This window comes from Arthrobacter sp. LjRoot78 (assembly GCF_964254335.1).
Lineage (GTDB): Bacteria > Actinomycetota > Actinomycetes > Actinomycetales > Micrococcaceae > Arthrobacter.
Map to the genome: position 1 here is coordinate 4,246,459 of NZ_CAXUTG020000001.1, position 226,489 is coordinate 4,472,947.

General features: G+C 65.8%; 202 protein-coding genes, 1 tRNA gene, 6 rRNA genes, 1 pseudogene and 2 riboswitches (2 of these 212 running past the window's edge). Of the genes and pseudogenes, 96 read left to right on the forward strand and 114 right to left on the reverse strand.

Going from position 1 to position 226,489, the window contains the following annotated elements; genetic code table 11:
* Positions 1 to 386 carry the 5' portion of an MMPL family transporter gene (locus ACSQ1X_RS19720; RefSeq protein ID WP_436058963.1) on the reverse strand. The gene continues 1,831 nt to the left of window position 1, outside the view, so the window shows 386 of its 2,217 coding nt (coding positions 1-386); its start codon is at positions 384 to 386; the stop codon falls past the left edge of the window.
* Positions 387 to 563: 177 nt separating this feature from the next.
* On the opposite strand from ACSQ1X_RS19720, the gene ACSQ1X_RS19725 reads away from it, so the two are divergent.
* Positions 564 to 1,127 (forward strand): MarR family winged helix-turn-helix transcriptional regulator, encoded by a 564-nt coding sequence (locus ACSQ1X_RS19725; RefSeq protein ID WP_436058964.1) that lies wholly within the window; start codon positions 564 to 566, stop codon positions 1,125 to 1,127.
* On the opposite strand, the gene ACSQ1X_RS19730 is transcribed toward ACSQ1X_RS19725, so the two are convergent.
* The gene (locus ACSQ1X_RS19730; protein ID WP_436058965.1) at positions 1,021 to 2,307 is read right to left on the reverse strand and encodes an APC family permease; all 1,287 of its coding nucleotides are present in this window, start codon (positions 2,305 to 2,307) and stop codon (positions 1,021 to 1,023) included. The two genes, ACSQ1X_RS19725 and ACSQ1X_RS19730, sit on opposite strands and share 107 nt — an antisense overlap.
* A gap of 126 nt (positions 2,308 to 2,433) precedes the next feature.
* Between ACSQ1X_RS19730 and ACSQ1X_RS19735 the strand changes: the two genes are divergently transcribed.
* From ACSQ1X_RS19735 to ACSQ1X_RS19745, 3 genes are all read left to right on the forward strand, one after another.
* Positions 2,434 to 3,249: a methyltransferase domain-containing protein gene (locus tag ACSQ1X_RS19735; protein ID WP_055807158.1), complete on the forward strand. Its 816-nt coding sequence runs from the start codon at positions 2,434 to 2,436 to the stop codon at positions 3,247 to 3,249.
* A 76-nt stretch (positions 3,250 to 3,325) separates the two neighbouring features.
* A complete protein-coding gene (locus ACSQ1X_RS19740; protein WP_436058966.1) occupies positions 3,326 to 3,793 on the forward strand; it encodes a hypothetical protein in 468 nt (155 codons plus the stop codon).
* An 85-nt stretch (positions 3,794 to 3,878) separates the two neighbouring features.
* Positions 3,879 to 4,433: a dihydrofolate reductase family protein gene (locus ACSQ1X_RS19745; protein ID WP_436058967.1), complete on the forward strand. Its 555-nt coding sequence runs from the start codon at positions 3,879 to 3,881 to the stop codon at positions 4,431 to 4,433.
* Here ACSQ1X_RS19745 and ACSQ1X_RS19750 read toward each other — a convergent pair.
* Positions 4,430 to 4,726, reverse strand: coding sequence for a hypothetical protein (locus ACSQ1X_RS19750; RefSeq protein WP_436058968.1), 297 nt, complete (start codon positions 4,724 to 4,726; stop codon positions 4,430 to 4,432). The two genes, ACSQ1X_RS19745 and ACSQ1X_RS19750, sit on opposite strands and share 4 nt — an antisense overlap.
* Positions 4,727 to 4,784: 58 nt before the next feature.
* Between ACSQ1X_RS19750 and ACSQ1X_RS19755 the strand changes: the two genes are divergently transcribed.
* Positions 4,785 to 5,408, forward strand: coding sequence for a LysE family transporter (locus ACSQ1X_RS19755; protein WP_028270908.1), 624 nt, complete (start codon positions 4,785 to 4,787; stop codon positions 5,406 to 5,408).
* Between the two features lie 71 nt (positions 5,409 to 5,479).
* Here ACSQ1X_RS19755 and ACSQ1X_RS19760 read toward each other — a convergent pair whose 3' ends face one another.
* Positions 5,480 to 6,409: a PaaX family transcriptional regulator gene (locus ACSQ1X_RS19760; protein ID WP_436058969.1), complete on the reverse strand. Its 930-nt coding sequence runs from the start codon at positions 6,407 to 6,409 to the stop codon at positions 5,480 to 5,482.
* 179 nt (positions 6,410 to 6,588) lie between these two features.
* Here ACSQ1X_RS19760 and ACSQ1X_RS19765 point away from each other — a divergent pair, with 179 nt between their 5' ends.
* The 3 genes from ACSQ1X_RS19765 (at position 6,589) to ACSQ1X_RS19775 (ending at position 10,300) form a co-directional block, all read left to right on the forward strand.
* Positions 6,589 to 7,977: an MFS transporter gene (locus ACSQ1X_RS19765; protein WP_436058970.1), complete on the forward strand. Its 1,389-nt coding sequence runs from the start codon at positions 6,589 to 6,591 to the stop codon at positions 7,975 to 7,977.
* Between the two features lie 92 nt (positions 7,978 to 8,069).
* Positions 8,070 to 9,815, forward strand: a complete 1,746-nt coding sequence (locus tag ACSQ1X_RS19770) for a CocE/NonD family hydrolase (protein WP_436058971.1) — start codon at positions 8,070 to 8,072, stop codon at positions 9,813 to 9,815.
* Positions 9,812 to 10,300, forward strand: a complete 489-nt coding sequence (locus ACSQ1X_RS19775; protein WP_436058972.1) for a DUF3237 domain-containing protein — start codon at positions 9,812 to 9,814, stop codon at positions 10,298 to 10,300. The genes ACSQ1X_RS19770 and ACSQ1X_RS19775 overlap by 4 nt, the downstream gene beginning before the upstream one ends.
* Before the next feature lie 160 nt (positions 10,301 to 10,460).
* Here ACSQ1X_RS19775 and ACSQ1X_RS19780 read toward each other — a convergent pair whose 3' ends face one another.
* The 6 genes from ACSQ1X_RS19780 to ACSQ1X_RS19805 form a co-directional block, all read right to left on the reverse strand.
* On the reverse strand, positions 10,461 to 12,026 hold the full coding sequence (locus tag ACSQ1X_RS19780) for an acyl-CoA synthetase (RefSeq protein ID WP_436058973.1): 1,566 nt from the start codon (positions 12,024 to 12,026) through the stop codon (positions 10,461 to 10,463).
* 10 nt (positions 12,027 to 12,036) lie between these two features.
* Positions 12,037 to 13,362 carry an MFS transporter gene (locus ACSQ1X_RS19785; protein WP_436058974.1) on the reverse strand — a complete coding sequence of 442 codons (1,326 nt, stop codon included), beginning with the start codon at positions 13,360 to 13,362 and terminating at the stop codon, positions 12,037 to 12,039.
* A gap of 53 nt (positions 13,363 to 13,415) precedes the next feature.
* On the reverse strand, positions 13,416 to 13,871 hold the full coding sequence (locus ACSQ1X_RS19790) for a MaoC family dehydratase (protein ID WP_028270914.1): 456 nt from the start codon (positions 13,869 to 13,871) through the stop codon (positions 13,416 to 13,418).
* 115 nt (positions 13,872 to 13,986) lie between these two features.
* Positions 13,987 to 15,219 carry an acyl-CoA dehydrogenase family protein gene (locus tag ACSQ1X_RS19795; protein WP_436058975.1) on the reverse strand — a complete coding sequence of 411 codons (1,233 nt, stop codon included), beginning with the start codon at positions 15,217 to 15,219 and terminating at the stop codon, positions 13,987 to 13,989.
* Position 15,220: 1 nt separating this feature from the next.
* Positions 15,221 to 16,114: an amidohydrolase family protein gene (locus ACSQ1X_RS19800; RefSeq protein WP_436058976.1), complete on the reverse strand. Its 894-nt coding sequence runs from the start codon at positions 16,112 to 16,114 to the stop codon at positions 15,221 to 15,223.
* A gap of 2 nt (positions 16,115 to 16,116) precedes the next feature.
* Positions 16,117 to 17,070: an SDR family NAD(P)-dependent oxidoreductase gene (locus ACSQ1X_RS19805; RefSeq protein WP_436058977.1), complete on the reverse strand. Its 954-nt coding sequence runs from the start codon at positions 17,068 to 17,070 to the stop codon at positions 16,117 to 16,119.
* Between the two features lie 125 nt (positions 17,071 to 17,195).
* Here ACSQ1X_RS19805 and ACSQ1X_RS19810 point away from each other — a divergent pair, with 125 nt between their 5' ends.
* Positions 17,196 to 17,681 (forward strand): MarR family winged helix-turn-helix transcriptional regulator, encoded by a 486-nt coding sequence (locus ACSQ1X_RS19810; RefSeq protein ID WP_436058978.1) that lies wholly within the window; start codon positions 17,196 to 17,198, stop codon positions 17,679 to 17,681.
* A 92-nt stretch (positions 17,682 to 17,773) separates the two neighbouring features.
* Here ACSQ1X_RS19810 and ACSQ1X_RS19815 read toward each other — a convergent pair whose 3' ends face one another.
* The 7 genes from ACSQ1X_RS19815 to ACSQ1X_RS19845 form a co-directional block, all read right to left on the reverse strand.
* Positions 17,774 to 18,016 carry a hypothetical protein gene (locus ACSQ1X_RS19815; RefSeq protein WP_436058979.1) on the reverse strand — a complete coding sequence of 81 codons (243 nt, stop codon included), beginning with the start codon at positions 18,014 to 18,016 and terminating at the stop codon, positions 17,774 to 17,776.
* A gap of 188 nt (positions 18,017 to 18,204) precedes the next feature.
* Entirely contained in the window at positions 18,205 to 18,582 is a 378-nt protein-coding gene (locus ACSQ1X_RS19820; protein WP_436058980.1) for an ArsR/SmtB family transcription factor, read from the reverse strand.
* Entirely contained in the window at positions 18,542 to 19,828 is a 1,287-nt protein-coding gene (locus ACSQ1X_RS19825; RefSeq protein ID WP_436058981.1) for an MFS transporter, read from the reverse strand. The genes ACSQ1X_RS19820 and ACSQ1X_RS19825 overlap by 41 nt, the downstream gene beginning before the upstream one ends.
* Before the next feature lie 80 nt (positions 19,829 to 19,908).
* The gene (locus tag ACSQ1X_RS19830) at positions 19,909 to 21,198 is read right to left on the reverse strand and encodes an MFS transporter (RefSeq protein ID WP_436058982.1); all 1,290 of its coding nucleotides are present in this window, start codon (positions 21,196 to 21,198) and stop codon (positions 19,909 to 19,911) included.
* Between the two features lie 384 nt (positions 21,199 to 21,582).
* Positions 21,583 to 21,852, reverse strand: coding sequence for a hypothetical protein (locus ACSQ1X_RS19835; RefSeq protein WP_436058983.1), 270 nt, complete (start codon positions 21,850 to 21,852; stop codon positions 21,583 to 21,585).
* A 169-nt stretch (positions 21,853 to 22,021) separates the two neighbouring features.
* A complete protein-coding gene (locus tag ACSQ1X_RS19840; RefSeq protein ID WP_436058984.1) occupies positions 22,022 to 22,441 on the reverse strand; it encodes a DUF302 domain-containing protein in 420 nt (139 codons plus the stop codon).
* Between the two features lie 61 nt (positions 22,442 to 22,502).
* Positions 22,503 to 22,760 carry a metal-sensitive transcriptional regulator gene (locus ACSQ1X_RS19845; protein WP_436058985.1) on the reverse strand — a complete coding sequence of 86 codons (258 nt, stop codon included), beginning with the start codon at positions 22,758 to 22,760 and terminating at the stop codon, positions 22,503 to 22,505.
* A gap of 131 nt (positions 22,761 to 22,891) precedes the next feature.
* Between ACSQ1X_RS19845 and ACSQ1X_RS19850 the strand changes: the two genes are divergently transcribed.
* The 14 genes from ACSQ1X_RS19850 to ACSQ1X_RS19915 all read left to right on the forward strand — a co-directional run bounded on the left by ACSQ1X_RS19850 (position 22,892) and on the right by ACSQ1X_RS19915 (position 33,257).
* Positions 22,892 to 23,530, forward strand: coding sequence for a rhodanese-like domain-containing protein (locus ACSQ1X_RS19850; RefSeq protein ID WP_436058986.1), 639 nt, complete (start codon positions 22,892 to 22,894; stop codon positions 23,528 to 23,530).
* On the forward strand, positions 23,527 to 24,285 hold the full coding sequence (locus ACSQ1X_RS19855) for a sulfite exporter TauE/SafE family protein (protein ID WP_436058987.1): 759 nt from the start codon (positions 23,527 to 23,529) through the stop codon (positions 24,283 to 24,285). Before ACSQ1X_RS19850 ends, ACSQ1X_RS19855 begins: the two co-directional genes overlap by 4 nt.
* Before the next feature lie 54 nt (positions 24,286 to 24,339).
* Positions 24,340 to 24,681, forward strand: coding sequence for a rhodanese-like domain-containing protein (locus ACSQ1X_RS19860; protein WP_436058988.1), 342 nt, complete (start codon positions 24,340 to 24,342; stop codon positions 24,679 to 24,681).
* A gap of 33 nt (positions 24,682 to 24,714) precedes the next feature.
* Positions 24,715 to 25,011, forward strand: a complete 297-nt coding sequence (locus ACSQ1X_RS19865; protein WP_436058989.1) for a rhodanese-like domain-containing protein — start codon at positions 24,715 to 24,717, stop codon at positions 25,009 to 25,011.
* Positions 25,012 to 25,078: 67 nt separating this feature from the next.
* A complete protein-coding gene (locus ACSQ1X_RS19870; RefSeq protein ID WP_436058990.1) occupies positions 25,079 to 25,441 on the forward strand; it encodes a thioredoxin family protein in 363 nt (120 codons plus the stop codon).
* 183 nt (positions 25,442 to 25,624) lie between these two features.
* Positions 25,625 to 27,034 (forward strand): rhodanese-like domain-containing protein, encoded by a 1,410-nt coding sequence (locus ACSQ1X_RS19875; protein WP_436058991.1) that lies wholly within the window; start codon positions 25,625 to 25,627, stop codon positions 27,032 to 27,034.
* A 113-nt stretch (positions 27,035 to 27,147) separates the two neighbouring features.
* Positions 27,148 to 27,744 carry a dihydrofolate reductase family protein gene (locus tag ACSQ1X_RS19880; protein WP_436058992.1) on the forward strand — a complete coding sequence of 199 codons (597 nt, stop codon included), beginning with the start codon at positions 27,148 to 27,150 and terminating at the stop codon, positions 27,742 to 27,744.
* 68 nt (positions 27,745 to 27,812) lie between these two features.
* Complete coding sequence (locus tag ACSQ1X_RS19885) at positions 27,813 to 28,331, forward strand: GNAT family N-acetyltransferase (RefSeq protein ID WP_436058993.1); 519 nt, start codon at positions 27,813 to 27,815, stop codon at positions 28,329 to 28,331.
* A gap of 91 nt (positions 28,332 to 28,422) precedes the next feature.
* On the forward strand, positions 28,423 to 28,854 hold the full coding sequence (locus ACSQ1X_RS19890; protein WP_436058994.1) for a LexA family protein: 432 nt from the start codon (positions 28,423 to 28,425) through the stop codon (positions 28,852 to 28,854).
* Complete coding sequence (locus tag ACSQ1X_RS19895) at positions 28,847 to 30,163, forward strand: Y-family DNA polymerase (RefSeq protein ID WP_436058995.1); 1,317 nt, start codon at positions 28,847 to 28,849, stop codon at positions 30,161 to 30,163. The genes ACSQ1X_RS19890 and ACSQ1X_RS19895 overlap by 8 nt, the downstream gene beginning before the upstream one ends.
* Before the next feature lie 23 nt (positions 30,164 to 30,186).
* Positions 30,187 to 30,945 carry a prolipoprotein diacylglyceryl transferase gene (locus ACSQ1X_RS19900; RefSeq protein WP_436058996.1) on the forward strand — a complete coding sequence of 253 codons (759 nt, stop codon included), beginning with the start codon at positions 30,187 to 30,189 and terminating at the stop codon, positions 30,943 to 30,945.
* On the forward strand, positions 30,942 to 31,298 hold the full coding sequence (locus ACSQ1X_RS19905) for a hypothetical protein (protein ID WP_436058997.1): 357 nt from the start codon (positions 30,942 to 30,944) through the stop codon (positions 31,296 to 31,298). The genes ACSQ1X_RS19900 and ACSQ1X_RS19905 overlap by 4 nt, the downstream gene beginning before the upstream one ends.
* Position 31,299: 1 nt before the next feature.
* Positions 31,300 to 32,913, forward strand: coding sequence for a radical SAM protein (locus ACSQ1X_RS19910; protein ID WP_436058998.1), 1,614 nt, complete (start codon positions 31,300 to 31,302; stop codon positions 32,911 to 32,913).
* 2 nt (positions 32,914 to 32,915) lie between these two features.
* Entirely contained in the window at positions 32,916 to 33,257 is a 342-nt protein-coding gene (locus ACSQ1X_RS19915; protein WP_436058999.1) for a hypothetical protein, read from the forward strand.
* A gap of 13 nt (positions 33,258 to 33,270) precedes the next feature.
* Here the strand turns inward: ACSQ1X_RS19915 and ACSQ1X_RS19920 are convergent, their stop codons facing one another.
* Positions 33,271 to 33,621: a DUF3846 domain-containing protein gene (locus ACSQ1X_RS19920; protein WP_436059000.1), complete on the reverse strand. Its 351-nt coding sequence runs from the start codon at positions 33,619 to 33,621 to the stop codon at positions 33,271 to 33,273.
* 160 nt (positions 33,622 to 33,781) lie between these two features.
* Between ACSQ1X_RS19920 and ACSQ1X_RS19925 the strand changes: the two genes are divergently transcribed.
* Both ACSQ1X_RS19925 and ACSQ1X_RS19930 read left to right on the forward strand, forming a co-directional pair.
* A complete protein-coding gene (locus tag ACSQ1X_RS19925; RefSeq protein WP_436059001.1) occupies positions 33,782 to 34,330 on the forward strand; it encodes a low molecular weight protein-tyrosine-phosphatase in 549 nt (182 codons plus the stop codon).
* Complete coding sequence (locus tag ACSQ1X_RS19930) at positions 34,327 to 36,417, forward strand: chorismate-binding protein (protein WP_436059002.1); 2,091 nt, start codon at positions 34,327 to 34,329, stop codon at positions 36,415 to 36,417. The genes ACSQ1X_RS19925 and ACSQ1X_RS19930 overlap by 4 nt, the downstream gene beginning before the upstream one ends.
* 15 nt (positions 36,418 to 36,432) lie before the next feature.
* On the opposite strand, the gene cls is transcribed toward ACSQ1X_RS19930, so the two are convergent.
* Complete coding sequence (gene cls / locus ACSQ1X_RS19935; RefSeq protein WP_436059003.1) at positions 36,433 to 37,908, reverse strand: cardiolipin synthase; 1,476 nt, start codon at positions 37,906 to 37,908, stop codon at positions 36,433 to 36,435.
* A 103-nt stretch (positions 37,909 to 38,011) separates the two neighbouring features.
* On the opposite strand from cls, the gene ACSQ1X_RS19940 reads away from it, so the two are divergent.
* Entirely contained in the window at positions 38,012 to 38,956 is a 945-nt protein-coding gene (locus ACSQ1X_RS19940; RefSeq protein ID WP_436059004.1) for an aminodeoxychorismate lyase, read from the forward strand.
* 24 nt (positions 38,957 to 38,980) lie between these two features.
* Here ACSQ1X_RS19940 and ACSQ1X_RS19945 read toward each other — a convergent pair whose 3' ends face one another.
* From ACSQ1X_RS19945 to ACSQ1X_RS19965, 5 genes are all read right to left on the reverse strand, one after another.
* The gene (locus ACSQ1X_RS19945) at positions 38,981 to 39,595 is read right to left on the reverse strand and encodes a DinB family protein (RefSeq protein WP_436059005.1); all 615 of its coding nucleotides are present in this window, start codon (positions 39,593 to 39,595) and stop codon (positions 38,981 to 38,983) included.
* A gap of 103 nt (positions 39,596 to 39,698) precedes the next feature.
* Entirely contained in the window at positions 39,699 to 40,739 is a 1,041-nt protein-coding gene (locus tag ACSQ1X_RS19950) for an EAL domain-containing protein (RefSeq protein WP_235506128.1), read from the reverse strand.
* Between the two features lie 253 nt (positions 40,740 to 40,992).
* Positions 40,993 to 42,027: a PLP-dependent cysteine synthase family protein gene (locus ACSQ1X_RS19955; RefSeq protein WP_436059006.1), complete on the reverse strand. Its 1,035-nt coding sequence runs from the start codon at positions 42,025 to 42,027 to the stop codon at positions 40,993 to 40,995.
* Positions 42,024 to 43,619 (reverse strand): aromatic amino acid ammonia-lyase, encoded by a 1,596-nt coding sequence (locus tag ACSQ1X_RS19960; RefSeq protein ID WP_436059007.1) that lies wholly within the window; start codon positions 43,617 to 43,619, stop codon positions 42,024 to 42,026. The genes ACSQ1X_RS19955 and ACSQ1X_RS19960 overlap by 4 nt, the downstream gene beginning before the upstream one ends.
* 4 nt (positions 43,620 to 43,623) lie before the next feature.
* Positions 43,624 to 44,919, reverse strand: a complete 1,296-nt coding sequence (locus tag ACSQ1X_RS19965) for an NtaA/DmoA family FMN-dependent monooxygenase (protein WP_436059008.1) — start codon at positions 44,917 to 44,919, stop codon at positions 43,624 to 43,626.
* A 232-nt stretch (positions 44,920 to 45,151) separates the two neighbouring features.
* A riboswitch (SAM riboswitch) is annotated at positions 45,152 to 45,266 on the forward strand.
* A 34-nt stretch (positions 45,267 to 45,300) separates the two neighbouring features.
* Between ACSQ1X_RS19965 and ACSQ1X_RS19970 the strand changes: the two genes are divergently transcribed.
* Genes ACSQ1X_RS19970 through ACSQ1X_RS19985 form a run of 4 tightly spaced genes read left to right on the forward strand, consistent with a single transcriptional unit; the run spans position 45,301 to position 47,522 of the window.
* On the forward strand, positions 45,301 to 45,618 hold the full coding sequence (locus ACSQ1X_RS19970; protein WP_436059372.1) for a DUF1737 domain-containing protein: 318 nt from the start codon (positions 45,301 to 45,303) through the stop codon (positions 45,616 to 45,618).
* Positions 45,615 to 46,025, forward strand: a complete 411-nt coding sequence (locus tag ACSQ1X_RS19975; RefSeq protein WP_055806997.1) for a rhodanese-like domain-containing protein — start codon at positions 45,615 to 45,617, stop codon at positions 46,023 to 46,025. The genes ACSQ1X_RS19970 and ACSQ1X_RS19975 overlap by 4 nt, the downstream gene beginning before the upstream one ends.
* Positions 46,026 to 47,234, forward strand: a complete 1,209-nt coding sequence (locus ACSQ1X_RS19980; protein WP_436059009.1) for an O-succinylhomoserine sulfhydrylase — start codon at positions 46,026 to 46,028, stop codon at positions 47,232 to 47,234.
* 45 nt (positions 47,235 to 47,279) lie between these two features.
* Complete coding sequence (locus tag ACSQ1X_RS19985) at positions 47,280 to 47,522, forward strand: hypothetical protein (protein WP_436059010.1); 243 nt, start codon at positions 47,280 to 47,282, stop codon at positions 47,520 to 47,522.
* Between the two features lie 116 nt (positions 47,523 to 47,638).
* Here ACSQ1X_RS19985 and ACSQ1X_RS19990 read toward each other — a convergent pair whose 3' ends face one another.
* From ACSQ1X_RS19990 to ACSQ1X_RS20020, 7 genes are all read right to left on the reverse strand, one after another.
* Entirely contained in the window at positions 47,639 to 48,031 is a 393-nt protein-coding gene (locus ACSQ1X_RS19990) for a nuclear transport factor 2 family protein (protein WP_436059011.1), read from the reverse strand.
* Positions 48,032 to 48,112: 81 nt separating this feature from the next.
* Positions 48,113 to 48,436, reverse strand: coding sequence for a hypothetical protein (locus ACSQ1X_RS19995; protein WP_028270955.1), 324 nt, complete (start codon positions 48,434 to 48,436; stop codon positions 48,113 to 48,115).
* 28 nt (positions 48,437 to 48,464) lie between these two features.
* Positions 48,465 to 49,691, reverse strand: a complete 1,227-nt coding sequence (locus tag ACSQ1X_RS20000; RefSeq protein WP_436059012.1) for a glutamate--cysteine ligase 2 — start codon at positions 49,689 to 49,691, stop codon at positions 48,465 to 48,467.
* 57 nt (positions 49,692 to 49,748) lie between these two features.
* On the reverse strand, positions 49,749 to 51,272 hold the full coding sequence (locus ACSQ1X_RS20005; RefSeq protein WP_055807013.1) for a UDP-N-acetylglucosamine 1-carboxyvinyltransferase: 1,524 nt from the start codon (positions 51,270 to 51,272) through the stop codon (positions 49,749 to 49,751).
* A 105-nt stretch (positions 51,273 to 51,377) separates the two neighbouring features.
* On the reverse strand, positions 51,378 to 52,181 hold the full coding sequence (locus ACSQ1X_RS20010) for an energy-coupling factor transporter transmembrane component T family protein (protein WP_436059013.1): 804 nt from the start codon (positions 52,179 to 52,181) through the stop codon (positions 51,378 to 51,380).
* Positions 52,178 to 53,839 carry an ABC transporter ATP-binding protein gene (locus ACSQ1X_RS20015; RefSeq protein WP_436059014.1) on the reverse strand — a complete coding sequence of 554 codons (1,662 nt, stop codon included), beginning with the start codon at positions 53,837 to 53,839 and terminating at the stop codon, positions 52,178 to 52,180. The genes ACSQ1X_RS20010 and ACSQ1X_RS20015 overlap by 4 nt, the downstream gene beginning before the upstream one ends.
* Positions 53,840 to 53,855: 16 nt before the next feature.
* Positions 53,856 to 54,488 (reverse strand): ECF transporter S component, encoded by a 633-nt coding sequence (locus ACSQ1X_RS20020; RefSeq protein ID WP_055807022.1) that lies wholly within the window; start codon positions 54,486 to 54,488, stop codon positions 53,856 to 53,858.
* A 73-nt stretch (positions 54,489 to 54,561) separates the two neighbouring features.
* A riboswitch (TPP riboswitch) is annotated at positions 54,562 to 54,702 on the reverse strand.
* Between the two features lie 151 nt (positions 54,703 to 54,853).
* Between ACSQ1X_RS20020 and ACSQ1X_RS20025 the strand changes: the two genes are divergently transcribed.
* A complete protein-coding gene (locus ACSQ1X_RS20025) occupies positions 54,854 to 55,117 on the forward strand; it encodes a DUF4235 domain-containing protein (protein ID WP_055807026.1) in 264 nt (87 codons plus the stop codon).
* Between the two features lie 25 nt (positions 55,118 to 55,142).
* Here ACSQ1X_RS20025 and mnhG read toward each other — a convergent pair whose 3' ends face one another.
* From mnhG to ACSQ1X_RS20055, 6 genes are read right to left on the reverse strand one after another with little or no spacing between them, the layout of a single operon-like run.
* Complete coding sequence (gene mnhG, locus ACSQ1X_RS20030) at positions 55,143 to 55,619, reverse strand: monovalent cation/H(+) antiporter subunit G (protein ID WP_436059015.1); 477 nt, start codon at positions 55,617 to 55,619, stop codon at positions 55,143 to 55,145.
* A complete protein-coding gene (locus ACSQ1X_RS20035; protein ID WP_028270962.1) occupies positions 55,609 to 55,887 on the reverse strand; it encodes a monovalent cation/H+ antiporter complex subunit F in 279 nt (92 codons plus the stop codon). Before ACSQ1X_RS20035 ends, mnhG begins: the two co-directional genes overlap by 11 nt.
* On the reverse strand, positions 55,884 to 56,429 hold the full coding sequence (locus tag ACSQ1X_RS20040; protein WP_436059016.1) for a Na+/H+ antiporter subunit E: 546 nt from the start codon (positions 56,427 to 56,429) through the stop codon (positions 55,884 to 55,886). The genes ACSQ1X_RS20035 and ACSQ1X_RS20040 overlap by 4 nt, the downstream gene beginning before the upstream one ends.
* The gene (locus ACSQ1X_RS20045) at positions 56,426 to 58,066 is read right to left on the reverse strand and encodes a Na+/H+ antiporter subunit D (RefSeq protein ID WP_436059017.1); all 1,641 of its coding nucleotides are present in this window, start codon (positions 58,064 to 58,066) and stop codon (positions 56,426 to 56,428) included. Before ACSQ1X_RS20045 ends, ACSQ1X_RS20040 begins: the two co-directional genes overlap by 4 nt.
* Entirely contained in the window at positions 58,063 to 58,650 is a 588-nt protein-coding gene (locus tag ACSQ1X_RS20050; protein ID WP_436059018.1) for a Na(+)/H(+) antiporter subunit C, read from the reverse strand. The genes ACSQ1X_RS20045 and ACSQ1X_RS20050 overlap by 4 nt, the downstream gene beginning before the upstream one ends.
* Positions 58,647 to 61,682, reverse strand: a complete 3,036-nt coding sequence (locus ACSQ1X_RS20055; RefSeq protein ID WP_436059019.1) for a Na+/H+ antiporter subunit A — start codon at positions 61,680 to 61,682, stop codon at positions 58,647 to 58,649. The genes ACSQ1X_RS20050 and ACSQ1X_RS20055 overlap by 4 nt, the downstream gene beginning before the upstream one ends.
* Positions 61,683 to 61,886: 204 nt before the next feature.
* On the opposite strand from ACSQ1X_RS20055, the gene ACSQ1X_RS20060 reads away from it, so the two are divergent.
* From ACSQ1X_RS20060 to ACSQ1X_RS20070, 3 genes are all read left to right on the forward strand, one after another.
* The gene (locus tag ACSQ1X_RS20060; RefSeq protein WP_436059020.1) at positions 61,887 to 63,290 is read left to right on the forward strand and encodes an MFS transporter; all 1,404 of its coding nucleotides are present in this window, start codon (positions 61,887 to 61,889) and stop codon (positions 63,288 to 63,290) included.
* Between the two features lie 64 nt (positions 63,291 to 63,354).
* Positions 63,355 to 63,837: a cation:proton antiporter regulatory subunit gene (locus ACSQ1X_RS20065; protein ID WP_436059021.1), complete on the forward strand. Its 483-nt coding sequence runs from the start codon at positions 63,355 to 63,357 to the stop codon at positions 63,835 to 63,837.
* A gap of 5 nt (positions 63,838 to 63,842) precedes the next feature.
* Positions 63,843 to 65,033 carry a cation:proton antiporter gene (locus ACSQ1X_RS20070; protein WP_436059022.1) on the forward strand — a complete coding sequence of 397 codons (1,191 nt, stop codon included), beginning with the start codon at positions 63,843 to 63,845 and terminating at the stop codon, positions 65,031 to 65,033.
* 104 nt (positions 65,034 to 65,137) lie between these two features.
* Here the strand turns inward: ACSQ1X_RS20070 and dcd are convergent, their stop codons facing one another.
* Positions 65,138 to 65,713, reverse strand: coding sequence for a dCTP deaminase (gene dcd, locus ACSQ1X_RS20075; protein WP_436059373.1), 576 nt, complete (start codon positions 65,711 to 65,713; stop codon positions 65,138 to 65,140).
* Between the two features lie 155 nt (positions 65,714 to 65,868).
* On the opposite strand from dcd, the gene ACSQ1X_RS20080 reads away from it, so the two are divergent.
* Positions 65,869 to 67,653: a CAP domain-containing protein gene (locus ACSQ1X_RS20080; protein ID WP_436059023.1), complete on the forward strand. Its 1,785-nt coding sequence runs from the start codon at positions 65,869 to 65,871 to the stop codon at positions 67,651 to 67,653.
* A 20-nt stretch (positions 67,654 to 67,673) separates the two neighbouring features.
* Here the strand turns inward: ACSQ1X_RS20080 and ACSQ1X_RS20085 are convergent, their stop codons facing one another.
* A complete protein-coding gene (locus ACSQ1X_RS20085; RefSeq protein WP_436059024.1) occupies positions 67,674 to 68,120 on the reverse strand; it encodes an SRPBCC family protein in 447 nt (148 codons plus the stop codon).
* Positions 68,121 to 68,388: 268 nt separating this feature from the next.
* On the opposite strand from ACSQ1X_RS20085, the gene ACSQ1X_RS20090 reads away from it, so the two are divergent.
* From ACSQ1X_RS20090 to ACSQ1X_RS20100, 3 genes are all read left to right on the forward strand, one after another.
* Positions 68,389 to 68,462: transfer RNA gene (locus ACSQ1X_RS20090), tRNA-Gly, on the forward strand.
* Between the two features lie 121 nt (positions 68,463 to 68,583).
* Complete coding sequence (locus ACSQ1X_RS20095) at positions 68,584 to 68,733, forward strand: hypothetical protein (protein WP_436059025.1); 150 nt, start codon at positions 68,584 to 68,586, stop codon at positions 68,731 to 68,733.
* On the forward strand, positions 68,730 to 69,890 hold the full coding sequence (locus tag ACSQ1X_RS20100; protein WP_436059026.1) for a N(5)-(carboxyethyl)ornithine synthase: 1,161 nt from the start codon (positions 68,730 to 68,732) through the stop codon (positions 69,888 to 69,890). Before ACSQ1X_RS20095 ends, ACSQ1X_RS20100 begins: the two co-directional genes overlap by 4 nt.
* Positions 69,891 to 69,929: 39 nt before the next feature.
* On the opposite strand, the pseudogene ACSQ1X_RS20105 reads toward ACSQ1X_RS20100, so the two are convergent.
* Positions 69,930 to 71,312 (reverse strand): annotated as a pseudogene (locus tag ACSQ1X_RS20105) (MFS transporter); the annotation flags it as partial.
* Between the two features lie 136 nt (positions 71,313 to 71,448).
* On the opposite strand from ACSQ1X_RS20105, the gene ACSQ1X_RS20110 reads away from it, so the two are divergent.
* Complete coding sequence (locus ACSQ1X_RS20110; RefSeq protein ID WP_436059027.1) at positions 71,449 to 72,303, forward strand: LysR substrate-binding domain-containing protein; 855 nt, start codon at positions 71,449 to 71,451, stop codon at positions 72,301 to 72,303.
* Positions 72,304 to 72,621: 318 nt separating this feature from the next.
* On the forward strand, positions 72,622 to 72,930 hold the full coding sequence (locus ACSQ1X_RS20115; RefSeq protein WP_436059028.1) for a hypothetical protein: 309 nt from the start codon (positions 72,622 to 72,624) through the stop codon (positions 72,928 to 72,930).
* A gap of 156 nt (positions 72,931 to 73,086) precedes the next feature.
* Here the strand turns inward: ACSQ1X_RS20115 and ACSQ1X_RS20120 are convergent, their stop codons facing one another.
* Positions 73,087 to 76,638 carry a bifunctional proline dehydrogenase/L-glutamate gamma-semialdehyde dehydrogenase gene (locus tag ACSQ1X_RS20120; protein ID WP_436059029.1) on the reverse strand — a complete coding sequence of 1,184 codons (3,552 nt, stop codon included), beginning with the start codon at positions 76,636 to 76,638 and terminating at the stop codon, positions 73,087 to 73,089.
* A gap of 374 nt (positions 76,639 to 77,012) precedes the next feature.
* A complete protein-coding gene (locus ACSQ1X_RS20125; protein WP_436059030.1) occupies positions 77,013 to 78,476 on the reverse strand; it encodes an amino acid permease in 1,464 nt (487 codons plus the stop codon).
* Between the two features lie 141 nt (positions 78,477 to 78,617).
* Here ACSQ1X_RS20125 and ACSQ1X_RS20130 point away from each other — a divergent pair, with 141 nt between their 5' ends.
* The 3 genes from ACSQ1X_RS20130 (at position 78,618) to ACSQ1X_RS20140 (ending at position 81,147) form a co-directional block, all read left to right on the forward strand.
* Positions 78,618 to 79,553, forward strand: coding sequence for a LysR family transcriptional regulator (locus ACSQ1X_RS20130; RefSeq protein WP_436059031.1), 936 nt, complete (start codon positions 78,618 to 78,620; stop codon positions 79,551 to 79,553).
* Positions 79,554 to 79,651: 98 nt separating this feature from the next.
* Entirely contained in the window at positions 79,652 to 80,080 is a 429-nt protein-coding gene (gene panD, locus ACSQ1X_RS20135) for an aspartate 1-decarboxylase (protein WP_011693710.1), read from the forward strand.
* A gap of 143 nt (positions 80,081 to 80,223) precedes the next feature.
* Positions 80,224 to 81,147, forward strand: a complete 924-nt coding sequence (locus tag ACSQ1X_RS20140; protein ID WP_436059032.1) for an AEC family transporter — start codon at positions 80,224 to 80,226, stop codon at positions 81,145 to 81,147.
* Here the strand turns inward: ACSQ1X_RS20140 and ACSQ1X_RS20145 are convergent.
* From ACSQ1X_RS20145 to ACSQ1X_RS20190, 10 genes are all read right to left on the reverse strand, one after another.
* Positions 81,144 to 83,771: a trehalase-like domain-containing protein gene (locus ACSQ1X_RS20145; RefSeq protein WP_436059033.1), complete on the reverse strand. Its 2,628-nt coding sequence runs from the start codon at positions 83,769 to 83,771 to the stop codon at positions 81,144 to 81,146. The two genes, ACSQ1X_RS20140 and ACSQ1X_RS20145, sit on opposite strands and share 4 nt — an antisense overlap.
* Before the next feature lie 150 nt (positions 83,772 to 83,921).
* On the reverse strand, positions 83,922 to 85,025 hold the full coding sequence (locus ACSQ1X_RS20150; RefSeq protein ID WP_436059034.1) for a PP2C family protein-serine/threonine phosphatase: 1,104 nt from the start codon (positions 85,023 to 85,025) through the stop codon (positions 83,922 to 83,924).
* A gap of 244 nt (positions 85,026 to 85,269) precedes the next feature.
* A complete protein-coding gene (locus ACSQ1X_RS20155) occupies positions 85,270 to 86,361 on the reverse strand; it encodes a glycoside hydrolase family 130 protein (RefSeq protein WP_436059035.1) in 1,092 nt (363 codons plus the stop codon).
* A 3-nt stretch (positions 86,362 to 86,364) separates the two neighbouring features.
* Positions 86,365 to 87,321, reverse strand: coding sequence for a carbohydrate ABC transporter permease (locus ACSQ1X_RS20160; protein WP_436059036.1), 957 nt, complete (start codon positions 87,319 to 87,321; stop codon positions 86,365 to 86,367).
* Position 87,322: 1 nt separating this feature from the next.
* Positions 87,323 to 88,333: a carbohydrate ABC transporter permease gene (locus tag ACSQ1X_RS20165; RefSeq protein ID WP_055807074.1), complete on the reverse strand. Its 1,011-nt coding sequence runs from the start codon at positions 88,331 to 88,333 to the stop codon at positions 87,323 to 87,325.
* A gap of 13 nt (positions 88,334 to 88,346) precedes the next feature.
* On the reverse strand, positions 88,347 to 89,648 hold the full coding sequence (locus tag ACSQ1X_RS20170; RefSeq protein WP_436059037.1) for an ABC transporter substrate-binding protein: 1,302 nt from the start codon (positions 89,646 to 89,648) through the stop codon (positions 88,347 to 88,349).
* Between the two features lie 101 nt (positions 89,649 to 89,749).
* Positions 89,750 to 90,769, reverse strand: a complete 1,020-nt coding sequence (locus tag ACSQ1X_RS20175) for a LacI family DNA-binding transcriptional regulator (protein ID WP_436059038.1) — start codon at positions 90,767 to 90,769, stop codon at positions 89,750 to 89,752.
* A gap of 138 nt (positions 90,770 to 90,907) precedes the next feature.
* Complete coding sequence (locus ACSQ1X_RS20180; RefSeq protein ID WP_436059039.1) at positions 90,908 to 91,897, reverse strand: LLM class flavin-dependent oxidoreductase; 990 nt, start codon at positions 91,895 to 91,897, stop codon at positions 90,908 to 90,910.
* 193 nt (positions 91,898 to 92,090) lie between these two features.
* Entirely contained in the window at positions 92,091 to 94,415 is a 2,325-nt protein-coding gene (locus ACSQ1X_RS20185; protein WP_436059040.1) for a PxKF domain-containing protein, read from the reverse strand.
* A gap of 204 nt (positions 94,416 to 94,619) precedes the next feature.
* The gene (locus ACSQ1X_RS20190; RefSeq protein ID WP_436059041.1) at positions 94,620 to 95,426 is read right to left on the reverse strand and encodes a hypothetical protein; all 807 of its coding nucleotides are present in this window, start codon (positions 95,424 to 95,426) and stop codon (positions 94,620 to 94,622) included.
* Between the two features lie 108 nt (positions 95,427 to 95,534).
* On the opposite strand from ACSQ1X_RS20190, the gene ACSQ1X_RS20195 reads away from it, so the two are divergent.
* The 4 genes from ACSQ1X_RS20195 (at position 95,535) to ACSQ1X_RS20210 (ending at position 98,416) form a co-directional block, all read left to right on the forward strand.
* Positions 95,535 to 96,236, forward strand: coding sequence for a type 1 glutamine amidotransferase domain-containing protein (locus ACSQ1X_RS20195; protein WP_436059042.1), 702 nt, complete (start codon positions 95,535 to 95,537; stop codon positions 96,234 to 96,236).
* A gap of 207 nt (positions 96,237 to 96,443) precedes the next feature.
* Entirely contained in the window at positions 96,444 to 97,424 is a 981-nt protein-coding gene (locus ACSQ1X_RS20200) for an ABC transporter substrate-binding protein (protein WP_436059043.1), read from the forward strand.
* A 92-nt stretch (positions 97,425 to 97,516) separates the two neighbouring features.
* Entirely contained in the window at positions 97,517 to 97,996 is a 480-nt protein-coding gene (locus tag ACSQ1X_RS20205) for a helix-turn-helix transcriptional regulator (RefSeq protein ID WP_436059044.1), read from the forward strand.
* 9 nt (positions 97,997 to 98,005) lie between these two features.
* A complete protein-coding gene (locus ACSQ1X_RS20210; RefSeq protein WP_055807104.1) occupies positions 98,006 to 98,416 on the forward strand; it encodes a VOC family protein in 411 nt (136 codons plus the stop codon).
* A 199-nt stretch (positions 98,417 to 98,615) separates the two neighbouring features.
* Here the strand turns inward: ACSQ1X_RS20210 and ACSQ1X_RS20215 are convergent, their stop codons facing one another.
* From ACSQ1X_RS20215 to ACSQ1X_RS20245, 7 genes are read right to left on the reverse strand one after another with little or no spacing between them, the layout of a single operon-like run.
* Positions 98,616 to 99,989, reverse strand: coding sequence for an NtaA/DmoA family FMN-dependent monooxygenase (locus ACSQ1X_RS20215; RefSeq protein ID WP_436059045.1), 1,374 nt, complete (start codon positions 99,987 to 99,989; stop codon positions 98,616 to 98,618).
* 9 nt (positions 99,990 to 99,998) lie between these two features.
* Positions 99,999 to 101,084 (reverse strand): LLM class flavin-dependent oxidoreductase, encoded by a 1,086-nt coding sequence (locus tag ACSQ1X_RS20220; protein WP_436059374.1) that lies wholly within the window; start codon positions 101,082 to 101,084, stop codon positions 99,999 to 100,001.
* On the reverse strand, positions 101,084 to 101,965 hold the full coding sequence (locus tag ACSQ1X_RS20225) for a DUF1684 domain-containing protein (protein ID WP_436059046.1): 882 nt from the start codon (positions 101,963 to 101,965) through the stop codon (positions 101,084 to 101,086). The genes ACSQ1X_RS20220 and ACSQ1X_RS20225 overlap by 1 nt, the downstream gene beginning before the upstream one ends.
* Positions 101,943 to 103,109, reverse strand: a complete 1,167-nt coding sequence (locus tag ACSQ1X_RS20230) for an LLM class flavin-dependent oxidoreductase (RefSeq protein WP_436059047.1) — start codon at positions 103,107 to 103,109, stop codon at positions 101,943 to 101,945. Before ACSQ1X_RS20230 ends, ACSQ1X_RS20225 begins: the two co-directional genes overlap by 23 nt.
* On the reverse strand, positions 103,106 to 104,143 hold the full coding sequence (locus tag ACSQ1X_RS20235; protein ID WP_436059048.1) for a transporter substrate-binding domain-containing protein: 1,038 nt from the start codon (positions 104,141 to 104,143) through the stop codon (positions 103,106 to 103,108). The genes ACSQ1X_RS20230 and ACSQ1X_RS20235 overlap by 4 nt, the downstream gene beginning before the upstream one ends.
* Positions 104,144 to 104,154: 11 nt before the next feature.
* The gene (locus ACSQ1X_RS20240; protein ID WP_055807122.1) at positions 104,155 to 104,997 is read right to left on the reverse strand and encodes an amino acid ABC transporter ATP-binding protein; all 843 of its coding nucleotides are present in this window, start codon (positions 104,995 to 104,997) and stop codon (positions 104,155 to 104,157) included.
* Entirely contained in the window at positions 104,994 to 106,061 is a 1,068-nt protein-coding gene (locus ACSQ1X_RS20245; protein ID WP_436059049.1) for an amino acid ABC transporter permease, read from the reverse strand. Before ACSQ1X_RS20245 ends, ACSQ1X_RS20240 begins: the two co-directional genes overlap by 4 nt.
* 269 nt (positions 106,062 to 106,330) lie before the next feature.
* On the opposite strand from ACSQ1X_RS20245, the gene ACSQ1X_RS20250 reads away from it, so the two are divergent.
* From ACSQ1X_RS20250 to ACSQ1X_RS20265, 4 genes are all read left to right on the forward strand, one after another.
* A complete protein-coding gene (locus ACSQ1X_RS20250; protein WP_436059050.1) occupies positions 106,331 to 108,283 on the forward strand; it encodes an FAD/NAD(P)-binding protein in 1,953 nt (650 codons plus the stop codon).
* The gene (locus ACSQ1X_RS20255; protein WP_055807131.1) at positions 108,271 to 108,801 is read left to right on the forward strand and encodes a GNAT family N-acetyltransferase; all 531 of its coding nucleotides are present in this window, start codon (positions 108,271 to 108,273) and stop codon (positions 108,799 to 108,801) included. Before ACSQ1X_RS20250 ends, ACSQ1X_RS20255 begins: the two co-directional genes overlap by 13 nt.
* 9 nt (positions 108,802 to 108,810) lie before the next feature.
* Positions 108,811 to 110,532, forward strand: a complete 1,722-nt coding sequence (locus ACSQ1X_RS20260) for a helicase HerA-like domain-containing protein (RefSeq protein ID WP_436059051.1) — start codon at positions 108,811 to 108,813, stop codon at positions 110,530 to 110,532.
* A 144-nt stretch (positions 110,533 to 110,676) separates the two neighbouring features.
* Entirely contained in the window at positions 110,677 to 111,669 is a 993-nt protein-coding gene (locus ACSQ1X_RS20265; protein WP_200939440.1) for a hypothetical protein, read from the forward strand.
* Positions 111,670 to 111,819: 150 nt separating this feature from the next.
* On the opposite strand, the gene ACSQ1X_RS20270 is transcribed toward ACSQ1X_RS20265, so the two are convergent.
* The 15 genes from ACSQ1X_RS20270 to rpmB form a co-directional block, all read right to left on the reverse strand.
* Complete coding sequence (locus tag ACSQ1X_RS20270; protein ID WP_436059052.1) at positions 111,820 to 112,647, reverse strand: endonuclease domain-containing protein; 828 nt, start codon at positions 112,645 to 112,647, stop codon at positions 111,820 to 111,822.
* A gap of 233 nt (positions 112,648 to 112,880) precedes the next feature.
* A complete protein-coding gene (locus ACSQ1X_RS20275; protein ID WP_436059053.1) occupies positions 112,881 to 114,884 on the reverse strand; it encodes an NHL domain-containing thioredoxin family protein in 2,004 nt (667 codons plus the stop codon).
* Positions 114,884 to 117,049, reverse strand: a complete 2,166-nt coding sequence (locus ACSQ1X_RS20280) for a cytochrome c oxidase assembly protein (protein ID WP_436059054.1) — start codon at positions 117,047 to 117,049, stop codon at positions 114,884 to 114,886. Before ACSQ1X_RS20280 ends, ACSQ1X_RS20275 begins: the two co-directional genes overlap by 1 nt.
* A gap of 123 nt (positions 117,050 to 117,172) precedes the next feature.
* Positions 117,173 to 117,457: an HU family DNA-binding protein gene (locus tag ACSQ1X_RS20285; protein ID WP_028271010.1), complete on the reverse strand. Its 285-nt coding sequence runs from the start codon at positions 117,455 to 117,457 to the stop codon at positions 117,173 to 117,175.
* Between the two features lie 490 nt (positions 117,458 to 117,947).
* A 5S ribosomal RNA gene (rrf, locus tag ACSQ1X_RS20290) occupies positions 117,948 to 118,064 on the reverse strand.
* Between the two features lie 221 nt (positions 118,065 to 118,285).
* Positions 118,286 to 121,411: ribosomal RNA gene (locus tag ACSQ1X_RS20295) — 23S ribosomal RNA — on the reverse strand.
* Positions 121,412 to 121,948: 537 nt separating this feature from the next.
* A 16S ribosomal RNA gene (locus tag ACSQ1X_RS20300) occupies positions 121,949 to 123,474 on the reverse strand.
* The 16S, 23S and 5S rRNA genes sit together here, the layout of an rRNA operon.
* Before the next feature lie 541 nt (positions 123,475 to 124,015).
* Positions 124,016 to 127,138 (reverse strand): glycoside hydrolase family 2 TIM barrel-domain containing protein, encoded by a 3,123-nt coding sequence (locus ACSQ1X_RS20305; protein WP_436059055.1) that lies wholly within the window; start codon positions 127,136 to 127,138, stop codon positions 124,016 to 124,018.
* A 388-nt stretch (positions 127,139 to 127,526) separates the two neighbouring features.
* Positions 127,527 to 128,552 (reverse strand): LacI family DNA-binding transcriptional regulator, encoded by a 1,026-nt coding sequence (locus ACSQ1X_RS20310; RefSeq protein WP_436059056.1) that lies wholly within the window; start codon positions 128,550 to 128,552, stop codon positions 127,527 to 127,529.
* A 172-nt stretch (positions 128,553 to 128,724) separates the two neighbouring features.
* Positions 128,725 to 128,841: ribosomal RNA gene (gene rrf / locus ACSQ1X_RS20315) — 5S ribosomal RNA — on the reverse strand.
* A gap of 221 nt (positions 128,842 to 129,062) precedes the next feature.
* A 23S ribosomal RNA gene (locus ACSQ1X_RS20320) occupies positions 129,063 to 132,188 on the reverse strand.
* Positions 132,189 to 132,747: 559 nt separating this feature from the next.
* Positions 132,748 to 134,273 (reverse strand): 16S ribosomal RNA (locus tag ACSQ1X_RS20325).
* Positions 134,274 to 134,940: 667 nt separating this feature from the next.
* Positions 134,941 to 135,246 carry a 30S ribosomal protein S14 gene (gene rpsN, locus ACSQ1X_RS20330; protein WP_011693742.1) on the reverse strand — a complete coding sequence of 102 codons (306 nt, stop codon included), beginning with the start codon at positions 135,244 to 135,246 and terminating at the stop codon, positions 134,941 to 134,943.
* 5 nt (positions 135,247 to 135,251) lie between these two features.
* On the reverse strand, positions 135,252 to 135,419 hold the full coding sequence (rpmG, locus tag ACSQ1X_RS20335; RefSeq protein ID WP_011693743.1) for a 50S ribosomal protein L33: 168 nt from the start codon (positions 135,417 to 135,419) through the stop codon (positions 135,252 to 135,254).
* A complete protein-coding gene (gene rpmB / locus ACSQ1X_RS20340; protein WP_011693744.1) occupies positions 135,419 to 135,655 on the reverse strand; it encodes a 50S ribosomal protein L28 in 237 nt (78 codons plus the stop codon). The genes rpmG and rpmB overlap by 1 nt, the downstream gene beginning before the upstream one ends.
* A gap of 474 nt (positions 135,656 to 136,129) precedes the next feature.
* Between rpmB and ACSQ1X_RS20345 the strand changes: the two genes are divergently transcribed.
* The 3 genes from ACSQ1X_RS20345 (at position 136,130) to ACSQ1X_RS20355 (ending at position 138,994) form a co-directional block, all read left to right on the forward strand.
* A complete protein-coding gene (locus tag ACSQ1X_RS20345; protein WP_055800569.1) occupies positions 136,130 to 137,572 on the forward strand; it encodes a ferredoxin reductase family protein in 1,443 nt (480 codons plus the stop codon).
* On the forward strand, positions 137,569 to 138,150 hold the full coding sequence (locus ACSQ1X_RS20350; RefSeq protein WP_436059057.1) for an FMN-binding protein: 582 nt from the start codon (positions 137,569 to 137,571) through the stop codon (positions 138,148 to 138,150). The genes ACSQ1X_RS20345 and ACSQ1X_RS20350 overlap by 4 nt, the downstream gene beginning before the upstream one ends.
* Before the next feature lie 67 nt (positions 138,151 to 138,217).
* A complete protein-coding gene (locus ACSQ1X_RS20355) occupies positions 138,218 to 138,994 on the forward strand; it encodes an FAD:protein FMN transferase (RefSeq protein ID WP_436059375.1) in 777 nt (258 codons plus the stop codon).
* 41 nt (positions 138,995 to 139,035) lie between these two features.
* Here ACSQ1X_RS20355 and ACSQ1X_RS20360 read toward each other — a convergent pair whose 3' ends face one another.
* The 3 genes from ACSQ1X_RS20360 to ACSQ1X_RS20370 all read right to left on the reverse strand — a co-directional run bounded on the left by ACSQ1X_RS20360 (position 139,036) and on the right by ACSQ1X_RS20370 (position 142,234).
* Positions 139,036 to 139,797 (reverse strand): SGNH/GDSL hydrolase family protein, encoded by a 762-nt coding sequence (locus ACSQ1X_RS20360; protein WP_436059058.1) that lies wholly within the window; start codon positions 139,795 to 139,797, stop codon positions 139,036 to 139,038.
* Between the two features lie 43 nt (positions 139,798 to 139,840).
* The gene (glsA, locus tag ACSQ1X_RS20365; protein WP_436059059.1) at positions 139,841 to 141,667 is read right to left on the reverse strand and encodes a glutaminase A; all 1,827 of its coding nucleotides are present in this window, start codon (positions 141,665 to 141,667) and stop codon (positions 139,841 to 139,843) included.
* A gap of 87 nt (positions 141,668 to 141,754) precedes the next feature.
* Positions 141,755 to 142,234, reverse strand: coding sequence for a MarR family winged helix-turn-helix transcriptional regulator (locus ACSQ1X_RS20370; protein ID WP_028272376.1), 480 nt, complete (start codon positions 142,232 to 142,234; stop codon positions 141,755 to 141,757).
* Between the two features lie 78 nt (positions 142,235 to 142,312).
* Between ACSQ1X_RS20370 and ACSQ1X_RS20375 the strand changes: the two genes are divergently transcribed.
* Both ACSQ1X_RS20375 and ACSQ1X_RS20380 read left to right on the forward strand, forming a co-directional pair.
* A complete protein-coding gene (locus tag ACSQ1X_RS20375) occupies positions 142,313 to 142,945 on the forward strand; it encodes an NADPH-dependent F420 reductase (protein WP_436059060.1) in 633 nt (210 codons plus the stop codon).
* A gap of 63 nt (positions 142,946 to 143,008) precedes the next feature.
* Positions 143,009 to 143,296: a YciI family protein gene (locus tag ACSQ1X_RS20380; protein ID WP_436059061.1), complete on the forward strand. Its 288-nt coding sequence runs from the start codon at positions 143,009 to 143,011 to the stop codon at positions 143,294 to 143,296.
* Here ACSQ1X_RS20380 and ACSQ1X_RS20385 read toward each other — a convergent pair.
* The 6 genes from ACSQ1X_RS20385 to ACSQ1X_RS20410 form a co-directional block, all read right to left on the reverse strand.
* A complete protein-coding gene (locus ACSQ1X_RS20385; protein ID WP_436059062.1) occupies positions 143,293 to 144,144 on the reverse strand; it encodes an SGNH/GDSL hydrolase family protein in 852 nt (283 codons plus the stop codon). The two genes, ACSQ1X_RS20380 and ACSQ1X_RS20385, sit on opposite strands and share 4 nt — an antisense overlap.
* Positions 144,145 to 144,299: 155 nt before the next feature.
* A complete protein-coding gene (locus ACSQ1X_RS20390) occupies positions 144,300 to 145,340 on the reverse strand; it encodes a siderophore-interacting protein (protein WP_436059063.1) in 1,041 nt (346 codons plus the stop codon).
* The gene (locus ACSQ1X_RS20395; protein WP_436059064.1) at positions 145,337 to 146,164 is read right to left on the reverse strand and encodes an ABC transporter ATP-binding protein; all 828 of its coding nucleotides are present in this window, start codon (positions 146,162 to 146,164) and stop codon (positions 145,337 to 145,339) included. Before ACSQ1X_RS20395 ends, ACSQ1X_RS20390 begins: the two co-directional genes overlap by 4 nt.
* A 1-nt stretch (position 146,165) precedes the next feature.
* Positions 146,166 to 147,209 (reverse strand): FecCD family ABC transporter permease, encoded by a 1,044-nt coding sequence (locus ACSQ1X_RS20400; RefSeq protein WP_436059376.1) that lies wholly within the window; start codon positions 147,207 to 147,209, stop codon positions 146,166 to 146,168.
* Positions 147,210 to 147,340: 131 nt separating this feature from the next.
* Positions 147,341 to 148,477 (reverse strand): FecCD family ABC transporter permease, encoded by a 1,137-nt coding sequence (locus ACSQ1X_RS20405; RefSeq protein ID WP_436059065.1) that lies wholly within the window; start codon positions 148,475 to 148,477, stop codon positions 147,341 to 147,343.
* Between the two features lie 9 nt (positions 148,478 to 148,486).
* Positions 148,487 to 149,608, reverse strand: coding sequence for an iron-siderophore ABC transporter substrate-binding protein (locus tag ACSQ1X_RS20410; RefSeq protein WP_436059066.1), 1,122 nt, complete (start codon positions 149,606 to 149,608; stop codon positions 148,487 to 148,489).
* 255 nt (positions 149,609 to 149,863) lie between these two features.
* On the opposite strand from ACSQ1X_RS20410, the gene ACSQ1X_RS20415 reads away from it, so the two are divergent.
* Both ACSQ1X_RS20415 and ACSQ1X_RS20420 read left to right on the forward strand, forming a co-directional pair.
* On the forward strand, positions 149,864 to 151,816 hold the full coding sequence (locus ACSQ1X_RS20415) for an MFS transporter (RefSeq protein WP_436059067.1): 1,953 nt from the start codon (positions 149,864 to 149,866) through the stop codon (positions 151,814 to 151,816).
* Positions 151,813 to 152,358, forward strand: a complete 546-nt coding sequence (locus tag ACSQ1X_RS20420; RefSeq protein ID WP_055800540.1) for a TetR/AcrR family transcriptional regulator — start codon at positions 151,813 to 151,815, stop codon at positions 152,356 to 152,358. Before ACSQ1X_RS20415 ends, ACSQ1X_RS20420 begins: the two co-directional genes overlap by 4 nt.
* 71 nt (positions 152,359 to 152,429) lie before the next feature.
* On the opposite strand, the gene ACSQ1X_RS20425 is transcribed toward ACSQ1X_RS20420, so the two are convergent.
* From ACSQ1X_RS20425 to ACSQ1X_RS20435, 3 genes are read right to left on the reverse strand one after another with little or no spacing between them, the layout of a single operon-like run.
* Positions 152,430 to 155,897 (reverse strand): ATP-binding protein, encoded by a 3,468-nt coding sequence (locus ACSQ1X_RS20425; protein WP_436059068.1) that lies wholly within the window; start codon positions 155,895 to 155,897, stop codon positions 152,430 to 152,432.
* Entirely contained in the window at positions 155,894 to 156,718 is an 825-nt protein-coding gene (locus ACSQ1X_RS20430) for a DUF4194 domain-containing protein (RefSeq protein WP_436059069.1), read from the reverse strand. The genes ACSQ1X_RS20425 and ACSQ1X_RS20430 overlap by 4 nt, the downstream gene beginning before the upstream one ends.
* 2 nt (positions 156,719 to 156,720) lie before the next feature.
* Positions 156,721 to 158,169 (reverse strand): DUF3375 family protein, encoded by a 1,449-nt coding sequence (locus tag ACSQ1X_RS20435; protein WP_436059070.1) that lies wholly within the window; start codon positions 158,167 to 158,169, stop codon positions 156,721 to 156,723.
* A gap of 346 nt (positions 158,170 to 158,515) precedes the next feature.
* Here ACSQ1X_RS20435 and ACSQ1X_RS20440 point away from each other — a divergent pair, with 346 nt between their 5' ends.
* From ACSQ1X_RS20440 to ACSQ1X_RS20450, 3 genes are all read left to right on the forward strand, one after another.
* Entirely contained in the window at positions 158,516 to 158,818 is a 303-nt protein-coding gene (locus ACSQ1X_RS20440; RefSeq protein ID WP_055800530.1) for a hypothetical protein, read from the forward strand.
* Positions 158,819 to 158,882: 64 nt separating this feature from the next.
* Positions 158,883 to 160,868: an acyl-CoA dehydrogenase family protein gene (locus ACSQ1X_RS20445; RefSeq protein WP_436059071.1), complete on the forward strand. Its 1,986-nt coding sequence runs from the start codon at positions 158,883 to 158,885 to the stop codon at positions 160,866 to 160,868.
* 157 nt (positions 160,869 to 161,025) lie between these two features.
* Positions 161,026 to 161,877 carry a TIGR04086 family membrane protein gene (locus ACSQ1X_RS20450; RefSeq protein WP_436059072.1) on the forward strand — a complete coding sequence of 284 codons (852 nt, stop codon included), beginning with the start codon at positions 161,026 to 161,028 and terminating at the stop codon, positions 161,875 to 161,877.
* On the opposite strand, the gene ACSQ1X_RS20455 is transcribed toward ACSQ1X_RS20450, so the two are convergent.
* Positions 161,874 to 162,275 (reverse strand): YchJ family protein, encoded by a 402-nt coding sequence (locus ACSQ1X_RS20455; protein ID WP_436059073.1) that lies wholly within the window; start codon positions 162,273 to 162,275, stop codon positions 161,874 to 161,876. The two genes, ACSQ1X_RS20450 and ACSQ1X_RS20455, sit on opposite strands and share 4 nt — an antisense overlap.
* 228 nt (positions 162,276 to 162,503) lie before the next feature.
* On the opposite strand from ACSQ1X_RS20455, the gene ACSQ1X_RS20460 reads away from it, so the two are divergent.
* From ACSQ1X_RS20460 to ACSQ1X_RS20480, 5 genes are all read left to right on the forward strand, one after another.
* Positions 162,504 to 163,142: a hypothetical protein gene (locus ACSQ1X_RS20460; RefSeq protein ID WP_436059074.1), complete on the forward strand. Its 639-nt coding sequence runs from the start codon at positions 162,504 to 162,506 to the stop codon at positions 163,140 to 163,142.
* Between the two features lie 151 nt (positions 163,143 to 163,293).
* Complete coding sequence (locus ACSQ1X_RS20465; protein ID WP_436059075.1) at positions 163,294 to 164,367, forward strand: aldo/keto reductase; 1,074 nt, start codon at positions 163,294 to 163,296, stop codon at positions 164,365 to 164,367.
* 61 nt (positions 164,368 to 164,428) lie between these two features.
* On the forward strand, positions 164,429 to 165,433 hold the full coding sequence (locus ACSQ1X_RS20470) for an aldo/keto reductase family protein (RefSeq protein WP_055800507.1): 1,005 nt from the start codon (positions 164,429 to 164,431) through the stop codon (positions 165,431 to 165,433).
* A gap of 2 nt (positions 165,434 to 165,435) precedes the next feature.
* Positions 165,436 to 166,338 (forward strand): SDR family oxidoreductase, encoded by a 903-nt coding sequence (locus tag ACSQ1X_RS20475; RefSeq protein WP_436059076.1) that lies wholly within the window; start codon positions 165,436 to 165,438, stop codon positions 166,336 to 166,338.
* A 115-nt stretch (positions 166,339 to 166,453) separates the two neighbouring features.
* Positions 166,454 to 167,563 carry a sulfite oxidase gene (locus ACSQ1X_RS20480; protein ID WP_436059077.1) on the forward strand — a complete coding sequence of 370 codons (1,110 nt, stop codon included), beginning with the start codon at positions 166,454 to 166,456 and terminating at the stop codon, positions 167,561 to 167,563.
* A 30-nt stretch (positions 167,564 to 167,593) separates the two neighbouring features.
* Here the strand turns inward: ACSQ1X_RS20480 and ACSQ1X_RS20485 are convergent, their stop codons facing one another.
* From ACSQ1X_RS20485 to ACSQ1X_RS20500, 4 genes are read right to left on the reverse strand one after another with little or no spacing between them, the layout of a single operon-like run.
* The gene (locus ACSQ1X_RS20485) at positions 167,594 to 168,100 is read right to left on the reverse strand and encodes a ribose-5-phosphate isomerase (RefSeq protein ID WP_436059078.1); all 507 of its coding nucleotides are present in this window, start codon (positions 168,098 to 168,100) and stop codon (positions 167,594 to 167,596) included.
* A complete protein-coding gene (locus tag ACSQ1X_RS20490; protein ID WP_436059079.1) occupies positions 168,097 to 169,893 on the reverse strand; it encodes a dihydroxyacetone kinase family protein in 1,797 nt (598 codons plus the stop codon). Before ACSQ1X_RS20490 ends, ACSQ1X_RS20485 begins: the two co-directional genes overlap by 4 nt.
* A gap of 31 nt (positions 169,894 to 169,924) precedes the next feature.
* Entirely contained in the window at positions 169,925 to 170,701 is a 777-nt protein-coding gene (locus ACSQ1X_RS20495; RefSeq protein ID WP_436059080.1) for an SDR family NAD(P)-dependent oxidoreductase, read from the reverse strand.
* 46 nt (positions 170,702 to 170,747) lie between these two features.
* Positions 170,748 to 171,572 (reverse strand): sugar phosphate isomerase/epimerase family protein, encoded by an 825-nt coding sequence (locus tag ACSQ1X_RS20500; RefSeq protein WP_436059081.1) that lies wholly within the window; start codon positions 171,570 to 171,572, stop codon positions 170,748 to 170,750.
* A 186-nt stretch (positions 171,573 to 171,758) separates the two neighbouring features.
* On the opposite strand from ACSQ1X_RS20500, the gene ACSQ1X_RS20505 reads away from it, so the two are divergent.
* From ACSQ1X_RS20505 to ACSQ1X_RS20525, 5 genes are all read left to right on the forward strand, one after another.
* Positions 171,759 to 173,096, forward strand: coding sequence for an MFS transporter (locus ACSQ1X_RS20505; RefSeq protein WP_055800494.1), 1,338 nt, complete (start codon positions 171,759 to 171,761; stop codon positions 173,094 to 173,096).
* Between the two features lie 23 nt (positions 173,097 to 173,119).
* Positions 173,120 to 174,001, forward strand: coding sequence for a transketolase (locus ACSQ1X_RS20510; protein ID WP_436059082.1), 882 nt, complete (start codon positions 173,120 to 173,122; stop codon positions 173,999 to 174,001).
* Complete coding sequence (locus ACSQ1X_RS20515) at positions 173,998 to 175,005, forward strand: transketolase family protein (RefSeq protein ID WP_436059083.1); 1,008 nt, start codon at positions 173,998 to 174,000, stop codon at positions 175,003 to 175,005. The genes ACSQ1X_RS20510 and ACSQ1X_RS20515 overlap by 4 nt, the downstream gene beginning before the upstream one ends.
* Positions 175,006 to 175,168: 163 nt before the next feature.
* Positions 175,169 to 175,828, forward strand: coding sequence for a GntR family transcriptional regulator (locus tag ACSQ1X_RS20520; RefSeq protein ID WP_436059084.1), 660 nt, complete (start codon positions 175,169 to 175,171; stop codon positions 175,826 to 175,828).
* A gap of 40 nt (positions 175,829 to 175,868) precedes the next feature.
* Positions 175,869 to 176,303, forward strand: a complete 435-nt coding sequence (locus ACSQ1X_RS20525) for a DUF1003 domain-containing protein (protein ID WP_436059085.1) — start codon at positions 175,869 to 175,871, stop codon at positions 176,301 to 176,303.
* On the opposite strand, the gene ACSQ1X_RS20530 is transcribed toward ACSQ1X_RS20525, so the two are convergent.
* From ACSQ1X_RS20530 to ACSQ1X_RS20550, 5 genes are all read right to left on the reverse strand, one after another.
* The gene (locus tag ACSQ1X_RS20530) at positions 176,297 to 177,079 is read right to left on the reverse strand and encodes an SDR family NAD(P)-dependent oxidoreductase (protein ID WP_436059086.1); all 783 of its coding nucleotides are present in this window, start codon (positions 177,077 to 177,079) and stop codon (positions 176,297 to 176,299) included. The genes ACSQ1X_RS20525 and ACSQ1X_RS20530 overlap by 7 nt on opposite strands.
* A gap of 186 nt (positions 177,080 to 177,265) precedes the next feature.
* Positions 177,266 to 178,963, reverse strand: coding sequence for a DUF4389 domain-containing protein (locus ACSQ1X_RS20535; RefSeq protein ID WP_436059087.1), 1,698 nt, complete (start codon positions 178,961 to 178,963; stop codon positions 177,266 to 177,268).
* 44 nt (positions 178,964 to 179,007) lie between these two features.
* Positions 179,008 to 179,451: a flavodoxin family protein gene (locus tag ACSQ1X_RS20540; protein ID WP_436059088.1), complete on the reverse strand. Its 444-nt coding sequence runs from the start codon at positions 179,449 to 179,451 to the stop codon at positions 179,008 to 179,010.
* Positions 179,448 to 180,503: a zinc-dependent alcohol dehydrogenase family protein gene (locus ACSQ1X_RS20545; RefSeq protein ID WP_436059089.1), complete on the reverse strand. Its 1,056-nt coding sequence runs from the start codon at positions 180,501 to 180,503 to the stop codon at positions 179,448 to 179,450. The genes ACSQ1X_RS20540 and ACSQ1X_RS20545 overlap by 4 nt, the downstream gene beginning before the upstream one ends.
* Positions 180,500 to 180,901, reverse strand: coding sequence for a hypothetical protein (locus ACSQ1X_RS20550; protein ID WP_156037192.1), 402 nt, complete (start codon positions 180,899 to 180,901; stop codon positions 180,500 to 180,502). Before ACSQ1X_RS20550 ends, ACSQ1X_RS20545 begins: the two co-directional genes overlap by 4 nt.
* A 306-nt stretch (positions 180,902 to 181,207) precedes the next feature.
* Here ACSQ1X_RS20550 and ACSQ1X_RS20555 point away from each other — a divergent pair, with 306 nt between their 5' ends.
* Positions 181,208 to 181,846, forward strand: a complete 639-nt coding sequence (locus ACSQ1X_RS20555; protein WP_436059090.1) for an SRPBCC family protein — start codon at positions 181,208 to 181,210, stop codon at positions 181,844 to 181,846.
* A gap of 12 nt (positions 181,847 to 181,858) precedes the next feature.
* Positions 181,859 to 183,421: an amidohydrolase family protein gene (locus tag ACSQ1X_RS20560; RefSeq protein ID WP_436059091.1), complete on the forward strand. Its 1,563-nt coding sequence runs from the start codon at positions 181,859 to 181,861 to the stop codon at positions 183,419 to 183,421.
* Positions 183,422 to 183,608: 187 nt separating this feature from the next.
* On the opposite strand, the gene eat is transcribed toward ACSQ1X_RS20560, so the two are convergent.
* Both eat and ACSQ1X_RS20570 read right to left on the reverse strand, forming a co-directional pair.
* Entirely contained in the window at positions 183,609 to 185,042 is a 1,434-nt protein-coding gene (gene eat, locus ACSQ1X_RS20565) for an ethanolamine permease (protein ID WP_436059092.1), read from the reverse strand.
* 94 nt (positions 185,043 to 185,136) lie between these two features.
* Complete coding sequence (locus tag ACSQ1X_RS20570) at positions 185,137 to 186,177, reverse strand: phosphotransferase enzyme family protein (RefSeq protein WP_436059093.1); 1,041 nt, start codon at positions 186,175 to 186,177, stop codon at positions 185,137 to 185,139.
* Between the two features lie 285 nt (positions 186,178 to 186,462).
* Here ACSQ1X_RS20570 and ACSQ1X_RS20575 point away from each other — a divergent pair, with 285 nt between their 5' ends.
* Entirely contained in the window at positions 186,463 to 187,821 is a 1,359-nt protein-coding gene (locus ACSQ1X_RS20575; protein ID WP_436059094.1) for an aspartate aminotransferase family protein, read from the forward strand.
* An 18-nt stretch (positions 187,822 to 187,839) separates the two neighbouring features.
* Positions 187,840 to 188,616 carry a GntR family transcriptional regulator gene (locus tag ACSQ1X_RS20580; RefSeq protein ID WP_082506775.1) on the forward strand — a complete coding sequence of 259 codons (777 nt, stop codon included), beginning with the start codon at positions 187,840 to 187,842 and terminating at the stop codon, positions 188,614 to 188,616.
* 27 nt (positions 188,617 to 188,643) lie between these two features.
* Here ACSQ1X_RS20580 and ACSQ1X_RS20585 read toward each other — a convergent pair whose 3' ends face one another.
* A complete protein-coding gene (locus tag ACSQ1X_RS20585) occupies positions 188,644 to 189,150 on the reverse strand; it encodes a hypothetical protein (RefSeq protein ID WP_055800448.1) in 507 nt (168 codons plus the stop codon).
* Positions 189,151 to 189,312: 162 nt separating this feature from the next.
* On the opposite strand from ACSQ1X_RS20585, the gene ACSQ1X_RS20590 reads away from it, so the two are divergent.
* The 3 genes from ACSQ1X_RS20590 to ACSQ1X_RS20600 all read left to right on the forward strand — a co-directional run bounded on the left by ACSQ1X_RS20590 (position 189,313) and on the right by ACSQ1X_RS20600 (position 192,668).
* Entirely contained in the window at positions 189,313 to 190,218 is a 906-nt protein-coding gene (locus ACSQ1X_RS20590) for an SRPBCC family protein (RefSeq protein WP_055800446.1), read from the forward strand.
* 175 nt (positions 190,219 to 190,393) lie between these two features.
* A complete protein-coding gene (locus ACSQ1X_RS20595; protein ID WP_436059377.1) occupies positions 190,394 to 191,716 on the forward strand; it encodes an HNH endonuclease in 1,323 nt (440 codons plus the stop codon).
* A gap of 334 nt (positions 191,717 to 192,050) precedes the next feature.
* Positions 192,051 to 192,668, forward strand: coding sequence for a uracil-DNA glycosylase (locus tag ACSQ1X_RS20600; protein ID WP_028272415.1), 618 nt, complete (start codon positions 192,051 to 192,053; stop codon positions 192,666 to 192,668).
* An 8-nt stretch (positions 192,669 to 192,676) separates the two neighbouring features.
* Here the strand turns inward: ACSQ1X_RS20600 and ACSQ1X_RS20605 are convergent, their stop codons facing one another.
* Both ACSQ1X_RS20605 and ACSQ1X_RS20610 read right to left on the reverse strand, forming a co-directional pair.
* Positions 192,677 to 193,906, reverse strand: coding sequence for a type II toxin-antitoxin system HipA family toxin (locus tag ACSQ1X_RS20605; RefSeq protein ID WP_436059095.1), 1,230 nt, complete (start codon positions 193,904 to 193,906; stop codon positions 192,677 to 192,679).
* Positions 193,903 to 194,163, reverse strand: a complete 261-nt coding sequence (locus ACSQ1X_RS20610; RefSeq protein WP_055800437.1) for a type II toxin-antitoxin system Y4mF family antitoxin — start codon at positions 194,161 to 194,163, stop codon at positions 193,903 to 193,905. The genes ACSQ1X_RS20605 and ACSQ1X_RS20610 overlap by 4 nt, the downstream gene beginning before the upstream one ends.
* A gap of 167 nt (positions 194,164 to 194,330) precedes the next feature.
* Between ACSQ1X_RS20610 and ACSQ1X_RS20615 the strand changes: the two genes are divergently transcribed.
* The 11 genes from ACSQ1X_RS20615 (at position 194,331) to ACSQ1X_RS20665 (ending at position 206,716) form a co-directional block, all read left to right on the forward strand.
* Complete coding sequence (locus ACSQ1X_RS20615; protein WP_436059096.1) at positions 194,331 to 195,026, forward strand: FadR/GntR family transcriptional regulator; 696 nt, start codon at positions 194,331 to 194,333, stop codon at positions 195,024 to 195,026.
* Positions 195,027 to 195,080: 54 nt separating this feature from the next.
* The gene (locus ACSQ1X_RS20620) at positions 195,081 to 196,124 is read left to right on the forward strand and encodes an asparaginase (RefSeq protein ID WP_436059097.1); all 1,044 of its coding nucleotides are present in this window, start codon (positions 195,081 to 195,083) and stop codon (positions 196,122 to 196,124) included.
* A 46-nt stretch (positions 196,125 to 196,170) separates the two neighbouring features.
* A complete protein-coding gene (locus ACSQ1X_RS20625; RefSeq protein WP_436059098.1) occupies positions 196,171 to 197,586 on the forward strand; it encodes an aspartate ammonia-lyase in 1,416 nt (471 codons plus the stop codon).
* Positions 197,587 to 197,607: 21 nt separating this feature from the next.
* Positions 197,608 to 199,158: an amino acid permease gene (locus ACSQ1X_RS20630; RefSeq protein ID WP_436059099.1), complete on the forward strand. Its 1,551-nt coding sequence runs from the start codon at positions 197,608 to 197,610 to the stop codon at positions 199,156 to 199,158.
* Between the two features lie 243 nt (positions 199,159 to 199,401).
* Positions 199,402 to 200,349 (forward strand): L-lactate dehydrogenase, encoded by a 948-nt coding sequence (locus ACSQ1X_RS20635; RefSeq protein ID WP_055799793.1) that lies wholly within the window; start codon positions 199,402 to 199,404, stop codon positions 200,347 to 200,349.
* Positions 200,350 to 200,423: 74 nt separating this feature from the next.
* Positions 200,424 to 200,942, forward strand: a complete 519-nt coding sequence (locus ACSQ1X_RS20640) for a hypothetical protein (protein ID WP_436059100.1) — start codon at positions 200,424 to 200,426, stop codon at positions 200,940 to 200,942.
* Positions 200,943 to 201,082: 140 nt separating this feature from the next.
* Positions 201,083 to 201,709 (forward strand): DUF305 domain-containing protein, encoded by a 627-nt coding sequence (locus ACSQ1X_RS20645; protein ID WP_055799799.1) that lies wholly within the window; start codon positions 201,083 to 201,085, stop codon positions 201,707 to 201,709.
* A gap of 182 nt (positions 201,710 to 201,891) precedes the next feature.
* A complete protein-coding gene (locus ACSQ1X_RS20650; RefSeq protein WP_436059101.1) occupies positions 201,892 to 203,208 on the forward strand; it encodes an ATP-binding protein in 1,317 nt (438 codons plus the stop codon).
* Positions 203,209 to 203,216: 8 nt separating this feature from the next.
* Positions 203,217 to 203,861 carry a hypothetical protein gene (locus tag ACSQ1X_RS20655; protein ID WP_436059102.1) on the forward strand — a complete coding sequence of 215 codons (645 nt, stop codon included), beginning with the start codon at positions 203,217 to 203,219 and terminating at the stop codon, positions 203,859 to 203,861.
* Positions 203,862 to 203,864: 3 nt separating this feature from the next.
* Complete coding sequence (locus ACSQ1X_RS20660; protein WP_436059103.1) at positions 203,865 to 205,130, forward strand: low temperature requirement protein A; 1,266 nt, start codon at positions 203,865 to 203,867, stop codon at positions 205,128 to 205,130.
* Between the two features lie 80 nt (positions 205,131 to 205,210).
* Positions 205,211 to 206,716: a carboxylesterase/lipase family protein gene (locus ACSQ1X_RS20665; protein ID WP_436059104.1), complete on the forward strand. Its 1,506-nt coding sequence runs from the start codon at positions 205,211 to 205,213 to the stop codon at positions 206,714 to 206,716.
* Here ACSQ1X_RS20665 and ACSQ1X_RS20670 read toward each other — a convergent pair.
* Positions 206,713 to 207,318 carry an HD domain-containing protein gene (locus ACSQ1X_RS20670; protein ID WP_055799812.1) on the reverse strand — a complete coding sequence of 202 codons (606 nt, stop codon included), beginning with the start codon at positions 207,316 to 207,318 and terminating at the stop codon, positions 206,713 to 206,715. The two genes, ACSQ1X_RS20665 and ACSQ1X_RS20670, sit on opposite strands and share 4 nt — an antisense overlap.
* A 17-nt stretch (positions 207,319 to 207,335) precedes the next feature.
* Positions 207,336 to 208,256: a tRNA glutamyl-Q(34) synthetase GluQRS gene (gene gluQRS, locus ACSQ1X_RS20675; RefSeq protein WP_436059105.1), complete on the reverse strand. Its 921-nt coding sequence runs from the start codon at positions 208,254 to 208,256 to the stop codon at positions 207,336 to 207,338.
* A 369-nt stretch (positions 208,257 to 208,625) separates the two neighbouring features.
* On the opposite strand from gluQRS, the gene ACSQ1X_RS20680 reads away from it, so the two are divergent.
* The 3 genes from ACSQ1X_RS20680 to ACSQ1X_RS20690 all read left to right on the forward strand — a co-directional run bounded on the left by ACSQ1X_RS20680 (position 208,626) and on the right by ACSQ1X_RS20690 (position 211,350).
* Positions 208,626 to 209,084 carry an Lrp/AsnC family transcriptional regulator gene (locus ACSQ1X_RS20680; protein ID WP_436059378.1) on the forward strand — a complete coding sequence of 153 codons (459 nt, stop codon included), beginning with the start codon at positions 208,626 to 208,628 and terminating at the stop codon, positions 209,082 to 209,084.
* A 95-nt stretch (positions 209,085 to 209,179) separates the two neighbouring features.
* Entirely contained in the window at positions 209,180 to 210,667 is a 1,488-nt protein-coding gene (locus ACSQ1X_RS20685; RefSeq protein ID WP_436059106.1) for a WXG100 family type VII secretion target, read from the forward strand.
* Entirely contained in the window at positions 210,664 to 211,350 is a 687-nt protein-coding gene (locus tag ACSQ1X_RS20690; RefSeq protein ID WP_235505699.1) for a hypothetical protein, read from the forward strand. Before ACSQ1X_RS20685 ends, ACSQ1X_RS20690 begins: the two co-directional genes overlap by 4 nt.
* Before the next feature lie 34 nt (positions 211,351 to 211,384).
* Here ACSQ1X_RS20690 and ACSQ1X_RS20695 read toward each other — a convergent pair whose 3' ends face one another.
* The gene (locus tag ACSQ1X_RS20695) at positions 211,385 to 211,840 is read right to left on the reverse strand and encodes an Lrp/AsnC family transcriptional regulator (protein ID WP_082506758.1); all 456 of its coding nucleotides are present in this window, start codon (positions 211,838 to 211,840) and stop codon (positions 211,385 to 211,387) included.
* 105 nt (positions 211,841 to 211,945) lie between these two features.
* Here ACSQ1X_RS20695 and ACSQ1X_RS20700 point away from each other — a divergent pair, with 105 nt between their 5' ends.
* Entirely contained in the window at positions 211,946 to 212,611 is a 666-nt protein-coding gene (locus ACSQ1X_RS20700) for a LysE family translocator (RefSeq protein ID WP_436059107.1), read from the forward strand.
* Between the two features lie 21 nt (positions 212,612 to 212,632).
* Here the strand turns inward: ACSQ1X_RS20700 and ACSQ1X_RS20705 are convergent, their stop codons facing one another.
* The 6 genes from ACSQ1X_RS20705 to ACSQ1X_RS20730 form a co-directional block, all read right to left on the reverse strand.
* Positions 212,633 to 212,992: a nuclear transport factor 2 family protein gene (locus ACSQ1X_RS20705; RefSeq protein WP_055799824.1), complete on the reverse strand. Its 360-nt coding sequence runs from the start codon at positions 212,990 to 212,992 to the stop codon at positions 212,633 to 212,635.
* Between the two features lie 76 nt (positions 212,993 to 213,068).
* The gene (locus ACSQ1X_RS20710; RefSeq protein WP_436059108.1) at positions 213,069 to 214,034 is read right to left on the reverse strand and encodes a hypothetical protein; all 966 of its coding nucleotides are present in this window, start codon (positions 214,032 to 214,034) and stop codon (positions 213,069 to 213,071) included.
* 53 nt (positions 214,035 to 214,087) lie between these two features.
* Entirely contained in the window at positions 214,088 to 214,588 is a 501-nt protein-coding gene (locus ACSQ1X_RS20715; RefSeq protein ID WP_055799831.1) for a DUF456 domain-containing protein, read from the reverse strand.
* 151 nt (positions 214,589 to 214,739) lie between these two features.
* On the reverse strand, positions 214,740 to 215,963 hold the full coding sequence (locus tag ACSQ1X_RS20720) for an NAD(P)-dependent malic enzyme (protein ID WP_436059109.1): 1,224 nt from the start codon (positions 215,961 to 215,963) through the stop codon (positions 214,740 to 214,742).
* Between the two features lie 341 nt (positions 215,964 to 216,304).
* Positions 216,305 to 216,880 (reverse strand): TetR/AcrR family transcriptional regulator, encoded by a 576-nt coding sequence (locus ACSQ1X_RS20725; RefSeq protein ID WP_436059110.1) that lies wholly within the window; start codon positions 216,878 to 216,880, stop codon positions 216,305 to 216,307.
* 151 nt (positions 216,881 to 217,031) lie between these two features.
* Positions 217,032 to 218,333 carry an MFS transporter gene (locus ACSQ1X_RS20730; RefSeq protein ID WP_436059111.1) on the reverse strand — a complete coding sequence of 434 codons (1,302 nt, stop codon included), beginning with the start codon at positions 218,331 to 218,333 and terminating at the stop codon, positions 217,032 to 217,034.
* Between the two features lie 99 nt (positions 218,334 to 218,432).
* Here ACSQ1X_RS20730 and rraA point away from each other — a divergent pair, with 99 nt between their 5' ends.
* The 3 genes from rraA to ACSQ1X_RS20745 all read left to right on the forward strand — a co-directional run bounded on the left by rraA (position 218,433) and on the right by ACSQ1X_RS20745 (position 222,482).
* Positions 218,433 to 218,969, forward strand: coding sequence for a ribonuclease E activity regulator RraA (gene rraA, locus ACSQ1X_RS20735; protein WP_436059112.1), 537 nt, complete (start codon positions 218,433 to 218,435; stop codon positions 218,967 to 218,969).
* Positions 218,970 to 219,077: 108 nt separating this feature from the next.
* On the forward strand, positions 219,078 to 220,730 hold the full coding sequence (locus ACSQ1X_RS20740; protein ID WP_436059113.1) for an MDR family MFS transporter: 1,653 nt from the start codon (positions 219,078 to 219,080) through the stop codon (positions 220,728 to 220,730).
* Between the two features lie 312 nt (positions 220,731 to 221,042).
* Positions 221,043 to 222,482 carry a sugar porter family MFS transporter gene (locus tag ACSQ1X_RS20745; RefSeq protein WP_436059114.1) on the forward strand — a complete coding sequence of 480 codons (1,440 nt, stop codon included), beginning with the start codon at positions 221,043 to 221,045 and terminating at the stop codon, positions 222,480 to 222,482.
* 112 nt (positions 222,483 to 222,594) lie between these two features.
* Here ACSQ1X_RS20745 and ACSQ1X_RS20750 read toward each other — a convergent pair whose 3' ends face one another.
* The 4 genes from ACSQ1X_RS20750 to ACSQ1X_RS20765 all read right to left on the reverse strand — a co-directional run.
* Positions 222,595 to 223,116, reverse strand: a complete 522-nt coding sequence (locus ACSQ1X_RS20750) for an N-acetyltransferase family protein (RefSeq protein ID WP_436059115.1) — start codon at positions 223,114 to 223,116, stop codon at positions 222,595 to 222,597.
* Between the two features lie 178 nt (positions 223,117 to 223,294).
* The gene (locus ACSQ1X_RS20755; RefSeq protein WP_436059116.1) at positions 223,295 to 224,449 is read right to left on the reverse strand and encodes a mannitol-1-phosphate 5-dehydrogenase; all 1,155 of its coding nucleotides are present in this window, start codon (positions 224,447 to 224,449) and stop codon (positions 223,295 to 223,297) included.
* Positions 224,449 to 226,410 (reverse strand): PTS mannitol transporter subunit IICBA, encoded by a 1,962-nt coding sequence (locus ACSQ1X_RS20760; RefSeq protein ID WP_436059117.1) that lies wholly within the window; start codon positions 226,408 to 226,410, stop codon positions 224,449 to 224,451. Before ACSQ1X_RS20760 ends, ACSQ1X_RS20755 begins: the two co-directional genes overlap by 1 nt.
* Before the next feature lie 58 nt (positions 226,411 to 226,468).
* Positions 226,469 to 226,489, reverse strand: the end of a protein-coding gene (locus tag ACSQ1X_RS20765) for a TetR/AcrR family transcriptional regulator (RefSeq protein ID WP_055799851.1). The gene runs 705 nt beyond the window's last position; 21 of the gene's 726 nt are visible here — the last part of the coding sequence; its start codon lies beyond the right edge, outside the window; it ends in the stop codon at positions 226,469 to 226,471.

The following is a 226,489-nucleotide window of genomic DNA, read 5'->3' on the forward strand; positions in this document are numbered from 1 at the left end:
ATGGGCACTACGAACTGGACCGCCTTGCCGTCCGCCGACGGGATGGGACCGATAACCGCACTGCCTGCCTGCAGTTCCGCGAGCTTGTCCTTGAGGGCGGCGGCCTCGCCCAGTTGCGCAGGAGTGAAGGCGGAGTCGCTTTCGACGACGATGACGGCCGGTATCTCGTCAGAGTCCCTGAACTTTGCCTGCCAGTCCTGGGCTTCGGTGGCCTCAGCGCCGGCAGGCAGGAAGGACGCCTGGTCATTGGAGGACACTTCGTCGAGGCGGCCGAAAGTGGGTCCGCCGACGCCGGCGATGGCCAGCCAGGTGATGACGAGCAGTACGGGGACCAGCCAGCGGAGCCAGAACGGGACGTGCGCGGTGCCGAGATGCCTCTGTTTCATGTGTCCTTCTGGGGTGACTCGGAGGAGTAGAATTTACTCCATAGTAGACTATCTCCATCATGGAGATAAGCACTTCGGCACAAATAGTTGCTCAGAGCCGTCGGTGAGAGAATTTTGGCTAGGCTGGCGCATTTGCCCAGCCACTACCGAACACGCCATTGCAGAAGGAGGGTCGCCGTGTCCGAAGAGTCATCCGAGCGCCCCGAACCGGCCGCGCCCCAGGGCCTCGTCCGGCTGCTGCAGGAGTTCACGCTTGAGGCCAACCGGTATGTGGACTCCACCGGCGGACGCAATGACATGCACCGCACGGACCTCAATGCCCTGGCGGTGATCATGCGCCATGCCGCCAAGGACCAGATCGTCACCCCCGGTGTGCTCCGCAAGGAACTCAACCTCAGCTCCCCCGCCACCACGGCGCTCATCGACCGGCTGCACGGTTCGGGACACGTGGTGCGCGAACGACAGGGAGCGGACCGCCGCCAGGTCCAGCTTCGGATGACGCCCAAGGCCTACCGCGACGGTGGCGCCATGTTCCTTCCGCTGGCCCGCCACATGGGCGCCGCCATGGCGGAGTTCACCGCAGCGGAGCTGGAGGTCGCCGCCCGCTTCATGGAATCCATGATCGGGGCGACCATCAGCGCAGCACAGGAAGCGGCCGCGCAGGAACCGGCAGGAAACGAGCCCCCGACCACGCCGCAGCAGCGGACAGCAGCGCCGGAACCGCCAGCGCCCAGCCACTAAAAAGCAGGATCAGCAGCATCACCGCCGCCGCGACGATGACGCCGAACCACGCTGGCGTTCCGGGCCGCAGCAGCCGCGTGCCCGCAGCGAGCCCGAAGGCCGTCACCGCGGTGAAGCAGGCCGAGGCCGCGCCGATCTGGAACTGCATGCTGGCCAGCCCGGACACTGCCGCCCCGAACGACAGGAAAGTCATCCCGGCCAGGACGGCGAGGCTCACCGAAGGCACCTCGCCCGGCCCGCCGCCGCGAGCCATCGCCGGCGGCAGCACGCCGTCGGCCGCCAGCCTGGAACCGAGCCGGCTGGCGCCGGCAATGAACGTGTTGAGCGGGCCGAATGTCAGCACAGCCGCAGCAACCGCGGTCAGCGGGGCAGCCAGCGGCCCCAGCCCCTTTTCGAGCAGGTCGGCGACCGGCACCGCGCTTCCGGGCAGGGCCGGGCCCAGCACGGCCACCGAGGCTGCCACGACCCCGATGTACACCACACCGACGACGACGAGCGTCAGCCACGTGGCGCGCCTGAGGTCGCGGCCGGGATCGCGGAACTCGGCCGCCAGGTGCGTCACTGCCTCCCACCCGGCGAAGCAGAAAAACAGCAGGCTGGCCACTCCGCCCACGGCCCAGTAGCCGTGCGGCGCGAACGGTTGGAAATTCTCCGCTTTCGCTAACGGGGCGGCCACGGCAACGGCGAGCGCCAGCAGCGCCACGAGCAGGACCATCAGCACCAGTTGGAGGCGGCTGGACAACCTTATTCCGACGGCGTTGCTCGCGAACCCGGCCGCCAGCAGCAGCGCCGCGGCCACTAGCGCAGTCCCCTGGCCGCCGCCCAGTGCATTGGCGATGTAGTTGCCGCCGATCACCGCCGTGGCGGGAGCGCCAAACGGAATCGCGAAGTAGAACAGGTAGCCGGCAACCACCGAGGCGCGGCGCCCGAAAGCCCGGGTCACAAAGTGGGCAATCCCGCCGGCGTCGGGCTCCTGGCGGCTCATCTCAGCGAAGCTGAAGGCGACGGGTGTGCAGAACACCAGCAACGCCGCCCAGGCCAGCAGCGAGGCCGGACCCGCTTCCCGGGCGGCGATGGCCGGGAGCACCAGGATGCCCGATCCGAGGATTGCGCCCACATAGATGCCTGTTGCCCGGAACAGCCCGAGCCCCGCTGAACTGCCGGCTTTGTTGTTTCCCACTCCTCCAATCTTCCGCAGAACGGCGGGCCGCAGAAGCGGGGAAACTGACGGCGAAGCACAATTAACTGCCTGTTTTGGTCCGCCGGATTGCCGCGCATTTTCCCGTCGGGGCGGTAGCGTTTCCTTATGAGTGCGCAGCAGCCTGAAGATGTGTACACGCACGGACACCATGAGTCCGTGGTCCGTGCCCATGCCTCACGGACGGCCGAGAATTCCGCCGCGTTCGTGATCCCGTACCTTGCCCCGGGCAGCTCGGTCCTGGACGTGGGCTGCGGGCCGGGCAGCATCACCTGCGACTTCGCCGCCCTCGTGGCGCCCGGGCACGTCACCGGGCTGGACCGCTCCCCGGATGTGATCACCCACGCCGCCGAACTGGCCGCCGAACGCAGTGTGGATAACGTCGAGTTCGTGGCCGGGAACATCTACGATCTGGACTTCGACGACGAAACGTTCGACGTCGTCCACGCCCACCAGGTGCTCCAGCACCTCACAGACCCTGTTGAGGCTTTGCGCGAAATGCGCCGGGTAGCCAAGCCGGGCGGCATCGTGGCAGTGCGCGACGCCGATTTCCACGGGATGAGCTGGTACCCCGCCATCCCGGAATTGGACGAATGGATGGAGCTGTACCAGCGCATTGCCCGCCGCAACGGCGCCGAACCCGACGCCGGACGCCGCCTGGTCTCATGGGCGCAGGCGGCGGGATTCACGGATGTGGCCCCCACCAGCAGCAACTGGCTGTACGCCACGGGCCAGCAGCGCCGGTGGCAGGCCCGGGTCTGGGGCGAACGGGTACTGCACTCGGCTTTCGCGGACCAGGCTCTTGAGTACGGCTTCGCTAACGCCGCTGACCTTGCCCGGATCTCCGCAGGCTGGCACCGCTGGGGTTCCACCGACGACGGCTGGTTCCTGATCCCCAACGGCGAGGTCATCGCGCGGGCCTGAATGCGCGGTGGTGCCGATTTCCACATAGGGCACCAACCCTGTGGGCCGCGCCCACTGCCGGGAATAGCCTCAAGAAATGATCATTCAAGCAGGCTTTGACCTTCAGATCCTGGCCCGGCCGCTCATAGTTCAAGCAGGAAAGATCCTCCCCAGGCTTGTGGTGATCCGGCTTGACTCTGAGATGCAGCTGGACGGCGTAGAGGTTGTTAGTGAGGGATTTAGCGGATCGCTGGAACCCCATTTCGATGCAATTCTGGCTGCACTGGACCCTGAGTGGACCAAGTACTTTGCGATCGCCCATGCCGGAACATGGACGGAGAATTGCTTTCCATGGGACATCCCGATCCTTGAGGAGGCAGGGGAACTGGAAACGGTGGCGGCCCGTCGCGGATTCCAGATGATCGGACATTTTGGCCAGGACGAAACCGGATACATGTCTGCCCGAGCGCATTCCTACTTTGACCAATACCCGAGCTATGACGAGCTCCCCTGCACCATGACGCACTGGGTGAATTCGAAGGCCAGCACCTGTTGGTACTGCTGAGTCTGACGAATCTTTAGGCAGCCCGTTCCCTGGCCACCGGTCTGCCTTTAGGATGCGAAGGAAAACCATCGGCGAGGAGAACCCCATGCGCAAAGTGACGGCCGGCCTGTTTTACTCCGTGGACGGCGTGGTTGAGTCGCCCAACCTTTGGCAGTTCGACAGTTTCGACGAGGAACTCGGTGCTGGTATGCACCAGATGATGGTCCGGGTGGAAACGGGGCTCCTCGGCCGGGTCGGCTACGAGCAGTGGGCCAGTTACTGGCCAAGCGCGGCCGACGACGCCGACTTCGGCGAGTTCATCAACAAGCTGCCGAAGTTCGTAGCCTCCCGGACGCTTTCGGGCGAGCTCGAGTGGCAGAATTCCCGGCTGATGGACGCCCCGCTGGAGGAGTTCGTCGCTGGTCTCAGGGAAGGCGACGGCGGCGAGATTGCCGTGTTCGCCAGCATCTCGCTGACCCGGCAGCTCCTGTTCGCCGGACTCCTCGACACGTTGATGCTCATGGTGCACCCGGTCATCGCCGGAAGCGGACGGAAGCTGTTCGAGGGGGGCGATCCGGTGACACGGCTGGAATTGCAGGATTCCGAACGCACCAGCAAGGGCAACATGATCCTCAGTTACGGTGTCCGGCCGGGCGCCTAGCTCGGATCCCGAGGCCCGCTGTTCTGCCGTCGGGCCGAGATTCGAACCAGCTGGTATACGCAGATGGCGGCGATGGATCCACCACCAATGACCCACGGCACCGACTCCGGGGCGGCGATCAGCGGGTAGGACGTGCACTCACCCGGGCGATCAACGTAGTCAATGCAGACCCCCACAGTGGTTGTCAGCAACGGGAAGCTGAGGAACACCACCACAGCCAGGATGACAGCCCACGGCCAGCGCTTCGACCGCGGCCGTGAGTAGCCGGAGTGGCTCACCCTCTCCCCTGCCATGACCTGACCATACTCCGGGACAAAACTTCGTCACAGCCACAGCCACTAAACTGTATGGGTGCAACCCTCCCTTTGGCTGGCCCTGGCCGGCGCCGGCGTCCTGATCAGCTTTACGCCCGGAGCGGGTGCCATCAACACCATGAGCAACTCGCTGAACTCGGGTTTCCGGCGATCCATCTGGGGAATCCTGGGCCAGCAGGCCGCGCTGGTGGTGCACGTACTGATCGTGGCCCTGGGCGTGGGCGTCCTGGTTGCCAGTTCACCCGTGGCGTTCAACGTGATCCGTTACGCCGGCGCCGCGTATCTGGTCTACCTCGGCATCCGGCAGTTCCTGCACAAGCCGGACCTGGACCAGGAGAAAGCGGCCGAACTGCGCAACGAGCCGGCCGCTTCCATGTTCCGCCGCGGCCTGTGGGTCAACTTGCTGAACCCCAAGGCCGTGGTCTTCTTCCTGGCGTTTATGCCCCAGTTCATCAGGCCGGAGCAGCCGTTGCTGCCCCAGTACCTGGTGCTGACTGCCACGGTGGTGGTCATCGACATCCTGGTCATGTGGTTCTTCTTTGCCGCCGCGGCCAAGTCCTTCCAGCGGTTCACGCACAACGCTCACGGGCAGAAGATCCTGAACCGGACGTTCGGGGTGCTCTTCGTGGCCGTGGGCGTCATGCTGGCGCTGATCCACTAGCGGGCTGGCGAAAACCGGGGCCGCAACTGTCCGTTCGCGCTCAACTTAGGGCCGCAACTGTCCGTTCGCGCTCAGTAGCTGCCCGACCGCACCGAAAAGGCCTTGGCGGAGCCCGCAAGCTCCGGCGCTTCCCTGGCCACGGCCTCTTCCACGAAGGTAAGCGCAGCCGGCGCCAGCCCGTCATACAGGCGGACGAGGAGGTCACGCGCTTCGGTCCGCGGCCACGCTTCGGGCAGGAGTTCGGCGGGAAGGTCGGGGTCGCTCCACGGAAATGCCCGCCAGGCATCCATGAGCTCGGTCCTGACCCGCAGGGCGTCCGCCGGACCCACCGTCCCGGCGTCGAACCTTTCCAGCCATGGCCTGAACCTGTCGATAAATGGCTGGTACTGCTCCCTGAACTCCTGCGGCGACCAGGCGTCGATGAGCCGCTTGCCGCGGAGGCTGGAATCGGCTGTTCGAAAAATGACGTAGTCATCAACCCCGAAGGCGCTGCAGGTGCTTTCAAGCTCCGCGGCGTGGTCCCGGGGCGAGACCCAGACGGCCCCGAACAACGGCGCAAAACCCCGCCACCGCAGCCGCGACCGGAACAGCTCGCGCACGTCGCGGGATGTTTCCGGGATGGAAAAGGCGATGACTGTCCAGTGGCCGTCCCAGCGCCGGGACTGTTCCCCGAACGCCGACACTTGTTCGAGGCCGCCGCGCAGGCGCTTCCGCGCACCCTCCGTGATCCGGTAGCGGGAAGTCCGCCCCGCACTCGACTGCTCCAGCACTCCCCGGGTAGCCAGCCGGCTCAGTGCCGTGGCCGACGCAGACGCCGTAATGCCAAGGTCGGCGGCCAGGGCGGCAATAAGCCGGGAAGGCAGCCAGGCGTCGCTGTCGAACCAGTAGTCAACCAGCAGGGTCACCAGCTGGTGCTGACTGGAGGGGCCTTTCAGCGGCCGGGGAAAATCAATGGCCATGTCCGGATCCATGCCGGGTCCGGAGGCCAGGGGCTTGCTCATCACGCCTCCATCATGCCAGCAGGGCCCGTCGACTAATGCTTGCACATTTCTTGACGGACGCTGAATCAAGTGCATACTATTTATCCAGGGCGTGACGGAGGCCACAGCCGACCCCGCCGCCCAGCTCAGCATGCGAGCCCCACAGAACTTCCTCCCTTGCCCTTTTTAGGAGATCCGCAATGACCGCTGGTCCCATCGATCCGCCGACGCCGTTGACGTCGTCCGCGGAACAGGCCCGCCCTGATTCCCACCGGGGAACAAAGCACGCCCGCCGTGCCGCCACCGCCAGTTTCATCGGCAGCACCCTCGAGTACTACGACTTCTTCATCTACGGCTCAGCCTCGGCGCTGATCTTCAACAAGATCTTCTTCCCCGGCATCGACCCCGCCCTCGGCACCATCCTGTCCATGGCCACCATCGGCATCGGCTACGTCGTCCGGCCGTTGGCGGCGAGCGTGATCGGGCACTACGGCGACCGCATCGGACGCCGCCAGATGCTGGTGCTTACTCTCGTGGTGATGGGCGTTGCCACCTTCCTCATCGGCTGCCTGCCGCCGACGGCTGCCATTGGCGCGGCAGCCCCCGTCCTCCTGGTTCTCCTTCGGGCGCTCCAGGGAGCCTCAGCCGCCGGCGAATCGGTGGGTGCAGTCACCATGACCATGGAACACGCCCCCAGCAACAAGCGGGCCTTCTACAGCAGCTGGGTCAACACCGGCGCGGCTGCCGGAATCATGCTGGCGTCCCTGGCCTTCCTGGCGGTGTCGATGCTTCCCCAGGAGGATCTGCTCAGCTGGGGGTGGCGGCTGCCGTTCCTGGCCAGCATCCTGGTAGTCGGCGTCGGCCTCTACATCCGCGTCCGGTTGCCCGAATCCGAGGTCTTCGAAGCCGCGAAGGAAGCCGAAACCGAGCCGGAACTGCCCATCAAGGTGGTCCTCCGCGATCATTGGCGGACCATCATCAAGGTCATCTTCTTCGGGCTCTGGAGCGTGGTTTCTTCCGTCTTCGCCGCCTTCGGCCTCGCCTACGCGACCAGCAAGTTCGGCATCCCGGCGCCGGCGATGCTGGGGGTCACCATCCTCACGGCGGGGCTGGCCGTCATCGCACAGCCCTCCGCGGGCATCCTCGCCGACAGGATCGGCCGCAAGCCGGTCTTCATCGCGGGCAACCTCATCTGCGCCGCCGCCGCGTTCGCCTTCTTCTGGTCCATCAGCACCACGTCGGTCCCGCTGATCTACGCGAGCGGAATCCTGTTCATGACCGTGGGCTACGGGATGGTCAATCCGCTCGGCCCGGCCATGACCGCGGAAATGTTCCCGACAAAGATCCGTTACTCCGGCGCGGCCACCGCGTCGCAGCTGGGCCTCGTTGTTACCGGCTTCGCGCCGGCCATCGCCGCCGCCATCGTCCAGCCCGGCCCCACCGGCTGGATTCCCGTGGCCGCCTTCACCGCGGCCTGCTGCCTTGCTTCGGCAGCCGTCACCGCCATCTGGGTCAAGGAAACCTACTTGGTTCCCACTGAGGCACTGGGTGCCAGGACTTCCGGTGCCGAGGAATCCATCAACGCCTAAATCCTGGTCCCGGACCTGGAGGGGAGCGGCCGGGCACCTGCCCGGCCGCTCCTTTCCGCTTCCCCTGAACTTCCACCGAAAGGAAGACCCCTGTGACATCCCGCCCCGTGCTCATTGAACAAGACGTCGAAACCCCGCTGCTGGACGGCACCATCCTGCGCTCCACGGTGTACCGCCCGGCGGACGGGGAGCGGTGCCCGGTCCTGCTCACCCGGACACCGTACGGACGCGACCTCGCCGTCAATTCCCCCTATTTCAATCCGGTGACGGTCGCGGCCGCGGGTTACGTGGTGATCATGCAGGACTGCCGCGGCCGCTTCGGCTCCGACGGGGTCTTCGACCCGTCAGCCCATGAAGCGTCCGACGGCGCCGCAACAGTCGAGTGGGCAGCGCGGCTGCCGTACAGCAGCGGTGCGGTGGGAATGTGGGGCCGGTCCTACTTCGCGGAGACGCAGTGGCGGGCAGCGTCCCTGGCCCCTGACGGGCTCGCTGCCCTTTCGCCCGGCATCTCGGCGGGGGGCAATGCGAACAACGGCTCGCTCTACCGCGGCGGAGCCTACGAGCTCGGCAGCCGGTTCAGCTGGGGCCACGCCTCCATCTCAGCAAACGAGTTCGTCCGCGAATTTGCCGGCGACCCTGAACTTCGGGACAAGGAATTCCAGACGTGGCTGGACCTGGACCGATCGTTTTCCGATGGCAGCGCATTCGGCACCCTGCCACTCCGGGACCTCTCCGCACGGTTCGGCACGTTCATGAACCGCCATGTCCTTCCCTCGGCCGGCGAAACACCGGGGAGCAGTTTCACAAAGCTGTGGGACGAAGCCTCTGCAGAGCCGGTACCGCTGCCCACGCTGCACATCGGCGGCTGGTTCGACATCTTCTGCCCCAGCACCCTCTCCCAGTACGCGATGCAGCTGGAACACAGCCGCGCCGGAGCCGCTCCCGCACCCCGGCTGATCGTTGGCCCCTGGTCGCACACCAACTTCTCCGGCGCCTTCCCGGAAGTGAGCTTCGGACTCAATGCGGCCGGTGGCATGCTGAACGGTCTCGGCGACCTCTCCGGCCTGCATACGGCGTGGTTCGACGCAGTGCTCAAGGGTGAACCGGAACGGATCAGCAAGGTGCCGCCCGTGCTGCTGTACTTCATGGGTGAAAACCGGTGGCGCAGTTTCGATGAACTTCCCGCACCGTGCAGCCACCGCTCCTGGTTCCTGGCGGCCAGCGGGTCCCTGGCGGACGCGCCGGGGCCCGGCGGCTCCGCTGAATACGATTACGACCCCCTGGACCCGGTCCCCACCGCGGGCGGCGCAACCATGATCCACGGGGTGTTTCCCGCGGGGCCGGCCAACCAGCACGCCGTCGAGTCCCGCGCGGACGTCCTCACGTTCACCACCGGTGCGTTCGAGGAGCCGGTCACGCTCTTCGGCGAGGTCAGTGCAACGTTCTTCGCTGCTTCCACCGCTGTGGACACGGATTTCGTGGTGCGGCTGTGCCGGGTCGCTCCGGACGGAACATCGCTGGGCATCGCCGACGGAATTGTCCGTGCCTCCTGGCGGGACAGCCATGCCGGGACAGGGCTGTACCAGGGGGGCTACGAGCAGTCATTGATCGAGCCCGGCGAGCCGTACGAGTACACCGTTAACTTGTGGCAAACCGCCTATACCTTTGCCCCCGGCGACAGGCTCCGCGTCCAGGTGACCTCCAGCTGCCACCCTCGCTGGGACCGGAACCTCAACACCGGCAAGCTGGCATATGACTCCGCCGAATCCGTCGTCGCCCGGCAGACCATCCTGTTCGGGCCGGACTTTCCCAGCCGGCTGACTGCGGGGATTTTGTGACCGCGCCATTTCCGGGAGCGGAAACTCCGGAGGCACCGGGGCTAACCTTCCTTGCGGAACTTTCCGTCACGGTCGGCGAGCCGATCGACGTCGGACAAACCCCCGAGGGGCACCGCCGCGTCATCCCTATCACCGGCGGAACGGTGAGCGGCCCGGCCCTGAACGGACGGGTCATCCCGGGCGGCGCGGATTACCAGCTCCTCCGGAGCGCCACGCTGACGGAACTGGACGCCCGCTACGTGCTGGAGACCCTGGACGGCCGCCGCATCTACGTGCACAATTCGGCACTGCGCCACGGAAGCGTCGATGACATCGCCCGGCTCAACCGCGGCGAAGCGGTCGACGCCGGCAGCATCTATTTCCGTTGCTGGCCCCGGCTCGCTGCGGCCTGTCCGGAATGGGACTGGCTCAACACACGCCTGGCGGTGGGAACCGGCGAACGGCATCCGGACCATGTGGTGATCCGGATCTTCCTCCTGGACTGACCTTTTACCCTTGTGCAGGGCGACAGCGCCGCAACCGCCCGCCCGCCCAAAGACAAGACTGCCCGGACCGGGATCCACGAAGGATCCGGGGCCGGGCAGTCTTGGTCAGGGCAGTCTTGGTCGGGGCAGTTTTGGTCGGGGCCGCAACTGTCCGTTCGCGCTATTGCAGCTGTCCGTTCGCGGCGTACTGCTTCCGCAGGTCCATTTTGCGGATCTTGCCGCTGGCCGTCCGCGGCATCTCCTCCACGAACACCACCGATTTGGGGATCTTGTAGCGCGCGAGCCTCCCGTCCAAGTGTGAACGCACCTCGTCCTCGGACAGCGAGGCGCCTTCGCGGAGTGTCACGATGGCACGGGGAACCTCGCCCCACCTCGCATCTTGGACGCCGATCACGGCAACGCTGGCCACCGCGTCCAGCTCGGAGATGGCCGCCTCGACCTCCGCCGGATAGATGTTCTCGCCGCCGGAAATGATCATGTCCTTGATGCGGTCCGAGACGAACAGGAAGCCCTCCTGGTCCAGGAAACCCGTGTCGCCGGAGCGGAACCAGACGGAGTCCGCGTAGCTTTCCGCGGTGGCTTCCGGCCGGTTCCAGTACTCCGTGATGACGTTCGGGCCCGAAATCTGGATCTCCCCGACCTGGCCCGGTGCCGCAGGACCGCCCAGGGGATCAGCGATGCGGACATCCGTGAAGAAGTGCGGCAGGCCTGCGGAGCCTGCTTTCTCCCGGGACCTCGACACCGGCAGCATGGTGGCGCCGGGCGCGGTTTCGGTCATGCCGTAGCAGCTGGTGAAGCCGATGCCGCGCTCCTCGTAGGCGTCCAGGACCCGGCGCGGAATGGCCGACCCGCCGCAGGTCAGCTTGTCCAGGGAGCTCAAGTCCGCCGCTGGCCAGGCCGAGTGGTCGCAGAGCATCTGGAACGTGGTGGGGACCCCGTTCAGGGTGGTGACCCTGTGCTCTTTGATCAGGTCAAGGACCCGGCCGGCGTCGAACTTCGCCTCGAGCACCACGGTGGCGCCCTTGAGCAGCATCGGCAGCAGGCCCATGTCCAAGGATGCCACGTGGAACAGCGGCGAAATCATGAGGGCGACGTCGTTCCGGTTCAGGTCCATGTCCACCACCGTGTTGAAGCAGTTCCAGGTGATGTTGCCGTGGGTGAGCAGCGCACCCTTGGGGCGGCCGGTGGTGCCGGAGGTGTAGAGGATCATGGCGGCGTCGTCCAAAGCCACGGCCTCGTCCCGCGGGGTCGCGGCTGCCGCGTGAAGCACCCCTTCATAGCGTTCGACGCCGGATGGCAGCTCCACGACGGAACCTTCCGTGCCGCCGTCGGGCGCCACCACGAAGCGGTGGGTCACCGCGGTTCCTTCGACGGACGCTGCCGCGAGGGTTTCGAGCTCACCGGCGTTCACCAGCAGCCGGGTTCCGGAGTCCTGCAGCTGGAACTGCAGCTCGGGCGCTGCCAGCCGGGTGTTCAGCGGGACGAAGACGGCCCCGAGCAGGCCGCAGGCGAAGAACGTCTCCACGAAGGACGGATGGTTTTCACCGAGGTACGCCACCCGGTCGCCCTTGGCCACTCCCCTGCGCCCCATGGCGTTGGCGAGCCGGTCCGTACGCTCGGCGAGCTCTTCGTAGCTGACGGCACTGTCCCCCGAGAGGAGGGCCGATTTGGGTCCGGACTTCCGGCGGCGGCGGTGCAGCCAGGATCCAACTCCGTTGTTGTCCATGTTTGTGCTCCTAATCGACCGCAGTGAGGTCGTTGTTCTTAGACTCCCGCGTCAGCAGGATGAAGACAATGGAAACCGTTGCCATGACGGACAGGAAGACCACCACCGGGACGATGCTCTGCCCGGAATCCTTGTACAGTCCGGCCACGATGCCCGGTGTGAAGCCCGCGCCGATCAGGGTGGCCAGCTGGTAGCCCACAGCGGCGCCGGTGTAGCGGGAGGTGGTGCCGAACTGCTCCGACACAAACGCCGCCAGCGGTCCGTACAGGCTCGAGTGCAGCACCAGGGCCACGGTGAAGGCCAGGAAGACCAGGCCGACGTTCCCGGAGCCGAGCATTCCGAACATCGGGAACAAGTAGGCGATGAACAGTGCCAGTCCGGCCACCATCACGGGTCGGCGTCCGAAGCGGTCGGACAGCCGTCCACCGAGCAGGACGAACAGGATGGAGATGGCAGAGGCCCCGGCGAACGCGTACAGCACGCCCTGCTGCGGGGCGCCCTTGGACACCGCGTAGGTAATGGAGAACGTGGGCAGCACCACTTGCAGGCCGAAACCCGCCGCACCGGCGAACATGATCATGATCAGCGCCTTGGGCCGGCGCAGCACTTCAAGCAGCGGGATCTTGCGCTTCGTGCCCTGCATGCTTTCCTTGGCCACTGCCTCAGCGAAGATAGGGCTCTCGGAGACCCGCAGCCTGACGAACATTCCCACAATCAGTAGCACGAAGGACAGCAGGAAGGGCACGCGCCAGCCCCATGCCAGGAAGGCCTCCTGCGGCAAGGCGGAGAAGATGCCCATCACCACCGTGCCAAGCACGGCTCCGGTGGGGGCGCCGGCGTTGACGAAGGAAGCTGCAAAGCCGCGCCGTTTGGGATCAGAGTGTTCCAGGGCCATGAGCGCGGCCCCGCCCCACTCGCCGCCGACGGCGATTCCCTGGCAGACCCGCAGGAACACGAGGATGACGGCGCCCCAGGGTCCGATCAAGCTGGCGCCGGGGATCAGGCCGATGAGCGTGGACGCAATTCCCATCACCGCCATGGAGACGATGAGCATGCCCTTACGGCCGACGCGGTCCCCGAAGTGGCCGAAAATGATGCCACCGAGGGGGCGGGCGACGTAGCCGGCGGCGAACGTGGCGTAGGCGGCGACGACGCCCACCCAGTCGTCCATGCCGGAGAAAAAGACCTTGGGAAAGGCCACGGCAGCGGCCGTGGCATACAGCAGGAAGTCGTAGAACTCGATGGTGCTGCCCAGATAGCTGGACATGATGACCGTGCGCGCTTCCTTGCGCTTCGCGGCCGTGCCCGCTGGCGCGAGCGTGGTTTGTCCTGACATGGCTGTTCCTTGGGAAGGAGGGACGGTTGGTGGTTTTAGCTTGTGGAAGCGGCTTACTTGTAGAAGCGGGCCAGGAATTCGGCCACGACGGCGGGGCGTTCCTGGCCTTCGATCTCGATGGTGTTGGACACCTTGATCTGGGCGCCGCCCTTGACTTCGGTGACCTCGGCGATGGTGGCCTGCATGCGGATCCGCGAGCCCACCTTCACGGGTGAGGTGAAGCGGACCTTGTCCAGGCCATAGTTCACCTTGGTGGTGACGCCATCGACGTCGAACAGCTCGCCCCAGAACGGGATGATGAGCGAGAGTGTGAGGAAGCCGTGGGCGATCGGGGCGCCGAAGGGGCCGTCCTTGGCGCGCTCCGGATCCACGTGGATCCACTGGTCGTCACCGGTAGCATCGGCGAATTTATTGATCTGTTCCTGGGTGATTTCGCGGTATTCGGTCACGCCGAGGTCTGTCCCGGCGAGGGTGAGCAGTTTGTCGAAGTCGACGACAAGATTGGGCATGTTTGCCTCCTGGTGTGGTTTTTGGAGTTGCGGAAGTACGACGGCGGAGCGGTGCTTCCGCCGTCGGGTTTCAGTTGCTGTTCGGTTCGGTTAGTGCTGTTCAGTTGGCGCTGCGTCAGCGGGTGAAGGCGCTTTCGCCGGTGAGGGCGCGGCCCACGATGAGCGCGTTGATTTCGTGCGTTCCTTCGTAGGAGTAGACGGCTTCGGCGTCGGCGTGGAACCGGGCGACGTCCGTCTCGAGCGTGATGCCGTTGCCGCCCACCACTTCGCGGGCCAGGGCCACCGTTTCGCGCATCAGCAGGGACGTCTGCATCTTTGCCAGAGCGGAGTCCTGGTCCCGGTAGATGCCCCGGGACTGCTGTTCGGTCAGCCGGACCACCAGGGACAGGGACGAGGTGACGTTGCCGAGCATTCGGGCCAGCTTTTCCTGGACCAGCTGGAAGGATCCCAGCTGGCGGCCAAACTGCCGGCGTTCCGTCACATAGCGCAGGGCGGCTTCGAACGCTCCGGCCTGGATTCCGGTGGCAATCCAGGCAACGTCCGAACGCATGGCGCGGAGCATCGCGGCCACGTCCTTGAAGGAGTCCACGTTGTGCAGGCGCATGGATTCCGGCACCCGGACGCCCACGAGGGTGATGTGGGCATTCTGCATCATCCGCAGCGCGGTCTTGCCGTGGATCTTCTCCAGCGTCACGCCGTCCGCCTCGCGGTCCACCAGGAAGGCCTTGACCTGGCCGTCTTCATGGTCCCTGGCGAACACCGCCAGCACATCAGCGCTGACCGCACCCCCGATCCAGCGTTTGGCACCGTCCAGGATCCAGGAGTCCCCCTCCCGGCGGGCCGTCGTGGACAGGCCGCCGGCGATGTCCGAACCGGAGTCGGGTTCGGTGAGCGAGAAGACCCCCTTGAGGGAGAAGTCGATTACCTTCGGCATCCATTCAGCCTGCTGCTCCGGCGAGGCACCCACCCGGATGGCCGTGCGGAAGAGCCCGGCCTGGGACGTGTACCAGGTGGCCAGCGAGGCGTCGGTGCGGGCCAGCTCGAAGATCCGGAAACCCTGGTAGATGCCGCGGGCGGGACCGCTGTTTGCGCCCATGGCGTCGGTGAGTTCCGCCGGTTCCATCAGGCCCAGGTCGATCAGGGGCTGCGCGAGTTGTGTGGGGAACTCGCCCCGTTCCCAGTAATCGGCCAGCAGCGGCTGCGCTTCCCGGTCCAGGAAATCCCGAAGGCGTCCCAGCACACGGCGCTCATCCTCCGTGAGGAGGGACTCGGCGTCGTAGTAGTCGCAGACGCCGTAGAGCCGGGTCTTTTCGGCGGAAGGGGTCTGCTCAGCCGTGGAGGCGCTCATCTCAGCCGCCCAGTCCGAGCAGGCGCACGGCGTTGTGCTTGAGGATCTTGGGCCGGACCTCGTCTTTGAGCGGCAGGTCCGCGAACGCGGCCAGCCATTTCTGCGGCGTGATGAGCGGGAAGTCGGTGCCGAACAGGACTTTGTCCTGCAGCACGGAGTTGGACATCCGCACCAGGGACTCCGGGAAGTACTTGGGCGACCATCCGGAGAGGTCGATGAACACGTTGGCCTTGTGCGTGGCGATGGAGTTGGCTTCGTCCTGCCACGGCACCGAGGGGTGGGCCATGATGATCTGCAGTTCCGGGAAGTCCGCGGCCACGGCATCCAGCAGGAGCGGGTTGGAGTAGGCCAGCTTGATGCCGTATCCGCCGGGAAGGCCCGCGCCCATGCCGTTCTGGCCGGTGTGGAAGATGGCCGGCAGGCCGAGTTCCTGGAGAGTTTCCCAGAGGGGATAGAACTGCTCGTTGGAGGGGTCGAAGCCCTGCAGGGACGGGTGGAACTTGAAGCCGCGGGCGCCCAGGTCGATGGCCTGGTGCTTGGCGCCCTGGATGGCCTCGGCCCCGGTGCGGGGGTCCACGCTGCCGAACGGGATCAGCACGTCGTTGTTCCGTGCCGCGCCGGCGATCAGGTCCTCGATGCTGTTGGGTTCGTGCTTGAGCTGGGTGCGGGCGTCCACGGTGAACACGACGGCGGCCATGTTCAGTTCCCGGTAGACCTCGGCGATGCGGTCCAGCGACGGCGTGCGGTCCTCGGACTTGAAGTACTTGGCCGAGGCTTCGGTGAGGGCCTCCGGGAGTGATTCGTGGCCGTGGCCGTCCACTTCGAGGTGCACGTGCATGTCGATCGCGTCCAGCTTGGCGGCGTCGATGCGGGGCTCGTAGCGCGTGGCAGCCATGGCTAGCCCACCTTCACGGGAGCTGCGGCAGGCTGTGCCTCCGGCTTCAGGTCCTCGGGCAGGGGCAGGAATTCCTCGCCCACGCTCTGGAGCTTGGCGCCGAAGAGCGGGCCGAAGTTCTCGATGAGGTCCTCGTAGCGCCAGCCGCCCTCGCGGTATTCGGTGGCAGCAGCCTCGGGGTGGGTCCAGAGCTGCAGCCGGTCCCCGCCGGCGCCGATGGCCTGGCCGGTAATGCCGGCCGCCTCATCGGAGGCGAGGAATGCGACCAGTCCGGAGACGTCGTCGGCCGTTCCGAAACCGAGTTCGTGGCGGAAGAAGGCCGGCATGGCCTCGCCGCGCTCGTCGGCTTCCACGGCTTTTTGGAAGTACGCGACGGTCTTGGTCATGGCCGTGGCCGCGACGGGGATGACGGCGTTGGCGGTGACACCGGCCTTCTTCATTTCCAGGGCCCAGGTGCGGACCATGCCCACGATGCCGGCCTTGGCGGCGGCGTAGTTGGTCTGGCCGAAGTTGCCGCGCTGACCGGTGGGCGAGCCGATGGTGATGATCCGGCCGGCGATGCCGTTCTCCTTGAAGTAGGCGAACGCTTCCCGGACGCAGGTGAAGGTGCCGCGGAGGTGGACGTTGATGACGGCGTCGAAGTCTTCGTCGGTCATCTTCAGCAGGGACTTGTCCCGCAGGATCCCGGCGTTGGTGACCAGGATGTCGAGGCGCCCGAACTCGGTGACGGCCGCCTGCACCAGCTGCCGGGCAACTTCCGTGCTGCCGACGGGAGCGACGACGGCGGCGGCCTTTCCGCCGTCGGCCTCGATGAGCGCCACTGCCTCCCCGGCGACCGTCGCGTCGACGTCATTGATGACGACGGCGGCGCCCTGCCGTGCGAGTTCCCGGGCGTAGGACAGGCCCAGGCCACGGCCGCTCCCGGTGACGATTGCTACTTTGCCTGACAGGCTCATGGCTGCTCCTTTGCTAGCTGACCTTGTGCATCCCGGCTCTCGACGTGGGATGCTGTTCTGTATCCATGAAATTATGGATAGTTGAAAATGTCAACGATTTATTTTGAGGATTATTGGAGTCGGCCATGACGATCGAGACACAGGGCGGTCAACGGACCGAACAGGCCCACAAGCTTGTGGCCGCATCCATAAGCCAGGACCTGGGATTTCTTCTGGCCAAGCTGCACGCCGTGGGGTCTGTTTTGAACAACAGGGCGCTGGCCGAGTTCGACCTGAAGGAGCGTTCGTACTCGGTCCTGATCCTCGCCAACAGCGGGTTGGAACCGACGCAGCGCGAACTGGCGGACTTCCTCAGCCTGGATCCCAGCCAGATTGTGGCACTGGTGGATGAGCTGGAGAAGCGGGGCCTAGTGGCCAGGGCGCCGGGAAAGCAGGACCGCCGGGCAAAGACCGTGACGGCCACCGCCAAGGGAGGAAAGCTGCTGCAGCGGGCCAGCGACGCTGCGCAGCGGGCTGAGGCGGAAGTGCTGGAAGGGCTGCCCGCGGAAGAATCGGCGCAGCTCAAGGCGCTGCTGCGCAAAGCACTGTGGGGTGCCGGGCTATCTGACTGAGGTTTTTCGGGGCCCGGTTAGCGTGCAGGGTCGGCTTAGTGTCCGGGCCGGCTTAGCGTCCGGGCCGGAATGTTTTAGCCGGCAAGATGGCCTTAGCGTGCCGGACCGTCCGGGCGGGAACGCCCTTGGCATTCGGCCCCGTTCCGGCGCGCCAGCTCTGCCAAGACCACCGGCCCCACGAGGCCGGCATGGTTCGGGCCTGGCGTGTTGTCGCTGTTCCTCAAGAGGCAGGCCAGTGCTTCGAGCTCGCCGGTGGGGACGGACGACAATGAGGCGTAGCACTTGAAGATACGCCGTTCGGCAATGCCGGCGAGGCGGCCACTGTTCGCGTTCATGCGGCCCCCGCAGGGGGATCCGTGGCAGCGGGTGCGAAGACGGCGCGGAATGTCGGGCCCATGGAAACTCCTCAGCAAAGAATCCGGAGGCTGCCTGCATAACCCGAAGCCAGAATACCGCAGACCGGCTCCCCGGCACACGGTCTTTAAGCCCCAAATTGCCCTCCCGCCCGGCGCCACGTCGAGGGTCACCCGTGGGAGGGTTCGCCCGTGGTTCGGTGGTCCGCATGGTTGATGGTCTCCCGGATCAGCCGGACGAGGTGGCCGTCGTGCAGCGAGTAGATGACATGCCGGCCGTCCTTCCGCGCGTTCACCATCCCGCTGAGCCTCAGTTTGGCCAGGTGCTGGCTGACCACCGTCCTCGGAACGGCGGCCGCCTCCGTAAGTTCGGTGACGCTCCTGGGGCCTTGCGCAAGCTGCCACAGCAGATGCAGGCGCGTAGGTTCGGCCAGCATCCGCAACGTGGCGGCGGCATTTTCCAGCAACTCCGGTCCAGGCGTGACGGGATGGACGAGCGAGGGCCCATCAGTGCCGGCGCTGAACGGACTGCTCGGCTGGCTGCTCAATGGCCTGCTCCTCGGTGACGGCGGGACCCGGTCCGGAAAAGGTCTTCCGGGGCCAGGACAGGAAGGCTCCTGCACTGCCAAGTATCGCAAGGATTGTCAGCGCCGCGGCAGCCCAGCCCAGGCCTGCGGCAGCACCGATCCAGCCCGCTACCGGATAACTGAGGAGGTAGCAGGCATGGGAGAGCGAGAACTGGGCCGTGAAAACGTACGGGAGCGTGCTCTCCGTGGCAGCTTCCCGGAGCAACCGGGAGGACGGGGTGATGACGGCGGACGTGGCGGCGCCGAGCGCGAACCATAGCCCCAGCAGCGGCCACCATCCGACGCCCTGAGATGCCATGAACATCACCGCGGCGGCGGCGCCAAGTGCCGGGGGGATCAGGGCGGCGCCGGTCAGCATGACGGCTCGATCGCCGAAGCGGTCCAGGACCCGCGGAACGGCCAGGGCGACAACCATGGAGCCGGCGCCGAAGCAGGCAAGGGCAACGGCAAGATCGGATCCGGGACGGTGCAGGACGTCCCGGACATAGACCACGGTATTGACCAGCACGAGGGCCGTCGGGGCGGCCACCGCAAGGTTCAGTGCCAGCAGGGACCTCAGCCTCCGGTTGCGCCAAAAGATCCGCGTCCCCAGGGTGGTCCGGTGCCACAAGGACGGCTGGGGCTCCCCGGGCGCGCCGGGCCGGGGTACGGCCGTAAAGGCGACCAGGATCGCGGAGATCAGGAAGCCGGCAACAGTGCCGATGAACAGCTCGTGGTAGCTCATTACGGTCAGCAGCAGCGCGGCAGCAGCCGGGCTAACCAGGGCTTCCATGTCATAGGCGAGCCGGGACAACGAAAGAGCATAGGTGTAGTCCCGGGGATCCTTCAGGATGAGCGGGATCAACGACTGGAACGCCGGCGTAAATGTTGCTGACGCGGATTGGAGCAGGAAGATCACCACATAGATCTGCCACGTTTCCGTGATGAACGGCAGGCACAGGGCCATGGCTGCCCGGACCAGGTCAGCCGCGATCAGCACCGGCTTCTTGGGCAGGCGGGCCACGAGGGCGGTGATCACCGGAGCGAGGCCCACGTAGGCCACCATTTTGATGGTCAGTGCCGTTCCCAGGACGGCCCCGGCGTGCCTTCCGGCAAGGTCGTAGGCGAGCAGCCCCAGGGCGATTGTCAGCAGGCCCGTCCCCGCCAGGGCAACGACCTGGGCACAGAACAGCCGCGCAAAGACTCTGTTCCGAAGGACAGCCAGCATCAAACTCAAACTCCTCAAGTGCATACGTGCACTAACGTGCACACTTGAAAGTGTAAGCCCCGCAGCACCGGAACGCCCGCCTAGCGGGATGCGGACTTGTGATCAGTGCCGCGCATCCGCACAGCCACCACAACGCCGGACAGCCCGGTCAGGACGGCGACGACGGCGACTGCCGCAGGAATGCCAAAGGCATCGGCGATGATTCCGGACAGCAGGGCACCGACGGCAAAGCCGCCGTCGCGCCACAGCCGGTAGATCCCCACCGATCTGGCCCGCCACTCGGGATGGGCAACATCGCCGATGGCGGCGAGCAGCGTCGGGTAGACCATGGCCGTGCCTGCTCCAAGCAGCACCGCCGCGGCCAGCCAGGTTTCGAAGCCGGCCCCGAAGGCCACCATGCCGAGGGCGATTGCCTGTACCAGCATGCCTCCGACGATCAGGGGCTTGCGCCCGATCCGGTCCGACAGCGCGCCCGTCACCAGCTGGCCGGCGCCCCATACGGCCGGATACACGGCCGCAAGGATGCCGATGCGTTCAATCGTCAATCCGGCGGCCGCAAAGAGGACGGGGAACAGGCCCCAGGCCAGGCCGTCATTCAGGTTGTTCACCATGCCCGCCTGGCTCACGGACGATAGCGACTTGTCGCGGAAGCTCGTCAACGTGAACACCTCGCGGTTGCTCAGCTGCGCGTGCGCTCCCTCATGGACCGACACATGGCTGGCAGCCTCGGCCCTGGCATGGTGGTGGGTTTCCCGCACGGTGAGCACGGAAAGGCCCAGGCCGACGGCGATGAACGCAGCACCCAGCAGGAAGGGGCCGGGACGCAACCCGTACGTGGAGGCGATGTAGCCGGTGGCCAGCGCGGTCCCGGCGACGCCGAGGTAGCCGGCCGCCTCGTTGAGGCCCATCGCCAGGCCACGGCGGGAGGGACCCACGAGGTCCATCTTCATCATCACCGTGGTGGACCAGGTCAGTCCCTGGCTGATGCCGAGGACGACGTTGGCCGCCACGATCCACCCCCACGACGGCCCGAAGATCAGCATCAGCGGGACGGGCAGCGCGATCAGCCAGCCCGCCACGAGGACCGGCTTGCGGCCGTAACGGTCCGACAAGGTGCCGGCGAAATAGTTGGTGGCTGCCTTGGCCACGCCGAACGCCAGGATGTACGTCAAGGCACTCGTGTACAGGTCCAGCTTGAAGACCTCGCCGGCAAGCAGCGGCAGGACGGTTCTCTCCTGCCCCAGCGTTCCGCCAACCAGGGCGTTGACTGCCACCAGGATCATGAACTGGGCAAGGTTCTGCCGCAGCCCCAGGGTGATGGCATCCAAAGTGCGGGGCTGCCGATGCGGGGAGGGACTTTCGGAGGTCATGTTTTGATTCCTGGAGTGGGAGACGAAGGCGGGAAAGGGAACGGGCCGCGAGGAAGGAAATGGCGACGGCAGCCGATAGACCTGTGGCTGAACGAAGACCGCCCGAATGGGGCGTGCGCGGACCGCCTACAGACAGGGGGCGCACCGGCGACTCAGGCAGCCCAGTGGCCGGACGCGCAGCGCAGGTGAGCGGCGCGGGAAAATTGGCGCCGCTCGACCGCCGGGCATCCCGCCCCGCAGCGTAATCACGCCGTTCGAAAGGGCCGACGGCGACTGGGGACAGCCCGGGTCTCAGCGGGCTTTTCGCCGCCGGCCCCATAACAATTTTAGGAGATTACGACCCGCCGCGTGCGAGTGGACGCTACCCGTTTTCCCTTGGTTCTGTCAGGCAGACTTGGCCCCGGCCACGCGGCCGGCTGCACGGGCCGAGCGGTTGCGCCACCAGCGGCGGACGAGGTCAACCATGGCCAGGAGCCCCGCGAGCGGCGAAAGAACGGCCGCGGCGTAGACGAAGAGCAGCCACGTGAGTGTTGCAATCGGCGGCTGGTTGGTACTGAGAAGTGACAGGCCGCCGAAGAAGGCGACCGTCCAGAAAAGCACTACGCCAAAGAGCACCGCCGCAGCAGGGAAATACTCGTTTGTCACTACGGTCATCACAGTGTTCAATGCTCTTCCTCCTGACTCATTTGGCGCCGGACATCACCGCGTCAATCTCAGTATGAAGGCAGCGAATGCAGGATCCCGGCAGGACGCAGAAAGCGTGACGAAAATAACCTCAGCCCACGCCTGGGACCACCTGTCCTGAGCCGATTTCCGCCGCCGCCTAATCTTTCGTTTGCGCATCCAGGTCGGCCAGCGCGGCACGCAGCCGGGCGTCGGCGTCGTTTGCCACTTCGTGCACTTCCGGGCTGTCGCTGAGCTGCACCATGGTCTGCGGATCTATGGCCTGGATGGTGGTGACCTCCGCACTCTTGCCGCGGCGCACCACAACATTGCACGGCAGCAGCGCGCCGAGGTCCGGTTCGGCGGCAAGCGCACGGCTGGCCAGGGCAGGGTTGCAGGCGCCCAGGATGACGTAGTCGCCGAGCGCTTCGGCAGCGTCGGCGCCAAGCTTGGCCTCGAAGGTCGCGCGGACATTGATCTCCGAGAGAATGCCGAACCCTTGTCCGGCGAGCGCTTCACGCGTCCGTTCGACGGCGTCGCTCCAGGACAGCGGGACGGTCACAGTGTGGGTGTAGGTCATGGGGTCTCCTCTTTGTATTGGCGAATGGCTTTGCATTGGCGGTTGGCGGTTTGAATGAGGCTTATGCCAGGGACAGGAAGAGCTTTTCCAGGTCTTTCGTGTTCATGCCTGCGTCCTTACGGACAATGCATTGCTCAAGCCCGCTGGCAATGATGGCGAACCCCGCGCGGTCCAGCGCCTTAGAGACCGCCGCGAGTTGGGTGACGATGTCTTTGCAATCGCGCCTCTCCTCCAGCATTCGGGTCACGGCAGACAGCTGCCCCTGGGCTCGCTTGAGCCTGTTGATGACCGGGGTGAGGTCGGTTGAATCGAGTTCCATGATGTCTCCGGAGAAGGGGTTGCCAGAGTTCAAGGCTATACCCCCAGGGGTGTTTTTGACTACCCCCGGGGGTATCTGTAATACTCGGTGGGGTATTCAGCTTTCGTCTGATCCGTCTTGAAAGGACATCCATGACACGCCCCTCCGCTTCACCGGCTGCCCCCGCAGTCACCGCCCTGGATCCGGAAACGCTGCAGAGCTGGTTTCAGGAACACAAGGACCTCGTGGTGATCGACGTGCGCTCGGCCGCAGAATTCCAGTCCCTGCACATCCGCGGTTCATACAACGTTCCGCTCCCGCTGCTTTCCGAGCACACCGACGAACTGGCCACCCGGCTGGGAAGCCGCGTAGTACTCGTGTGCCAGTCAGGCGCACGTGCCGAGCAGGCACGGCAGCGCCTCGGCGGAGCCGGCATCGGCACCGCCTATGTCCTGACCGGCGGCGTGCCGGGCTTCGCGGCTGCCGGCGGCGACGTTGTCCGCGGCAAGGCCCGCTGGGACCTTGAGCGCCAGGTCCGCCTTGCTGCCGGTTCCCTCGTGGTGCTGGGCCTGGCCGGCGGCAAATTCGTCTCGCCCAAGATCCGCCTGCTCGCGGGCGCCATCGGCACGGGCCTGACCTTCTCGGCCGCGACCAACACCTGCGCCATGGGCCAAGCGATCTCGGCCATGCCGTGGAACAAGGCGGCGAAGGAGCCTACCCGCGAATCCGCCATTCTGCAGCTGCCCGCGGCGGCAGAGCAGATCGAACCGGACCGGACACAGGCGGCATGATTCCAGCCTTGGCACTGGGGCTGCTCGTTGGGATTGTGCTCGGGGTGGTCGGGGGCGGCGGGTCAATCATCGCCGTCCCGGCCCTGGTCTACGGAGTGGGCCTGAGCCCCGCGGAAGCCATCCCCACCTCCCTGCTGGTGGTCGGCCTCTCTTCGCTGGCAGCACTCCTGCCCCGGTTCCGCGAAGGCATCAACTGGCCCGTTGTCCTACTGGTCGGCGCCGCCGGCATTCCTGCGGCGTGGGGAGGCGCGGCCGTGGGTCGCCTCCTGGATCCGAACGTATTGATGCTCGCATTCGCGGGCATCATGGTGGTTGCCGGCATCCGTATGCTGATGCGCACCAGCGAGGTCGAGGGAACGTGCAGCACCGGACCCACCCGGGCCTTCCGCTCCTGCGCCCCCAAGGCGGTCGGAGTCGGACTGCTGGTCGGTTTCCTCACCGGACTGCTGGGAGTCGGCGGCGGATTTCTCATCACGCCGGCTCTCACCCTCTTCCTGGGGCTGCGCATGAAGCAGGCCGTCGCATCGTCCCTGGCCATCATTGTCATCAACTCCGCGGCGGGCTTCGGGGCCCACGCCGCCGGCTTCACCATTGAGTGGTCAACAGCCCTGGCCCTCACGGTCCCCGCAATCCTCGGCTCACTCGCCGCAGCGCGTCTGGCGCGTTTCCTCAAGGACAGGCACGTCCGCGTCTCGTTCGCTGTTCTGATTTTCGCCGTAGCCGCCTGGGTCACTGCAAGCACCGTCACAGCCTGACCGGTATCCGCCGGCCCCGCCCCCATCCCGCCCGACCCCAAAAAGGAGAACCTCATGGGCCTGATCGACGCGCTGAAGAAGGCTTTCAGCAAACCCTATAAAACCGTCTCAGTGGCCGAAGCCAAGGAGCTCCTCGCCTCCCGGGCGGTACTGATTGACGTCCGTTCCGCGCAGGAATGGCGGAGCGGACACGCGCCACAGGCCAAGCACCTGCCTCTGGACAGGCTGCAGACCGGCGCACCCGGCCTGCAGAAGGACCGGCCAGTCGTCGCGATGTGCCAGTCGGGAGTCCGCTCGGCGTCAGCCGCGCGGCTGCTCGCCGGCCAAGGCTACGAGGCGTATTCGCTCCGCGGCGGCATCGGGGCCTGGCGCCAGGCCGGCGAACCGGTCCGCTAAACACTCAACACACACTCCGGAAAGGAACCCGCCATGGCAGAAATCACCGTCACCGAAACCGAGCAGCAGCGCGCCAGCGCACAAATCCTCGACGTCCGCGAAGACTTCGAAGTCATCGAAGGCATGATCCCCGGCGCCCTGCACATCCCCATGGGGCAGCTGCAGGCCCGCCTGTCCGAACTGGACCCTGGAGTTCACGTCATTGTGGTCTGCCGCAGCGGCAACCGCAGCGCCCGGGTGGCAGATGCACTCAATGCCGCCGGATTCAGCGCCGACACAATGGCCGGCGGCATGATCGCCTGGAGCCGGGCAGGACTCCCCGCCACCTAACCGACCTGCCTCATCCGCAGCCACAACCCCCAACCCGCCCCACCAGCCCCACGTAAGGAATTCAGCGATGGCAACCATCGACATCACGGAAGAATCGCTTGCCCGGACGCTTGAGGACAACGACATTGTCTTCATCGACTTCTGGGCCGGCTGGTGCGGCCCATGCCGCATGTTCGCCCCCACCTACGACGCCGCCTCCCAGAAGCACCCGGACGTCACCTTTGCCAAGGTGGACACGGAAGCCGAGCAGGCCCTGGCGGCCGCCGCCGGCATCACGTCCATCCCCACACTGATGGCCTTCCGGGACAAGACCCTGGTCTTCTCCCAGCCCGGCGCCCTCAACGCGGCAGGGCTGGAACAGGTGATCCAAGGCGTCAAGAACCTGGACATGGCCGCACTTCGCGCGAAGGCTGCGCAGCAGCAGTCCTGACGACCGGACCGTGGATATCGATAGTGGAAATGCTAGCGAAATGGCGTACCCGCGCCACCCGCTGAGGGGTGGGAAACCACGGCGGCAGAGCATTTTGAATATACCCCCAGGGGTATTACGATTTTGAGTAGACCAACGGGGGACCAGCCAGGAACCCCACAAACTTTCACGAAGGAGAACCCCATGCTTCTCGAGCGCATCTACGACGAAGACCTCGCACAGGCCAGCTACCTCATCGGTTGCCAGCGGAAGGGTGAGGCAGTTGTTGTCGACGCCCGCCGTGACATCGACACCTACCGCTCCCTCGCCGCAGCCAACGGCATGAAGATTGTGGCTGTCACGGAGACCCACATCCACGCCGACTACCTCTCAGGCACCCGCGAACTGGCTGCCGCAACGGGCGCCAAAATTTACGTCTCCGGCGAAGGCGGCCCGGACTGGCAGTACGGATTCGACGGCGAGCGCCTGTTCGACGGCAGCAAGATCACCATCGGCAACATCACCGTCCAGGCCCTCCACACCCCGGGACACACGCCGGAACACCTGTCCTTCCTGATCACCGACGGCGCGTTCAGCTCCGAACCCGGATACCTGCTTTCCGGCGACTTCGTGTTCTCCGGCGACCTTGGGCGCCCCGACCTCCTGGATGAGGCCGCAGGCGGCGTGGACACGCGCTTCGAAGGCGCGAAGCAGCTGTTTACCAGCCTGCGTGACAAGTTCCTTACACTGCCCGACTTCGTCCAGGTCTACCCGGGGCACGGCGCCGGCAGCGCCTGCGGCAAGGCCCTCGGCGCCATCCCGTCGTCGACGGTCGGCTACGAACGGCTGTACGCGTGGTGGGGTCCTTACCTGGCCGCCAACGACGAGCAGGGCTTCATCGACGAGTTGCTCGACGGACAGCCGGACGCGCACGCCTACTTCGGCCGCATGAAGCGCCAGAACCGCCAGGGCCCGGCCGTCATGGGCGAACGCGCCCCGCTCGCGGAACTGGACACTGCCGCCGTCGCCCGTGACCTGGCGGCAAACAAGTTGACCTTCGTGGATACCCGACCCAACACCGAGGTGCACAAGGGCACCGTGGCAGGCGCCCTGAACATCCCCGCCGGCAAGTCCGTTGCGAGCTTCGGCGCATGGGCCGTTGACCCGGAACGGGACAGCCGACCTCTGGTGCTGCTGGCTTCGGGACAGGAGCAGGCCCAGGAGATGTGGGACCACCTGGTCCGCGTCGGAATCGACAACGTGGGCGGCTACGTGACCAGCGTCGACGGGCTGCCCGCAGCGACGCCGCGCCTGGTCCAGCCCGAGGAACTCGACGGCTTCGACGCCGCAGTTGTCCTCGACGTCCGCAACCGTACCGAACACACGGCCGGGCACATCCCCGGTTCCAAGCAGCTGAGCGGCGGCCGGGTGCTCTGGAACCTGGACCAGCTCCCCACGGGCGGCACCATCGTGACCTACTGCCAGAGCGGCGTCCGCAGCTCCGTAGCGGCCAGCACGCTGCGCCACGCCGGGTACGACGTCGTGGAGCTCGACGGCAGCTACGCCGCCTGGGCCGCCCGGGAAGCGTCGCTGCAGTCGGCTTCGGCCCGCTAACCCGGGCCGCCTGGCCTGAACCGCAAAGGCCCCCGCCCGGATATTTCCGGACGGGGGCCTTTGCGCGGGGGCGCACCATCGCGTCTACTGGCACGCGCCAGTAGCATGGGCGAATGAGCCAAGTCACATGCGATCTGACCATCTCCCTTGACGGGTTCCTCGCCGGACCGAACCAAAGCCTGGCGGAACCGCTGGGCGAGGGCGGAGAGCTCCTGCACAGGTGGCAGTTCGAAGAAGCCGAGTCCAACGTAGCGGCGCGCGAAGGCATCCTCGCGGCAGGCGCCTTCATCATGGGACGGAACATGTTCGCAGGGCCCGGGCCCGGGGCGTGGGGTGAGGACTGGCGGGGATGGTGGGGCGAGGAGCCGCCCTACCACGCACCGGTATTCGTACTCACCCATCATCCACGCGAGCCCCTGGAGATGCAGGGCGGGACGACGTTCAACTTCGTGACCGACGGGATCGAATCGGCGCTGGACCAGGCGCGGAAGGCCGCCGGCGGCAAGGACATCGCCATTGCCGGCGGAGCACAGACCGCCCGCCAGTACCTTTCAGCGGGGCTGATCGACGAGCTGCGCCTCCACATCGCACCCATAGTCCTGGGAGCAGGCGAGCGGCTGTTGGACGGCGTCGGGAACCTCAACCTTGAGCCGACGGAAGTGAGCGGGACCAGCCTTGTCACCCACGTGCGCTATCGGGTAACCCGCTGAAGCGCTAACGCTCAATCGCCGAACGTCAGTTAGCGGACGTTGCGGTGGCAGTCGAATACGATCTTGTGATGCCTCTCCTTATCGCTCCGGACGTAAGCTACCAATCCTCCTGGCTGGAGGGATCCGCAGAATTCGGCGGCGCCCGCCGGGACGGCGGCGGCGCGGAGGACTGGCCCCTGGACGAACTCAGGGACGCCGGGTCGTTCCGCCGCTTTGTCGACGCGCTCGTAGCGGATGCTTTGCCGGAGAGCCCGCGGAAGCCTGGGCACGTGCCCTGCACGTACTTGTGGATCGTAGAGGGCGACACATTCCTTGGCTCGCTGGCCATCAGGCACGAACTGAACGATTTCCTCCTCAACGAGGGCGGGCACATCGGCTACAGCGTACGGCCTTCCGCAAGGCGTCGCGGCCACGCAGCCAGTGCGCTGGCCCACGCCCTACCGATGGCCCGGGAACTGGGAATCCCACGGGTCCTGCTCACGTGCGATGTCAGTAACGCTGGCTCCCGGGCGACCATCGAAAAGAACGGCGGCGTCTACGAGGACACGCGCAACGGCAAACGCCGCTACTGGATTGATATCGCCTAACGTGACGCGCCCGGAATGAACTGGACGGGCAGGAGTCCGGGCCAGGGTCTACACTGAACTTATCGAACATATATTCGAATAAGGGTGTGTTGTGGGCATAGTTATCGGTCCCCGCGTGATAGAGGCGGGCGCGTCCCTGCTGTCGGTGCTGATCTCCCCGGTGCCGGTCGCAGCGGGCTATCCCTCGCCCGCGCAGGACTACTTTGACGGCAGGATCGACCTCAATGAACACCTCATCAAGGACATCACCAGCACGTACATCGTGCGGGTGTCCGGGGATTCGATGGAAGGAGCCGGGATCAGCGACGGCGACGAACTGATCGTCAACCGCGCCCTCCGCCCCACAGACGGTTCGGTGGTCATTGCTGTCCTGGACGGCGAGCTGACCATCAAACGGCTCAGGATCACAGCATCCGGAGTACTGCTTCAGGCGGACAACCCCCGGTATCCGGACCTCCGGGTTCCAGCGTTGTCTGACCTGGTCATCTGGGGCGTGGCAACCCGCTGCCTGCACCATGTCTGAGACGCCGGAAAGGTATGAGACGCGGGCAACGGGCACCATCCGGCAGATCGCCCTGGTGGACGTCAACTGCTTCTACGCCTCCGCGGAACGGGCATTCGACCCATCGCTCGAAGGCCGCCCCCTGGTAGTCCTGTCCAACAACGACGGCTGCGCCGTCACCCGGTCCCCCGAAGCCAAGGCACTTGGGATCAGCGTCGGAGAACCATGGTTCAAGATCGCTCCCCGCGCCAAGGAATGGGGACTGGTGGCAAAATCCAGCAACTACGAGCTGTACGGGGATATCAGCGCCCGCGTCATGGAGCTGCTGTCCCGCTACTCGGCCTGGCTGGAGGTCTACAGCATCGACGAAGCTTTCCTGGGAGTCAAAGGCACTCCGGACGAACTGCTGCGGCTCGGACAAACCATCAAGTCCGCTGTCCGCCGCAACGTCGGAGTCCCGGTCTGCGTGGGAATAGCCGGCACCAAGACGCTCGCGAAGCTGGCCAACAAATGGGCGAAAAACAACCCGGGACTCAACGGCGTGTGCCACTGGGACTCCATGCCGGCACCTGCCCGCGAAGCACTGATGGCCCGGCTGTCCGTCATCGAGCTCTGGGGCGTGGCCACCCGGCTCACCAAGCGCCTGAACGGGATGGGCATCCACTCCATCCTGGACCTTGCCCGCGCCAATCCGGTACGGATCCGGGACCGCTTCTCAGTGGTGCTGATGCGCACTGTCCTGGAACTGCAGGGCACTGCGTGCATTCCCTTGGAAGAAGAGCGGATTGGACGTGACCAGCTCATCTTCAGCCGGTCATTTTCCACGCCTATCACCACCGCGGGGGACCTGCGGCAGGTCATGAGTGTCTATGCCCAGCAGGCCAGCGCCCGCCTGGCCAAGCACGGGCTGCAGGCCAAGGTCCTCACCGCTTTCGCCGGTACCTCGCACTACAACCCCCAGGACACGTCCTATCCCTCGGTCTGCGTGACGCTGCCGATGCCCACCGCGGATCCCGTGCTTTTGACCCGCGCCTCGCACACCCTGCTGCCCCGGATCCAGGAAGGCACCAGGTACGTCCGTGCGGGCATCATGGTCACCGACCTGAGGCCCACGGGGCAGCAGTCGCCGCTGCCTGCATTTGCGAACCCGCACGAGGAGCGCGGCATCGGAACACTGCTGGAAGACATCAGCCGCCGGTACGGCAGGGGTTCCGTGGGGCTGGGACACGCAGGCATCCGGGGAGGCCCGGACTGGTCCATGCAGCGCACCATGCTCTCGCCCAGATACACGACTCACTGGGATGAGCTACCCGTGGTCAAAGCAGCCTGAGCCCCCGCTGTTACACTCTGCTCATGATCGGGCTTCCCTTCGCGGGAGATGGGCTTGTGCACGGCGTTCTGACGGGGCTGGGAATCTTCGCGGCCCTGTTGTTTTACGCCTATGAGAAGCGCCGCCGCGGCCTTACTGATCCCCGCCTCTGGCCCATTGCCGGTTTCGCTGTGGCCTTCGGGGCAATCGGCTCCCGGCTGCTCACGTGGGATGTTTCCCGACAAATCTCCCTGGCCGACTGGTGGGGCAACGGCGACCGCAGCATCCTCGCCGGCCTGGTCGGGGCATGGTTTGGGGTCCATCTGGGCAAACGGCTGACAGGCTACCGGGAATCCACCGGTGACCTGCTTGCACCGTCGGTCGCACTGGCGCTGGTTCTCGGGCGCGGGGGGTGCCTCCTCACCGAACTGCCCGGCACTCCGACCGGCGGGGCGTGGGGAATCGTACTCACGCCCGGGCAGGCTGCGTTGATCGGCGGGCCCGCCGGAGCAGGGCTCCATCCATCCTTTGCGTACGAGATCGTGTTCCATGCCATTGCGTTCGCCGTCATGTGGCGCTTTCGCGATCGCCTCGCGCACCCCGGGGACCTTTTCATCTGCTACGTGACCTGCTACGCGCTGTTCAGGTTCGGGGTGGAGTTTGTCCGCGGCAACGAGGTGCTCTGGCTGGGAATGAGCCGCCCCCAGTGGTTCCTGCTGGCGGTCCTCCCGCTGTTGGCCTGGCGGATGCGTCGGGTGTTCGGGAAACCGGTCCGTCCTGAGTTGAAGGGAAGAGTGGCATGAGCGAGGACAACCCCGACGTTCCCCGGAACCCACCCCCGCCGGAATACCAGGGCGGGCCGCCGCAACAGCCAAAGCGCGGCTCCATGGGACTCGGAATCCTGTTGGGGGTTCCCGCCCTGTATGCCCTCTATTTCGGGACAACATTGGGTATCGCTCCGGATGAAGGGTACAAGACCTTCCTCGCTGGGCCTGCAGCGTTCATACCAATCGCCGTGTATCTGGCGGTGGCCGTTGTGCTGGCGGTGCGGCCACGCACGTCCCGGCTGGGTGCGGGGCTGCTTATCGGACTGGGAGTCTTCACCCTGCTCGGCGGTGGGATCTGCGTCGGATTCCTCGCGCAGATGAGAGCCTGAGATGAATCCGTCCTCGTTCTCTTCCCGGCAGGCGCTGCCCGGCCCCGGCCAACCGCTGCGCGGTGACCGCATTCACCGGTATGTCACGGCGTTCTGTCCCCGCTGCCACGAGACAAACCCGCCGCTCGCCCAGGTGCGGCGCCTTTCCGGGGTGCTGCTTGTCCGTGACGACCGCGTGTGGCTCGAACGCGGCTGCCCCGACCACGGCCTGGTGCGCACCCTGTACGACGAATCCCCCGAAATCCTGCGGTACCTGGAGAAATGGCAGGCACCCACCAAACAGCATGTCCCCGACCAGGCGGACAACTACCGGCCCGTGCCCGAGGCGTACGCCTATGGACTTCCCGCCATGCAGACCCAGCACACGTGCATCCTTTTGCAGGACATCATCGAGCACTGCAATCTGCGCTGCCCCACCTGCTTCACCTCGTCCGGCCCGCAGCTGCAGGGGGTCGCGCCGCTCACCGAGGTGCTCGCGAATGTGGATACACGGCTGGCCCGCGAGAACGGGCGCCTTGATGTGTTGATGCTGTCCGGCGGCGAGCCCACGCTGTATCCCCATCTTGCCGAACTGCTCGAGGAGCTGGTTGCACGGCCGATCGTCCGGATCATGGTGAACAGCAACGGCATGTTGATCGCGACCGACGACGACCTGCTCGCCTTGCTGACGAAGCATCGCGACCGGGTGGAGGTGTACCTCCAATACGACGGCCCCTCCAAGGAGGCGTCGATCCACCACCGCGGGGGAGATCTGACCCGCTACAAGGATGCGGCAATCTCGCGCCTGTCCGAGGCGGGCGTCTTCACGACCCTGACCATGACGGCAACCCTCGGTGTCAACGACGGCGAGGTGGGTGACGTCGTCATGCGGGCGCTGGAGACCCCGTTCGTGGGTGGTGTCGCCCTGCAGCCCGTGTTCGGTTCCGGCCGCGGCCACGGCATCGACCCCGTGGACCGGCTCACCCACACGGGTGTCCTTGCACGGCTGGCCGGGCAAACCAACGGTGTGGTCTCGTGGCATGACCTGACGGCCCTTCCGTGCTCGCATCCGCACTGCGCGTCCGTGGGCTACATGCTGAAGGACGATTCCGGGGTCTGGCGGTCGCTGACCGCCCTCATCGGGCACGACCAGCTGCTGGCCTGGCTGGAGCTCAACCCCGACAGCATCGCCAACCGCATCGCCGACAGCGCGATCCCGCTCGAGCTGCGCAGCCTCATGAAGTCATCGCTGCTCGACCTGCTGAGCGAACAGTCATCGCTGTCCCACCCACGCACGGCCGACCTCTGGAAGAACATCTGCACGCAGTGCGACCTCGGCATCGGGACGCTCACCACCCTGGCAGCCGGCAAGCTCCCGGGCCAGCAGCAGCGACTGCGCAGGCTCCTCGCCGAACGCGTCACCCGCATCATGGTGAAGCCGTTCATGGACATTTCCACCATGATCGAAGAACGGCTCACGCAATGCTGCGTCCACGTGGGAACCAAGAGCGACGCCGGCGATCACCAGTGCGCCCCGTTCTGCGCAGTGCAGGCGTGGCCGGCCCTGTCCAGGCAACGGATGAGCACTGCCACGGGTCAGCAGCTGCTCCCGGTGCGTCAGCTCCGGGGAGGCTGATGATGAGTTCCGATTCGGACGCCCGGCGCATCGCGGCAGGACCGTTGCCCTCGCAGCTGGTGCCCCACCGGGACGGCATCCCGCAGGACGCCGCGCCGTTCGATCCGCTCCGCCTCTGCATCTTCGCCACGATCGCGTTGCTGGGCTGGCTGACCGGTCCTGTGGCCCTGGCTGTGTTCGCGGCCATCGGGTTCGCAGGCTACTGGAAAGCACGCCGGAGGGGCCTGAAGAAGTCGAACTGCTACCTGCGCGACACCAGGCTTGTCATCGGCTATCTCGGCCTTCTCCTGGCCGCCGGCCTCTGGGGGATCTACGCGCTGGCCGCGCGCCTGATTGGCTTCTGAGCAGGCATCCGGCTCAGGCAGCCAGCGGGGATCCGAACATTTCGGCGGCCCGCCGCAGCAAGTGCTCCGGAACATCAGCTTCGCCGCCGCGTTCAGTCCGGCCCAGGAACACAGCAGTGCCACGGGCGGCATCGGACAGGTCAAGCCCCGCCTCGCGGATAAGTTGGGCAGCGCGGATGTTCGGCGGCAAGTTCATCAGGTGGCCTTCGGCGTTGAGGTAGACGTGCCAGTCCCCGCGGCTGACGGATTCAAGGTGTCCCCCCACCAGCTGCTGGAGGGTGTCAGTAGTCGCATCAATGGCCACGGTCCTCAGGGCATCGCCCAACCGGACCGGAATGACCAGTGCAGTACATGTAGTGCTCATTTTTCTTTCCTCATACTGATAACTGAGATGCCACTCAATCTGTTCCCGGACGCGGCCGAATCCCGCCGGATGTGACAAAAACCGAAACAATAATGACCCGTCCGTAATGCGGACGGCCCGTGACTAGCCAAGAGGGGCCACCATCCCCCATGCTTGCTCCATGTCCTCAATGTCGAGCCCATACCGGATCATCGCGGTCTGCACCGGAAACATCTGCAGGTCCCCGATGGCCGAGCTGATGCTGGCCGAGGCCTTCGCAGCAGCGGGGCTCGCCGGCACCGTCGTCGTGGATTCAGCCGGAACCACAGCCTATGAGTCCGGCCGCCCCATCGATCCCCGCGCCGCCCGCAAACTGGCGGCCCATCAACTCACCTCGGACCGGCACATTGCGCGGGAGTGGCGCCCCGAGTGGTTCCGTGACCGCCAGCTGATCCTCGCCCTGGACGTGGACCACTACGGCTGGCTGCGGGCGACGGCCCCTGACGGCGAGGCGCTGGCCCGGATCCGGATGCTGCGCAGCTTTGATCCGGCAGTGGCTGGCCGTGACCTCTTGGACCAGGGCATCGAAGACCCCTGGTACGGCGGCCATGCGGACTTTGACGTCACCTGGGACCTCATCAAGGCTGCCGTTCCCGGAATCGTGCACCATGCCCGGCAGGAACTGCAGCAACAGAACTGGTCCGGGCAGCAGGTACGCTCTATTTCATGACCCCTGCACCCGTGATCATTGCCATCGATGGCCGGTCCGGCGCAGGTAAGACCACCCTCGCGATCGAGCTTGCCGCCCGGCTGCGGGAGCACCACAAGGTCTCGCTGTTCCATCTGGAGGACGTTTATCCCGGCTGGAACGGGCTGGCGGCGGGCATCGAGCGCTATGCCACCACCGTGCTGGCTCCGCTGAGCCGCGGCGAAGCTGCTGACTGGGTCAGCTGGGACTGGGAGAAGCACTACGACGGCCAGGCTCGCACAACGCTGCCGGCAGAGATCGTGATCGTGGAGGGCGTGGGTGCAGCCGCGGCATCCGCCCGCCCGATGCTGGACGCCGTGATCTGGTCGGAGTCTTCCGACGACGACCGCCGCACCCGGGCGCTGGCACGCGACGGCAGCACCTACGAACCCTTCTGGGACCAGTGGGCCGCGCAGGAGGATGAGTGGCTGGCATCGGATCCGGTGCCGGACCTTGCCGAGATCCGGGTGCTCAACCGGGCCGACGGCACCGCCCAGGACGACGTCCTCCAGGCGCTCCTGCACCTGCCGGCCCTCGCCGCAGTGCTGCTGCCGGAGCTCTCGGCACGCCTCGGCCTTCAGCTGCATGCCGAGCGGCTGGACTGCGTGCCTGATGCCGCCCGGCTCTTCCACACCCTCTACGGCCGCTCGACACGCGCGGTGTGGCTGGACTCCTCGCTTCGGACGGAGGGGACGCCCGCCGAACGCAGCCGCTTCAGCATTCTGGCAGACGACGGCGGCAGGTTCGGCCAGGACGTCCGGCACCGTTCCGGCGTAACCCGGCTGACCATCGGCACCGCCACGGTGGCCACCGCCGGGCCGTTCTTCCGCTGGCTCGACGGTGTCTGGGGCCGCCGCGCGCTCCGCCCGCCGGAGGGCTACGCCTGCGAATTCACCCTCGGCTGGCTGGGCTATTTGGGTTACGAGCTCAAGCGCGAAACCGGCGGCAGCGACGTTTCGTCGGGAACCCCCGACGCCGCCATGATCTTCGCGGGCCGCGCCGTGGTCCTGGACCACCGCGACGGCAGCGTGTGGCTCCTCGCACTGGAGGCCCCCGACACCGCGGAGTGGCTGGCACTGGCCCGCTCGGCGGTCACGGCGGCAGCGACTGCCGATCCTCTCGGAGGCACCGCCGTCGGGGTCGGCGCCGTCGGAGGCGCCATGGGCACCGTCGTCCGCACCGGAACCAAGCCCGCTCCGGTGTTCACGGGCCGCGACACCGAAACCGCATACAAGGTCAAGATCGCCGACGCGCAGCATGAAATTGCCGAGGGGAACACCTACGAGGTCTGCCTCACCACCGCCGTCAGCGCCGACGTTCCGGCCGATCCCGCCGGACCGGGGCTGGACGCCTGGGCGACGTACCTGGCCCTGCGCCGGAAGAACCCGGCGCCGTTCGCCAGCTACCTGCGGTTCGGCGAGCTGACGGTTGCCAGCACATCACCGGAGCGTTTCCTGCGGATAGCGGCCGACGGCGCCATGCGCGCCGAGCCGATCAAGGGAACCCGCCCCAGGGCCGCGGAACCCGCCCGTGACGAGGAGCTGCGGCGCCAGCTGGAGGCCTCGCCCAAGGACCGGGCCGAGAACATCATGATCGTGGACCTGCTCCGCAACGACCTGAGCCACTTCGCCGTAGCCGGATCAGTCACCGTGAGCAGGCTCTGCGCCATCGAAAGCTATGCCACGGTCCACCAGATGGTCAGCACCATCGATGCGAAACTGAAACCCGGGCTGCCGCGCGCCGAAGCGGTGGCCGCATGCTTCCCCGCAGGGTCCATGACGGGGGCGCCGAAGATCAGCACCATGGCCATCCTGGACCGTCTGGAAGAGGCGCCGCGCGGGGTCTATTCGGGCGCCATCGGCTATTTTTCGCTGAGCGGCGCGATGGATACGGCGGTGGCCATCAGGACCCTGGTGATCCGCCCGGATGGTGCAGGCGGCTCGGAACTGAGCCTCGGCGTCGGCGGTGCCATCACCGCGGATTCCTCCCCGCAGGAGGAGTACGACGAAATCCGCACCAAGGCGTACGGGGTCCTCTCTGCGCTTGGCGCGGAGTTTCCGGAAGGCTGACTCCGGCAGGCTGAGCTACTGCAGCGTGGCCGTCAGCCGGGCGACGTTGTCCACGTACTTGACGGCCATGGGGCGCTCCATCCAGTCCTCGAGCGTCAGCTCACGGGAAATGCCCCGGTAGGTGTCTTCCACGGCGCGCATCTTGGCCACGATGTCGGCGCCCAGGAGCATTACCGACACCTCCAGGTTCAGCGAAAAGGACCTCATGTCCATGTTGCTGGACCCCAGGACGGCCACTTCGTCGTCAATGGTGAAGTGCTTGGCGTGCAGCACAAACGGTGCCTTGTACAGGTAGATCCGGACGCCCGCTTCCAGCAGCGCCTCGTAGTACGACTGCTGCGCATGGTGGACCAGGAACTGGTCCCCCTTTTCCGAGACGAAAAGTTCGACGTCGACGCCCCGCTGCGCCGCCGTCGTCACCGCATAAAGCAGCGAATCATCCGGGACGAAGTACGGACTGCAGATGGAGATCTTGTGCTGGGCGGAGTAGATGAGGGTGTTGAAGAGTCGCAGGTTGTTCTCGGTGATGAAGCCGGGGCCGCTGGGCACGGCCTGGGCGGTCACGGCGCCCGCGGCCGACTCCGGCCGGTGGGCCAGCTGGTCCTCCAGGGACTCGTCCGTCTCGCTGAGCCAGTCGGTGGCGAAGACCACGTTGAGTGTGGTGACAATCGGTCCGCGCAGGCAGGCCATGAGCTCTACCCATTCGCGTCCCACTTTGCGGTGCCGGGGGTTGTTGTAGGAGGGCTCGATCAGGTTCTGCGAGCCCGTGAAGGCGATTTCGCCGTCGATCACCATGATCTTGCGGTGGTTGCGCAGGTCGGGACGGCGCCACTGGCCGTGGACGGGATTCAGCGGGAGCATGGGCCGCCACTGGATCTTGCTTGCCTTGAGGCGTCGGATGAGCTTCCGATAGCCCTTGATCCGCAGGGTGCCGAGGTGGTCGAACAGCACACGGACCTGGACCCCACGCTCCGCCGCCTCTTCCAGGGCCGTGAAAAGGTCGTCAGTGATGTGGTCCGTGCTCATGATGTAGAACTCGGCGTTGACGAACTCTTTGGCCTCACGGACGGCGGCGGCCATGGCCTTGATGGAGTCGGGGTACCCGGGCAGCAGCTCCACGCTGTTGCCGTCCACCATGGGCAGTGAACCGAGGGTCTTGTTCAGTTCGGCCGCCGAGGCCACCCATTCCGGGCCGTCGTACTCGCTTTCGACGGCGGCCAGCTGGGACGTCCCGGCGCGGACCCGCTTATTCACGGCATCCTGCTGGGCCCGGCGCTTGCGGGAGAGCTTGAAGTTTCCGAACAGCAGGAACAGGATCAGGCCGAGAGCGGGCACGAAGAAGATCCCCAGCAGCCAGGCCATGGCCGTGGTAGGGCGGCGGTTGCCAGGAATGATGCCCAGCGCCAGCACCCGGATTATCAGGTCAACAATGCTCAACGCCAGCACGAGCCAGTAAGGCGCGGTGCCCACCAGCGGAAACGGCCACAACACAGACAGACTCCCACGGTTATTCCCCCGCCGGACCGGTTCCGGAAAGGCATCCAGCACAGCCTATCCCGCGGCCGGCATCCAGGGCCGAGGATAAGCTTGAGGCATGACTCCTGCTGCCCCGGCCACCGTTCTCGTATTCCTTGATCCCCGCTTCGACGACGGCCGGATTGCCGATGCTTCGCAGCCGCAGCTGATGGCCACGGACCAGGGTGCCACCCGGGGCGACGGCGTGTTTGAGTCCATGCTGGCCGTGGGCGGAAACCCGCGGAAGCTCGACGCCCACCTGCGGCGGCTGCAGGGTTCGGCCACCGCACTCGAGCTTGAAATCCCGGCTGAGGATGCCTGGCGCCGGGCCATTGCGACGGCGGTCGGCGAATACCGCTCCCAGCATCCCGCTGGCACACCGGAGGAGGACGAGACGGTGGTAAAGCTGATCTGCACCCGCGGCGCCGAGGGCGGAGCAGCCCCCACGTGCTGGGTCCAGGCTTCGGCAGTCCCGGCGGCAGGCCGGAGGCAGCGCGAAACCGGGATCGACGTCATCCTCCTGGACCGCGGCTACGACAGCGAAGTGGGCGAACGGGCACCATGGCTGCTGCTCGGCGCCAAGACGCTCTCCTATGCGGTGAACATGGCGGCCCTACGCCACGCCCACAACCAGGGAGCAGACGACGTCATCTTCACGTCGTCCGACGGCCGCGTCCTTGAAGGCCCCACGTCCACGGTCCTGCTCGCGCACCTTGACACGTCCGACGACGGCGCCGGCGGCACCCGAACAGTACGCCGCCTCATCACACCGCAACTGGACAGCGGCATCCTGCCGGGCACCTCACAAGGTGCGCTTTTTGCCGCCGCCAAGGCCGCGGGCTGGGAGCTCGGCTACGGTCCGCTGGAACCGCGGGACCTCTTCGACGCCGACGCAGTGTGGCTGATTTCCAGCATCCGGCTGCTGGCCCCCGTGAACCACATCGACGGCAAGGAAATCGGCACACCCGCCCTGCGGAAGCAGCTGACCGACGAACTCAACGAGCTGTTCGCCACGATCGAGTAGAGCTCCCACCCCCGGGACGCTCTCTCACTTTTCGTCGCCTTCCCCCGGACGCTCTCTCACCTGGTCTGCGGCCGCGCGGGCTGCCGCGTCGATGCGGGCGCAGTGCGCTGCCCATTCCTCCGAAGTGCGCGACGTCAGGTTGGGGTCGCCGGGCCGCTGGCCTGCTGAACCGTCGATGAGCTCACGGAGGATGTCCGCGTGGCCCAGGTGGTGCGCCGTTTCCACGCACATGTGCACCAGGATCTGGTGGAGGGAAACGTGCCTCCGCTCCTCCGGCCACCACGGAACCACCCCTGGCGCGTCCAGCGGCAGCGCGTCAATGGTGGCGTCACTGTGCGCGGCAGAAAAATGGTGGAGCTCGATGATCTGCTCCCGGGTCTGGTCCGCGGGCGCCCACAGGTCGGCGTCAGGCTCGGCATCGTCGTCAAGCCACGGGAGGTCCATCGGTGCCGGCCGCCCGAAGACCTCGCCGAGATAACCGAGTTCCACGCTGGCCACGTGCTTGACCAGGCCGAGCAGGTTGGTACCTGTGGGCGTCAGTGGCCTCCGCGCGTCGTACTCGTCCAGCCCGTCGAGTTTGGCGAGCAGGTTCGCACGCCGGGTGCGCAGGTAGCTGTGCAGAGTTGCTTTGTCATCCATAGCGGGCACTATACCGACGCTCTCTCATGTCCTGAGCGCCCCGGCCCAGGCAGCAGGAAGCGACAGGGCGTCCCGTTATGAACAGCAGGAACTGCGAGAGCGTCTAGTTGGCCGGGCCGCCGGACCCCGAGGTGAAGGCTTCCTCGTCGGCGGCGGTCCGCCAGGCTGCCCAGTCCAGCGGCTGCACCGATGGGCGGCCCAGGAGGTACCCCTGCCCGAAGGCCATCCCCAGGTCCATGACCGCGGTCAGCTCGGCCTGGGTTTCGATCCCTTCCGCAACCAGGTCCGCGCCGATCTGCCGGGCAAACTCCACCATGGCAGCGCCCAGGGTTTTCTGGCCCGCCGCATGGTCGATTCCCGCAATGAGGTTGCGGTCGAGCTTGATGATGTCCGGGCTGAGGTGCTTGACCTGGCTCATCGAGCCGAAACCCGCGCCGGCGCCGTCAACAGCCACCCGGAGTCCGCGCAGCCGGAGCGGTGCAAGTGCCGTAACGACAGGATCGTATTCGTCCTCGGCAAGCCGCTCTGTCAGCTCAATGACGAGCCGGTCCATTGCCAGCCTGGAGTGCTCCACGAACGCCCGGAGCCGCGGGTCAAGGCAGGTGGCCGGTGAGAGGTTGAGCGCCACGTAGACGTTCTCCGGCAACTGCTCTGCGGCCACCAGGGCTGCCTGCAGCGCAGCAAATTCAAGGTCGGGCCCGAGGCCCACGGCCGCTGCCTCGTTGAACCAGTGATCCGCGCTGGCGCCGTCGTCGCTGACAAACCGTGTCAGTGCCTCAACACCGATGACGTCACGGGTGGAAAGCTCGTGGATGGGCTGGAATGCGGTGAGGAGCATCCTGTCACCGAGAATGGCCTCTATGCGGCGCCTGCTCCGGCGGGTGAACAGCACTGTAGCGCCGTAGTCCTCATCGGGCACGGGCAGGTCAGGGCTGGGCAGGTTGGCCTCAGAGTCGTCCGACTCCTGGCCCGTGATGCTCCGCGTGGCCATCAAATGTTCCAGGAGGGCGCGTTCGGGATTCCCCGGGTTCGATTCCATCCGGCTGCGCAACTGTTCGCGCGCCCACTCGCTCTGCGGAGTGGCGTCATCCAGTACAGACTCGATGATGTTCCACGCCTGGCCACGGATCGTCGGGTCACTCACGTCCGAAGGCGGGATCGACTGGGGTCCCCGGTACGCAGTCGTTTCCCCATCGGTCAATGCTGGAAAAGAAGTCTCATCCATTGACATGGTTTATTCCTTTATAAGTGCTGGTCCCGGCTGAGCCCGGGACCCGTCCTTGAAAACACCGCATGCCGATTCGCGGATGCGGGAACCACGAACGTTTCAAAAGCGTACAACGAGACCGGTCTGTCTGTCTGTAGCTGTATCCGAGTCGTAATGCTAAGCACGCGGCCTATTCCTCCACGAATTCCGCTGCCAGATGGATGTGGTTATCTGCCAGCCACACCGGGTTGAAAGCCTTGCTCAAATAGTTGCTGCCGGCGTCGGGCGCTATTGCCACCACCACCGAGCCATGCGGCGCGGCGCGCGCCACCCTCAGGGCGGCGGCCACGGCAAGCCCGGAAGAGGGCCCGAGGGACAGGCCCTCTTCGTTCAGCAGCCGGTGCTCCGTGGTGTACACCTCGTTGTTCGGAACGCGGAGGAAGCGGTCCACGACGCTGCGGTCGAAAATTTTGGGCCATTCGGCTTCCGGCCAGGAGTTCCCCACGCCGTCCACCAGGATCTCCCCGGGATGGCCCCCGCTGTACACCGAACCAACGGGATCCGCGGCGATCACCTCGACGTGGCCGCCGGTCTTTTCCTTCAGGTACCGGCCGTTGCCGCTGATGGTTCCGCCCGTGCCGATTCCGGCCACGAAATGGGTCACTTTCCCGGCCGTCTGCTGCCAGATCTCCGGCGCGGTCCCTTCGTAGTGGGCCCGCGGGTTTGCCGGGTTGTCGAACTGCTGAGGCCGCCAGGCGCCCGGGTTCTCGGCCGTGATCCGCGCCGCAACGGCCCGTGCGTTCTCCGGCGACTCCGACGGCGCCGTCCAGTCCGTCACCACCACCCTGGCGCCGTAACGGTGCAGCGCGGCGAGTTTCTCGGATGAGATGGTGTCCCCGGTGACCACCACCACAGGATGCCCCGTCAGCGCGCCGATGAGCGCCAGCCCGATCCCGGTGTTCCCCGAGGTGCTCTCCACAATGGTTGCCCCCGGCCGGAGCTCACCGCTCCGCTCAGCCGCGCGGACCATGCTCAGGGCCGTCCGGTCCTTGATGGAGCCGCCCGGGTTATCCGATTCGAGCTTGACGTACACAGTGCTGCCGAGGCCTTTGGAGAGGACATCCAGCGGCACCAGCGGCGTGTTTCCCACCTGCGCCAGGACAGCTGCGGCGTCCGCCGCAACATCAGCGGCCTGAACCGCGTGCCTGCCTGTCATGATGCTCATCGTTGCCTTTCCGTGCTGCCGGCGGGGCCGTCGTCGAATGCGGCGCCCAGGAAGCCGGCGCCTAGGAAGCCGTCCAGTTCTACGGAAGCCTGTTCTACGAGCGCTGCCGCCGGCAGATGCCGGGCCAGGAGGCCGGACAGACGGGCGACGACGGCGGCAGTCCCCTTTCCGAGCGGCCGCACCGCACGGGCTTCCGCCCCGCCCAGCAGGTACGCGGCGGTCAGAGCCTCGATCGCGAGCAACTTCCCGGCGGCGTCCACGGAACGCTCCAGCAACTGGAGGGCCAGCGGCGCCAGGGTGGAGTGGTCTTCGATGTCCGCGGAGAGCGTGGGCGCCCCCAGCGTGGCCGGCGCCGCGAGGACCTTGAGCTCGGACAGCAGGCCGGCCGCCGAATACCAGAGCAGCCCGGGCAGTTCTTCGGGCTCCAGCGTGGCTCCGTTCCTGGCAGCCTCGAGGTGCCGCTGGCGGATCAGGCGCTGCGGCGGGTAAAGCTTGGCAATCCGGCGTTCGCTGCTGATCCCCAGATGGGCCAGTCCCAGGCGCAGCGCCTCGAATGCCAGGGCCAGCTGCATGGGCTGGAAGTTCCCGCCGGACACCATCCGCCCGGAGCCGACGTCGGTGAGCGGGTTGTCGCCCCGGCCGTTGAGCTCCACCTCCAGGGCGTCTTCCAGAGAAGTGACCTGCCACCGGACAGCACCGTGGGTCTGGGGCGCCGCCCGGAAGGACAGCGCGTCCTGCACGGAAACCTTCCGGGTGTGGTCCTCCAGCCAGCCTCCCTCCAGGAGCCCCAGCACGTGGGCCGCCGTGACCGCCTGACCGTGCACGGCTTTGGCAGCCTGCACCGCTGGCGAAAACGGGCTGAGGTTGCCCCCGCCGTCATGCCTTGCCGTCGCCTCAAGCGACAGCGCGAGCGCCGTGTCGGCAAGATCGGCGAGCCGCAGTATGCGGTGCAGCACCAGCGCGCCGACACCGATGGAATAGGAGTTGGAGCTGACCAGGGCCAGGGCCTCGCCGGGCGCCAGTTCCAGCGGAGCCAGCCCGGCGTCGGCCAGCGCCTGCCCGCCGGGCACCAGCTGCCCGTCCGCGCTGACAGCCTGGCCCTCCCCGATGGCGACGGCGGCCACTGCGGCCAGGTGGGTGAGGTCGGCGGAACCAACGGATCCTTCGCGGGGGACGGCGGGGACCACACCCCGGTTAAGCATGTCAGCGTAGAAGCGGGCTGTTTCCGGCCGGACTCCGGAGCCGCCGCGGCTGAAGCCCACCAGCCGCGCCAGGATCACGGCCCTGACCTCGTCGGCGCCCAGCAGGTCCCCCACGCCGCTGTTGTGGTACCGCACCACCTGAACCTGGTAGGCAAGGATCGACTTCTCTTCCACAGCGGTGTCCCGCCCGGAGCCCAGCAGCGTATTGAGTCCGTAGACGCGGTGGCCGGAGTCGATGGCCTGCTCCACCACCTCGCGCGAGCGCCCGATCATTTCCAGGGCGTCCGTGCTGAGGACGAACTTCACGGCCGGGTCAGCCGCGGCCTCGGCGATGTCCCTGGCACGCAGGTGCGCCGTACCGATCAGGAAGTTGCCGCTGCCGTTGCCCATCGGACTAGAAGTCCAGCAGGTTCCGGCGGAAGCCGCCGTCGCCGTAGCTTGTCCGGAGCAGCCCGCGGCGCCGCAGCACGGGCGCCAGGCGGTCCAGCACCCCGTGAACGGTGGCCGGGTCCACGAAGCCGGAGAACAGGAACCCGTCTCCGCCCACCGTGGCCCCTGTCTCCTCGAGGTAGTCCGCAATGTCCTCGGCGGTGCCGATGATGCTGTCCCCGGCGCCGCCGCTGCGCGCCTGCAGGAGCTGGCGCAGCGTGGAGCCGGGCGGACCGGCTTTGGTGAAGTGATCCAGGGTGCCCTGGTTGCTGTTCGTGGTGAGTTCGGGGAGCGGGGCGTCGAGGTCGAACTGTTTGAAGTCGATGACGGAGAGATACGAGATGGAGTTCAGCTGGCTGTCGATGTCGCGCTGCGTGAGCCGGCGCCGCTGCTCCCGGAGTTCGTCCGCTTCTGCCCGGGACCCAACCACGGTGGGTTTGAGGACGAACAGCACCTTGACGTCGTCGGGGTTCCTCCCTGCCGCTGCCGCCTCGGCCCGGATCGAGTCCCGGTAGGCCTTCATGCCGTCCGCACCCCTGGCCAGGGCGATGGCGACGTCCGTGTTGGCACCCGCGAACGCTTTGCCGCGCGGGGATGCCCCGGCCTGCACCAGCACCGGTTCCTCGGGTAGCGGCGCGGTGTTCAGCGGTCCGCGGACCTTGAAGAACTCGCCGTCGTGGTTGATGGGGTGGACCTTCGTGTGGTCCGCGAAGACGCCGGCGTCCGCGTCCTCCACAATGGCGTCCGGCTCCCAGCTGCGCCAGAGCTTGCGCACCACGTCCACAAATTCCTCTGCTTTCTCGTAGCGGAGGTCGTGCTCGATCTGCTGGTCCAGGCCGTAGTTCTGCGCGGCCAGGTCACTGCCGGAGGTCACCACGTTCCAGCCCACCTGGCCGTTGGAGAAATGCTGCAGCGTGGCCAGCAGCCGGGCCGCGGTGAACGGCGGGTAGAAGGAGGCGCTGACTGTGGGAACAATGCCCAGGTGTTCCGTGGCGGAGAGCAGGTACGGCACCAGTGCCAGCGGATCGTGCTTGGGCGCGAACGACGCCTGCGCCAGCGACACCTCGGCGCTGCCGCCGTAGGTGTCCGGCACCGTGAGGGAGTCTTCGATGATGAACAGGTCCAGCCCGGCCCGCTCGAATTCGCGCACGGCATGCTGGTACAGGGCGGGCTTTTTCCAGTCGTAGCCGATGCCGTAGCCTGGCGTGCCCCAGCCCTGGACGCCGAAGCCGTGACCCACAAACCAACCGAAGTGCAGCATGGGACTGACTGTATTCCCGTTCGATCCATTCACGGCTGCCTGATTTCATCCGGCGTTACAGCGGTTCATCTCCCGTCATTATCCTCCCGGCAGGGTCTTTTGTAACCGCAGTACGGGGTCACGCACGGGTCACTGGAAACACGGGGCCAGCACCGCTTTCAGCCCTCTCCCGTTACGGAAGATGACGACGACGGCGGTGCAGGCCGCCGTCGTAAGTGTTACGTTTTTGGGGAGTAATGAGAACCGGTGCCAAGCCCTGACTGGCCGGTCGGCAACCCTCCTTCCACGGCGGGGTGCCTCAGGTGAATACTCGGCATATCGACCCATTCGAGCTGCAAGCGTGAGAGAAGGAGATCCGTCGTGTCTGACGCACCCGCCCCACTGGCTCCGGCCACCGAACCGGCCGCCGCCGGCCAGGAACTACCGGCCCAGGACCTGCCCCAGGAAAAGCTGGCCTACCGGCTCATCACCGGCCCCGATGACCGCTCCTTCTGCGAGCGCATCTCCGCAGCGCTGGCCGATGGTTATGTTTTGCACGGGAGCCCGGCGGCCACGTTCAACGGCACCAGCGTGATCGTGGCGCAGGCCGTGGTCCTGCCCGCAGCCATCGCCAGCTCGGACGCCGCGGTGGCAACCGCCGTGGACGAACTTGAGTTTGACCTCGACTTCCCCGGCGAGGGTTTCGAGGGCCACGCATGAGCTACGCCGGAGACCTGAGCCCCCAGGACGCCTGGGCCAAGCTGGAACAGGGCGCAGTCCTGGTGGATGTCCGCACCGAAGGCGAGTGGGCCCACATCGGCATCCCGGACACGAAAGCCACCGAAAACGATCCCCTCTTCATCCAGTGGACCTTCCCCGGCGGCATCCCCAACCCGGATTTCATTCACCAGCTGAAGCAGCAGGCACCGGAGGACACCGGCGTTGAACTGGTGTTCCTCTGCCGTTCCGGCGTCCGCTCGGTCGCCGCGGCAATCGCCGCCACGCAGGCCGGCTTCACGGCCTACAACGTCCTCGAAGGCTTTGAAGGCGAACCGGACCGTTATGGCGAGCGCACCGTCAACGGCTGGAAGAACCGCGGACTACCCACCAACCTCGGAAAGAACTAAGTGACTTTCAATCCCGACGCCGCCGGCTGGAACCCCGACACCCAGGCTGTCCGCGGCGGCCTTGACCGCACCAACTTCCAGGAGACGGCCGAGCCGATCTTCCTCAACTCCGGCTTCGTGTATGAATCCGCGGCAGCCGCCGAACGCGCCTTCACGGGCGAAGACGAACGGTTCGTGTACTCCCGCTACGGCAACCCGTCGGTGGCGACGTTCCAGGAGCGGCTCCGGCTGCTCGAGGGCACGGAGGCGTCCTTTGCGACGGCGTCGGGCATGTCCGCCGTCTTCACTGCCCTCGGTGCGCTGCTGGCCGCGGGCGACCGCGTGGTGGCTGCCCGCTCGCTGTTCGGCTCCTGCTTTGTGATCCTGAATGAGATCCTGCCCCGCTGGGGCGTGGAAACGGTGTTCGTGGACGGCCCGGACCTGGAGCAATGGCGGGCCGCGTTGGCGGAGCCGACGACGGCGGTCTTCTTCGAGTCGCCGTCGAACCCGATGCAGGAGATCGTGGACATCGCCGCGGTCAGCGAACTGGCCCACTCGGCCGGGGCGACGGTCGTCGTCGACAACGTCTTTGCCACTCCCCTGCTGCAGCGCTGCGGCGAGCTCGGCGCGGACGTGATTGTGTACTCCGGCACCAAGCACATCGACGGCCAGGGACGGGTGCTCGGCGGCGCCATCCTGGGCACCAAGGAGTTCATCGACGGCCCGGTCAAGCAGCTCATGCGCCACACCGGGCCTGCACTGTCCGCATTCAACGCCTGGGTGCTGACCAAGGGCCTGGAGACCATGGCCCTGCGCGTCAAGCACTCCTCCGCCTCCGCGCTTCGCCTGGCCGGATGGCTGGAGGAGCAGCCGGCCGTCAGCTGGGTCAAATACCCGCTGCTGAGGTCGCACCCGCAGTACGAGCTGGCCGCCAAGCAGATGAAGGCCGGCGGCACCGTGCTCACGCTGGAGCTCTCACCGTCCGCCGGGCGTTCGGCGAAGGAGGCCGCCTTCGCGCTGCTGGATGCGCTGCGGATCATCGACATCTCCAACAACCTGGGCGATGCCAAGTCGCTCATCACCCACCCGGCCACCACGACGCACCGCGCCATGGGGCCGGAAGGCCGAGCGGCCATCGGGCTCAGCGACGGTGTGGTCCGGTTGTCGGTTGGACTCGAGGATGTCGACGACCTCATCCGCGACCTGGAGCAGGCACTCAAGCAGATCTGACCGGGTCTTCTGTGACGACCGTGTCTGCAGTGCCATGATGAAGGCGTGCCCTTCTTTGGTGACATTGCTTATGGTGATGCCGGGCTGTCCCGGAACCGCGCCCAAGCCCGTGCCCGTGCCCGGGCAGCCGCGGTGCTTCTGATGCTGGCAGCCGCGGCCACCGCAGTATCGGGCTGCGGTTCGGCCGGAGCCTCAGATCCGGCCAGTACGAGTGCGCCGGCGTCCCAAAGCACCTCCACGCCGTCGTCGCCGCCGTATCCGTCCTCGCCGCTTGCCACGTACGAGTGACCAAGCCGGACTCGTGCCGGGATAACAACGTCTGGCAGGTGGGGCAGACGGACTGAATCGCCAGCCGCGGCGCCGAAGGTGCAGAAGTACCGGGTCGGATTTCGGAGTAGCTCCGGCTAGCCCCAGAATGCGTCGCCTTTCGCAGTGTCCTGGAAGAACTCCCGCGCCTCGGTAATCTTGCCGTCAGCCACCCGGAATGCGATTGCGCCGTCCTGGTCCAGGGACCGGCCGCCGGTCTCTGCTCGGTTGTGCTGGACCGCAACGGTGTTGGTTTCCCCGCCGATGATCTCCTCAACGGTCACCTTCAGGTTGCCTCCGGAACGCGTTCCGAGCTCACCGAAATAGGCCAGGATGGCGTCGCGTCCCTCCTTCTTTCCGGACAGCACGCCGTCTCCGGCAACGTGCCAGACTGCGTGCTCCGCGAACATTTCGCCAAGGGTTGCCATATCGCCTGCACTGAATGCCTCGTATCCGCGCCGGACCAGTTCAACATTCTCCTGGGTTCCCATTTCGGGTACCTTCCCGTCTTCGTCGTCGGGTAATTCTCGGACGGTTCAAGGCTATTCCCGCGGAATTTGATTGTCGATGAGTTAGGTGTCGAGCTCCCAGTGCAGGCGGATCGCTTCGGCGATGGGACCGGCCGCCACATCCACCGTGAAGGCCACAGGTGCGGTTCCGGTCTCTTCAATGACGGTGTCGTGGTAGACCCGGCCGCAGGCAGGGCACAGCGTGTAAAGGTCCTCATCCCCGGGCCAGGCCGCGAGTCCCTCCGGCACGGGAGTGCCCTCGCCGAGGTGGACGGGCATGCCTTCGGAGTTGGCCTGGATCAGCCCCTCGTCGCTGACGGTGTTTCCGCAGACACAGGTGATGGTGGTGACATCATGGCCGGCGACTGTGGCGAATTCGGTTTCCATGGCGCGCTCCGGGGTAGTAGGAACCTGATCAGGACTGGCGGACGCGCAACAGCACCGGCGCCTTCTCGCGCGCGGTGATGGCTTCAGCCGGGCGCATGCTGACATCCACCGCGTGGGCCACCACGGCAGCCAGCCCGGCGGCTGCGTCCGAGCTGGCCGCCAGGCCCTCCTGCATGGCACGGCGCTGCTGTTCCGAGCCCGTGCCCCGGTCCAGGACCCTGCGCATGCCTTCGCGGGCCAATTCCAGCTCGCCCTGTTCGGCCAGGACGGGCGCCACGTAGTCCACCAGTGCCTCCACTACTTCAGCGGCCGGTGCCGGGCGGAACGTGCCGAAATCGAGCAGGTCTCCCCGAAGCCCGCAATTGCTGGCCTGCCACGCCGCCATCCTGAGGAGCACTGTGGGTACGGGGGCCGGGTCCACACCGGCCCGCCATTCCCTGCTGGCCGATTCCACCAGACCGCGCACAAGGACGGCGATCAGGGCCGCGTCCTCGGCATGCAGGCAGACGTCTGCCACCCGGACTTCCACGGTGGGGTGGTTCCGGGAGAGCCGCGCGTCGAAATAGATCATGCCTTCATCCAGCAGCACGCCGCTGTCGAGCAGCCGGGTGACCACGCGGCGGTACATGGAGTGGGTCCCGAAGATCTGGGACGGGCCCGACGTCGGCCAGCGGTTCCACGCCTGCGTGCGGTAGCTTTCGAAACCGGTCTCAACGCCGTTCCAGTACGGCGAGTTCGCGCTGAGCGCCGTGAGAACCGCCAGCTTGTCCCGGATCCGGTCGATGACGGCGACGCCTTCCTCAGCCGATTCGACGAAAGTGTGGACGTGGAAACCGCAGGTCAGCTGCTCATGGACGGTGAGGCCGAAGCGCTCCTGCATGGTGGCATAGCGGGGGTTCGGCGTGGTGTGCGTTGTGGAGGCAATGGGCGATGTTGCCAGCGCTGCCACGCGGGCATTGTGTTTCTTCGCGGCGCTGTCCGCCAGGGCACGCCCCTGGCGGATCTGCAGCAGCAGCTCCTCATAGTCCAGGCACGGGCGCGTCTGCGTCTCGATCTGCTCAAGTTTCAGCTCGGCAGTCAGCCCGGTGTCGCTGTCGTTACGGGCTGGATCGTGCGGGTCCGGAATCCGCGGTTTGTCCGGAGCGTCGTCGGCAGCGAGCTTCCGCCCTGTCAGGAGGGCGTCCGCCAGCGCCAGCGGCTCCCCGGTCACGGGGTCCACAATCAGCAGCTCTTCCTCAACCCCGAAAGTTCGCATGCATACATTGTGCCCCCGTGGCGGGCGGTTAGACAGGCGCCGTCACATAGCCGTCGTTTAGTCCTGGAAGTACTCGATCTTCGCGCCGATGGTGTTGAGGCGCTCGGCCAGGTCCTCGTACCCGCGCTCAATCACGTAGATGTTGCGCAGCTCCGAAACCCCGCGGGCGGCCAGCATGGCCAGCAGGATGCACGCGGCCGGGCGGAGGGCCGGCGGGCAGCCCACTTCGGCTGCGCGCCACCGCGTGGGTCCGTTCACGTAGATCCGGTGCGGATCCAGGAGCTGGACGCGGGCTCCCAGCTTGTTCAACTCGGTCAGGTAGATGGCGCGGTTCTCGTAGACCCAGTCGTGGATCATGGTCTGGCCTTCCGCGTTGCCGGCAATGACGGCGAAGAACGGCAGGTTGTCGATGTTCAGGCCGGGAAACGGCATGGGGTGGATCTTGTCCGTGGGGGCATGCAGCGCGGAAGGCTTCGTGGTGACGTCCACCAGCCGGGTGCGGCCGTTGCGGGCAAAGTATTCCCCGGAGATCTCCAGTTCCTGGCCCATCTGCTCCAGGGTGGCGAGCTCGATCTCCATGAATTCGATGGGAACCCGGCGGATGGTGACCTCGGAGTTGGTCACGATGCCGGCGGTGATCAGGCTCATCGCCTCGATCGGGTCCTCGGACGGGAAGTATTCGATGTCGACGTCGATGGACGGCTGCCCCGTGATCTTCAGCGTAGTGGTCCCCACGCCGTCGATCTCCACTCCCAGGCCCTGCAGGTAGAAGCAGAGGTCCTGGACCATGTAATTGGGGCTGGCGTTGCGGATCACTGTGGTGCCGCGGCGGTGGGCGGCCGCCATGATGGCGTTTTCGGTGACCGTGTCACCGCGTTCGCTCAGCACGAAGGTGCGGTTGTCGCCGTCGGCCGGAGGTGCCTGCACGGAATAGAAGCCGGACGTCGCTTCCACCGACAGGCCGAACTGGCGCAGGGCCTGCATGTGCGGCTCCACGGTGCGGGTGCCCAGGTCGCAGCCGCCCGCGTACGGAAGCCGGTACTCGGCGGATTCGTCCAGGAGCGGCCCCAGCAGCATGATCACGCTGCGGGTGCGGCGGGCCGCCTCCACGTCCATGGAGCCGAGGTCCAGGACGGCGGGGCGGCGGATCTGCAGATCGTTGGCATTGAGCCAGGTGCATTCGACGCCGATGCTGGTGAGGACCTCCACGATCCGGTTCACTTCCTCGATCCGGGCCAGCCGGCGCAGCGTGGTGGTGCCGCGGTTGATGAGGCTCGCGCAGAGAAGGGCCACGCCGGCGTTCTTGCTGCTGTTCACGTCCACCGACCCGGACAGCGTGCGGCCGCCTTCCACCCGGAGGTGCGTCATCTGCGGCCGTCCCACCTTGACGATGCTGCGTCCCACAATTGCTTCGAGCCGCTGGATCATCTTGAGGCTGAGGTTCTGCTTGCCCTGCTCCATCCGGGCGATGGCGCTCTGGCTGGTGCCCAGCTCGCCGGCAAGCTGCCCCTGGGTCCAGCCCTTCTCGGTGCGGGCATCGCGGAGCAGCAGGCCTACGTGTTCAGCAGTCTCTTGAGTCATAAGACGAAAATATCACCCATGAGCTATTAAGCGGCGCGAAACGCCGGAAACTGCAGTTGAAGTCACAGAATACCCACTTCGTGCGATATGTCGGTGACGTGTGGCCTATTTCTGCTCGAGAAACACCATGTTCCAGGTTCCCGCGCTGACGGCCGCCCATACGGCCGCGGCCGCAATCAACAGCCCGCCGAGGACCACCCAGACGTCCAGGGTGCTGTACGTGGACTCCCGCGCCCACGTCCGCTGCGCACCGCCGAACCCCCGCGCCTCCATCGTGACGGCGAGCCGGGACGCCCGGCGGACGGCCTGGACCAAGAGTCCGAAGCTCTGCCCCAGCGTTGCCCGGAGCCGCTGCACCGGGCTTCCGTGCGAGCCCACGCCGCGGGCGCGCCGGGCCATGCCGATGGTCTGCCATTCCTCAGCCATCAGGCCCACGAGCCGCATGGCGGCCAGAGTGCCCAGCACGAACCTGTGCGGCAGCCTGGCCTTCTGGGCGAGGGCGTCCGCCAGGTCCGTGGGATCCGTGCAGCTCATCAGCAGCACCGCGGGCAGGGCGATCGCCACTCCCCGCAGCAGGAAACCCAGCCCCAGCTCCAGCGAGCCTTCGCTGATGGACCAGATGCCGACGTCGAGCAGGATCCTTCCAGTGTCCGGCGCCAGGATCGAGGTGCTCCAGCCGCCCAGCGCCGCCGCCAGGATCAGCGGCCAGCCGCGCTGCCAGAGCAACGCGACGGTCAGTCCGGCCAGCGGGAAGAGCAGCAGTTCGAAAGCCAGGGCCACGGAGGCGGACACCCAGTCGATGGACAGCGCCAGCACCACGGTCATCAGCATGACGACGGCGAACTTGGCCAGCGGATTGGCCCGCGTGAGCAGGGCGTGGTTCGCGGTTAGGGTCAAGGCGTCCCTCACGGTGCTGCCACCTCCGGGTTGCGCAGGCCCGGTTCCTGCCCGGCGAATTTGAGTTCGGGCGCACCCAGTTTCAGCTCGGTGCCGCCCAGGACGTCGCTGAACTCCTGGTCGTGGGTCACGGACACCACGGCGGTGCCGGCGTCGAGCAGTTCCGACAGGAAGGACGCCAGCTCCGCCCAGGTGTTGGCGTCCTGGCCGAAGGTGGGCTCGTCCAGGATCAGCACCCGGGGATGGGCGGCCAGCACGGTGGCCACGGACAGCCTGCGCTTCTCGCCACCCGAGAGAGTGTAGGGGTTCGCGTCCACGAGCTTGGTCAGCCGGAGGCGCTCCAGGAGTTCATCCACGCGTTCCTCGCCATGGCCAAGATGCCGCGGACCGAACATCAGCTCGTCCAGCACCCGGCCGGTGACGAACTGATGCTCCGGTTCCTGGAACACGGTACCGATCCGCGCGATCAGCTGCTCCGCCTTCCACTTGTACGGGTCAATGCCGGCGCCTTCGCTGAGGTCCACCGTGGCGGAAACGTTGCCGGCCACCGGGCGCAACAGCCCGGCGAGGGTCAGGGCAAACGTGGACTTGCCGGATCCGTTCGGGCCCGTGATGGTCAGCGCCTGCCCGGCCCGGACCTGCGCCGTAATGCCGGATTGCACCGGTACCGGCGGAACCGCCTTGAACCGGCGCCGGCGTGGACGTTCGCGGGAAACGGCTAGGCGCTCCGCGGCCAGCAGGAGGTTCCCGTTACCGGGCACACCCGCGGCCGCCGGCACTCCCGCGCCGTTCACTCCCGCACCGTGCGCTCCCGCGGCACCCACCAGTGCGGCACCGGACCGTGCCCGGGTGGCGGGCACGTACCCGGGCACCCAGACGCCGGCGGCAACGAGCATGTCCCGGGCTTCTGCCAGGACCTGGTCCGGCGGCCCGTCCAGGAGCACTGCGGAATCCGTGGCCGAACCCGGCTGCAGCACCACGATCCGGTCCACCAGGTCTTTCCACACGCCCACCCGGTGTTCCACCACCACCAGCGTTGCCCCGGTCTTGTCCAAGCACCGGCCCACGGCGTCCCGGACCTCCAGGACCCCTGCGGGGTCAAGGTTGGCGGTGGGCTCGTCGAGGAGCAGCAGTCCCGGGCGCATGGCAAGGATGCCGGCGAGCGCCAGGCGCTGCTTCTGTCCGCCGGAAAGGGCCGACGTCGGGTGGTCCAGCGGCAGGCGGGCCAGCCCGACGTCGTCGAGCGCTTCTCCCACGCGTGTCCAGATGTCCGCACGAGGCACGGCAAGGTTCTCGGCGCCGAAGGCGACGTCGTCCCCCACGCGGGAAAGGACCACCTGCGTCTCGGGGTCCTGCTGCATCAGGCCGGCGCGGCCGCGCTGTGCACGCGGCGGGGCGCCGTCGATCAGGAGGGTGCCCGTCTCGTCTGAGTCGTCGGCGTCCGGCACGCCCTCGTGGTGGGCGCCGGCGTCGCTGTCGCCGAGCACGCCGGCGAGGGCGTGCAGCAGCGTCGATTTGCCGGCGCCGGAGGGGCCCAGCAGCAGCACGCGTTCGCCCGGCTGAATGTCCAGGTCCAGGCCGCGGACGGCGGGCCGGGACCGGCCGGCGTGCCGCCAGCCCCAGCCGCGTGCCGTGACCGCTGCCGGGCGGACGTTGTCCGAAGATGTCATGAGCGGGGTGCGTTCGTCAGGAGAAGACGGGCTCCGTTGCTGCCTTGCGGGAGGCAAAGGAGCTGAGCACACCGGTCCGGGCCAGGCCGCGGGTGGCGACCCAGGACAGCGCACCGGCAATGATGGCGCCGGAAATGGCGGTGAAAATGATGTAAGCGAGCTTGTCGCCGGCAGCGTAGGCGATGTTCCAGCCCCACGGAGCGAACGAGTCGTTCAGGCCGCAGAAGAGGCCTGCACCGGCACCGGCCAGCAACGAAACGGGCAGGTTGAACTTCTTGTAAACGAACACCGCGAAGATGATTTCGGCGCCGAGCCCCTGCACGAAGCCGGAGAACAGCACCGAGGCGCCGTACTGCGAGCCCATGATCAGCTCGCCGGTGGCAGCCACCGTTTCACAGAACAGGGCGGCTCCGGGCTTGCGGATGATCAGCATGCCCAGGACGGCGGGAATCATCCAGCCGCCGGCGATGAGGCCGGTCAGGGGCGGGTAAACGGCGTTCATGGCCGGCGAAACGGCGGCGGCCCCCTGGGACCAGGCCCAGAAAATGACGCCGCCGGCCACTGCGATCAACGCAGCCACCACAATGTCCACCACGCGCCAGGTGTACTTGCTGTGCGGCAACGCCTGCTTTGCAGAAATATCAGTCATGTCGTCCTCCTGAGGTACAGGAGGGGAGAGTGTTTCCCGGCCAGGGCCGCGGCTTCCGCCGCCTGCTGCCGGACACTCTGAGAACTCGACTCCCTTGCGCCGGTACTAACCGGATCAGGTTCGAGGGTCTGCGGCTGCCCGCACTCTCAGCGCCCGCCTCCGGTTCCTGGACTGCTCCAGTGACCCCGACGGCGACGCTCCCCTGTCGTATTAATTCGCCCTTATGGGCGTGGCTCAGTTTACACCCGCAGGCCCGCGAAATCCCGGGGCCGACTGTCACAATGCGCGGTGATGGGGGCGGGCTGATGCGGCTAGGCTAGGGGAAGCCCTGTTTCCGCCGTCTCCCACCTGTAAGGGGTACTGGAATGAGTTTTTTCATCAAGCTGCTTGGAACCGGAGTGAGCCTGCTGGCCGGATTCGCCGGCACGAAGGCCGTTGACGTCGTCTGGGAAAAGGTCACCGGCCGCAAGCCCCCCAAGGGCGACAAGAACGACGTCCCCACCACCCTGCGCAGCGCCCTGACCTTTGCGCTGATCTCCGCGGCTGTCAGCGCCATCATCCAGGTCCTGGCCAACCGGGGCACGCAGCGTGCCATCACCCGCTTCGCCAAGAGCCAGGACATCGTCTAGGCCCCAACCTTCCTACGGGGTCCCCCTAGGCTGGGGCGCCGTCATCGGCGGGACCGTCGTCGTGCGCTGCGCGTTTGTCCGGGTCCTGCCTGCCTGAGTCCTGCCTGCCCGGGTCCTGCCTATCGGCGGTTTTCTTGTCCGCTGCCTTCTGCACCACGGCCTCCAGCTCGTCCGTCGTCAGCAGCTCCCTGTGCAGGTGCTTGGTGCGGTAGCCGGCCCGGCCCACCATGTGCGCGGACACGGGAACGGTGAGGACCTGGAAGATCCACGCCACGAACAGCACGGGCCACACCCACCAGGTCCGCAGCTGCAGGCCAACCGAAGCCAGCAGCAGGAATAGGCCCAGCACCTGCGGCTTGGTGGCGGCGTGCATCCTGCTCATCAGGTCGGGGAAGCGCAACAGGCCAATGGCCGCGCCGAGGGACATCACGGCGCCCACCACCATAAAAACGGCCGAGACTGCGTCAATGATGGTGTCGACGGCGGATGGTTCAGGATTCATTGGGGTGCTCCCGCCGGTCGGCCACGAAGCGCGCCACCGTGACGGACCCGATGAACCCGATGATGGACAGCGCCACCAGCAGCATCAGGTTGTTCAGGTGCCGGTTCACGGCCATGTCGATGCAGAGCGTGGCCCCGATGATGGCCAGCAGCACGTCCGAGGCCAGCACCCGGTCCAACAGCGACGGGCCGATGGCGATCCGGACAATGGCGCCCGCTGCCGCCAGTGACAGGATCACGGCCGTTACGGTCAGGACGACTTCCATCATGCGCCCACCTCCTGTTTCAGTGCGGCCAGTTCTTCACGCGTGCCCATGATCCTGATCAGTGCTGCCTCGGCATCCCGGACTTCCTTGCGCAGGCTCACGATGTCCTCCCCGCTCCGCACGTTCAGCCCGTGGATGTAGAGCGTGGACGTGGAGCGGTCCACCTCCACCACCAGTGAGCCGGGAATCAGCGAGATGACGTGGCCGGTGGCAGTGACCATCAGGTCCGAATGGCTGCGGAGCTGGACGGCGACGACGGCGTTGGTCACCTTGGGGCCGCGGGCCACTGCCAGGTACAGCACCTGGCAGCTGGCGGCCACCACCTTGCCAAGGAAGACGATGGCAAACGGGACGGCACGCACAATGCTGAACCGGCCGCCCAGTTCCACCGGGGGCAGGTAGAACAACCGCGCCACCACCACGGCGATGAGGGCGCCGAACAGGAGGTTTCCGGGGCTGAAGTCCTGCCACAGCGCACACCAGACAAACACGAGCCAGACGAGGAGGGGCAGTTCCTGCCGGATAGAGATCCGTCGGCGGTTCATTTCTGGCCCTCCGGCTGCGGGCCTTCCGGCTGCGGGACCGCAGGTTCAGGCTGCGCGATCGGGGGCACGGGAGCGTTTTCGCCCAGCACCGCCTGGATGTAGGAGGACCTGTCCAGCATGTCCACGGCCGACTGGTCCGCCACCCTGAAGAGCGGCCCGGCGAAGACGGTGAGCGCCACGCCGAAGGCAACGAGCCCCAGGGTTGATCCCACCATGGTCCGCGGCAGGAGCGTGACGTTGCGTTTGCCCGCCCGGTCGCCGGTGTCGGAGTCCTCGGGGGCCGCCAGCAGCACGGGGTCGGGGTTCTCTGCGTCCTCGGGCTTGCGCCAGAATGCGCGGTTCCACACGCGGGCGACGGCAAGGAGCGTCAGCAGGCTGGTCACGACGCCTCCGACCACCAGGGCGTAGGCCAGCGGGGTGCCGAGCTGCACGCCGGCCTGCAGCAGCCCGAGCTTGCCCAGGAAGCCGGAGAACGGCGGGATTCCGGCCAGGTTCATGGCGGGTATGAAGAACAGCAGGGCCAGGATCGGGGACAGCTTGGCCAGGCCGGCCACCCGGTCGATCGACGAGCTTCCGCCGCGGCGTTCGATCAGGCCCGTGACCAGGAACAGGCTGGTCTGGATGGTGATGTGGTGGGCCACGTAGAACACCGCCGCGCCGAGCCCTGCCACGGAGGACATGGCAAGCCCGAACACCATGTAGCCGATGTGGCTCACCAGGGTGAATGAGAGCAGACGCTTGATATCGCTCTGAGCCAGGGCACCCAGGATTCCCACCACCATGGTCAGCAGTGCAGCCACCATCAGCGGGGTGTTCAGCGAGTCCCCCGGGAAGAGGAGCGTCTCGGTGCGCACCATCGCGTAAACGCCCACCTTGGTCAGCAAGCCGGCGAACACGGCCGTGACGGGGGCCGGCGCGGTGGGGTACGAGTCAGGCAGCCAGAAGGACAGCGGGAAGACGGCCGCCTTGATGCCGAAGGCCACCAACAGCATCACGTGCAGCAGCATCCGCGTACCGGAGTCCAGGTCTGCGAGCTTGATGGCCAGGTCCGCCATGTTGATGGTTCCGGTGGCCCCGTAAATCATGGCGATGGCGATCAGGAACAGGACGGACGACACCACGGAGACCACCACGTAGGTCACGCCGGCACGGATGCGGGGGCCCGTTCCTCCGAGCGTCATCAGCACGTAGCTTGCCGTCAGCAGGATCTCGAACCCCACGTAGAGGTTGAAGAGGTCCCCGGACAGGAACGCGTTGGACACCCCGGCCACCAGGATCAGGTAGGTGGGGTGGAAAATCGAGAGCGGTGCGTCCTGGTCGCCGTCGGCCATGCCCTGGCCGGTGGCGTACACCAGCACGGCGAGGCTGACCGTGGAGGAGACCACCAGCATCAGGGACGAGAACTGGTCCACCACCATCACGATGCCCCACGGGGGCAGCCAGCCGCCGATGTTGACGGCAGCCGTTCCGCCGTCCCAGACGGAGGCCAGCAGCACACACTCCAGGAGGAGGGTCAGCGCGAGCAGCGTAATACTGACGGCCCGCTGGGCCCGCGAGTGCCGGATCAGCACGAACGTCAGGGCGGCACCGAGGATGGGAAGTACGACGGCGAGCGGGGCAAAGCTTGCGATGTTCACTTCACGCCTCCTTCCGGGCCGGGGGTCACGTTTTGGGAGCCGGGCTGCTCTTCCGCGGCGGCGTCCTTGGCTTTGATCGTGCGGGCGCCCGCCTTCACGGTCGCGCCACCGTCCCCGGGGCCGGAAACGCCCGAGTCGGAAATTCCCCTGCCGTCCGAGCCGATCATTGTCAGCGGAAACTCGGAGGTCTCCACCGGAATCTCGGAGTCGTCCTCGGCATCGAAGCTGGGGGTTTCGGCGACGCGGATATCTTCCACGTCGTCCTGGATCTCATCGCGGCGGGCCAGCACCCAGGTTCGGTAGATGATGCCCAGCATGAACGCGGTCACCGCGAAGGAGATCACGATCGAGGTCAGGATCAGTGCCTGCGGGAGGGGGTCGTTGTAGTCGCGGGGGTCCGTGTCCTTGCTGAACATGGGCGCCAGGCCGGCGTAGCCGCCCGTGGCGAGGATCAGCAGGTTGGTGGCGTTGGCCAGCAGCATCAGGCCCAGCAGCACCCTGGTGAGGCTGCGTTCCATGATCAGGTAGATGCCGCAGGCATAGAGCGCGCCCATGACTGTCAGCAATGTCAGGTTGACGCTCATGCCTTCCCCCTCCCGGTGGTTTCGGCGGGAACGCCTTCGGGTTCCTGCCCTTCGGTCTCGCCGGCGGGGTCTTCTTCAAAATGTTCATCGATTTCGGCGCCCAGGCTGCGCAGCACGTCCAGCACCAGGCCCACCACCACGATGTAGACGCCGATGTCGAAAATAGTGGAGGTGACGAACTTGATGTCGCCGAATACCGGCAGCCATAGTTCGATAATGGCGCTCTGGAAAACCTGCCCGCCCAGCAGCAGCGGCACCACCCCGGATGCCGCGGCCGTAGCCAGCCCGATGCCCAGGAGCGTTCCGGCGCCCACAGGGGTGGCCTCCCGTAGTTCAAAGCGGCCGCCGGCAAGGTACCGGATGGTCAGCGCGAGCCCGGCCGTGAGTCCGCCGGCGAAGCCGCCGCCGGGAAGGTTATGGCCGGCCAGCAGGAGGTAGACGGAGAACACGATCATCGAGTGGAACACCAGGCGCGTCACCACTTCGAAGATGATGGAGCGGCGCTCGGGAGCCATGGTGCGCCCGGCCACCAGCCAGGCATCCCGGGTGGATGCTGCGAACTTGCGGCTCAGCGCCAGTGCAGCGCTGTCACGCGAGCTCTGGCCTGCGGCGGACCGCCGCCCCACTGTCCCCTCGGCCACGGACGTCGAGGCGCGGATACCGTCGCCGCGTCCCTTCACGAAGATGAGGCTCGCCACGCCGGTGGCGGCGAGCGCCAGCACGGAGATCTCCCCGAAGGTGTCCCACGCCCGGATGTCGACGAGGGTGACGTTGACGACGTTCAGTCCGCCGCCGCCTTCATAGGCCAGCCGCGGGAACTCCAGCGCGACGGGGGTCGCAACCCGTGCACCCATGGCGTAGATGGCCACGAAGATCATGGTGACTCCGAACGCCACACCGATGATCACGCGGATCACCCGGTACTTGCCACCGGTGCGGTCGCGGAGTTCGGCCGGCAGGCTGCGCATGGCCAGGACGAACGCCACCAGGATGATGGTTTCCACCAGCATCTGGGTCAGGGCGAGGTCCGGTGCACCCTGGAGTGCGAACATCAGGGCGATGCCGTAGCCGGTCACGGAGACCATCAGCACCGCGAGGAACCGCTTGTTGGCCCGGACGGCCGCCAGCGCACCGATCACGATGCCGGCACCGGCCACCAGCTGCAGCGGCGAATTGGGATCGATGAAGTACAGGCCGTCGGGCAGTGGCTTCCCGGCAATGAGCAGCGCGGTCAGCGGAAGCGCGAACGCCACCGTCAGGATCACTGCGAGGTAGAAGAACAGCGAACCACGCTGCGTGCGTCCCGTAACCCAGACGGCAACGTCGTCCAGGGCGCCGATCGTCATCTGGTAGGCGCGGTCGCCATCCACCCACGCCGGCACGCGGCCCTGGGCACGGGCAACGATGCTGCGGCCGTAGAACATGGCCAGGCCCAGAACGAAGGTGATGGCCGTCAGGCCGAGTGCAGGGGTGAGGCCGTGCCACAGCGCGAGGTGCCCCGCGGCGCTGGCCGGATCCCCGCCGTCGTGCACGAACTCCGCAGCGTACGGCTGGATCCACGCGTCCACCGGTGCCGGCCACAGGCCGTAGACGATGGTGAGGAGGCTCAGCAAGGCCGGGGCGGCGAGGAAGGACGGCTTGATGGCCTTGAACGGTGTGGGCTCGATGCCCGGTTTCGACGCGAAGGCGCCCCACATGAAGCGTGCGCTGTAGGCGAAGGTGAGGATGGACCCCAGGACCAGCCCTGCGAGGACCACCATGCCCCAGGCACCGGAATCCGATGCCGTGCCGTAGTGCACGAAGGCCTCGAACACCGATTCCTTCGCCACGAACCCAGCGAGCGGCGGGATGCCGGCCATCGAGGCGGCACCGATGGCCGCGACAACCGCCAGTGCACGTGAGGACGTGTAGACGCCGGACAACTTGCGGAGGTCACGGGTTCCGGACTGGTGGTCGATGATGCCCACCACCAGGAACAGGGTGGCTTTGAAGAGCCCGTGGGCCAGGAGGAGGGCCAGCCCGGCCAGCGCCGCGTCCGGCTTGCCGAGGCCCACCACCATGGTGAGGAAGCCCAGCTGGCTGACCGTGCCGTAGGCAAGGATCAGCTTGATGTCGGTCTGCCGGAGCGCGCGGTACCCGCCCACCAGCATGGTGGCCAGGCCCAGCCCCAGCACCATGGGCAGCCAGTACGCCGTTTCGGCGAACCCCGGCGCCAGCCGCGCCACGAGGTAGACGCCGGCCTTCACCATGGCCGCGGCGTGGAGGTATGCACTCACCGGGGTGGGCGCCGCCATGGCACCGGGGAGCCAGAAATGGAACGGGATCAACGCGGACTTCGTCACGGCACCGATGAGGATGAGGACGACGGCGGCCGCTACGGCCCCCGCTGCCGGCCCGGTCGCCAGCCCGGGGGCCAGCTCCAGGATGGACGAGATCCGGTAGGTTCCGGCGCTGAAGCCCAGGATGATGAGGCCCACGAGCATGGCCAGGCCGCCCGCGGTGGTGACCATCAGGGCCTGCAGGGCCGAGCGCCGGGCGGACAGCCTGGTGCGGGCGTAGCCGATCAGCAGGTAGGACAGGACGGTGGTGAGTTCCCAGAAGATGAACATCAGGAGCAGGTCATCGGCCGTGACCAGGCCGAACATCGCCCCGGCAAACGCCAGGAGCTGGGCGCCGAAGCCGCCGAGGTTGCTGTCCTTGTTCTTGAAGTAGCGGGCGCAATAGACGAGCACCAGGGCGCCCACGCCGAGCACCAGCAGGGACATTATCCAGGCCAGCGGGTCCATCCGGAACGCGAGCTCGATCTTGAGCTCAGGAATCCAGGGAAGGAGCTCGGTGACCGCGCTGCCCGTGGAGGAGTGCGCCGCCTGGCCTGCCGCGACCTGGTACACGGCACCGTGCTGAAGGAGGAGCCAGACAAACGAGCCTGCGGGGACCGCGGCCAGCGCGTAGAACGAGTTCCTGCGGAATTTCCTGAAGAGAAACGGCGCCACAGCGGCCACCGCGAAATGCACGGCAAGGACTGTGATCACAGGTATCTCCGCAACGTCAGGATTTCGATTGTCAAAAGTTGGAGCAGGCGGTCATTCGTCAGGTTCGGTGCAGACAGTTTATCAAGCGGATGCAAACACTTTTGCCAGCGACCCGTCCGCTGAGCCGCGGATTCCCCGTGGCGCCGGGGAATTTCCACCGCCCCTTCACTCGCCGTTTAGCTAGGGGCGGATAGCATTCAGCCTATGAACCCCGCCACCGCCTCAGCGGCTACGCAGCCCCCGTCCGAGCTGGAGTCCGGAACACTGGCCACCAGCAAGGGCAAGGTCCTCGCCTGGGCCGCCTGGGACTGGGGCTCGGCGGCCTTCAACGCCGTGATGACCACATTCGTGTTCACGGTGTACCTGACGTCCAAAGCATTCGGCGGCGAGGACCAGGCCTCGGCGGTGCTGGGCGGTGCCCTGGCGATCGCGGGCGCGGCCATCGCCGTCCTGGCGCCCGTGACGGGCCAGCGTTCGGACACCGGCGGCCGCCGGAAGTTGTGGCTGGGAATCAACACGGCCGCTGTCGCGGTCCTGACCGGATTGTGCTTCTTTGTCTTTCCGCGGCCGGAGTTCCTCCTGCTGGGCGTCACGCTCATCGCCCTCGGCAACGTCTTCTTCGAATTCGCCGGGGTGAACTACAACGCCATGCTGGCGCAGATTTCCACTCCAAAGAACATCGGCAAGGTCAGCGGCTTCGGCTGGGGCATGGGCTACCTGGGCGGCATCGTCGCGCTGCTGATCGTGCTGCAGCTGTTCGTCCAGCCCAGCTTCGCGTGGTTCGGGGCCTCCACCGAGGACAGCCTCAACATCCGCCTCGTCGCGGTGTTCTCCGCGCTCTGGTTTTTCATCTTTGCGTTACCCGTCCTGTTCGCGGTGCCGGAGCTGCCCCGGCCGCAGCAGGCCGCCAGGCTGGGGTTCCTGGCCTCCTACGGTTTGCTGGTGCGCCGTATCAAGGCGATCTACCGCACCAGCCCGCACACCATCTTCTTCCTCCTCGCCAGCGCCATCTTCCGGGACGGACTGGCCGCCGTCTTCACGTTCGGCGGGATCATCGCTGCGGGAACCTTCGGCTTCGAACTGAAGGAAGTCATCTTCTTCGCCATCTTCGGCAACATCGTGGCGGCGGTGGGAGCGATGATCGGCGGCTTCCTGGACGACCGCATCGGGCCAAAAGCCGTCATCATCGGCTCGCTCGTCGGACTGCTGATTGCCGGCACGGTCATCCTGGTCCTGGGCAACGGCAGCTATGTCTTCTTCGGGCAGGCCTGGGCGGGCACCACCACCTTCTGGGTGTTCGGGCTCTTCCTGTGCCTCTTCGTGGGGCCGGCCCAGTCCTCCTCGCGTGCCTACCTTGCCCGGCTGGCGCCGCACGGCGAATCCGGTGAGCTCTTTGGCCTCTACGCCACCACCGGCCGGGCCGTCAGCTTCCTGGCGCCGACGCTCTTCACCCTGTGCATCGCCGTGGCCTCGCCGCTCGTGGCGCCGGGGGAAGCCCAGCGGTGGGGCATCCTCGGCATCATGGTGGTGCTGCTGGCCGGGCTGCTGGTGCTGCTGCCGGTCAAGCCGCCGGGAAAGGTGGAAATCGCGGTCGTTCCCGCGGCCTGAGCAGGCAGCGGGGAATTCGCCGTTTCAGCCCTCCAACGCCCTCTGCGCGGACTAGGCTGGTGCCATGAACGTGGATGAGACAGACCTCCCTGGCCTCGGCAGGCGCAAGGATTTCATGACCGCTTCGGGGCGCCGCATCGGCGTGGTGGAGTACCGCGAAGGGCAGACCGAACTGATCGTTTCCACGTGGGACGATCCGGACACGTGCCAGGCGTCCATTCCCCTGACCGCCGAAGAAGCCGCCGCCCTGGGCAACCTGCTGGGCGGGCAGCGGCTGGCGATGCAACTCTCCGAAGAGCACCGCGAAATCCCCGGGATCGTCACACGCCAGTTCTCCATTGCCGGAGACTCGCCGTTCCATAACCAGCCCATGGGCAAGGCCTGCATCCGCACCCGCAGCGGCGTCTCCATCGTTGCCATCATGCGGGAAGGCGAGGTGCTCCCCTCCCCCGGACCCGACGTCGTCCTTCACCCCGGTGACCTGCTCGTGGCGGTGGGAACGCAAGAAGGCCTAGATACGGCGGCCGATATCCTGCGCAACGGCTGAGCGGCATGGACCCGCTCGCGCTAACCCTCATCGAGCTGGGGGCCGTCGTGTTCTGCCTTGGCCTGCTGGCCAGGCTGGCCGGGCGGATCGGGATGTCCCCCATTCCCCTATATTTGGTGGGCGGGCTGTTTTTCGGGGCCGGCGGCCTGGTCAAACTCGAAGGCATGCACGAATTCGCACATCTTTCGAGCGAGATCGGCGTGATCCTCCTGCTGCTTATGCTCGGATTGGAATATACGGCGGCGGAGCTGGTCACCGGGCTGCGCCGGTCATGGCAGGCCGGCGTTCTGGACCTCGTGCTGAACTTCATTCCCGGGGCAGCGCTGGCCGTTCTGCTCGGCTGGGGCCTGGTGGGAGCCATGGTGATGGGCGGCGTCACGTACATCTCCTCCTCCGGCATTGCGGCAAAGGTGATCACGGACCTCGGCCGGATCGGTAACCGCGAAACCCCGGTGGTGCTGTCCATCCTGGTGTTCGAGGACCTTGCGATGGCCATCTACCTGCCCATCCTCACGGCCACCCTCGCCGGGGTCAGCTTCCTGGTGGGACTGCAGACCGTCGGGATTTCACTGGCCGTGGTCACGGTGGTGCTGGTGGTGGCCCTCCGGCACGGGCACCATGTGTCCAAGGCGGTGCACAGCGAAAATTCCGAGGTGTTCCTGTTGAACCTCCTCGGCGCTGCGCTCCTGGTCGCCGGCCTCGCCGCTGCCATGCAGGTCTCGGCCGCAGTGGGGGCGTTCATGCTAGGCATCGCCATATCAGGCGCCACCGCTCACAGCGCGACCCGGATCCTCGAGCCGTTGCGGGATTTATTCGCCGCCATCTTTTTCGTGGTCTTTGGCCTCAACACCGACCCCTCGTCCATCCCGCCGGTCCTGGGGTGGGCGCTGATCCTGGCGGTCCTCACGGCCGTCACCAAGATGATCACGGGAATCTGGGCGTCCAAGCGGGCAGGAATTGCCCTGCCGGGCCGTTTCCGCGCCGGGGCCGCATTGATTGCCCGCGGTGAGTTCTCCATCGTCATCGCCGGGCTGGCCGTAGCGTCCGGCGTGGTGCCGCACGACCTCGCTGCGCTGGCCACGGCCTACGTGCTCATCATGGCCATCATGGGCCCGCTGGCGGCACGCTACGTGGAGCCGGTGGTCAAGATGTTCCGCCGTCCGGCGAAACCCCGGCCGGCCGCCCGCCCCATCTGACGCTCTCTCAGATGCTGCCGCTTTTCGGGCGACGCTCTCTCAGATCCTGCCGCTTTTCGGGCTGACGCCCTCTCAGATCCTGCCGCGTTTCGGGCGACGCTCTCTCAGATCTCGGTGCGGTGGAAGTTCAGGTGGCTGCGGCTGGCCGTGGGGCCGCGCTGGCCCTGGTAGCGGTTGCCATACTCACCGGAGCCGTAGGGGAATTCGGCGGCCGAGCTCAGCCTGAAGAAGCACAGCTGGCCGATCTTCATACCTGGCCACAGCTTGATGGGGAGCGTTGCCATATTGGACAGCTCCAGGGTGACGTGTCCGGAGAACCCTGGATCGATGAACCCGGCGGTGGAGTGCGTGAGCAGCCCCAGCCGGCCCAACGAAGACTTGCCCTCGAGGCGTGCCGCAATATCGTCCGGCAGCGTGACGGTCTCATAGGTGGAGCCCAGCACGAACTCGCCCGGATGCAGGATGAACGGCTCTCCCGCGTCCACTTCCACCAGACGCGTCAGCTCAGGCTGGTCCTCAGCGGGGTCGATGTGCGCGTACTTGTGGTTGTCGAACAACCGGAAGAACCGGTCAATCCTGACGTCCACGGAGGACGGCTGGACCATCACCGGGTCATACGGGTCCAGGACAATCCGTTGGGAATCAATTTCGGCACGAATATCGCGGTCAGAGATCAGCACACTCAAAAATACCGCATCCATTGCCGCCCCCGTTTTGCAGCGTTACTGTTGCTGCTGTTACGAAATGTCATCGTCGATACAGAATGAGGTTGATGTTGCGGTTGTGACGGTGCACCTCCCTTTGAAGGGGCGGCACCAAAGGATCTGGGGTTGGCTTGAGGAAAATTTCGGCACGGACACTGGCGGCCATGATCTGCGCTCTGGCTCTCATTCCGCCTGCCGCCGGCCAGCTGGGGGGATCTTCCTCAAGCCCGGAACCCCTCTCCTCCTCTGCGGCCGGTCATCAAACGGCGGGTCAACAGACACCGAGCGTCGCCTTGGGCACGCCGTCGTTCGCGTACGACGGCGGCACGGACGCCGCCGGTAGCGCACCGGACCAGCGGCTCGCCCCCGCCGTGGACCCCAACATCACTCACGGGACCCAAACCGGAGCCGCTGCCGCTTTGGCCGCCACCGGAGGAACGACGCCCGCGGCCCCCGCCGGGACCCTGTCCACCGAAGCTCAGCCGGACTTCCCGGCAGCCGAGGGTTCCCCGCCCGAGCCGGTGTCCATCCCGCCGCTGTCCGCCACGGAGTCGGACCTCGCAGCCATCCCCCAGGCCCCACCGCCCCCCCGATCCGCACCCGCCGCAGGCACCGGGGTCCTCCAAACCGAATCCCTCACGACCGAGGCACTCGTCAGGGACGACGCGTCGGCGCAGATTAGCGCTGTGTTCAACGCCATTAACAGCTACCGGGCATCGTTCGGGCTGCCCGCCGTGAAGTACCACGCCACCGTGGCCGCGATGGCGCAGGAGTGGTCCGACAGCATCGCGTCCCGGGAAGTGATCGAGCACCGCTCAAGCTTCTGGACGGATCCGCGCGCACTCAGCCCCACCAACGGCGCCGGGGAGGTCATCGCGGTCCGCTGGGACCGTGATGCCGCGCAACTGGTGGAATGGTGGAAGGGCTCACCCGCACACAACGCGATCCTCAAGGACCCGCGGTTCACCGTGATGGGCATCGGCATCACGTTCACGGACGGCAACTGGCAGACCACTCCGAACCGTTACACCATGTGGAGCGTTGTGGACTTTTTCGGCTATGGCACGCTGCCGGCGGGAACCACCAGCAGCCCGGGAGGCAGCAGTGAAATGCCCGTGCAGCCCGCCAGTGTGTGCGATCCGCTGGTGCGGCACATGCCACCGACGGCGGACCTGACGGCAGCCGCCATCAAGAGTCCCGGCGATCTGGTGTCCGTGAACTCGTCCGGCGACCTCCTAAACCGCCCGTCACTCGGGAACCGGCAGTTCGGCGCACAGCAGGTCATCGGAACCGGATATGGCGCCGCCAAGGAAGTCTTTGTCACGGACTGGGAGCGGGACGGCGTCTTCGACCTCCTGGTGCAATGGACCGACGGACGCCTCACCTTGCATTCAGGGGCAGCGGCGGGCGGATTCCTCCCCGCCGTGACCCTGGGCCAGTCGGGATGGGCCGGAATGACCCTGGCCGTGGGAGGCTGGTGCGCCAACAACCGGCTCCCCCAGCTGGTGGCACTGGACGGCTCCGGGAATCTCTGGCTGTACCCCAACCGCGGGAAGGCAGATCTCGTGGAGCGGACGCTGATGGCGTCCGGCGTGTCAGCCAACCGGCTGGCCATGGCGGATTACGACGCCGACGGTTTCCAGGACCTGCTGGCCCGCCAGACGGACGGAAACGTCCGCCTCTACCGCGGCTCGGGCGCGCCGGCACCGCGCGCCGAAACCCGCGCAACCGTGGCCAGCGGATGGTCGGACGTCGCAGCCATCCGTCCGCTGCGGGATGTCACGGGGCTGAACTCGACGGGGCTGGCCCTTCGACGGGCCGGCGACGTGGTGCAGTACTGGGACCTCAGCACCGGAGCCCTGGCATCGCCGTCGTCCATCCCGGGCGCATGGGCGGGACAGCGGCTGGCGCAGTAGCCGCCCGGCGTACGTGTCAGTTAAGGCTCCACCGGCCGGGCTTCCAGGACTTCCTTAAGCCGTTCCAGCTGGGCCACCTCTGCCTTCATGGTCCGTTGAATCATGAAGTCCATCAGCCCGGCCAGCCCCTTGGGCCGGACCTCCAGTGCGAACCGGACCCGGGTGCATGTTCCCTCGGTGCTCAGGTAATAGCCGCCGTGCGGGCGGGCGGGACCGGCAACCACCTGGAACTGGATCTCGGCGCCCGGACGGAGCTGGGTGATCTGGAAGTCTGCGGCAATGGGGCGGCCCGCCGGTCCTGTCAGTGTCTGCTGGTACACAGCGCCCTTGGCACCCACAGCCCCCGAACGCAGCTCAACATTCCGGACCCCTTCCCGCCAGGAGGGAAGGTTGAGGCCGTCCTGCAGGAACCGGTACACGGTCATGGCATCGCGTTCCACGACGACCTCGTACTCTGCAAATGCCACGGGGATCCCTTGATTGTCGGACAGCTTTCTTTGCGTAGCCCGTTCCCCTGATACTGCAGCTAACACCAACAGGATATTCAGCCCGGAGTGCGCCCGGAGCGGCTGCGGCCGTGCCTTAACCGAACAGTTATCGAAAGGACCCAAGTGTTATCGAAAGGGTGCTGCCGGCACGGGACGTGTCCCTGTTCGGGGACGGCTCACCGCTGGGGTAAAGTAAATCCGGTTGACGCAACCGGGACGTGGCCGAGATATTTGGCTAGTCCCCCATGCGGCTGTAGCTCAATGGTAGAGCGCTAGCTTCCCAAGCTTGATACGCGGGTTCGATTCCCGTCAGCCGCTCCAATCCCTCCACCGGCCTTCTTCCGCCGGGCTTCTTCCACCGGCCTTCTTCCGCCGGGGCATTAGGCGGCTACCTGTATCGTCAGAAGTCAGGAACCCCTTCGGTTCCGCTACAGGAGCAATCATGGCTGACAAGTCCCCGCGTCAAGCAGCATCCGCAAAATCCGGCAAATCCATCAAGGAAAAGCGAGCTGACAAGAGGGCCGCGGCGGCGCCGCCCAGCTCCCTCGACAAGGCAACCTCCGCCAAGGCAGCGAGCCCCAAAAAGAAGTGACCGGTTCCGTGAACCACCTCACCCTCGGAGTCCTGGCCAGCACGCGGAAGCCTGACGAACGCCGGCTCCCGCTCCATCCCCTTCACCTGGACCGGATCGCGCCGGAACTGCGGCAGCAGATCATTCTCGAGCAGGGCTACGGTGAACGGTTCGGCGTCTCAGACCAGCACCTGTCCTCCCTCGTGGGGCGGATTGCCTCCCGAGACGAGATCATTGCCGACGCCGACGTCATCCTGCTGCCCAAGCCGCAGCCGGAGGATCTCGCCGAACTCCGCGACGGCCAGATCCTCTGGGGCTGGCCGCACTGTGTCCAGGACCGCGCCATTACTCAACTGGCCATCGACAAGAAGCTCACCCTGATCGCTTTCGAGGCCATGAACCATTGGGCCAGCGACGGCGGCTTCGGCCTCCATGTGTTCCACAAGAACAACGAACTGGCCGGCTACTGCTCGGTCATTCATGCCCTTGCCCTCACCGGTTCAACGGGCGACTACGGCCGGCGGCTCACCGCCGTCGTTATCGGTTTCGGTGCGACGGCCCGTGGCGCCGTCACGGCGCTTAACGCCCACGGCATCCATGACGTCCAGGTGCTGACCAACCGGGGTGTGGCCGCCGTCGGCTCTCCCATCCATTCGGTGCGGATCGCGCAGTTCGACCATGACGACAAGGCGCCGTTCCTCAGCCAGGTCATCACCGAACGCGGCAGGGTGCCGCTGGCGCCGTTCCTGGCCGAGAGCGACATTGTGGTCAACTGCACCCTGCAGGATCCCAATGCCCCGCTGACGTACCTGCGCGAAGAGGACCTCGCGGCCTTCCGTCCCGGCAGCCTGATCGTGGATGTGTCCTGCGACGAGGGAATGGGCTTCAGCTGGGCGAAGACCACCACGTTCGCCGAGCCCATGCTCACCGTGGGCGACCACATTGACTACTACGCGGTGGATCACAGCCCGTCCTATCTGTGGAACTCCTCAAGCTGGGAGATCAGCGAAGCGCTGCTCCCCTTCTTGGAGACCGTCATTACCGGTCCCGAGGCCTGGGCCGAAAATGAGACGATCGCCCGCGCGATTGAAATCCGCGGCGGCGAGGTCCTCAACAAGGACGTGCTGCAGTTCCAGCAGCGCCAGGCGGAGTACCCGCACGCCCCTCTGGACGCGTAGCCGCCGGAGCGGCCGGCCGCTGTGCCGGCTGCTCGCCGTACGCCGCACGATCCGGAGCAGGCGCCGCCGGTCCTTGAGGTCAACCTTGAGGGTCAGCTCACCGCGCCGGGCAAGCACGACGGCGACAGTCACCGCCGCCAGGGCCGGCACCCCGCCGGAGACCAGGATGGCGGTGTGCGGATCCACGTGCTCGGCAATCCAGCCGATCATGGGACCGCCGATGGCCTGGCCGCCGATCAGCACCATGATGTACAGGCTCATGACGCGTCCGCGGATCCCCATGTTCGAGCTGATCTGGACCAGCTGGTTCGAGGCGGTCAGGAACATCAGGCACCAGAAGCCGGACAGCACCATGGCGGCGCCGAACCACACCATGGACGGCGCCAGGGCCGCCAGGCAGAGCATCAGCCCGTACATTCCGGCGCCCAGGACCACCGACCGCAGCCGCAGCTGCCGGCGGCGGGTGGAGGCGATTGCCCCGGCGAGCGCACCGAGCGCCACCAGCGCGTTCAGCAGGCCGTAGCCTCCGGCGCCGACGTCGTACACGTGGTCCGCGAAAGCGGCCAGCAGCACCGGCAGGCTCATGGCGAAAACCGCGACAAAACCGGCCATCAGCCAGGGCCAGTAGATGGTGGGCTTGCTCAGCGCGTACTTCAGCCCCTCCCGGAGCATTCCCTTGCGCTTTGGTGCGGGTGCGTTGATGAACAGCTGGTCCTTGCGCAATAGCAGCAGCATGGCCACGGTGGAACAGCAGGCCACGGCGTTCGCGGCGAAGGCCCACCCGGCGCCGACCGCCGTGAGCAGGAGACCGGCCAGGGCGGGTCCGATCAGGCCGCCCAGCTGGAACGTTGTGGAGTTCACGCTGATGGCATTGCGCAGGTACGTGGGACCCACGAGCTCGTTGACAAACACCTGCCGGGCAGGCTGGTCCAGGACCGTAACCAGCCCCAGCAGCAGCGCGATGGCGTAGACGTGCCACACTTCGATGCGCTGGCTCAGGGCCAGGACGGCCAGCGCCGCAGCCAGCACCGCGGCGACGGACTGGCAGAGGATGAGGATCTTCCGTTTCGCGAACCTGTCCGCCATCATCCCGCCCCACGGGCCCAGTACCAGCGACGGCATGAATTGCAGCGCCACGGTGATGCCGACGGCGGTGACGGACCCGGACAGCTGCAGTACGAGCCAGTCCTGCGCGATCCGCTGCATCCAGAGGGCGATCACCGCGACGAAGTGTCCGATCGCGAAAATGCGGAAGTTGGGGACGCGGAGGGAAATGAAGGTGTGGCGCCAGGGCAGCCGTTCACTCACGACGGCGATCGGCTGGGTGGCGGTGTGCGGCTGCGCGGGCGGGGAATCGGCGGAGGCGGCGGAATCGATAACGGGCTGGCTGACGGTTGCCGTGGACGGCGGAGGGGGTGCCACAGGGAATCCTCAAAGGGTGCGGGTGAGCGGGATACCTCCACGCTATGGTGGCCCCAAGTGATTATGGAAGCGTATTGTTCCTATAACTAACATTGCGAACCGCAATAGTGCGACCAGACCAGCAACCGGGAGTGCCGTGTTCGAACCCGCCCAGCTCCGTTCTTTTCTGGCGGTGGCCGAAACGCTCAGCTTCACCAAGGCGGCGGAGCGCCTGGGCCTGGCCCAGCCCACAGTCAGCCAGCATGTGCGCAAACTGGAAGCAGCGGCGAAGCGGGTCCTGATTGCCCGGGATACCCGGGACGTGCGGCTGACTGACAACGGCGATGCAATGGCCGGCTTCGCGCGGACCATCCTCGCGGCCCACGATGCAGCTTCACGCTACTTTTCCGGGTCCGCCATGCGCGGCCGGCTGCGCTTCGGGACCGCGGACGATCTCGCGATCACCGGACTTCCCCGCATCCTCCGGGAGTTCCGCCAGATCTACCCGCAGATCAACCTGGAACTCACAGTGGGCCAGAGCGACCAGCTGTACAAGAAACTGAATGCGGGCCAGCTGGACCTGGTGTTCGTGAAGTGGGTCGCCGGGGCCAAGGACGGTACGGTGGTCCAGCACGACGCTTTCGCGTGGGTGGGCCTGGAGCAGACAGCGCTGGAACCCGGCGATCCGGTTCCGCTGATCGCCTACCCTTCGCCCAGCCTCAGCAGGAAGCTTGCCATCGACGCCCTCGAGTCCCGGGGGCGGACGTGGCGCATCACCTGCACCACACGGCAGATCAGCGGAGTCCTGGCCGCCGTCCGGGCGGGAATCGGCGTCGCCGTAATGCCGTCCTCGCTGGTTCCGGAGGACCTGAAGATCATCACCCGCCGCTTCGACCTGCCGCCTGTGGGCGATGTGGATTTCACCCTCATCCGCAACCCGCTGGCCAACTCCGAAGTGATCGAGGCGCTCACGCAGGCGATTGTGGGGCGCACCATCAAGCGCTCCGCCTAGGCGTTTGAGCCGGCAGGGCAAGTGACCGGTAAAGGGTAAATGCCCGGTAATTGGTTAAACGAGTAGGTATTCGTCCCCGCACGGGTAGTTATTACACGTAAGTGATTGAAGATATTACGTGCGTAAATTATGCTTGAATTCTGTTAAAGGTTAAGCAGAAGCCGATGACAACGATTCGATGACGAACCGTGTCCGCCGCCGCTGCCTTGGGGGCGCCTGACGGACAACGTTCGGGATAGGCAAGCGATGACGCCAACCACGAACCACCCGCATCTTAAAGTCTCAAATCCAGCTCACTCCCTCAACACGCTACGCCCGATGACCGTCGGAACGCACCGCAACACGCCGGTGCATCATGAAGCAGGCGCACACGCTGAGTTGGTTACTCAGCGCGAACCGCACGCCGCCGCCACCCTGGTGGACACTGAATTCGTAGGCAGTCCCTACTGCGAGCGGTGCGGAACGGATGAGTACATCTACCTGGAGACGTTTGTCCCGGCAAAGTTCCGGCACGACGGCACTCTCCGGAAGCCGGGAGAAGTCACCTACTTCTGCACCGGATGCGAAGAGTTTTCGGCACACTCGGTCCCAGCCTCTTGGGTGCCGCCCGGCTGGTATTTGGGCTAGCCAGGATCCCGAACGTTCCGCCAGGCAAACCAGAAATCGCGCCAGGTAAAAAACCGCCGCCGCCAGGCACCCGAGGGTGCCAGGCGGCGGCGATTACTTTTCCCTGGAGCTCGTCCGGGTAGGCCCCGCCCAGGGCGGGCGGCTACCCGGAGCCCGTTAGATCAGGCTGTCCGAGAGGTGGTTGGGCGTCCCGAATCGGTGCGCGGTGATGCTGACGGCCTGCTCGTGCAGGAACGGCAGCAGCTCCACGCGGCCGGCCTCGGTGACCGGGTGGGAGTAGACGGCCAGGTCCGGGCGTCCGCCGGTGGCTTCGGCCAGCGCAGCCGCGTCGCCGCCGAGGAGCCGGATCCGTCCGCCAGAAAGCTTCCCGGCGTCAGCGAGCCTCGCAGCGGAGGCCAGCCAGGCGGCGTCGTCCTCCACCGTGGTGCTGATGCGCAGCGCGGCGAGCGCTGCCTGCAGCGGGGCGGGAAGTTCGACGGCGGTGGACACCGTCAGTGCCGAACCGGCCAGCACGCCGGCGGCTACTGTCCTGACGAGGTCTGCGACCGGTTCGCCCTCGGAGAGGCGCACCGTGACCGGCAGGGAACGGTAGCGGAAGATGTTCCGCTCCGCGCTCAGCCCGGAAACATCCTTGGCCGTGCCGAACTCGTCGGCCCAAGCGAGGGCATCGGAGGCAAGTGCCCGCTCCAGGGATTCGAAGACGGGAGCGTCCAGTGTGCCCTTCGCGGCACCAGCCAGGCGGCGAACGCCGGGGTTGGTCACGGCCGCCTTGGGGTTCTTTTCAGAGCCGCCTGCTGTGCTGGCCTTGCTGACCCAGTCGCCGAGTCCGGCGAGGTAGTTGGGTCCGCCTGCTTTGGTGCCGGCGCCGACGGCGGACTTCTTCCAGCCGCCGAACGGCTGGCGCTGCACGATCGCGCCGGTGATGCCGCGGTTCACGTAGAGGTTGCCGGCCTGGATGGTGTCCAGCCAGAGCCCCACTTCCTCGGTACTCAACGAGTGCAGCCCGGCGGTGAGGCCGTACTCCACCTGGTTCTGGATGGCGATGGCGTCTTCCAGGGTTTCCGCCGTCATGACGCCGAGCACCGGGCCGAAGAACTCGGTGAGGTGGAAGTAGGATCCGCGGCGCACGCCGTAACGGACGCCCGGGCTCCAGAGCCGGCCGGTGTCGTCGAGCTTGCGCGGTTCGACGGCCCAGTTTTCGCCTTCGCCCAGGGTGGTGAGCGCGTTCAGGAGCTTGCCGTTGGCGGGTTCGATGATCGGGCCCATCTGGCTGGTGGGGTCCTCGGGGTAGCCCACCTTGAGGGACGTGACAGCGTCGATCAGCTGGTTGTGGAACCGCTTCGAGGTGGCCACGGAGCCCACCAGTATCACCAGCGAGGCGGCGGAGCACTTCTGCCCGGCGTGCCCGAATGCTGAGTACGCAACATCTTTGGCGGCGAGGTCAAGGTCCGCGCTGGGCGTGACGATGATGGCGTTCTTGCCGCTGGTTTCGGCCAGGAGCGGCAGATCCTTGCGGAATGAACGGAACAGCTCGGCGGTTTCGTAGCCGCCGGTCAGGATCACGCGGTCCACGGCCGGGTGCGAGATCAGCTGCTGGCCGAGCTCACGCTCGCCCAGCTGGACCATGGTGAGGACGTCGCGGGGCACGCCGGCCTCCCAGAGCGCTTCGATCATCACGGCACCGCTGCGGCGGGCCTGCTTGGCAGGCTTGATTACGACGGCGGAGCCGGCGGCGAGTGCCGCGAGGGTGGAACCGGCCGGAATGGCCACCGGGAAGTTCCACGGCGGGGTCACCACGGTGAGCTTCGCGGGCACAAAGGTGGCACCGTCGACGTCGTCGAGCTTGCGGGCTGACTCGGCGTAGTAGTGGGCGAAGTCAACGGCTTCGCTGACTTCGGGATCACCCTGGTCGATGGTCTTGCCTGTTTCGCTGGCCATGACCTCGAGCAGGTCCGCGCGGCGGGCCTCCAGGATGTCGCCGGCGCGGTGTAGCACTTCGGCGCGCTCGGCGCCGCTGAGGGCGCCCCAGGCCTTGCCCTTTTCGACGGCGGTGGCGATCACCGTGTTGAGCGTTTCGGCGTCCGTGATGGTGGCGGCTTCCACGGATGCGTTGCCCAGGGTGGAGTAGGGAACGCGTTCCAGGATGGCGCGGCCCCAGTCACGGTTGGCGGGCAGGGAGGGGTCCGTGTCCGGGGTGTTCTCGAAGGAGTCGCGCGGCATCGGATCGGCCGGGAGGCTGCGGTTCTGCCCGCGGTTGGGGCCGGGGACTTCGTCGTCGAGCTCTGCCAGCGAGGCGAGGAAGCGCTGCTTCTCACGCTCAAAGAGCGCTTCGTTTTCGCTGAGTTCGAAGACGGCGGACATGAAGTTGTCCTGGCTGGCACCTTCTTCGAGGCGGCGGATCAGGTACGCGATGGCGACGTCGAACTCGGCCGGGTGCACCACGGGGGTGTAGAGCAGGAGGGAACCGACGTCCTTCTTGACGGCTTCCGCCTGGCCCTGCGCCATGCCGAGCAGCATCTCGAACTCGATGCTCTGCTGTGCGGTATCCGCGATGCCGCGCTGCTTGGCCAGGAGCCAGGCGAAGGCGATGTCGAAGAGGTTGTGGCCGGCGACGCCGATCCGGATGTTCTTGATCCGGTCCGGGTGCAGCGAGTAGTTGATGACGCGCTTGTAGTTGGTGTCCGAGTCCTGCTTGGTGTTCCAGGTGGCGAGCGGCCAGTCGTGCAGCGAGGATTCGACCTGTTCCATGGGCAGGTTGGCGCCCTTGACCACGCGGACCTTGATGGCGGCGCCGCCGTTGGCGCGGCGTTCAGCAGCCCAGTCCTGCAGGCGGATCATGGCCGCGAGGGCGTCCGGCAGGTAGGCCTGGAGCACAATGCCGGCCTCGAGGTTCTTGAACTCCGGCTTGTCCAGGATCCTGGTGAAGACCGCGATGGTCATGTCCAGGTCCTTGTATTCCTCCATGTCCAGGTTGATGAACTTGGCCTTCTGCCCTCCGGCGGCGAACGAGGCGGCGCGGGTGAAGAGCGGCGTGAGCTTTTCGACGACGTGCTCGACGGCCTCGTCGAAGGCCCAGGCGGAGTGCGGGGCGACGGTGGAGGAGACCTTGATGGAGACGTAGTCGACGTCCGGGCGGGCCAGCAGGGTGTGGGTGCCCTCAAGCCGGCGGGAGGCCTCATGCTCGCCCAGAACGGCTTCTCCGAGGAGGTTGACGTTGAGCTTGATGCCGTCCTTGCGGATCTTGGCGATGGCCGGGCCCAGCTTGGCGTCCGTGGCGTCCACGATCAGGTGGCCCACCATTTCGCGGAGCACGCGGCGGGCGATCGGGATGACCACCTTCGGCATGACCGGGGCCACGGTGCCGCCGAGCTGGACGGCGCTGCGCATGTACCAGGGCAGGAAGGCCGGGACCTTGGGGGCAAGGGCTGCCAGGTTGCGGGCGGCCACGTGAAGGTCTTCGGGGCGGACCACGCCGTCCACAAAGCCGACGGTGAAGTCGAGCCCGTTGGGGTCCTTCAGGACGCCGGCGAGCTGTTCAGCGGAAGCATCCACGGGGACCTTGGCCGCCTCCGTCAACCAGTGGCGCACCAGCGCGATCGCTTCCCCGGCAAGGGCCTGCGCTTCGGGTACGTGCGAACCGCGTGCAGGGGCTGCTCCGGTGGCCGTCTTGCCGACGAGGACGCCGGGCTCCGTCGAAATGTTGGTCATGGCAAACACTCGTTCTTTCCGTTGGTGAGGAGTCTTTCCATCAGTATGAGTCTCCACTCACTTAAGATAAAGCGACGTTTTCTGAGCAATACAGGTTAGAAAAACCAACGGTTCTAAATCCCGCCCGAACGTTCGGAAACCGCCCCCGGACCCTCTCTCACTTCACGGGCCTTTCCGGCCAACCCTCTCGCACTTTCGGGGCCTTTCCGGCCATCCCTCTCGCACTTCCCGCGCTTTTCCGGCCAACGCTCTCGCACTTCCCGCGGAACCGACGGACCCCCTCCCACCGGGGTGAGAGAGGGTCCGTCAAAATGTCACCGGATCTGAGAGAGCGTCCGGTTGTTTGTGCCAGGAAGTGAGAGAGCGTCGGGTGGCTACGCCAGCGGGCGGTGCATTTCGACGGCCTCTTCGTGCCTGGGGCTGTCCGGATTCATCAGCGAGTGCTTGCGGCCGTAGCCGAAGTAGATCGCCAGGCCGATGACGAGCCAGATGCCGAAGCGTGCCCAGGTCTCCCAGTGCAACTGGAACATCAGGAACGCCGAGGCCACCACGCCGAACGCGGGAACCAGCGGCATGAAGGGCAGCCGGAAGGCGCGCGGAGCGTCCGGCTTCTTGTAGCGGAAAACAATGACCGAGAAACAGACCACCACGAACGCGGCGAGGATGCCGATATTCGTCAGGTCGGCGACGGCCTTGATCGGGAAGACCCCGGCCAGCAGGGCGGAAGCGACGCCCGCGATCCAGGTCACGCGCTGCGGGGTGCCGTGCCGGTCCGTCTTGGAGAACCAGCCCGGGAGCAGGCCGTCGCGGCTCATGGAGAACCAGACGCGGGTGACGCCCAGGAGGAAGGTCAGCATCACGGTGAGGATCGACAACACCGCGAACACGGAGATGATGGTGGCAATGACAGGCAGGCCGACGCCGGTGAATGCCGAGGCGAAGCCGGCCTTCGGGTCGATGTCCTTGAAGTTCTGCATGCCGGTAAGAACCAGGGTGGCGGCCACGTAGAGCAGCATGGCGATGATGAGCGAGAGGATGATCGCCTTCGGCATGTGCTTCTTGCCGTCGGTGGCCTCCTCGGCCGCGGTACTCATGGCGTCGTAGCCGAACACGGCGAAGAACACCGTGGCCGAACCTGCCAGTACAGGGCCGAAGCCGCTGGGCATAAACGGGTTGTAGTTGTTGGTGTCGATGTAGAAGATGCCCAGGCCGATGATGAACAGGATCAGGACAACCTTGATGGCCACCGCCACCAGCTCGAACCGGCCGAACGCCCGTGTGCCGCGGGACAAGATCCAGGTCACGATGAGGCAGACGACGATGGCCGGAATGTTGACGATGCCGCCCTTGCCCTCATCCGGGGTGGACGTCATCCAGACGGGCATGTGGACGCCGATGCCGGAGAGGAAAGCGTCAAAGTATCCGGAAATACCAATGGCCACAACGGCCACAATCGCAATGTATTCAAGGAGCAGGTCCCAACCGATGAACCAGCCGATTACTTCGCCGAGGGCCACATAGCCGTAGGTGTAGGCCGAGCCCGCACGCGGAATCATGCCGGCAAATTCCGCGTACGACAACGCGGCGGCCGCAGACGCGAGGCCCGCAATCAGGAAGGAAAACAGCACCGCCGGGCCCACGCCGGGTTCGGTTTCGCTGCCGTGGGCCACGAGGCCCGCCAGGGAAAAGATGCCGACGCCGATAATGCCGCCAACGCCGATGGCCGTCAGTTGCCAAAGACCCAGGCTTTTCATCAACCCGCTGTGTTTGTTTTCTTCCTCAATGTCGTCAATCGGCTTGCGCCGCATGATCGATTGGGTTAAATCTTTTGTGCTCATCAGGGACTCCTGCATAGATATGGACCCATCAATCCGCCCTGTGATGGGACTAACTCAGTCTGATTAGTATGCAAGCCCCATTGCATTAGATAAAGTGAATTCTCCTAATTAATATTCATTAGATTTAGCGAAGGAACAGTCATGCTCGACGTCCGGCGGTTGAGGCTGCTCCGTGAACTCAAAATCCGGGGAACGCTCGCCGAGGTGGCGGAGGCACTCCAGTACAGTCCGTCGTCGGTCTCCCAGCAACTGGCGCTGCTGGAGAAGGAGGCCGGCGTTCAGCTGCTGCGCAAAACCGGACGCCGGGTCCAGCTGACCCCGCAAGCCGAAGTCCTGGTGGCGCACACGGCCCACCTGCTCGAAACGCTGGAGCAGGCCGAGGCTGATCTGGCGGCAAGCCTCACCACCGTTTCGGGCACTGTGCGGATCGCCGTCTTCCAGTCCGCCGCCCTCGCCCTGATGCCGGGCACCCTCACCCGGATGGCGGCCACCTACCCGGAAGTCAGGATTGAGATGGTGCAGCGGGAGCCGGAAACGGCCCTGCATGAAACCTGGGCCCGCGACTTCGACCTGGTGATCGCCGAGCAGTATCCCGGCCACGCCGCGCCCCGCTATGCGGAGCTGGACCGTGTCCGCCTGACCGGCGACGCCATCCGGCTCGCCGTCCCCGGACCCGAGAAGGACCTGCCGCCCATCCGCTCCCTGGAAGACACAGCCGATCTCGCCTGGGTGATGGAACCACGGGGCGCGGCCTCCCGGCACTGGGCCGAGCAGGCCTGCCGCAGCGCCGGCTTCGAGCCCGACGTCCGGTATGAAACGGCCGACCTGCAGGCGCAGATCCGGCTGATCGAATCCGGCAACGCCGTCGGCCTGATGCCCGACCTTGTCTGGACCGGACGGGAAACATCGGCGCAGTTGCTGCTGCTGCCCGGGAACCCGCACCGGACCGTGTTCACGTCCGTGCGGCGGTCCAGCGCCAAGCGCCCGGCCATCCTGGCCGCCCGCGAGGTACTGGCCGTCACAGCCGATTCGATTGCCCCCGCCGGACCGGTCCCGCCGGAGGCCAAATCCGCCTGACCCTCGGCAACCCCAGTCACTCCCCCGCCTTGCAGGTCCGGCGGGAAGTTCCCTACGTCACAGCGCGGAAGTGCGCCGGGCGTTAGACTGGGCACGTTATGAATCGCACAATGTTTAAGTCCAAAATCCACCGGGCCACTGTCACGCATGCCGACCTTCACTACGTGGGGTCGGTCACCGTTGACCTGGACCTGCTGGAGGCAGCGGACATCCTCCCGGGCGAGCTCGTGGCGATCGTTGACGTCACCAACGGTGCCCGGCTGGAGACGTACACCATCGCCGGCGAGCGCGGTTCCGGCGTTATCGGCATCAACGGCGCGGCTGCGCACCTGATGCACGAAAATGACATCGTCATTCTCATTACGTATGCGGAGATGACCACCGAAGAAGCCAAGGCGTACACGCCCAAGGTGGTCCACGTGGATAAGGACAACAAGATTGTCCAGATCGGCAACGACCCCGCGGAGGGGCACACCCGTGGCCTGATGCGGCCGCCGTTCGCGCTGAACAACTCCGCCCTGAACTGAATGCATGCCCGGACCACGCCCGTCCGGATATCGAGATCCTCCCCACAGTGCGGCTTCTGGCTGAATAAATCTGATTAGGCTGGGAAGGTGAACGCCAACCCCCGCCCGTCCGTCCCGGCACGGACACCGTCAGGGACCTTCGGGTGCTAGGGGTTCTCGCCGGCTTCTTCGTGGTGTGGTCCATCATCCTCGTGGGCATGTTCGTGGGCCGCCGGAAGGTGCTTGGAGAAAACGCCCGTTCCGTGCTGAGCGCGCTAACGTTTTTTGTGGCCAGCCCGGCGCTCCTGTTCGAGACCCTCAGCAAGGCCAAGCTCCACGACGTCTTCGCAGCTCCCCTGCTGGTCACGGCCGTCGGCGCGATGGTCACGGCAGCAATCTTCTTCGTGATCGTCCGGTTCCTGCTGAAACGGACGGTCCCGGAATCGCTGATGTCGTCCATGAGCGCGTCCCTGGCGAACTCGGCCAACCTTGGCATTCCCATCGCCGTATACGTCCTCGGTGACGCAAGCTACGTGGCGCCGCTGCTGATCTTCCAGCTGGCCTTCTTCACGCCGCTCTTCCTGATGGCCCTGGATGCCACCACGAGTTCCCACCGGACCACCCCCGCCGGCTTTGCACTCATGATCCTCAAGAACCCGATGATCGTGGGTTCCGCGCTGGGCCTGGTGGTGGCGGGAACGGGCTGGCAGGTACCGGAGCTGGTGATGCAGCCCGTCCACCTGATCGGCGGGGCAGCCATCCCGGCAATGCTGATCGCCTTCGGCATGAGCCTGAACGGATCCCGGCCCCTGCAGGCAGCAGCCGGCCGCCGCGCCGACACGCTCCTCGCCAGCGCGTTCAAGCTCGTGGTCCACCCGGCCATCGCCTACGCCTTCGCCCGCATGCTCGGCATGGAAGGGCAGGCCCTGTTCGCCGTTGTAGTGACGTCGGCGCTGCCCACCGCCCAGAACGTTTTCGTCGCGGCCAGCCGCTACCGGACGGGCATCACCGTGGCCAAGGACACCGTGCTCATCACCACGGTGGTCGCCGTCCCGGCCATGATCGGCGTGGCCCTGCTCCTGACCTAGTTCTTCTGGTGCTGGTCCAGGAGCCTGGCACAGCGGATGAAGCCGAGGTGGGAGTACGCCTGCGGGTGGTTGCCCAGGTGGGTTTCCGTGCCGGGATCGTACTCCTCAGGCAGCAGGCCGGTGGGGCCGAACAGGTTCACCAGCTGGTCGAACAGGTCCCAGGCCTCCTCGATCCGGCCCACCGCCACGTAAGCCTCGATCAGCCACGTGGTGCAGATGTGGAAGCCGCCCTCCAAACCCGGCAGGCCGTCGTCGTACCTGTACCGGAAAACCGTGGGTCCCACCCGAAGCTCCCGTTCCACGGCGGTGACGGTGTCCAGGAACCGCTGGTCTCTTACATCCAGCAGGCCGGACAGGCCGATGTGCAGCACCGCTGCGTCCAGGTCGGGGCTGTCGTAGGCCACGGTGTAGGACGCCGCGCCGTCGTCCCAGCCTTCGCGGAGGACTTCCTCGCGGATGGTGGCGGCGGTGGGCGCCCACTCGGGCTCCGGCACCCTGCCGTGCCGGGCTGCTGTGCGCAGCGCCCGGTCCAGCGTCACCCAGCACATCACCTTGGTGTACACGTGGTGCCGGGGTGCGCGGCGCGCTTCCCAGATCCCGTGGTCGGCCTCATGCCAGCGGGCCATCACGGCCGAGGCCATCTGGACCATAAGCTCCCAGTGCGAATCCTCCAAGGAACCCTCGCGGTCACTCACCGCGCTAATAAGTTCCGCGATGGGCCCGAATACGTCGAGCTGCACCTGGTGGTCAGCGGCGTTGCCGATCCTCACGGGACGTGATCCCGCATAGCCGGGCAGGCTTTCGATGATGGCCTCGGTGGACAGCGGCGCTCCTGTGACGGAGTACAGCGGGTGCAGCCATTCCGGCCCGGGCGCGTTCTCCAGGATCCGGCCCAGCCAGCGCAGGAACCCGTACGCTTCGCTGGTGGAGCCGAGGTCCACCAGCGCGTTGACGGTCATGGAGCCGTCCCGCAGCCAGCAGTAGCGGTAGTCCCAGTTCCGGGTGCCGCCGATTCCTTCCGGCAGCGAGGTGGTGGGGGCGGCCAGGACTGCGCCGGTGGGTTCATGCACCAGCGCCCGGAGCACCAGCGCCGAACGGCGCACCAGCGACGGCTTGACCCCCGGCAGTTCCAGATCCTGGACCCACCGGCGGGAGTGATGGGCGACGGCGGCGCGGCGCTCTGTTTCGCCGCCCACCCCGGCGTGGGTGGGCTCGGTGTCGCCGCAGCGCAGGTTGAGCACCACGGGGCCGTTCCGCAGGTTGACGTCCGCGGTGGCGGTGGCATGGCGGCCGTCCGAAGTGATGGAAAAACTGACGCCGGGTGCCAGCAGGATGATGGGATCAGAGGTGCCCACAACGTGCAGTTCCTCGCCCCGCGCCTCCATGCTGAACGGGGCGTTGGCGTAGTCGGGCCGGGGCGCGAAGACGATCTTGGCCGCGCCGCTGCCGGACAGCACGCGGACCAGGCTCGTGATCCCGTCCGGGGCCGGCTCGAGGTAGTCGGTCACGGTGACGTCAGCCCAGCGGGTCTCCACGATCATGGTGCTGTCCACATAGCGCTGGCCCAGGACCTGGGATGCCTTGACCGGTTCCACCGAGAAGTGGCCCGCAGCGTCGCCGCCCAGGATATGGGCGAACAGGGACCCGGAGTCCGGCAGCGGGTGGCTCATCCAGCAGACTTTGGCTTCAGGGGTGATCAGCGCCGTGGACGAGCCGTTGCCGATCATGGAGTGGCGTTCCAGGCCAACGGCATCCTCGCCAAAGAGCCAGGCACGCCGCAGTTCGAACAGGATGGCCAGAACCCGGGCGAAGGATTCGGGGTCCCGGAGGCGGTGGGCGGCCGCGGAAGGGCCCTCCCCTACCTTAATTCCCATGTCGGGGCCGCGGAGGGTGGCCATGGCCAGTTCGTCGCTGGAGGCGTCGCCGGCATAGAGGGCGGCGCTCACGCCCAGGCGGGCACGCAGGTGTTCCAGTGCGTCAGCCTTGGACGGTTCCACCACGGAGAGGTCCAGCACGGATCCGTCCACGATGTAGAACAGGCCGTGGGCGCGGGCCACCTCCTCCGCTTTCGCCAGCACCTTGGCGAGGATCGCGGGCGACGCCGGCCGGGTGTGCACGGAGACCGCCACGGGCTTGCGCTCGATGCTGATCCCTTTATAGGCGCCGATCGTTTCAAGGAGGGCCTGGCTGGCCTGCTGCAGGACCGATTCGGTGGCCAGCGACAGGCCGTGCGCGAAGCCCATGTCGAATTCGGCGCCGTGGGAGCCCACCAGGTGCACCTCTGCCGGGAGCCTCGACACTGCTGCCAGGTCGCGAAGCGACCGGCCGGAAATGACGGCCGCGTGGGTGTTGGGCAAGGCAGCCAGTGCACGGAGCGCAATCGCGGCACTGCCCAGCGGCAGGGTTTCGGTGGAGATCCCCTCCGCATCGCAGAGCGTTCCGCCGTAGTTGCAGGCCACCAGCAGCCCGGGAGTGCGGGCCAGGATCTTCAGTTCTGCGAGCAGGTGCGGCGTGAGGCCGTCGTCTGCGGCGTCCGACTGCACAAAAGCACGGAGCAGGCCCAGCGGCAGGGAACGGGTCAGGAGTGCGGAATCGGCCACGGACTGGTTGAGCGGAGTAGGCACAGGCGACGTCCTTCGGATAATCCCCAATGATGAGAAAAGTCCGGCGAGGGACATACCCCCAGTTTCCGATGCCGTCGTTACATCAGAATATCCCTGTCATTGCGGGAATGTAACGTGTGCGCGTGCCCGGATTGAGGGACGTGGCGGAGCCTACGCCCGTGCCCGCTTCAGCACAACGACTGTGGCGTCGTCGGATACCTCGCGGCCCGAGGCCAGCTCGAGCACGGCGTCGCAGGCGGCCTGGGCGCTGGCGCTGCCGGAGACGGTGCCGGAGACCACGGCCGTCAGGACGTCGACGTCGGGATAAACATCCAGCAGGCCGTCGCTGACCACGGCCAGGGAATCGCCGGGCTCCAGGGAAACCTGGTGCGCTTCCCATTGCTGGTCAGGCCAGGCACCCACGGGAGGTCCGCCGGTGAGCAGCCGGGAGCAGCTGCCGTCCGCCTTGATGTGCAGCGCCAGGCCATGGCCGGCGTCCAGGTACTGCAGGATTCCGGTGGCGGCATCGAGCCGGGCGTGGAAGAGGGTGACGAAGGAGGCGGATTGTTCGAGGTCGGCTTCCAGGATCCGGCCGGCCGAGCTGAAGGCCGCACTCAGCGGCGTCCGGTGGGCCACCGAACGCATGACGGCGCGGACAGTGGCGGCAATCAGCGCCGCGCCCATGCCCTTGCCCATGGCGTCGGCCAGGGTCAGCTGCAGCCCGCCGTCGTTCGGGTACCAGTCGAAGAAGTCGCCGCCAACATTGCGGGAAGGCCGGAACGAGCCGGCGATGTCGAATCCGTCGAGGGACAGGCCCTCCGCCGGAAGCAGGCTGCGCTGGACTTCGACGGCGCGGCGCAGCTCGTCCTGCACGGCGGCTTCATGAACGGCGCTGGCGCGCGGCCTGCGGAACAGGGCGGTGATCCGGGAGCCGAGTTCGCGGGGGCTGAAGGGTTTAGTGAGGTAGTCGTCCGCGCCGGTGTCGAGCCCGGTGAGGCGGTCCAGTTCCTCGCCGCGGGCGGTGATCATCAGGATATAGGCGTCGGAGAACCGGCGCAGCTGGCGGCAGACCTCAACGCCGTCGATATCCGGCAGGTTCAGGTCCAGTGTCACCAGTTCGGCGCCGTCTCGCTTCATCAGCTCGACGCCGGCGCGTCCCGATGAAACGGCGGACACCAGGAAGCCCTGCTTGGTCAGAATGTGGACCAGCAGGCCGCGGATATCGTCATCGTCCTCAATGACCAGGGCACGGCGTACGTCCGGCTCATCAGTCATGCACCCATTAGACTCCGTGCGGGCTGCTATTGTCACATCGGTACCAGCCGGGTCTTTCTGTAACACCAGTGAGTGCAGGGTCCGGCGCCCCGCAGGTGCCGGACCCTGTAGCTCCTGACACTCAGCGGGCGCGGAACGTCACCATGGTGAAGCCACCGGGTGCCACGGTCACCTGCCCGGACCGGGCACCGGCGTGGGGGTGTTCAGGCGGGCACCGCGGGCCGGGGCGCGGGCTGGCCTGGTCCTAGGTGGCGGGAACGCGGTCCAGCCTGGCCACGCCGATCTTCGAGTCAGCCATGCCGTAGAACACGAACAGCTGGCCGTCCACTTCCTCGATGGCGGTGGGGAACACCACGTTGGGCACGATGCCGGAGATCTCGTCTTCTGTTTCTGGTGCCAGCAGCGGCTTGTCGCTGCGGGCAATGACCTTGGAGGGGTCATTGGCGTCCAGGATCATGGCGGCCGCGGTGTAGTTGACCTTCTGCTGGTGGTCGAAGGCGGACTTCTCCAGCGCGCCGGCCACACCGTGGTGGATCAGCAGCCAGCCTTCGTCGACGCGGATCGGCGCCGGTCCGCCGCCGATCTTGAGTTCCTCGAACGGGAACTCGCTGAGGGCAACGAGGGTGTGTTTGCCCATGTGCACCAGGTTGCGGAAGTCCTTTTCCACGTCCTCCACGGCAACGTAGGAGATCCAGATGCCGGGGCGGTTGTCCGTGACGCCGGCGGGCAGGTGCTCGCCTTCGCCTTCGCGGATCCAGCCCAGGTCCCACATGGGGCGGTGCAGCATGGCGTAGGAGGGAACGCCGTCGGGGTCGTTCACCGGCTCCGGGAAGAACACGGCGTCCTTGTTCGGGAAGAGGTTCAGGTCCATGGAGAGCTCGGCCTTGTATTCGAAGAAGCACGGGCCCAGGCGTTCCCAGCTGCGGAGGTCCTCCGAGTGCGCGAACGCCAGGCGCGGCCCCAGCGGCCCGTAGGCGACGTAGGTCATCAGGTGCTTGCCCAGGCTGGGGACCCAGGTGGTCCGGGGGTCCTCGGTGCCGGCGTTGTTCATGCCGCGTTCCCAGCCCTCGTCCGGGGCGAGCACCACACCCTGGCGTTCCACTCCGGTGGGTACGCCGTCTTCGATGACAACCTTGGCAAGGCCCACGCGGGACACATTGCCCTTGGCCACGAGGCGCGGAAGCAGGTAGAGCTCGCCGTCCGGGCCGCGGCCGCTGGCCGGGTTGAGGACGCCTTCCGCCTCGAAGTCGTTGCCCTCCTCGGGGGACATGATGACCCCGGCGCGGGTGAGGGTGAAGGGGACGGTGGGGAGTGCAGAAGTGTGGGGGGAAGTCATTGATTAGCCCTTTACGCTTGATCCGATATTGGTGGAAATGAACTGGCGCTGGAAGAAGATGAACAGCGCGATGGCAGGTGCCGCGAGGACGCAGGCGCCGGCGAGGATTGCCCCGAACGGGTTGGAGGCCGTGGCGGCAACGTTGGAAATGTAGTTGGCGAGGGACACCGCTAGAGGCTGGATGGCCGAGTCCTTGGTGACCAGGAACGGCCACAGGAACTCGTTCCACGGCCCGATGAAGGTCAGCAGGATCGCTGTGACAATCGCGGGCCTGACCAGCGGGATGGCGATCTGCCACAGGATCCTCAGCTCGGAGGCGCCGTCGATCCGTGCTGCCTCAAAGAGCGTGGACGGCAGCTGCATGAAGTATTGGCGGAAGACGAAGACGGCAGTGGAGTTGATGGCGAACGGCAGGATCATGCCGATGTAGCTGTCCGCCAGACCGTAATCGCGGACGATCATCACGTACAGCGGAATGAGCAGCAGCTGGAACGGAATCATCTGCACCAGCAGCATCATGCCGAACACGAAGCCCTTGCCGCGGAAGTGCATCTGCGCCAGGGCGTAGCCCACCAGGAGGCCGAAGACCACGGTGAACAGGATGACGCCGCCGGTGAAGATGCCGGAGTTGGCCAGGCCCTTCAGCAGGTCGATGGAACCGTTGATGTTGGCGTAGTTCTCGCCGGTGAGGTTGGCCGGATTGGGGAACGCACCCGCCACCGAAGTGTCCGGGGACGTCTGCAGCGAGCCGATGAACATGTAGTAGAAGGGGAAAAGGAACACGAAGGCGCCTACGGCCAGCAGCACGAAGCTGCCGATGCCAAGGTTCCTGCGCTTTTCCACGGTGGAACCTCCGCTGCCGGAACCTCCGCGGGTGGAAGGAAGGGCACCCGGCTGCCCGGCGTCGTCGTTCTTTTCGTTGTCGTTGTTGGCGGCGGTGGCCGCGTCGATGACCGACATGTCAGTCCTCCTTTCCGCCTACGAGGCGTTTCTGGATCAGGGCGATCAGCAGGACGCCGATCACCAGGACGACGCCCAGCGCGGCAGCCACATCGGGGTTTCCCTGCAGGATGCCCTTCTGGTACATCAGGAACACCGGCGACGTCGAGGCGCCGTCGGGTCCGCCTCCGCCGGTGAGCAGGTAGGGCTCGGTGAAGAGGTTGGCGCCGGTGATGGTGGCGAGCAGCGTGACCAGCACGCTGGCCGAACGCACGCCGGGAACCGTGATGTTCCAGAACTGGACCCACTTGTTCCCGCCGTCCACCGAGGCGGATTCGTACAGCTCATCCGGGATGTTCTGCAGTGCTGCCAGGTACAGCAGGATGAAGAACCCCAACTGCTTCCAGGTCACGTACAGTGCCACCGTGGGCATGGCCAGCCAGGAGTTGGTCAGCCAGGACGGGTTCGGGGCCAGCGGCCCCAGCAGCGCATTGACCAGCCCGTTCTGCTGGAACAGGAACAGCCAGACGCCGACGACGGCGACGCTCGCGGTGACGTACGGGACGTAGTAGCTGACCCGGAAAAACGTCCGCAGCTTCGTTACGCGGTTGAGGGCGTTGGCCAGGACTAGGGACAGCCCCACGGTCAGCGGGACGTTGATGACCAGGAACACGCCGATGTTGGCGAAGGAACGCTGGACGGCGGGATCGGACAGGACGGTGATGTAGTTGTCCAGGCCGACGAACGGCCGATCCACCTTGACCCGCGGAGCGGTGAAGAAGAAGTCGTGGAAGGAAATGTAGACGGCGTAGCCCAGCGGGTAGGCGAGGACGGCCAGGACGTAGATGACGTACGGAGCGCTGAACAGCAGCCCCAGCGGCTGGCGCCCCAGGAGGTTCTTGCGTTTCCTGGGGGCCAGCCGCTGGTCGGCCGTTCGCCCAACCGGCGCACCCGTAGCGACGCTGCCCGTTGCGGGGCTGCCCGCTGCAGGACTGCCCGCTTCGGGGCCGCCGTCAGAAGAGCGGAGTGACATTGGGGATCACCCGTTACTTCTGGGCTGCCAGTTGGTTGATCTTGTCCGCTGCGCCCTTGAAGGACGAGTCAATGCTTTCGTTGCCGAAGATCACTGACTTTGCGTAGGCGGTGCGGAAGGTCTGCCAGACCTCGACCGAGTTGGGCACGTTGGGCACCTCGACGGTGCGGCCGGCCTGTTCGGCGAACTGGGTGTAGAGCGGGTTCTTGGTGAAGTAGTCGGCGTAGGCCGTGGCCAGGTCCTTGCGCATGGGCATCTGGCCGGTCTCGGCCAGCAGCTTGCCGTCCTGCTCCTGGCTGGTGGCGAACTTCATGACCTCCCAGGCTGTTCCCTGGTTCTCGCAGGCGGAGTACATGGCCACGTTCTTGGCGTCCGAGAAGGTGGACGTATCAGCCTTTGCCTCGGCAGCGGGCACCGGCACGGCACCCCAGTTGACCTTGTCCTTGTAAGCGGCAATGGCCCACGGCCCGGCCATCGCCATGGCGGCCTTGCCCTCGCCGAACGCGTCACCCTGGAAGACCTCCTTGGACGCCAGGTTCTCCTTGTAGAGCGTCTCGAACATGGTGGCGACCTGCTTGCCCTTCTCGCTGTCGAAGGTGGCCTTGCTGTCCTTCAGGAGCGGAGTGCCATCGGTGTTGGCAGCGTAGAACGGGTAGAAGTCGAACCACGACTGGAAGAAGTCGCTTGCAGGGGACGGCCACACGGCGTTGGCCGTGGCGCCTGACTTCACTAGCGTCCGGGCGGTTTCCAGGAGTTCCTCGTGGGAGCCCAGCTTGGGGTTTTCGGCGTCCAGTCCGGCCTTGGCGAACATGTCCTTGTTGTAGAACAGGACCACGGGGTTGGACTTCCACGGCAGCTGGTACATCTTGCCGTCCGTGGACTTGTACTGGTCCGCGAGGTCTCCGGTGCGGTCCTTGATGTACTGGGCGCTGTCGGGGAAGGAGTCAAGTGCGACTAGCCCGCCCTGCTTCTGGAACTGCGGCACTGCGACGGGGGCGGTGTTGAAGACCAGGCACGGGGCATTGCCTGCCGTGATGGCTGCGCCGATGACTTCCTCGGAGCTCTTGCCGGCCGGGATTTCCTGGGCATCGATCTTCTGGTCCGGGTGCGCGGCGTTCCAGGACTCCACCATGGACTTGCCCCACTTCACCTCGAACTCGTTGTTGGAGTACCAGATCTTGATAGGGCCCTTGGCGGCCGTGGCCGAATCGGCGGAACTTGCTCCCCCTCCCCCGCCGCAGGCTGCGAGGCCTGCGCCCATGATGGTCAGGGCGGCCACGGACAATACGCGCGTGGCTGTTGAAAAGCGCTTCATTGCGACTCCTATTTAGGGGAAACAGAGGGTTTGGGGGCGTGTCTGGGTGCTGTCGGGCTTGTTGAGCCGGGAACGCAGTGGGGCCGGGCGTTTGGGGCGGCTTAGCCTGCGGGCGCCGGGCCGGTGGACGCCCTGACCAGGAGGGTCGGAGCCTGGAGGACGGTGTCTTCGCCGCCGTGGGCGTTGCTGAGCTGGTTGAGGAGCACCTGCGCGGCAACCCGGCCCCAGAGCATGGGATCGGTGGAGACTGTGGTGAGGGGCGGATTGAGGTATTGGGTGAAGTCTGCGTTGTCATAGCCAGTGACAGACAAATCACCCGGCACAGTGATCCCCTGGGTTTGTGCGTAGGACTGGCCTGCGGTCGCCATCAGGTCATTGGCGTAGACGATTGCCGTGGGCCTGTCGGCCCGCCGGAGCAGCTCGGCTGTGGCGGCCATGCCGCCTGCGGCGGTGAAATCGGCGGCCGCGAAGAGGTCGGCGCGGAGACCGGCGGCGGCGAGTGCGCTTTCCCAGGCCTGGCGGCGGCTCCGGCCGTGGATGTATTCCTGCCCGCCGCCAACATGCGCAATGCGGGTATGGCCCAGGGCCACAAGGTGTTCAACGGCCGCGGTGATCCCGGCGCAGTCATCCATCGAAACGGCAGGAAACGGCGAATCGGCGTCCGGCCGGTTCAGGGTGACGGCCGGTAGCTTGAGTTCCTGCAGCAGCGGGATGCGCGAGTCGTCGTGACGGACGTCGGTGAGGAGGAAGCCGTCCACACGGCCGTTCTCGGCCAGCTTGCGGTAGCACCGTTCCTCCGCCCCGGCTCCCGTGGCGACGCTGAGCACCAGAGTGTAGTCGTGTTCTGCGAGGGCGGTTTCGATGCCGGCGATGAACGCTGGAAAGAAGGGGTCCGTTCCGAGCAGGGACGGGTCCCGGGCGACGACCAGGCCCAGCGCGTAGGCTTTGGCGGAAGAGAGTCCCTTGGCCCGCAGGCTGGGCTTCCAGCCGAGCTCCTTGGCCGCCTGGAGGATTCGCTCCCTTGTTCCCGCACTGACTCCCGGCTGGCCGTTGAGGGCATACGAGACAGCACCCTTGCTGACGCCTGCCGCGTGGGCGACGTCGCTGATGGTGACTGCCATGGGTCCTGCCTTCTGTGGATCGGCGGCCCAGTGATACAACTCACTGAACCGGTTCAGTGATAACCACTAAACCGGTTCAGTTGAGAGTTGTCAAGGGGAGGGCTTTCAGAAGGGTGGCGCCCCACCGTGCGGCGCGGTTTAGGCGCGGACGAGCCCAGCTGCCTTCGCGAGGAGTTCCACGGAGCGCAGTCGGGCGTCGGTTCCGTTGCTCTGGTGGGCCACGATCAGTTCATCCGCGTCCGCGTGGGCGGTGAACTCGTCCAGGTAGTCCATCACGACGTCCGGGGTGCCGGCCGCCGAGTACTTCATCATCTGGGCCACGTGCTGCCCCTGGGGAGAATCGAGGATCATGTCCGCTTCATCGTCGGTGAACACCCTGCCGTTGCCGAAGAACAGGGACACACGGGCGCGCTTGGTGGCCCGGAACATCTCCTGCGCTTCGGAAGCGGAATCTGCCGCGATGACATTGACGCCGGCAATCACATGCGGGGCATCCAGCTGGGCGGAGGGCTTGAATTCCCGGCGGTAGATGGCCACGGCGTCCTGCAGGGCGGCGGGCGCGAAGTGTGATGCGAAGGCGTAGGGCAGTCCAAGCTGCGCTGCCAGCCGTGCCCCGAAAAGTGAGGACCCCAGGATGTACAGCGGCACGTTGGTGCCTTTGCCCGGCGTCGCCTCCACGCCCTGGATGCGTGTGGGCCCGGTGAGGTAGCCCTGCAGTTCCAGGACGTCCTGCGGGAAGCTGTCGGCGGACATCGGATCGCGGCGGAGCGCGCGCATGGTGTTCTGGTCGCTGCCGGGCGCACGGCCCAGGCCGAGGTCGATGCGTCCCGGGTGCAGGGTCTCCAGCGTGCCGAACTGCTCGGCGATGGTCAGCGGGGAGTGGTTGGGCAGCATCACGCCGCCGGCGCCCAGCCGGATGCTGCTGGTGTGGGCGGCGATGTGGGCGATCAGCACGCTCGTGGCCGAGGACGCAATGGAAGACATGTTGTGGTGCTCCGCGTACCAGACCCGGCGGTAGCCCAACTCTTCCGCTCGCTGCGCCATGGCCACGCTGCCGGCGAAGCTCTCAGCCGCCGTCTGGCCTTTCGCGATGGTGGCCAGGTCAAGGATGGAAAGCGGAACAGTCACGGAGGAGCCGGCCTTTCGTAGCGGAGCGTTGCGGTCACTGCTCCGGTGGCGGAACAGGCACACTGGCGACAACGACGGCGGCGCCCGGGTTATTTCTGCAGGTCACCGTGGTGCCGGACACGCGGAAGCGGAGCCGCCGTTTCCGGCAGCCCCGCCCCGTTTTAGCTCGCTCGTGCTATTTGCTCTCCGACGCCTACTTCAGCTTGAAGTTGGCGTCGATGCGGGAGCCGTCAGCCGCGACCATCGACAGCTTGAAGCAAGCGCCGGGGAGGTTCGGCGTCTTCCAGTTGTAGATGTACTGGCCGCCCGTCGAGTCGTACCGCAGGGAGGTGTTCCCGGTGGACGTGATCTCGACTCCGTCCTGGGCCGCCAGCGGGTTGCAGGTCACCTGCGTGATTCCCATCGTCACGATGCTGGTGTCCGTCAGTTCCCTGGACCCGGCGAACAGTTCGAATTTGGCGGGTACGGTGCTGCCGGCCTTCACGGTGTTGGTGATGCCGCCCATGTCGATGGGCTGGTAGAAGCCCTTGGTTTCCCAGGCCTTGACCGTGTAGGTGTGCGTCCTTGTGGAGGTGCGGCCCGCGTTGTCGGTGGCCGTGGCCGTCAACGTGTGGGGACCAACCGACGTGCCGTAGCCGGTCACCTTGCAGCCGGCCGGTCCGGAGCCTCCGTCGGTGGCGGTGCAGGTGGGCTCGGCGCCGACGGAGCCGAAGTAGGCATCCCCGGGGACGGAGTCAAACGTGGCAACCGGATCCGTGAGGTCCACCTTGAAGGAGTCGCTGGTCGCGGCGCCGGCAGGGGTGGTGTTGTCCGCGTCATCCGTGAAGGCCGGGCTGGTGAGGACCATCCCCGTGCCTTCTCCGCTGGAGACAGCCTCCTTGACCGCGGATTCCGGACCCGACAGCCCATCCGTCCCGGTGAAGGTGGCTGTGACCGGGCCGGTGTACCAGCCGTTTGAGCCCGCAAGCCCGCTAAGGCCCGTGAACGAAACGGACGGCGCGCTGAGGTCGATCTTGTAGTTCACGGACGCCTCACCGGCCGCCGCCGTGTTGCCGGCAACGTCCTCGAAAGCGGGGCTGTCAACGACGACGGCCATTCCCTCGCCGACGGACGTTGCGGTCCCGGTGGCTACTGCCGGACCCGAGACGGAATCGGTGCCGGTGAACGTCGCAGTGACCGGTGCGTTGTACCAGCCCTTGGCATTTGGCGCGCGGTCGGCCTCGGTGTAGGCAACCGACGGGGCCGTCCAGTCGATGTTGAAGCGTTGGATGACCGCACCCAGGGCCGATTCGTTGCCTGCGGTGTCACTGAACACCGGGCTCCTCACCTCGATGTCTTCTCCTTCCGCGCCGTCGGCTGTAGTTGCGGTCGCCGTTTGCGACGCCGGGCCGGACGTTGCATCGGTGCCGGTGAAGGTTGCTGTGACAGGACTCCTGAACCAGCCGTTGTTACCAGCCAGGCCTTCGGCTCCCTCGTAGCTGACGTCGGGGTCAGTGGCATCGAGGCCCAGCGGCACGGTTTCCATGGAGGCGGTTCCGCCGGCGCTGGTTGCGGAGCAGGTGTAGGCGATCTTCACCTGGTCGACCAAAATGTTCTGCTGACCGCAGCCTTCAGTGGTCAGGGAGGTCGGCGAATCCACATCGGTGACAGTCCAAGTGAGGACCAGCGGCACAGTGAACCATTGGCTGAGGCCGTTGGGGGTTCCCGGGTTCAGGGTGTAGCTGATCTGCGGCCGGCTGGGGTCCACGATGTTGTAGGTCGCGGATCCGGTGGCTTCTAGTCCGCCGCCGTCCGTGTAGCTGCAGCTCGCCGTCTGCGCGCCGAGGCCGTCTGCCGCGTAGGTGCCGGTGATGCCGCTGAGCGTTGCGGCAAACGTCTTGTTTCCGTCTTCAGCATCCACGATGTTGCAGGAGGCTGCCGGGACGGCGCCCTTAGAGTACGAGGCGCCAGTGCTGACTCCGCCTACCGTGAGGGTTGGCGCCGTGTTGGCAGGGGCGGGAGCCACCACATTCACGGTGAAATTGGCCGGGGTTAGATCGAAAGTTCCGCCGCTATTGTTAAACGTTTGGGTGGCGCTGACGGTGGCGGTGCCCGCAGCCACCGGGGTCACGGTCAACACCTTCGTGTCCCCGCAGCTTGTGAACGTCACGGATGAAGGGCTGACGGTAGCTATAGCCGAGCTGCTCGAAACCAGGCTTAGGGTCAGCGTGGTGCTGCCCGGCAGGTTACAGCCGTTCTTTCCGTCGTCGTTGGCCGTCCGCAGAGCCAGGATCGTGTGCCCCGCAGGACCGCCAACGTTCAACGGCATGGTTTCGGCCTCCGCGTCAACGGTCGCATCGAGGCTGTTGTAAATAATGTCCGCCTGCGCCACACCCGCCCCGGCAAGGAGCAGTCCGCCCGCCGTCACCGCGGCCAGGAGCTTCCGGCCGGCACGTCCCGCGGACCAGGCGAATCCCGGGCCCGCTCCCCGCCCCCGCTTGGTTCCCTGTCCGGGACCCCTTCGATCTAATGTGTTCACTGCAGCGCCTCCCATCGCAACAATGCGGCCGTGATTGGCCGCAAAATGTAGTCCCGATGCTAGGGGCAAAAGCTCAGATAAACACCAGTACATTCCACTCGATTTTGGGTGTTTTCATACCTGTTTTTTGTATGCAGTACTCACCTTTTCACTTAGGTGACTTCCGTTGACTTGGTGCACTTTTGTCACACCGTTTAGATGCAGCTACTTGCAGGCGTAGTTGTAGTCGAGTCCGCTGGAGACATACTGGGTCACTGCCACCTTGCTGCCCGGCGTAAGCCCGGCCAGGGAGCAGTTCGACTTGGCGCCATTGAGGGTTCTGGCACCGGCGAGCCAGCTTGGAAGCCCCGCCAGGTTGCTGGTGGACGGAACCGTTCCGGCAATTTTGCTCCACTGGGCGCCGGTGGAATAGAGCCCGACGCCGGCGTTGATGCTTTCGAAGTAGGCGGTCATTCCTTCCAGGTCAGCCCGGTTCGCAGTCGTGTCGCTCTGCCAGCTGTTCCCCGTCTCCACATCCAGCCACCAGAAATAGTCCTCCGGCCGGTCCACGCCACGCAGCTTTGCGTCGTCGTACGCTTTGGCGTAGCCGTACACGTAGGCACAGGCCGCATCGTTCTTGCCCTCGCACTTCCCATACGAGCTGGTCACGGTGGTTCCCATGTACTCATTGGACGTTGGCCACCAGGAACCGGCCAGCCCCGGGTTCGCGGTGTTCACATAGAGGGCCACGCGCGGCTGGTTCGTCACTGCCGGATCCTTGATCGTCGAATCAGCCCAAGCAAGCTGTTCCTGCAGGCACGGATTCGTGGTGTTCGCGAGTCCGTTGTTGACGCCGACGATCGCGAAGGCGAGTCCGGCGGGAAGGGTCTTGCCGCATTGCGGCCATGAGACATCAATGCCCACGGGATCAGACGGACGCGGCGGGCCCGCCATGGCCGGACCACCGCCCATCAGCGCCAAGCCAAACGCAGCGGCAAAGGACAGAACCATCTTCATCATTGATGCGGCCATACCCAAGGTTATATACCAAGCGGCCCCGGGCAGGAATACTCAGCATGCTTAGCGAGTTGCTGCCCTTAGGAGCCGACCCGAACGTGCCGGCCGGACAGGAGCAACATCATGGCAAACATTCTGATGGTGGTATCCGCTGCCGATTCCCTCACCATGCGGGACGGTACCCAGCACCCCACGGGCTACTGGGCGGAGGAGCTGGTGGTATCGCACCAGTCACTGCGCGACGCCGGCCACACGGTGCACATCGCAACCCCCGGCGGTGCCAAGCCCACTGTGGACGAGGTGAGCCTCGCCGCTGAGTCGGCCGGCGGCCAGGATCGAGCGGACGGCTTCCGTGAGTACCTCGCCAAGATCGACGCCGAACTTTCTGCGCCGCTGGTGCTCGCCGACGTCGACCCCTCCGGGTATGACGCCGTGGTGATGCCGGGCGGCCACGGCCCCATGGCGGACCTCTACCAGGACGACGACCTGGGCCGCATCCTGGCTGAAGCGGACCGGGCCGGCAAGGTCATCGCGCCGTTCTGCCACGGCCCGGCGGGCCTCCTCAGCGCCGTGGACGGCGACGGGAAGTTTGCGTTTGCTGGGCGTCGCCTCACCGTTTTCTCCGATGACGAGGAACTCAACGGCGGCACCGGACCCAACACCCCGTGGTTCGTCGAGGACGTGCTGAAGGAAAAGGGTGCCATCGTGGAGAACGGCGCCGCCTGGGGCTCCAACGTGGTCCGTGACCGCAACCTGATCACCGGGCAGAACCCGCAGTCCAGCGAGGACGTGGCCAAGGAAGTCATCAAAGCCCTCGGAGAGTAGGCCGGCTTCCCCCGACGGGCAGCGGCGGCCAGGCGGCTTCGTTCCGGCCGCAGCGTCACGGCCGCAGGTTCCGTGACGCCAGCGGACGCCGGATTAACCCCGATTACCCCCTGTATCGCAGGGTTTCAGCGCGCTTTGACCGGGTTTTCGCGCTGACGGATAGTTGCTGGCACAAGCACCGAATCCGCACACTTCCAAGGGGAACCCATGGCCCGTTTTTCACTCAAACCCGCCGTCACAGCAGCGCTGGCCGCCACCACTTTGCTGGGGCTGGCGGCGTGCTCGGACCCCGGGGCTTCTGCGGCTTCGGGGTCCGCCCCGGCAACGTCGTCCACGGGCGTCAAGCAGTTCAACCTTTCGCCGGAGCAGGACCGCGTGAAGGCTGAAGTGGATCCGGCCGCCGCGGCTTTGGTCCCGGAAGCAATCAAGAAGGACGGCAAGCTGACGGTGGCCGTCAGCCCGTTCGCGGCACCGTTGGCCGTCTATGCCACGGACAACAAGACGCCGGTGGGCAATGAGGTGGATATCGCCGTCGCGCTGGCCCAGACGCTGGGTCTGGAAGCTGACATCGTTCCCACCGCCTGGGCCGACTGGCCCCTCGGCGTCGAGTCCGGGAAGTACGAGGCCGTGCTGTCCAACGTCACGGTGACCGAGGAGCGGAAGCTCAAGTTCGATTTCGCCAGTTACCGCGACGACAAGCTCGGCTTCTACGCGAAGAGCGACAGCTCCATCGCGAAGGTGGAATCCGCTCCGGATGTCGCCGGCAAGCGCGTGATTGTGGGTTCGGGGACCAACCAGGAGTCCATCCTGCTGCGCTGGGATGAGGAGAACAAGAAGAACGGCCTCCCGGCGGTGGAGTTCCAGTATTACGACGACGACTCCGCCTCCTCGCTCGCCCTCCAGTCCGGACGGGCGGACCTGACGTTCGGGCCGAACGCGACGGCGGCATTCAAGGCGGCTTCCGACGCCAAAACCAAGCTGGTTGGCCTGGTGGACGGCGGCTGGCCGCTGAAGGCCAGCATCGCGGCCACCACCAAGAAGGGCAACGGTTTCGCCGCCGCAGCCCAGGCAGGCCTGAACCACCTGATCGAAGACGGCAGCTACGCCAAGATCCTGGACCGCTGGGGCCTCAGTTCGGAGGCCGTGCAGAAGTCCGAGCTGAACCCTGCGGGGCTGCCCAAGAAGTAGTCCGGCCTTCGACGGGGAATGTGCAGGGCGGCCGGCGGCTGCCCTGCACTTCGTCGTGGCGAAACCCCGGCACTGCGGCGTACGCTCATGGCATGACCCCGCAAGAGCTTGCCAACCTGGCGCACCTGCGCCGGGCACGGGACCTGATCGACAGGGACTTCGCCCGCGCCTTGGACGTGCCCACCATGGCGAGCAAAGCCCTGATGTCACCGGCGCACTTCTCCCGGCAGTTCCGGGCCGCCTACGGCGAGACCCCCTACAGCTACCTGATGACCCGCCGGATCGAGCGGGCTATGGCGTTGCTCCGCGGCGGCATGAGCGTGACCGATGCCTGCATGGCGGTGGGCTGTACGTCGCTGGGATCCTTCAGCTCGCGCTTCACGGAACTTGTCGGGGAACCGCCCAGCGCATACCGGCTTCGGGAACACAGCGCAGTGGAGGCGATGCCGGGTTGCGTGGCACGGATCAGGACACGGCCTGCGCGGCGGGGTGCCAGGCCCGCAGGTCCCGGGAATGAAGCTGCCGCCCAAGTGAGCAGGATTCGAGAAGCGGCCCTGACGCCCGCGGAATAGCTTTGTTGCATGAACATTTCACTCCAGTACTGCAACATCACCGTCAATGACACCGAAAAGGCCCTTGCCTTCTACCGGGATGCGCTCGGCCTCGAACTGCGCAACGACGTGGCCTCCGGAGGATTCCACTGGATCACGCTCGGCAGCGCAGCCCAGCCGGGCCTTGAGATCGTGCTCTCCGAGCCGCATGCCGGCCGCTCCCAGGAGGACGGGGACATGATGCAGGAGCTCCTCACCAAGGGAGTCCTGCCGATGCTTGTCTTCCGTACCGACGATCTGGACTCCACCTTCGAGAAGGTCCGGGCGTCCGGGGCCGAGGTCATGCAGGAGCCGATCGACCAGCCGTGGGGTCCGCGCGACTGCGCCTTCCGGGACCCCTCCGGAAACATGGTCCGGATCGCCCAGGCCCCGAAGGACTGACGCCTCCGGCGCAGGTCAGGCAGGCCACCAGCACAAAGAATCCCCGCCGGACTCCGTCCGGCGGGGATTCCCTTGATGGGCGGGCCCGGTCCTCTAGAGGTACTGCTGCCAGATAGTCAGCTGCAGCTTCACCGTGTCCGCGGCCGACTGCCGGTCAGCATCTCCCACTTCCGTGCCGGACACGTCGCCGCCCATCGGCTCAGACCCTCGCTTCCGAAGGCGCAGCCCCGACGGCGGACTCCGCACGTTCCGGCGTGGCCAGTCCCAGGTTTTCCCGCAGCGTGCTGCCGGCATACTCGGTGGGGTAGACGCCGCGTTCCTGCAGCGCCGGCACCAGGTGGTTGACGATGTCGTCCAGGCCGGTGGGAATCAGCCACGGCGAGATGTTGAAGCCGTCCACGGCGCCGGTGCGGGCGTATTCCACCAGCCGGTCGGCAACCTCGGCGTACGAGCCGTTGAAGGTGGCGTCCACGCGGCTGGTCTTGGCGGAGACGAACTGGCGGATGGATAGTCCCTTCTCCTTGGCTTCCGCCCGCCACTGGTCGGCCAGCTGGCGCGCCTTGGCCCCGTGGAAGCCGCTGCCGCGGGTCTCGGAGGTTTCCTCCACCACCGGATCAATCTCCGGCAGCGGCCCGTCCGGATCGTATTCACCCAGTTCGCGTCCCCAGAACTGTTCCAGGTAGGCGATGGCCTGCTGGGGTCCGATCTGGAGGCTGCGGACCCAGGTTTTCTTGTCCCGGGCCTCCTCCGGCGTCGCGGCAAGGATGAACTCGCTGGCCGGCATGATTTTGACGTCGTTCGCCCCGCGTCCTGCGTTCAGCGTCCGCTCCACGATGTCGCGCCGGAAATCCAGGGCGTCGTCGAGCTTGGGGTGGGCGGAGAAAATAACGTCGGCCTGCCGGGCAGCGAAGTTCCGGCCCTCCGGGGAGTCGCCAGCCTGGAACAGCACGGGCCGGTACTGGGCACTGCGGGGCAGCCGCGGGGTCACGTCCACGGTGTAGTGCTGCCCTTCGTGGACCACGCGCTGCCACTGCCCGGCGGCCGGGTCATGCGAATCCCAGATCCGCTTGGCGGTCTCCACGAACGCCTCGGCATGCGTGTACCGGTCAGCGTGGTCCAGGTACCCGCCGCGGCGGAAGTTGGCGCCGGTCCAGGCGTTGTCCGTGGTGACGATGTTCCACGCCGCGCGGCCGCCGGAGAGCAGGTCCAGCGAGGACAGCCTGTGCGCCAGGTCCGCCGGATCGTTGTAGGTGGTGTTCTGGGTGGCAACGAGTCCGATGTTGGAGGTCACCGCGGCCAGGGCTGCGAGCATCGCGTGGGCGTCGGGGCGTCCGGCAACGTCCAGTTCATGCGGGCGGCCCAGGTGCTCACGGAGCCGGAGCCCCTCACCCAGGAAGAAGGCGGCAAACAGTCCCCGTTCCGCCGTCTGGGCGATGCGGCGGAACGATTCGAAGTCCGTCTGGGAACCGGATTCCGGCGCCTTCCAGACAGTCCCCGAATTCACGCCCTGGAAGAAGATGCCGAACTGGAGCTTCCCGCTCGGCCGGTATTTAGCACGGCTGTGCTGTGTCATGGTTGTCCCCTAATTTCCGACGGCGGTTGCGGCGTAGCGGCTGGCTGGGCGTTCGAGGCCCAGCAGGTCCCTGAAGGTGCCATCAAGCGGCACCGGTGCGAGCACTCCCCTGCGCCGGAGTTCCGGGAGCACCAGGCGGGACAGTTCCTCGAAGTCGATGTCGAACCTGGCCGGATGCAGCCGGACACCGTCCGCCACTTCCAGCACTTCGGTCAGCAGATCGGCCAAGTCGGCCGCGGATCCGGCGAAGCGTGCACGCCGGGCACCGTCAACCCCGCCGCTGCCTGGCTCCCCGAAGGCGGACGATTCGTCCCCAAGCCGCTGGGCGCCGGCCTGACCGCGGGCGTCGAGAACGACGTCGAGCTCCACCACAACGGCGGGTGACCCGCCGCCCAGCCGTTCCCGCACGTCCCGGACCTCGTCCACGAGGAGTTCCGCCGTGGGCGCGGAGACCAGGAGTGCATCCACATCGGCGGGCTCCACCAGGCCTGCGCCGACGAGGGACGCGGGCACCAGCACCGGCAGCTGTCCCTGCAGTGGGCGGGGGATGATGGACGGGCCCTTGACCGAGTAGCCGGGGCCGTCGAAGTCCACGTAGTGCAGCTTTCCGGCGTCGAGGTAGCGGCCGCTGGCGACGTCGCGGATCACGGCGTCGTCCTCCCAGGAGTCCCAGAGCCTGCGGCTGACTTCGATGGACGCCGCGGCTTCCTGCGCAAGGCCGTCACCGGCAACGTACGAGCGCCCGACGGCGGCGGCCGCCGCGGGGTTGTCCTCTGCGGTTGCGATCCAGCCGGCACGCCCGCCGCTGACATAGTCAAGGCTGGCGAGCTGGGTGGAGGCGTGGAAGGGCTCGGTGTAGGCCGTGTCCACTTCCGGGATCAGGACAAGGGAGCGGGTCAGCGGCCCGGCGAACGCGGCGCGCTGCAGCGCGTTCAGCCGTCCCTGCGCCGGGGAATCGCTGAATGTCACGGCGTGGAAACCGGCCGACTCGGCGGCCAGCACGGCGGCGGCGAGTGCCGAAGCTCCCCCGGCAACGCCGTCGAGCTCGAGCGCCAGGAATCCCCAGCCTCCGGCGGTGTTGTTTGTGTTGCCCATCATGCCTCCTGACGTTCGGTGGGCGTCTGCTCGCCGGCTTCGACCGCTACCGGTAGCCGGTTTTCGGCGGGCGGCAGCGGGCATGTGGCCAGGTCTGTGTAGGCGCACGGTAGGTTCACGGCCCGGTTGAAGTCCAGGTGGACCGTGCCATCCGCTCCGGGTGCCGCAATGGTCAGCGAGCGGTTGGCTGCGTAGGTGGTCTTGCCGGACGTTTCATCCGTGAACAGCACGGACAGGCTGCCCGGTGCGTGGCCGTTGAATGCCGTCAGCGTCAGGTCCTTCCCGCCCAGCCGGAACCGGACCTGGCCGGGGGCTTCGTACACATGCTGGATGCCCTCGACGGCGGCCCCCACCGTGGTGGCGCGCGGCTCGTCGAACGGAACGAATGTTCCGTCCACGGCAAATGCCGGGTCCGGTGCGTACGCAGGCGTACCCCTGTACTCCCGGAGCAGCGGGGTCTCCGGGTGGCGCGGCCGGACGATGTATTCACCGCCACGCTTGGCGAGCTCGACGACGGTGTCCCCCGCCGCGAGGTTGACCCCGCCGCGTTCGGCGATGGGCCCGAACAGCACGGTGGCGCCGCCGTCGGCGTTCAGTTCCCTGCCGTCCTGTTGCAGGGTCTCGCCATCCGCCAAGACCAGGCGGACGGCGTCGTTCTCCACATTCCAGGTGCCGGGAACGCCGTCAAGCCGCGCGGGTTCCTCCCCGAGCCAGTGCAGGTGCGTGACGGCGAGGAAGCCGTGGGGGTCAGCGCGGTGCCGCTCATGGGCGGCGTGCCACTCGGCCCAGGCTGCATTGAACTGCCCGTCCCGGTGTTCCGGTCCGTCCCGGTGATCGAGCTTGTCGAGATCCGCGGTTTCAGTGTGCGTAGACGTGGGCATGATCGCTCCTGTAGTTGTCGTGGTCGGCGGCGACGGTGGCGGCGGCGTCCGGTTCGGTGGCCCCGGCAGACTCCGGACGGCCGCCGAATGGATCCGGCGATTCCCACAGGCGCGTGGGTGCGGCGGCCCGGACTTTGGGGATGACCTCGAGGGCGAACCGTTCGAGGATGTCGAGCTGCTGCTCAAACGGCAGCGTGGTGGGCAGCGAGATGGACTGGAGGTCGTGGCCGTACAGCCGGTGGTAGCTGAGGATCTTGTCCACCACCTGCTCCGGGCTGCCCACCAGGGCGGGCCCTTCCGCGACCGCATGGTCGATGTCGCGGAAAGGCGAATTGTTCCCCGGCACATTCCGGCCGGCGGTCAGTGCCTCGTACACAGGGCCGAACTGCCTCTTGGCCTCCTGCGTGGTGTCCGCTATGAACACGCCGCCGGCGCCGCTGCCCGATCCGAGGAACTGGTGCCGCGGATCGTGCCCGTGGCGTTCGTACTCTTCGCGGTAGTGATCGATCAGCACCTGGTAGTTTTCCCGCGGCTGGATGGCATTGGCGGTGAACAGCGGATCGCCCCACTTTGCCGCGAGCGCCGCGGAGGTCAGGGTGGTGGCGGAGCCGTGCCACACCCGGGGCGCGCCGGCGAACGGCCGCGGCGTGGTGGTGGTCGGTTCTGTCAGCGCAGACCGGAATGTTCCGGACCACGTGACGTTTTCCTCGGTCCACAGCCGGCGGAGCAGCCCGTATTTTTCGGCCAGAAGGTCCCACTGGTCATCAAGGTCCAGGCCGAAAAGCGGGTACTGCAGCACTTCGTTGCCTTTGCCGATCACCAGTTCCAGCCGTCCCCGGCTCAGCTGGTCAATCGTTGCGTAGTCCTCCGCAACGCGCACGGGGTCAAGGACGGAGAGGACGGTCACCCCGCTTTGCAGCCGGATCCGGCTGGTTACAGCGGCGATGGCGGCCAGCACGGTGGTGGGCGACGACGAGATGAACTCGCCGGCGTGCCGCTCCCCCACCGAGAAGCTGTCGTAGCCCAACTCCTCGGCGCGCTGCGCGGTCCGGACCACCTGGTTGAGCCGGTCAGCCGTGGAGACGATCGCCCCTGTGACCGGGTTCTTCAGGTGCGGGATGATGTCGAGGACCTGGAACTTCACTGGGTTTTCCCCGCCTGGGGCGTCCCGAAGTTGGCTTCAGTGACCGTCTTGGACTCCGGCAGTGCTTCCTCGGACAGGCCCCAGCGTTCCAGGACCTTGCCGTAGGATCCGTCCTTGATGGCGGAGTTCAGCGCCTCGGTGATGACCGGCGCCAGCCCGTTGCCCTTGAGCGATGTGGCGGCCACCAGGGTTTCGGACGGCCAGCCGGCGTTGACCTTGCCCACGATCTTGAGGTCGTCCCGGGTGTTTTCGCGGTACGCCGTGGACGGGTAGGGCGCGATGTTCAGGTCGGTGCGGCCCGAGGACAGCGCCAGGATGGTGTCGGCGTCGGAGGAGTAGTACTGCAGCACCGCCGGCGCCTTGCCCTTGCCCTCCAGTTCCTTGTTCCACGCCAGCAGGATCTTTTCCTGGTTGGTGCCGGAACCCACCGAGACCTTCAGGCCGGAGATGTCGTCCGCGCCCTTGATGTCATAGCTGGAGCTCTTCTTGGCCTCGAAGCCCATGTAGGCGGCCCGGTAGCTGGCGAAGTCGAACAGCTTCACGCGGGCGGCGTTGATGCCCACGTTGGAGAACACTGCCTCGAAGTCGCCGGACTGGGTCTTCAGCGGCCAGTTCTCCCAGGACGTGACCTGGATGTCGAGCTCGAGTCCCAGCTTGTCCGCCACGAGTTGGGCGATGTCCAATTCGGAACCGATGGGCGTCTTGTCGTCCGTGGCGTGGAAGGACAGCGGGATCGAGCCGGCCGTGGTGGCCACGGTGAGCTTGCCGTCCTTGCCGATGAGCTCGGGGACCTTGGCGGCGAGCGCCGCGTCCTTCTCCGCCCGGATCCGCTGCTGGTCCGGTGACGTGTTGTAGACGACGCCGTTGCGAGCCGCCGTCGTCGCCGGCTGCTGTCCGGAGGCCGCCGCGCCCGGATCGGCGCAGCCGCTCAGCGCCAGGGTGCCGGACAGGGTCCCGAGGAGGACGACGGCGGGAAGCGCCGCCAGCGTGCGCGTTCGGCCGCTGCTGTTGTGCCGGAAGGTGGAGAGTGCCATGGGGAGGTCCTTTAGATGTTGAAAGCGGGTTCGATCACCTTGGAGAAGAAACTCCGGGTGCGTTCTTCCTGCGGGTTGGTGAAGATGTCCTGGGGTGCGCCCTGTTCCACGATCTGCCCCTGGTCCATGAAGACCACGGTGTCCGCCACGTCGCGGGCGAACCCCATTTCGTGGGTCACGATGATCAGCGTTGTGCCGGATGTGGCAAGCTCGCGGATGACATCCAGGACTTCGTTGACGAGTTCGGGGTCCAGTGCGGAGGTGGGCTCATCGAACAGGAGGATCTTCGGGTCCAGTGCAAGGGCCCTGGCGATGGCCACACGCTGCTGCTGGCCGCCGGACAGCTGGCGCGGATAGGCGCCGGCGCGGTCTTTGAGGCCAACCCTGTCCAGCAGTTCCAGTCCTCGTTCACGGGCTTCGGCCTTGGTGAGGCGCGGCTTGCCGGAACGCGGTGCCACCACGGGCGCCTCGGTGACATTTTCCAGCGCAGTGAGGTGCGGGAACAGGTTGAAGTTCTGGAACACCATGCCGATTTCGGTGCGCTGCTTGAGGATGTCCTTCTCGCGCAGTTCATGGAGCCGCTTTCCGCGGACCTCGTAGCCCACCAGTTCGCCGTCGATGGCGATGAAGCCGCCGTCCACTTTTTCCAGGTGGTTGATGGTGCGCAGCAGGGTGGACTTGCCGGACCCGGACGGGCCCACGATGACGGCCACTCCGCCCGGTTCAACGGTCAGCGTGATGCCCTTGAGGACTTCAGTGGCACCGAAGGATTTCCGGACCTTGGTGATTTCCACGAGCCCGCGGGTTGCTGCGGGGGCCGTTGGATGTTCTGGTGCAGCGACGGCGGTGCTCATCGGGTGCTCCTTGCTCGGTTGTCGGAAGCGGCGGCGTGGGTTGCGAAGAACCTGCGGGCCTTCTGGAGCGGCGTCAGCGGGAGGGTCCGCACAGCGCCCTTCGAATAGTGCCGTTCGATGTAGTACTGGAAAACGCTGAGCACCGAGGTGATCACCACGTACCAGAGCGTGGCCACGAGGAGCAGCGGCAACACCTGCTGGGTGCGGTTGTAGATGACCTGCACGGTGTAGAACAGCTCCGAGTACGCCAGGACGTAAACGATGGAGGTGCCCTTGACCAGGCCGATGATCTCGTTGAAGGCGGTGGGCAGGATGGCCCGCATGGCCTGCGGCAGGACGATCCTGGTGGAACGGCGCCAGGCCGGAATGCCGAGGGCGGCTGCTGCTTCCAGCTGGCCCTGGTCCACCGAGAGGATGCCGCCGCGGATGATCTCCGCCGAGTAGGCCGCCTGGTTCAGCGTCAGGCCCAGGACTGCAGCCGCGAACTGGCTGATCAGCGTGGTGGTCTGGACTTCGAAGAAGCGGACGTCCGTGAAGGGAATGCCCAGGCTGATCTTCTCGTAGAGGTAGCCCAGGTTGTACCAAAGGAGCATCTGCACCAGGAGCGGGGTGGAGCGGAAGATCCAGGAGAAGGTCCAGGACACCGAGACCAGCAGCGGCGAGGCGGAAAGGCGCATCAGGGCGAGGATGAAGCCCAGGACGAACCCCAGTACGCCGGAGATGGCGGTGAGCTTGAGCGTCTCCACCAGCCCGTTCACCACCGATTGAGCGGTGAACCACTGCGCCACAACCCCCCATTCCCAGCGCGGGTTCGTGGCCAGGGACCACGCCACCGCGGCCACGCCGAGCGCCACTACTGCAGTGCCCACCCAGCGCCACGGGTGGCGGGACGGGACCAGCCGGTAGTCGGCGTAGTCGGTGGCGGGTCCGCGGGGCTGCGGGTTCTCGGGTCCCTGGGGTCCGCCCTGCTCCGCGGACGGGCCGGGATTGGAAACACCTGCGTCAGGTCCGGCGGACGCCGGTCCTGCTGCGGACTGCGCTGCCCGGGTTGCTGTTGAACTCATGCGCCACCTCGCTTCTTGTCTTGCTGGATTGGTTTATCGCGTTCGGATTGCTGCAAATCTAGGGACGCCGGAAAGCGGCAGCAAGGCGGCATGTTGCATTGCTTCACGGAGGTTCTCACGGCGTCATGAGTCGTTTTCTTGCGCGGATTTACGCGCTGTTACGCGGCGTGAACGGCCGTGACCCGAGCCTCGACCGCGGTCTGCCGGGCTGCCTAGCATGAGGCGAAAACCCCGGTCCCGGACCACCCCGCCTGAACAGGAGCCCAGCCGTGCCAGCGAACATCCCTACCGTGGCCTTTGTGGGCGGCGGTCCCCGGACGGCGGGCGTCCTGGAACGCCTCGCGGCCAACCGGCCGGAGCTGTTTGCCCGCCCGCTGGCCGTCAATGTCATCGAGCCCCACGTTCCCGGCTCCGGCAGGATCTGGCGCTATGACCAGCACCCCGGCCTGCTGCTCAACTCCGCGGCAGCGGACATCACCATGTTCACCGATGCCTCCGTAACGTGCGAGGGTCCCGCCGCCGACGGCCCCGGACTCGACGGTTGGGCTGCCGGCGTCCTGGACGGCAGCATCACCGACGTTCCCCCGCTCCCCCCGGAACTGCAACGCCAGCTGCGCGCCCTGACCGGCGCCACGTTTCCCACCCGCCAGCTGCAGAGCGTCTACCTTGAGTGGTTCTTCCGCCGGGCGGTTTCCGCGCTGGGCCCCGACGTCGCAGTCACTGTCCACCGGGACACTGCGGTACGGATCGATTCCGACGGCGACGACGGCACCGGCGCGTACCGTGTCAGGCTCGCCGGCGGCGGGACTGTTGACGCCGACGTCGTGGTTTCCGCCCTTGGCCACACCGATTCACTGCCGGACGATGCGTCCGCGGGTTTCGCCGGCTTCGCGGCCCGGCACGGCGGGTTCCACGCCGCACCCAGCTACACCACCGACGTCGACTATTCAGCGCTGGCCCCCGGCCAGGACGTGATCGTCTCGGGCATGGGGCTGGCGTTCGTGGACCTGGTGGTCCTGCTGACCGAAGGCCGGGGCGGCCGGTTCGAGGAAACGCCCGACGGCGCTCTGGCGTACGTTGCATCCGGCGCGGAACCGCGGCTTTGGGCGGGTTCGCGGCGCGGGGTTCCGTACCATTCCAAGATTTCCTCCGCCCTCCGCGACGAGCCGGCAGATGCGCCACAGTTCTTTACCGCCGCTGCCGTGCAGGAATTGCTGGCGCAGCACGGGGAGCTGGATTTCCGCGCCCACCTCTGGCCGTTGATCGCCAAGGACGCGGGCTACGGCTACTACCGGGAGCTCTTCACGGGCTACCCGGAACGCGTGGTCATCGGCTGGGACGAATTTTCGGACCGTTTCGCCGCACTGGACTGGTACAGCCCCGAACGCGAACGGCTGGTGCTCGAGTCGGTGCCGGACACTGAGTTCCACCTGGACTTCGAGAAGCTGGACCAGCCGCTCGCCGGACGTGACTTCGCTGGCCGCCATGACGTACAGGAGGCCGTGGCAGCCTACATCGAGCACGACCTCCGGCTGCGCACCAGCCCTGACCACTCGGAGACGCTGGCGCTGTTCATCGCCCTGCTCAAGGTCTACATGGACCTGGGCCGGCTGGTGCCGCCCGAACGGTTGAACGCGCGGTCGCAGCGGGAGGTACACGGCTGGTGGCACGGGTTCTTCAGTTTCGTGGACTCCGGCCCTCCGCCACAGCGGCTGCGGGAGCTGCTGGCACTCCACCAGGCAGGGCTGCTGCAGTTCCTCGGCCCGGGGCTGGAAGTCGGCGCCGATGAGGCCTCGGGGCAGTTTGTGGCCGTGTCCGTCAGGGGCGGGGTGCGGATATCCGCCAAGGCCCTGATCGAGGCCAGGCTGCCCGCCCCGGCAGTGGCAGGCTCCGCGAATCCACTGCTGCGGTACCTGCACGGCTCAGGATTCGGCAGCGAGCAGACGGTCCTCACCGCCGACGGGCTCCATGCAACCGGCCGGCTGCTGGTGTCCGCGGCCAGCGAGCTCGTCAGCCCGGTGGGCGAACCGAACCGCAGGTTGTTCGCCGTCGGGCCCAACACCTCCGGCTGGGGCGCCGGCGCCTTTGCCCGCCCCGGAACCAACGCTGCGCCGTTCCGTGAGAATGATGCACTGGCGCGGCGGATCCTTAGCGTGCTGGCGGAAGATGAAGCATCGGCTGTACCGGCCGTATCGGGAAAGGCTCAGCCATGGAACAACTAACCGAGCCGCCGGCGTCTTTGCAGGCGTCCGAACTGACGGTGCTCAGCCTGCCCATGCACGACGCCCGGGTACGGCCGCTGCTGGACGAGCTCGCCCACGAGTACGACACCCGCTACGGGAACCTGTTCGGCCGGGGAGCGGCCGCCGAAGAACTCAACCGTTACCCTGCGGCGGAATTCACCGCGCCGGGCGGTGCCCTGCTGATCGTCCAGGAAAACGGCGAATCCGTAGCCGGCGGAGCGTTCCGGCGGCACGGGCCGGACACTGCGGAGCTCAAACGGATCTGGACACACTCGGCCCACCGCCGCCGCGGACTGGCCCGGTTTGTGCTGTCCGAGCTTGAAGCCCTCGCCGCCCGCCGCGGCTACAGCCGGGTGTACCTGACCACGGGACCGCGGCAGCCCGAGGCGAAACACCTCTACCTCAACTCCGGGTATGAGCCGCTGTTCGACCTGGCGGCCGATCCCGAAACCATCAAGTTCCTGGCATTCAGCAAAGATTTGGAGCCGCGCGGCTAAGCTGTCGGCATGGCCATCAAATCCACTGCAGATAAAGTCGCCACCATCCAGAAGGGCTACACCCTGGAGGGCGCCACCATCGAGCTGGGAGCCGCGATTGTGGACGGTGAAGTCCACATGGATGCCCCCGTCCGGCTGCCGCTTTCCATGATGAACCGGCACGGCCTGGTGGCAGGCGCAACGGGCACCGGCAAGACCGTCACGCTCCACATGATGGCGGAGCAGCTCTCCAACGCCGGCGTACCCGTGTTCCTTGCCGATATCAAAGGTGATCTCTCGGGCCTCGCAACCGCCGCAGCGGGCAGCGAGAAACTGAAGGCCCGCACGGACGGCATCGGCCAGGCCTGGGCGGGCAAGACTTTTCCGGTGGAGTTCCTGGCGCTCGGCGGTGACGGCAACGGCATCCCGGTCCGGGCCACCATCACTTCCTTCGGCCCGATCCTGCTTTCCCGCATCCTGGAACTCAACGACACCCAGGAATCCAGCCTGCAGCTGGTCTTCCACTTTGCGGACAAGAACAACCTGGAACTGATCGACCTGAAGGATCTCCGGGCGGTCATCCAGTTCCTCACTTCGGACGAGGGCAAGGACGAACTTGAAGCGCTGGGCGGCCTTTCCAAGGCGACCGCCGGCGTCATCCTCCGCGAACTGGTGACCCTCGAGGCCCAGGGCATGGAGGCTTTCTTTGGTGAGCCCGAATTCGACACCGCCGAGCTGCTGCGCACGGCCCCGGACGGACGCGGCGTCGTCACCTGCCTGGAACTGCCCACGCTGCAGACCAAGCCCATGGTGTTCTCCACCTTCCTCATGTGGTTGCTCGCGGACCTCTTCGAGGACCTTCCCGAAGCCGGAGACCTGGACAAACCCAAACTCGTCTTCTTCCTCGACGAAGCCCACCTGCTGTTCAACGACGCGTCCAAAGCGTTCCTGGAGGCCATCACCACCACCGTCCGGCTCATCCGGTCCAAGGGCGTGGGAATCTTCTTCGTCACCCAGACGCCGAAGGACGTTCCGGCTGATGTCCTGGGGCAGCTGGCCAACCGCATCCAGCACGCCCTCCGCGCATTCACCCCGGAAGACGCCAAGGCCCTGAAAGCCACCGTGTCCACGTTCCCGGTGAGTGACTACGACCTCGAAGAAACACTCACCTCGGCCGGCATCGGCGAAGCCGTCGTGACAGTGATGAACGAGAAGGGCGCTCCCACCCCGGTGGCCTTGACCCGGCTACGGGCACCGGAATCGGTCATGGGCCCCAGCACGGAGGAGCTGGTCAAGAGCAGCGTGGCCGGGTCCGCACTGCTCGTCAAATACGGCACAGCCGTGGACAACGTGTCCGCTTACGAGAAGATCTCAGGAACGAAGGCTGCGTCCACCGGCGCGGCTGCCCCCGGCCAGCCGCCCACTCCGGCCAGGGACGTCTTTGTTCCCGGCAGCCCGGTTCCGGGAACGGACCAGGCAGCGGTCGACGCCGATGCCCGCCGCATCGAGGAGGAAATCCTCGGCCGCCCCAGCAGCAGGCCTGCCCCGGCACCCGAACGACCCCGCAGCAGCGAACGCCAGGCACCCCCGGCACAGCAGGAACAAGGCGGTGGAATGATGGGCGACCTCGCCGGAGCCCTGGGTGGCGCACTCGGCGGCGGTCTCAAGAGCATGGCCCGTTCGCTCGGTACGCAGCTGGGCCGGGAGTTGCTGCGGGGCGTCTTCGGCACCTCCTCGAGGCGCCGCCGCTAGCACCTCCGCAGGGGTGCCTGCAGGGGCCCCAGCGGGAGCCAGCCAGCCGCCGTCGGACTGTCTGACAGCCGCTCTGCAGCGTCATGCGCGGAGGCCTCATCACCTGCTTTCCCGTGCCTTACCGGTAACGTAAGGTGCGTGCAGATGAGTCAAGCGTTGGTGAGGATCGCAGCCGGGTGGCTGCTGGGCCTGATGCTTGCCATCGCCGGAGCCGTTGTTGCGGTGAATCTGGTCAACGCCTCGGTAGCGAGTCCCGAGCAGCCCGTACGTGAATATTTGGACGCGCTGCAGAAGGGCGAAGGCGAAAAAGCGCTGGGCCTCCTGCGTGCCTCCGTTCCGGAAAGCGACGCCGCCATGCTGGACGGAACAGCGCTGCAGACGGCCGCTTCCCGGGTGACGAACGTGAAGTTCGGCGAGACGCAGGACCGCACGGGGAACCAGGTCATGGTTCCGATGGAATACACCATTGACGGCAGCCGGCTCAGCACCGAGTTCCTGCTGGAGCGAACCGGCACCGAATGGCTCTTCTTCAACAAATGGGCATTCGTGCCGGCCACATTGCCCGTTCTGGAAGTCACGGTGGTCAACTCCAACCAGGCCACCCTCAACGGTATTCCGGTGAACATGCCTAACGGCCGCAATTCCTTCGCCGTCTTTTATCCCGGCGAGTACGAGGCCAGCCTGAACGGTGAATACTTCTCGGCTCCGGCCAGCCACGCCACGGTGTCCGGACGGGACGTACCCACGGCGCCGCTGAGCCTCCTGACCCAGGCAACCTCCGCGCTGAAGGACGCAGTGGGCGCGAAGGTCAAGGAATTCCTGGACACCTGCGCCGCGGAGGCCGTTAAGGAGCAGAAGCTGCAGCCGGACTGCCCGTTCTACCACGCCACGTTCAACCGGGTCACGCTGGGAACCATCAACTGGAGCATCAGCGAGTACCCGAAGGTATCCATCGAACCCTTCGGCGGCCGCTGGGTGGTGGCCCCGCTGGACGGGAAGGCCCGGTTGAAGGCGCAGCAGACCGACCTGTTCACCGGCGCCGTGACCGACCTCGACGTCGAGCACGACTTCAGCTTCACCACCCGTCTGGACGTCGACGGCGACACCATCAGGGTCACCCCGCTCCTCAGCTACTAGGCTCCCGGCGGCTGCCGTGCTGCTGCCGTGCGCTGTCGCAGTGTGCGTCACGCCATGCAGACTTTCACACCGCCGCCCAGCACACTTGCCCTAAATCCAGCGGAACTTCATCCCTTAGCGGCTCAAAAGCATGCGTCCAGTGACTGCAGTTCAGGGCCGGCCACCACGGCGCCCGGCAAGAACCGCGAGAACTTCGGCCAGCATTCGCCCCGGGCTGTGGACCACGTCCGCGTAGTAGTAACGAAGCACTGTGTAGCCCCGCACCACAGACCGGTTGTTCCGGCGCTGGTCCTTTTTCACCTGGGTCCATTCGCCGTGCTGGCGCCCATCCAACTCGATCACCAGCCAGCCTTCCAGCAACAGGTCGACGTAACCGACGCCGTCGATATAGACCTGGGCTTCGACCTGGATCCCGGCCTGCCGGAAGCACGTCCTTGCCAGGGTTTCCAACATCGAGTCCGCTCCGCGGTCCACCCACTGCAGGACCTCGCGGGCACGCCCGTTCCTGCGCCCTGGCAGCCTGTGCCGCAGGAACTCCACCGTCATATCTCCCCGTCCCACGGCACATTCCACCATGATCAGCGACTCCCGCAGCGGCAAACACCGTAAGGCATGGATCAGGACGTCTCCAAGGGACGCTACAGGCATGTTGGCGTGTGGTGGCAGCAGCAGGCCGCCGTGCGGCACATCGCCGTCGAACGCATCGCCCCGTCGGTGATACACATGGGCCGGGCCTGAGGAGTCCAGCACCCACAGCCCATAGAAGGGTGCGGCACTGATACAGGTAAGGAGCTGGCGGCGCAGGAGCAGGCCCACGGTGTCCGGGTTGGCCGTCTGGAGCGCATAGAGCCCCCGGGCAGGCTGTCGTACGCCAGCCCTCACGGCCCGCCGCAGCGCAGCATCGTCAACGCCGAGCCGGGCGAGTACGGGCCGCCGCGCCGCTCCCCCGCACGCGGCCAGGGCTGTCTCCACATCCATGCCGCCATCCTGCACAAGGCCGGAGTCACCAAGCACCCGCGGGCAAGGTTATGTGGAAATCTCCGCGCCCACATCCGGCGTCACCCCGTGCAAGCTCTTGCGGCCGGCGCCTCAGTGCCGCGCCGGTTTCGTCCCGGAATCGCGGCGGCCAATTGCCCGTGGACGCCAAAAAGCTGCGGCGCGTGACGCCTGGTCACGGGCCGCAAGCCTTCAGTAGTGCTTTGGGGAGGACCTCAGTCCATGCCGCGGAGGTCCAGGACCAGCTCGGTGTCGCCGTCGGCCTGCAGCACCACCGGGATGCCCCAGTCCTGCTGGTACAGGTGGCAAGCCGCGTGGTCGGGGATCTCGCCGTCGGCCGTTTCCGGGCCGTCGCAAGCGGCAGCGCGGGCAGTGATGTGCAGGACGCCCTCCGTGATTTCGGAGGAGAGCTCCAAAGTCCGCTGCAGGCCCACTGATGTCCCGCCGCCCGCAACCAGCAGCTCGGGCGGGGTGGAGGAGATCTTCAGCTGCGTGGGGTCGCCCCAGCGGTCGTCCAGCTTCTGCCCGGTGGGCGCTGTGAAGCGCACGGTCAGTTCCAGCGTTCCTGGGGCTACGGGGCTCTTGGGCCGGTGGGTCTGCACCGCACCCTCGTCCACCTGCTGCGCTTCCTTGGGGATGGGCACGTAGATCAGCTGGTGCTTGTTGGCTTCCACCACCACCAGCAGCGGCTCGGAGCCGGCCGTGTGGGTGTGGTCCACAATCACGTCGGACGGCTCCGAGAGCCCGCGGGCGAGCGTCGACACGGTACCGGTGGCGGGATCGTAGCGGCGAACGGCACCGTTGTAGGTGTCGGCGATGGCCACGGAGCCGTCCGGCAGCACCGTGACGCCGAGCGGGTGCTGCAGCCGTGCGTCGGCGGCCGGCCCGTCACGGAAGCCGAAGTCGAACAGGCCCTTGCCGACGGCGGATTCCACGGTGACCGTACCGTCGTCGTCGATTACCAGTTTGCGGAGCGCGGAGGTTTCCGAGTCAGCCACCCAGATGTTGCCGTCGGAGTCCTCGGCCAGGCCGGACGACTGCGCGAACCAGGCTTCGTGGGCGGGACCGTCAAGCAGGCCTTCGAGCCCGTTTCCGGCCAGGATGGACACGGCACCGGAGACCGGGTCCAAGCTGAAGATCTGGTGGACGCCGGCCATGGCCACCACCACGGCGTCGAGCTTGGCGGACCACACCACATCCCAGGGCGAGCTCAGCGCGACGTCCAGGGGATGGTCGCTCAGTCGTCCGGTGAAGCCTGCCGCGTCCTCGTCCACCCGCGCCGGTCCGGTCTCGAGCAGGCGCTGCACGCCGCTGCCGGCGAGCGTGGTGACGGTTCCGTCCGCGAGGGACAGCCCGCGCAGGCGGTGGTTGACGGAGTCGGCAATCACGACGTCGTAGCCGGTCTTCGCTGCCACGTCTTCCGGCAGCAGGACAAGGCCCTGCGGTTCGTTGAACTGTGCGGTGGCCTTGACGGAGTCGACGTCGGCGCCGGGGCCGTCGGCGTAGCCCTTCGTTCCGGAACCGTAGGTGCGCAGCACCGTGTGGAAGTCCGTGTCCAGCTCCACCAGGCGGTGGTGGCCCGTGTCCGTGACGAGCCAGGAGCCGGCGTCAGGCGCGGCGCCGTCGGACGTCCCGTTGGAGCGGGTGCCGCGGCCGGCCGGGAGGAAGAGGGCCTTGCCCGGGAAGCGCAACGTGCCCGACGTCGGCTCCGGGGCAACGTACGGGCCGTTGCCCCGGTGCAGGGTTCCCTTGGCCTCGTGCTGGGCGATGAGTTCCGGGATCAGTACGGACAGGCCGTCAGCGTGGCCTTCGCCGGACAGGTGCGCCACAATGTAGCCCTCGGGGTCGATGACCACCAGGGTGGGCCAGGCGCGGGCCGTGTAGGCCTTCCAGGTCTCCAGCTCGGGGTCGTCCAGGACGGGGTGGTGGATCTCGTAGCGCTCCACGGCGGCGGCGAGGGCGACGGGGTCGGCCTCGTGCTCGAACTTCGGCGAGTGCACGCCCACCGTCACCAGGACGTCGGAGTACTTCTCTTCCAGCGGGCGCAGCTCATCGAGCACGTGCAGGCAGTTGATGCAGCAGAAGGTCCAGAAGTCCAGGAGCACGATCTTGCCGCGCAGGGCTTCCAGGTCCAGGGATTTCCCGCCGGTGTTCAGCCAGTTACGGCCCACCAGTTCGGAGGCGCGGACCCGGAGGTGGGTGCGTACGGTTTCGCTCATCAGCGTCCTTCCAGCTTTGAGTTGCGTTCAGCCAGCTTGGCGTCGCGTTCAGCCAATTTGGCAAACATATCGTTGTAAGCAGTGAGATCGGCGTCGTTATTCCTGTCGGCCGCGCGGTCGGTCCGTTTGGACTCCCGTGCATCCGAACGGGACCACATGATGGCGACGCCGATGGCCACCAGGAGCGTGGGTACTTCGCCGATGCCCCAGGCCACTGCGCCGCCCATCTGCTGGTCCAGCAGCGCGGAGGGTCCCCAGGCCCGGCCCAGGTTGCCGAAGTAGTCCGCGGCCAGCAGGTTGGTGCCGCCCATGATCGCGACGCCGAAGAAGGCGTGGAAGCCCATGGTGGCCAGCAGCAGCAACAGACGCATGGGGTACGGCGCGCGGCGGGGCAGCGGGTCCGTGCCGATCATGGTCAGGACGAAGATGTAGCCGGTAAGGGCGAAGTGCAGGTTCATGAGTTCATGGCCCACGTGGTCGCGCATCGCGTAGCCGAACGCATCCGAATAGTAGAAAAGCACGATGGAACCGGCAAAGTTGGCCGCGGCGAAGAGCGGGTGGGTGACCAGCTGGGAGAACTTGGAGTGCACAAACAGCAGCAGCCATTCACGCAGGCCCCGCGAGCCGTCTCCGCGAGCCGGCAGGGCCCGCAGTGCGAGCGTCACGGGCGCGCCAAGCACCAGGAAGATCGGCGCCACCATGGTCAGCGCCATATGGTCCACCATGTGCGCGGAGAACAGCACCCGGCCGTAGACCGACGGCGGTCCGGACGTGACGTAGGTGAGCACCACCAGCCCGATCACCCAGTTGATGCTCCGGAACCAGGACCATTTATCGCCCCGGCGAAGGACCTTTGCCACGCCGAGGAAATACGAGACCAGGCCGAAGGCAGCGACGGCGATCCAAAGCCAGTCCAGACGCCACTCTGTCAGCCAGCGTTCCGGGGTCAGCTCAGGCGGCAGTTCGTAGCCGGAGAGGATGAACGCCGGCGAGGCGTCAGGAGCGAAGGTGGTCGGCTGCGGCGGGGCGGAACGGCCAAGGGCGACGGCGATGCCTGAGGTGGCGCCCATGATCAGCACTTCTGCGATCACCAGCTGCCAGAGCACCCGCCGGGAGGAGAGGGCGCCGCCCTTGCGGTTCAGCTGCGGGATGACCCACTGGCGGTGCATGAGGCCGATGCCGCCGAGCATCAGCGTGGCGACGGCCTTGGCAAGCACCATCTGCCCGTAGGCAGATCCGAAAAGGTCGTGCCAGTTGGTGATCCGGATGCTCGCGTTGATGACGCCGGAGGCGAACACTAGGACAAAGGCGAATCCGGCCAAGGAGGAGAAGCGGCGGAGCGTGGGCTCGGTGATGTCCGCCTTGCCGGCTGCTTTGGCGCCCGCGCTGGCGTTGGCCCCCGTCAGGATGCCGGACAGGACAGCCAGCATGATGATGCCGCCCACCCACGCGGATACGCCCACAAGGTGCAGGGCCAGCGAGTTGATGGCGCCTTCATGGTCGCTTGAGCTTGAGGAGTGGCCGATGAGGGCGATGGGCACCATGCCCACCAGCGACAACACCAGCGTGAGGGCCAGGCCCGTCAGAGACCTGACTCCGAACAATGCCGTGGTCACTATTGCGGCAACGATGGTGACGGCGAGCCAGGCCCGGCCGGTCTCAATGTCCGTCATGAAGTAGACCAGCGCGCGGGTGAACTCGGCATCCCCGGAGAGGGACTGGCCGGCCACATCCGCATAGGTCAGTACCAGCACTGCAATCGCTGACAGCGTCCACGCAGCGCCTGCAGCAGCAGCCACGGCCAAGGCACGGGAGAACGCCGGATGCTCAGGTGTGGCAGTGTCCTTAGACCGGGATCCGTTGGCGTTGCGGGGCAGGATGCCTACGGCGAAAATCAGGCCGCCGATCACTGTGGCCAGCGAGACGTTGTGGATGGCTTTGCTGACGGGCAGTCCCCAGCGGATCAGTGCCCCTGGATCTGACACCTCGCGTGCGGCGGCTGCCCCGGAGAACAGGAGGGCGCCCACAAGTCCCAGGAAGAGTGCGGCAAGGCCGGCGAACTGCCATGCCCGCGAAATGCCCGTTACGCTGCCGGACGCCCCAGTCTTTCCCGGAGTGGGGGAAGGCTGCGGAACGGTGGGGCGGGATTTTGCTGCTGAGGGCACCTATCCATTGTCCGCTACGGGTGCCTGCGCCGCGAATCGGCCGGTTTCGCCAAACACCAGTTAACGCAAAGGGAGCGGCAACCCTCAGGTTGCCGCTCCCTTTCAAGCGTTGGACGCCGGGTGCTACTTCTTGGAGACAGCAGCCTTCAGCTTGGAGCCAGCGGTCAGCTTGACGCTGTGGCCAGCGGCGATCTGGATGGTCTCGCCGGTCTGCGGGTTGCGGCCGGTACGAGCTGCACGGTCGGTGCGCTCAACTGCGAGCCAGCCCGGGATGGTGATCTTCTCGCCCGCGGCGACAGAGGTCTCGAAAACCTCGAACAGTGCATCGAGCACGGAGTTGACGGCTGCCTGGCTGGTGCCGGCCTTGCCTGCTACCTCTGAAACAAGTTCACTACGGTTCTTAGCCATTGATGTCCTCCTGGACGGTCATGATTTCTGGAGCCTGAACGCGGCATGCGCACAAGCCACTGTTCGAAAACTTACCAGCTTGCCGCGGTCAGGTCCGCAAATTCCGCGTGTTTCCGCCATTTTTTGAGGTAAATCACCGGTTTTGAGGCCTTTTGACCCCGTATTTCGCCATCAGCGGACGGCCGCCGCAGCTCCCGCAGGGACGGGGACGGAACGCTCTCTCACCTTTCGCACTCACCACGGCGACGCTCTCTCACTTCCTGCGGGTTTTTCCCCGTCGCTCTCGCACTTTGGGGGGAGGTTCGACGGCGGTGGTTGGCGTGGGTTCCTGGCCGGTTTTGCCGGGTGGTGGGTGAGGGTCGGGGGAAAGGGGCCAGGATCCGGGAGAGGGGCCGGCAAAGGGAGGCGAGTGTCTGCGGGGGTGCGGGTTTGGTGGTTTAAATGCGGGAGAGCCCCAACCGTGTGGTTGGGGCTCTCGACCTGAATGGTGTTCCGGCGGTGACCTACTCTCCCACACCCTCCCGGGTGCAGTACCATCGGCGCTGTGGGTCTTAGCTTCCGGGTTCGGAATGGGACCGGGCGTTTCCCCCACGCTATGACCGCCGTAACCCTTGCTCCGCGCCCTGGACGTGTGGTCCGGGGCGGGAAATCTGTGGTTACAACATGTGTTCTGCCGGTGAAGGCAGTTGTGGTGTTGTTATTTTATTGTTGATTCCTGAACGCAACGGGTTTGTTGGTTGGGAACCACATAGTGGACGCAAGCAGTCTTGTTATCTTCGTACCATTGTTTGGTGTGAACCCCTTTTGAATCGGGTTCACCAATGGTGTGTGGTGTAAGTTATCGGCCTATTAGTACCGGTCAGCTTCACGAGTCGTTAGTCCTCGCTTCCACATCCGGCCTATCAACCCAGTGGTCTGGCTGGGGGCCTCTCACACACAAGGTGTATGGAAATCTCATCTCGAAGCGAGCTTCCCGCTTAGATGCTTTCAGCGGTTATCCCATCCGAACGTAGCTAATCAGCGGTGCACTTGGCAGTACAACTGACACACCAGAGGTTCGTCCGTCCCGGTCCTCTCGTACTAAGGACAGCCCTTCTCAAATTTCCTGCGCGCGCAGCGGATAGGGACCGAACTGTCTCACGACGTTCTAAACCCAGCTCGCGTACCGCTTTAATGGGCGAACAGCCCAACCCTTGGGACCTACTCCAGCCCCAGGATGCGACGAGCCGACATCGAGGTGCCAAACCATGCCGTCGATATGGACTCTTGGGCAAGATCAGCCTGTTATCCCCGAGGTACCTTTTATCCGTTGAGCGACGGCCATTCCACAATGTACCGCCGGATCACTAGTCCCGACTTTCGTCCCTGCTCGAGATGTCTCTCTCACAGTCAAGCTCCCTTGTGCACTTACACTCGACACCTGATTGCCAACCAGGCTGAGGGAACCTTTGGGCGCCTCCGTTACTTTTTAGGAGGCAACCGCCCCAGTTAAACTACCCATCAGGCACTGTCCCTGACCCGGATTACGGGCCGAAGTTAGATGTCCAAAGTGACCAGAGTGGTATTTCAACGATGACTCCACCCGAACTGGCGTCCGGGCTTCAACGTCTCCCACCTATCCTACACAAGCCACTCCGAACACCAATACCAAACTATAGTAAAGGTCTCGGGGTCTTTCCGTCCTGCTGCGCGTAACGAGCATCTTTACTCGTACTGCAATTTCGCCGAGTTTATGGTTGAGACAGCGGGGAAGTCGTTACTCCATTCGTGCAGGTCGGAACTTACCCGACAAGGAATTTCGCTACCTTAGGATGGTTATAGTTACCACCGCCGTTTACTGGGGCTTAAATTCTCAGCTTCGCCTTGCGGCTAACCGGTCCTCTTAACCTTCCAGCACCGGGCAGGAGTCAGTCCGTATACATCGTCTTGCGACTTCGCACGGACCTGTGTTTTTAGTAAACAGTCGCTTCCCCCTGGTCTCTGCGGCCCCGATCCCCTCCCACCAGCAAGTGGTGTTCAAGGTTGGGGCCCCCCTTCTCCCGAAGTTACGGGGGCATTTTGCCGAGTTCCTTAACCATAATTCTCTCGATCGCCTTAGTATTCTCTACCTGATCACCTGTGTCGGTTTGGGGTACGGGCGGCTAAAACCTCGCGTCGATGCTTTTCTAGGCAGCATAGGATCACCGAATCCCCCCATACGGGGGTCCCGTCAGGTCTCAGGCATCATGAACGGCGGATTTGCCTACCGTTCGCCCTACATCCTTGGACCGGGACAACCATCGCCCGGCTCGGCTACCTTCCTGCGTCACACCTGTTAATACGCTTACCTCCCAGGATCAGGTCCCGCGCTCCACCAAAACCCTCACACCACAAGGGCGATCGGGCAGGCTTCGGGCAGTTAGTATCCCCTGTTCAGCATGGGCGGTTTTTCGCCGGTACGGGAATATCAACCCGTTGTCCATCGACTACGCCTGTCGGCCTCGCCTTAGGTCCCGACTTACCCAGGGCAGATTAGCTTGACCCTGGAACCCTTGATCATTCGGCGGACGGGTTTCTCACCCGTCTTTCGCTACTCATGCCTGCATTCTCACTCGTGTAGGCTCCACCGCTGGTTTACACCGCGACTTCACTGCCCACACGACGCTCCCCTACCCATCCACACTCCTGAACCACAAAGGCTTGGATAAAATGTGAATGCCACAACTTCGGCGGTGTACTTGAGCCCCGCTACATTGTCGGCGCGGAATCACTTGACCAGTGAGCTATTACGCACTCTTTTAAGGATGGCTGCTTCTAAGCCAACCTCCTGGTTGTCTTCGCAACTCCACATCCTTTCCCACTTAGCACACGCTTAGGGGCCTTAGTTGGTGGTCTGGGCTGTTTCCCTCTCGACTATGAAGCTTATCCCCCACAGTCTCACTGCTGCGCTCTCACTTACCGGCATTCGGAGTTTGGCTGACGTCAGTAACCTTGTAGGGCCCATTAGCCATCCAGTAGCTCTACCTCCGGTAAGAAACACGCAACGCTGCACCTAAATGCATTTCGGGGAGAACCAGCTATCACGAAGTTTGATTGGCCTTTCACCCCTACCCACAGCTCATCCCCTCCATTTTCAACTGAAGTGGGTTCGGTCCTCCACGACGTCTTACCGTCGCTTCAACCTGGCCATGGGTAGATCACTTCGCTTCGGGTCTAGATCACGCCACTGCAACGCCCTATTCAGACTCGCTTTCGCTACGGCTGCCCCACACGGGTTAACCTCGCGACGTAACACTAACTCGCAGGCTCATTCTTCAAAAGGCACGCCGTCACCAGAATCAGACTGGCTCCGACGGATTGTAAGCACACGGTTTCAGGTACTGTTTCACTCCCCTCCCGGGGTACTTTTCACCTTTCCCTCACGGTACTGGTCCGCTATCGGTCATTAGGGAGTATTTAGGCTTATCAGGTGGTCCTGACAGATTCGCACGGGATTTCTCGGGCCCCGTGCTACTTGGGATACTTCCCAGGCGGTACACAACATTACGGTTACGGGGCTCACACCCTCTCTGGCCGGCCTTTCAAGACCGTTCACCTATGCCTGCACATCACACCTCGCTGGTCCGGCAGAACCAGCACGGGAAGTCCCGCAACCCCGACCATGCAACGCCCGCCGGCTATCACACATGGAACGGTTTAGCCTGATCCGCGTTCGCTCGCCACTACTAACGGAATCACTATTGTTTTCTCTTCCTGCGGGTACTGAGATGTTTCACTTCCCCGCGTTCCCTCCACGCACCCTATGTGTTCAGATGCGGGTCACCAGGCAGCTCGCGCCCCTGGCGGGGTTTCCCCATTCGGACACCCTGGGATCACAGTCCGGTTATCGACTCCCCCAGGCTTATCGCAGATTCCTACGTCCTTCTTCGGCTCCTAATGCCAAGGCATCCACCGTGTGCTCTTAAAAACTTGACCACAAAAGATCAAAAAAACTAATTTTCGAGAGAACCACAGAAACCACTGCACCATCCCGAAAGACAGCACAACAGATCCAGGTTCATATTCTTGGAAATTGCTTCTTATAAAAGATGCTCGCGTCCACTATGTAGTTCTCAAACAACAACCCCGTACCACACACCCCACACACACCCGCCCCCACAAAAAGGACAAAGCAACCATGCGATCGATGCAGCCAGGAAACCAGAAACAAACAAGTACCGAACCACCACAGCCAAAAAGCCGCAGCACCCGGCCCTGTTGCCTCAGGACCCAACAGTGTGCCAAACACTAAACCACCACTCCCATCCCCGCACCGTTCCAGGACACACCCGCCGCAATTACTCACAGCAAGGGTCCGTACTAGGCGCAGGGAAAAAACCGGCGGCCGCTATTTGTTGATATTCCACCCGTGAGCACCCGCCGCAGAACTTTCGTCTGCGCAACGGGCATATACTCCTGACAACCCCGCCACACCCGCATACACGGGGCACGGTGGCTGTAGGTGCTCCTTAGAAAGGAGGTGATCCAGCCGCACCTTCCGGTACGGCTACCTTGTTACGACTTAGTCCCAATCGCCAGTCCCACCTTCGACAGCTCCCTCCCACAAGGGGTTAGGCCACCGGCTTCGGGTGTTACCAACTTTCGTGACTTGACGGGCGGTGTGTACAAGGCCCGGGAACGTATTCACCGCAGCGTTGCTGATCTGCGATTACTAGCGACTCCGACTTCATGGGGTCGAGTTGCAGACCCCAATCCGAACTGAGACCGGCTTTTTGGGATTAGCTCCACCTCACAGTATCGCAACCCTTTGTACCGGCCATTGTAGCATGCGTGAAGCCCAAGACATAAGGGGCATGATGATTTGACGTCGTCCCCACCTTCCTCCGAGTTGACCCCGGCAGTCTCCCATGAGTCCCCGCCATTACGCGCTGGCAACATGGAACGAGGGTTGCGCTCGTTGCGGGACTTAACCCAACATCTCACGACACGAGCTGACGACAACCATGCACCACCTGTGAACCGGCCCCAAAGGGGAAGGACTGTTTCCAGCCCGGTCCGGCCCATGTCAAGCCTTGGTAAGGTTCTTCGCGTTGCATCGAATTAATCCGCATGCTCCGCCGCTTGTGCGGGCCCCCGTCAATTCCTTTGAGTTTTAGCCTTGCGGCCGTACTCCCCAGGCGGGGCACTTAATGCGTTAGCTACGGCGCGGAAAACGTGGAATGTCCCCCACACCTAGTGCCCAACGTTTACGGCATGGACTACCAGGGTATCTAATCCTGTTCGCTCCCCATGCTTTCGCTCCTCAGCGTCAGTTAATGCCCAGAGACCTGCCTTCGCCATCGGTGTTCCTCCTGATATCTGCGCATTTCACCGCTACACCAGGAATTCCAGTCTCCCCTACATCACTCTAGTCTGCCCGTACCCACCGCAGATCCGGAGTTGAGCCCCGGACTTTCACGGCAGACGCGACAAACCGCCTACGAGCTCTTTACGCCCAATAATTCCGGATAACGCTTGCGCCCTACGTATTACCGCGGCTGCTGGCACGTAGTTAGCCGGCGCTTCTTCTGCAGGTACCGTCACTTTCGCTTCTTCCCTACTGAAAGAGGTTTACAACCCGAAGGCCGTCATCCCTCACGCGGCGTCGCTGCATCAGGCTTTCGCCCATTGTGCAATATTCCCCACTGCTGCCTCCCGTAGGAGTCTGGGCCGTGTCTCAGTCCCAGTGTGGCCGGTCACCCTCTCAGGCCGGCTACCCGTCGTCGCCTTGGTGAGCCATTACCTCACCAACAAGCTGATAGGCCGCGAGTCCATCCAAAACCACAAAAAGCTTTCCACCCCCCACCATGCGATGAGGAGTCATATCCGGTATTAGACCCAGTTTCCCAGGCTTATCCCAGAGTTAAGGGCAGGTTACTCACGTGTTACTCACCCGTTCGCCACTAATCACCCCAGCAAGCTGGAGGTCATCGTTCGACTTGCATGTGTTAAGCACGCCGCCAGCGTTCATCCTGAGCCAGGATCAAACTCTCCGTTGAAGTAAAACAAAAACGAACACAACTCAAAACCCCCGGGAAAACGGAAGAAAAAAGCTGCAAAATTTGAAACCAGCTGTAAAAACCAGACCACACCACGGGGTGGCGGATCCAGTCAATTCAACCAATCCATATAAATAAATTGGTATCAACAAACTTGGCACACTATTGAGTTCTCAAACAACAGACACACCCGGCACCACCACAACCAACAAACAGTCGCGGATCGCTCCGGAGCAACTTTCCAAACTTACCCGATCCCGGACCACTATGCAAACCGGCGTTTCCGCCAACCACAAGCACCACAGGAAGGATCCCCACCCGGTTTCCGCACGCCACAAAAGCGCCGTTTTCCAGGCCGTTCAACAAGGGGGTCGGTCGCTATCTTTCCGCATCAGCGGCGGCGACTCGAATTACTTTACACGCCCGAAGCACCCCACACAAATCAACCCCCACACCACACGTGCGGGCCGCAAAACCCCGGAATTCCGCGGATTCCCGGCCCGCCCCGCCGCTTAGAGGCACCCCAAGTCCGTGGAAGAGCTTATGTGGACTGAGTCACAGCAAATACGAACGAGAAGTCAGCCTCCCGCGGCGTCAGCCGGTAGCCCTCCAGCACACCCGGGCCGCAGGCAGCGGTGCCGATTCCGTGCACCGCGTGGTCGAGGTACACGTAGCTGCGGCCGTCCGGGACGAGGTCCGGTCGGTGGTTTGCGGCATCCAGCACTTCCAGGCTGTACGGGCGCACGGTGAGGGCGAACCTCTCACCCGCGATGGCGAGGCGGCCGGCGTCGAGCTCCAACGCTGCCGTGTACACGCCGGAACGGGCGCCGGACTCCTGGGGCCGGACGTATTCGACGTCCATGTCGGTCACCGGCATGCGATGCCAGCCAAGCCTGGTGCCCTGGCCGGTATCCGGGTAGCTCTGGTGCGGCCCCTGACCGAACCACCCCACGGACTCAGCCGCTGAAGCCAGCACGAGTTCCAGGCCTATCCGGGCCCACGGCACTGGCTTGCCGGCGTTGACCCACGAACCGTCGGGCCTGACCGATGTCCGAAGGCTGACTCGGAAGCCGTCACTGGTCCAGACGTATTCGGCCAGGACACCGAACTGCTTACCGGCGGCGGCAACCCGTGTCCGCACCACAAGCTCTTCGCCGCCGTCTGCCGAAGGACGGGAGGAAATCCCGACCAGCCGCGGATGCATCCGGTTGAGCCCCGCGTCCAGCCATTGGGTGGCCACGGGACTCGGATCCGGGCTGCCCCATTCCGCACCCAGGTCGTTGTCCGTGGGTGCACGCCACAGCAGCAGCCGGAATCCCTCGACCGCAGTCTCGCCCAGCCGGATGAGCGAACCCGTGGCCCGTTCGAAAACAGCCGGTCCCAGCCGGAGGAAATCACCGTCCACCTTCACAACGGCCGCGGCCGCCGGCGCAGGTGCCATCCGCACGTTGGCTGACGCCTGGCCCCACGCAACTTCATGGCCCGCATCTGCCCACACTGCATCTTTCGCGAGCACCGCGCTGACCGTCAGCACCACCGGCGCCTGAGCAGCCAGCCCCGGCGCGTGCACGGCGCGTTCCAGCAGTCCTGCCGGCAGCTGGACATCGGCAGATTCGTGCGGCGCCACGGGCGCTACGTCAACCCGACCGCCGTCGACCGTCACGCCTTCGGACTCCACTGTGTACCGAAATTCAAGACTCGCTGTGTCGGCGAAATCGAAGCGGTTGGTGAGCGAGAAAGCGGACCAGTCCCCTGCTACCTCAATGGCCAGCGGCTCGATGACCTTCTTGAAATCCAGAAGGCCCGGGCGGGGGACGCGGTTGGCGTCCACGAGGCCGTCCGTGACGAAGTTGCCGTCGTGGACTTCCTCGCCGAAGTCGCCGCCGTAGACGAAGTATTCCTGGCCGTCAGGGCCCGTGCGGGTGATGCCGTGCTCCAGCCACTCCCACACGAAGCCGCCCATAAGCCTGGGGTGCCGGTGGAAAAGCTCCTGGTACTCGGACATGCCGCCCGGTCCGTTGCCCATGGCGTGGACGTACTCGCACAGGACAAACGGCATGGCCCGGCGCCGCGCGTCCAGCGCCGCATCGTCCAGGGGAGGCTCCGCGCCCTGGCCGATCAGCGCCGTCTCCGCCTGGCTTGCATACATCCGCGAGTAGACGTCCACGTACGCCGAGCTCCAGTCGCCCTCATAGTGGATGGGCCTGGACGGGTCACGGAGTTTGGTCCAGCGGGACATCGCCGCGAGGTTCTCGCCCGTCCCTGCCTCATTGCCCAGGGACCACATGATCACCGATGCGTGGTTCTTGTCCCGTTCCACAGTCCGGGACATCCGGTCGAGAAGGGCCGGCTGCCACTGCGGATCTGCGCTGGGGTTCTGCTTCCACCCGCCCTCTTCGAAACCGTGCGTTTCAAGGTCGCATTCAAGGACAACGTAGAAGCCGAGCCGGTCGGCCAGCGCCAGGAAGTCCGGATGCGGCGGGTAATGCGAGGTCCGGATGGCGTTGATGTTGTGCTGCTTCATCAGCCGCAGCTCGCTCTCCATGACGTCCTTCGGAACCACGCGGCCGAGCCTGGGATGGTGCTCGTGGCGGTTGACGCCGCGGAGCAGTATCCGCTGACCGTTCACTTTGAACTGTGCGTCCTCGATAGCGATGCTCCGGAAGCCGATCTGGACCGAAACGGTTTCCCCCTGCTTCCCCGCGGTTGCTGTGCTGACGGTGGCGTCGTAGAGCCGCGGCACTTCTGCCGACCACGGGGAGACCCCCGGGATCCGACGTTCCTCCCCGGCGGGCAGTTCCAGCCCCAGTTCCGGAACGCGCACGACGGCGGCAATCGCCTCACCAGCCCGGCTCGCCTCAACACGCAGTATGCCTTCGCCGCTGTGATGGTCGAAGTCCGCGTGGACAAAGACGTCGTCAATTCCGTCGGACGGCCGCCCCTGCAGCGCCACGTCGCGGAAGATGCCCGGCAGCCACCACATGTCCTGGTCCTCGACATAGCTGGCCGCCGAGAACTGGGCGACCTGCACTGCGAGCACGTTCCTGCCCGGCACCAGGACGCCCGAAGCATCGAATTCGTGGGCAAGCCGGCTGCCGCGCGTGGTCCCCAGCAACGTGCCGTTCAGCCACACGGTTCCGGCCGACTCAATGCCGTCGAAACGGATCAACGCCGACGGGAAGAACTCTGGACCCGCCTCAAACTCGAGGAAGAGATCACCGACGGGGTTGGCGTCCGGTGCGTGCGGTGGTTCCACAGCGAAGGGGAACTGAACGTTGGTGTACCAGGGCGTTCCGTGGCCGTGCATGGGCCAGCTCGAGGGCACCGGAAGATCGCCGAAATCCGGACGGTCCCCGCCTGCCTGCCAGCCGTCCTGGGGCGCCTGCCGGACGCCGGCGTGAAGCCTGAACTTCCACACGCCGTTCAGCGACAGGCGCGGCGCATCGCTCTCGAGATAGGCCCGTGCCGGCTTCGTGCCCTGTGCCGGAGCCACCGACGCGAGATCAGCGACCTGCTCGGCGGCAACGTCCAGGCGCTGCTCGGGAGCAGCGGCCGCCGGCTGGGCCGCGGACCGGGAGCCGGTGGCCGCACTGCGGCTGGCGGCGGCGTCCACGGCGGCGCTTACTGCGGAGGTTGGGCTGGCGGTTGTGGGCTCAACGGGCATGGCGGTCCTCGGTTTGGGGTCGGTTCCAGTGCAGTGTGCGCCGGTGCACTTGTGCGTCGTCGCAGTTTCGTGAACGTTCACGTTCCAAGCGATACTACGTCAACGCAACGTGCTTGAAAAGGGCTCACTGCCCCTGGGCTAAGCCACTCCCGCCCGCAGCGGCCCGCCAATGTGACCAACCCTGATTCGGTTAGGCCGGCGAGCCACCGGCGACGCTGTCCCGGCGGCATCACCGCCGACAATCACGAACTCCGAGCCTGTAACGAAGGAGGATTTGTCGTCCAGCCGCCTCATCCGTGCTTCTGCCCCTGGAGTTGGCTTCGAGCCGCCGAATACAGCTCGCTCGGCAGGGCTTCGGCTGACCGGGCTGCATAGCAGCCGAATGGCATCAGGCAGTTTCCCGGAGCGCCAGCCGATGCTTCAAGGTCAGCCGTGATTCCTCTGATCCGGGGGTGATTGACCCCGACAACAGACCATCAAGAAGTTCGACGGCGGCCCGTCCAACCTCGCGGAGGTCCAAGGCCAGCGTGCTGAGCTGCGGTGTCAGGAGTTCTCCGAGGGGGATTCCGTCCATGCCTACCACCGCACAGTCTTCCGGCACGCGACGTCCCGCATCAGCTGCAGCCTTAAGGACGCCGGCGGCCATGAGATCGTTGAAGACCAAGATCCCGTCAGTCTCCGGATGCGCCCGAAGGAACGCAGCCGCGGCCACCTTGGCCGCCTCTGCTGTCTCTTCGGCGACGATCAGGGACCAGGACATCCCGGCCTCGTCCAAACGCCCAGCCACGGCCTTTCCACGGACGGTGCTGGGAACTTGTACGCCGCCGGAGGGAGCGGCACCAGCCTCCAGATAGGCGATGTGTTGCCGTTTCGTGTGGATCAGTCGATCCACGGCCAGCAGAGCAGCGTGATCGTAATCGAAGTTGATTCTTCCGGCCGCACCTTCCTGAGCCTCGTCCAGGACAATCAGCGGACGACGCCCCAGGACGGACTGCGCGTGGTCGGCGTGGCCGCCAAGGTAGCCGATCACGGCGTCGACCTGGGGTGCCAGATGCTCGACGGCGTCCAGGCCGCTGCGGCCGCCGTGACCATAGTCGTCGACCACCACGTGCCACCCGCGGAGTGTGGCCAATTCCACGACGCTTGAGGCAAAGGCTGGGTAATACGGGTTGGTCAGGTCAGGAATCGCCAGGCCAACTGACGTCCGGGCCCCCTGGACGAGGCCCTTGGCGAACCGGCTCGGGGTATAACCCAGCTCCTGAGCCAACTCCTGCACGCGTTGGCGGGTGGATTCTTTGATCCCCGGCATGCCATTCATTGCCCGTGTGACAGTCTGGCGGGAAACCCCGGCGGCCGCGGCCACGTCCAGGATTGTGGCCCGCTTGGCAGGGTATCCGGACGGTGTGTGGCTCATGAAGTGTAAGTCTAGGGGCGCGCTGGCGGGAGAGCGTTGCCCGGGGGCAGTGCAGGATGTGCGGGCGGGTCCTGCGAAAGGGGCCAGGACCCGCGAGGGGGTGTGGTGTTAGGGGTGGCTTAAATGCGGGAGAGCCCCAACCGTGTGGTTGGGGCTCTCGACCTGAATGGTGTTCCGGCGGTGACCTACTCTCCCACACCCTCCCGGGTGCAGTACCATCGGCGCTGTGGGTCTTAGCTTCCGGGTTCGGAATGGGACCGGGCGTTTCCCCCACGCTATGACCGCCGTAACCCTTGCTCCGCGCCCTGGACGTGTGGTCCGGGGCGGGAAATCTGTGGTTACAACATGTGTTCTGCCGGTGAAGGCAGTTGTGGTGTTGTTATTTTATTGTTGATTCCTGAACGCAACGGGTTTGTTGGTTGGGAACCACATAGTGGACGCAAGCAGTCTTGTTATCTTCGTACCATTGTTTGGTGTGAACCCCTTTTGAAACGGGTTCACCAATGGTGTGTGGTGTAAGTTATCGGCCTATTAGTACCGGTCAGCTTCACGAGTCGTTAGTCCTCGCTTCCACATCCGGCCTATCAACCCAGTGGTCTGGCTGGGGGCCTCTCACACACAAGGTGTATGGAAATCTCATCTCGAAGCGAGCTTCCCGCTTAGATGCTTTCAGCGGTTATCCCATCCGAACGTAGCTAATCAGCGGTGCACTTGGCAGTACAACTGACACACCAGAGGTTCGTCCGTCCCGGTCCTCTCGTACTAAGGACAGCCCTTCTCAAATTTCCTGCGCGCGCAGCGGATAGGGACCGAACTGTCTCACGACGTTCTAAACCCAGCTCGCGTACCGCTTTAATGGGCGAACAGCCCAACCCTTGGGACCTACTCCAGCCCCAGGATGCGACGAGCCGACATCGAGGTGCCAAACCATGCCGTCGATATGGACTCTTGGGCAAGATCAGCCTGTTATCCCCGAGGTACCTTTTATCCGTTGAGCGACGGCCATTCCACAATGTACCGCCGGATCACTAGTCCCGACTTTCGTCCCTGCTCGAGATGTCTCTCTCACAGTCAAGCTCCCTTGTGCACTTACACTCGACACCTGATTGCCAACCAGGCTGAGGGAACCTTTGGGCGCCTCCGTTACTTTTTAGGAGGCAACCGCCCCAGTTAAACTACCCATCAGGCACTGTCCCTGACCCGGATTACGGGCCGAAGTTAGATGTCCAAAGTGACCAGAGTGGTATTTCAACGATGACTCCACCCGAACTGGCGTCCGGGCTTCAACGTCTCCCACCTATCCTACACAAGCCACTCCGAACACCAATACCAAACTATAGTAAAGGTCTCGGGGTCTTTCCGTCCTGCTGCGCGTAACGAGCATCTTTACTCGTACTGCAATTTCGCCGAGTTTATGGTTGAGACAGCGGGGAAGTCGTTACTCCATTCGTGCAGGTCGGAACTTACCCGACAAGGAATTTCGCTACCTTAGGATGGTTATAGTTACCACCGCCGTTTACTGGGGCTTAAATTCTCAGCTTCGCCTTGCGGCTAACCGGTCCTCTTAACCTTCCAGCACCGGGCAGGAGTCAGTCCGTATACATCGTCTTGCGACTTCGCACGGACCTGTGTTTTTAGTAAACAGTCGCTTCCCCCTGGTCTCTGCGGCCCCGATCCCCTCCCACCAGCAAGTGGTGTTCAAGGTTGGGGCCCCCCTTCTCCCGAAGTTACGGGGGCATTTTGCCGAGTTCCTTAACCATAATTCTCTCGATCGCCTTAGTATTCTCTACCTGATCACCTGTGTCGGTTTGGGGTACGGGCGGCTAAAACCTCGCGTCGATGCTTTTCTAGGCAGCATAGGATCACCGAATCCCCCCATACGGGGGTCCCGTCAGGTCTCAGGCATCATGAACGGCGGATTTGCCTACCGTTCGCCCTACATCCTTGGACCGGGACAACCATCGCCCGGCTCGGCTACCTTCCTGCGTCACACCTGTTAATACGCTTACCTCCCAGGATCAGGTCCCGCGCTCCACCAAAACCCTCACACCACAAGGGCGATCGGGCAGGCTTCGGGCAGTTAGTATCCCCTGTTCAGCATGGGCGGTTTTTCGCCGGTACGGGAATATCAACCCGTTGTCCATCGACTACGCCTGTCGGCCTCGCCTTAGGTCCCGACTTACCCAGGGCAGATTAGCTTGACCCTGGAACCCTTGATCATTCGGCGGACGGGTTTCTCACCCGTCTTTCGCTACTCATGCCTGCATTCTCACTCGTGTAGGCTCCACCGCTGGTTTACACCGCGACTTCACTGCCCACACGACGCTCCCCTACCCATCCACACTCCTGAACCACAAAGGCTTGGATAAAATGTGAATGCCACAACTTCGGCGGTGTACTTGAGCCCCGCTACATTGTCGGCGCGGAATCACTTGACCAGTGAGCTATTACGCACTCTTTTAAGGATGGCTGCTTCTAAGCCAACCTCCTGGTTGTCTTCGCAACTCCACATCCTTTCCCACTTAGCACACGCTTAGGGGCCTTAGTTGGTGGTCTGGGCTGTTTCCCTCTCGACTATGAAGCTTATCCCCCACAGTCTCACTGCTGCGCTCTCACTTACCGGCATTCGGAGTTTGGCTGACGTCAGTAACCTTGTAGGGCCCATTAGCCATCCAGTAGCTCTACCTCCGGTAAGAAACACGCAACGCTGCACCTAAATGCATTTCGGGGAGAACCAGCTATCACGAAGTTTGATTGGCCTTTCACCCCTACCCACAGCTCATCCCCTCCATTTTCAACTGAAGTGGGTTCGGTCCTCCACGACGTCTTACCGTCGCTTCAACCTGGCCATGGGTAGATCACTTCGCTTCGGGTCTAGATCACGCCACTGCAACGCCCTATTCAGACTCGCTTTCGCTACGGCTGCCCCACACGGGTTAACCTCGCGACGTAACACTAACTCGCAGGCTCATTCTTCAAAAGGCACGCCGTCACCAGAATCAGACTGGCTCCGACGGATTGTAAGCACACGGTTTCAGGTACTGTTTCACTCCCCTCCCGGGGTACTTTTCACCTTTCCCTCACGGTACTGGTCCGCTATCGGTCATTAGGGAGTATTTAGGCTTATCAGGTGGTCCTGACAGATTCGCACGGGATTTCTCGGGCCCCGTGCTACTTGGGATACTTCCCAGGCGGTACACAACATTACGGTTACGGGGCTCACACCCTCTCTGGCCGGCCTTTCAAGACCGTTCACCTATGCCTGCACATCACACCTCGCTGGTCCGGCAGAACCAGCACGGGAAGTCCCGCAACCCCGACCATGCAACGCCCGCCGGCTATCACACATGGAACGGTTTAGCCTGATCCGCGTTCGCTCGCCACTACTAACGGAATCACTATTGTTTTCTCTTCCTGCGGGTACTGAGATGTTTCACTTCCCCGCGTTCCCTCCACGCACCCTATGTGTTCAGATGCGGGTCACCAGGCAGCTCGCGCCCCTGGCGGGGTTTCCCCATTCGGACACCCTGGGATCACAGTCCGGTTATCGACTCCCCCAGGCTTATCGCAGATTCCTACGTCCTTCTTCGGCTCCTAATGCCAAGGCATCCACCGTGTGCTCTTAAAAACTTGACCACAAAAGATCAAAAAAACTAATTTTCGAGAGAACCACAGAAACCAACCACACCCAACAACACCACCCCAAAAGGTGACACCATCACGCGCAGCCAGATCCAGGTTCATATTCTTGGAAATTGCTTCTTATAAAAGATGCTCGCGTCCACTATGTAGTTCTCAAACAACAACCCCGTACCACACACCCCACACACACCCGCCCCCACAAAAAGGACAAAGCAACCATGCGATCGATGCAGCCAGGAAACCAGAAACAAACAAGTACCGAACCACCACAGCCAAAAAGCCGCAGCACCCGGCCCTGTTGCCTCAGGACCCAACAGTGTGCCAAACACTAAACCACCACTCCCATCCCCGCACCGTTCCAGGACACACCCGCCGCAATTACTCACAGCAAGGGTCCGTACTAGGCGCAGGGAAAAAACCGGCGGCCGCTATTTGTTGATATTCCACCCGTGAGCACCCGCCGCAGAACTTTCGTCTGCGCAACGGGCATATACTCCTGACAACCCCGCCACACCCGCATACACGGGGCACGGTGGCTGTAGGTGCTCCTTAGAAAGGAGGTGATCCAGCCGCACCTTCCGGTACGGCTACCTTGTTACGACTTAGTCCCAATCGCCAGTCCCACCTTCGACAGCTCCCTCCCACAAGGGGTTAGGCCACCGGCTTCGGGTGTTACCAACTTTCGTGACTTGACGGGCGGTGTGTACAAGGCCCGGGAACGTATTCACCGCAGCGTTGCTGATCTGCGATTACTAGCGACTCCGACTTCATGGGGTCGAGTTGCAGACCCCAATCCGAACTGAGACCGGCTTTTTGGGATTAGCTCCACCTCACAGTATCGCAACCCTTTGTACCGGCCATTGTAGCATGCGTGAAGCCCAAGACATAAGGGGCATGATGATTTGACGTCGTCCCCACCTTCCTCCGAGTTGACCCCGGCAGTCTCCCATGAGTCCCCGCCATTACGCGCTGGCAACATGGAACGAGGGTTGCGCTCGTTGCGGGACTTAACCCAACATCTCACGACACGAGCTGACGACAACCATGCACCACCTGTGAACCGGCCCCAAAGGGGAAGGACTGTTTCCAGCCCGGTCCGGCCCATGTCAAGCCTTGGTAAGGTTCTTCGCGTTGCATCGAATTAATCCGCATGCTCCGCCGCTTGTGCGGGCCCCCGTCAATTCCTTTGAGTTTTAGCCTTGCGGCCGTACTCCCCAGGCGGGGCACTTAATGCGTTAGCTACGGCGCGGAAAACGTGGAATGTCCCCCACACCTAGTGCCCAACGTTTACGGCATGGACTACCAGGGTATCTAATCCTGTTCGCTCCCCATGCTTTCGCTCCTCAGCGTCAGTTAATGCCCAGAGACCTGCCTTCGCCATCGGTGTTCCTCCTGATATCTGCGCATTTCACCGCTACACCAGGAATTCCAGTCTCCCCTACATCACTCTAGTCTGCCCGTACCCACCGCAGATCCGGAGTTGAGCCCCGGACTTTCACGGCAGACGCGACAAACCGCCTACGAGCTCTTTACGCCCAATAATTCCGGATAACGCTTGCGCCCTACGTATTACCGCGGCTGCTGGCACGTAGTTAGCCGGCGCTTCTTCTGCAGGTACCGTCACTTTCGCTTCTTCCCTACTGAAAGAGGTTTACAACCCGAAGGCCGTCATCCCTCACGCGGCGTCGCTGCATCAGGCTTTCGCCCATTGTGCAATATTCCCCACTGCTGCCTCCCGTAGGAGTCTGGGCCGTGTCTCAGTCCCAGTGTGGCCGGTCACCCTCTCAGGCCGGCTACCCGTCGTCGCCTTGGTGAGCCATTACCTCACCAACAAGCTGATAGGCCGCGAGTCCATCCAAAACCACAAAAAGCTTTCCACCCCCCACCATGCGATGAGGAGTCATATCCGGTATTAGACCCAGTTTCCCAGGCTTATCCCAGAGTTAAGGGCAGGTTACTCACGTGTTACTCACCCGTTCGCCACTAATCACCCCAGCAAGCTGGAGGTCATCGTTCGACTTGCATGTGTTAAGCACGCCGCCAGCGTTCATCCTGAGCCAGGATCAAACTCTCCGTTGAAGTAAAACAAAAACGAACACAACTCAAAACCCCCGGGAAAACGGAAGAAAAAAGCTGCAAAATTTGAAACCAGCTGTAAAAACCAGACCACACCACGGGGTGGCGGATCCAGTCAATTCAACCAATCCATATAAATAAATTGGTATCAACAAACTTGGCACACTATTGAGTTCTCAAACAACAGACACACCCGGCACCACCACAACCAACAAACAGTCGCGGATCGCTCCGGAGCAACTTTCCAAACTTACCCGATCTCAAGAATCAAAGCAAATCAGCATTTCTGCGATCTGCCGGTCATCGAGACCAACCCCGCCGTCATGCAGCACGCCAAGTGGCGAACCGTTTTTCAGGCTGTTTAGAGGGGATTTGGCCGCCTCCGGTAACCAGCTTCTCGCCGGCCCCCTCTCGGCGACTTAGAAAACAATACACCTACTTGGGCCCCACCGCAAACCCTCCCCCGTATGGCTCCAAAACCCCGCAAATCCGGGGCAAAACGGGTGCTGTCGGCACATTCCAGGGCGCCGGCGTCGCACTCGGGTTCTGTGTGCTGTATCACCAGCGGCTGGCGGCGCCGGTTAAACGCAAGAAGGGCCGGCAACCGTGAGGTTGCCGGCCCTTCTTAGACCACTGGAATCAGCAGTGCTGAGCTAACAGCTGTACTGAATTACCAGGAAGACTTGGTGATGCCCGGGAGCTCACCGCGGTGAGCCATGTCGCGGAAGCGAACACGGGAGATACCGAACTTCTGGAAGGTACCGCGGGGACGGCCATCGATGATGTCGCGGTTACGCAGACGTACCGGTGAGGCGTTGCGGGGCAGCTTCTGCAGGCCGAGGCGTGCAGCTTCGCGTGCTTCGTCGGTTGACGCAGGGTCAACCAGAGCCTTCTTCAGTTCGAGGCGCTTTGCAGCATAGCGCTCGACGATGACTTTACGCTGTTCGTTCTTAGCGATCATTGACTTCTTAGCCATAGTGCTTAGCGCTCCTCTCGGAATTCGACGTGCTTACGGATGCGGGGGTCGTACTTCTTCAGAACCATGCGGTCCGGGTCGTTACGACGGTTCTTGCGCGTGACGTAGGTGTAACCCGTGCCAGCGGTCGACTTGAGCTTGATGATCGGACGTACGTCCTTGTCCTTTGCCACTAGAGCTTCACTCCTCGTGCCAGGATGGCGGCTACGACAACGTCGATGCCACGTACGTCGATGGTCTTGATGCCACGTGCAGAGACCTGCAGGGTGACATTACGGCGCAGGGACGGAACCCAGTAGCGCTTCTTCTGGATGTTCGGGTCGAACCGGCGCTTGTTGCGACGGTGCGAGTGCGAAATGCTGTGTCCAAAGCCCGGCTCGGCTCCGGTCACCTGGCAGTGTGCTGCCATGACGACTCTCCTCATGAAAATAAATGAAACGGTCCGCAGAGTTCCGCGTACCGTGCGACAGGCGGCGTCCGCATCCAGCTCACATCGCGCGTTCCGCAGGCGTCGGCAGCCGGCATAACCGGCTGTTTTCCGCACTGCGGGGAACATGATGGGCCACGAGTACCGGGCAGAAGAATCCTCTGCGAAGTACCGGGATACTGGGCGAATACAGGAGTGCACGCAACTTGAGCCCCTAACTACCGGCCTTGAGGACTGTCGATATTGAGGACAGATCCCGCCAACCGGAGCAATTGCACACGCTCCGCGCCACCTAGCGCCTACCAAGTCTACGAGCTTGACTAATTAAAGGCGAATCGGGTAGCCGCCGTTGCCCTCCGCGGGTGTATAAGCCCGGCTGCCTCACCGTTTCCAAGTCACATCGGCGCCGCAGTCTTTTCACAGCAGAATGAAAGGTACCGGCCGCACCGTTGAAGCATGAACACACACCTCCTGCCGGCTTTGCCCGCCGGTTCCCGGGACCGTAAGGGGCCGGGCTCTTTCAGGGCCAGGCACCGCCGTCGCCTGCTCCGCACGGACCTGCTGGCAACGGCTGCCTGGGCCTCCATCGCCGCCGCCGTGGCGTTGTGGCTGGCCGACGGCGGTACCTCGGGATTCTCGACACTCGCCGGCGCTTTCACCTCCTTGGGTATCGTGGCCGGACTGGCCGGCATGGACCTGGTCCTACTCATGCTGCTGCTCGCAGCAAGGATTCCGCTCATCGACCAGACCGTCGGCCACGACCGTGCCCTGGAGTTCCACCGGAAGCTCGGCAAACCATCGCTCTACCTCCTGCTGGCGCACGGAATCCTGATTGCCATCGGCTACGGAATGACCGAAGGGCTGGACCCCGTCAGCGAAGCGGTGTCCTTGTGGGTGCTGGTGCCGGATATGTGGCTGGCCTTCATCTCCATGGCGCTCTTTATCGCAGTGGTGGTGACGTCCCTGGTTGCAGTCCGCCGGCGTTTTCCCTACGAGTTCTGGTACGCGGTGCACCTGCTGACTTATGCCGCCGTCGCAACCTCGCTGCCCCATCAGTTCAGCGTAGGCGGGCTGTTCGCCGAAGGTACGTGGCAGCGCTGGTACTGGCTGGCGGTGTGCATCGCCACCGGCGCGGCCCTCCTGCATTACCGCGTCCTGGAACCGGTCATTGCGACGTTCCGCCATCAGCTCACCGTCAGCCGGGTGGTGCAGGTGGCACCCGGCGTGGTCAGCATTGAAATGCACGGGCTACGGCTCAACGAGCTGGCCGGAACCGGCGGAAGGTTCTTCATCTGGCGTTTCCTGGCACCGGGCTTGTGGTGGCACCCGCATCCGTTCAGCCTCTCGGCCGAGCCCTTGCAGTTCGACGCCTCCGGGCGCGGCTTGTTGAGGATCACGGTCCGGAACCTCGGCAGGGGATCGGCCCAGCTGGCAGGCGTGAAGCCCGGGACGAAAGTGGCGGTGGAGGGGCCCTACGGCATCTTCAGCACCGCGGCAAGGAGCCGGGACCGTGTAGTGATGATCGGAGCAGGCATCGGCATCACGCCGCTGCGGGCCCTCCTTGAATCGACGCCCTTCGCCCCGGGGCAGGCCACCGTGATCCTTCGGGGCCGCAGCGAGCAGGAACTGTACCTCGGCGACGAGATCCTGGACCTGGCCCGGAACCGTGGCGCCACAGTGTTCCACCTGACCGGCGCCCGTTCGGCCCGGCACACAGGAAGCTGGCTCCCGGACAGCGCCACCAACGCCGGTCATCGGCTGGCGGACTACGCCCCCGAAATCGCAGACGCGGATGTCTACGTCTGCGGGCCGGCCGCGTGGGCACGGAACGTGATTGCCGATGCCCGCGCCGCCGGCGTCAGGGAAGACCAACTCCACTACGAAAGGTTTGACTGGTGAGAATACGCGCAGCAGTATCGGCAGCACTTGCCTCCGCGGGCATCCTGCTTGCGGGATGGCAATCAGGCATCCACGTGGAGGACACGCGGAGCGCCGCGGCCAGCACCTCGGCAGGCATCAACGGAACCACCGGCGCTACGGGCGCTACCGGCGCCACCGGTTCCACCGGTTCCTCCAGCTCCAGCTCGGGGTCTACGGATACGGGCGCCAGCGGCACGGGATCCTCCGGCGCCGGCACCGGCACCGCCGGAACGGATTCGGGTGCGGCTGCAGAGCCCACTACCGGAGCCGCCGCGAAGGCCGGGGGAACCTACACCGGCAGTGTGGTGCAGACGCGCTTCGGTGCAGTCCAGGTCCAGATCACGGTAAAGGCCGGCGCCATCACCGATGTGGAGGCCCTGCAGCTGACCGACGACGACCGCAAATCCGTCCAGATCAGCAACCGGGCAGCGCCCCTCCTCAGGTCCGAAGTCCTCGCCGCCCAGTCGGCCGACGTCCAGACCATCGGAGGCGCCACCGTGACCAGCGTCGCTTATCTGAACTCCCTCCAGGCGGCCATCGATGCAGCGAATCTCTGATCCGCAAACCGGAGCCGAAGCCCAGCCGCTGGAGGCGCCGTCGTTGCGGGCCAGGACCTTCAGCTGCATGGGAACGGTGGTCAGCCTGACCCTGCCCGCGGCTTCAGGCGCGGACGAGCTGGTAGCGGCCACCGCCGTCGTCGAACGGCTTTTTGCCGGGCTGGACGAAACGTTCAGCCTGTACCGCGCCGATTCCGAGGCCAGCAGGTTGGCGCGCGCCGAGATCAAACTCCCGGACGCCTCCGAAGTCATGCGCCGGCTCTACGCGGACGCCGTCGGCTGGCGGCTGCTGACCGAAGGTGCGTTTACGCCGGAACGGCCCGACGGCGTGCTCGACCTTTCCGGGATCGTCAAGGGATATGCGATCCAGGAGGCGGGCATATCCCTGCTCGCCCTGGGCCTACCCGACTGGTGCCTGAACGCCGGCGGCGATGTGCTGGTGAGCGGATCGCCCGGAGCCGGGAGCCCGGGTTCCGGCTCCAATGAGACGTGGCGGGCCGGGATCGTGGATCCGGAGGACCGCCGGACCCTGATTGCCGGCTACCCGCTGGGAGGCAAAGCGGGGGCAAAGCTGGCACTGGCCACGTCCGGTTCCGCGGAACGGGGAGACCATATCTGGGCTGCCGGCGCAGGGACCGGCGCAGCCAGCGTAGTCCGTGCAGCCCCGGCATTCCGCCAGGTTTCGGTTGCGGCGGCGGACATCGTGACGGCCGACGTGCTGGCGACGGCGATCGTGGCCGGCGGGATGCCGATGCTGGACCGCGCCACGGACGGGTGGAATATCGAGGTATTGGCCGTGCGGGCAGGCGGCGGACTGCTCGCGACGCCCGGCTTCAGGCGATAATTTCCGGCGAACGGCTCGCGGCGAACGGCTCGCGGCGAAGGTCAGAGGCGTGTGAGCTGGCTGTATCGCGGCTGAAGGCCGTCGCCCGAGGACTTGCCCGTGACCCGGCGGACCACCCAGGGTCCGGCAAACTCCCGCACCCAGCGCGCATTCGCCCTGATGGCGTCGGCCCGGCTCAGCTCAGGCACGGGCGTCATGGGCGGGACATCGATGGAGTGATCGTGTTCGAGGACCGTCAGCACCCTCTTCGCCATGTTCGCGTGGCCGGCGGCGGACATATGCATCCGGTCGGTGGCCCACATGCCCCAGTCGTAATATTCGCTGAAGCGCCAGTAGTCCACCAGCAGGGCGCCGTGGTCTCCTGCAATACCGCGCACCAGCTCGTTATAAATGGCGGTGCGGCCGCGCATCGTGCCGAAAACCTTGGAGCCGCGGGCGTCGAAGCCTGTGAACATCACAACGGTGGCACCTGTCGCACTCAACTTGCGGATGCCGGCGTCGTACTCGGCCAAAAGGTCGTCGATGTCGATCCTGGGACGGAGGATGTCATTGGCCCCCGCATAAATGGTCACCAGCGTGGGTTTAAGTTCGACGGCGGCATCCACCTGCTCGGCCATGATCTGCCGAAGCTTCCGGCCCCGGATGGCGAGGTTGGCGTAGCCGAAGGACGGGTCCGCGGCACCGAGCTGCTCAGCCACGCGGTCCGCCCAGCCCCGCACTCCGTTGGGGCGGGCCGGATCATCATCGCCGACGCCTTCCGTGAACGAATCTCCCAAGGCTACATATCGGGCGGAAAAATCCATATCGATAGTCTGCCACCCGTTGCCGCGAGCAACAAAGCGGCGGCTATCCCCGGATCCGGACGGCTGACTCACGCAGGTATTGTTCCACCCGCGTGTAGACATCCCGGGTCAGGGCTTTCCACAGGGCGATGGCAAGCCTCGGATCGCTGGACTCAAGTTCGGAGATCGCCTCGGCACTGAGCACCATCACCTCCACGAGACCGTCCGCCCTGACCGTCGTTTCCTGCCGGTTGCCGCTGCCCAGTGCCAGCTCGCCGAATGTCATCCCGGCGCTGAGGGTGTTGAGCTTGACCGGGTCAGAGTTGGCTCCGGAAGACGTACTGCTGACCTTGCCGGAGGTAATGAAGTAGACCCCGCCAAACCGCAGCCCGATGCGGCGGATGACGTCGCCGTCGTCGTATTTCTTCGCCGTCATGAGGCCTTGCAGGGCCAGCGCGTCCGCCTCGTCGAGCGGCGCCAGCGCGGGCGAATCCGTGACCGGAACGTGGTCCCTGAGCAGCAGGCTGTTCCCGTACTTTGCCAACAGCCGGTTTTCGCAAAATTCGACGGCGGCGCTGCGGGAGGAAAACGAAGGTACGGCCTCGTCCGGGTGCCCGTTCCGTTCGCCAAGAGACTCCGCTACGGCACCGTCCGCTTCGATCAGCACCAGTTCGCGGCGCGCGCCGGCCAGCCCCGCCCGCGCCACGTCGAGCATGCGCAGGGCGACGTCGCTGACCTGATCGGTCCGGCGAAGGTCCAGAACCACCAGCTCGACGTCGTCGTCCAGGCTGCTGAGCTCGCGCACCATTGATTCGGTCCCGGCGAAGAGAAGGTCACCATTGAGTTCAATGACGCGCGCCCGGTGTCCGTGGGCACGGAGGACGTCGGACGCTTCAGCATTGCGCCGGATGCCCGATGGCGTTTCGGTGACGTCGTATGCGGCAAGGATGGCCGAACGCCCCGCGCGCGCAGCCCTGACGAAGTGCAGTTCCATGTCCCGGGAAAGCCTCTGGGCGGTGGCCAACCCCCGGACGCTGCCGCCGTGTTCATCGAGCGGCGGAGAGTAGACCGCCAGCCCCACCTGGCCCGGCAGGACGGCGATAATTCCGCCGGCAACACCACTCTTGCCGGGCATGCCCACGCTGCTGATCCAGGCGCCGGCGTCGTCGTACATGCCGGAAGTCATCATCACCGACAACACCCGTTCCACCGGGCCGATCTCCAGTACCTGCCTGTGGGTGAGCGGATTCTTTCCGCCGTTCGCGAGGGTGGCGGCCATAATGGCGAGGTCGAAGCTGTTCACCAGGACCGAGCACTGGCGGAAATAGTCCTCCAGGACAGGCGTGGGGTCGTCCTCGATGATGTTGAAGGAGCGCAGCAGGTGGGCCAGCGCCGTATTACGGTGCCCGTGTTTCAGCTCAGACTCGAAGACCTTCTGGTCCACGGAAAGCTGACGGCCCGCGAATGCTGAATACGTGCTGAGAATCCGTTTGAAGCTGGACTGGCCGCCGGATCCATTGATCAGTGATGTAGCGGTGAGTGCTCCCGCGTTGATCATGGCGTTCGCCGGGCGGCCCGTCCCCTCTGCCAACGAGATCTCGTTGTAGGAGTCGCCGGAGGGTTCGACATCCACCTTTGCATCCACGGCGTCGTTGCCAAGGTCTTCAAGGGCCAGCCCGTAGGTGAACGGTTTCGAGATGGACTGGATGGTGAATTCCGCGCGGGTGTCCCCCACCTCATAGACCTGGCCGTCGACGGTGGCCAGCGCAATGCCGAAGCGGTCCGGATCCACGTTGGCCATTGCCGGGATGGTGCTGTAAGGCTTGCCATCCTTGAGCTGGGCGATCTCGGCGTGGATCTGCTGCAGGTAGCTCTGGATGGGCGATTCCATGGACCCAACACTACGGCCGGCGCCCGCGTTGGGTCGCGTCGCTCGTCAGGAATCGCGGTTCAGGACTCGCGGTTCAGGACTCGCGGTTCAGGACTCGCGCAGGATCCAGTGATCCGCGTCCAGCCGACCCACGATCTTCTCGCCAATGCGGGCCAGGTCGGCAACGTCCCGCTCGGAGAGTGCGTCAAGGAACAGCGAGCGGACGGCTTCCACATGGCCGGGCGCCAGCTCAACGATCGTCGCCATGCCGTCGTCGGTCAGATGGGCGGTGGTGACACGCGCGTCGCGCGGATGCGGACGGCGTTCCACCCACCCGCGGTTCTGCAGCTTGGTGACCACATGCGACAACCGCGACAGCGAGGCGCTGGTCCGGGCGGCGAGTTCGCTCATGGGAAGGAAGCGGCCTTCCGCTTCGGAGAGCATGGCGAGTACGTTGTAGTCGAAAAGCGAAAGCTTGCCCGCGGCGTGCATTTTGGTGTCCAGCGCTGCCGGGAGCAAGGTGTTGATGCTCAGCTGGGCCAGCCAGGCGCGGCGTTCGTCAGCGTTGAGCCAGCGGGGTTCGGTCATGGATACATCCTAGGAGAAAAAATCATTGACAGTTCAAGCCCCGCTGGCTGAGCAGCCGTTCCGATCTAAGGAAGCAGCATGACTGACATCACGATCATCGGTACCGGCAACATGGCGGCAGCGATCGCCGCCCGCGCCGCCAGTGCCGGCCGCAGCATCCAGATCCTTAGCCGGGATGCAGTCGCCGCATCCGCCCTCGCGTCCGAGACGAATGCCTCCGCCGGAACAACCGGCCAGGAAATTGAGGGCAGCATTGTTGTCCTTGCAACCCACTTCGAGGTGTCCAAGGACATCGCCGGTCACTACGGCGAAGCGCTCAACGGCAAGACGATCGTGGATGTCTGCAACCCTGTGGATACGGAAACGTTCGACTCCCTGACAGTGCCTGCCGGGAGCTCCGCAGCCGAGGAGATCCAGGCTCTGGTTCCCGGCGCAACCGTGGTCAAGGGCTTCAACACGGTCTTCGCCTCCACACTGGCTGCCGGGGAAGTGGCCGGACAGACGCTGGACGTCCTGCTGGCCGGCGATTCCGCCGATGCGAAGGCTGCCGTGGCCAGCTTCGTCAATGATTCCGGTTTGCGCGCCGTCGATGTGGGGCCGTTGCGCCGCGCGCGGGAGCTGGAAGCCTTTCAGCTGCTGATCATGGGGCTGCAGGCTGGCAATGCCCACCCTGAGTACAACTGGAACAGCGCACTGAAACTGCTTCCGTAGGTGCCCGGCCGGCGTGGCCGGGAGCTCCTCGCCGGGCCAGCGGGTAACCGGTAGGCTGGCCGCATGTACGTAGTCTCCCTGACCTACAAGGTTCCCGAAGAGATCGTCGATTTCCATCTCAAGGCGCACGTCGCGTGGCTGCAGGATGCCTTCGACCAGGGGATCTTTATTGTGGCCGGCCGGAAGATCCCCCGCACCGGCGCGCTGCTGCTGTCCAACGCGGACCGGGCCAGCCTGGACGCGTCGCTGGTCAAGGACCCTTTTTACACGAACGGTGTCGCGGAGTTCGACGTCGAGGAATTCCACGCCGGCAGGGTTGCTCCGGGCTACGAAAACCTCCTGGACAGCTAGTTCCCCTCGGGCGCAGCTGCCGGCGCCTTCTCAAGGAGTTTCTTGAGGCCACCCTTCCGCGGAACTTTGACCGGTTCCGGCCAGCGCGGGCTTAGCCTGTCCCCGAGGGTGACGCCGCGCAGCTTGCGGCCAAAAAGTGGCAACACCCAGTCATGCACCCAGCGCCGCTGCGCCTGTTCCCACTCCCGCAGGCTCAGTTTCGACGGCGGTTCCCACTCCAGCGGGCTGATCTTGTGCGGCACGCCCAAATGGTCCAGGACCTGGCCGGCCAGGTATTTGTGCCCCGCTTTGGACATGTGCAGCCGGTCCGAGTCCCACATCCGCCGGTCGTGGAACGCATCGAAGCACCAATAATCCACCAGCACCGCGTTGTACCTGGCCGCGATTTCCCGGACGCGGCGGTTGTAGGCGATGTTGCGCTTCTTGAGTGGCTCCAGGACAGCGGACACCTTGACGTCGAAACCGGTGAATAGCACTACGGTGGCACCCGTGGCTGCCAGCCGGGCCACGAGCGATTCGTACTCGGCCATGAGCGCATCCACATCGGTACCGAAATCCAGGATGTCATTGCCGCCGGCGTACAGGGTCACCAGGGTCGGCTGCATGGCGAGCGCCGGCTCCAGTTGCTCATCGATGATGTGCCGAAGCCTCTTGCTGCGGATAGCGAGGTTCGCGTACTCCCACCCGGGTTCGGCCTTGGCCAGCTTCTCAGCAACCCGGTCGGCCCAGCCGCGCACCCCGTTGGGCAGCCGCTTGCTCCGATCCCCCACGCCCTCGGTGAACGAATCCCCCAAGGCAACAAACCGCCGTCGCCCGTTCCTGTCCGGAAGCAAAGGAAATGAACCCATCCCCGCACCCTAACCACACAAAGAAACGGCAGGGTTAACGGCCGACGACAGGATCTGCGAGAGGGATCAGAAAATACCCGCAGGAAGTGCGAGAGGGATTGGAAAATAGCAGCGAAAGGTGAGAGAGCGTTGCAGCCGGCGCGGGACTCGGGGCCCTACAGCTCGGCTTTCCCCTGCCGCCAGTAGCCCATGAAGGCCACCTGCTTGCGGTCTATCCCGACGTCGCGCACCAGGTACCGGCGCATGTCCTTGATGACTCCCGCCTCGCCGGCAATCCAGGCGTAGAACGGCATGGCACCCGCGGGCATTCCGGGGTTCTTCGTGGCAGCGATGGCCGCGGTTTCCATCCTCGCGGGCGTTTCCCAGAGGATGTCCTGGTCCACGTCCACGTCTTCCGGTTCCGGGCCGGCCCCGCCGGACTCGGCCTTGATGCCCACCCAGCCCGGCTCGGGAACGGCGGCGCGGACGGCTTCCTGCAGGAGTTCGCCGTGCCGACGTGAGCGTCCGATCGAGGCGCCGCGTGCCAGCCAGGTGATTTCGACGTCGGCGTCCGACTTCAGGTCCAGGAAGTCACCGGCCTCGGGGACCTCAAGGAAAGCGTGCCCGCTCATATATGCCGGAAGGCTTTCGAGGATGGCGCTGATGGCGGGAACAGCGGTTTCGTCGCCCGCGAGGAGCACGCGCTGGGCCAGTCCCGGACGCCATTCGATGCCGGAGTAGATCTCCGCCGTGACGCAGTGCGCGGCACGGTTGTTGGGGCCGATGATGGTAAGCGCGTCCCCGGGTTTGGCGCCCAGTGCCCAGTTGGCTGCGGGGCCGCCGTTGCCTGCGGCGTCGAAGTGCATCACGAAATCCACGTCGATCTCGGGGTAGACGGCGTCGAGCCGTTCCTGCCTGACGGTGTAAGTGCGCATGGAGCCGCGCGTCGCCGGATCCATGGCCAGCCATTCCCGGTACCAGCCGGTCTGCTCCATCTGGAAAACAGGCAACGGCAGTTGGGTGCCGTCCTCGGCAAGCGACGGGATCATCAGCTTCACGCGCAGATCCAGGGTGCCGCCGTGGACACCGAAGTCGCGCAGGGAGTACCCGCCAAAAGTGATGCGGCGGAAGTTGGGGCTCAGTTCCTGGACGGCGGTGACCGTCACGTCGAACGCCAGGGTCATGGGTTCGGTGGTGGCAATGTCGCGGGTTTTCATGAAACGAGCTCCAGTTCAGTTGCAGTGGTGTGGTGCCGGCCGAGCGGAATGATCAGTGGGGTGCCGGAAATGGGATCGGGAAGCACCCGCGATTCCAGGCCGAAGACGTCCCGGACCAGGTCCTCAGTGACCACATGGGTGGATGTACCTTCGGCCACGATCCGGCCGCCCTTCAGGGCAATCACGTGGTCCGCATACCGCGCCGCGAGGTTCAGGTCGTGGAGGACGATGGCCACGGTGGTGCCGCGCGTGCGGTTCAGGTCCGTGACCAGGTCCAGCACTTCCACCTGGTGTGCGAGGTCCAGGTAGGTGGTGGGCTCGTCCAGGAGCAGCACGTCGGTTTCCTGTGCGAGCGCCATCGCGATCCAGACGCGCTGGCGCTGGCCGCCGGATAGTTCGTCCACGTTGCGCCCGGCGAGTTCCAGCGTTTCGGTGGCCTCCAGCGCGCGCTGCACCGCGAGATCGTGCTGCGACAAGTCGCCTGCGCTCCAACTGCGGAAGAAGCCCTGGTGCGGGTACCGCCCGCGTCCCACCAGGTCGCGGACCGTGATGCCGTCCGGTGCGGTGGGATGCTGGGGCAGGAGGCCCAGGGTCCGGGCGACGTCGCGGGCGGAGCGGCTGTGGATGTCCTTGCCGTCCAGGGTCACGGTTCCGGCCGCGGGCTTCAACAGCCGGGAGAGTCCGCGAAGCAGGGTGGACTTGCCGCAGGCGTTGGCGCCCACGATCATGGTCACTTTGCCTTCGGGAATTTCAGCGTGCAGCCCGTCAACCACCGTGCGCTGGGCGTACTTGAGGGTGAGGTCCGTGGCGCGCAGAAGAGCCATCTCAGGCATCCTTTCGATTGGAAGTGACCAGCAGCCACAGCAGGAACGGGGCGCCCAGGGCGCCGGTGACCACGCCTACCGGCAGCACGGTGCCGCCCAGCAGGAGAGGTGCGATATTCGCGGCGAAGCAGTCCGCGGCCAGCACGATCAGTGCCCCGACGAAGGCCGACGCCGGGAGGCTGGCTTTGGCAGTGAAGCGTCGGGCGATGGGACCGGCCAGGAAGGCGACGAACGCAACGGGGCCGGCTGCCGCCGTCGCCACCGCGGCGAGGGCCACGGCGACAACCACCACGGCCAGCCGGGTGAAGCCGACCCGGATGCCGAGTCCGGCGGCGGCGTCGTCGCCGAGTTCCAGGATGCGGAGAGGTCCGGAAAGAGCGGCTGCGGCCGGGATGAGGACCAGCAGGGCAAGGGCCAGGACTCCGGCGCGGTCCCAGCTGGCGGAATTGAGGGAGCCGTTCAGCCACACCAGGGCGTCGGCGGCGGTGCGGATGTCCGCCCGCGTCATCAGGAAGCTCACCATGGCGTGAAGGGCGGCCGCGATGCCAACGCCCGCCAGGATCAGCCGGCTGCCCGCCGCATTGCCGCGATTGCCGCCGCCGGACCCCAGTGAGCCGCCCCGGGAGATGGCGTAGATGAGCGCGGCCACGGCCAGCGCACCGGCGAGGGCGGCGCCGGACACCGCGGCCCCGGACGCGCCGAAAACCACGATTGCAGTGACCGCGGCGGCGCTGGCCCCGTAGCTGATGCCGATAACGTCCGGGCTGGCCAGCGGATTGCGGAGCATGGTCTGGAAGAGGGCGCCGGCCAGGCCGAACGCGGCCCCGATCATGGTGCCTATCACCGCGCGGGGAAGCTTGTTTTCCATCACGATGAAGCTTGCGCCGGGGATCTTCTGGCCGCCGGTGAGGTGGGCGAGCAGGATCTTGAAGAAGTCGGGGATGGTCACGGTGTAACTGCCCAGCAGCACGCTGACCGCGAACAGGACGACGACGGCGACCGCCAGCACGGCGGTCCGGGTCCGGGCGGTAGCGCGAACGGACAGATAACGCCCTGTTTTCGCGGTTTTGAGGGCATTATCTGCCCGTTCGCGCTCAGCACCGGGCCCAACACTCCGCTCGGAACTGGGGGCGTTGTCTCCCAGTTCACGCCCAACGTGTGCGAGGTCCGACTTGCTCACAGTCCGGCCCCCTTCCCGCGGCGGACCAGCCACACGAAGACGGGCGCGCCCACGAGGGCCGTCATGATTCCCGCCGGGACTTCGCCGGGCAGGAGGACCACGCGGCCCAGGATGTCCGCGGACAGCAGGAGCGCCGGGGCCAGGACGAGGGAAAAGGGCAGGATCCGGCGGTAGTCGGGCCCGGTGAGGAAGCGGACGGCATGCGGAATGACGAGCCCCACGAAGCCGATGGGACCGGCGAGGGCGGTGGCGCCTCCGCAGAGCAGCACAATGCCCAGGGCAGTTACGCCGCGGACCAGGCCCACCCGCTCGCCGAGGCCGCGGGCGATGTCGTCGCCCAGGGCGAGGCTGTTGAGGACGCGGCCGGTAGCCAGCACGATGCCTGCGCCGAGAATAAGGAACGGCACGCCGGGCAGCACCACGGACCAGTCCCGGCCGGCGATTCCGCCCACCTGCCAGAACCGGAACCGGTCCAGGGTGTCCTGGCTCGAGACCAGGATGACGTTCATCAGCGAGTACAGTCCGGCGCTCAGGGCGGCGCCCGCGAGGGCGAGTTTCACCGGCGTCGCACCGTCCCTGCCCAGCGAAGCGACCAGGTAGACGACGGCGGCAGCTGCCGCGGCGCCGATGAACGCGAACCAGATGTAGCCGGTCAGGGAGGAGATCCCGAAAACGTAAATGCCGGTGACGACGGCCAGCGCGGCTCCGGCGTTGACCCCCATGATGCCGGGGTCGGCCAGCGGGTTGCGGGCCACACCCTGCATGGCGGCGCCGGCCAGGCCGAGGGCCCCGCCGGCGAGGAGGCCCAGGGCGGTGCGCGGGATGCGCGCGTGCACCACCGCGTGGTCGCCGTTGGCGGGATCAAACTGGGTCAGCGCCTGCCACACGGTTTCGAAGGGAAGCCCGCGGGCGCCGACGGCCAGCGACACTGCGGAAACAAGCACGAGTACGACGACGGCGGCCAGCAGCCAGGCGGCCTGCCGACCTGCAGCCCGAACGGGCACTTGCGGCCCTTTTCCGGCTGCAGCTTCGGCTGCTTGCAGGGCCTTAAGTGTCCGTTCGCGCTGGGCGGGGCGGCTGGAAGGTGAGCTTAGGTCATCGCGCTGTCCCGCCGTCGTCGTACTTGGTGTCATGGTGGGTGCTTACTTCACTTTGTCCGCTGCGCTGGCCAGTTGCGGCAGGAACGTGTCGAGCGACCACGGCAGGCTCAGGGGCGATGACGCCGAGATGGACAGCGTGAGCGTGTTGTCCGAGTCGGCAACCAGGGCGCCGCTCTTGATGGCCGGGATCTGGCCCAGCAGGGGGTCGGCCTTGATGGAATCAGTGGTGGCGGAGTCAGGAACCCAGGTCACGAAGATGTCCGATTCGAGCTCGTTGGCCTTCTCAGCGGACCACGGGATGAAGAACTCCTTGGAGCCCTTCGAGTTCTCCTCCACAACCGGGGCCAGCTTCATGCCGATCTCCGACAGGAACCGCGGCCGGTTGTCTTTGGCCGTGTAGACATTGACGCCGTCGCTCTTGGCGGGCTCCAGGTTGCCGTAGATGAAGCTCTTGTCGGCCAGCTGCGGGTACTTGGAGACCTTGTCCTTGATGGTGGCTTCGGTGTCCGACACCAGTTTGGTGGCCTCCGACTCCTTGCCCAGGGCCTTGCCGATGATGCTGGTGGAATCCTGCCAGGAGGTCCCATAGGCGATCTCGGGGTGGGCGACGACCGGCGCGATTTCGCTGAGCTTCTTGTAGTCCTCTTCCGTCAGGCCGGAGTAGGCGCCCAGGATGACGTCCGGGTTGAGCTTGGCGATCTCGGTGAAGTTGATGCCGTCGGCCTCGGAGAACTGGACCGGAGCCTTCTCGGTGCCGAAGCCCGCCCCCAGTTCCTCGAGCTTGGCGTCCTTCCACGGCGTGGAGCCCTTGTCATTGCCGCCCCATTCGTTCTTGGGGACGCCCACCGGCACAACGCCGAGGGCGAGTGCGACGTCGTCATTGACCCAGGAAACCGTGACGACCCGCTGCGGCTGCGACTCGATGGTTGTCTCACCGAAGACGTGCTTGATGGTGACGGGGAACTGCGAACTGGCGGACTGGCTGGCCGCTGCAGTACCGGTACCGGATGCCGCCGGACCGGTGGAGCAGGCGGTGAGCGAGAGCGCGGCCGCAGCCAGAACGGCGGTTGCCTTGCCGGCGGTCTTGAGCAGCACGCGGCGGGACGGGCCGGCGGCCAGGCCGCTGCGGCCGGCGCCGAGGCCGGAGAAGAGGGGGGAAGTCACGGAACTCCTTAGGTCAATGATGCGAACCTAAGTAAGGCTAGCCTATCCTTCTACGAATTAAGGAAGCTTTGCGTAACGTAATTGTCTCAATGATTGCCCGGGCGAGGAGATCATGCGGGCAAGACGCGGCCAATGTGAGCCGTCGCACCCCGAATTTTCTTGATGCGGAGGGGTGAACGGTGGTTCACTGGTATGAGAGTAAACGCGCGTTCACCCCCTTGTGGCCGCCTCACGCCCCGAAGGTTCCGCCTCCTCATGCCCCAAACACGCAGTAAATCCCTGTCCCCCGGCGCCATCACGGCCGTCCTCGCGCTGAGCGGAACCGTGGTGGCGCTGATGCAGACCCTCGTGGTGCCGCTCCTTCCGGACTTCCCGGGCATCCTCGGAGTGACCGCCGACGACGCCTCCTGGCTCGTCACCGCCACACTCCTGTCCAGCGCGGTGGCCACCCCCATCGTTTCCCGGAGTGCGGACATGTACGGGAAACGGAAGATGATGGTGATCTGCCTGGCCATCATGGTTGCCGGCTCCATCGTGGCCGCGGTTGGCGGAAGCTTCCTCTGGCTCATCGTCGGCCGGGCACTGCAGGGGTTCTCCTCGGCCTTGATCCCCGTGGGCATCAGCATCATGCGCGACGAACTGCCCAAGGAAAAGATGGGGTCCGCCGTCGCCCTGATGAGCGCCACGCTGGGCATCGGCAGCGCCCTGGGCCTCCCGCTCGCCGGGCTGCTCTACGAAAGCCTGGGCTGGGAATCCATCTTCTGGGTCTCCGCCGCAGCCGGCAGCCTGCTGCTCACCGCCGTCGTCCTGGCGGTCCCCGAATCGAAAGTGCGCACGCCGGGACGGTTCGATTACCTTGGCGCGGTGATTCTGTCCGCGGCGCTGGCGGCACTGCTGCTGGCCATCTCCAAGGGCGGGTCGTGGGGCTGGGGTTCCGAGCCGGTACTGCTGCTGTTCCTTGCCGCGGCTGTTCTCCTGGCCGCCTGGCTCCCGTACGAGCTGAAGGTCAGCCAGCCGATGGTGGACCTCCGCACCTCCGGCAGGCGGCCCGTCCTCCTGACCAACCTGGCATCCCTGCTGGTGGGTTTCGCCATGTTCGCCAACATGCTCCTGACCACCCAGCAGCTCCAGCTGCCCACCTCCACCGGCTACGGTTTCCAGCTGAGCGTGATCACGGCCGGCCTCTGCATGGTTCCTTCCGGCCTGGCCATGGTGGTTTTCGCTCCCGTTTCCGGCGGCATCATCCGCCGGTTCGGCGGGAAGTCCGCGCTGATCGCGGGCGCCGCGGTCATGGTGGTGGGCTACGTGGGCCGCGTCTTCTTCTGGGACTCCATCGCCTCGGTGATCATCGGCTCCACGGTGGTCAGCATCGGCACGGCGATCGCCTACGCGGCGATGCCCACCCTGATCATGGGCGCCGTCCCCATCACCGAGACAGCCTCGGCCAACGGCCTCAACAGCCTGGTGCGGTCCATCGGAACGTCGACGTCGAGTGCTGCCGTTGCCGCCGTCCTCACCTCCGTGACCCTCACCGTGGGGTCCGCCCGGTTGCCGTCGTTCGAGGCATTCAAGGACGTCTTCTGGATGGCGGCCCTTGCGTCCACGGCCTCCATGGTGGCCGCGGTGTTCATTCCCCGGGCCGCGGCCGCCGCCACGGCAGCGCTTCCCGCACAGGCCGCCAACGAGCTCGTGGTGCAGGGACGCGTCCTGACGGCTGACCGCCGCCCCGTCGCTCCCGCCGTCGTCACCGTCCTCCAGACCAGCGGTGAACCGGTGGACTGGAGCCGGGTGGACAGTGACGGCAACTACTCTGTGGCGCTGCCCGGAGCGGGCACGTACCTGATGGTGGCCAACGCCGCAGGCTGGGCTCCGATGGCTGAGGTGTTCGATTTTGACGGCCGCACGCTCCAGCAGAATTTCCACCTCGAGGACCGCCTGGAGCTGGCCGGAACCGCGACCGTTGGAGGTGCCGTCCTTCCGGATGCGGTGGTGACCCTCCTGCAGGCCTCCGGCGAACATGTGGCAACAACCCGGACCGATTCCGAGGGCCGGTATTCCCTGCCGCTGCCCCTGGCCGGCCGCTACATCGTGACCTTGCTGCACCCTGCGACCCACCAGGCCATGGCCCGGAAACTGGCCGTGGACAACCGCTCCGTGACGGCGGACCTGACGATCGACACTCCGGCCGGCCAGCTGGTGGACGCGTGAGCACCGCCGGGATTTCCAGCCGCGACGCCATCCTGGACTCTGCGGGGAGGCTGTTCGGCGAACGCGGCTACCGGGGCGTGACCGTCCGCGACATCGCCTCCGACGCCGGCGTTTCGGCAGCGCTGGTGATGAAGCTGTACGGTTCCAAGGAAAAACTGTTTGCCGCCGCCAAGCCCGACGAGTCGCTGCTGTCCGATCTCGACGTCCCGGCCGCCGAGCTGGGCGCCACGCTGGTGTTCCGGGTCCTGATGCGCCGAGAGCGCGGGCTGAAGGAACCGTGGGCGATGCTCCCGTTCACCATCCAGGACTCCCCCACGCCCGACGCCGCGCGGCTGGAAACACGCGAACGGTACCTCGCAGCCATGGCCGGGATTATGAAAGACACGACGCCGGACCGCCGCTACGCTTCCACGGTGGTGGCGCTGATGACCGGCTTCGGTGAGGCAGTGCGCACGCTTGGCATGTTCGACGGCTGGGACTTCGATGAGCTGGTGGCCCACTACGGGGCGATCGTCCAGGCCCAGATCGACGCCTGCCCGTAACGGACCGCCACCCGCCGCTTTCCCCCCGACGGGCGGGCCGGGTTGAGGTGCCGGGTTAGGCCGGGCGGGGGTTAGCGCAGGACGATGTCCACCGGGTTCGCCTCGGACCTCCATTGGCCCTCGGCACCGGCCCGCGGCCCGATCACCGGAGACGTGAGCACGCCGGAGCGGTTGGTGCGCTTGTCCCGCAGGATTTCCGTCACGGAGCCGAGGTGCCGCGACAGGTCGATCACGTTTTCCGGCGCCGCCAGCAGGAGCTGGAAGCCGAATTCGTGCAGCGCTTTGATGCCGGCCCCGGCGAATTCCTCCGAGGCCAGGACGAAGGCCTCGTCCATCATCACAGTGCCGTAGGTGGTGAAGCCCTGCTCGGCGATGCCCAGCTGGTAGCTGAGGGCCGCGGCCATGATGAACGCCGTGAACCGCTGCCGCTCGCCGCCGGACATGGAGCCCGTGTCCGCGTGCATAAACACATCGGTCCGCTTGCCGCGCTTCTTGCCTGAGGCGGGGTCAACCACTTCGCGGTGTTCCTTGCACTGGATGAACAGGTGCCCGCGCACATCCAGCACCTCGGCCCGCCAGCGCCGGTCCTCCGGGGTCTGCGAACCCAAACGCTTCACGAGCGTTTCCAGCGACTTGTAGCGGTTGGTGAGCTCGGCGTCGTCGTCCGTTTCAGCTCCGGAAGCCGCCGCGCCCGCAGCGCGCGAGGGACGCGTGTGCCGAATTTTCAGCGCATTCTGGATGGCATCCTTGAACTGCTTCGCGGTGGGCGGGAGCGTCTGCTTGATGTCGAGTTCCAGGAAGCTGCCCTCATGGAAATTGACCTCGGACAGGATGCCGTTCAGCGGCAGGATACGGCTGGTGATCGAGCGGCGTTCCTCATCCAGCAGGTGCAGCAGCGTGCTGAACGATTCGTGCGTGCGCTGGTTGAAGAACTGACGGAACTCGGCTTCCTGCGCGGGCAGGCCGTCGCTGACTATGGCGTGGTAGCGGGCCTCGAACTCCCCGGCGGCGCCGATGGACGTGCCGTGGTCCGCGGAAATCGCCGTGCCCCATTCACGCACAAAGCCCTCGAAAATGCGGGTGAGCCGCTCCGAGGTCGCCTGGCCGCGGGACTCGGCGGTGTGCAGCTCGGCAAGGAGCCGGGTCCGGACCTCGTTGGCCAGGTTGTCCAGCTCATGCATCTCGCCGACGTCGCCGAACGCGGAGAAGTACGGTTCCAGTGCCGTCACGGTGGACTCCGACGGCGGTGCCTGGCCCAGGCGCGTGCGCGCGGCTTCCAGCAGCGAATCCCCGGCGGTGAGCTGCCGGTCCAGCGCCTTGTATTCGCTCTGGAGGACAGCTGCGGCTTCCGTGCTGGCCTGGTGCTTCTGCCGGGCCACCTCGATGTTGGCCCGCAGCGGCTCCAGGTCAGCCTGCGCGGCGAGGGCATCCTTGAGGCGCTGCTCGATCTTGCCGAGTTCGTCCTCCGCCACTGCCGCGGAAACCTGCTCCCAGGGCCGGTGGTCCTCGGCGATCCGGCGCAGCGCGTCCAGCTGGCGGGTCATGCCCTGGTGCGACTCTTCGCGGCCTCGCGCGAGCTCGGCTGCCTTCGCGAGTTCCTGCTGCAGATCCTCCACCTGCGTCGCCACGAGTTCCAGTTTCGAGGCATTGTCGAAGCCGAGGACGTAGTCCTGCCTGCTGGTGAAGCGGTCGTCCTTCTCCACGGTGTGGGGGTTGCGCTTGACCACGCCGCCAAGGCTCAGGCCCTTGTCCAGCCTGGCCAGTTCATCCGGGTCCTCGACGCACGGGTACGCGAAGTCGACGGCGATCCGCTCACGGATCCACTGCCCGGCGTCGGCCGCCGGCCCCGTGGTGAGGATGTCCAGCTTGGTCAGCAGCTCGCCGTCGGCCACGTCCTCCACGGCCAGCGCACCTCCCGCCAACGGCTTGGACACGTCAATGGCGCGGAGTGCGCCGCGGACGGAGTTGTCGTTGAGGTAGCGGGTGACGGCCCCGAAGTGTTCACCGGGAACCAGCAGCGTGGTGGCCAGGTTCCGCAGCGCGCGCTCGGCGGCCGGCCGCCACCGTTCCTCCCCCTCTGCGAGGTCGATCAGCTCGCCGCCGAACGGCATCTGCTCTTCGGGCACGCCGGTCGCCGCGGCGATCGCGGTCCGGTTTTCAATGCTCGACGGCGGCAGCAGGGACTTGCGCGTCTTCAGCGAGACGAGCTCCTGCTGGGCCGCCGCAAGTTCACGTTTCTTCGTGGCGTGGCCGTCGAACGCCTCAAAGCGCAGCTCCTTCAGCGCCTCCGAGTCGCCCTGCAGTTCAGCCGAACGGGCGGCCGCGTGGGTGTGGGCCTGCTCCCAGCCCTCCGCCGTCCACTCAAGGTCCAGTCCGGCCTCGGCCAGGGCCTGGCGCGCGGCTTCCTCGACCTGCTGGCGCAGCTTGAGCCCCACCCGGGCGTTTTCCAGCGACTGCTCGATCGCCGAGATCGCGTTGCCGCCCTGGTTGTTGTAGTCCGCTTCAAGCTGCCGCAGATCCTTGGCCAGACCGTCCCGGACCGCACGCTCCGCGGCCAGCTCCCTGGCTTTTGCCTGGGCGAGGTCCTTGTAACGGACCAGGGTCTTCTCGTGGACCGTGACGGCCAGCTGCTGCTTGTAGGCATCGAACTCTTCGCCGACCAGCTCCCGCAGGCGGTTCGCGTCCAGCAGGGACTGCGCGTATTCCTTGTTCAGGCCGGGCACCGGAGCAAGCTGGTCACGCTGCTGCCGCACGTCCTCCAGCCGCTGCCGGATGGACATCAGGTTGCTGAATTCCTCGACGACGTCGTCCGCCGCGGCCAGCGTGGCCGGCGCATCGAGCACCTGGTCGCGGAAGAACGTGTTGACGCTGCCGCCCAGCCCTTTGCCGGCCTGGATCACGCGGAGCAGCGGCAATGCCTGGTCCGAGTTGATGCCCAGGAGCCGGCGGAAGCGCTCGGCGAACGCCTTGTGCACGTCGAAGACCTGTGCGTCCGGAAAGATCACGTCCAGCGCGGCCTTGGTAAAGCGCTTCTCCGCAATGCCCTCGATTGCGGCGAGGTCCAGCGGCTTGTTGTCGATCAGGTAGTACCGCCCGACGCTCGACTCAGTGCCGTTTTTCGGCAGGTCGAACAGCGCCGACACCGTCACCTTCGTGCCCGCTGCGTTATCGAACGTCAGGGCGACGGCGGACCACGTGGCACCGGGGCGCTGGAAGGCACTGGCCGAGCCCTCGCCCACGGCCTTGTCGCCCACCTTGCCGCGCATGTACGTGAACGTGGTCCTCTTGTCCTCCACGGCACCGGAGCGCTGCGCCGCGGCCTCGTTGGAACGCGGCCGGGCATCGAACACGCGCAGCATGGCGTCGAACAGCGTCGACTTGCCGACCCCGGAGTTGCCCGTCAGCAGCGTGCCGTTGCGGTCCACATGCATGGTGTGGGCGCCGTGGAACGTGCCCCAGTTGACCACCTGAACCAGCGCGAGCCGCATCTGGCCCGGGTTGGTGAGCTCGCCCATCGGCAGCATGGTTGCGATGCTCACTTGGTGCTCCCTTCAGCGTCGTCCTCAGTGTCATCATCCGGGCTGGCGGGACTGTCACGGTCGAGCTCTATCAGCGCTTCCGTACCGGTGGGGTCTGCCGTGGCTGCTACCAGCGCTTCGATCTGGGCCGGGATGTCGCCGATGTTTTCGAAGGGGAGGGCCAGCGGGAGGGCATTGGAGATGGTGTAGACGTCCTCGAGGCCGGTGGTGATGAGGAGCTGGCGGGCCAGGAGCTTGGTGATGGCGCGGTTGACGACGTCGGAGTCCCGCAGCGCATCCTGCTGGCCGGACGGCTGGTAGTGGGCCACCAGCTCGGCGATTTCCTCTTTTGTGATGGTCGGATCCGTCTGCGCTGTGACGTGGCGGTCCAGCAGGAGCCTCAGGCGCAGCAGCACGATGGTCTCCACCCGGCTCAGCGCACGCTGCTGGCGGAGGATGCTGGAACGGGTGCTGCCGCCGATGGCGTCCGGATCAACCGGGCGCAGCACGGCCACCTTCCGTTCGTGGTCAAGCTGGAGCGTCAGGAAAAGCTCGGACAGGCGGCTGCGGAGGATCAGCTGGTTGTCCAGCAGCGTTGTCCACAGTTTCTCGTCCCGGCCGCCGTCGATGTACGGGCCCTTGAGCAGCTTCACCAAAGCCTGGCGGACGTTCATCGGCAGCACGCCCGTATCGCCCGGGAACAGTGCGGCGCCGTCCACGAAGGTATCCCGCGGGGTGACCGTAAACGGATCTGCATAGGTGTGTTCAGGCGCTGAGGGGGCTTCCGGGGTCTCAACGGGCTCGGCCACCGGGGCTGCCGTCGTCGTCATCTCTTCAGTCATCGTCAATCCTTTGTGAGCGTGACCACCGGCAGGAATGCCTTGCGGGTGGTGCCGTCAATCTGTTCGAAGTCGATGGCGTCCCAGCCGGCGCGGTCGAAGCCGGCGCCGTCGTGCAGCGCGTGGGACAGCAGGGCGCGGATGGAGTTGATGTGGCGTTCCTCCGGCGGAAGCTGCTCCCACGCCTCCGGCAGCGTGGCGGCCCCGGCGAGCGCGGCGCGGATGGCCGCCGGTTTGGCCTTCCCGGTGCGCGGCGAGCGCACGCGGTCCGAGTCGCTGAAGGCAATGGGATCGGCCAGCTTGGGCGGGGCTGCGAACTCGTCGGGGTCAAAGAGCTTGACCATGGACAAGGACTCGAAGCCGGCATTGAAGAGCACCGGTCCGGGCACCAGCCCAGGACGTTCCCGTTCGTACGGCAGCGAGCGGATTGCCTGTTCGGCTTCGCGGAGCACCTTCCGCAACCGGACGGATTGGCGGAAATCGTCACTCTGGACGTAGGTGTTGAGGCTTTCACTGAGCTTGCCGTAGATCCGCTGGATCTGGCTGTGCTGGGTGCGGAGTTCGGCCACCAGGTTCTTCAGCGTTTCGCGGTCCTCGTGGCTGAGGTCGTCCGCGAACTGGCGGCTGAGCACCTCTCCGATCGCGGAGCGGAACCGCAACTGCTGCTGCGGGTCCTCCAGGAACGCAGTGAAGGACCGGAACGTCCTTCCTTCGGGACTCTGCCGGAGCCGCTTGTCCGCCTCCAGCACCTGCGCCATGGTGGCGCCCTTGCTGAGGGATTCCTCGATGATCTGGTTGCGGAGCTCGCCCACCAGTTCCTCGATCCGGTCACGCATCTTCTTGTAGTCCGCCGGCAGGCTGGCTGCGAGGTCCAGGATGTTTCCGGCGGCCTCCACGGCCTCGTCGTCGTCCAGCAGTCCGTCGAAGTCGCCGGAGCTGATGTCCTCGATGAGCTGCTGCCGCTCCTCGATCTCGTCCTCGAGGGACTCCAGCCGGGCGGTCTGGTCCGGGTTCGTCTCATTGGCGAGCTTCTCGACGTCGCCCAGCAGAGTCCCCAGCCGGGAACCGTTCAGGGTGGAGCGTTCGCTGGAGAGACTGTCCAGGAAGGCGAGGACGCGGGCCGCGGGCTCCGTGACTTCGTAGACGATCTGCCCGGACTGGTTGCGGCGGGTCAGGAAATTCTTGCGGGTCCATTCATCGCCGAAGGACTTCCCGTTGGCTACCCCGCCCAACCCCGGGTCCTGGCGGCGGAGCTGCTCGAGGAAGGCATCGACGTCGGCATGGAACTCTTCCAGCGGAAGCTGGGGACGGGTCCGGGTAAAGGATGCCTGCAGGACCGCGATGACCCACGGCGCGGACCGGGTGAGCGCCCATGCCGGTCCTTTGGTCAGAAGTTCGAGGTCCCGAAGCCGGGCATTGATCGCGTCCGCGGAGGACGGTGCGGATCGGGACACACACCCTCCTTCAGCTGCCACGGGACTCGTCGGGCAGCGGAAAACCCGAAAACTGCCAACTACAAGGTTAACGCAGTGCGCCCGGGAGCCGGCCCGGCGCTCGTTTCACCCCGGATCCGGCACCCTGCGAATCCGCGCGGACCCCGGGGCACCTCCCGCGAAGCCGGTAGTGCTGTTACGTGTGTTACTGGTGGGGTTACAGTGACCGCGCCGTGACCTACGGACCGGTAGCATTTCGATCCCGTATCAACACCTGCGCCACGGCCGTCCGGGTCTGGTTGGGGGCGCCGTCCGCACCCTACGCTCGTGCTACTTGATCCAGCCGAGCAATGATGCAGGGGGAAACATGCAGTTCGATCTCAGCGCAGTAGAGACAGGCACTTTCGTGTTCATCGGAACGCTCGTGTTTGGCCTGCTGATTGTGGCATTTATGATGACGGCCGGCTTCCTGGCCATGGTGCTCGTGGGGTTGGGCCGCTTCGCGTGGTTCATCATTGCCGGCACCCTGCTGGGACTGGTGCACGGCATCAACCACCTCTGGGACCGGCTGGTGCACCACGCCTCCACGGTGGAGCTTCCCGGCGACTTTCAAGGGCAGCCTTCCCCTAGCACGGGAACTTACCCGCGGGTAGCATTGAGGGACAGCTGAAGGGTTCCCCACCCGAGGCGGACCCAGGGCTCGAGCCGGCCAACCCGGTTAGAGGAGATGCCCCGTGAGCTCTGCCACTGACAGTCCAGCCGCCGACGTTCCCGTCGCCCCCGACAAGATCGGGCCAGAGGCCACCGAAGCCGATGCCCGGGCCATTACGGAGGCCGCCCGGGAAACAACCTGGGACCGGCCCAGCTTTGCCAAGGGCCTGTACCTGGGCAGCTTCGACCTCTCACTGATCCACCCCTGGCCCGAGGCCAGGACCGAGGACGTGGAACGCGGCGAAGAATTCATGGCCCGCCTTACCGCCTACTGCCGGACCATGTCCGGCCGCCTGATCGAGCGGGACGCCCGGATCCCGGACCAGTACCTCGCCGGCCTGGCCGAGCTGGGCGTGTTCGGCATGAAGATCCCGCGCGAGTACGGCGGCTTGGGCCTGTCCCTCGTGTACTACGGCCGGGCGCTGGCCCTGCTGGGTTCGGTGCATCCGAGCCTCGGGGCATTGCTCTCGGCCCACCAGTCCATCGGCGTCCCCGAGCCCGTCAAAGTGTTCGGCACCGCGGATCAGAAACAGGAATACCTTCCCCGCTGCGCCGCGGGCGCCATCACGGCGTTCCTGCTCACGGAGCCCGACGTCGGGAGCGACCCCGCCCGGATGGGCAGCACCGCCGTTCCCACGGACGACGGCGACGCTTACGTCTTGGACGGCGTAAAACTGTGGACCACCAATGGCGTGATCGCCGAACTGGTGGTGGTCATGGCGCTGGTGCCGCAACACACGGATTCCGACGGAAACGTCCACAAGGGCGGCATCAGCGCCTTCGTGGTGGAAATGGACTCCCCCGGAATCACGGTGGAAAACCGCAACGCCTTCATGGGGCTGCGCGGCATCGAGAACGGCGTGACCCGCTTCCACCAGGTCCGGGTGCCCGCGGCAAACCGGCTCGGCCGCGAAGGCCAGGGACTGAAGATCGCCCTCACCACCCTCAATACGGGCCGGCTTTCCATTCCGGCCCTCTGCGTGGCGTCCGGACGGTGGAGCCTGAAGATCGCCCGCGAGTGGTCCAACGCACGCACCCAGTGGGGACGGCCGGTGGGCAAGCACGAAGCTGTGGGCAAGAAAATCGCCTTCATCGCCGCGAGTGCCTTCGCCCTGGACGCAGTCTTCGAACTGTCCGCCGAAATGGCCGACGCCGGCCAGAAGGACGTCCGGATCGAGGCCGCCCTCGCCAAGCTCTGGTCCACGGAGATCAGCTGCCGGATAGCCGACGAGCTGGTGCAGATCCGCGGCGGCCGCGGCTTTGAGACGGCGGATTCGCTCGAAGCCCGCGGCGAGCGCGCCGTGCCGGCGGAACAGCAGCTCCGTGACCTCCGGATCAACCGCATCTTCGAGGGTTCCTCGGAAATCATGAAGCTCCTGATTGCCCGCGAGGCCGTGGATGCCCACCTCGCGGCAGCCGGGGACCTTGCCTCCGCGGATGCCAGCCTGTCCGACAAGGCCAGGGCCGCCGTCGGCGCTTCCGGGTTCTACGCGAAGTGGCTGCCCAAGCTGGTGGCGGGCGCCGGCATGGATCCGCGGTCCTACACCGAGTTCGGCAGGCTCGCCAAGCAGCTGCGGTTTGTGGAGCGGTCCTCGCGGCGGCTCGCCCGGCAGACGTTCTACGGGATGGGCCGGTGGCAGGCCAAGCTCGAGCACAAGCAGGCGTTCCTGGGCCGGATCGTGGACATCGGCGCCGAGCTGTTCGCCATGGCCGCATGCTGCTCCCGCGCCGAGGGGATGCTCCACACCAACCCCGAGCGGGCCGCCACCGCCTACGAGCTCGCCGAGGCATACTGCGAGCAGGCGCGGGTCCGCGTGGATGAGTACTTCGACCAGCTGTGGCGGAACACGGACGACGCCGACCGCGACCTGACGGAAAAGGTGCTCGCCGGTGACTACACCTGGCTGGAGGCCGGGGTCCTGGACCAGTCCGAAGGCACCGGACCGTGGATCGCCGATGCGTCTCCGCGGGCATCCGTGAAGGAGGACCTGCACCGCAAGTACCGCTGATTCCCGCCGATTTTCGACCCGCCGGAGATGCTAAGCACCCTTGCTACCACCGGCATGCCGTGGTTAGGTGGACGTAGGACCACCATGCACGTCTCCGCATAGCGGTGGCCGGCCCAAACAATGGGTACGGTCCAATCGATGGAAGCGAGAACGCCTGATGAGCAGCACAGTAGGACCCGAAGACAGACAGTCCCGCCGCGCCGCCCGCGGCGAGGGCGCCGACGGCATCGACGCCGGCAACCGCACGGATGGCAGCCGCGTAGAAAACAGCCGGGTGGAAGACAGGCTTGAGGGCCGGCGCAGCTACGCTGACGCTCCCGGCGGCAGCCGTAATTTCGACGCCGGGACGGACAACGACGACGACACCCGGGCCTACGCGGTGCCGCCCGCGAGCGAGCACCCTCTCGCTGCCGACCCGAATGCTGCGACCCGCGAGACCGTGATTGCCCGCGAGAAGGAGCAGTTCGGCGGGATCAAGATTGGCTCGGCTTTCTTTGGCTGGCTGGCCGCGACCGGAACGGCCGTCCTGCTGACCGCTTTGGTGGCAGCGGCCGGAACAGCGGTGGGGCTCGCTACCAGCACGGACGTCAACGAAGCGGTGAACCAGGCCTCCACTGACCAGACCGTGGGACTGGCAGGAATCATCGTACTGCTGGTGATCCTGTTCGTGGCCTACTACTGCGGCGGTTATGTGGCCGGCCGGATGGCACGCTTCAACGGAGCCAAGCAGGGATTCATGGTCTGGGTCTGGGCCGTGATCTTCGCAGTGCTGGTTGCGTTGCTGGCCATGATCGCCGGCGAGCGCTTCAACATCCTGGCCAACCTGAACAGCTTCCCGCGGATCCCCGTCAACGAAGGCCAGCTGACCACCACCGGGATTATCGCCGCCGTCGTGGTGGCTGTGGTGGCACTGATTGGCGCCGTAGTCGGCGGCCTGGCCGGCATGCGGTTCCACCGCAAGGTGGACCGGGCCGGGTTCACTCCCGTAGAAGCTGACGCGGAGCGCTAGCTCCTGGCCTCGTCAAGCCCAACCTCGTTGAGGTAGTACCAGCGGCGGTCAACACGCAGGAACCGGCTGGTTTCGTGGTGGATCCCCCGCTCGCCGTCGTGCCTGAAATAGGCCTTGAACTCGACGACCCCTTCCGAATCCAGGGGTCCGCCGCGGCGGGTGGAAACAATGTCCAGCCGGCGCCACCGCATGTCCGGATCCAGTTCGAGTTCCGCCGGCCTGGTATCCGGGTGCCAGGTGCGGAGCAAGTAGGCGGCATCCTGGACCACAAAGGCGCTGTACCGGGAGCGCATCAGCTGCTCCGCCGTCGGGGCCTCGGCGTCGCCGCGGTGGAAGCGGCCGCAGCAGTCCGCATACTGCTCACCGGACAGGCACGGGCAGTTTCCTGGAGGGGGCACAGGTGGTCCTTTTCGGGGGTGGCTGGAGGGCGCCAGGTGGCTGCCTCCGACTATATGCCGCGACCGGGCGGAAACTGCGTTGTCATATCCGATAACAGCTTCGACACAACCCCCGAGCGGACCTCACTGCGGGCGTGTTGCCCAGCAAAAGTCCGTATTGTTAAGGGGTGCTTATCGCCGGGTGGTTACAGCCGGCACACAGGCGCTGCAGGCCGTAAGGAGAGGTAAATGGAAGATCCCACCACCATTGCCCTGAACCTGACCTTTTTTGGCACGCTCGGTGTGGCGTTCGTCATGTTCATCGGCCTCTTCCTGGTTTTCGTAGCCACACTGCTGCTTGCAGGGCTGGGCCGGCTGGTCGCCGTCACAGTCATGGCCTTGTTCGGCCGGCGTCCCGCTACGGTGACCCGTCCCGCCGCGTCGTCTCCTCCCGCCGGCTCGCCTCGTCCTTCCCCGGCGCCTCGCCCACAACCGAAGCTGCGCAGCTCATCGGAAAAGCAGCCGCGCACAGGCAGCACCAGCCGCCGCGAGACTCCCGCCCTGGCCGAAGACTGGGCAGCCGCGGTGGCCCGGGCAGACGCCCGCGCCGCAGCCCGGGCCAAGGCCGCAGCTGCGCCCGAGGTGAAGGTCACCGTGCGCGATCTCCCCAGCCCGGACGCCCCGGTGGAAGAGGTCAGGGAGGTAGCGCCGCTGGTGGAATCCGCCACGGACCAGCACGCCACCGTCCGGCCCATACCGCGCTCCTTCGAGAAACCCCCGGGACCGGGGTCGATGGCCATGCTGGACACCGGTTCCCTGGTTTCCCTGGCCGGCCATCCGGGCGCCTTGAAGGGCACCCTGCCGGCTGAGCACCGCCGCGCCGGCTGATTCACAATTCGTCATTGACGCCCGCTGCGTTACTCCGGACTACGCAAGACTAAGAAGTGCTTCGCCGGAGCCCTCCGCCGGGCCGATTTTGTGTAGCCTCGTGACGATCCACAGCAATCAGCCGTGGGAGTCAGACGTGAGGAAACCGGGAATGAGCCTCAACCAGTTACGGGTGTTCGGGCGCAGCGGGACCCTGATCAGCCCGCTCACCTTGGGCACCATGAACTTCGGCGAGGGCGCACCGGCGGACCCTGTTGGCGCCGGCGGCACCGCCCAGGGCTATGCGCCCACCGGCGCCGAGGAAAGCATCCGCATCATCAACTCCGCGCTGGATGCCGGCATCACCGCGGTGGACACCGCGGACGTCTATTCGCAGGGCCAGAGCGAGCAAGTAGTGGGCCGCGCCCTCAAGGGCCGCCGGGACGACGTCTTCATCGCCACCAAATTCCACGGCCAGATGAGCGCCAACCCCGCCCACTCGGGCAACTCAAGGCGCTGGATCATGCAGGCAGTGGAGGGCAGCCTCCGCCGCCTCCAGACGGACCGGATCGACCTCTACCAGGCGCACCGTCCGGACTACAACACGGATGTCCTGGAAACCATCACGGCGCTGAACGACCTCATCCGGCAGGGCAAGATCCTCTACTACGGAACCTCCGTGTTCACCCCGGCGCAGCTCGTGGAGGCCCAGTGGCTGGCCACCACCAACCACCTCATTCCGCCGGTGGCCAACCAGGTCCCCTATTCGATGCTGGTCCGCGGCACCGAACGCGATGTCCTTCCGATCGCCCAGCAGTACGGCCTGGGTGTGCTGGCTTACGGTCCGCTGGCCGGCGGCTGGCTGTCCGGGAGTTTTGTCCTGGACGCCGGGAAACCGCCCACACGGGTCCACTCCCTTCCCGGCCGGTACGACATTTCCGGCCCCGCAAGCGAGCGCAAGCTGCTCGCCGCAGATTCCCTGGCCCGCCTGGCCGACAAGCTGGAACTGCCTCTGGTGGACCTCGCGGTCGGATTCGCCCTGAACCATCCTGCCGTCAGCAGCGTGATCGTTGGCCCGCGGAGCGAGGAACATCTGCGCGCGTACCTGAAAGCGGCTGACACGGTACTTGACGAAGCCGTGCTGGACGCGATTGATGATCTGGTGCCGCCCGGCACCAACTTCGTGGAGCGCGACGCCGGCGCCGTTGTCCCCTCCCTGGAATATGCGGAACTGCGCCGGCGGTAAACCGCAGGTCGGTGGCGGAAAGCCCTGACCCTGAGCAACCAAGTGGACTACGGTAAACACCATGGAATTCAGATACCTCGGCAACAGCGGCTTCAAGATCTCCGAAATCACCTTCGGCAACTGGCTCACGCACGGCTCCCAGGTGGAGAACGAAGTGGCCACCCAGTGCGTGCGGGCGGCGCTGGACGCGGGAATCAGTACCTTCGACACCGCTGACGTCTACGCCAACACGGCGGCGGAGAAGGTGCTGGGCGAAGCGTTGAAGGACGAGCGCCGCGAGTCCCTGGAGATTTTCACCAAAGTGTTCGGCCCCACGGGGCCCAAGGGCCACAACGATGTGGGACTGTCCCGAAAGCACATCATGGAATCCATCAACGGTTCCCTGACGCGCCTCCAGACCGACTACGTGGACCTGTACCAGGCGCACCGCTACGACTATGAGACGCCGCTGGAAGAGACCATGCAGGCGTTTGCGGACATTGTCCGGCAGGGCAAGGCACTGTACATCGGCGTCAGTGAATGGACGGCGGACCAGATCCGGGACGGGCACGCCCTGTCAAAGGACCTGGGATTCCAGCTGATCTCCAACCAGCCGCAGTACTCCATGCTGTGGCGGGTCATCGAAGCCGAAGTGGTCCCGACGTCCGAAGAGCTTGGCCTCTCCCAGATTGTCTGGTCCCCCATCGCCCAGGGTGTGCTGAGCGGCAAGTACCGGCCGGGGAAGCCGGCCCCGGAGGGAAGCCGCGCCACGGACACCAAGGGCGGCGCCAGGATGATCGAACGCTGGATGTCCGACGAAGTGCTCACCGGCGTCCAGCACCTCAAGCCGATCGCAGCTGAAGCCGGGCTCACCATGGCCCAGCTGAGCATCGCGTGGGTGCTGCAGAACAAGAACGTTGCCTCCGCCATCATGGGTGCGTCCCGTCCGGAGCAGATCGCCGGCAACGTGGCGGCCGCCGGCGTGAAGCTGGACCAGGCCATCATGGACAAGATCGATGACGTTATCGGTTCCCTGGCCGAACGCGACCCCGCCCAGACCAAGTCGCCTGCGTCCCGGGAGGCCTAGCCGTGGCTGCCGGGGAAAGCAGCGCGGACCGGGGGACGGCCCGGCCAACGACCGAAGCCCTGCCCGCCCTGGCCGTCACCGGTTCCACCGGCCAGCTCGGCGGACTCGTCGCCAGGATCCTCGCCGACGCCGGGCTGCCGCAGCGGCTGCTGGTGCGCGACGCCGCACGGGCGCCTGACCTTCCGGGCGCGGTTCCGGTGGTGTCCACGTATGCGGACCCGGAGCTGGCGACGTCCTCGCTTGCGGGAGTGAAGACCCTCTTTATGGTGTCCGCGTCCGAGGCCGAGGACAGGCTCCAGACGCATTTCGCGTTCGTGGATGCTGCTGCCGGGGCCGGCGTGGAGCACATCGTCTACACGTCCTTTTTCGGGGCCTCCGCCGACTGCACGTTCACGCTGGGCCGGGACCACTACGCCACTGAGGAACGGATCAAGGCCTCGGGGATGAACTACACGTTCCTGCGGGACAACTTCTACCTCGACTTCCTGCCCCTTCTCGCCGGCGACGACGGTGTCATCCGCGGCCCGGCGGATGGCGGAGTGATGGCGGCCGTCACCCGCGGGGACGTCGCCCGGTGCGCCGCTGCGGTGCTGGGTGATCCGGCGGTACACGTGGGCCGGACCTACAGCCTGACCGGCCCCGAGGACATTTCCCTGCAGCGGGCCGCGGAGCTCCTCACTGCAGGCACCGGACGGACCATCACTTTCCTCAATGAAACCGTGGCGGAAGCCTATGCTTCCCGGGCATCCTACGGCGCCCCGGCCTGGCAGGTCGACGCCTGGGTGAGCACGTACACGGCCATCGCCAACGGCGAACTGGCCGGCCCGACGTCGGACGTTCGTGGCCTCACGGGCAGGGAACCCCAGGGGCTCACGGACTTCCTCAAAGAGGCGCATCACCTCTAGGAGTCCTGCTTGACGGACCGGCGGCGGCGGCGTAGACCTGTGAACACGGGCACCGCCGGCCACGCGGAATCCGCCCGACCCGAAGAAGCGGCCCCACCCGAAGAAGAACAGTGCCATGACGAAGCAGATTTCCCGGCGCCGTCAGTCCGTTAAGCCCACGGCGCATGCAGGAGAACCTACGCACGGCCCGCTCACCGCAGAGGAACTGCAGCTGGCGGTCCGGAACCATTCGATGCCGCTGGAGGCCCTGCGGGAAGACACCACCCCGCCGGGCCTGCACTACGTCCTGACCCATTTCGACATCCCGTTCATCGACGCGGACGCCTGGCACTTGCGGATCGGTGGTGCCGTGCAGCGCGCCGTCGAGATCAGCCTGCGCGCCCTCCGCCGGGACCCCGCCATCAGCATCCCGGTCACGCTGGAGTGCGCCGGCAACGGACGCTCGCTCCTGCATCCGCGGCCGATGAGCCAGCCGTGGCGGCTCGAGGGCGTGGGCACCGCCGAGTGGACAGGGGTTCCGCTCGCGTACTTGCTGGCCCAGGCCGGAGTTGACGACGACGCCGTCGAAGTCGTCTTCACCGGCGCCGACGCCGGCATCCAGGGCGGAGTCCGGCAGAAGTATGCGCGAAGCCTGCCGATCAAGGAAGCGATGCGCCCCGACGTCGTGCTGGCGTACGAGATGAACGGCCGCGAACTGCCGCCGCAGCACGGCTACCCGCTGCGGCTGGTGGTCCCGGGCTGGTACGGCATGGCCAGCGTGAAGTGGCTGGAGTCCATCCAGGTGGTGACCCACGCCTTCGAGGGATTCCAGCAGGCGGTGTCCTACCGCTACCAGCAGGACGCGGACGACGCCGGCACTCCGGTTTCGCGGATCAGGGTCCGTTCGCTGATGATTCCGCCGGGCATCCCGGACTTTTACACCCGCAGCAGGGTCCTGTCCCCGGGACCGGTGATGCTCCAGGGCAGGGCCTGGTCCGGCCAAGGCTCCGTGGTCCGCGTGGAGGTGGGGATCGACGGGAAGTGGGTGCCCGCGCATCTCGGGCATCCGGCCGGGCCGTTTGCGTGGTGCGAATGGACGTTGCCGTGGGTGGCGGACCGGGGCGAGCATGAGCTCGCCTGCCGGGCCACCGACGCCACCGGGCTAACTCAGCCGCTGGAGCAGGCCTGGAACTACCAGGGCATGGGGAACAACGTGGTGCAGCGCGTCAAGGTGAGCGTCGAGTAGCCGCCGCTGCCCGGTCCCCGGACAGCGGGGTCAGCAGCCTTCGAAATCCGTCAGCACCTTCACTTTGGACGCCGAGGCGGACGAGGGGTCGAAGGTGTAGCCGAGCCATTCCCGGGCCAGCCTGCGGGCGAGTTCCATGCCTACCACACGCTGGCCCATGGTGAGCACCTGGCAGTCGTTGGAGAGCACCGAGCGCTCCACCGAGAACGAGTCGTGGGCTGTGGCAGCCCTGATCCCGTCCACCTTGTTCGCGGCGATGGCCACGCCGATTCCGGTCCCGCAGAACAGGATGGCCCGGTCCGCGCGGCCTTCCTGGATCATCTCCCCCGCAGCGATCCCCACGTACGGGTACGGCGTGGTGAACTGCTCGGGGGCATCGCTGCGGTTGACGCCGATATCGATAATTTCGCTGACCCGGGGATCGTTGCGCAGGTCCGCCGCGATCCTGTCCTTGTAGTCCACGCCGGCTTCGTCGGCGCCCACGATGAGTCGTATGCCCACGGCCTGTCCTTCCCCTGCAGTTGCGGGATGTGTCATGACGGTGTTCCTGCGGGCTGGCGGGCTGCCGGTCCTGCCGTTTCGGCTGCAGCCGGCGCGGCAAGGCCGGTAAGGTGCGGGCCCATGACGGTAAAGATCATGGCCAGGGACGTGGCCCCGGGGTCCGCGGTGCCTATGCTCTTTTCGGCGAGCGGCCGGGCGCGGCCCTTGAGCGGACGCAGCGAAGCGGTGGCTTCCGCCGCCGCGGTGGACACGGCGGCCGCTTCGGCCCACGCCGTTGCAGCAGGCTGCCCGCCATTCTGGCTGCCGTCAGCCAGCAGCCGGCTGAACGTCTCTGCGAAGGGCAGCAGGGCGTCCACCATGGTCTTGTCCCCGATTTCCGCCTTGCCGAGGCCGGTGATCCTTGCCGCGAATGCGCTGACGGCCGCGGCTAGTTCCGAAGGTCCGGGAGACAGCTGGCTGCCGAGTGCTTCGCCGAAGGACCTCAGCCCGGCACCCCACAGCACGCCCGAGGTCCCGCCGGCTTTATCCGCCCACGCATCCCCTGCGGCGGCCAGGACGGCTCCCGCTCCGGCGCCGCGGGCAGCGGCATCAGCCGCCGCGGCCGTGGCCGCGTCGATGCCGCGGACCATTCCGCGGCCGTGGTCTCCGTCGCCGGCCACGGCATCCATGTCCCCGAGGCGCGCTTCGGCGCCGTGCAGGGAGTCCCGGGCGGCAGCGAGGGCTGCGAGGCAGTTTGCCGCGTAGCTGCGCGACTCTTCGGTTGCGTCGAAACCATCGGGTGCGGCGGCGCCGTCGGACTCTTCCTCTGCCGAGGCATCACCGGACTGGAAGGCCGCGTTACCCCTGCGGTACGCCGGTGTTTCGGCCGGTGCGGTCCAGAGCGGCTCAAGTTCGTCGTCCAGCCAGGTGATGGTGAGGGAAACGCCGGACATGTCCAGGCTGGTGACCAGTTCGCCCACTTCCGGCATCACCAGCGTGTAGCCCGCGGCGCGGAGCAGCGGGGCAATGGTGAGCCAGAGGACAAAGAGTTCCTCATGCTTGGTGGAACCGAGGCCGTTGAGGATGACGGCGATGCGGTCGCCAGCGCCGTGCGGGGTCTCGGCCAGCAGCCGGGAGACGAATTCCTGGCCCAGCTCCCTGGCGGGCGGCAGCTCGGTGTCGAACAGGCCGGGCTCGCCGTGGATGCCCAGGCCCAGGCCCATCTGCCGGTCTTTGAGGGTGAACAGCGGGGTTTCGGCGCCCGGGAAGGTGCAGCCGTGGAAGGCGCTGCCGATGGTGCGGGTCAAGCTGTTGGCTTTGCGGCCAAGGCGCACGACGTCGGCCAGGTCCGCGCCGGCTTCGGCCGCCGCACCCATGACCTTGAAGACGGTGAAGTCGCCCGCGATGCCGCGGCGTTTCTCCGATTCCGACGGCGGGGCGCTGGCAACGTCATCCGTCACCAGGACGTTTTCCACCTGGATCCCCTCCGAAGCGAGCCGCTCGCTGGCCATGCCGAAATTCAGCACATCCCCGGCGTAATTGCCGTAGGTGAACACCACTCCGGCGCCGGACTCCGCGGCCTTGGCCACGGCATAGGCCTGTTGCGCGGAAGGCGAGGTGAAGATGTTGCCCACCACGGCGCCGTCGGCCAGTCCGGTGCCGATCAGGCCGGCGAAGGCCGGGTAGTGGCCCGACCCGCCGCCCGCGAGGACAGCCACTTTGGGCTTGGCGGGGCGTCGCCGGCGCACGGCCCCGCCGGTTACCTGGCGGACCAGGTCGGCGTGGACGTCGCAGAACCCGGCGAGGGCTTCCTCTGCAAAGTCGGAGGGATCGTTGAAAATTCTGGTCATGGCGGGCTCTCTACCTTTGGCGGGACGGCTGCTAGTGGATGTGGCTTCCGCCGTTGATGTCGATGGTGGTTCCGGTCAGGTAGGCCGATTCCTCGGAGGACAGGAAGGTGATGACGGCGGCGATTTCCTCGGTGGTGGCGTTCCGGCCCAGCGGGATGCCGGCGTTGATGGCGGCTTCCTGTTCCTCGGTGCTGCCCACGCGGATGTTGGTGTCCACTGCGCCCGGGGTGATGGCGTTGACGGTCACCCCGGTGGCGCCGATTTCACGGGCCAGGGCCTTGGTGAAGCCGAGGATGGCGGCCTTGGCGGCGGAGTAGGGGACCTTGCCGAAAACACCGCCGCCGCGCTGCGCGGAAACGGAGGACATGTTGACGATCCGGCCCCAGCCGGCCTCGATCATGTCCGGCAGGAACGCCTTGGTGACGAGGTAGGTGCCGGTGGCGTTCACGTCCATGACTTTGTGCCAGAGTTCCAGGGTGGTTTCCAGGAACGGCACCGGGGAAGTGATGCCGGCGATGTTGGCCAGGGCGCCAACCGGGGGAAGATTGCCGGCGCTCACTTCTGCCTTGACGGCGGCGTAGGCGGCGTTGACGGAGCCCTCATTGGCGACGTCGATCTCGTGGCCGTATGCCGGGACGTTGAATTCGTTGCCGATTTCGGCGGCGACCTTCGCGGACTTCTCGCCGTCGAGGTCCAGGATCACCACTCCCCAGCCCTGGCTGGCGTAGCGGCGTGCGGTGGTGATGCCGATGCCGCGGTCAGAGGTGGCCCCGGTGAGGACGGCGGTGCGCTGGATGGTGGTAGTCATGATGCTCCTTGGTTTCTTGGTGGTGCGGGTTGCTTGGTGGTGGTCGTCAGATGAGGTCGGTGATGAAGCTGGCCGCTTTGGCAGCGGCGGCGGGGCGTTCGTCGTGCGTGACGTCCCGGGTTTCCAGTTCGAGCGAAAAGTGGCCGGCATAGCCGCGGCCTGCGAGCGCGCGCAGCCCGGCGGCGAAGTCCGCCTGGCCGTTGCCGATGCTGAGGTTGATGTTTCCCGGCACGGCATCGCGGAGGTGGACGTGGGCAATTCGGCCGTCGTGCCGGTCAAGGTATTCGAGCGGGTCCTCGCCGGCCGCAACTATGTGGCTGAAGTCCATGACAATTCCGACGCCGGAACCTGCCAGCCGCTGCGCCAGCAGTTCCGCGCGCTCCAGGTTCCAGCAGAACCTCAGGAAGTGCAGGGATTCGGTCCAGAGTTCGACGCCGAATTCGGCGGCGCGCTGCCCGGCATGGATAAGCGAGGCGGCGATCGTGTCCAGATCTTCGTCCACTCCCCGGACGGGTTCGTGGCCCAGGGCGCCGCACGGAAGGACTAGTGCCTTGGCACCGGTGTTTGCCGTGAGCGTGAGCAGGGCTTCCAGGTGCCGTTCGCGCGCAGCCTGCTGGCGGGCGTCGAGCACTGCATTGAGGTCCCCGATATCCCCGTTGACCGAGCGGACCCGCAGCCCTGAGGCCAGAACGTCAGCGGTAACTGCCTCGACGGCGTCCCCGTCCAGTTCATACGGGACGTGGTCGCACACGCCGGGAAGCGCACCCAGGTCGATTTCGTCGAAGCCCAGGGAGCTGATGGTCCGCAGGGCGGTGGGCAGGTCCTGATGGCGGAAGCTGATGGACGAGCAGCCGAGGCGGGAATTGAACATCGTCGTTGATCCTCTGGATGAGCGGGGGTGATGTGTATCACTGTAGGCCGTTTCATTGTCAACAGTCAACCTCCAACATTGACTGTTGACATTGAAGCATGACCGGGGTCACACTGGCATATCATTTGTTAACAGTCGACAGCGGCGGTGCGGAAGCGTTCCCCGCTCTTCGAAAGGGATTCAGCAATGAGCAACGAAGCTCTGAAAATGCGCGGCCATGTGCATGGCACCAAGGACGCGAAGCGCGTCGCCATCGGATCCGGCGTCGGCGCCGTCATCGAGACGTATGACTTCATCGGCTTCGGCACCGCCGCCGCGCTGTACTTCGGGACGGCATTCTTCCCCACCGGCGACCCGGTCACCGGAACGCTGGCAGCCTTCGCCACTCTGGGCGTCGGCTTCGCAGCCCGCCCCATCGGCGGCGTCATCGGCGGCCACCTCGGCGACAAGGTGGGCCGCAAGCCCGTCCTGGTGGCGTCCCTGATCCTCATGGGCGTGGCCACGTTCCTCATCGGCCTCCTGCCCACCTACGAGCAGGTCGGCCTGCTGGCGCCCGCACTGCTGGTCTTTGTCCGCATTGTCCAGGGCCTCGCCTTCGGCGCTGAATGGGGCGGCGCCATCCTGATGAGCTACGAACACGCACCCTGGAAATCCAAGGGCAAGTACACCGGCATCGTGCAGGCCGGCTTCCCCGTGGGCCTGCTCCTGGCCAACCTCGTCTTCCTGGTCAGCGTGAACCTGGGCGGCGAACTCGCCTGGCGGGTTCCGTTCCTTGCCAGCATCGTGCTCGTCGCCGTCGGCCTGATCATCCGCTCCAAGGTCCCGGAATCCCCCGTCTTCGACGAGGTCAAGGAGAGCGGCTCCATCGTCAAGTCGCCGATCATCGAGGTCATCAAGACGGACTGGCGCAGCATCGTCCGCGGCATCGGCCTCCGCATCGCCGAAACCGCCGGCTACGCCGTCTCCATCACCTACATGATTTCCTACCTGCACACCCAGCACCTGGCGGATAAGACCCAGACGCTCGTTGCCCTCTGCATCGCCTCCGCCATTGGCATCTTCGCCACCATGGCCTGGGCACGGCTCACTGACAGGATCGGCCGCCGGCCCCTGTACATCTGGTCCACTGCCTTCGCACTCCTGTTCGGCATCCCCATGTTCCTGCTGGTCAACACCGGAATGTTCATCTTCATCATCGCCACCATCGTCATTTCCTACGCGGTCTGCCAGAACTCCCTGGCCGGCGCCCAGGGTCCGTGGTTCCCCGAACTGTTCCAGGCCAAGACGCGCTCCTCCGGAGCCTCACTGGCCTACCAGATCTCCGCCATGGTCTCCGGATTCACGCCTTTCGTCACCACCCTGCTGTTCGTTGCCCTTGGCTGGATGGGCCCCGCCCTTCTCTTCAGCTTCTACGCCGCCATCGGTCTCTGGGCCGCCCTCGTGACCCGGGAAACCTGGGGCAAGCGCGAACGGCAGCTGGCAGATGAGGCCACCAAAAGCACCCCCCAGGCAGTGAACGCCTGATGACCGCCACGAAAGAAGCCCGCATGACCGCCACACAGGAAACCATGGCCACCTCCACAGAACGCGTCCACAATGTTTCAGCCGCGGCCTACCGGATCCGCCACCACGCCCTGAACATGGGCGAGGTCCAGGGTCAGGGCTACGTCGGCCAGGCCCTCGGCGCCGCGGACATGCTGGCCGCCGTCTACGCGGACCAGCTCCGCTTCCGGGCCGCCGACCCCGAATGGGAAGGCCGCGACAGGTTCCTGCTCTCCACCGGGCACTACGCGATCGGCCACTACGCCGCCCTGGCCGAGGCCGGGATTGTTCCGGTGGAAGAACTCGAGACGTACGGCTCCGACGACTCCCGGCTGCCGATGTCCGGAATGTCCACCTACACCCCGGGCATGGAAATCTCCGGCGGTTCCCTGGGCCACGGCCTCACCATCGCCGTCGGCATGGCACTGGGACTGAGGTACCAGGGCTCCACGGCGAGGGTGTACAACTTCCTCTCCGACGGCGAACTGGACGAGGGCTCCACCTGGGAGGCCGCCATGGGCGCGCACCACCACCAGCTGGGCAACCTCACCGCCATGGTGGACATCAACGCCCTGCAGGCTGACGGCAAAACGGACACCGTGCTCCGCACCGAACCGGTGACCGAAAAGTGGGAATCCTTCGGCTGGTACACCCAGCGGGTGGACGGCAACAACATGGCCGAACTCCTGAAAGCCTTCGACAACGCAGCCGTCCAGGCCGCCGCCGTCGGACGTCCTTCCGTGATCCTGTGCGACACGAAAGTGGGCCGCGGAGTGCCGCTGCTGGAAGAGCGCGAGAAGGCACACTTCATGCGCATCGAGGAACACGAATGGCAGCAATGCCGCGAACAACTCACCGCAGGATACGAAGGGACCGCTTCAGCATGAGCACCACCACAGCAACAAAAGGCACCGCCCCCAAGCTGAAGACCTCAGCCATGATCGCGTCCTTCGCCGATCCCGGCCAGAAGACAGCCTCCGCACCGTTCGGGCACGCCCTGGTGAAGGCCGCGCAGGAGAACGACAGGATCGTGGGCCTCACCGCGGACCTGGGCAAATACACGGACATGCACATCTTCGCGCAGGCCTTCCCGGAGCGTTTCTTCCAGATGGGCATGGCCGAGCAGCTGCTCTTCGGTGCAGCCGCAGGCCTGGCCGAGACCGGCCTGGTGCCGTTCGCGTCCACCTACTCCGTCTTTGCTGCACGACGGGCCTACGACTTCCTCTGCCTGGACAGCGCCGAACCGAACCTGAACGTGAACATCGTCGGCGGGCTGCCCGGCCTCACCACCGGGTACGGTCCCAGCCACCAGGCCACCGAGGACATGGCGATCTTCCGCGGCATGCCCAACCTGACCATCGTGGACCCCTGCGACTCGATCGACATCGAACAGGCCGTCCCCCAGCTCGCCGCCAGCGAGGGCCCCACCTACCTGCGGCTGCTGCGCGGCAACGTGCCCACGGTACTGGACGAATACGGCTACACCTTCGAACTCGGCAAGGCGAAGGTCCTGCGCGGCGGGAACGACGTCGTCTTCATCTCCAGCGGGCTCATGACCATGCGGGCGCTGCAGGCCGCCAAGGCACTGGCCGAACACAACGTGGACGTCGCCGTCGTCCATACCCCCACCATCAAGCCGTTCGACGCCGCGACCGTCCTCGCCGAAATCAATACCGACCGCCTGGCAGTGACGCTGGAAAACCACAGCGTGATCGGAGGCCTGTTTGAAACGGTTGCGTCCGCCGTCGTCACCGCGGGACTCGGCAAGCGCGTGGTTCCCGTGGCGTTGCCGGACGAGTTCCTCGACGCGGGCGCCCTGCCCACCCTGCACGAACGCAACGGCCTGTCCGTCCAGCGGATCGTGGCCAAGGTCCTCGCCGAACTGGGCTAGCGACCCAACCCGGCGCACGAGCGGCAGAACCCGTGAACTGCAGAAGCGCGGACCGGACACGAGACTGTTCCGCGCTTCTGCCGTAACATCAACAGTTAACACATCGACTGTAAACAGTCGACCACTGACATTCAGTAGACACTGACATTGAGGACGGACCACGATGGCCGGAGCAACAGCACCCCTGCTGGGACTGCAAAAGCGGAGCCTCCGCGAGCAGGCCCTTTCCGCCCTGCGCACCGCCATCACCAGCGGTGAGCTGGAACCCGGACGTCACCTGGTGGAAACCGAACTCTCGGACATGCTCCAGATCAGCCGGGGGACTCTTCGGGAAGCGCTGCGGCAGCTGGAGCAGGAGGGGCTGCTGTCAGCGGGTCCGCGCGGACGGCTGTCCGTCCGGCACCTCGATGCCAAGGAGATCCGGGACATCTACTCCGTGCGTGCCGCGCTGGAATCACTGGCTGCCCGCACCCTGTGTGAGCTTCCGGACCGCCAGCACGTCATCGGCTCGCTGCGCGCGGCCATCGGCGCGATGGATGCAGCCACCAGGGGCACTCTCGAGGAGCGGATCGAATCGGACCTGGAATTTCACCGCACTCTGTGCCGTCTCACCGGCAACGAGACACTGCTCCACTCCTGGGAATCACTCGAAGGCTCCATCAGGATGTCCATCATGTTCGCCGGGCTGGAAAAGGGCGTTTCGAACATGAGCGTGGACCGGCATCACGACATCGTGGCAGCCATTGAAACCGGGGATGCCTCCCTGGCCCGCAAGACCATCCGCGAACACATGGACACCGCCGCGGACAACCTGGTGGCGTAGGAGCCGTTGCTGCGCCCGCTCCTGCGCCTACGCTGGGCACATGAGCGAGCGAAGGAACACGTGGCACGCCGAGCACAAGGCGGGGCTGAGCAAGGGGCAACGGGCAGCAGATGTCCTGCGCAACGGGATGGGCAGCTGGCCGTTCGTGGGAATCTTCCTGGCGTCCATGATGGCGTGGGCGCTGGTCAATTCATTTGTCCTTGCCAGTAACGCCTGGGATCCCTACCCCTACATCCTGCTGAACCTCTTCCTGTCCATGCTGGCCGGCCTGCAGGGTGCCATCCTCCTCATCGCCGCCAAACGGCAGGATGCCATCGCAGCCGCCATGGCCCAGCATGACTTCGAGACGGACGTCCAGGCGGAAGCCGAGATCAAGAAGCTCACCGCCATCAACAACCAGCAGCTGGAGATCCTTCGGGAACTGCGGCAGCTCCTTTCGGACCGCGACCGGGACGGCGGGGCAAGACCTCAGTAGTCCACGATCGCGCCGCAGGAAATGTTCACGGTGGCATCGGTGATGGCACCCGCCCGGTCCGAGGCGATAAACACCGCCACGTTGCCCACGTCCTCCAGCGTCGCCGTCCGGTTCAGGTGCGCGGTCCGGGTGATTTCCTCCACGATCTCTTCACGGCCCTCCGCTTGCCAGGGAATGGTTTCCACGATCCCGCCCGTCACCATCGTGACCACGCGGATGCCGTTCTTGCCGAGTTCCAGCGCCCACTGCCGGCGCTGCCCCTCCATGGCGTCCAGCGCGATCTTGAACCCGCCCAGCCCGTGCAGGGTCTGCGGGCCGGAGCCGCCGAACATCAACACGACGCCGGAACGCTGCCTGACCATGTGCCGCGCCGCGGCCCGGGTGGTGAGGAAGTGCGTCCGGGTAGCTGCAGTGATGGGCTGGCTGAAGTCGTCCGCGGAGATCTCCATCAGCGGCTGCTGGACGTCCCCGTAGGAAATCAGGTTGAAGGAAATGTCGATGCGCCTGGTCTTCTTTGCGGCCTGGTCCACGAAGGCGTTCACTTGGCTTTCGTCCAGGGCGTCGACGACGGCGGCGTCCGCGCTGCCGCCCGCCTCACGGATGTCCCGGGCTACTTTGAGGAGGCGGGATTCTGTGCGGCCGGCCAGGAAGACGTCCGCACCTTCCGCCGCGAAGGCCCGGGCGACTGCGCCTCCGATGGGACCGCCGGCGCCGTAGACGAGGGCGGTCCGGCCCTGCAGGAGACCGGTTGGCCCAGTAGCGTTTTCCAGCGGCATTGCGGGCCTCCTGCCCGGAAGTGGACGATTCCTCCCACTATCTGCCTGTGGGCCGCAGGTGGCAAGGGCATCGCGTTTCCCGGTGCCTTGACAGCCCGGCTGCCCGGGAGCAGATTCGGACCATGGTGCAGGACCCGGACGGAAACCTGGTGGCGGTGGCCACCGGCACCTAGGGCTGGCGCACTCCTAGGGTTGGCGGGGTGCGCCCGGAGGCTCGGTGGGCGGAGGCTCGGTAGGCGGAGGCTCCGTTTGCGAGGCGGGGACCGGCGGCGGCAGGTAGCCGGCTGGCGGAGCTTCGGCCGGATCCATCGGGCCCATGTCGAGGCGGAACGGCGGGTATTCGTCACGCATCAACGCCACGTAGGCAATAACGCGGTGCGTCCAGCGGTTCAGGCCGATCAGCAAGTCAAAGAGCCTCCGGCCGAAGCGGCCCGTGAACAGCAGGCTAATGCCGGCCACGATCACCAGCAGCCCGATCAGCGAGATCCCGCCGCCGCCCTGGTATCCCACCCAGGTTCCATCAACCCAGGTGCCGTCCACCCATCGGCCATCCACCCACGTGCGCCGGCTGCCCCAGGTGCTTGCGGCGCCGGAGAATGCGGAGACAATCAGGAGCTGCGGAAGGGCCAACAGCCACCATTTGATCAGCACCAGGCCCCGGGACAGATGCTCGGGGTACTCGACGTCGAAATCCGCCGGGTAGTCGGTCCGCGCCAGCGTGAAGGGCGGGTAGCGGTCCGTTCCTATGGCTGCGTAGGCGTAGAAGGCCACCCGCCAGTTCCACCGCAGGACGCCCACGTTGAAGTTGAACAGCGAGCGCGGGTAGCGGCCTGTGAACAGGATGGCGAAGCCGGCCACGATGGTGGTCACGAAGAATGCGAACCACAGGAAGAACAGCACGATGTAGTGCGGGATCGCCAGGAACCACTTGATCAGCCACATTCCGCGGGAGAGCCCAGGGTCGAGGTACCCGTTCAGCCGCACGGGGTATCTGGAGGTATCCGAGGGCTGCGGGTCGGTGGGCAGCGGGGTGCGGCCTCCTGCGGGCGGGATCGCTGCAGCCGCCGTGGGATACGGCGCAGCGGGGTACGGTGCTGCGGCGGACGGGCCTGTTGGGTACGGCGTTGCGGCCCCCGGCGCTCGGGATTCCGGGCCTCCGGGCACGCCCGCCGGCTCCATGTGACCGGCGGCCGGGTAATGCGGCGGCGGCCCGTGCCTGCCGAGTCCTGCGGCGCCGGCAACAATGAGCGGCACGCCCACGGCCAGCAGCGCAATGCCGCCGATCAGCAGCCCGATGAAGACCGGCCACAACAGATCGGACCGAACGCCGGCCTGCAGGTCAACGGAAACAGGAGCGGCGCCGTCGGCGTTCATGACCACCACTGACCAGCGGCCGCTGCGGAGGTCCCACTCAACCTGCTGGGTCCCGGTTCCCTGGGCCGAGGTGGACCAGAATGGCTGCGCCCCGGGGGCCGCGGGTTCGGCGTTGCCGGGGACCTCACGGTACTCGACGCGGAACGGGTAGGAATCCAATTTGGTGATCTCGGAATGCCGGACGTTGTCGAGGTACCGGGCCACGTCTTCCTGGGGCCCGATGCCGATAAAGATCTGTTTGCCGGATGCCGCCGTTCCCCGCAACAGCAGGCGGCCGGCGCTGTCCACCGGCAGGACGTCCGGCAGTTCCTCGTCCACCAGGACGTCCAGGCCGGGCGAGGTGATGGCCCGGGTGGCCACATCGTAGCGCTCGGTGGGCGTGGTCAAATATCCGTTGTCGCGCTGCTGGAAGTTGACCCATCCGACGAAGCCGGCACCAGTCAGCAGCCCAAGCCCCATCAGGGCGGCGAGGGTCCCGAGCACCAGCATGACTATCCGGCCTGGTTTCATGGCCGCAGTCCTTTCTTGCCTCTTGCCTGGCCCCCCGGCGGCTATCAACCCACTCTTTTGAGCAGGTCCGCGGCCCATGCGGCCGCTTTGTCGAGTTCCCCGCTGCGGAGCGGGCCCTCGCTGCCTTTGACGTAAAAGGGCATCGGCTTGGAGATGATCTCCGCGCCACCGGCTTTGAGCGATTCGGTCATCTTCTTGGCCGCATCGCCGTGGATAAAGAGCCGGACACGGGTGTCGAAGGCTGCCGCTTTGACGCCCGCGAGCCGGCCGTCGCCGAGGCCGGACAGCAGCTCGGTGATCTTCGGCGTCGGCCGCCAGCCGTTGATGGGACTTCCGACGACGAACAGGTCGCCTTCTGCGAGCGCGGTGGCCTGGAAGTCCGTCACGGAAACAGCCTGGGCCTGCAGAGGCCCGAGGGCGGCCACGATGGCTTCGGCCACCTGCCTGGTGTTTCCGTAGGCGGAGTCGTAGACCACCAGGGCTTTCACGCCGTGATCACCACTTTGAGTGCCTTGGTTTCCGCGGCGCGGGCGAAAGTGTCGTAGGCGTCCATGAACTGGTCGAACGTGAAGTGGTGGGTGGCGAATTTCTCCGCCGGTACCTTCTTCTGGGCCACTAGCTTCAGGAGCATCGGCGTGGTGTTGGCGTTGACCAGGCCCATGCTGATGTTGATGTTCTGGATCCAGAGGTTCTCCACATGCAGTTCCACGGACTTGCCGTGAACGCCCACGTTGGCCACGTTGCCGCCGGGACGGACGATGTCCGTGCACATGGTGAAGGTCGCCGGGATGCCCACCGCTTCAATGGCCACGTCCACGCCCTGCCCGTCCGTGAACGCCAACACCTGTTCCTTCCAGTCGGCGTCGCCGGAGAGGACGACGTTGGTGGCGCCGAACTCGCGAGACTTTTCCAGCCGGTTGGCGTCAAGGTCGATTGCGATGATGGTTGCCGCGCCGTACAGCCCGGCGGTGGCGATAGCTGCCAACCCGACCGGACCCGCGCCCACAACAGCCACGGTGTCCCCCGGCTTGACCCGCCCGTACTGCACGCCGATTTCAAAGCCTGTGGGAAGGATGTCGGAGAGCATCACAGCCTGGTCGTCGCTGACCCCTTCAGGGAGGAGGTGCAGCGAGTTCTCCGCGTACGGCACGCGCACGTATTCGGCCTGCGTACCGTCGATCAGGTGTCCGAAGACCCAGCCGATACCGGCCGCCCCTTCCTCGCCCATGCAGTGCGAGTAGAGGCCGGTCTTGCAGTTGGCACAGTGGCCGCAGGACTTGATGCAGGAGATGATGACCCGGTCCCCCACCTTCAGGCTCGTGACCGAAGGACCCACCTCGGTGATGGTTCCCACACCTTCGTGGCCCAGGATCCGGCCTTTCTGCACCGCCGGCACGTCCCCTTTGAGAATGTGCAGGTCCGTTCCACAGATGGTGGTGGTGTCCACCTTGACGATGACGTCGCTGGGGTTCTGGATCGTGGGATCCGGAACGTCGGTCCACGACTTTTCACCGGGGCCTCCGTATACGAGCGCTTTCATGCGTACTCCTTCACTCTGTGGATGAAGCCGGGATCCACGATTTTCACGCGGCACGGCACTACCGAGCTGTCCACTCCCGTGGCCAGCCGGGACAGGCGTGCACATTCATGGAGTTGCTCGAGGACCGTGTCGGTAACCCGTGCACGGGAAAGATCGATGGTGAGCTCCTTGCCATGCAGCAGCGACGTTGTTCGCCGCGCCACCACATACAGCGCACGAAGACTGGCCCCTGTCACCACGCCGCGGACTTCAAGACTGGCCGCCTCCAGGTCCGCTTCAATGCGGACCACAATCTTCAGCCGGTGCTCTGAATGTTCGTAATGCGTGGTGGATGGGGCTCCATGACGGGAGTGGACGGCGGGCCGGGTACCCAGGACAGTTCGTGCGTGCTGATTCATGAAGCCGGGTCTCCTGCTATGTCCGGGAGGCGCGCTGTGCCATCCCTTCCCCAATTTTTTAGCGAGACCGGTTGCTGATCGGCGAAGCATTTCCCCTCCCCAAGGTGCGTGCGTGAGTAACGCAGACGTGAGACGCTCCACATCAAGGATGGACGCTCCGCCCAGCAACGGTAAGGGACGAAAGTCCCTTATAAGGACGGCGCGGGGGCAGGCCGGCGTGAGCCGCCCGGAGTAAACGGGGCGTAATGAACCGGGGCGGGGCTTATGGCCCGAGACAGGTGAACCGGCCGACTGGAGAATGGCCGGATGACCAAGCCGCAAAACGTGAAGCGTATTTCCAGGCCCGCAGTGCTCGCATGGCTGGTGGCATCGGGCTTCCTGTTCCGGCGCTTCCACTTGCGGTGGGGTGCCACCGCCGCCGAAGCCGACGGCGGGCTGCCGGGCGACGATTTCCTGTCCGGCGCCGATCTGCAGTCAACGCGCGCGATCACCGTCAAGGCTCCAGCCAACGACGTGTGGCCCTGGCTGGCGCAGATGGGTCAGGGACGCGGCGGATTCTACAGCTACGACTTCCTGGAAAACCTCGCCGGCCTGGACATCCACAGCGCTGACCGCATCCACCCGGAGTGGCAGGACATCAAAGTCGGCGATCGCTTTCACCTCGCACCAGCAGCTTCCGCGGACCTGGAAGTAGGGCTGGTGGACCCCGGCAAATCGCTCGTGCTTCGAGTTCCGCCCGGTTCACCCACCGGCCCGTTCGATTTCAGCTGGGCATTTATCCTGCAGCCGCAGCCCGACGGCACCACCCGACTGCTTGTGCGGGAGCGGTACGCCTACCGGCAGTGGTGGGCCCGGTGCCTGGTCGAAGCGGTGGAGGTAGTCAGTTTCATCATGTCCCGGCGGATGCTGCACGGGATCAGGAGCCGTGCTGAGGCGAACTCCTAGTACCCTGTCCGCATGCCTGTCTCCGCCGCACCTGAACTCGTCCTAGCCTCCGTCCGGCAACCCGGAGAGACCGAAAGTACGGACATTCACATCAGCCAAGGGGTTGTTACCCGGATTACGGCCGCAGAGCAGCGGCCGGACGACGCGAGCCCCGCTGGTGCCGGCATGACTGGTACCCGGATCGTTGACTGCGGTGGCCGGAGCGTCATCCCGGGCCTGTGGGACGAGCATGTGCACATGACCCAGTGGGCCATGGCCGCCAACCGGATCGACCTGTCGCACGCCGCGTCGGCGCGGAACGCCGTCGACGTCGTCCGTTCAAGTTTGGAAGACCGCCTGGGCGGCAATCGCCGCAAGGATGAGAACGACGGCGGCACCGGACCCACGCTGGTGGGCGTCGGCTTCCGCGACGCCGTCTGGGCGGACGTTCCCAGCCTGGCGATGCTCGATGCCGTGACTCACGGAGTGCCTTCAGCGCTGATCAGCCACGACCTCCACTGCGTCTGGCTGAACAGTGCCGCCGCACGGCGCTACGGCGTGGAGGTTGACGCCGGCGGCCTGCTGCGGGAGGACGCGGCGTTTGCCCTGACCCGTGAGCTGGGCCGGCTGCCGGATGCGGTGGTTGACGCGTGGGTGGGCGATGCTGCCCGGAAGGCCGCCGCCCGCGGCGTGGTGGGGATCGTGGACTTCGAGATGACCTGGAACCGCGATGTGTGGCTCCGGCGTATCAATGGCGGCTTCGGGTCCCTCCGGGTGGAGGCGGGCGTCTATCCCGAGCATCTGGACCGCGCGCGGCTCGAGGCCATGCGGACAGGGCAGGACATTCCGGGCGGGAACGGCCTGCTCCGCGTGGGCCCGCTCAAGGTTCTCATCGACGGCTCCCTCAATACGCGGACGGCCTACTGCGTGGATCCCTACCCGCACGGCGGACGGGGCCTGCTCACCGTCAGCGAACCGGAACTGCTTGCGCTGCTGGTCCGGGCCAGGGAGGCCGGCTTCGTTCCAGCGGTCCACGCGATCGGTGACGCCGCGAATCAAGTGGCGCTGAACGCCTTCGAGGCTGCCGGAATCCGGGGACGCATTGAACATGCCCAGTTTGTGCGGCAGGAGGACTTCGCGCGTTTTGGCCGGCTGGGCCTGACCGCGAGCGTCCAGCCGGCGCATGCCCTCGATGATCGCGATGCCGCCGACGCCAACTGGGGCGACCGCACCGACCGGGCCTTTCCGCTGCGGTCGCTGCTGGCCGCCGGGGCCACCCTGGCGCTGGGTTCGGACGCTCCGGTGGCGCCGCTGGATCCGTGGGCTGCGATGTCGGCCGCGACCACCCGGTCCAGCCTGGACGGACGCGCACCGTGGCACCCGGAACAGGCAATCACGCGGGAGGAAGCCCTGGCGGCGTCTGCCCGCGGCCGCAACCGGATCAGGGTGGGCGACCCTGCGGACATCGCGGTGCTGGACGACAACCCGCTCGGCGTCCCGGACGAAGTGTTCTCCTCGATGCCGGTAGCGGCAACGCTCGTTGCCGGCCGGTTCACGCACGGCGGCGGCTTGACACACGACGGCGGCTTGACGTAGGACGGCGGCTTGACACATGACGACCGGACGGGCGACGACGGCGGGATGGTTGCGTCCGGATCCTGACAAGAGCGCGAACGGACACTTACGGCCCTTACTCACCGCCCGCCGTCGTGCGCCAAGAGCGCGAACGGACACTTACGGCCCTTACTCACCGCCCGCCGCCGTGATTATCAAGCTGCGCAGATCAGCGCAGCTCTGCCTCTGACTCGCGAATGCGGGCAAACTCCTCCTCCGGCGCGCCCGCCACCAGGTGGTGGCGGCTGTGGAAGGCAAAGTAGAGCAGTCCGACGACGAAGATGCCGGCCGTGATTGCCGCGGCTTGGATGTCGACGAAGAACGTGGCAACCACCGCGATGATCGCAAGAACCAGTCCGACGCCGGTGGTCACCACCCCGCCGGGGGTGCGGTAGGGGCGGTGCAGTTCCGGTTCACGCTTGCGCAGCACGACGTGTGACAGGTTGAGCAGCACGTAGGACACGGCTGCGCCGAAAACGGCGATGTTGATGAGCTTGTCGCCGTCTCCCACTGCGGCGGCCAGGATGAAGCCGACGATGCCGGGGACGATCAGCGCCCAGGTGGGCGTTTTCCGCGAGTTGGTGCGGCTGAGCCAGGTGGGCAGGTACCCGGCACGGGACAGTGCGAAGAGCTGGCGGGAGTAGGCATAGACGATCGAGAAGAAGCTGGCCACCAGCCCGGCGAGGCCGGCGTAGTTCACAAATACAGCCAGGCCTTCGTTGCCGACTGCACGCAACGCGTCCGGCAGCGGGCTCGCGGACGAGCTCATCAGCGCGCTGCCGGCGCCGCCCGGGGCCAGGACCAGGACGGACAGGCCGGTGAATGCCAATACTGACATGGCCACGATGATGGCGCGCGGCATGTCCCGCTGCGGGTTTTCCGCTTCCTCGGCGGCCAGCGGCACGCCCTCCACGGCCAGGAAGAACCAGATGGCAAATACCAATGCGCCGATGATGCCGCCGAAACCGTTGGGCAGGAAGGCGCTGGCACCGGCCGCGTCGCTCACGGGAATGTCGAACAGCTTCGTGGCGTCGAAGTGCGGCATCATGCCGACGACGAACGCGATGAGGGCCACCACCGCGATGCCCGTGATGGCGAACATTGCCTTGAGCGCCTCGCCGACGCCAATGAGGTGGATGCCGATGAACAGCGCGAAGCAGACGAAATATACCGGCCAGCCGTCCGTGATGCCGAACAGCCCCAGGCTCTCCACATAACCGCCGATGAAGACGGCGATCGCGGCCGGGGCTATCGAGTACTCGATCAGGATCGCGAGTCCGGTGGCAAAACCGCCCAAGCGGCCCAGGGCGCGGCGGGCGAAGCCGTAGCCGGCGCCTGCCACCGGGAGCGCGGAGGACATTTCGGCCAGGCCGAAGACCATGCAGGCGTACATGACGCCCATCAGGACGAAGGCGATCAGCAGGCCGCCCCAGCCGCCGGCTTCGAGGCCGAAGTTCCAGCCCGAGAAATCACCGGAAATCACGTACGAGATGCCAAGGCCGGCCAGGAGAAGCCAGCCGGCGGCACCCCGCCTCAGGCTTCGCTGTTCAAAATACGCTTTGTCGACGGCGCGCTGTTCCGCGGCCGGAAGGGTTTCAGTCATGGGAGTCTCCAGGAAAGGTGGGAGTGAAGTTTGAGTCCGCAGGGAACAGGACCGGCGGGGCTTGGTCGCTGGGCCGGGGAACTGAGCCGGAGGCTCAGTCGAACAGCCAGGTGGGCGAGGCAAGGTAGCGCTCGGCGACGGCTACGGCGCCGGGGATCTGGGCCTCCCAGAGTTCGGCGGGCAGTGCGTCGGCGCGGTGGGTGGTGGTCCAGCCGAGCATGGTCAGCCGGCGGATCATGCTCAGGGCCGCCGCATGGATGAGGTCTGTTTCGGTGAGGGGGCGGACCGTGCGGTAGCCGGCCACCCAGCTCTTGGCGATGTCCGGCGCGTAAGGTTCATGTTCAATGAAGGACAGCGCGGAGGCGAAGTCGTAGAGCAGCCAGGAGAAGCCGCAGTCGTCAAAGTCGATCACGGTGAGTGCGCCGCCGTCGATCATGATGTTGGAAGGCCGCAGGTCCGCGTGCACCAGTCCCCAGCTTTCACCCGATACGGGAAGGCCGTCCAGCGCGGAGACGGCGGCGAATTCGGCGCGGCCCAGCACGGCCGCCTGTTCGGGCGTGAGGTCTGCGCGCCGCCAGTCCCCCCACCTGCTCGTTTCACCGAGCATGTCGCTCAGTTGCCAGGAGAAGCGGGTGAAGTCGGCCGGCAGCGGCCAGCGCTTGACCTGCTGGTGCAGGCGCGCCGTGGTCGCGCCGATTTCCGCGTAGTAAGGCCGCGGGTCGGCGAAGTCCTCCAGGATGTCCCCGGCTACGAAGGCAAACGCGACGCAGTGCCATTCGGACCCGCCCGGGTCCGTGAAGGTGTGCAGGAGGGCACCGCCGGCGGTGGGCACGACGTCGGGAACTCGCACTTCCGCTTCTTCCGCCAGGCGCCGTACCCAGGTCAGCTCGCCGGCGATCTGGCGGGCATCCCCCACATGGCCGGGACGGTGCACGCGCAGGACTGACACGGGAACGCCGTCCACCTCTATCCGGAACGTGGCGTTCTCCGAGACGGCGATCAGGGTGATCGCCGTCCGGTCCGGGGGAAGGCCCCAGGCGGCCGTGACGGTGTCGCCGATCCAGTCAGGGGCCGGTTCCCCGCGGCGCAGGCCGTTGAAGATGGCGAGCGGGGAAGTGTCTGTCATGGTGTTCATGGATGCTCCTCGGAGGCGAGGAGGGTTGGGCTCCAGTAGCGAGTATGGCACGGCGGAACCGGCCAGACCGCGCCGATCCGGAGGAATTTACGGCCTCGAAACAAAGCCGCGACTCGGAAACAAACCGTTCAATTTGCGGCCGCTTTTAGTAACGCCGCCTTAATCTGGCGGCGGTTTTTGGCGGCGGCGCCCAAACATACTGGAAGTACAGAAATTCGATCCGAGGGTTGGGCCCGTGAGGACGAAAATTGCACGCTTTGGCACTTAACAGCGAGGACACCACCCATGGCCATCCGTTCCACCATCATGGACACCAACAGCTTCCGCACGGAGGACGCCGCCGGCCTTGACCCCGAAACGCGGGTGCTGACCGAGCGCAGGGACACCGTGCTGGGCGCCTCCTACCGGCTCTTCTACCGCAACCCGGTGCATCTGGTCCGCGGCGAAGGGCAGTACCTGTGGGACGCTGCCGGCCGGAAATACCTCGACGCCTACAACAACGTGGCCAGCCTGGGCCACTGCCACCCGGCCGTCACGGCAGCCGTGACCGCGCAGATGCAGCAATTGAACACGCACACCCGATACTTGCACGAACGCATCCTGGACTACACGGACGACCTGCTCTCCACCATGCCGGCCGAGCTCGACAAGGCCATGTACATGTGCACCGGCTCCGAGGCCAACGACCTCGCCATCCGCGTAGCCAAGGCATACAGCGGCGGCGAGGGCATTATCGCCACGACGGAGGCTTATCACGGCACCTCCGACTTGACCTCGGGAGTCTCCCCGGCGCTGGGAACCGGGCAGCCGCTCTCACCCACTGCCCGCCTTGTTGCCGCGCCGGATGCTTACCGGTTGGGTGCCGAGGCCGGTCCGGAAGGCGCCGAACTCGGTACCTGGTTCGCCAACCGGATTCGCGCGGCGATTGCGGACATGGAAGCAAACGGGATCCGGTTTGCCGGGTTTATCGCCGACTCGATTTTCTCCTCCGACGGCGTCCTACCGGGCCCGGCCGGTTACCTGCGCGAAGCAGCCGAGGTCATCCACCGTGCGGGCGGCATCATCATCGCGGACGAGGTGCAGCCCGGTTTCGGTCGGACCGGCGAGTCGTTCTGGGGATTCCAGCGGCACGGCATAGTGCCCGACCTCGTCACGCTCGGCAAGCCGATGGGGAACGGGATTCCGGTCTCCGGGCTCGTGGCCAAGGCCGACGTCCTGGCCTCCTTCAGCGACACGATCCCCTATTTCAACACCTTCGGCGGCAACCCCGTGTCGATGGCTGCCGCCCAGGCGGTTCTGTCCACCATCCGCTCCGAGGGCCTGCAGGAGCACAGCCGGGTTGTCGGAGCGCACCTGCTTTCGGCACTTGCCGGTTTGGCGGACACCCACGAGTCGGTGGGTGACGTCCGGGGGGCCGGCCTGTTCATCGGCTTCGAGCTGGTCAAGGACCGCAGCACCCGCGAACCGGACCGGGAGCTCGCGCTGGCCGTGTTGGAACAGCTCCGGGACCGCGGTGTGCTGACGTCCGTGGCAGGGCCGCACGGGAATGTCCTGAAGTTGCGTCCGCCGCTGGCTTTCCAGCCCATGGACATCGACTGGCTGGTGGGGGCCCTCGACGAGTCGCTTTCCGCACTCGGCGCCTAGTTTGTATATTTTGGGACGATGGTGACGGGCACAGGCGGAGAGCCGGACAGAATGACGGCCGCCGATGCCGCCCACGCGGCACTGGCGCGGTTTGCGCGGGCGGAGATGTTTCGCCCGGGCGAACTGATGGGCAGTGAACGCGCTTTGGCTGAGCGGCTGGGCATTGGCCGGGCCGTCCTCCGGCAGGCGATCGACCGGATGGAGGCCGAGGGCACGGTCCGGCGGGTGCTGGGCCGCTCGGGAGGGGTGTTCTTCAACGACGGCCGGATCCAGCGGCACCTGAACACCGTGGAGGGCGTGCCCCAGATGGTGCTGCACCAGGGACGCGCCATCTCCACCACGGTGGTGCGTGCCGAGATGGGCCTGCCGCAACCGGACGAACGGCGGAACCTGCATCTGAACGGCGGGGATGCAGTGATGCGAATCCAGCGACTGCGGCTGGTGGACGGGACCTCGTGGTCACTGGACCTGTCCGTGCTGCCAGCCGCCCGCTTCCCGGGACTGCTGACGCATCCCCTGACGGGTTCGCTCTACCACCTGCTGACCACCGAGTACGGCCTGGAACTGGACCGGGCCGACGAGACGGTGGAGGCCGTGCCTGCCACGTCCGAGCAGGCGGGTGTGTTGGACATACCGCCAGGATCGGCACTGCTGGAAATCCGCAGGGTGGCCTGGGACGTGCAGGGAACTCCGGTGGAGTTCGCACACGATTTCTTCCGCGCAGACCGTACGCGCGTTCACATGCAGAAGTACGGAACCAATTGGAAACGGACAGTGCGGCTGGGACGCGACTAACCCTTTGGCTTTGGTGCCGTCCTGCCCCTAGCCCTTGACCCGGGCCTGGACCAGATTGGCAAACGGCAGGCGGCCGAATTCCTCACGGAAGGCGGCGTGATAGGCGGCCTCCGCCTGGTTCAGCCCACCGGCGGGCAACTCTTTCCAGGCTATGAGCAGGGACTTGGTGTTTGCGAGTTGCCAGATGAGCCGTCCGTCCCAGTGTCCGGGAGGCTTACCAATGCCAAAGTCCAGGAATTCCTGGATCTGCCGGCGCAGGCCGCGGTTGCCCTTGCTTCCGGGCCCGGCCTTTCCGACGTAGAGGACCTCCGCACAGTCCACCCATTCGGCAGCGAGCTTTTCGGCGGAGAGCGAGGGGTCCTTTTTCTTGAACACCCCGGCGGTGCTCTTGGCAAGGAACTGAACCTGGAATCCTTCAGGCTGGATAACGGCGAAGATCCCCGGCGCCTGCGGGATCCGGTTGATGTCGACGTCCGCGAAGGTCCTGAAGCCGGCGAAACCGTCTTCCCGGAGCGCCCTCTTGTTGACCTGCATGAGTGGGGGTCCTTGGCTCGTGAACTCGTGGAACGGCGGGGCCGCCAAAGAAACTCTAGCCGGATGCCAGCAACAAAGTTATAGTAAGCATGCTGATTAGTTGGCGAAATCATCGCCCCTCGTCAGGCATTCTTCAACCCTTTCTAGTCAAAGGAGACACCAATGAGCACGAAGGTCGAGAAGCGCATTCTGGTCAACGTCCCGACAAGCACGGCGTACAACCAGTGGACCCAGTTCGAGGAATTTCCGCACTTCATGGGTGGCGTGAAGAGCGTGGCCCAACTCAGCGACGATCGTCTTGAATGGGTGGCCGAAATCGCAGGTATCCGCCGGAAGTGGGAGGCGAAAATCCTGGAGCAGGTCCCCGACCGCAAGGTTGCCTGGGCCGCGACGGAAGGCGCAACCAATGCGGGAACAGTAACCTTCGAAGACGTGGGTGGCGGCCAGACTTCGGTGCAGCTTTCGCTCGAATACGAACCGGAAGGCATCGTAGAGACCATCGGCGACAAACTTCATGTCGTCGACCGTCAGGTGGAAGCGGATCTGAAGAGGTTCAAGGACTTCATCGAGGACGAGGGCTATGCAAGCGGCGCCTGGCGCGGGAGCGTCAATGAGGGCGCCTCTCCCGGCACTCCCGGAGTCGAGGCCGCCGAGGCCTCACGCGGCGATTCCGGCAGAGCCGGTGTGTCCGGAAAGGTCGCGGCGGGAGTGGGCGTTGCAGCGGCAGCAGCAGCAGGCGTGGCCGCGAGCATGCGCGACAAGGACACTGAGCCCACCCGTACCACGGCTCCAGTTTCCGAGACCCCGGTGTCGGCCGTTCCGGCCACCGATGCTTCCGGATACGTGCAGCCGCTGGATGAGGGCGGCACGGTGTCCGGCGATTCCGGCTCCGCGTTGAGTGACGAGCGGATCGCCAAGCCGTTCGACCAGACCAACGGGCTGGTGGACTTCGAAGGCGACTCGGACGAAACCGCCGACAGCGACACGAGAAGCGCCGCCGAGCGGCGGAACGAAGAAAACCGCGACGGCGGCCTCCCTCCCGCGGCGGGGAGCCTCGGCCAGCACTAGGGCTGTCTCGCTGGGGGCGAGCACCAGGGGCGTCGCCTCCCGTCCAGCACGGGAGGCGACGCCCCTTCCCCATGACCACTTAAATGTCGGTGGTCGCGGAGAGACTTGATGTATGGACGGCGGGCAGGAGCCGGAACGGGCTCCGGGAGCAGCGGACGCGGTGGCGATCACCGAGATGATCGCCACCCTGGCTTTCGCACGGCCTGCAGCAGACGGTGCGGGGATGATCGACCAGCTTCGTAAACTCGAGGAGCTGAAGTCCGCTGCAGCCGCGCTGCAGGTCAAGATCGCGGTTGCCTTTGACTTAAGCCAGCGCCGTGAACAGCTACGCGCGGGCGTCCCCGCCGACGAACTCGGCACCGGCGTCGCTGCACAGATCGCCCTCGCCCGGCGGGAATCGCCAGCCAAGGGCAGCCGGCTTCTGGGCCTGGCGAAGGCGCTCGTCACCGAGATGCCGCACACTCTCGCCGGGCTAGAGGCCGGCCGGCTCAACGAATGGCGTGCAACACTCCTGGTCCGTGAGACGGCCTGCCTTTCTCCTGCTGACCGCAGCGCCGTTGACGAGGAGTTGGCGTCCGACGTCGGGAAGCTCAGTGGAGCGGGCGACCGCGCGGTGATTGCCGCGGCACGGTCCGCCGCGTATCGGCACGATCCGAGGTCCGTTGCGGACCGTGCCAGCCACGCCGCCGCCGAGCGCCATGTCAGTCTCCGCCCCGCGCCCGACACCATGTGCTACCTAACGGCGTTCCTCCCGGTCGCGGAGGGTGTGGCCGTCCACGCGGCGCTCACCAGGCAGGCGGACGCCTTTCGATCCGACGGCGACCCCCGTTCACGCGGCCAGATCATGGCCGATGCGCTGGTGGAACGCGTCACGGGAACGGCAGGGGGAATCAGCGGGGTCCAGATCCAGCTGGTCATGACGGACCGCACGCTGCTCCAAGGCGACAGCGAGCCTGCCCGGCTTCCGGGCTACGGCGTGGTCCCCGCCGGGTGGGCCCGGGAGTTCGCTGCCCAGAGCCAAGGCCATGACCGGCCGCTGAACGTTTGGCTGCGGCGGCTCTACACTGCCCCGGGCAGCGGGGATCTCGTGGCAATGGACTCGAGGGCAAGACTCTTCCCGCCCGGATTGGGCCGCTTTATCCAGGTCCGCGACCACACCTGCCGCACGCCATATTGCGACGCTCCGATCAGGCATCTGGACCACGTCCTGCCCTGGCACAGCGGCGGAACCACCACTCAAAGCAACGGGGCGGGACTCTGTGAAGCGTGCAACCACATCAAGGAAGCCCCCGGCTGGCGCTGCCGTCCCAGTCCGGGACCCCGGCACACTTTGCAGCTGACAACGCCCACCGGGCACAGCTACCAGTCCACAGCCCCGCCGTTGCCCGGACACCAGCCGCCCGAAGCAGCCGCATCCCGCCGCCGGCGCGAACTCCGGCACCGGGCCAAGACGCTCAAGCGCGCCAGGATCAGGGCAGAGGCTGCCGCTGCGGCCTGACGCGGCGTTGAGCCAACCGGCTGAGGCGCGTACCAAACACGAAGACCTGCTTTAAACAACAAAGACCTGCAGGTACCTTCGCGATCTCGCTAAGAGACGGCCCGGACATTCACATGTCCCGAACGGCCCGCGTTATCTGAACGGTTACCTGCAGGCGCTTTAAGCGTACGCCCGCGCGGTCCGCCTGAAAATAGGCCGGGAGCCTCTTGCCACGGAGCCTGGATGAGGCGCCGTAACTTGTGATTTTGGAAATCCGCAGAACATCAACCCCGGCCAAAAGCGTAGAGTGGAACCAGACGCCTGATTCTGGACGCCGTGTGCTGAGGGAGAAATCGTGACGATTGACTGGGACGAAAAAAAGGCCCTGCTGCAGGAACCGAACATCGCTGCTGTAACCCAGCTTTGCGACGAACTGATGGAAAAGAAGCCGGGCTCAATAGTCCCGTACATCGACCCCGTCCATGACGAGGACGAATGCAGGATCGTCAGTCTCCATGTCAGCCCCGGCAAGGGCACCGAATCGGGCTTCGTGTCGCATTTCAACGACGACGAAGCAGCCCGGCGGGCCACGTCAATCTACGAAATCGTGGAACTCGATCCCCGCTACGTCATGCCGTGGAACGCCTACCCGTGGGTGCGCGACCCCGATTTGCCGTCCGCCCTCAACGTCCAGGAAAAGACGGACGGCCTGCGACCCTTCCGCCAGTTCCTGAAGATCAACAAGCGTGTCTCGGCCATCATCGCCCACGGCACGGATGCCCAGACCTTCCTCACCCTCTTCGAAAAGACCTACCACCAGTCCCTGAAGAACTCCGGCATCAAGATCTACAAGGCCAGCGCTCTCGGGGGCCGGGCCTTCGCGGTCTCGGCGAACAAGCAGGAAGAGCTGCTGAGCAAGAGCGTGGAGATCTACAAGGACGCGATGCAGCGCGCGGGGATCCAGCACCTCTAGCCGCTCCCCTACCCTTCGAGCAGCCTCCGCCGGTGCTTGAGCTCCTTAAGCCATGACCTGGTGACGATCGCCGAGAACGGCGAGCCGCCGTCGTCGTTCGTTCCGGCAAAAGCAGCGCCGCGCTCCAGGTCCGCCACCAACGGACCCGACGCCTTCAACCCCAGCTCCAGCACCTGGACAGCGGCGCGCTCGGCCAGCCCCAGGCCGGTGGCCCAGCCGAGAAAATGCTTCCGCGATATCCCTGTCCGCTTGCCGTCCAGCGTGAGGGCGAGCGTTTTGTCCCCGTAAACCACTGTGGAGGGGATGTCGTAGACCGGGGCGATGGACCACTCCCCCGACGGCTGCTGCACCATCGACACGTTCTTCGCATGCAGGTCGCCATTCCCGCTCAACCACGCAAAGGCAGCCTGGATGGCCAGATTCCGCAACGCAGGCAGGGGCGCTGCGCAGTATTCGGCCAGGGCGTGGCACACCCGCCCGTACGCCACGTTGTACTTGTCCGCCGGGTACAGCCCCAGCACCTGCGCACCATCCTCGACGGCGAGCCGCTGCACCGCGCCATGCGCGCCGCCAGCCAACGGGATCCGGTCAAACCGCTCCACCAGGAGCCCCGGCCGGGCCTCGACGTCCCGTATCAGCCGCACCCTGCTCAGCGGAATCCGCAGCTTGGCCGCGTAGCGGAACATCACCAGCTCGTTTTCCACCACATGCGGGAACTCGGGTGCATTGAGCTTGAGGATGTAACGCCGGCCCGCGCTGGCAACGGGCATGGAGATCATCCCCGCCGACAGCTTGTCCTGCACGCCGGCAAGTGCCACGGGGTCGATCAGGCCGGAATCGCCCAGCAACGCGTCGAAATCGACCGGCGCCTTCGGGTTCAGCTCGACGGCGTGCTCATCCGGGTCCAGCGGCTCGCCGTGGCCGACAATCTGCACATCCCCAACCGGGTTGGCGCCGGCCGCGATGAGGAGGGACAGTTCGTCGTCAACGCTCGTTTTCACCGATCGCCGCAGGGCATTCAGCCGCCTGCCCTCCGGCAGGAGACCCGTGAAGTACGGCGGCGCAGCCCCCGCCGCGGACAGCACCGGTTCAGTGCTCAGCGGCAGGGAACTGGCGACGGCGGGACCCCCCGCCGCGAGGTAGGCCGGCAGGTAGCTGAACCTGGTGCCGCCGTCGTGCCGTTCCAGCCGGGCTGCCAGCACTCCGGCCTTGTAGACATCCGCCACACGGTGCCTCACGGCCGGGCCTCCGGCAGCTGCCCGTCGATGGCGCGCGCCGCCGCCCGCGTCCGGGTGCTCAGCTGCAGCTCCAGCCCGAGCGTCTCAAGCAGCGCCAGGAGTGAATCCAGCTGCACGCTGCGCTTTCCCTGTTCAACGAAACGGACAAACCGCTCCGACACCCCTGCTAGCTGGGCAAGGTCGTGCTGGGTCAGCCGCAGGGTTGTCCGTCGTGCCCGGACCTCGGCTGCGAGCCTGTCGGTGAACGCCTCGGCCATCCCGGACCCCTCTCGACAGGCACGAACGTACCGTTTCTAGCTGGATTACCAGTCTAAGAGCGCGAGCGCGACAACGTAAAGGGAAAATCGGAACGAACGTACCGAGGGTATGGATCCGACATAGCGTCAGTGTTGACACCCCATGTGACCCGTGCCATATTTAAAGCGTGAACCTGTCAGACAGCCGGACAGCAGGACAGCCTCTCGCCCGCCTCAGCGCGGCAGAGGCCGTCTTCAACGTCCTCCGCACGGACATCGAGTCCGGCAAACTCAAGGTCGGCGCCAAGCTCAGCTCCGAAGCCACGCTCGCCCAGCAGTACGGGGTGAGCCGCTCCGTAGTCCGCGAGGCGTTGCGTTCCTGCAACGCCCTCGGCCTCACTACCACCAAAACCGGCCGCGGCACCTTTGTTGTGGCCAGCCGGGTTGCCAAAGACCTGGTGCTCGGCCAGTACTCCGCGCTGGACCTCACCGAGGCGCGCCCGCATATCGAGGTTCCGGCGGCCGGCCTGGCCGCCCAACGCCGGACCGCCGAGGAACTGGAAGGGCTGCGGGAGATCGTGGCCGCTATGGTTGCGGAGGACGACCCCGAAGCCTGGGTGGCCCTCGACTCCGGCTTCCACGCAGCCATTGCCCGCGCCAGCCACAACCAGGTGTTCGAAAACGTGGTCGCCGACATCCGCGGCGCCCTGGCGCACCAGTCCGAAACCCTCAATATGGTGGCCGACCGCCAGCACGCCTCCGACCAGGAGCACCAGCGGATCCTGGCCGCCATCGAATCCGGCAATTCCGCCGAAGCCAGCGCCGCTATGCAGGAGCACCTGCAGGCCGTAGGCGCCGCCCTCGACTCCATCCTCGGCCAATAGCCGCAAGCCACTCGCAACTAACAACCGACGCCCCATACGTAACCCAAGGACTCCATGCTTTCCCCTGCCTTGCCCGTCCATGCCCAAGCTCCGAACCCGGACGTAACAGCCCTGCCGCGGCACGCCCCGCTGGCCGTGCAGATCCGCGACGGGCTCGTGGAAAGCGTCCACTACGGTTCGGTGATCGCCACCGCCCCGGACCAGACTGCTGACGGCGGCGTCCGCGCGCTGGTCTCGGCGGGTGACCCCTTAGCTCCTTTCTACCCGCGGTCATCGCTCAAGCCGCTGCAGGCCGTGGCCATGGTCTCCGCCGGCCTCGACCTCCCCGCGGATCTCCTTGCCCTCACCGCCGCCAGCCATTCCGGGGCGGCAATGCACCGCGACGGCGCCCTCCGCATCCTCGAAATGCACGGGCTGACCGCCGACGCCCTGGGAAACAGCACCGACCTCCCGTACGGCCCCGACGAACGCGAAGAATGGCTCCACGCCGGCGGCATAGCAACGCAGATCACGCAGAACTGCTCCGGCAAACACGCCGCCATGGCCGCAACCTGCATCATCAACGGCTGGCCGGTCCTCGGCTACCTCGATCCTGAGCATCCCCTGCAGAAACTCGTGGCCGCTACCGTCCGGGACATCACCGGCGAAGAGCCCGAGCGCACCAGCACCGACGGCTGCGGCACACCGCTGTTCGCCCTCACCCTCCGCGGCATGGCCCGGGCGTTCGGCCGCCTTGCCGCCGCTGTGGTGACCGACCCCGGAAGTCCGGAAGCCGCCGTCGGCCGCGCCATGATGCAGCACCCCGAAATGGTGGCCGGCGAGGGCCGCGACGTCACCGAACTGATGCGCCTGCTCCCGGGAGCGGTGGCGAAGGACGGCTTCGAAGGCGTGCAGCTCGTGGGACTGCCGGACGGCCGCGCTGTGGCAGTCAAGATTTCCGACGGCGGGGACCGCGCCCGCATGCCGGTCACCGTCCGCGCACTGGAAGCGCTCGACGTCGACACCTCACCGCTCGCGGGCATCGCCACCGGTGTGGTCCTGGGCGGCGGCCGCCCCGTCGGGCAGCTGACGGCCACCGACTTCGTCCCGGCAACCTAGCCGCCCCCCACCAACCCGTCTCCCCAGCTACGTCCCGAGGATATCCATGACCGACACCGCATCCCCCGCCGACTTCCGTTCCGAACACGACCTCCTGGGTGACCGTGATGTCCCCGCCGCCGCGTACTGGGGTGTCCACACGCTCCGGGCCGTGGAGAACTTCCCCATCACCGGCCAGCCGCTCTCCTCCAACATGTACCTGGTCCGGGGCCTGGCCGCCGTCAAGCTGGCCGCCGCCCGGACCAACCGCGAACTGGGCCTGCTCGACGGCGGACGCGCCACCGCCATCGAGGCAGCCTGCACCGACGTCATGAACGGCAAACTCAGCGACCAGTTCGTGGTGGACGTCATCCAGGGCGGCGCCGGGACGTCCTCGAACATGAACGCCAACGAGGTCATCGCCAACCGGGCCCTGGAAATCCTCGGACACCCCAAGGGCGACTACGCCCGCCTGCACCCGAACGACCACGTCAACCTCAGCCAGTCCACCAACGACGTCTACCCCACGGCCGTGAAGCTGGGCACCATCTTCGCCGCCCGCGAACTCCTCGCCGCCCTGGCCGAACTCGAAGACGCGTTCGCCGCCAAGGCCGCCGAGTTCCGCACCGTGGTGAAAATGGGACGCACCCAGCTCCAGGACGCCGTGCCCATGACCCTCGGCCAGGAATTCGGCACCTACGCCGTCACCATCGGCGAGGACCGGCTGCGCCTGGCCGAAGCGGACCTGCTGATCCACGAAATCAACCTCGGCGCCACCGCCATCGGCACCGGCCTGAACGCCCCGGCCGGCTACGCCGAAGCAGCCTGCCGGCACCTAGCCGAAATCACCGGCCTGCCCCTGGTCACCGCCGTGGACCTCATCGAGGCCACCCAGGACGTCGGCGCGTTCGTGCACCTCTCCGGCGTCCTCAAACGCGTGGCCGTGAAACTCTCCAAGATCTGCAACGACCTGCGCCTGCTCTCCTCCGGCCCCCGCGCCGGACTGGGCGAAATCAACCTGCCCGCCGTGCAGTCCGGCTCCTCCATCATGCCCGGCAAAATCAACCCGGTCATCCCGGAAGTAGTCAGCCAGGTCGCCTACGAAGTCATCGGCAACGACGTCACCATCACCATGGCCGCCGAAGCCGGGCAACTCCAGCTCAACGCCTTCGAACCCATCATCGTCCACAGCCTCCACAAGAGCATCTCCCACCTCGAAGCCGCCTGCCGCACCCTCACGGCACGCTGCGTCCGGGGCATCACCGCCAACACCGAACACCTCCGCCTCACCGTCGAACAATCCATCGGCCTCGTCACAGCCCTGAACCCCCACCTCGGCTACACCACCGCAACCGCCATCGCCCAGGAAGCCCTCGCCACCGGCAAGGGCGTTGCCGAACTCGTCCTCGAACACCAACTGCTCACCGCCGAGCAACTGGAAGAGCTCCTCAGCCCGCAACGCCTGGCCAACCTCAGCAAGTAGTCCCCCACCTAAGGACCCTTCATGACACAGCCCCAACAGGACACTGCCCAAAAGCAGGCCATCACCGACCACACCATCCCGGCACACGCCCACGCTTCAGAAGCCACCCTCCACCGCGAGGATGAGGGCTACCACAAGGGACTCAAGCCCCGGCAGGTCCAGATGATCGCCATCGGCGGCGCGATCGGTACCGGTCTCTTCATGGGCGCCGGCGGCCGGCTTGCCACCGCCGGACCGGCCCTCATCATCAGCTACGCGGTGTGCGGCTTCTTCGCCTTCATGATCCTGCGCGCCCTCGGCGAGCTTGTGATGCACCGCCCCTCGTCGGGATCGTTCGTTTCCTATGCCCGTGAATTCTTCGGCGAGAAGGCGGCGTTCGTCACCGGCTGGCTGTACTGGCTGAACTGGGCGATGACCGCAATCGTGGACATTACCGCCGTCGCGCTTTACATGAACTTTTTCAAGAAGTACTGGGCACCCATTGCCGACGTTCCGCAGTGGGTGTGGGCGCTGACGGCCCTGATCCTGGTGCTCGGCCTGAACCTGATCTCCGTCAAGGTCTTCGGCGAGCTGGAGTTCTGGTTCGCGCTCATCAAGGTGGTGGCGCTGGTGACCTTCCTGGTGGTAGGCATCTACTTCGTCATCTTCGGCACGCCCGTGGACGGCCAGCAGGTTGGCTTCAGCCTGATCGCGGACAGCGGCGGCATGTTCCCCAACGGGCTGCTGCCTGCCATTGTGGTGATGCAGGGCGTGGTGTTCGCCTATGCTTCGATCGAACTGATCGGAACCGCGGCCGGTGAAACCGAGAACCCGGAAAAGATCATGCCCAAGGCCATCAACACGGTGATCTTCCGGATCGCGGTGTTCTACGTCGGCTCCCTGGTGCTGCTTTCCCTGCTCCTGCCGTACACCGCATACAAAGCCGGCGAAAGCCCGTTCGTCACCTTCTTCGGTTCCATCGGCGTCGAAGGCGTGGACGCCATCATGAACCTGGTGGTCCTCACGGCGGCGCTGTCCTCGCTCAACGCCGGCCTGTACTCCACCGGTCGCATCATGCGCTCCATGTCCGTCACCGGCTCCGCTCCGAAGTTCGCGTCCCGCATGAACAAGGCCGGCGTCCCGTACGGCGGTATTGCACTGACCGCGGCGGTGGCCGTCCTAGGTGTGGTGCTCAACGCCATCGTTCCCGCCGAAGCTTTCGAGATTGTCCTGAACGTGGCATCCCTGGGCATCATCAGCACCTGGGCCGTGATTGTGCTGTGCCAGATGCAGCTGGCCCGGCTGGCCAAGCGCGGCGAACTCCTCCGCCCGGCGTTCCGGATGCCCGGCGCCCCCGTGACCGGCTGGATCACGCTGGCGTTCCTGCTGGCAGTGCTGGTCCTGATGGCCTTCGATTCGCCAGTGGGAACCTGGACCATCGCCTCGTTGGTGATCGTGATTCCGGCGCTGATGCTGGGCTGGCGTCTCTGCCGGGACCGCGTCCTCGAGCTCGCCGCAGTCCGCGACGGCTTCACCGGCCCGTACCCGCTGGTCGCCAACCGCCCGGGCCCGGGGGCGAAGAACAAGAGCTAAACACATACCGCTAGCCACGCGTTCCACCGGCGACGCGTTTCAATAGCGCGAACGGACACTTGCGGCCCTGAAATCCTCGGATTCAAGGGCCGCAAGTGTCCGTTCGCGCTTTGGTGTGGGGGCTTAAGTGTCCGTTCGCGCTTTGGTGTGGGGCTGCACCTGACTCGGTAGCATGAAGCCATTGCGTGCAGTTCCACCACCAGCGCGGGTCCTGGCAATCCGGGACCGGGGAAGAGGTAGCTCATGTCAGGATCCAAACTTGCGGTGGTGGGAGCCGGAAGCGTCGGCACCTCACTGGCGTACGCTGCCTTGATCCGGGGTTCGGCCAGCAATATCGCCCTATTCGATGTCAATGCCCTCAAAGCGGAGGCGGAGGTCCTGGACCTCGCCCACGGCACGCAGTTCGCCGCGGCGGCCGCCACCGTCACCGGCGGCGGAGACATCGCCGTGACTGAAGGCGCCGACGTCGTGGTGATCACGGCCGGCGCCAAACAGGCGCCGGGCCAGACGCGCCTGGACCTGGCCGGAACGAACGTCCGCATCCTCGAACAGCTCATGCCGCAACTGCTCCAGCATGCCCCGGACGCGGTCTATGTCCTGGTCACCAACCCCTGCGACGTTCTCACCGTGGCGGCGCAACAGATCTCGGGGCTGCCGCCGGAACGTGTCTTCTCCTCCGGCACCGTGCTGGATACGTCGCGGCTGCGCTGGCTGCTGGCCCGCCGTGCCGGCGTCTCCGTGGCCAGTGTCCACGCCAGCATGGTGGGCGAGCACGGCGACACGGAGTTCCCGGTGTGGTCCGGCGCCACGATCGGCCCGGTCCCCATCCGGGACTGGGAAGTGGACGGCGAACGGGTCTTCACCGCGGATTACCTCACCGAGACAGCCCGCGAAGTGACGCAGGCGGCCTACAAGGTCATCGCCGGCAAGGGGGCCACCAACTACGCGATCGGTCTCTCCGGTGCGCGCATCGTGGAAGCCCTGCTCCGGGACGAGAACGCCGTGCTGCCCGTTTCCACCGTCCTGGACGGCCCCTACGGAATCTCCGGCGTGGCGTTGTCCCTTCCCAGCATCGTGGGGCGCGGCGGCGTGCACCGCGTGCTTCACACGCCCATGGACGACGGCGAACTGGCGGCTCTGCAGCATTCGGCAGACACGCTGCGGAACACAATGGGTACGCTGGGAATCTAAGGGCCGCACCCTTCGTTGAACGGTGCGGACACTACAGCCGCACTGCACGCGGTACCAAGGGAAGGGAGAACGCTGTGCCTCAATTTGCCGGTTCCCTGTCCCTCCCTGTGAGTCGTCGGCTTCGGGCCGCCCTGATTCTTGGCGTCCTCGCAATCCTGGCCGGATTCATCGGCATGCACGTCATAGCGTCCGCGCACACCCAGCACGGCCCGGGCGCCCTGGCAGCCTCTCCCGCCGGCGCCCACGCAACCCACGCCGCGGCACCGAGTGCAACGGCGCATGTGGCGCCCGATGCCATGGCGGACGGCACAGTTCACGCCGCAGCCTTGGATCCGGCGTCCGCCCGGCCCATGGGCAGCAGCGCACCGGAGCCGCCGCCGTCATGCGTCTCCACCGGCGAAACCGGTGACAGGGCTGCCCCGCACGCAAGCTGCATTCCCGCACCGGCCACCGCGGTCCTGTCAGCGCCGCCCCCCGGCACCACATCTTTCACCGGTCCGGAACCCTCCGTGGACACCGGCCGGGTGCTGCACGCGTACACACACCTGCCCGACAGTCCAACGCCCGGCGAACTCTCGATTAGCCGGACGTAAACCGGGAGCTGCACCGTGACGCTTCCGGTGCTTCCACCTGCCCGCTGGATGCCTGTTCCCCGCGTTGAACCCCCGCGCACCGAAGCCAGGCAGCCGCCCCTCCCGGCACCCATGCCGGATTCCCGAAGGACACCATTTACATGAAGAAGCCAATCACTCTTTCAGCCGCTGCCCTGGCCGCGGTCATCACACTCGCCGGTTGCGGCTCGAATGCCACCACCGGCTCCTCAACGATGCCCGCGGACCACGGGGCCATGAGCTCCAGTTCCGCGCCAGCCGGCAGCCCTGACTCCATGGGCCACAACTCCGCGGACACGCTATTCACCCAGTCCATGATTCCGCACCACGCACAGGCCGTGGAAATGAGCGCCATGATGCTCGGCAAGCAGGGCGTCAACCCGGCCGTCACGGAGCTGGCCACCAAAATAAAGGCCGCACAGGGCCCGGAAATCGACCAGATGAACGGCTGGCTCAAGGGCTGGAACGAACCCACCGCCATGGCCGGGCACGGCGAAGCAGGCCACAGTATGTCCGGCATGATGAGCGACGACGACCTCAAGGCACTCGACGCCGCACAGGGCAAGGAAGCTGACAAGCTGTTCCTCACCCAGATGATTGCGCACCACGAGGGCGCCGTGCAGATGGCAAAGGCCGAAATAGCCGACGGGCAGAACAGCGACGCCGTGAAGCTCGCCCAAGGAATCGTTACCGCCCAGGAGTCCGAAATCAAGGAAATGAAGGAGCTGCTGGCCACCGCGGCTCAGTAGCGGCGGAGTCGGCGACGGGCCGCAAGTGTCTGTGAGCGCTGTAGGAGCGGCGGATAGGTGCGGTAGCCGGGTTGCGGCGGCGTAATGCAACGCCGCCGCAACCCTGCGGAGCGCCGGTTCGCATATGCTCAGCTGAGAAGTTCACGCTGGCTCAACGACGAACCACCACAGGAGAAACGCTCATGACCACCTGGCGGATCAGGGATTTCCATTCGGCCGACCTTGACGGCATCCTGCACCTCTGGGAATCGCTCAAGGCCACCAACGTGGAGCCCGTCTACGCGCTCTCCGAAGTCCTGGCCTCCTGCGAAAAGGACCACGCCGTGGTGGCGGTGCAGGGCGATATGGTGGTGGGCGCCGCCGTCGGTCGCGCCGCGCACGACCAGGGCTGGATCGTTTTCCTGGCCACCCTCCCCGAATACCGGGGCCGCGGGATCGGGACGTCGCTCCTCGCCGCCGTCGAAAACCGGATGGCCCCGCACGGGCTGAACAAGCTGTCCGCGCTGATGCCGGAGTCCGAAACCCGGGTGGAGGCCTTCCTCGGCCGGGGCTTCGTGCTCAAAAAAAACCTGCGCTACTTCGAACGGACCATCCCGGTCCAGCGCCAGGAGCTCGAACCCCTGGGCCTCCTTGGCGGCCGCATCCTGGCCCGCGACCTCTGGGAGAACGTGGCCGGCATGCGCAACGAAAAGGAACTGCTGGAACGCCGGCTGGTTCTCCCTCTTGCCGAGGCGGACCTGGCGGACGAATTCGGCGTGGTGCCGCCCCGCGCCGTCGTCCTCTTCGGCCCTCCCGGCACCGGCAAGACAACGTTCGCGAAGGCCATCGCGTCCCGGCTCGAATGGCCCTTCGTGGAAGTATTCCCCTCCCGGCTCGCGGCCGACCCCAAGGGCCTGGCCGGAGCCCTCCGGGAAACCTTCCTGGAGATCGCCGAGCTGGAACATGCCGTTGTATTCATAGACGAGGTGGAGGAGATTGCGTCCCAGCGCTCTGGCGAGCCGCCGTCGCCGCTCCAAGGCGTCACCAACGAACTCCTGAAAATCATCCCGGCCTTCCGCGAGCAGCCCGGCCGCCTGCTGGTCTGCGCCACCAACTTCATCCGCGCCCTGGACACCGCCTTCCTGCGCCACGGCCGGTTCGACTACGTGATCCCCATCGGCCTGCCCGACCGCCAGGCCCGGGAGGCCATGTGGCAGCGGTTCATTCCGGCTGCCGTGGTGGACGACGTGGACGTGGAGCTGCTGGTGGACCGCACCGAGGGCTTCTCCCCCGCGGACATTGAGTACGCCGCCCGGAGCGCCTCCCAGCGTGCCCTGGAAAAGGCAGTGTACGACGACGGCGGGCTGGCGTCCGGGGGCACCGCGTCAGTTCGCGAGGCGGTCCGAAAGGGTCCCGCCACGCAGGACTATCTCGACGCGATTGCGGACACCCGGACCACGGTGAGCAAGGAGGTCCACCAGGACTTCCTTGAGGACATCGACTCGCTGGGCCGGGTGTAACAGCCGGCTTGATTCTGTTCCTCACGGTTGTCAGCGGCATCGCCTGGACGGCGGTGTACGTCGAGGCAATCCGGATCGGATTCCGGGACCGGAGTTATTCGATCCCGGCGGCAGCCTTGGCATTGAACTTCGCGTGGGAAGCCATTTATGCCTCGCGTTCCGTGGCAACCGCGCTGTCCGTCCAGGGTGTGTTCAATATCGTGTGGGCGCTGGCGGACGTTGCCATCCTGTACACGTTCTTCAGGTTCGGCCGGGCCGAGCTCCCAGCGTGGGTGACGCGGAAACTCTTCCTGGCCTGGGCCCTGCTCCTGGGGGTCACCGCCCTTGCCGTGCAGCTGCTGTTTGTCGCGGAGTTCGGCTGGGACGCGGCTCCGCGCTACTCGGCGTTCCTGCAGAACCTGCTGATGTCCGGGTTGTTCATCGCCATGTTCGTCGCCCGCGGCGGCGCCAGGGGCCAGTCCCTGCTCATCGCCGTCGCCAAATGGATCGGAACACTGGCGCCCACTATCGTGTTCGGCTGGTACACCTATTCGCCCCTGATTCTGGGCGTCGGCGCCCTCTGCAGCGTCTTCGACCTCGTGTACATCGGCTTGATGCTGCGGACGCGGACCGGGCGGTCTGGAGCCGCTGCCGTTCCCGCCGGTACTCTTTGAGCCATGTCCAACAATCCCCTCCGGCATGCCATGGCCCGCATGGGCGGCCGCGACCCGCATGAGCAGCACCGGGCAGCCACCCCGCTGGAGCTGTTTTTCGACCTCACCTTTGTCATTGCGTTCGGAGTGGCCGGAAGCCAGTTCGCCCACGAGATTGCCGGGGCCCACTTCGGTGCAGGGCTGCTGGGGTTCTCCTTCACGATGTTTGCCGTGATCTGGGCGTGGATCAACTTCACCTGGTTCGCCAGCGCGTACGACACCGACGACTGGGTCTTCCGGGTGGTCACCATGATCCAGCTGCTTGGCGTGCTGATTCTGACCATGGGCATCGAACCCCTCTTCCACTCGCTGGTGGAAGGCACCCATGTGGACAACGCCGTGATCGTGGGCGGCTACGTGATCATGCGCCTGGCCCTGGTGTTCCAGTGGCTGCGTGCGGCGCGGCAGGACCCGGCCCGCCGCCAGACCTGCCTGCGCTACGCAACCTACCTTGGGGTGGTGCAGCTCGGCTGGATCGCGGTGCTGGTCGTCCAGGCGGACCTGCTGACCACTATCCTGATGACCGTGCCCCTGTACGTGCTGGAAATGGCGACGCCGTACGTGGCCGAGCGCTCCATGCGGACGCCGTGGCACGCGCACCACATTGCCGAGCGCTACGGCCTGCTGGCCATCATTGCCCTCGGCGAATGCCTGATCGGCGCGATCGAAACGCTCCGCGCCATCGTGTCCAATCACGGCTGGAGCGTGGACGCGGCTCTGGTGGGCTTCGGCGGAACGGCACTGGCGTTCGGTATGTGGTGGATCTACTTCATCCTGCCCGCCGGCCGGGCCCTGCACCTCCAGCGGCACCGCTCCTTCTTCTTCGGCTACGGGCATATCCCCATCTTCGCGGCCATCGCGGCAACAGGCGCAGGCCTGCACGTGGCGGCCTATTACATCGACCACGAGGCACACATCGGCGCCGCCTTGGCCGTGGCCAGCATCGCCGTGCCCGTGGCCATTTTCAAGGCCTCGCTTACGGCGATGTTCAGCGTGATGATCTGCGTGGACCGCACCGTCATTGCCGTGGCCGCGGGCGTCCTCGCGGCGCTGGCCGGCAGCGTGGGGCTCGCCGCCGCCGGGGTCTCGGTGCCCGTCTGCCTGCTGGTGATCGTGCTGGCGCTGGGCGTTTCGATTGTCATTGACGAGAAGCGCGGCACCCACAGGATGAACGCAGCGCTGGAGCAGATGGAACGGGCGGTCTCGACAGGCTCCACCCCCAAGGAGTGACCTTCGGCCCTTCAACTGCACCGCCGCTGCTGCCAGAGTGACACTGGGGCGGGAAGCCCCCGCCCGTGAAGGTGGCTAGCATGAACCCTGTCGTCACGACCACACATGGCCAGCTGCGCGGCAGCGTCGAGGACGGCGTGCACCGTTTCCTGGGCATTCCGTACGCCGCGCCCGCGTCCGGAGCGAACCGGCTCCGTCCGCCGCGGCCCGTCCAGCCCTGGACAGAAGTCCGCGACGCCACCCACTACGGCGCAGCTCCCTTCCAGCTGTCTCCCCCGGAAAGTGCCGGCACGGAATGGGACACTGAGCTGGCCGGCGAGGATTGCCTGAACCTCAACGTCTGGACACCGGACCCGGGCAGCGCCGGCCTGCCGGTGATGGTGTGGATCCAGGGCGGCGCGTTCGAAATCGGCTCGACCGCGGCCTACGACGGCCGGAACTTCGCCCGGGACGGCGTCGTATGTGTGGTGATCAACTGGCGGGTGGGCGCGGACGGTTTCCTGGACCTTGGTGACGGGCAGGCCAACGTCGGTCTCCTCGACCAGGTCGCTGCCCTGGAGTGGGTCCGCGGGAACATCGCAGCTTTCGGGGGTGATCCCGGCAACGTCACTGTCTTTGGCCAGTCAGCGGGTGCCATGAGCATCGGCGTCCTTCTCTCGATGCCGCGCGCCGAGGGCCTGTTCCGGCGGGCCATCCTGCAGAGCGGCGCAGCCCACCATGCGATCCCCACCGAGACCGCCCAAAGAATCGGCGGGTTCCTTGCCGAGAAGCTGGGGGTTCTGCCAACCCGGGAGGCAATGGCAGCGGTACCCGCTCAGCGATTCCTCGCGGCACAGGCGGAGTTGAAGGCGGATCTCTTTGCCGGCCCGGACCCCGCGCGCTGGGGACAAGAGGTGGTCTCCGGCTCGATGCTCTGGCAACCGACAATCGACGGCGACGTCATCCCCCGCAGCCCCATCGAACGGATCGCTGCCGGCGCCGGGTCCACGGTGGACGTCGTGGTCGGCACCAATACCGAGGACTGGAAGCTGTTCCTCGCCATCACCGGTGTCATCGCGAAGGTCACGGAGCAGGACCTGGTGGAATCGAGGAGCGTGGACGGCTTCCCGCCCATTGCGGCATACGGGCTTCCCGCCGAGACGGCATACCGCGAGTACCGCTCCCACTATCCGGACAGTGCTCCCGGCGACGTGCTCGCCGCTGTGGAAACGGACTGGTGGGTGCGGATTCCGGCACTCAGCCTGGCCGATGCCCACGTGACGTCGGCGACTTCAGCGCGTACTTTCATGTACGAGTTCGCCTGGCCAGCGCCCGGCCTCGGCGCAGTCCATGCCGTGGAAGTGCCGTTCGTCTTCGACAGCCTGGACACGCACTCGAGGTTGTTCGGACCGTTGCTCGGGGCAGAACCGCCGCAGGAACTGGCTGATGCCATGCACGCCGCCTGGGTTTCGTTCGCGGCCACCGGCGATCCCGGCTGGCCGGGCTACGACCTCGAGCGCAGGACCACCATGCTCTTCAATACCGATTCCCGTGTGGTGTACGACCCCCGGGCCTGGGAGCGCGAACTGTGGGAGGGCATCCGCTAGGACTCGTAGGAGAGGTTCTCGTAGTCGGTATCGTCCGCCTCGTCCAGGCGGTCGTCCAGTTCCTCGAGCAGCCAGGGGTTCACCCGCGCCAGGATCTTGCGGACTTCTTCGACGGGGACGGCGTCGTAGAGCACCGGCCTGGCTTCGTCGTAGCGGGTCACCGGCGGCTTGTCCGGCCACTTTTCAGCCAGGGCCTTGACGCGCTCCGGCAGTGAGTTGTGCGCGTTGTCCGCGATCTTGACCAGCGTGGCGTCGTGATCCTCGGCAATGAACCGGATGCCGGCCTGGTAATCGTCCGGGTTGTCGTGCAGCCGCTTGGTGACACGCTCGATGATGCCCACCGCGCGCTCGGAGACGCCCATATCCAGCAGTGCCTGCCGGGTGATCGGGGTGTCCTCAGCAATATCGTGCAAGTAGCCGGCAATCCGGATGTCGTCGTCGAAATCCGCCAGGGCATCCCCGACGGCGAGGACATGTTCGCGGTACGGCCGCTTGAGCTTGTCCTTCTGACGGTTGTGCGCCACTTCGGCGAGGACCTTCGCCGTCTCAACAGTGAATCGTGGCTGAGGGACGCTTGCGTCCGTGGTTCCTGTGTCTGGCATGGCTCCAGCCTACGCGCCTAGGCGCCTGTGGCTTTGCCCATGCCCGTGCCCGTGCCCGGAACACCTGGCCACACCCACGGCTCCCGCGGCAGCGCCGACGGATCAAAGGATTGCAGGACCCGCGGCAGCGGTCCCGGCGGGAGCCCGAGCGATTCGAGAAGGATGCCCCGAACCCGGCTGGCGTCCAGTCCGGCGTCGGCCAGGTCGGCCAGCGTTACGGCTCCGTCGCGCTTGGCCAGCCGGGCGCCGTCGGCATTCGCTACCAGCGGCACGTGAACATATTCCGGGACGGGAATATTCAACAGCGAAGCCAGGTATGCCTGCCGGGGCGTGGACGGCAGCAGATCGTCCCCGCGGACCACCTGGTCAATACCCTGCGCGGCGTCGTCCACCACCACCGCCAGGTTGTAGGCAGTCACCCCGTCATTGCGGCGGAGCACAAAGTCGTCCACCACGCCCGTGTAGGTTCCGTGCAGCCGGTCCTCCACCGTCCAGTCGGTGACAGCCGAACGCAGCCGGATGGCGGCGGGCCGGATGGTCCTTTTGAACTCCCGTTCGGCCGGGTCAAGGTTCCGGCACGTCCCCGGGTAGGCGCCCTGCGGGGCGTGCGGCGCGGACGGCGCCTCCTGGATTTCACGCCGGGTGCAGAAACATTCATACGTCAGCCCTGCGCCAGCCAGTCCACGGATCGCCTCCGCATACAGCGGCTCGCGTTCGGTCTGGCGCACGACGCCGCCGTCCCAGGTCACGCCAATGGCTGCCAGATCGCGGAGCTGCTCCGCCTCAGCACCCGCTCGGGCGCGGTCCAGGTCCTCCACGCGCATCAGGAACCGCCGGCCGGTGGAGCGGGCAAACAGCCACGCGAGGATCGCCGTCCTGAGGTTTCCGACATGGAGTTCGCCGGAAGGGCTCGGGGCAAAGCGGCCGGCTGAAGTCATGGCACCAGCCTAGGCGTTTTGACCATGGAGGTTAGTGGCGCCCCGGACAACACACGTTCAAACAACACAAGAGCCCCTCAGCTACCGATGACTTCGGGGATCCGACGTCGGGAGCTCAGGGGCTCTTGCCGTGTTTGTTGAAAGACGATGCGTGAACAAGTGTCAATCAGCGGCGGCCTCCTTGCGGGAAACCTGTTCCAGGGACCGGGTGGTGTACCGGGGGTCCTGTAGCCTGCGGGATTCGGCGGTAGCCTGCGTCCCTTTGTTGCCATCATTTCAGCAGAAGACCTACAGTAGGCGCAACGAGCATGCGCTTCACTGGTCAGACTGATCAGTCGTCAGCGCGCCATCAGGCAGGAAGTGATCAGATTGCAGGAACTGGATCCGACGGACCGGCGGATTCTAGCCGCACTGGACGACGACCCCCGCATGCCCATCATGGTGCTGGCGCAGAAGCTGGGCCTGGCGCGCGGAACTGTGCAGTCGCGCCTGGAGCGGATGACGGCGTCGGGCGCCCTCCGCCCCAACAGCAGCCGCGTACTGCCCTCGGCCCTGGGCCGCGGCGTGGCCGCGGCAGTGAGCGCTGAACTGGACCAGAGCCACCTGAACGAAGCCATCGCCGCACTGCGCAAGATCCCCGAAGTCCTGGAATGCCATGCCCCGGCCGGCGACACCGACCTCCTCATCCGCGTGGTGGCCAAGAGCCCGGACGACCTCTACCGCGTGTCCGAGGAGATCCGCCTCTGCCCCGGCATCGTCCGCACATCCACCAGCATGTTCCTGCGCGAAGTCATCCCGTACCGAACCACCGGACTGCTGGACGCCTGACCCCGCGCTGCGGAGTACCCGATCCAGGGGACTTCTCCCCATCGCCGCCTCCAGCACGAGGCATTAGGCTGGCGTGGACTTCAACAGGGGGAAATGTGGCGGGGAACTTCTACGGTGCGGACGTCGCACAGCTACGTCAGCTCGCGAAAGACTTGGCGAAAGGTGCCAGCCGGCTGGACCAGCTGGGCCAACAGTTGGGCAGCTCCATCGCCTCCAGCCCGTGGAAGGGCAACGACGGCGACCGCTTCCGCAGTGATTGGAAGGGAGCCCATACGAAGGCGCTCCGGGAAGCTGCCGCGGGGATCCAGAACGCTTCCAAAGCCCTGCAGCGGAACGCCGACCAGCAGGAGCAGGCCAGCACCGGTTCAGCGGGCGGCGGCAACGGCGGGTCCGGCGGCGGCAACCCGCCGGCGGACCGCGCCGCGCAGGAACTGACGGACAAGCTCAACGGCATGACGCCGGCGGAACGCCAGGACTACCTGAAAAGCGATGAGTTCAATCAGTGGGCGCTGGCCCACCCGGACACCGCAAAGTCCGCCCTGGACGCTGCCGCCGACGCGGGACTGATCGAGAAGACTTCGCCGGAATATTCGGCGTTCCTCACCGACTACTGGAACCAGCAGGCCATGCGGGACATGGGAATCGATCCCGCTGACTGGGATACGTCCAAGGGCACGGAGTACAACTGGGAGACCATCAAGAAGGTCTACGACTTCTACGGGCAGGCCTACCTGTCCAACCCGGACCTGCAGTGGGCCGGGATGGCCAACATGATCGGCCCGTCGTTCGCCGGCGGATTCAAGGACATGGCCGTGATGCGCGACCTCGCACAGCAGATCGCCGACAACCCGGCGTCGGACATTCCGCTGCCGATGCTGGACCAGATCGAACAACTGGCCGGCATGACCGACCAGGAGATCAAGTTCTACGAGACCAGCATGCTGGACATGAACAAGGAGATCTTCCTGGACCAGGCCCGGCAGCACCAGGCCTACATGGACGGTGGACTGGACGAGATCAACCGCCTCCGCGACTCCGGTGCGATCGACCACCCGACGGCACGCGCCTGGGCCCAGGTCGATTCCGGCGACCCTGCGCAGGTGCAGGCAGGCAACACCATGCTCCTGTACCGGGAGCAGAACGAAATCATTGCAGACGACTACGACACCATGCGCAGCCACCCGGGCGGGGAGGCCGTGACCTACATGGTGACACTGGCCGGTGAACCGTCCATCCCCGGCGCCAGGAGTTACCCCGAAGTGTTCCCGTACAAGTTCAGCGTGGAAAGTCCGGGGCCGGAGAACGTGCCTTTCACCAACTGGGACAACCCCACGCAGTTCCGCACGGACTTCACCACCGGCTTCCCCGATGGGAACATCGCCGATGCCGATCAGCGCTGGGAGCTCATCAAGCAGGACACCCTGCCGGCCTACCAAAACCTGCTGGCTACTGACCCGGCGGGGGCCCGGCAGATCATCGGCTCGGATTTCAACGACCGGGTGGACCAGTACCGTCCCACCAACAATATTCCGGGCATCATGGACCGCTTTGTCTCCGGCTTCGACGCCGAGGTGCACCAGTGATTCCCGCGCTTCCGTCTGTCCGCCCGCGCCTTAGGCGGCAGGCCGCCGTCGTCCGCCGCGTCCTGCCCGTGTTGGGCCTGGCCGGAAGCCTTGCCCTCACCGGCTGCCAGATCAGCAGCCCCAACGCCACCGAACCGACGTCCGCCGCATCATCTTCTGCAGGGAGCACCGTGAGCACCTCCGAATTTTCCACCCTCGACGCCGCCGGAGTGGACCAGATCCGCGCCACCAAAACCGCGCGGCTGGACATGAGTTCGGGTTCGTTGAAAAAGGCTGACGTGCGGGTTACCGAGGACAGCTACGGTCCGGAAATCAACACCCGCGGCTCGGGCAAGATCGCGCTGACGATTGTGGCGCCCAATGGCGAGATCGCGGGCGAAACGGATCGGATCCGGTTCAACACCACGGACCAGAGCCCCGACTTCAGTGAAGTGACCTACTTCCTCACCGCCGATTCGGCGGCTGAGTACTTCGGCCTGATCCGCGACGGCGTACAGCGCTACGGAATCGACGGCGGCTCCGCTGAGCGGTGGATTTCCTCGACGGAGAAGGACCCTGAAGGGAAGAGCGATTTTTCCATCACTCCGGGGACGTCCACCGGGCTGGAGGTCAACTACGACCTCCGGTACGACGGCGCCAAGGACACCCAGGTGATCATCGTCCACGTCAGCCCGGCAGCCTGACTGGCCGGCTGCCGCTAAACGGGCAGGACCCCGCCTAAACCGGCGGACCGGCGTTGGACTTCAGGTTCTTCATCACCAGGGTTGATGTGAGTCGTTCGACGCCGGGCAGCGACGTGAGCTCGGAGTCGTAGAAGCGCTGGTAGGCGGGCAGGTCCTCGGCGATGACCTTCAGGAGGTAGTCCGGCGAGCCGAACAGCCGCTGCGCCTCCACGATGTTGGGATTGTCCGCCACGCGGTTCTCGAAGATCTCCATGGTGGGCCGGTCCACCTGCCGCAGCGTCACAAAAACGATGGCCTCGAACCCGAGTCCGACGGCGGCAGGGTCGATGTCCGCGCGGTAGCCGCGGATCACCCCTGATGACTCCAGGTCCCGCAGCCGCCGGTGGCACGGCGCGACCGTCAATCCCACCTTTGCCGCAAGGGCGGTGGCAGTCATCCGGCCATCCGTTTTCAGGTGGCGCAAGATATTTCTGTCAATGTGGTCAATCACGCAATTATCTTACCCACCATCGGCATTTCCTGAGTAAATCAGGGAACACTTGTTGCGGCTATTTGCCTAGAGTTTCTCCTATCAGCACACCGTAGGAGGCCGCCCGTGAATTCCCAGTTATTCCTCGCTTTCCTGGTGGTTGCCGGCGCCCTGGCCTGCACCCCCGGAGTGGACTGGGCCTACTCCATTGCGGCGGGCCTGAAACAGCGCAGTTTTGTCCCCGCCGTGGCCGGACTGTGCAGCGGCTACGTCCTGCACACGGTGCTCATGGTGGCGGGGCTTGCCGCCTTGCTGGCCGGTGCGCCCGGCGTCCTTGGCTGGCTGACTGTGGCAGGGGCGGCCTACCTGCTGTGGCTGGGCTTCGGCACCATCCGGTCGTGGCGCGGCGCCAGTTTCGGCCCCGGAGCGGCCGCCGCGGGCGACTCCAAACAAACGGAATCCAACCAGTTCCGCACCTTCCTGCAGGGCGTCGGCACCAGCGGGATCAACCCCAAGGGGCTGCTGTTCTTCGTGGCGCTGGTTCCCCAGTTTGTCAGCCCGGAAGCGTCTTTGCCGGTACCGGTGCAGTCCGGGCTGCTGGGCCTGACCTTCGTCCTGCTGGCCGGTGTGGTGTACACGTGTGTTGCCCTGCTCTCCAGGAAGCTGCTGCACTCACGACCCGGGGCTGCCCGGCGGGTGACGCTTGCCAGCGGGATCATCATGGTGGCGCTGGGCACCGTCCTGCTGTCCGAGCAGCTCATTCCGGTGGTGGCCGGGATCGCCTGGCAGTAGCAATAGCACCGGCCGGCGCCCTCAGACCTTACGTTCCATGAACCACTCGGTGAAGGCGGAAGCGCGTCCGTCCGGGCCGAGCCGGACCACCCACAGGTTCTCGTAGCTGGGGCGGTCACCCAGGTAGTTTGTGCGGCCTTGAACGAAATGCAGGTCACCGTCCGAGCCGAGCGGAGACCATTCGAAGGTCCACTCCTCCGGCTCGTCAGCCTCGGTCAGCCAGTGTTCCACGATCTGTTCATGCCCGCGCCACGCGTTCGGATCGTAGGGCCGGGTGGCGTAGACGGCGTCCTCGGTGAAGAGGGCGCGGATATCGTCCGGCTTGTTGGTGGTCCACGCCGTGATGTACTTTTCCATCCACTGCCTGATTGCATCGCTCATTGGTCCGTTGTACCGCGGCCTGCCATTGCCCACAAGGGCCTCCGGCGCCGGGCCTGCCGGACCCGGACGAGGAGCTCTATTCCCGGTCCAACTGCTTCCATTCCTGTTCCCAGAGCCTGCGCTCCTCGACGTCCTTGCGGATGACTTCGAAGGTCTCGAGTTCGGCCGGCCGGCCCCGCAGCCAGTCCCGCGGATTGAGTGACTTGCGGCCGTTGTCCAGCAGCAGGAGGGCGCGGTCGGTCATGGCGTCGTTCCGCAGCGCCAGATGGGTCTTGCGGCGCCGCAGGACTTCCTTGAGGGCCGCCTGGGCAGCGGCGCTGGCCCCAAGCCGCCGGAGTGAACGGGCGCGCACCAGGAGCAGCGCGGCAGAGAGGTCATCGGAGTTGAGGAGCCCTTCCGTCCACACCGCCACCTCCTTGTCGCGTCCCAGCGCATGGGCCAGCGAGCAGCGCGCCAGGGCCGCAGGCAGCGACGGCGGAAGCGACGCCACGGTTTGCAGCGCCGTCTCAAGGTGGCCCGTTTCCCGAAGCGAGTGCGACAGCGCCAGGAACACGGCCTCTTCACTGAAGAGCACCGGAACCTCGATGCGTTCGGCGACTTCAACCCGGGTGACCACGCGGGTCAGGTAGCCCGACGCGAACTGGTTGGCGTCGTCGTCGTTCCTGGTAGTGAGGCCCCGCTGCAGGAGCTCGGAGGCGCGCAGGTAGCCGCCCTGTTTGTAGGCGAGGAGCCCGGCCATGACGTAGCAAAGCCCGGCCCAGCCGGGATAGGCCCGGCCGGCCGTGATCAGCCGGTTGGGATCGGCGTTGTGGAAGATCGCCTCGTATACAGTTTTGGCGGCCTTCCCGGGGAGCCGCTTCATGCGGGGGACGGGGCCATCCACGCTGAGCAGCGCAGCATTGCGGCCGCCCAGGGCGCTGTGCAGGATCCCGCCCACTCCGTCTGCGATGTCACGCACCGGCGTGCGGACCAGCGCGTCGCCGAACGGGGTGAGGTCGCGCTGGTCGCGATAGATCGGTCCTGAGGTCTGTCCGGCGCTCATTCTTCCATGCTAGTGGTGCACGCTTGGCGGCTGCTGGGAGGGCCTCCCCACAGCTAGCTGGCTGCGGCCACCCAGACACCGATCACCCAGGTGCTCGCGGCCAAGCAGGCCAGGCCGAACTCCACCAGCATGCCCAGCCCGGTAGCTTTCAGTGCGGCCCAGCTGGTTGTCATGGCGGTGCGGAAATCGCGGGTGCGGTGGGATTCGCTGAGCAGCAAACCGGCGGCGAACCCTACAAAGAGGCCCACTACCGGGATGAGGAACATGCCCACCACCCCAAAGACGAGACCCGCCACCACGCTGCGGCTGGGGATGCGGTGTTCCCTGAGTTTGCGTCCCGTCAGCACTGCACTGGCCGCCATTCCCGCCAGCACGAACACCAGTCCGATTCCGAAGACCACCCAGCCGGCCGTTCCGGCGCCACCCCAGATGGCCCAGGCCAGCAGGCTCAGTCCGATGAGGATGCTGCCCGGCAGCACGGGGATAACGGTGCCGGCCACACCCACCACGATGGCAAGGCCGCAGAGGACAGTCACAAGGATCTCGGGGTTCATGCCCCAAGTCTAGGGTTGCCCGGCGAGGGTTCCCGGCATGGGTTGCCTCCGGGGGCTGCCCGGGCTAAGCGCTTTCACATACGACGACGGCGGCGCCTCCCCAGCACGGGAGGCACCGCCGTCGAACTTCCTGGCGGAGAGTGCTCCGCGGTTACTCGGCTTCGACCGCTGCGGCGACAGCGGCGGAAACGGCCGGGGCGACGCGCGGATCCAGCGGGCTGGGCACGATGTAGTCGGCGGACAGCTCAGGCTCGGCCAACGCAGCGATGGCGCGTGCCGCGGCGAGCTTCATGGCGGGAGTGATCCGACGGGCACCGGCATCCAGCGCGCCCCGGAAGATTCCCGGGAAGGCCAGCACATTGTTGATCTGGTTGGGGAAGTCGCTGCGCCCGGTGGCCACCACGGCGGCGTAGCGGGAGGCGACCTCGGGCAGGACTTCGGGGTCCGGGTTGGACAGCGCGAACACGATGGAGCTGTGGTTCATGAGCTTCAGGTGCTCCTCGGCGAGCTGCGAGGAGGAGACGCCGATGAACACGTCGGCGCCGAGCAGGGCCTCGCCCGGGCCGCCGGTGATGCCGCGCGGGTCGCTGCGCTGCGCCATCTGGGCCTTCTTGCTGGCGGGGTCGGCGGCGATGTCCGCACGGTCCTTGTTGATGACGCCGCGCGAATCCAGCAGGACGACGTCCCGGATACCGGCGGTCAGCAGGATTTCGGCGACGGCGATGCCTGCGGCACCCGCACCGGAAACCACGACGCGGAGTCCTTCAAGTTCGCGGCCGGTCACCTTGGCGGCGCCGGTCAGCGCGGCGAGGACCACGACGGCGGTGCCGTGCTGGTCGTCGTGCATCACCGGGCAGTCCAGGGCTTCGATGAGCTTTTCCTCGAGCTCGAAGCAGCGCGGGGCGGAGATGTCCTCAAGGTTCACGGCACCGAAGGAGGGGCGCAGGCGGACCAGGGTTTCCACGATTTCGTCCACGTCGGTGGTGTTGAGGACCAGCGGGATGGAGTCCAGGTCGCCGAAGGACTTGAACAGCGCGGACTTGCCTTCCATAACAGGCAGGGACGCGCTGGCGCCGATGTTGCCGAGGCCCAGCACGGCAGTGCCGTCGCTGACCACAACCACCAGGCGCTGGGCCCAGGTGAGGGTCTTGGCAAGCTCCGGGTCGGCGTGGATGGCGCGGCTGACCTGGGCAACGCCCGGCGTGTAGGCAATGGAAAGATCGCGCTTGCTGGCCAGCGGGACCGTGCTGGAGATGGACAGCTTGCCGCCCTGGTGGGCCTCGAAGATCTCCTGGTCGGTCAGTACGGTCGACTGCTCGGCGGAGGCGGAACCGGCGGAAATGCCGTCAGCGGGAGTGATGGTTTCAGTGGACACTTCGTTGTCTCCTGGGGCTAGCCGTGGGCGCACGGCACAAATGAGGCTCAAGCACATAGGAGGCTCAAGATGGGCTGGCTGGAACTTCTGCGGCCCAAGGGATGGCGGGACCGCGGTGAGGCTCCTGCAAGGTACGGGCTGCTAGCCACTCCGGTCCTGCAATGGTAAACAGACGCGCGGCGGCCGAATGGACACTGGGCCGACCAGTGACTGTGATAAAACGTTTATTCACTGGTTTACGTGATCCACGTCACAGGAATATGCCACCAAAAGCCTCGTATTGGTCTAGGCCAGTTACGCGTCGCTACTGGAGAACGCTCTCCCCACGGGCCCCTCGTGAACTAGCACCGGGTAAGAAGCGAGCAGGCTTTCTTCAGGTCTTCCTCGGCCTCGAACAGCGACAGCCGGCGGCAGCGGACCGCCTGCACCAGGCCGGAGACCGTCAGCAACAGCACACGGGACTTGGAGGCGTCGCCGCTTGCCACCGTCACGGCCTGCTCGGCAAGGGCGTCGATCTCCCGAAGGAGAACCGTGGTGTCCTTGTCCTTCAGGTAGACGCCCTTGCTCAGGCACTGCTCCACCGCCGGCTGCATCAGCCGCATGTGAAAAATCTCCATCACCACCCCCGCCAGGGAGTGCAGGCGGCTTCCGTCCGACTCCGGCCAGCTTCCCACCTGCAGTTCGCCCAACTGCTTCCGGTAGAGCCCCAGCATCAGGTGAGTGGGGGACGGAAAATACCGGTAAAGGGTACCCAGCGGAACGTTCGCCTTGTCCGCGACCTCGGACAGGCTCACGGAATCCAGCCCTTTCCGGGCAAATCCGGCGGCGGCGTCCAGGATCCGGGCATAGCGGATCTGCTGTCTGGGCAGGGTCGGCGGCGCAGCCATGGGGGGAAGATCTGAATTGAGTTCAAGCATCAGCAGCGTTCCGGGAGTGGGTTTCGTACAGCGGTCAGGCGATCCCCATCAGAGCACTGCCGCAGCAATTCGAGTCCACTATACGGCACCGTTCTTGGCGCTTATTAGTCAAAACGGTGTGCTCCGCTGCGGCGCCGCGGAGCGGTTGACTTCAGGCCACTCCCTTGATCTTCACCACGAACACCGCGCCCAGCAGGCCGATCACTGCGGCCGCGGAAAACAGCGTGACGTAGCCGCCAAAGTACTGGATGGACAGGAAGGCGATCGCCGGCGCGAACACCTGCGGCAGGGAACTGGCAACGTTGATGACCCCCATGTCCTTGCCACGGTCCGCCGCTTGCGGGAGCACCTGTGTCAGCAGCGCGAAGTCCACCGCCAGGTACGCCCCGAAGCCGATGCCCAGCACTGCGGCCCCGGCCAGGGCGCCCGGCCAGACCGGAAAAAAGGCCATGATCAGTGCTGCCATGGCGATGGTGACCGAAGACCCGATAACGAACGGTTTGCGTTTGCCCACCCGGTCGCTCCATGGCCCTGCCAGCACCGCCGTGATCATCACCATTGCCGCGTAGATTCCGGTGAGGATCAGCACTCCGAGCGCCGGTTCCTCGTACCCGATGATGTCCCGGAGGAAGAACAGAAGGTACACGATGGTCAGCTGGTTTCCGACGTTCATCAGGAAGCGGGTCACCCAGGCCCAGGCGAAATCAGGGTGCCGGGCAGGGCTGATCCAGAAGCCCCTGGCGAAGGATTTCCACTGGAACGGCGGGCGGTCGGAACGTGGCAACACGGGATCATTCCGGTGAAACAGGTAGGGCAGGATGGACAGCAGGAGCGCTGCGGCGCAAAGCCAGTACCCCACCATGTAGTTTCCTGAGACGACGGCACCGAAAACGGCGCCGAGAAGTATGCCCACCGTCTGGCCCATCGCTGCCAGGCCGCCGACGGTGGCCCGCTGCGGCACCGGCACGCGGTCCGGGACCGCCGCCGTAATGGCTGCGTAGGCTGCGTTGGCACCGAACTGGACCAGGCACCAGAAAAGGACCATCAATGCCACGGCCGTCGCGCCGGACATGGCCAGCAGCGCAGCAGTGCCCAGGATCGCGCCCGCCAGAACCCACGGGGCGCGCCTGCCGAAGCCAGAGACCGTGCGGTCGGACAAGGCCCCGAAGAGCGGGTTCGCGACCAACGAAACCGCCGCGCCGGCGCTGGTCACGAGGGACAGGATGGCTTCCTTGCTGGGCGCGTCGATGCTGATCGCCTGCTGGCCGATGAACACGTTGATGGGGCCAAAGAAGGCGGCGTTGATCCCGACATTGACCAGCACAAGTCCCGTCACCCACCGCGCGGTGACCCTGCGCTCCGGTTCGGCGAGCGCCGCCGTCGTACGTCCCCCCGGGGATGCGGCAGCGGCGGAAGGATCCGGGACGTGCCCCGGCAGATCGGAAAGGCTCATTGCGGCTCCCCAAGGAACTGATGATAGATGTCGAATCAGACTATCGTGGGCATCACAGCCCGCACGCGGGTTGTCCACAGCCAGTTCCAAGGAGGACCAATGACCGCTTCCCCCGCAGACACCCCCGAAAGCCGCGACACGGCAGGCAAGGCAGGCCTCATCGCGAGCCGCAGCATCAACACGGCAGACCTCTACGACGAACGGGGCGAGGAACTCGATTCCATCGCGCTGCAGTTCCAGTCGCTGGGCGGACTCTCCCACTTCAGCGGACCGGTCCGCACCATCCGGTGCCTTGAGGACAACGCCCTCGTGAAGTCCACCCTGGGAACTCCGGGCGAGGGTGCCGTGCTGGTGGTGGACGGCGCCGGATCCCTGCGAACGGCCCTGATGGGGGACATGATCGCGGCGAGCGCGGTCGCCAACGGCTGGGCCGGCGTCGTCATCAACGGGGCAGTCCGCGACCGTGAGGTCCTGGCCGACCTGCCGCTCGGCGTCAAGGCGCTGGGCAGCAATCCGCGCAAGAGCGCGAAGGAAGGCGCCGGCGAAACGGATGTGGAACTGGAGATCGACGGCGTCGCGGTGCGCCCGGGCGCCATGATCTGGTGCGACCCGGACGGAATCCTGGTGGAGCGCTGAAAAGTTAATTCCTCATTTCGGCGGGGCAGGGGAACAAATCTCAAAGTAAGATAGTTACTGAAAGCAACTATCACGCTTGATTCCCTTTTCTTTGTATATGGAGCAGTCATGTCCAAAACCGCCGCCGGGCCCGTAGCCGGGGACGTCCTGACGAAACGTCAGACCATCACAGTGATGGTGGGTCTTATGCTCGGCATGTTCCTTTCCTCGCTGGACCAGACCATCGTGTCCACATCGATCTACACCATCGCCAACGACCTCGACGGGCTCTCCCTGCAGGCCTGGGCCACCACCGCGTACCTCATCACCTCCACGGTGAGCACCCCGCTGTACGGCAAGCTCAGCGACATCTTCGGACGGCGGCCGCTCTACCTGGCCGCGATCGTGATCTTCCTGGCCGGCTCCCTGTACGCCGGGTCGGTGCATTCCATGACCGAGCTGGCCATCGCCCGCGGCATCCAGGGCATGGGTGCCGGCGGCCTGCTGGCCCTCGCGCTGACCATCATCGGCGACATTGTGGCACTGAAGGACCGGGCCAAGTTCCAGGGCTACTTCATGTCCGTCTTCGGCATCTCCTCCGTCCTCGGCCCGGTGGTGGGCGGCGCCTTCGCCGGGTCCGCCAACATCCTGGGCTTCGACGGCTGGCGCTGGGTGTTCTTCATCAACCTGCCCATCGGCCTCGCCGCGCTGGCCGTGGTGTTCCTCTACCTGCACCTGCCTGCCAAGCACGTCAAGCAGAAGATTGACTACTGGGGTGCGGCCGCCATTACGCTGGCCATCGTTCCGCTGCTCCTGGTGGCCGAACAGGGCCGCAGCTGGGGCTGGACCTCGGCGGCTTCCCTCCTGTGCATCGGGCTGGGCGTCGTGGGCATCGTCGCGTTCCTGCTGGCCGAGAAGCGCGCCGGCGACTACGCCCTGATTCCGCTCCGCCTGTTCCGGAACCTCACGTTCGGCCTGTCCTCGCTGCTGAACTTCATCATCGGCATCGGCATGTTCGGCGCCATCGCCATGCTCCCGATGTACCTCCAGCTGGTCAAGGGCCTCACCCCCACCGAGGCCGGCCTGATGATGATCACCTTCACCGTGGGCATCCTCACCGGCTCCATCACCGCCGGGCGGACCATCTCGGCGTCGGGCACCTACCGGATCTTCCCCGTCATGGGGACGGCCGTGCTGACCGCAGCCGCCGTCGTTATGGGCTTCTCGCTGGGCGTCGACACCGGGCTCTGGGTTCCGGGCGTCATCGCCGTGTTCTTCGGACTGGGCCTGGGCTTCTGCATGCAGCCGCTCACGCTGGCCATGCAGGTTTCCGTCCCGCCGAAGGACATGGGCGTGGGCACCTCCTCCGCCGCGTTCTTCCGGTCGATGGGCGGCGCCGTGGGCACCGCTGTCTTCATCTCCATGCTGTTCAGCATGGCCGCGGACCGCATCGCCACGGGCATGAAGGACGCCCTGCAGAACGCCGACTACCTGAAAGTCCTGAAGGATCCCGCTGTTGCCGCCGACCCCGCCAACGCCAAGCTCTACGAGTTCTTCCAGAACGGGGCCACCAACGATTCCCTCAACGACACGAGCTGGCTGCACACCGCCAATCCCGTGCTCACCCGGCCCATCACCGAGGGCTTCGCGCAGTCGATCGACGCCGTGATGCTCACCGCCGCAGTACTCACCGGCATAGCCTTCCTGATCAGCTTCGCGCTGCCGAACAAAAAGCTGACGGACCCGAAGGCTGCTTCGAAGGAAGCGGTGGCCGCACACTAACCACCTCGCGTCCGTTGAATACGTCACGGCAGGCAGTCTTTTGGACTGCCTGCCGTTTCGTTTCCCCGGAAATCCGGGACAACACGGCGCCTGGCCCGGCAAAAGCCTGCGCTGCCTGACGCGCCGGAGTCAGACCGGGACACGACGACGGCGGAAACACCCGCCGTAGTCGTCCCTCCTTCCCGAAGTGGAACCTCACAGCGTGAAGTGGCACACTGTTTAGCGCGTGTGCGCCGGCCAACAGGGCCGGTTCCGTGGTCAACGATGTCCGCACAGCCAAAACCCAACGCGTCAAAAGCCCAAGGGAGATCCATGTCCACATCCAGCACTGAAGGCCGCCCTGGCGTTCCCCGCAAGGTGATCGGCCTCGCAACCGCGGGAGCAGTGGGAGGGTTCCTCTTCGGCTTCGATTCCTCCGTTGTCAACGGCGCCGTAGACGCCATCAAGTGCGAATTCGCCCTGAGCGAGGCCGTCACCGGCTTCGCCGTGGCCGTCGCCCTCTTGGGCTGTGCCGCCGGCGCCTACCTTGCGGGCAAGGTGGCCGACAAGTACGGCCGCATTCCCGCCATGAAGCTCGGCGCCATCCTGTTCCTGGTGAGCGCCGCCGGCACCGGCTTCGCGTTCGGCGTCTGGGACCTGATCTTCTGGCGACTGGTGGGCGGGCTCGGCATCGGCCTGGCCTCGGTCATTGCACCGGCGTACATCTCCGAGATCTCGCCCCGGCACGTCCGCGGCAGGCTCGCATCGCTCCAGCAGCTTGCCATCACCACCGGTATTTTTGCCGCCTTGCTCTCCGACGCCGTGTTCGCCAATTCAGCCGGCGGCGCGGATGAGCCGCTCTGGCTCGGCATCGACGCGTGGCGGTGGATGTTCCTCGCCGGCGCCGTGCCCGCGGTTGTGTACGGCTGGATCGCGTACACCCTGCCGGAATCCCCGCGCTTCCTGGTCTTTAAGGGCAAGGAGGACGAGGCACGCAAGGTGTTCCAGACCATCGCCCCGTCCGAGGACACCGACCGCCACATCCGCGAAATCCAGTCCGCCATCGAGGAAGACAAGCTCGCAGGCCAGAAGGGCTCGCTCCGCGGCAAGGTGTTCGGACTGCAGGCCGTGGTGTGGATCGGCATCACCCTGTCCGTGCTGCAGCAGTTCGTCGGCATCAACGTGATCTTCTACTACTCCACCACGCTGTGGAAGGCCGTGGGCTTCCAGGAGAAGGACTCGCTCACCATCTCCGTGGCCACGTCCGTCACCAACATCCTGGTCACGCTGGTGGCCATCGCGCTAGTGGACCGGATCGGCCGGCGCCCCATCCTGCTGGCGGGATCCGTGGGCATGGCGGTTTCGCTGGGTGCCATGGCCCTGGCCTTCGCCTCAGCCACCGGCTCGGGCGAAGAGATTTCACTGCCCGGCGCCTGGGGACCCGTTGCCCTGGTGGCCGCGAACGTCTTTGTGATCAGCTTCGGCGCCTCCTGGGGCCCGCTGGTGTGGGTTCTGCTGGGAGAGATCTTCCCGTCCCGGATCCGCGCCCGCGCCCTTGGCCTCGCCGCGGCAGCACAGTGGATCGCCAACTTCGCCATCACACTGAGCTTCCCCGTAATGGCGGCAGGTTCGCTGCCGCTCACGTACGCCATGTACGCCCTGTTCGCGGCGGCATCGTTCTTCTTCGTCATGTTCAAGGTGCCGGAGACCAACGGCATGTCCCTGGAGCAGGCGGAGACGCTGTTCGTGCCGAAGGGGACCGTCAAGGTCTAGGCTCCGACCTCCGTACAAAAGCGCCGGCACCGAGCTCGGCACACCGCGCGAGCGGACAGATAAGGCCCACGTTCATGGAGAACGCGGGCCTTATCTGTATCTTCGCCCGGAACTAGAGCGTGAGTTTCATGCCCTCATGGCTGGCGGCGAACCCCAGGCGTTCGTAGAAGCGGTGGGCGTCCTTGCGCGACTTGTCGGTGGTGAGCTGCATCAGGGCGCAACCCCGGCCGCGTGACTCCTCCGCGGCCCAGAGGACCATGGCGGCCCCGATACCGAGGCCACGCAGTCGCGCTGACACCCTGACGGCTTCGAGCTGGCTGCGCCAGGCACCGCGGCGGGAGAGGCCGGGGAGAAAGCTCAGCTGGAACGTGGCGACAACTGCCCCGGCCTGCGCCCCCGTCTCCACGAGCTCGCCAACGACCAGAAGGTGGGCAGGATCGCCGTCGATCGCCTCGAAGGCACGCTCGTACGGAGCCATCTCCGAAATGTCCTCGCGGGTTGCGCCCAACTGGTCGTCCGCCAGGAGCCCGAGTATTTGGGGCAGGTCTGCCTGTGTGGCGTGGCGAAGGCGGAAGGTCCCGCCGTCGACGTCGAGGGTGAGCAGGGCGGGCGGGTCATGTTGCTCTGAAGTCACCCGCCCAGCCTGCCACAGCCAATGCTCTCTCACCTTTCGCGCGGAAACCACAGACGCTCTCTCACCTGGCGTTCAGAGGTGAGAGAGCGTCTGCGAAAACCGGACCGGATCTGAGAGAGGGTCGCCGAAAAACCGACGGAAAGTGAGTGAGGGTCGGCGCTGGGAGGTGATGCTGGCCCTAAACCTTGGCTTCCGCCTTGACCTCTTCCACCAGGGCCTCCACAGCCGCGAAGAGCGGGTGATCGGCGGTCAGACCGGTCACCTTTTCCGTGGCTTCCGCAGCCGTGGACGATGCGACGATCTGCGCCAGCTCGGCAGCTTCGGCGTCTGCGGGGTCGTTGAAGCGCAGCGCAGCCGCAATGGCCCCCAGCAGCGCCTCGGGCACGATTCCGCGTTCGGCCAGCTCCGCCGCCGGGCCGATGAACCGCTCGTGCCGGCTGAGTTTGCGCAGCGGCGCCCGCCCCACCCGATTCACGGTATCCGGCAGGTGCGGGTTGGTGAACCGGCCAAGGATCTTCTCGACGTAGGCTTCCTGCTCCTCGCGGTTGAAGCCGTGCTTGTGGATCAGCAGCTCTTTGGTTTCGTCCAGGACGGCGCGCACGTCGGCGGCGACGTCCTGGTCCGCCATCGCCTCGGAGATCTTGCCGAGCCCTGCCTCGAACCCGAAGTAGGCAGCTGATGCGTGGCCGGTATTGACCGTGAACAGCTTCCGCTCAATGTACGGCTCCAGGTTGTCCACAAACGTGGCACCCGGAATGACCGGCACATTCTCCCCGAAGGGCGTGCGGTCGATGACCCACTCATAGAACGTCTCCACCGTGACATCCAGGCCCTTGCCCGGCTCCTGGTTGGGGACGATCCGGTCAACGGCCGTGTTGGCAAACACGGCCGCGGCCTCGAGCGGTCCGGCGGCGGCGTCCCACTGCGCCGCGACTTCGTCCCGCAGGATGTCGGTGGCGTTGATGGCGTTCTCGCACGCCATCACCTGCAGCGGAGCCAGCCCTGCTGCCCTGGCGGCGATGCCCTTGGCAATCACCGGCGCCACGAACTTCAGGATGTGCGGTCCCACAGCGGTGGTGACCACATCCGCCGTCGCGATTTCCGCCACGACGTCCGCCTCCTGGGTTCCCGAGTTGAGCGCCCGGAAGTTGTCCACGGTACGGACCGTGGGGTTGTCCCCCACTTCGTGGACGTCATAGCTGTCCGCGGCGGCGAGCTGCGAGATCAGCTCCTCCGCGACGTCGGCGAACACGAGCTCGTAGCCTGCCTGGTGCAGCAGCAGGCCCACAAAGCCCCGGCCGATGTTCCCGGCCCCAAAATGAACAGCCTTCACTATGCGTTGACCTTTCCGAACAGTTCCAGCACTTCGTCCACCGTGGTGGCCGCCTCAAGCTGTGCCACCTGCGCCTTGTTGGTGAAGACCTTCGCGATGGAAGACAGGATCTGCAGGTGCTCGTTGTTGATGCCGGCAACGCCCACCACGAACTTGACCTCCTTGCCGTTCCAGTCGATGCCGTTCGGGTAACGGATCACCGAAACCGCGGACTTCATGATGTGGTCCTTGGCGGCGTTGGTGCCGTGCGGAATGGCCAGGAAGCTGCCCATGTAGGTGGACACGGATTCCTCACGTTCGTGCATCGCATCGATGTAGCCGCTGTCCACGGCGCCGCGGTCCAGCAGCAGCCGGCCCGCTTCGTCGATGGCGGCGTCACGGGTGGTGGCCGTGCCGTTGAGGATCACGCTGTCGGCCACCAGGATGTCCGACGGCGGTGCGGCTTCAGCAGCTGCCGGGGCGGCGGCCGCGGCAACTGGCGCCGCAGCTGCGTCAGCCGTTCCTTCGGTGTTGCTGCTCTTGACCAGCTCCACGATCTCGTCGTATCGGGGGCTGTTCATGAAGTTGTCCACGGATACGTGCACGGCGCTGGCTGTAGCCGGCTTGGCCCGTTCGGTCAGGTCCTGGTGGGTGATGACCACGTCGTAGGTGTCGCTCAGGTTGGCAATCGCGGAGTTGGTGACCTTGACGTCGGGGAAGCCGGCCGCCTTGATCTTGTTCCGCAGCACCGAAGCGCCCATGGCACTCGAGCCCATGCCGGCGTCGCAGGCAAACACGATGTTCTTGATGGGTCCTGCCATCACGGTGGTGGTTGCCCCCGCACCGGTCAGGGTCGAGGAGATGGAGCTCTTCTTGCCCTTCATGGCTTCCATCCGGGAGGTGGCGGCGCCCAGGCTGTCCTCCTCGGTTTCACCGACGGGAGTCTTGCTGGCCTTCAGGATCACCGAGGCGATGAGGAAGGACACTGTGGCGGCGAGCAGGACGGACAGTGCAACCCCGAAGTAGCTGTCGCTGGCGGTCGCGGCGAAGACGGCGAGGATGCTGCCCGGGGCTGCCGGGGAGCGCAGGCCGGCGCCGGTGAGCACCAGCGTGAAGATGCCGGTCATGCCGCCGCCGATTGCGGCGAGGATGATGATGGGCTTCATCAGCACGAATGGGAAGTAGATTTCGTGGATGCCGCCGACGAACTGGATCAGGGCGGCGCCGGGGGCTGACGCCTTGGCCAGGCCCTTGCCGAAGATCATGTAGGCAAGCAGGATGCCCACGCCGGGGCCGGGGTTGGCTTCGAGCAGGAACAGGATGGACTTGCCGTTTTGCAGGGCCTGTTCCGTGCCGAGGGGCGTCAGGATGCCGTGGTTGACGGCGTTGTTCAGGAACAGCACCTTGGCCGGCTCGATGAAGATGCTGGTGAACGGCAGCAGCCCGTTGGTGACGAGCCATTCGACGACGGCGCTGGCGCCGTTGCTGAAGGCCTTCACCACCGGACCGATCACAAGCATGCCGAAGATGGCCAGCGCCGCTGCCACGATGCCTGCGGTGAAGTTGTCGATCAACATCTCAAAGCCCGGCTTGACCCGGCCTTCCCAGACCTTGTCCAGCTTCTTCATGATCCATGCGGTCAGCGGGCCCATGATCATGGCGCCGATGAACATGGGGATGTCCGTACCGACGATCACACCCATGGTCGCGGCAGCGCCAACAACGCCGCCTCGGACGCCGTGGACCATGCGGCCGCCGGTGTAGCCGATGAGAAGCGGAAGCAGGTAGGTGATCATCGGGCCAACAAGCTTGGCCAGTTCCTCATTGGGAGTGAAGCCTGCCGGAATGAAGAAGGCCGTGACGATGCCCCAGGCGATGAAGGCGCCGATGTTGGGCATGATCATTCCGGACAGGAACGTCCCGAATTTCTGGACGCCAACCCGCAGGCTGGTACGGGGTTTTGCAACTGTCTCTGTTGCCATGTGATTTCCTAACCGTGATTCCTGCTGCACCGCAGGATGGTCCGATATTTTCGACGACTTAGCTGGTGGAACTGGTGGA

What these genes read in the sequence shown, in the direction of transcription:
- ACSQ1X_RS20220 (WP_436059374.1), bottom strand. Translation starts at nt 101,084, where the DNA reads ATGGGCAACACAAACAACACCGCCGGAGGCTGGGGATTCCTGGCGCTC.
- ACSQ1X_RS20670 (WP_055799812.1), bottom strand. Translation starts at nt 207,318, where the DNA reads ATGCCAGACACAGGAACCACGGACGCAAGCGTCCCTCAGCCACGATTC.
- ACSQ1X_RS20625 (WP_436059098.1), top strand. Translation starts at nt 196,171, where the DNA reads ATGACCGACACCGCATCCCCCGCCGACTTCCGTTCCGAACACGACCTC.
- ACSQ1X_RS20555 (WP_436059090.1), top strand. Translation starts at nt 181,208, where the DNA reads ATGACCAAGCCGCAAAACGTGAAGCGTATTTCCAGGCCCGCAGTGCTC.
- ACSQ1X_RS20020 (WP_055807022.1), bottom strand. Translation starts at nt 54,488, where the DNA reads ATGACTGATATTTCTGCAAAGCAGGCGTTGCCGCACAGCAAGTACACC.
- ACSQ1X_RS20255 (WP_055807131.1), top strand. Translation starts at nt 108,271, where the DNA reads ATGGAACAACTAACCGAGCCGCCGGCGTCTTTGCAGGCGTCCGAACTG.
- ACSQ1X_RS20215 (WP_436059045.1), bottom strand. Translation starts at nt 99,989, where the DNA reads ATGACACAGCACAGCCGTGCTAAATACCGGCCGAGCGGGAAGCTCCAG.
- ACSQ1X_RS20175 (WP_436059038.1), bottom strand. Translation starts at nt 90,769, where the DNA reads ATGGCAGTCACCATCAGCGACGTCGCCCACGCGGCAGGCGTCAGCAAG.
- ACSQ1X_RS20210 (WP_055807104.1), top strand. Translation starts at nt 98,006, where the DNA reads ATGAACATTTCACTCCAGTACTGCAACATCACCGTCAATGACACCGAA.
- ACSQ1X_RS20730 (WP_436059111.1), bottom strand. Translation starts at nt 218,333, where the DNA reads ATGAGCCTTTCCGATCTGCCGGGGCACGTCCCGGATCCTTCCGCCGCT.
- ACSQ1X_RS20310 (WP_436059056.1), bottom strand. Translation starts at nt 128,552, where the DNA reads ATGAGCCACACACCGTCCGGATACCCTGCCAAGCGGGCCACAATCCTG.
- ACSQ1X_RS19815 (WP_436058979.1), bottom strand. Translation starts at nt 18,016, where the DNA reads ATGAACGCGAACAGTGGCCGCCTCGCCGGCATTGCCGAACGGCGTATC.
- ACSQ1X_RS20575 (WP_436059094.1), top strand. Translation starts at nt 186,463, where the DNA reads ATGGCCATCCGTTCCACCATCATGGACACCAACAGCTTCCGCACGGAG.
- ACSQ1X_RS20715 (WP_055799831.1), bottom strand. Translation starts at nt 214,588, where the DNA reads ATGAACCCCGAGATCCTTGTGACTGTCCTCTGCGGCCTTGCCATCGTG.
- ACSQ1X_RS20550 (WP_156037192.1), bottom strand. Translation starts at nt 180,901, where the DNA reads ATGAATCAGCACGCACGAACTGTCCTGGGTACCCGGCCCGCCGTCCAC.
- ACSQ1X_RS20515 (WP_436059083.1), top strand. Translation starts at nt 173,998, where the DNA reads ATGAGCACCACCACAGCAACAAAAGGCACCGCCCCCAAGCTGAAGACC.
- ACSQ1X_RS20265 (WP_200939440.1), top strand. Translation starts at nt 110,677, where the DNA reads ATGAGTCAAGCGTTGGTGAGGATCGCAGCCGGGTGGCTGCTGGGCCTG.
- ACSQ1X_RS19915 (WP_436058999.1), top strand. Translation starts at nt 32,916, where the DNA reads ATGAGTTCCGATTCGGACGCCCGGCGCATCGCGGCAGGACCGTTGCCC.
- ACSQ1X_RS20570 (WP_436059093.1), bottom strand. Translation starts at nt 186,177, where the DNA reads ATGAACACCATGACAGACACTTCCCCGCTCGCCATCTTCAACGGCCTG.
- ACSQ1X_RS19930 (WP_436059002.1), top strand. Translation starts at nt 34,327, where the DNA reads ATGACCCCTGCACCCGTGATCATTGCCATCGATGGCCGGTCCGGCGCA.
- ACSQ1X_RS20040 (WP_436059016.1), bottom strand. Translation starts at nt 56,429, where the DNA reads ATGAACCGCCGACGGATCTCTATCCGGCAGGAACTGCCCCTCCTCGTC.
- ACSQ1X_RS19995 (WP_028270955.1), bottom strand. Translation starts at nt 48,436, where the DNA reads ATGGAAACCGAATTCGCCACAGTCGCCGGCCATGATGTCACCACCATC.
- ACSQ1X_RS20530 (WP_436059086.1), bottom strand. Translation starts at nt 177,079, where the DNA reads ATGCCGCTGGAAAACGCTACTGGGCCAACCGGTCTCCTGCAGGGCCGG.
- ACSQ1X_RS20060 (WP_436059020.1), top strand. Translation starts at nt 61,887, where the DNA reads ATGAACCCCGCCACCGCCTCAGCGGCTACGCAGCCCCCGTCCGAGCTG.
- ACSQ1X_RS20710 (WP_436059108.1), bottom strand. Translation starts at nt 214,034, where the DNA reads ATGAGCGCCGGACAGACCTCAGGACCGATCTATCGCGACCAGCGCGAC.
- ACSQ1X_RS19860 (WP_436058988.1), top strand. Translation starts at nt 24,340, where the DNA reads ATGGGCCTGATCGACGCGCTGAAGAAGGCTTTCAGCAAACCCTATAAA.
- ACSQ1X_RS19850 (WP_436058986.1), top strand. Translation starts at nt 22,892, where the DNA reads ATGACACGCCCCTCCGCTTCACCGGCTGCCCCCGCAGTCACCGCCCTG.
- ACSQ1X_RS20525 (WP_436059085.1), top strand. Translation starts at nt 175,869, where the DNA reads ATGAGCGAGCGAAGGAACACGTGGCACGCCGAGCACAAGGCGGGGCTG.
- ACSQ1X_RS20460 (WP_436059074.1), top strand. Translation starts at nt 162,504, where the DNA reads ATGGAAGATCCCACCACCATTGCCCTGAACCTGACCTTTTTTGGCACG.
- ACSQ1X_RS19895 (WP_436058995.1), top strand. Translation starts at nt 28,847, where the DNA reads ATGTCTGAGACGCCGGAAAGGTATGAGACGCGGGCAACGGGCACCATC.
- ACSQ1X_RS20760 (WP_436059117.1), bottom strand. Translation starts at nt 226,410, where the DNA reads ATGGCAACAGAGACAGTTGCAAAACCCCGTACCAGCCTGCGGGTTGGC.
- ACSQ1X_RS20450 (WP_436059072.1), top strand. Translation starts at nt 161,026, where the DNA reads ATGAGCAGCACAGTAGGACCCGAAGACAGACAGTCCCGCCGCGCCGCC.
- ACSQ1X_RS20355 (WP_436059375.1), top strand. Translation starts at nt 138,218, where the DNA reads ATGGGAACGGTGGTCAGCCTGACCCTGCCCGCGGCTTCAGGCGCGGAC.
- ACSQ1X_RS19785 (WP_436058974.1), bottom strand. Translation starts at nt 13,362, where the DNA reads ATGTCAGGACAAACCACGCTCGCGCCAGCGGGCACGGCCGCGAAGCGC.
- ACSQ1X_RS20305 (WP_436059055.1), bottom strand. Translation starts at nt 127,138, where the DNA reads ATGCCCGTTGAGCCCACAACCGCCAGCCCAACCTCCGCAGTAAGCGCC.
- ACSQ1X_RS20165 (WP_055807074.1), bottom strand. Translation starts at nt 88,333, where the DNA reads ATGTCACTCCGCTCTTCTGACGGCGGCCCCGAAGCGGGCAGTCCTGCA.
- ACSQ1X_RS20245 (WP_436059049.1), bottom strand. Translation starts at nt 106,061, where the DNA reads ATGAGTTCAACAGCAACCCGGGCAGCGCAGTCCGCAGCAGGACCGGCG.
- ACSQ1X_RS20385 (WP_436059062.1), bottom strand. Translation starts at nt 144,144, where the DNA reads ATGGGTTCATTTCCTTTGCTTCCGGACAGGAACGGGCGACGGCGGTTT.
- gluQRS (WP_436059105.1), bottom strand. Translation starts at nt 208,256, where the DNA reads ATGACTTCAGCCGGCCGCTTTGCCCCGAGCCCTTCCGGCGAACTCCAT.
- ACSQ1X_RS19830 (WP_436058982.1), bottom strand. Translation starts at nt 21,198, where the DNA reads ATGACCTCCGAAAGTCCCTCCCCGCATCGGCAGCCCCGCACTTTGGAT.
- ACSQ1X_RS20120 (WP_436059029.1), bottom strand. Translation starts at nt 76,638, where the DNA reads ATGACCAACATTTCGACGGAGCCCGGCGTCCTCGTCGGCAAGACGGCC.
- ACSQ1X_RS20465 (WP_436059075.1), top strand. Translation starts at nt 163,294, where the DNA reads ATGAGCCTCAACCAGTTACGGGTGTTCGGGCGCAGCGGGACCCTGATC.
- rpsN (WP_011693742.1), bottom strand. Translation starts at nt 135,246, where the DNA reads ATGGCTAAGAAGTCAATGATCGCTAAGAACGAACAGCGTAAAGTCATC.
- ACSQ1X_RS19855 (WP_436058987.1), top strand. Translation starts at nt 23,527, where the DNA reads ATGATTCCAGCCTTGGCACTGGGGCTGCTCGTTGGGATTGTGCTCGGG.
- ACSQ1X_RS20585 (WP_055800448.1), bottom strand. Translation starts at nt 189,150, where the DNA reads ATGCAGGTCAACAAGAGGGCGCTCCGGGAAGACGGTTTCGCCGGCTTC.
- ACSQ1X_RS20025 (WP_055807026.1), top strand. Translation starts at nt 54,854, where the DNA reads ATGAGTTTTTTCATCAAGCTGCTTGGAACCGGAGTGAGCCTGCTGGCC.
- ACSQ1X_RS20430 (WP_436059069.1), bottom strand. Translation starts at nt 156,718, where the DNA reads ATGACTGAAGAGATGACGACGACGGCAGCCCCGGTGGCCGAGCCCGTT.
- ACSQ1X_RS20610 (WP_055800437.1), bottom strand. Translation starts at nt 194,163, where the DNA reads ATGGCCGAGGCGTTCACCGACAGGCTCGCAGCCGAGGTCCGGGCACGA.
- ACSQ1X_RS20620 (WP_436059097.1), top strand. Translation starts at nt 195,081, where the DNA reads ATGCTTTCCCCTGCCTTGCCCGTCCATGCCCAAGCTCCGAACCCGGAC.
- ACSQ1X_RS19990 (WP_436059011.1), bottom strand. Translation starts at nt 48,031, where the DNA reads ATGGGAACCCAGGAGAATGTTGAACTGGTCCGGCGCGGATACGAGGCA.
- ACSQ1X_RS20480 (WP_436059077.1), top strand. Translation starts at nt 166,454, where the DNA reads ATGACGAAGCAGATTTCCCGGCGCCGTCAGTCCGTTAAGCCCACGGCG.
- ACSQ1X_RS19875 (WP_436058991.1), top strand. Translation starts at nt 25,625, where the DNA reads ATGCTTCTCGAGCGCATCTACGACGAAGACCTCGCACAGGCCAGCTAC.
- ACSQ1X_RS19745 (WP_436058967.1), top strand. Translation starts at nt 3,879, where the DNA reads ATGCGCAAAGTGACGGCCGGCCTGTTTTACTCCGTGGACGGCGTGGTT.
- ACSQ1X_RS19740 (WP_436058966.1), top strand. Translation starts at nt 3,326, where the DNA reads ATGATCATTCAAGCAGGCTTTGACCTTCAGATCCTGGCCCGGCCGCTC.
- ACSQ1X_RS20485 (WP_436059078.1), bottom strand. Translation starts at nt 168,100, where the DNA reads ATGACACATCCCGCAACTGCAGGGGAAGGACAGGCCGTGGGCATACGA.
- ACSQ1X_RS20155 (WP_436059035.1), bottom strand. Translation starts at nt 86,361, where the DNA reads ATGACTTCCCCCCACACTTCTGCACTCCCCACCGTCCCCTTCACCCTC.
- ACSQ1X_RS20260 (WP_436059051.1), top strand. Translation starts at nt 108,811, where the DNA reads ATGGCCATCAAATCCACTGCAGATAAAGTCGCCACCATCCAGAAGGGC.
- ACSQ1X_RS20095 (WP_436059025.1), top strand. Translation starts at nt 68,584, where the DNA reads ATGGCTGACAAGTCCCCGCGTCAAGCAGCATCCGCAAAATCCGGCAAA.
- ACSQ1X_RS20150 (WP_436059034.1), bottom strand. Translation starts at nt 85,025, where the DNA reads ATGACTGATGAGCCGGACGTACGCCGTGCCCTGGTCATTGAGGACGAT.
- ACSQ1X_RS20470 (WP_055800507.1), top strand. Translation starts at nt 164,429, where the DNA reads ATGGAATTCAGATACCTCGGCAACAGCGGCTTCAAGATCTCCGAAATC.
- ACSQ1X_RS19885 (WP_436058993.1), top strand. Translation starts at nt 27,813, where the DNA reads ATGCCTCTCCTTATCGCTCCGGACGTAAGCTACCAATCCTCCTGGCTG.
- ACSQ1X_RS20665 (WP_436059104.1), top strand. Translation starts at nt 205,211, where the DNA reads ATGAACCCTGTCGTCACGACCACACATGGCCAGCTGCGCGGCAGCGTC.
- glsA (WP_436059059.1), bottom strand. Translation starts at nt 141,667, where the DNA reads ATGGAATCGCCCATCCAGAGCTACCTGCAGCAGATCCACGCCGAGATC.
- ACSQ1X_RS20070 (WP_436059022.1), top strand. Translation starts at nt 63,843, where the DNA reads ATGGACCCGCTCGCGCTAACCCTCATCGAGCTGGGGGCCGTCGTGTTC.
- ACSQ1X_RS19955 (WP_436059006.1), bottom strand. Translation starts at nt 42,027, where the DNA reads ATGAGCATCATGACAGGCAGGCACGCGGTTCAGGCCGCTGATGTTGCG.
- ACSQ1X_RS20015 (WP_436059014.1), bottom strand. Translation starts at nt 53,839, where the DNA reads ATGACATCTTCGGACAACGTCCGCCCGGCAGCGGTCACGGCACGCGGC.
- ACSQ1X_RS20510 (WP_436059082.1), top strand. Translation starts at nt 173,120, where the DNA reads ATGACCGCCACACAGGAAACCATGGCCACCTCCACAGAACGCGTCCAC.
- ACSQ1X_RS20000 (WP_436059012.1), bottom strand. Translation starts at nt 49,691, where the DNA reads ATGCGAACTTTCGGGGTTGAGGAAGAGCTGCTGATTGTGGACCCCGTG.
- ACSQ1X_RS20005 (WP_055807013.1), bottom strand. Translation starts at nt 51,272, where the DNA reads ATGACTCAAGAGACTGCTGAACACGTAGGCCTGCTGCTCCGCGATGCC.
- ACSQ1X_RS19870 (WP_436058990.1), top strand. Translation starts at nt 25,079, where the DNA reads ATGGCAACCATCGACATCACGGAAGAATCGCTTGCCCGGACGCTTGAG.
- ACSQ1X_RS19965 (WP_436059008.1), bottom strand. Translation starts at nt 44,919, where the DNA reads ATGCTGCACTTCGGTTGGTTTGTGGGTCACGGCTTCGGCGTCCAGGGC.
- ACSQ1X_RS20580 (WP_082506775.1), top strand. Translation starts at nt 187,840, where the DNA reads ATGGTGACGGGCACAGGCGGAGAGCCGGACAGAATGACGGCCGCCGAT.
- ACSQ1X_RS20660 (WP_436059103.1), top strand. Translation starts at nt 203,865, where the DNA reads ATGTCCAACAATCCCCTCCGGCATGCCATGGCCCGCATGGGCGGCCGC.
- ACSQ1X_RS20065 (WP_436059021.1), top strand. Translation starts at nt 63,355, where the DNA reads ATGAACGTGGATGAGACAGACCTCCCTGGCCTCGGCAGGCGCAAGGAT.
- ACSQ1X_RS20645 (WP_055799799.1), top strand. Translation starts at nt 201,083, where the DNA reads ATGAAGAAGCCAATCACTCTTTCAGCCGCTGCCCTGGCCGCGGTCATC.
- ACSQ1X_RS19900 (WP_436058996.1), top strand. Translation starts at nt 30,187, where the DNA reads ATGATCGGGCTTCCCTTCGCGGGAGATGGGCTTGTGCACGGCGTTCTG.
- ACSQ1X_RS20495 (WP_436059080.1), bottom strand. Translation starts at nt 170,701, where the DNA reads ATGACTACCACCATCCAGCGCACCGCCGTCCTCACCGGGGCCACCTCT.
- ACSQ1X_RS19790 (WP_028270914.1), bottom strand. Translation starts at nt 13,871, where the DNA reads ATGCCCAATCTTGTCGTCGACTTCGACAAACTGCTCACCCTCGCCGGG.
- ACSQ1X_RS19975 (WP_055806997.1), top strand. Translation starts at nt 45,615, where the DNA reads ATGAGCTACGCCGGAGACCTGAGCCCCCAGGACGCCTGGGCCAAGCTG.
- ACSQ1X_RS19910 (WP_436058998.1), top strand. Translation starts at nt 31,300, where the DNA reads ATGAATCCGTCCTCGTTCTCTTCCCGGCAGGCGCTGCCCGGCCCCGGC.
- ACSQ1X_RS19845 (WP_436058985.1), bottom strand. Translation starts at nt 22,760, where the DNA reads ATGGAACTCGATTCAACCGACCTCACCCCGGTCATCAACAGGCTCAAG.
- ACSQ1X_RS20745 (WP_436059114.1), top strand. Translation starts at nt 221,043, where the DNA reads ATGTCCACATCCAGCACTGAAGGCCGCCCTGGCGTTCCCCGCAAGGTG.
- ACSQ1X_RS20200 (WP_436059043.1), top strand. Translation starts at nt 96,444, where the DNA reads ATGGCCCGTTTTTCACTCAAACCCGCCGTCACAGCAGCGCTGGCCGCC.
- ACSQ1X_RS19905 (WP_436058997.1), top strand. Translation starts at nt 30,942, where the DNA reads ATGAGCGAGGACAACCCCGACGTTCCCCGGAACCCACCCCCGCCGGAA.
- ACSQ1X_RS19735 (WP_055807158.1), top strand. Translation starts at nt 2,434, where the DNA reads ATGAGTGCGCAGCAGCCTGAAGATGTGTACACGCACGGACACCATGAG.
- panD (WP_011693710.1), top strand. Translation starts at nt 79,652, where the DNA reads ATGAATCGCACAATGTTTAAGTCCAAAATCCACCGGGCCACTGTCACG.
- ACSQ1X_RS19925 (WP_436059001.1), top strand. Translation starts at nt 33,782, where the DNA reads ATGTCCTCAATGTCGAGCCCATACCGGATCATCGCGGTCTGCACCGGA.
- rpmB (WP_011693744.1), bottom strand. Translation starts at nt 135,655, where the DNA reads ATGGCAGCACACTGCCAGGTGACCGGAGCCGAGCCGGGCTTTGGACAC.
- ACSQ1X_RS20725 (WP_436059110.1), bottom strand. Translation starts at nt 216,880, where the DNA reads ATGCTTGAACTCAATTCAGATCTTCCCCCCATGGCTGCGCCGCCGACC.
- mnhG (WP_436059015.1), bottom strand. Translation starts at nt 55,619, where the DNA reads ATGAATCCTGAACCATCCGCCGTCGACACCATCATTGACGCAGTCTCG.
- ACSQ1X_RS20190 (WP_436059041.1), bottom strand. Translation starts at nt 95,426, where the DNA reads ATGGCCGCATCAATGATGAAGATGGTTCTGTCCTTTGCCGCTGCGTTT.
- ACSQ1X_RS19960 (WP_436059007.1), bottom strand. Translation starts at nt 43,619, where the DNA reads ATGGGCAACGGCAGCGGCAACTTCCTGATCGGTACGGCGCACCTGCGT.
- ACSQ1X_RS20650 (WP_436059101.1), top strand. Translation starts at nt 201,892, where the DNA reads ATGACCACCTGGCGGATCAGGGATTTCCATTCGGCCGACCTTGACGGC.
- ACSQ1X_RS20125 (WP_436059030.1), bottom strand. Translation starts at nt 78,476, where the DNA reads ATGAGCACAAAAGATTTAACCCAATCGATCATGCGGCGCAAGCCGATT.
- ACSQ1X_RS20590 (WP_055800446.1), top strand. Translation starts at nt 189,313, where the DNA reads ATGAGCACGAAGGTCGAGAAGCGCATTCTGGTCAACGTCCCGACAAGC.
- ACSQ1X_RS20160 (WP_436059036.1), bottom strand. Translation starts at nt 87,321, where the DNA reads ATGTCGGTCATCGACGCGGCCACCGCCGCCAACAACGACAACGAAAAG.
- ACSQ1X_RS20505 (WP_055800494.1), top strand. Translation starts at nt 171,759, where the DNA reads ATGAGCAACGAAGCTCTGAAAATGCGCGGCCATGTGCATGGCACCAAG.
- ACSQ1X_RS19835 (WP_436058983.1), bottom strand. Translation starts at nt 21,852, where the DNA reads ATGACCGTAGTGACAAACGAGTATTTCCCTGCTGCGGCGGTGCTCTTT.
- ACSQ1X_RS20375 (WP_436059060.1), top strand. Translation starts at nt 142,313, where the DNA reads ATGACTGACATCACGATCATCGGTACCGGCAACATGGCGGCAGCGATC.
- ACSQ1X_RS20225 (WP_436059046.1), bottom strand. Translation starts at nt 101,965, where the DNA reads ATGCCCACGTCTACGCACACTGAAACCGCGGATCTCGACAAGCTCGAT.
- ACSQ1X_RS20705 (WP_055799824.1), bottom strand. Translation starts at nt 212,992, where the DNA reads ATGAGCGATGCAATCAGGCAGTGGATGGAAAAGTACATCACGGCGTGG.
- ACSQ1X_RS19760 (WP_436058969.1), bottom strand. Translation starts at nt 6,409, where the DNA reads ATGAGCAAGCCCCTGGCCTCCGGACCCGGCATGGATCCGGACATGGCC.
- ACSQ1X_RS20415 (WP_436059067.1), top strand. Translation starts at nt 149,864, where the DNA reads ATGCCCCAAACACGCAGTAAATCCCTGTCCCCCGGCGCCATCACGGCC.
- ACSQ1X_RS19920 (WP_436059000.1), bottom strand. Translation starts at nt 33,621, where the DNA reads ATGAGCACTACATGTACTGCACTGGTCATTCCGGTCCGGTTGGGCGAT.
- ACSQ1X_RS19800 (WP_436058976.1), bottom strand. Translation starts at nt 16,114, where the DNA reads ATGGCTGCCACGCGCTACGAGCCCCGCATCGACGCCGCCAAGCTGGAC.
- ACSQ1X_RS19765 (WP_436058970.1), top strand. Translation starts at nt 6,589, where the DNA reads ATGACCGCTGGTCCCATCGATCCGCCGACGCCGTTGACGTCGTCCGCG.
- ACSQ1X_RS20205 (WP_436059044.1), top strand. Translation starts at nt 97,517, where the DNA reads ATGACCCCGCAAGAGCTTGCCAACCTGGCGCACCTGCGCCGGGCACGG.
- ACSQ1X_RS19810 (WP_436058978.1), top strand. Translation starts at nt 17,196, where the DNA reads ATGACGATCGAGACACAGGGCGGTCAACGGACCGAACAGGCCCACAAG.
- ACSQ1X_RS20740 (WP_436059113.1), top strand. Translation starts at nt 219,078, where the DNA reads ATGTCCAAAACCGCCGCCGGGCCCGTAGCCGGGGACGTCCTGACGAAA.
- ACSQ1X_RS20285 (WP_028271010.1), bottom strand. Translation starts at nt 117,457, where the DNA reads ATGGCTAAGAACCGTAGTGAACTTGTTTCAGAGGTAGCAGGCAAGGCC.
- ACSQ1X_RS20370 (WP_028272376.1), bottom strand. Translation starts at nt 142,234, where the DNA reads ATGACCGAACCCCGCTGGCTCAACGCTGACGAACGCCGCGCCTGGCTG.
- ACSQ1X_RS20500 (WP_436059081.1), bottom strand. Translation starts at nt 171,572, where the DNA reads ATGTTCAATTCCCGCCTCGGCTGCTCGTCCATCAGCTTCCGCCATCAG.
- ACSQ1X_RS19805 (WP_436058977.1), bottom strand. Translation starts at nt 17,070, where the DNA reads ATGAGCCTGTCAGGCAAAGTAGCAATCGTCACCGGGAGCGGCCGTGGC.
- ACSQ1X_RS20630 (WP_436059099.1), top strand. Translation starts at nt 197,608, where the DNA reads ATGACACAGCCCCAACAGGACACTGCCCAAAAGCAGGCCATCACCGAC.
- ACSQ1X_RS20240 (WP_055807122.1), bottom strand. Translation starts at nt 104,997, where the DNA reads ATGAGCACCGCCGTCGCTGCACCAGAACATCCAACGGCCCCCGCAGCA.
- ACSQ1X_RS20635 (WP_055799793.1), top strand. Translation starts at nt 199,402, where the DNA reads ATGTCAGGATCCAAACTTGCGGTGGTGGGAGCCGGAAGCGTCGGCACC.
- ACSQ1X_RS20275 (WP_436059053.1), bottom strand. Translation starts at nt 114,884, where the DNA reads ATGAGCGAAACCGTACGCACCCACCTCCGGGTCCGCGCCTCCGAACTG.
- ACSQ1X_RS20380 (WP_436059061.1), top strand. Translation starts at nt 143,009, where the DNA reads ATGTACGTAGTCTCCCTGACCTACAAGGTTCCCGAAGAGATCGTCGAT.
- ACSQ1X_RS20405 (WP_436059065.1), bottom strand. Translation starts at nt 148,477, where the DNA reads ATGACACCAAGTACGACGACGGCGGGACAGCGCGATGACCTAAGCTCA.
- ACSQ1X_RS20345 (WP_055800569.1), top strand. Translation starts at nt 136,130, where the DNA reads ATGAACACACACCTCCTGCCGGCTTTGCCCGCCGGTTCCCGGGACCGT.
- ACSQ1X_RS20235 (WP_436059048.1), bottom strand. Translation starts at nt 104,143, where the DNA reads ATGGCACTCTCCACCTTCCGGCACAACAGCAGCGGCCGAACGCGCACG.
- ACSQ1X_RS20560 (WP_436059091.1), top strand. Translation starts at nt 181,859, where the DNA reads ATGCCTGTCTCCGCCGCACCTGAACTCGTCCTAGCCTCCGTCCGGCAA.
- ACSQ1X_RS19940 (WP_436059004.1), top strand. Translation starts at nt 38,012, where the DNA reads ATGACTCCTGCTGCCCCGGCCACCGTTCTCGTATTCCTTGATCCCCGC.
- ACSQ1X_RS20520 (WP_436059084.1), top strand. Translation starts at nt 175,169, where the DNA reads ATGGCCGGAGCAACAGCACCCCTGCTGGGACTGCAAAAGCGGAGCCTC.
- ACSQ1X_RS20545 (WP_436059089.1), bottom strand. Translation starts at nt 180,503, where the DNA reads ATGAAAGCGCTCGTATACGGAGGCCCCGGTGAAAAGTCGTGGACCGAC.
- ACSQ1X_RS19880 (WP_436058992.1), top strand. Translation starts at nt 27,148, where the DNA reads ATGAGCCAAGTCACATGCGATCTGACCATCTCCCTTGACGGGTTCCTC.
- ACSQ1X_RS19865 (WP_436058989.1), top strand. Translation starts at nt 24,715, where the DNA reads ATGGCAGAAATCACCGTCACCGAAACCGAGCAGCAGCGCGCCAGCGCA.
- ACSQ1X_RS20115 (WP_436059028.1), top strand. Translation starts at nt 72,622, where the DNA reads ATGACCGTCGGAACGCACCGCAACACGCCGGTGCATCATGAAGCAGGC.
- ACSQ1X_RS19825 (WP_436058981.1), bottom strand. Translation starts at nt 19,828, where the DNA reads ATGCTGGCTGTCCTTCGGAACAGAGTCTTTGCGCGGCTGTTCTGTGCC.
- ACSQ1X_RS19750 (WP_436058968.1), bottom strand. Translation starts at nt 4,726, where the DNA reads ATGGCAGGGGAGAGGGTGAGCCACTCCGGCTACTCACGGCCGCGGTCG.
- ACSQ1X_RS20195 (WP_436059042.1), top strand. Translation starts at nt 95,535, where the DNA reads ATGGCAAACATTCTGATGGTGGTATCCGCTGCCGATTCCCTCACCATG.
- ACSQ1X_RS20130 (WP_436059031.1), top strand. Translation starts at nt 78,618, where the DNA reads ATGCTCGACGTCCGGCGGTTGAGGCTGCTCCGTGAACTCAAAATCCGG.
- ACSQ1X_RS19780 (WP_436058973.1), bottom strand. Translation starts at nt 12,026, where the DNA reads ATGGACAACAACGGAGTTGGATCCTGGCTGCACCGCCGCCGCCGGAAG.
- ACSQ1X_RS19945 (WP_436059005.1), bottom strand. Translation starts at nt 39,595, where the DNA reads ATGGATGACAAAGCAACTCTGCACAGCTACCTGCGCACCCGGCGTGCG.
- ACSQ1X_RS20035 (WP_028270962.1), bottom strand. Translation starts at nt 55,887, where the DNA reads ATGATGGAAGTCGTCCTGACCGTAACGGCCGTGATCCTGTCACTGGCG.
- ACSQ1X_RS20360 (WP_436059058.1), bottom strand. Translation starts at nt 139,797, where the DNA reads ATGGATTTTTCCGCCCGATATGTAGCCTTGGGAGATTCGTTCACGGAA.
- eat (WP_436059092.1), bottom strand. Translation starts at nt 185,042, where the DNA reads ATGACTGAAACCCTTCCGGCCGCGGAACAGCGCGCCGTCGACAAAGCG.
- ACSQ1X_RS20595 (WP_436059377.1), top strand. Translation starts at nt 190,394, where the DNA reads ATGATCGCCACCCTGGCTTTCGCACGGCCTGCAGCAGACGGTGCGGGG.
- ACSQ1X_RS20270 (WP_436059052.1), bottom strand. Translation starts at nt 112,647, where the DNA reads ATGGATGTGGAGACAGCCCTGGCCGCGTGCGGGGGAGCGGCGCGGCGG.
- ACSQ1X_RS20440 (WP_055800530.1), top strand. Translation starts at nt 158,516, where the DNA reads ATGCAGTTCGATCTCAGCGCAGTAGAGACAGGCACTTTCGTGTTCATC.
- ACSQ1X_RS20170 (WP_436059037.1), bottom strand. Translation starts at nt 89,648, where the DNA reads ATGAAGCGCTTTTCAACAGCCACGCGCGTATTGTCCGTGGCCGCCCTG.
- rraA (WP_436059112.1), top strand. Translation starts at nt 218,433, where the DNA reads ATGACCGCTTCCCCCGCAGACACCCCCGAAAGCCGCGACACGGCAGGC.
- ACSQ1X_RS20490 (WP_436059079.1), bottom strand. Translation starts at nt 169,893, where the DNA reads ATGACCAGAATTTTCAACGATCCCTCCGACTTTGCAGAGGAAGCCCTC.
- ACSQ1X_RS20050 (WP_436059018.1), bottom strand. Translation starts at nt 58,650, where the DNA reads ATGAGCGTCAACCTGACATTGCTGACAGTCATGGGCGCGCTCTATGCC.
- ACSQ1X_RS20535 (WP_436059087.1), bottom strand. Translation starts at nt 178,963, where the DNA reads ATGAAACCAGGCCGGATAGTCATGCTGGTGCTCGGGACCCTCGCCGCC.
- ACSQ1X_RS19840 (WP_436058984.1), bottom strand. Translation starts at nt 22,441, where the DNA reads ATGACCTACACCCACACTGTGACCGTCCCGCTGTCCTGGAGCGACGCC.
- ACSQ1X_RS19795 (WP_436058975.1), bottom strand. Translation starts at nt 15,219, where the DNA reads ATGAGCGCCTCCACGGCTGAGCAGACCCCTTCCGCCGAAAAGACCCGG.
- ACSQ1X_RS20395 (WP_436059064.1), bottom strand. Translation starts at nt 146,164, where the DNA reads ATGGCTCTTCTGCGCGCCACGGACCTCACCCTCAAGTACGCCCAGCGC.
- ACSQ1X_RS20390 (WP_436059063.1), bottom strand. Translation starts at nt 145,340, where the DNA reads ATGAAAACCCGCGACATTGCCACCACCGAACCCATGACCCTGGCGTTC.